This is a genomic window from Serratia sp. Sp408 (assembly GCF_057180665.1).
Map to the genome: position 1 here is coordinate 114009 of NZ_JBXUFT010000003.1, position 230686 is coordinate 344694.

The 230686-nt window shown below is 57.8% G+C and carries 198 protein-coding genes, 6 tRNA genes, 1 other RNA gene and 2 pseudogenes (2 of these 207 only partly in view); 68 read left to right on the top strand and 139 right to left on the bottom strand.

Annotation, left to right across the window (positions count from 1 at the left end; translation table 11 throughout):
• The 4 genes from hemC to hemY form a co-directional block, all read left to right on the top strand.
• A protein-coding gene (gene hemC, locus AC2AXP_RS12965; RefSeq protein WP_004957362.1) for a hydroxymethylbilane synthase crosses the window boundary here: on the top strand, window positions 1-268 show its 3' portion. 674 nt of this gene lie to the left of the window's left edge; only the last 268 of its 942 coding nucleotides appear in the window; its start codon lies off the left edge, out of view; it ends in the stop codon at window positions 266-268.
• Window positions 265-1002 (top strand): uroporphyrinogen-III synthase, encoded by a 738-nt coding sequence (gene hemD, locus AC2AXP_RS12970; protein ID WP_004957359.1) that lies wholly within the window; start codon window positions 265-267, stop codon window positions 1000-1002. Before hemC ends, hemD begins: the two co-directional genes overlap by 4 nt.
• A gap of 91 nt (window positions 1003-1093) precedes the next feature.
• Entirely contained in the window at window positions 1094-2218 is a 1125-nt protein-coding gene (gene hemX / locus AC2AXP_RS12975; RefSeq protein ID WP_039991525.1) for a uroporphyrinogen-III C-methyltransferase, read from the top strand.
• A 3-nt stretch (window positions 2219-2221) separates the two neighbouring features.
• The gene (gene hemY / locus AC2AXP_RS12980; RefSeq protein ID WP_004957355.1) at window positions 2222-3415 is read left to right on the top strand and encodes a protoheme IX biogenesis protein HemY; all 1194 of its coding nucleotides are present in this window, start codon (window positions 2222-2224) and stop codon (window positions 3413-3415) included.
• Window positions 3416-4010: 595 nt separating this feature from the next.
• On the opposite strand, the gene AC2AXP_RS12985 is transcribed toward hemY, so the two are convergent.
• The 21 genes from AC2AXP_RS12985 to trxA all read right to left on the bottom strand — a co-directional run bounded on the left by AC2AXP_RS12985 (window position 4011) and on the right by trxA (window position 22379).
• Complete coding sequence (locus tag AC2AXP_RS12985) at window positions 4011-4181, bottom strand: hypothetical protein (RefSeq protein ID WP_198773604.1); 171 nt, start codon at window positions 4179-4181, stop codon at window positions 4011-4013.
• A 294-nt stretch (window positions 4182-4475) separates the two neighbouring features.
• A non-coding RNA gene (locus AC2AXP_RS12990) (RtT sRNA) lies at window positions 4476-4605 on the bottom strand.
• 113 nt (window positions 4606-4718) lie between these two features.
• Window positions 4719-4795, bottom strand: a tRNA-Pro gene (locus tag AC2AXP_RS12995).
• A gap of 75 nt (window positions 4796-4870) precedes the next feature.
• Window positions 4871-4957 (bottom strand) — tRNA-Leu (locus AC2AXP_RS13000).
• Between the two features lie 46 nt (window positions 4958-5003).
• Window positions 5004-5079: transfer RNA gene (locus AC2AXP_RS13005), tRNA-His, on the bottom strand.
• A 59-nt stretch (window positions 5080-5138) separates the two neighbouring features.
• Window positions 5139-5215 (bottom strand) — tRNA-Arg (locus AC2AXP_RS13010).
• Window positions 5216-5350: 135 nt separating this feature from the next.
• Window positions 5351-6754: a bifunctional threonine/serine APC transporter ThrP gene (gene thrP, locus AC2AXP_RS13015; protein ID WP_004957344.1), complete on the bottom strand. Its 1404-nt coding sequence runs from the start codon at window positions 6752-6754 to the stop codon at window positions 5351-5353.
• 279 nt (window positions 6755-7033) lie between these two features.
• Entirely contained in the window at window positions 7034-7774 is a 741-nt protein-coding gene (wecG, locus tag AC2AXP_RS13020; RefSeq protein ID WP_004957341.1) for a lipopolysaccharide N-acetylmannosaminouronosyltransferase, read from the bottom strand.
• Between the two features lie 14 nt (window positions 7775-7788).
• A complete protein-coding gene (wzyE, locus tag AC2AXP_RS13025; RefSeq protein WP_004957338.1) occupies window positions 7789-9162 on the bottom strand; it encodes an ECA oligosaccharide polymerase in 1374 nt (457 codons plus the stop codon).
• Window positions 9159-10244, bottom strand: coding sequence for a TDP-N-acetylfucosamine:lipid II N-acetylfucosaminyltransferase (locus AC2AXP_RS13030; RefSeq protein WP_484381735.1), 1086 nt, complete (start codon window positions 10242-10244; stop codon window positions 9159-9161). Before AC2AXP_RS13030 ends, wzyE begins: the two co-directional genes overlap by 4 nt.
• Entirely contained in the window at window positions 10241-11491 is a 1251-nt protein-coding gene (gene wzxE, locus AC2AXP_RS13035; protein ID WP_004957335.1) for a lipid III flippase WzxE, read from the bottom strand. The genes AC2AXP_RS13030 and wzxE overlap by 4 nt, the downstream gene beginning before the upstream one ends.
• A gap of 1 nt (window position 11492) precedes the next feature.
• Window positions 11493-12623, bottom strand: coding sequence for a dTDP-4-amino-4,6-dideoxygalactose transaminase (rffA, locus tag AC2AXP_RS13040; RefSeq protein WP_198773602.1), 1131 nt, complete (start codon window positions 12621-12623; stop codon window positions 11493-11495).
• The gene (rffC, locus tag AC2AXP_RS13045) at window positions 12610-13332 is read right to left on the bottom strand and encodes a dTDP-4-amino-4,6-dideoxy-D-galactose acyltransferase (RefSeq protein ID WP_004957329.1); all 723 of its coding nucleotides are present in this window, start codon (window positions 13330-13332) and stop codon (window positions 12610-12612) included. The genes rffA and rffC overlap by 14 nt, the downstream gene beginning before the upstream one ends.
• Window positions 13310-14191, bottom strand: a complete 882-nt coding sequence (gene rfbA / locus AC2AXP_RS13050; protein WP_004957327.1) for a glucose-1-phosphate thymidylyltransferase RfbA — start codon at window positions 14189-14191, stop codon at window positions 13310-13312. The genes rffC and rfbA overlap by 23 nt, the downstream gene beginning before the upstream one ends.
• Window positions 14192-14256: 65 nt before the next feature.
• Window positions 14257-15324, bottom strand: a complete 1068-nt coding sequence (rffG, locus tag AC2AXP_RS13055; RefSeq protein WP_484381736.1) for a dTDP-glucose 4,6-dehydratase — start codon at window positions 15322-15324, stop codon at window positions 14257-14259.
• Entirely contained in the window at window positions 15321-16583 is a 1263-nt protein-coding gene (wecC, locus tag AC2AXP_RS13060) for a UDP-N-acetyl-D-mannosamine dehydrogenase (protein WP_004957323.1), read from the bottom strand. Before wecC ends, rffG begins: the two co-directional genes overlap by 4 nt.
• Window positions 16580-17710 (bottom strand): non-hydrolyzing UDP-N-acetylglucosamine 2-epimerase, encoded by a 1131-nt coding sequence (gene wecB / locus AC2AXP_RS13065; protein WP_039991518.1) that lies wholly within the window; start codon window positions 17708-17710, stop codon window positions 16580-16582. Before wecB ends, wecC begins: the two co-directional genes overlap by 4 nt.
• An 84-nt stretch (window positions 17711-17794) precedes the next feature.
• Window positions 17795-18847 carry an ECA polysaccharide chain length modulation protein gene (wzzE, locus tag AC2AXP_RS13070; protein WP_004957317.1) on the bottom strand — a complete coding sequence of 351 codons (1053 nt, stop codon included), beginning with the start codon at window positions 18845-18847 and terminating at the stop codon, window positions 17795-17797.
• A 19-nt stretch (window positions 18848-18866) separates the two neighbouring features.
• Window positions 18867-19964, bottom strand: a complete 1098-nt coding sequence (wecA, locus tag AC2AXP_RS13075; RefSeq protein ID WP_071586646.1) for a UDP-N-acetylglucosamine--undecaprenyl-phosphate N-acetylglucosaminephosphotransferase — start codon at window positions 19962-19964, stop codon at window positions 18867-18869.
• Between the two features lie 281 nt (window positions 19965-20245).
• A complete protein-coding gene (gene rho / locus AC2AXP_RS13080; protein ID WP_004957310.1) occupies window positions 20246-21505 on the bottom strand; it encodes a transcription termination factor Rho in 1260 nt (419 codons plus the stop codon).
• A 547-nt stretch (window positions 21506-22052) separates the two neighbouring features.
• The gene (trxA, locus tag AC2AXP_RS13085; RefSeq protein ID WP_004957307.1) at window positions 22053-22379 is read right to left on the bottom strand and encodes a thioredoxin TrxA; all 327 of its coding nucleotides are present in this window, start codon (window positions 22377-22379) and stop codon (window positions 22053-22055) included.
• A gap of 131 nt (window positions 22380-22510) precedes the next feature.
• On the opposite strand from trxA, the gene rhlB reads away from it, so the two are divergent.
• Both rhlB and ppx read left to right on the top strand, forming a co-directional pair.
• Window positions 22511-23797, top strand: a complete 1287-nt coding sequence (gene rhlB / locus AC2AXP_RS13090; protein WP_088499815.1) for an ATP-dependent RNA helicase RhlB — start codon at window positions 22511-22513, stop codon at window positions 23795-23797.
• 5 nt (window positions 23798-23802) lie between these two features.
• Window positions 23803-25302: an exopolyphosphatase gene (gene ppx, locus AC2AXP_RS13095; RefSeq protein ID WP_198773600.1), complete on the top strand. Its 1500-nt coding sequence runs from the start codon at window positions 23803-23805 to the stop codon at window positions 25300-25302.
• 37 nt (window positions 25303-25339) lie between these two features.
• On the opposite strand, the gene rep is transcribed toward ppx, so the two are convergent.
• Window positions 25340-27364, bottom strand: a complete 2025-nt coding sequence (gene rep, locus AC2AXP_RS13100) for a DNA helicase Rep (RefSeq protein ID WP_198773599.1) — start codon at window positions 27362-27364, stop codon at window positions 25340-25342.
• A 107-nt stretch (window positions 27365-27471) separates the two neighbouring features.
• Between rep and ppiC the strand changes: the two genes are divergently transcribed.
• Window positions 27472-27753 (top strand): peptidylprolyl isomerase PpiC, encoded by a 282-nt coding sequence (gene ppiC, locus AC2AXP_RS13105; protein WP_004957292.1) that lies wholly within the window; start codon window positions 27472-27474, stop codon window positions 27751-27753.
• Here the strand turns inward: ppiC and AC2AXP_RS13110 are convergent, their stop codons facing one another.
• The 10 genes from AC2AXP_RS13110 to bcsR all read right to left on the bottom strand — a co-directional run bounded on the left by AC2AXP_RS13110 (window position 27754) and on the right by bcsR (window position 45328).
• Window positions 27754-29247, bottom strand: a complete 1494-nt coding sequence (locus tag AC2AXP_RS13110) for a M16 family metallopeptidase (protein ID WP_004957289.1) — start codon at window positions 29245-29247, stop codon at window positions 27754-27756.
• 278 nt (window positions 29248-29525) lie between these two features.
• Complete coding sequence (locus AC2AXP_RS13115; protein ID WP_004957288.1) at window positions 29526-30815, bottom strand: dicarboxylate/amino acid:cation symporter; 1290 nt, start codon at window positions 30813-30815, stop codon at window positions 29526-29528.
• Window positions 30816-31103: 288 nt separating this feature from the next.
• On the bottom strand, window positions 31104-32483 hold the full coding sequence (locus tag AC2AXP_RS13120; RefSeq protein WP_004957284.1) for an SLC13 family permease: 1380 nt from the start codon (window positions 32481-32483) through the stop codon (window positions 31104-31106).
• 157 nt (window positions 32484-32640) lie between these two features.
• Window positions 32641-34644 carry a biofilm formation regulator HmsP gene (hmsP, locus tag AC2AXP_RS13125; RefSeq protein ID WP_198773597.1) on the bottom strand — a complete coding sequence of 668 codons (2004 nt, stop codon included), beginning with the start codon at window positions 34642-34644 and terminating at the stop codon, window positions 32641-32643.
• Window positions 34645-34874: 230 nt separating this feature from the next.
• On the bottom strand, window positions 34875-38348 hold the full coding sequence (gene bcsC, locus AC2AXP_RS13130; protein WP_484381737.1) for a cellulose synthase complex outer membrane protein BcsC: 3474 nt from the start codon (window positions 38346-38348) through the stop codon (window positions 34875-34877).
• Complete coding sequence (gene bcsZ, locus AC2AXP_RS13135; RefSeq protein ID WP_088499816.1) at window positions 38330-39439, bottom strand: cellulose synthase complex periplasmic endoglucanase BcsZ; 1110 nt, start codon at window positions 39437-39439, stop codon at window positions 38330-38332. Before bcsZ ends, bcsC begins: the two co-directional genes overlap by 19 nt.
• Window positions 39440-39443: 4 nt before the next feature.
• Complete coding sequence (bcsB, locus tag AC2AXP_RS13140) at window positions 39444-41744, bottom strand: cellulose biosynthesis cyclic di-GMP-binding regulatory protein BcsB (RefSeq protein ID WP_004957275.1); 2301 nt, start codon at window positions 41742-41744, stop codon at window positions 39444-39446.
• Between the two features lie 60 nt (window positions 41745-41804).
• Window positions 41805-44408: a UDP-forming cellulose synthase catalytic subunit gene (gene bcsA / locus AC2AXP_RS13145; protein WP_004957272.1), complete on the bottom strand. Its 2604-nt coding sequence runs from the start codon at window positions 44406-44408 to the stop codon at window positions 41805-41807.
• Window positions 44405-45133 (bottom strand): cellulose biosynthesis protein BcsQ, encoded by a 729-nt coding sequence (gene bcsQ / locus AC2AXP_RS13150; protein ID WP_004957269.1) that lies wholly within the window; start codon window positions 45131-45133, stop codon window positions 44405-44407. Before bcsQ ends, bcsA begins: the two co-directional genes overlap by 4 nt.
• Window positions 45134-45136: 3 nt before the next feature.
• Window positions 45137-45328 carry a cellulose biosynthesis protein BcsR gene (gene bcsR / locus AC2AXP_RS13155; protein ID WP_004957267.1) on the bottom strand — a complete coding sequence of 64 codons (192 nt, stop codon included), beginning with the start codon at window positions 45326-45328 and terminating at the stop codon, window positions 45137-45139.
• Window positions 45329-45531: 203 nt separating this feature from the next.
• On the opposite strand from bcsR, the gene bcsE reads away from it, so the two are divergent.
• The 5 genes and pseudogenes from bcsE to AC2AXP_RS13180 all read left to right on the top strand — a co-directional run bounded on the left by bcsE (window position 45532) and on the right by AC2AXP_RS13180 (window position 49895).
• The gene (bcsE, locus tag AC2AXP_RS13160) at window positions 45532-47094 is read left to right on the top strand and encodes a cellulose biosynthesis protein BcsE (RefSeq protein ID WP_004957260.1); all 1563 of its coding nucleotides are present in this window, start codon (window positions 45532-45534) and stop codon (window positions 47092-47094) included.
• Window positions 47088-47291 (top strand): cellulose biosynthesis protein BcsF, encoded by a 204-nt coding sequence (gene bcsF, locus AC2AXP_RS13165; RefSeq protein ID WP_004957257.1) that lies wholly within the window; start codon window positions 47088-47090, stop codon window positions 47289-47291. Before bcsE ends, bcsF begins: the two co-directional genes overlap by 7 nt.
• A complete protein-coding gene (bcsG, locus tag AC2AXP_RS13170; RefSeq protein ID WP_004957254.1) occupies window positions 47288-48943 on the top strand; it encodes a cellulose biosynthesis protein BcsG in 1656 nt (551 codons plus the stop codon). Before bcsF ends, bcsG begins: the two co-directional genes overlap by 4 nt.
• A 301-nt stretch (window positions 48944-49244) precedes the next feature.
• Window positions 49245-49596 (top strand): annotated as a pseudogene (locus AC2AXP_RS13175) (type II toxin-antitoxin system RelE/ParE family toxin).
• Window positions 49596-49895, top strand: coding sequence for a helix-turn-helix domain-containing protein (locus AC2AXP_RS13180; RefSeq protein WP_484381738.1), 300 nt, complete (start codon window positions 49596-49598; stop codon window positions 49893-49895). The pseudogene AC2AXP_RS13175 and the gene AC2AXP_RS13180 overlap by 1 nt, the downstream one beginning before the upstream one ends.
• 174 nt (window positions 49896-50069) lie before the next feature.
• On the opposite strand, the gene dppF is transcribed toward AC2AXP_RS13180, so the two are convergent.
• From dppF to AC2AXP_RS13225, 9 genes are all read right to left on the bottom strand, one after another.
• A complete protein-coding gene (gene dppF, locus AC2AXP_RS13185; protein ID WP_004957246.1) occupies window positions 50070-51065 on the bottom strand; it encodes a dipeptide ABC transporter ATP-binding subunit DppF in 996 nt (331 codons plus the stop codon).
• Complete coding sequence (gene dppD, locus AC2AXP_RS13190; RefSeq protein WP_004957243.1) at window positions 51062-52042, bottom strand: dipeptide ABC transporter ATP-binding protein; 981 nt, start codon at window positions 52040-52042, stop codon at window positions 51062-51064. Before dppD ends, dppF begins: the two co-directional genes overlap by 4 nt.
• A 14-nt stretch (window positions 52043-52056) precedes the next feature.
• Entirely contained in the window at window positions 52057-52959 is a 903-nt protein-coding gene (gene dppC, locus AC2AXP_RS13195) for a dipeptide ABC transporter permease DppC (protein WP_004957240.1), read from the bottom strand.
• 11 nt (window positions 52960-52970) lie between these two features.
• The gene (dppB, locus tag AC2AXP_RS13200) at window positions 52971-53990 is read right to left on the bottom strand and encodes a dipeptide ABC transporter permease DppB (RefSeq protein ID WP_004957238.1); all 1020 of its coding nucleotides are present in this window, start codon (window positions 53988-53990) and stop codon (window positions 52971-52973) included.
• Between the two features lie 130 nt (window positions 53991-54120).
• Window positions 54121-55728: a dipeptide ABC transporter periplasmic-binding protein DppA gene (gene dppA / locus AC2AXP_RS13205; RefSeq protein ID WP_039992496.1), complete on the bottom strand. Its 1608-nt coding sequence runs from the start codon at window positions 55726-55728 to the stop codon at window positions 54121-54123.
• 966 nt (window positions 55729-56694) lie between these two features.
• Window positions 56695-56771 (bottom strand) — tRNA-Pro (locus AC2AXP_RS13210).
• A gap of 159 nt (window positions 56772-56930) precedes the next feature.
• Window positions 56931-58670, bottom strand: coding sequence for a kdo(2)-lipid A phosphoethanolamine 7''-transferase (gene eptB, locus AC2AXP_RS13215; RefSeq protein WP_004957235.1), 1740 nt, complete (start codon window positions 58668-58670; stop codon window positions 56931-56933).
• Between the two features lie 220 nt (window positions 58671-58890).
• The gene (locus tag AC2AXP_RS13220) at window positions 58891-59316 is read right to left on the bottom strand and encodes an organic hydroperoxide resistance protein (protein WP_004957233.1); all 426 of its coding nucleotides are present in this window, start codon (window positions 59314-59316) and stop codon (window positions 58891-58893) included.
• A gap of 158 nt (window positions 59317-59474) precedes the next feature.
• A complete protein-coding gene (locus AC2AXP_RS13225) occupies window positions 59475-59936 on the bottom strand; it encodes a MarR family winged helix-turn-helix transcriptional regulator (RefSeq protein ID WP_004957232.1) in 462 nt (153 codons plus the stop codon).
• A gap of 106 nt (window positions 59937-60042) precedes the next feature.
• Here AC2AXP_RS13225 and AC2AXP_RS13230 point away from each other — a divergent pair, with 106 nt between their 5' ends.
• Window positions 60043-60651 carry an HD domain-containing protein gene (locus AC2AXP_RS13230; protein ID WP_198773590.1) on the top strand — a complete coding sequence of 203 codons (609 nt, stop codon included), beginning with the start codon at window positions 60043-60045 and terminating at the stop codon, window positions 60649-60651.
• 4 nt (window positions 60652-60655) lie between these two features.
• On the opposite strand, the gene AC2AXP_RS13235 is transcribed toward AC2AXP_RS13230, so the two are convergent.
• The 3 genes from AC2AXP_RS13235 to AC2AXP_RS13245 form a co-directional block, all read right to left on the bottom strand.
• On the bottom strand, window positions 60656-62059 hold the full coding sequence (locus AC2AXP_RS13235; RefSeq protein ID WP_430299523.1) for a glycoside hydrolase family 1 protein: 1404 nt from the start codon (window positions 62057-62059) through the stop codon (window positions 60656-60658).
• A gap of 12 nt (window positions 62060-62071) precedes the next feature.
• Window positions 62072-63937, bottom strand: coding sequence for a PTS beta-glucoside transporter subunit IIABC (bglF, locus tag AC2AXP_RS13240; protein ID WP_484381739.1), 1866 nt, complete (start codon window positions 63935-63937; stop codon window positions 62072-62074).
• 267 nt (window positions 63938-64204) lie between these two features.
• Entirely contained in the window at window positions 64205-64951 is a 747-nt protein-coding gene (locus AC2AXP_RS13245) for an SDR family NAD(P)-dependent oxidoreductase (RefSeq protein WP_004957215.1), read from the bottom strand.
• A gap of 113 nt (window positions 64952-65064) precedes the next feature.
• Between AC2AXP_RS13245 and AC2AXP_RS13250 the strand changes: the two genes are divergently transcribed.
• Both AC2AXP_RS13250 and AC2AXP_RS13255 read left to right on the top strand, forming a co-directional pair.
• Window positions 65065-65928 carry a LysR family transcriptional regulator gene (locus tag AC2AXP_RS13250; protein WP_004957210.1) on the top strand — a complete coding sequence of 288 codons (864 nt, stop codon included), beginning with the start codon at window positions 65065-65067 and terminating at the stop codon, window positions 65926-65928.
• An 89-nt stretch (window positions 65929-66017) separates the two neighbouring features.
• The gene (locus AC2AXP_RS13255) at window positions 66018-66767 is read left to right on the top strand and encodes an NAD-dependent epimerase/dehydratase family protein (RefSeq protein WP_004957208.1); all 750 of its coding nucleotides are present in this window, start codon (window positions 66018-66020) and stop codon (window positions 66765-66767) included.
• Here AC2AXP_RS13255 and AC2AXP_RS13260 read toward each other — a convergent pair.
• The 4 genes from AC2AXP_RS13260 to AC2AXP_RS13275 form a co-directional block, all read right to left on the bottom strand.
• Window positions 66764-68212 (bottom strand): alpha/beta hydrolase, encoded by a 1449-nt coding sequence (locus tag AC2AXP_RS13260; RefSeq protein ID WP_484381740.1) that lies wholly within the window; start codon window positions 68210-68212, stop codon window positions 66764-66766. The genes AC2AXP_RS13255 and AC2AXP_RS13260 overlap by 4 nt on opposite strands.
• A gap of 104 nt (window positions 68213-68316) precedes the next feature.
• Window positions 68317-68940 carry a histidine phosphatase family protein gene (locus AC2AXP_RS13265; RefSeq protein WP_004957201.1) on the bottom strand — a complete coding sequence of 208 codons (624 nt, stop codon included), beginning with the start codon at window positions 68938-68940 and terminating at the stop codon, window positions 68317-68319.
• A gap of 259 nt (window positions 68941-69199) precedes the next feature.
• Window positions 69200-70228, bottom strand: coding sequence for an alpha/beta hydrolase (locus AC2AXP_RS13270; RefSeq protein ID WP_004957200.1), 1029 nt, complete (start codon window positions 70226-70228; stop codon window positions 69200-69202).
• A gap of 10 nt (window positions 70229-70238) precedes the next feature.
• A complete protein-coding gene (locus AC2AXP_RS13275; protein ID WP_198773585.1) occupies window positions 70239-71435 on the bottom strand; it encodes an MFS transporter in 1197 nt (398 codons plus the stop codon).
• 232 nt (window positions 71436-71667) lie between these two features.
• Between AC2AXP_RS13275 and AC2AXP_RS13280 the strand changes: the two genes are divergently transcribed.
• A complete protein-coding gene (locus tag AC2AXP_RS13280) occupies window positions 71668-72585 on the top strand; it encodes a LysR family transcriptional regulator (protein ID WP_004957191.1) in 918 nt (305 codons plus the stop codon).
• A gap of 47 nt (window positions 72586-72632) precedes the next feature.
• On the opposite strand, the gene AC2AXP_RS13285 is transcribed toward AC2AXP_RS13280, so the two are convergent.
• From AC2AXP_RS13285 to AC2AXP_RS13300, 4 genes are read right to left on the bottom strand one after another with little or no spacing between them, the layout of a single operon-like run.
• Window positions 72633-73631 carry a transketolase family protein gene (locus tag AC2AXP_RS13285; protein ID WP_198773584.1) on the bottom strand — a complete coding sequence of 333 codons (999 nt, stop codon included), beginning with the start codon at window positions 73629-73631 and terminating at the stop codon, window positions 72633-72635.
• Entirely contained in the window at window positions 73628-74476 is an 849-nt protein-coding gene (locus AC2AXP_RS13290; RefSeq protein ID WP_004957186.1) for a transketolase, read from the bottom strand. Before AC2AXP_RS13290 ends, AC2AXP_RS13285 begins: the two co-directional genes overlap by 4 nt.
• A gap of 14 nt (window positions 74477-74490) precedes the next feature.
• Window positions 74491-75240 carry an SDR family NAD(P)-dependent oxidoreductase gene (locus tag AC2AXP_RS13295; protein ID WP_484381741.1) on the bottom strand — a complete coding sequence of 250 codons (750 nt, stop codon included), beginning with the start codon at window positions 75238-75240 and terminating at the stop codon, window positions 74491-74493.
• Window positions 75241-75290: 50 nt separating this feature from the next.
• On the bottom strand, window positions 75291-76619 hold the full coding sequence (locus tag AC2AXP_RS13300; protein WP_004957181.1) for an MFS transporter: 1329 nt from the start codon (window positions 76617-76619) through the stop codon (window positions 75291-75293).
• Window positions 76620-76957: 338 nt separating this feature from the next.
• Between AC2AXP_RS13300 and AC2AXP_RS13305 the strand changes: the two genes are divergently transcribed.
• The 3 genes from AC2AXP_RS13305 to AC2AXP_RS13315 all read left to right on the top strand — a co-directional run bounded on the left by AC2AXP_RS13305 (window position 76958) and on the right by AC2AXP_RS13315 (window position 79904).
• The gene (locus AC2AXP_RS13305; protein WP_088499817.1) at window positions 76958-77881 is read left to right on the top strand and encodes a LysR substrate-binding domain-containing protein; all 924 of its coding nucleotides are present in this window, start codon (window positions 76958-76960) and stop codon (window positions 77879-77881) included.
• Window positions 77882-78039: 158 nt separating this feature from the next.
• Window positions 78040-78816, top strand: a complete 777-nt coding sequence (locus AC2AXP_RS13310) for an MBL fold metallo-hydrolase (RefSeq protein ID WP_484381742.1) — start codon at window positions 78040-78042, stop codon at window positions 78814-78816.
• Window positions 78817-78941: 125 nt separating this feature from the next.
• Complete coding sequence (locus AC2AXP_RS13315) at window positions 78942-79904, top strand: GlxA family transcriptional regulator (protein ID WP_004957173.1); 963 nt, start codon at window positions 78942-78944, stop codon at window positions 79902-79904.
• Window positions 79905-79947: 43 nt separating this feature from the next.
• Here the strand turns inward: AC2AXP_RS13315 and AC2AXP_RS13320 are convergent, their stop codons facing one another.
• The gene (locus AC2AXP_RS13320) at window positions 79948-80385 is read right to left on the bottom strand and encodes a GNAT family N-acetyltransferase (RefSeq protein ID WP_198773582.1); all 438 of its coding nucleotides are present in this window, start codon (window positions 80383-80385) and stop codon (window positions 79948-79950) included.
• 319 nt (window positions 80386-80704) lie between these two features.
• Between AC2AXP_RS13320 and AC2AXP_RS13325 the strand changes: the two are divergent.
• A pseudogene (locus AC2AXP_RS13325) lies at window positions 80705-81170 on the top strand (transposase); the annotation flags it as partial.
• A gap of 158 nt (window positions 81171-81328) precedes the next feature.
• Here AC2AXP_RS13325 and AC2AXP_RS13330 read toward each other — a convergent pair.
• The 11 genes from AC2AXP_RS13330 to AC2AXP_RS13380 all read right to left on the bottom strand — a co-directional run bounded on the left by AC2AXP_RS13330 (window position 81329) and on the right by AC2AXP_RS13380 (window position 91441).
• Window positions 81329-81423 (bottom strand) — tRNA-Sec (locus AC2AXP_RS13330).
• A gap of 202 nt (window positions 81424-81625) precedes the next feature.
• Window positions 81626-82231, bottom strand: coding sequence for a helix-turn-helix transcriptional regulator (locus tag AC2AXP_RS13335; RefSeq protein ID WP_198773573.1), 606 nt, complete (start codon window positions 82229-82231; stop codon window positions 81626-81628).
• Window positions 82232-82255: 24 nt separating this feature from the next.
• Complete coding sequence (locus tag AC2AXP_RS13340; protein WP_484381743.1) at window positions 82256-83473, bottom strand: FKBP-type peptidyl-prolyl cis-trans isomerase N-terminal domain-containing protein; 1218 nt, start codon at window positions 83471-83473, stop codon at window positions 82256-82258.
• The gene (locus tag AC2AXP_RS13345) at window positions 83470-83889 is read right to left on the bottom strand and encodes a hypothetical protein (protein WP_484381744.1); all 420 of its coding nucleotides are present in this window, start codon (window positions 83887-83889) and stop codon (window positions 83470-83472) included. Before AC2AXP_RS13345 ends, AC2AXP_RS13340 begins: the two co-directional genes overlap by 4 nt.
• A 27-nt stretch (window positions 83890-83916) precedes the next feature.
• On the bottom strand, window positions 83917-85638 hold the full coding sequence (locus tag AC2AXP_RS13350) for a PglL family O-oligosaccharyltransferase (protein ID WP_484381745.1): 1722 nt from the start codon (window positions 85636-85638) through the stop codon (window positions 83917-83919).
• Window positions 85604-86155: a fimbrial protein gene (locus AC2AXP_RS13355; protein WP_039992493.1), complete on the bottom strand. Its 552-nt coding sequence runs from the start codon at window positions 86153-86155 to the stop codon at window positions 85604-85606. The genes AC2AXP_RS13350 and AC2AXP_RS13355 overlap by 35 nt, the downstream gene beginning before the upstream one ends.
• A gap of 56 nt (window positions 86156-86211) precedes the next feature.
• Window positions 86212-86856, bottom strand: a complete 645-nt coding sequence (locus tag AC2AXP_RS13360; protein WP_004957161.1) for a fimbrial protein — start codon at window positions 86854-86856, stop codon at window positions 86212-86214.
• Window positions 86857-86894: 38 nt separating this feature from the next.
• Entirely contained in the window at window positions 86895-87653 is a 759-nt protein-coding gene (locus AC2AXP_RS13365; protein WP_004957160.1) for a fimbria/pilus periplasmic chaperone, read from the bottom strand.
• Between the two features lie 31 nt (window positions 87654-87684).
• Window positions 87685-90243 carry an outer membrane usher protein gene (locus AC2AXP_RS13370; RefSeq protein ID WP_039991507.1) on the bottom strand — a complete coding sequence of 853 codons (2559 nt, stop codon included), beginning with the start codon at window positions 90241-90243 and terminating at the stop codon, window positions 87685-87687.
• 48 nt (window positions 90244-90291) lie between these two features.
• The gene (locus tag AC2AXP_RS13375; protein ID WP_004957155.1) at window positions 90292-90834 is read right to left on the bottom strand and encodes a fimbrial protein; all 543 of its coding nucleotides are present in this window, start codon (window positions 90832-90834) and stop codon (window positions 90292-90294) included.
• A gap of 79 nt (window positions 90835-90913) precedes the next feature.
• Window positions 90914-91441, bottom strand: coding sequence for a fimbrial protein (locus tag AC2AXP_RS13380; protein ID WP_039991505.1), 528 nt, complete (start codon window positions 91439-91441; stop codon window positions 90914-90916).
• A 660-nt stretch (window positions 91442-92101) separates the two neighbouring features.
• Here AC2AXP_RS13380 and AC2AXP_RS13385 point away from each other — a divergent pair.
• The 3 genes from AC2AXP_RS13385 (at window position 92102) to AC2AXP_RS13395 (ending at window position 93982) form a co-directional block, all read left to right on the top strand.
• Window positions 92102-92428 carry a hypothetical protein gene (locus AC2AXP_RS13385; RefSeq protein WP_050763096.1) on the top strand — a complete coding sequence of 109 codons (327 nt, stop codon included), beginning with the start codon at window positions 92102-92104 and terminating at the stop codon, window positions 92426-92428.
• Between the two features lie 104 nt (window positions 92429-92532).
• Entirely contained in the window at window positions 92533-93465 is a 933-nt protein-coding gene (locus AC2AXP_RS13390) for a fimbrial protein (RefSeq protein WP_004957148.1), read from the top strand.
• A 16-nt stretch (window positions 93466-93481) separates the two neighbouring features.
• Complete coding sequence (locus AC2AXP_RS13395; RefSeq protein WP_039991504.1) at window positions 93482-93982, top strand: fimbrial protein; 501 nt, start codon at window positions 93482-93484, stop codon at window positions 93980-93982.
• Between the two features lie 263 nt (window positions 93983-94245).
• Here the strand turns inward: AC2AXP_RS13395 and AC2AXP_RS13400 are convergent, their stop codons facing one another.
• Complete coding sequence (locus AC2AXP_RS13400; RefSeq protein ID WP_484381747.1) at window positions 94246-95589, bottom strand: esterase-like activity of phytase family protein; 1344 nt, start codon at window positions 95587-95589, stop codon at window positions 94246-94248.
• A gap of 74 nt (window positions 95590-95663) precedes the next feature.
• A complete protein-coding gene (locus tag AC2AXP_RS13405; RefSeq protein WP_198773571.1) occupies window positions 95664-96842 on the bottom strand; it encodes a cyanate transporter in 1179 nt (392 codons plus the stop codon).
• 170 nt (window positions 96843-97012) lie between these two features.
• On the opposite strand from AC2AXP_RS13405, the gene AC2AXP_RS13410 reads away from it, so the two are divergent.
• Window positions 97013-97867, top strand: coding sequence for a LysR substrate-binding domain-containing protein (locus tag AC2AXP_RS13410; protein WP_198773570.1), 855 nt, complete (start codon window positions 97013-97015; stop codon window positions 97865-97867).
• 150 nt (window positions 97868-98017) lie between these two features.
• Here the strand turns inward: AC2AXP_RS13410 and xylR are convergent, their stop codons facing one another.
• From xylR to xylF, 4 genes are all read right to left on the bottom strand, one after another.
• The gene (gene xylR, locus AC2AXP_RS13415; RefSeq protein WP_039991500.1) at window positions 98018-99196 is read right to left on the bottom strand and encodes a D-xylose utilization transcriptional activator XylR; all 1179 of its coding nucleotides are present in this window, start codon (window positions 99194-99196) and stop codon (window positions 98018-98020) included.
• 89 nt (window positions 99197-99285) lie between these two features.
• Window positions 99286-100470: a xylose ABC transporter permease XylH gene (gene xylH, locus AC2AXP_RS13420; protein WP_371902065.1), complete on the bottom strand. Its 1185-nt coding sequence runs from the start codon at window positions 100468-100470 to the stop codon at window positions 99286-99288.
• Complete coding sequence (locus AC2AXP_RS13425; RefSeq protein ID WP_039991497.1) at window positions 100448-101989, bottom strand: xylose ABC transporter ATP-binding protein; 1542 nt, start codon at window positions 101987-101989, stop codon at window positions 100448-100450. Before AC2AXP_RS13425 ends, xylH begins: the two co-directional genes overlap by 23 nt.
• Before the next feature lie 30 nt (window positions 101990-102019).
• Entirely contained in the window at window positions 102020-103018 is a 999-nt protein-coding gene (xylF, locus tag AC2AXP_RS13430; RefSeq protein WP_004957128.1) for a D-xylose ABC transporter substrate-binding protein, read from the bottom strand.
• Between the two features lie 366 nt (window positions 103019-103384).
• Here xylF and xylA point away from each other — a divergent pair, with 366 nt between their 5' ends.
• From xylA to AC2AXP_RS13445, 3 genes are all read left to right on the top strand, one after another.
• The gene (gene xylA, locus AC2AXP_RS13435) at window positions 103385-104704 is read left to right on the top strand and encodes a xylose isomerase (protein ID WP_004957122.1); all 1320 of its coding nucleotides are present in this window, start codon (window positions 103385-103387) and stop codon (window positions 104702-104704) included.
• Window positions 104705-104754: 50 nt separating this feature from the next.
• Entirely contained in the window at window positions 104755-106206 is a 1452-nt protein-coding gene (gene xylB / locus AC2AXP_RS13440) for a xylulokinase (protein ID WP_004957120.1), read from the top strand.
• Between the two features lie 179 nt (window positions 106207-106385).
• The gene (locus AC2AXP_RS13445; protein WP_039991496.1) at window positions 106386-107777 is read left to right on the top strand and encodes an amidohydrolase family protein; all 1392 of its coding nucleotides are present in this window, start codon (window positions 106386-106388) and stop codon (window positions 107775-107777) included.
• A gap of 55 nt (window positions 107778-107832) precedes the next feature.
• Here the strand turns inward: AC2AXP_RS13445 and AC2AXP_RS13450 are convergent, their stop codons facing one another.
• From AC2AXP_RS13450 to fdnG, 15 genes are all read right to left on the bottom strand, one after another.
• Window positions 107833-108825, bottom strand: coding sequence for an acyltransferase (locus AC2AXP_RS13450; protein WP_088499818.1), 993 nt, complete (start codon window positions 108823-108825; stop codon window positions 107833-107835).
• A 98-nt stretch (window positions 108826-108923) separates the two neighbouring features.
• Entirely contained in the window at window positions 108924-109253 is a 330-nt protein-coding gene (locus AC2AXP_RS13455) for a DUF3592 domain-containing protein (RefSeq protein ID WP_004957112.1), read from the bottom strand.
• Window positions 109254-109264: 11 nt separating this feature from the next.
• Window positions 109265-111574: a type VI secretion system Vgr family protein gene (locus AC2AXP_RS13460; RefSeq protein ID WP_004957111.1), complete on the bottom strand. Its 2310-nt coding sequence runs from the start codon at window positions 111572-111574 to the stop codon at window positions 109265-109267.
• A gap of 45 nt (window positions 111575-111619) precedes the next feature.
• Entirely contained in the window at window positions 111620-112012 is a 393-nt protein-coding gene (locus AC2AXP_RS13465; protein ID WP_004957110.1) for a DUF4150 domain-containing protein, read from the bottom strand.
• Window positions 112013-112022: 10 nt separating this feature from the next.
• Window positions 112023-112628: a DUF3540 domain-containing protein gene (locus tag AC2AXP_RS13470; RefSeq protein WP_004957108.1), complete on the bottom strand. Its 606-nt coding sequence runs from the start codon at window positions 112626-112628 to the stop codon at window positions 112023-112025.
• 11 nt (window positions 112629-112639) lie between these two features.
• Window positions 112640-113710: a pentapeptide repeat-containing protein gene (locus tag AC2AXP_RS13475; RefSeq protein ID WP_484381748.1), complete on the bottom strand. Its 1071-nt coding sequence runs from the start codon at window positions 113708-113710 to the stop codon at window positions 112640-112642.
• The gene (locus tag AC2AXP_RS13480; RefSeq protein ID WP_484381749.1) at window positions 113707-116247 is read right to left on the bottom strand and encodes a DUF2169 family type VI secretion system accessory protein; all 2541 of its coding nucleotides are present in this window, start codon (window positions 116245-116247) and stop codon (window positions 113707-113709) included. The genes AC2AXP_RS13475 and AC2AXP_RS13480 overlap by 4 nt, the downstream gene beginning before the upstream one ends.
• 346 nt (window positions 116248-116593) lie before the next feature.
• Window positions 116594-118435, bottom strand: coding sequence for a selenocysteine-specific translation elongation factor (gene selB / locus AC2AXP_RS13485; protein ID WP_484381750.1), 1842 nt, complete (start codon window positions 118433-118435; stop codon window positions 116594-116596).
• Window positions 118432-119823 (bottom strand): L-seryl-tRNA(Sec) selenium transferase, encoded by a 1392-nt coding sequence (gene selA / locus AC2AXP_RS13490; protein ID WP_004957099.1) that lies wholly within the window; start codon window positions 119821-119823, stop codon window positions 118432-118434. Before selA ends, selB begins: the two co-directional genes overlap by 4 nt.
• Before the next feature lie 67 nt (window positions 119824-119890).
• Entirely contained in the window at window positions 119891-120496 is a 606-nt protein-coding gene (locus AC2AXP_RS13495) for a glutathione S-transferase (protein ID WP_484381751.1), read from the bottom strand.
• A gap of 35 nt (window positions 120497-120531) precedes the next feature.
• Window positions 120532-121182 (bottom strand): DcrB-related protein, encoded by a 651-nt coding sequence (locus AC2AXP_RS13500; protein WP_004957093.1) that lies wholly within the window; start codon window positions 121180-121182, stop codon window positions 120532-120534.
• A gap of 128 nt (window positions 121183-121310) precedes the next feature.
• Window positions 121311-122240, bottom strand: a complete 930-nt coding sequence (gene fdhE, locus AC2AXP_RS13505; protein WP_004957092.1) for a formate dehydrogenase accessory protein FdhE — start codon at window positions 122238-122240, stop codon at window positions 121311-121313.
• Window positions 122240-122875, bottom strand: coding sequence for a formate dehydrogenase cytochrome b556 subunit (gene fdoI / locus AC2AXP_RS13510; protein WP_004957089.1), 636 nt, complete (start codon window positions 122873-122875; stop codon window positions 122240-122242). Before fdoI ends, fdhE begins: the two co-directional genes overlap by 1 nt.
• Entirely contained in the window at window positions 122872-123771 is a 900-nt protein-coding gene (gene fdxH / locus AC2AXP_RS13515) for a formate dehydrogenase subunit beta (protein ID WP_004957087.1), read from the bottom strand. Before fdxH ends, fdoI begins: the two co-directional genes overlap by 4 nt.
• A gap of 12 nt (window positions 123772-123783) precedes the next feature.
• Window positions 123784-126831, bottom strand: a complete 3048-nt coding sequence (gene fdnG / locus AC2AXP_RS13520) for a formate dehydrogenase-N subunit alpha (protein ID WP_088499819.1) — start codon at window positions 126829-126831, stop codon at window positions 123784-123786.
• A gap of 168 nt (window positions 126832-126999) precedes the next feature.
• Between fdnG and fdhD the strand changes: the two genes are divergently transcribed.
• From fdhD to AC2AXP_RS13540, 4 genes are all read left to right on the top strand, one after another.
• Window positions 127000-127818 (top strand): formate dehydrogenase accessory sulfurtransferase FdhD, encoded by an 819-nt coding sequence (fdhD, locus tag AC2AXP_RS13525; RefSeq protein WP_371902074.1) that lies wholly within the window; start codon window positions 127000-127002, stop codon window positions 127816-127818.
• A 127-nt stretch (window positions 127819-127945) separates the two neighbouring features.
• Complete coding sequence (sodA, locus tag AC2AXP_RS13530; protein ID WP_039991494.1) at window positions 127946-128566, top strand: superoxide dismutase [Mn]; 621 nt, start codon at window positions 127946-127948, stop codon at window positions 128564-128566.
• Between the two features lie 232 nt (window positions 128567-128798).
• Window positions 128799-129470, top strand: coding sequence for a 6-hydroxyaminopurine reductase (yiiM, locus tag AC2AXP_RS13535; protein WP_198773562.1), 672 nt, complete (start codon window positions 128799-128801; stop codon window positions 129468-129470).
• 21 nt (window positions 129471-129491) lie between these two features.
• The gene (locus AC2AXP_RS13540) at window positions 129492-130265 is read left to right on the top strand and encodes a class I SAM-dependent methyltransferase (RefSeq protein ID WP_484381752.1); all 774 of its coding nucleotides are present in this window, start codon (window positions 129492-129494) and stop codon (window positions 130263-130265) included.
• Between the two features lie 55 nt (window positions 130266-130320).
• Here the strand turns inward: AC2AXP_RS13540 and AC2AXP_RS13545 are convergent, their stop codons facing one another.
• On the bottom strand, window positions 130321-130683 hold the full coding sequence (locus AC2AXP_RS13545) for a YibL family ribosome-associated protein (protein ID WP_039991492.1): 363 nt from the start codon (window positions 130681-130683) through the stop codon (window positions 130321-130323).
• 73 nt (window positions 130684-130756) lie between these two features.
• Window positions 130757-132223: an aminotransferase-like domain-containing protein gene (locus AC2AXP_RS13550; protein WP_004957072.1), complete on the bottom strand. Its 1467-nt coding sequence runs from the start codon at window positions 132221-132223 to the stop codon at window positions 130757-130759.
• A 139-nt stretch (window positions 132224-132362) separates the two neighbouring features.
• Here AC2AXP_RS13550 and AC2AXP_RS13555 point away from each other — a divergent pair, with 139 nt between their 5' ends.
• Complete coding sequence (locus AC2AXP_RS13555; protein ID WP_004957071.1) at window positions 132363-132971, top strand: LysE family translocator; 609 nt, start codon at window positions 132363-132365, stop codon at window positions 132969-132971.
• Here the strand turns inward: AC2AXP_RS13555 and AC2AXP_RS13560 are convergent.
• The 6 genes from AC2AXP_RS13560 to glyQ all read right to left on the bottom strand — a co-directional run bounded on the left by AC2AXP_RS13560 (window position 132968) and on the right by glyQ (window position 141291).
• Window positions 132968-133519, bottom strand: coding sequence for an MltR family transcriptional regulator (locus AC2AXP_RS13560; protein ID WP_039991491.1), 552 nt, complete (start codon window positions 133517-133519; stop codon window positions 132968-132970). The genes AC2AXP_RS13555 and AC2AXP_RS13560 overlap by 4 nt on opposite strands.
• Window positions 133520-133671: 152 nt before the next feature.
• On the bottom strand, window positions 133672-134826 hold the full coding sequence (locus AC2AXP_RS13565; RefSeq protein WP_039992488.1) for a mannitol-1-phosphate 5-dehydrogenase: 1155 nt from the start codon (window positions 134824-134826) through the stop codon (window positions 133672-133674).
• 52 nt (window positions 134827-134878) lie between these two features.
• On the bottom strand, window positions 134879-136801 hold the full coding sequence (locus AC2AXP_RS13570) for a PTS mannitol transporter subunit IICBA (protein WP_004957065.1): 1923 nt from the start codon (window positions 136799-136801) through the stop codon (window positions 134879-134881).
• Window positions 136802-137321: 520 nt separating this feature from the next.
• Complete coding sequence (locus tag AC2AXP_RS13575) at window positions 137322-138041, bottom strand: DUF3053 domain-containing protein (RefSeq protein WP_484381753.1); 720 nt, start codon at window positions 138039-138041, stop codon at window positions 137322-137324.
• 256 nt (window positions 138042-138297) lie between these two features.
• Window positions 138298-140367, bottom strand: a complete 2070-nt coding sequence (gene glyS / locus AC2AXP_RS13580) for a glycine--tRNA ligase subunit beta (protein ID WP_004957059.1) — start codon at window positions 140365-140367, stop codon at window positions 138298-138300.
• A gap of 9 nt (window positions 140368-140376) precedes the next feature.
• The gene (gene glyQ / locus AC2AXP_RS13585) at window positions 140377-141291 is read right to left on the bottom strand and encodes a glycine--tRNA ligase subunit alpha (protein ID WP_004957056.1); all 915 of its coding nucleotides are present in this window, start codon (window positions 141289-141291) and stop codon (window positions 140377-140379) included.
• 240 nt (window positions 141292-141531) lie between these two features.
• Here glyQ and AC2AXP_RS13590 point away from each other — a divergent pair, with 240 nt between their 5' ends.
• Window positions 141532-142857 (top strand): MFS transporter, encoded by a 1326-nt coding sequence (locus tag AC2AXP_RS13590; RefSeq protein ID WP_004957054.1) that lies wholly within the window; start codon window positions 141532-141534, stop codon window positions 142855-142857.
• A 53-nt stretch (window positions 142858-142910) separates the two neighbouring features.
• Here AC2AXP_RS13590 and AC2AXP_RS13595 read toward each other — a convergent pair whose 3' ends face one another.
• The gene (locus tag AC2AXP_RS13595; protein WP_039991489.1) at window positions 142911-144899 is read right to left on the bottom strand and encodes an autotransporter domain-containing esterase; all 1989 of its coding nucleotides are present in this window, start codon (window positions 144897-144899) and stop codon (window positions 142911-142913) included.
• A 197-nt stretch (window positions 144900-145096) separates the two neighbouring features.
• Here AC2AXP_RS13595 and AC2AXP_RS13600 point away from each other — a divergent pair, with 197 nt between their 5' ends.
• Window positions 145097-145666 (top strand): DNA-3-methyladenine glycosylase I, encoded by a 570-nt coding sequence (locus tag AC2AXP_RS13600; protein ID WP_039991488.1) that lies wholly within the window; start codon window positions 145097-145099, stop codon window positions 145664-145666.
• Window positions 145667-145708: 42 nt separating this feature from the next.
• Here the strand turns inward: AC2AXP_RS13600 and AC2AXP_RS13605 are convergent, their stop codons facing one another.
• Together AC2AXP_RS13605 and AC2AXP_RS13610 are read right to left on the bottom strand one after the other, a co-directional pair.
• A complete protein-coding gene (locus AC2AXP_RS13605; protein WP_484381754.1) occupies window positions 145709-146764 on the bottom strand; it encodes a fimbrial protein in 1056 nt (351 codons plus the stop codon).
• A 364-nt stretch (window positions 146765-147128) separates the two neighbouring features.
• Window positions 147129-147383, bottom strand: coding sequence for a hypothetical protein (locus AC2AXP_RS13610; RefSeq protein ID WP_127913634.1), 255 nt, complete (start codon window positions 147381-147383; stop codon window positions 147129-147131).
• A 26-nt stretch (window positions 147384-147409) separates the two neighbouring features.
• Between AC2AXP_RS13610 and AC2AXP_RS13615 the strand changes: the two genes are divergently transcribed.
• From AC2AXP_RS13615 to AC2AXP_RS13650, 8 genes are all read left to right on the top strand, one after another.
• Window positions 147410-148072, top strand: coding sequence for an OmpA family lipoprotein (locus tag AC2AXP_RS13615; RefSeq protein WP_004957041.1), 663 nt, complete (start codon window positions 147410-147412; stop codon window positions 148070-148072).
• Between the two features lie 120 nt (window positions 148073-148192).
• Window positions 148193-149227, top strand: coding sequence for a LacI family DNA-binding transcriptional regulator (locus tag AC2AXP_RS13620; protein WP_039991485.1), 1035 nt, complete (start codon window positions 148193-148195; stop codon window positions 149225-149227).
• Between the two features lie 205 nt (window positions 149228-149432).
• On the top strand, window positions 149433-150185 hold the full coding sequence (locus AC2AXP_RS13625; protein WP_484381755.1) for a sugar phosphate isomerase/epimerase family protein: 753 nt from the start codon (window positions 149433-149435) through the stop codon (window positions 150183-150185).
• Window positions 150186-150190: 5 nt separating this feature from the next.
• Window positions 150191-151150, top strand: a complete 960-nt coding sequence (locus tag AC2AXP_RS13630) for a sugar kinase (RefSeq protein ID WP_004957036.1) — start codon at window positions 150191-150193, stop codon at window positions 151148-151150.
• Window positions 151151-151265: 115 nt separating this feature from the next.
• On the top strand, window positions 151266-152534 hold the full coding sequence (locus tag AC2AXP_RS13635; RefSeq protein ID WP_039991483.1) for an MFS transporter: 1269 nt from the start codon (window positions 151266-151268) through the stop codon (window positions 152532-152534).
• A 47-nt stretch (window positions 152535-152581) separates the two neighbouring features.
• Window positions 152582-153559: a glyoxylate/hydroxypyruvate reductase GhrB gene (gene ghrB, locus AC2AXP_RS13640; protein ID WP_004957031.1), complete on the top strand. Its 978-nt coding sequence runs from the start codon at window positions 152582-152584 to the stop codon at window positions 153557-153559.
• Window positions 153560-153742: 183 nt separating this feature from the next.
• The gene (locus AC2AXP_RS13645) at window positions 153743-155803 is read left to right on the top strand and encodes an alpha-amylase (RefSeq protein ID WP_102991046.1); all 2061 of its coding nucleotides are present in this window, start codon (window positions 153743-153745) and stop codon (window positions 155801-155803) included.
• A gap of 134 nt (window positions 155804-155937) precedes the next feature.
• The gene (locus AC2AXP_RS13650; protein ID WP_004957025.1) at window positions 155938-157191 is read left to right on the top strand and encodes a valine--pyruvate transaminase; all 1254 of its coding nucleotides are present in this window, start codon (window positions 155938-155940) and stop codon (window positions 157189-157191) included.
• Between the two features lie 34 nt (window positions 157192-157225).
• On the opposite strand, the gene AC2AXP_RS13655 is transcribed toward AC2AXP_RS13650, so the two are convergent.
• The 3 genes from AC2AXP_RS13655 to ibpA form a co-directional block, all read right to left on the bottom strand.
• Window positions 157226-158884: a putative transporter gene (locus AC2AXP_RS13655; protein WP_004957023.1), complete on the bottom strand. Its 1659-nt coding sequence runs from the start codon at window positions 158882-158884 to the stop codon at window positions 157226-157228.
• 178 nt (window positions 158885-159062) lie between these two features.
• Complete coding sequence (gene ibpB / locus AC2AXP_RS13660; RefSeq protein ID WP_039991482.1) at window positions 159063-159491, bottom strand: small heat shock chaperone IbpB; 429 nt, start codon at window positions 159489-159491, stop codon at window positions 159063-159065.
• A gap of 96 nt (window positions 159492-159587) precedes the next feature.
• Window positions 159588-159998, bottom strand: a complete 411-nt coding sequence (gene ibpA, locus AC2AXP_RS13665; protein WP_004957020.1) for a small heat shock chaperone IbpA — start codon at window positions 159996-159998, stop codon at window positions 159588-159590.
• A gap of 304 nt (window positions 159999-160302) precedes the next feature.
• On the opposite strand from ibpA, the gene AC2AXP_RS13670 reads away from it, so the two are divergent.
• Window positions 160303-160644 (top strand): YceK/YidQ family lipoprotein, encoded by a 342-nt coding sequence (locus tag AC2AXP_RS13670; RefSeq protein ID WP_039991480.1) that lies wholly within the window; start codon window positions 160303-160305, stop codon window positions 160642-160644.
• A 90-nt stretch (window positions 160645-160734) separates the two neighbouring features.
• On the opposite strand, the gene AC2AXP_RS13675 is transcribed toward AC2AXP_RS13670, so the two are convergent.
• From AC2AXP_RS13675 to AC2AXP_RS13705, 7 genes are all read right to left on the bottom strand, one after another.
• On the bottom strand, window positions 160735-162030 hold the full coding sequence (locus tag AC2AXP_RS13675; protein ID WP_198773556.1) for a YidR family protein: 1296 nt from the start codon (window positions 162028-162030) through the stop codon (window positions 160735-160737).
• A 45-nt stretch (window positions 162031-162075) separates the two neighbouring features.
• The gene (locus AC2AXP_RS13680; protein WP_039991478.1) at window positions 162076-163368 is read right to left on the bottom strand and encodes an MFS transporter; all 1293 of its coding nucleotides are present in this window, start codon (window positions 163366-163368) and stop codon (window positions 162076-162078) included.
• 76 nt (window positions 163369-163444) lie between these two features.
• Window positions 163445-164761 (bottom strand): MFS transporter, encoded by a 1317-nt coding sequence (locus AC2AXP_RS13685; RefSeq protein ID WP_484381756.1) that lies wholly within the window; start codon window positions 164759-164761, stop codon window positions 163445-163447.
• 116 nt (window positions 164762-164877) lie between these two features.
• Complete coding sequence (gene dgoD / locus AC2AXP_RS13690; protein WP_004957008.1) at window positions 164878-166026, bottom strand: galactonate dehydratase; 1149 nt, start codon at window positions 166024-166026, stop codon at window positions 164878-164880.
• Window positions 166023-166640, bottom strand: coding sequence for a 2-dehydro-3-deoxy-6-phosphogalactonate aldolase (locus tag AC2AXP_RS13695; protein ID WP_004957005.1), 618 nt, complete (start codon window positions 166638-166640; stop codon window positions 166023-166025). Before AC2AXP_RS13695 ends, dgoD begins: the two co-directional genes overlap by 4 nt.
• A complete protein-coding gene (locus AC2AXP_RS13700; RefSeq protein ID WP_484381757.1) occupies window positions 166624-167517 on the bottom strand; it encodes a 2-dehydro-3-deoxygalactonokinase in 894 nt (297 codons plus the stop codon). Before AC2AXP_RS13700 ends, AC2AXP_RS13695 begins: the two co-directional genes overlap by 17 nt.
• Window positions 167514-168209, bottom strand: a complete 696-nt coding sequence (locus AC2AXP_RS13705) for a FadR/GntR family transcriptional regulator (RefSeq protein ID WP_004957001.1) — start codon at window positions 168207-168209, stop codon at window positions 167514-167516. The genes AC2AXP_RS13700 and AC2AXP_RS13705 overlap by 4 nt, the downstream gene beginning before the upstream one ends.
• 246 nt (window positions 168210-168455) lie before the next feature.
• Between AC2AXP_RS13705 and AC2AXP_RS13710 the strand changes: the two genes are divergently transcribed.
• Together AC2AXP_RS13710 and AC2AXP_RS13715 are read left to right on the top strand one after the other, a co-directional pair.
• Window positions 168456-169061: a helix-turn-helix transcriptional regulator gene (locus AC2AXP_RS13710; RefSeq protein ID WP_273868461.1), complete on the top strand. Its 606-nt coding sequence runs from the start codon at window positions 168456-168458 to the stop codon at window positions 169059-169061.
• Entirely contained in the window at window positions 169058-170026 is a 969-nt protein-coding gene (locus AC2AXP_RS13715) for a threonine/serine dehydratase (RefSeq protein ID WP_004956997.1), read from the top strand. The genes AC2AXP_RS13710 and AC2AXP_RS13715 overlap by 4 nt, the downstream gene beginning before the upstream one ends.
• A 194-nt stretch (window positions 170027-170220) precedes the next feature.
• Here AC2AXP_RS13715 and yidA read toward each other — a convergent pair whose 3' ends face one another.
• The 5 genes from yidA to dnaA form a co-directional block, all read right to left on the bottom strand.
• A complete protein-coding gene (gene yidA / locus AC2AXP_RS13720) occupies window positions 170221-171036 on the bottom strand; it encodes a sugar-phosphatase (protein ID WP_004956995.1) in 816 nt (271 codons plus the stop codon).
• Window positions 171037-171167: 131 nt separating this feature from the next.
• The gene (gene gyrB, locus AC2AXP_RS13725) at window positions 171168-173582 is read right to left on the bottom strand and encodes a DNA topoisomerase (ATP-hydrolyzing) subunit B (RefSeq protein ID WP_198774084.1); all 2415 of its coding nucleotides are present in this window, start codon (window positions 173580-173582) and stop codon (window positions 171168-171170) included.
• Window positions 173583-173600: 18 nt separating this feature from the next.
• Window positions 173601-174689, bottom strand: a complete 1089-nt coding sequence (gene recF, locus AC2AXP_RS13730; RefSeq protein ID WP_004956992.1) for a DNA replication/repair protein RecF — start codon at window positions 174687-174689, stop codon at window positions 173601-173603.
• A 63-nt stretch (window positions 174690-174752) separates the two neighbouring features.
• On the bottom strand, window positions 174753-175853 hold the full coding sequence (dnaN, locus tag AC2AXP_RS13735) for a DNA polymerase III subunit beta (protein ID WP_004956990.1): 1101 nt from the start codon (window positions 175851-175853) through the stop codon (window positions 174753-174755).
• 4 nt (window positions 175854-175857) lie between these two features.
• Window positions 175858-177249, bottom strand: a complete 1392-nt coding sequence (gene dnaA / locus AC2AXP_RS13740; protein WP_071586645.1) for a chromosomal replication initiator protein DnaA — start codon at window positions 177247-177249, stop codon at window positions 175858-175860.
• 740 nt (window positions 177250-177989) lie between these two features.
• On the opposite strand from dnaA, the gene rpmH reads away from it, so the two are divergent.
• The 12 genes from rpmH (at window position 177990) to AC2AXP_RS13800 (ending at window position 189411) form a co-directional block, all read left to right on the top strand.
• The gene (rpmH, locus tag AC2AXP_RS13745; protein WP_005976668.1) at window positions 177990-178130 is read left to right on the top strand and encodes a 50S ribosomal protein L34; all 141 of its coding nucleotides are present in this window, start codon (window positions 177990-177992) and stop codon (window positions 178128-178130) included.
• An 18-nt stretch (window positions 178131-178148) separates the two neighbouring features.
• Window positions 178149-178508 (top strand): ribonuclease P protein component, encoded by a 360-nt coding sequence (gene rnpA / locus AC2AXP_RS13750; RefSeq protein ID WP_071586644.1) that lies wholly within the window; start codon window positions 178149-178151, stop codon window positions 178506-178508.
• Window positions 178472-178729, top strand: a complete 258-nt coding sequence (gene yidD, locus AC2AXP_RS13755; RefSeq protein WP_071586643.1) for a membrane protein insertion efficiency factor YidD — start codon at window positions 178472-178474, stop codon at window positions 178727-178729. The genes rnpA and yidD overlap by 37 nt, the downstream gene beginning before the upstream one ends.
• A gap of 2 nt (window positions 178730-178731) precedes the next feature.
• Window positions 178732-180366 carry a membrane protein insertase YidC gene (gene yidC / locus AC2AXP_RS13760; protein ID WP_004956981.1) on the top strand — a complete coding sequence of 545 codons (1635 nt, stop codon included), beginning with the start codon at window positions 178732-178734 and terminating at the stop codon, window positions 180364-180366.
• Window positions 180367-180490: 124 nt separating this feature from the next.
• Window positions 180491-181855 (top strand): tRNA uridine-5-carboxymethylaminomethyl(34) synthesis GTPase MnmE, encoded by a 1365-nt coding sequence (mnmE, locus tag AC2AXP_RS13765; protein ID WP_004956979.1) that lies wholly within the window; start codon window positions 180491-180493, stop codon window positions 181853-181855.
• Window positions 181856-181900: 45 nt separating this feature from the next.
• Window positions 181901-182893 (top strand): LacI family DNA-binding transcriptional regulator, encoded by a 993-nt coding sequence (locus tag AC2AXP_RS13770; protein WP_004956977.1) that lies wholly within the window; start codon window positions 181901-181903, stop codon window positions 182891-182893.
• 135 nt (window positions 182894-183028) lie between these two features.
• Window positions 183029-183838, top strand: a complete 810-nt coding sequence (locus tag AC2AXP_RS13775) for an inositol monophosphatase family protein (RefSeq protein WP_198774083.1) — start codon at window positions 183029-183031, stop codon at window positions 183836-183838.
• Window positions 183839-183990: 152 nt separating this feature from the next.
• Entirely contained in the window at window positions 183991-185349 is a 1359-nt protein-coding gene (locus AC2AXP_RS13780; RefSeq protein ID WP_198774082.1) for an MFS transporter, read from the top strand.
• 76 nt (window positions 185350-185425) lie between these two features.
• Window positions 185426-186706 carry a histidine-type phosphatase gene (locus tag AC2AXP_RS13785; protein WP_004956971.1) on the top strand — a complete coding sequence of 427 codons (1281 nt, stop codon included), beginning with the start codon at window positions 185426-185428 and terminating at the stop codon, window positions 186704-186706.
• A gap of 147 nt (window positions 186707-186853) precedes the next feature.
• Entirely contained in the window at window positions 186854-187579 is a 726-nt protein-coding gene (locus AC2AXP_RS13790; RefSeq protein ID WP_004956969.1) for a 4'-phosphopantetheinyl transferase family protein, read from the top strand.
• 121 nt (window positions 187580-187700) lie between these two features.
• Entirely contained in the window at window positions 187701-188267 is a 567-nt protein-coding gene (locus tag AC2AXP_RS13795; protein ID WP_484381758.1) for an NADPH-dependent FMN reductase, read from the top strand.
• A gap of 91 nt (window positions 188268-188358) precedes the next feature.
• Window positions 188359-189411, top strand: a complete 1053-nt coding sequence (locus tag AC2AXP_RS13800; RefSeq protein WP_198774081.1) for an alpha/beta hydrolase — start codon at window positions 188359-188361, stop codon at window positions 189409-189411.
• Window positions 189412-189454: 43 nt separating this feature from the next.
• On the opposite strand, the gene AC2AXP_RS13805 is transcribed toward AC2AXP_RS13800, so the two are convergent.
• Window positions 189455-190792 (bottom strand): NCS2 family permease, encoded by a 1338-nt coding sequence (locus AC2AXP_RS13805; protein ID WP_039991477.1) that lies wholly within the window; start codon window positions 190790-190792, stop codon window positions 189455-189457.
• Window positions 190793-191015: 223 nt separating this feature from the next.
• Here AC2AXP_RS13805 and yieH point away from each other — a divergent pair, with 223 nt between their 5' ends.
• Window positions 191016-191684 (top strand): 6-phosphogluconate phosphatase, encoded by a 669-nt coding sequence (gene yieH / locus AC2AXP_RS13810; RefSeq protein ID WP_484381759.1) that lies wholly within the window; start codon window positions 191016-191018, stop codon window positions 191682-191684.
• Here yieH and AC2AXP_RS13815 read toward each other — a convergent pair.
• The 9 genes from AC2AXP_RS13815 to AC2AXP_RS13855 all read right to left on the bottom strand — a co-directional run bounded on the left by AC2AXP_RS13815 (window position 191670) and on the right by AC2AXP_RS13855 (window position 199731).
• A complete protein-coding gene (locus AC2AXP_RS13815; RefSeq protein WP_004956954.1) occupies window positions 191670-192398 on the bottom strand; it encodes an amino acid ABC transporter permease in 729 nt (242 codons plus the stop codon). The two genes, yieH and AC2AXP_RS13815, sit on opposite strands and share 15 nt — an antisense overlap.
• Window positions 192388-193125 carry an amino acid ABC transporter permease gene (locus AC2AXP_RS13820; RefSeq protein ID WP_039991476.1) on the bottom strand — a complete coding sequence of 246 codons (738 nt, stop codon included), beginning with the start codon at window positions 193123-193125 and terminating at the stop codon, window positions 192388-192390. The genes AC2AXP_RS13815 and AC2AXP_RS13820 overlap by 11 nt, the downstream gene beginning before the upstream one ends.
• A 76-nt stretch (window positions 193126-193201) precedes the next feature.
• Window positions 193202-194041, bottom strand: coding sequence for an ABC transporter substrate-binding protein (locus AC2AXP_RS13825; RefSeq protein WP_273868441.1), 840 nt, complete (start codon window positions 194039-194041; stop codon window positions 193202-193204).
• A 164-nt stretch (window positions 194042-194205) separates the two neighbouring features.
• Window positions 194206-194946, bottom strand: a complete 741-nt coding sequence (phoU, locus tag AC2AXP_RS13830) for a phosphate signaling complex protein PhoU (protein ID WP_004956949.1) — start codon at window positions 194944-194946, stop codon at window positions 194206-194208.
• Window positions 194947-194958: 12 nt separating this feature from the next.
• The gene (pstB, locus tag AC2AXP_RS13835; protein WP_004956947.1) at window positions 194959-195735 is read right to left on the bottom strand and encodes a phosphate ABC transporter ATP-binding protein PstB; all 777 of its coding nucleotides are present in this window, start codon (window positions 195733-195735) and stop codon (window positions 194959-194961) included.
• A 47-nt stretch (window positions 195736-195782) separates the two neighbouring features.
• Window positions 195783-196664: a phosphate ABC transporter permease PstA gene (pstA, locus tag AC2AXP_RS13840; protein WP_371902056.1), complete on the bottom strand. Its 882-nt coding sequence runs from the start codon at window positions 196662-196664 to the stop codon at window positions 195783-195785.
• A gap of 10 nt (window positions 196665-196674) precedes the next feature.
• Window positions 196675-197631 (bottom strand): phosphate ABC transporter permease PstC, encoded by a 957-nt coding sequence (pstC, locus tag AC2AXP_RS13845; protein ID WP_004956941.1) that lies wholly within the window; start codon window positions 197629-197631, stop codon window positions 196675-196677.
• A gap of 77 nt (window positions 197632-197708) precedes the next feature.
• Window positions 197709-198749, bottom strand: coding sequence for a phosphate ABC transporter substrate-binding protein PstS (gene pstS, locus AC2AXP_RS13850; protein WP_004956937.1), 1041 nt, complete (start codon window positions 198747-198749; stop codon window positions 197709-197711).
• A 406-nt stretch (window positions 198750-199155) separates the two neighbouring features.
• Complete coding sequence (locus tag AC2AXP_RS13855; RefSeq protein ID WP_004956934.1) at window positions 199156-199731, bottom strand: TetR/AcrR family transcriptional regulator; 576 nt, start codon at window positions 199729-199731, stop codon at window positions 199156-199158.
• A gap of 217 nt (window positions 199732-199948) precedes the next feature.
• On the opposite strand from AC2AXP_RS13855, the gene AC2AXP_RS13860 reads away from it, so the two are divergent.
• Together AC2AXP_RS13860 and AC2AXP_RS13865 are read left to right on the top strand one after the other, a co-directional pair.
• Window positions 199949-200734 (top strand): SDR family NAD(P)-dependent oxidoreductase, encoded by a 786-nt coding sequence (locus AC2AXP_RS13860; RefSeq protein ID WP_039991472.1) that lies wholly within the window; start codon window positions 199949-199951, stop codon window positions 200732-200734.
• Window positions 200735-200795: 61 nt separating this feature from the next.
• Window positions 200796-201815 carry an NADP-dependent oxidoreductase gene (locus AC2AXP_RS13865; RefSeq protein ID WP_198774078.1) on the top strand — a complete coding sequence of 340 codons (1020 nt, stop codon included), beginning with the start codon at window positions 200796-200798 and terminating at the stop codon, window positions 201813-201815.
• 134 nt (window positions 201816-201949) lie between these two features.
• Here the strand turns inward: AC2AXP_RS13865 and glmS are convergent, their stop codons facing one another.
• The 15 genes from glmS to asnC all read right to left on the bottom strand — a co-directional run bounded on the left by glmS (window position 201950) and on the right by asnC (window position 217333).
• Window positions 201950-203779 carry a glutamine--fructose-6-phosphate transaminase (isomerizing) gene (gene glmS / locus AC2AXP_RS13870; protein ID WP_004956925.1) on the bottom strand — a complete coding sequence of 610 codons (1830 nt, stop codon included), beginning with the start codon at window positions 203777-203779 and terminating at the stop codon, window positions 201950-201952.
• Window positions 203780-204075: 296 nt separating this feature from the next.
• Entirely contained in the window at window positions 204076-205446 is a 1371-nt protein-coding gene (glmU, locus tag AC2AXP_RS13875) for a bifunctional UDP-N-acetylglucosamine diphosphorylase/glucosamine-1-phosphate N-acetyltransferase GlmU (protein ID WP_004956921.1), read from the bottom strand.
• Window positions 205447-205722: 276 nt separating this feature from the next.
• Window positions 205723-206142, bottom strand: coding sequence for a F0F1 ATP synthase subunit epsilon (locus AC2AXP_RS13880; protein ID WP_004933814.1), 420 nt, complete (start codon window positions 206140-206142; stop codon window positions 205723-205725).
• Window positions 206143-206162: 20 nt separating this feature from the next.
• Window positions 206163-207545: a F0F1 ATP synthase subunit beta gene (atpD, locus tag AC2AXP_RS13885; protein ID WP_004956918.1), complete on the bottom strand. Its 1383-nt coding sequence runs from the start codon at window positions 207543-207545 to the stop codon at window positions 206163-206165.
• Window positions 207546-207644: 99 nt separating this feature from the next.
• Window positions 207645-208508, bottom strand: a complete 864-nt coding sequence (atpG, locus tag AC2AXP_RS13890; protein ID WP_004956916.1) for a F0F1 ATP synthase subunit gamma — start codon at window positions 208506-208508, stop codon at window positions 207645-207647.
• A gap of 58 nt (window positions 208509-208566) precedes the next feature.
• The gene (gene atpA / locus AC2AXP_RS13895; protein WP_004956912.1) at window positions 208567-210108 is read right to left on the bottom strand and encodes a F0F1 ATP synthase subunit alpha; all 1542 of its coding nucleotides are present in this window, start codon (window positions 210106-210108) and stop codon (window positions 208567-208569) included.
• A 12-nt stretch (window positions 210109-210120) separates the two neighbouring features.
• Entirely contained in the window at window positions 210121-210654 is a 534-nt protein-coding gene (gene atpH / locus AC2AXP_RS13900; protein WP_004956909.1) for a F0F1 ATP synthase subunit delta, read from the bottom strand.
• Between the two features lie 14 nt (window positions 210655-210668).
• Window positions 210669-211139 carry a F0F1 ATP synthase subunit B gene (atpF, locus tag AC2AXP_RS13905; protein ID WP_484381760.1) on the bottom strand — a complete coding sequence of 157 codons (471 nt, stop codon included), beginning with the start codon at window positions 211137-211139 and terminating at the stop codon, window positions 210669-210671.
• Between the two features lie 57 nt (window positions 211140-211196).
• Window positions 211197-211436 carry a F0F1 ATP synthase subunit C gene (atpE, locus tag AC2AXP_RS13910; protein ID WP_004093904.1) on the bottom strand — a complete coding sequence of 80 codons (240 nt, stop codon included), beginning with the start codon at window positions 211434-211436 and terminating at the stop codon, window positions 211197-211199.
• 49 nt (window positions 211437-211485) lie between these two features.
• Window positions 211486-212262: a F0F1 ATP synthase subunit A gene (atpB, locus tag AC2AXP_RS13915; RefSeq protein ID WP_004956906.1), complete on the bottom strand. Its 777-nt coding sequence runs from the start codon at window positions 212260-212262 to the stop codon at window positions 211486-211488.
• Window positions 212263-212283: 21 nt separating this feature from the next.
• A complete protein-coding gene (gene atpI, locus AC2AXP_RS13920; RefSeq protein ID WP_004956904.1) occupies window positions 212284-212667 on the bottom strand; it encodes a F0F1 ATP synthase subunit I in 384 nt (127 codons plus the stop codon).
• A gap of 639 nt (window positions 212668-213306) precedes the next feature.
• A complete protein-coding gene (gene rsmG, locus AC2AXP_RS13925; protein ID WP_004956896.1) occupies window positions 213307-213927 on the bottom strand; it encodes a 16S rRNA (guanine(527)-N(7))-methyltransferase RsmG in 621 nt (206 codons plus the stop codon).
• A gap of 138 nt (window positions 213928-214065) precedes the next feature.
• Window positions 214066-215955 carry a tRNA uridine-5-carboxymethylaminomethyl(34) synthesis enzyme MnmG gene (gene mnmG / locus AC2AXP_RS13930; RefSeq protein ID WP_198774077.1) on the bottom strand — a complete coding sequence of 630 codons (1890 nt, stop codon included), beginning with the start codon at window positions 215953-215955 and terminating at the stop codon, window positions 214066-214068.
• 379 nt (window positions 215956-216334) lie between these two features.
• A complete protein-coding gene (gene mioC / locus AC2AXP_RS13935) occupies window positions 216335-216775 on the bottom strand; it encodes an FMN-binding protein MioC (RefSeq protein ID WP_039991458.1) in 441 nt (146 codons plus the stop codon).
• Between the two features lie 96 nt (window positions 216776-216871).
• Window positions 216872-217333 (bottom strand): transcriptional regulator AsnC, encoded by a 462-nt coding sequence (gene asnC / locus AC2AXP_RS13940; protein WP_004956886.1) that lies wholly within the window; start codon window positions 217331-217333, stop codon window positions 216872-216874.
• A gap of 154 nt (window positions 217334-217487) precedes the next feature.
• Here asnC and asnA point away from each other — a divergent pair, with 154 nt between their 5' ends.
• Entirely contained in the window at window positions 217488-218480 is a 993-nt protein-coding gene (asnA, locus tag AC2AXP_RS13945) for an aspartate--ammonia ligase (protein WP_004956881.1), read from the top strand.
• A 3-nt stretch (window positions 218481-218483) separates the two neighbouring features.
• Here asnA and viaA read toward each other — a convergent pair whose 3' ends face one another.
• Both viaA and ravA read right to left on the bottom strand, forming a co-directional pair.
• Complete coding sequence (gene viaA / locus AC2AXP_RS13950) at window positions 218484-219947, bottom strand: ATPase RavA stimulator ViaA (protein WP_198774076.1); 1464 nt, start codon at window positions 219945-219947, stop codon at window positions 218484-218486.
• 2 nt (window positions 219948-219949) lie between these two features.
• On the bottom strand, window positions 219950-221458 hold the full coding sequence (gene ravA, locus AC2AXP_RS13955; protein ID WP_198774075.1) for an ATPase RavA: 1509 nt from the start codon (window positions 221456-221458) through the stop codon (window positions 219950-219952).
• 283 nt (window positions 221459-221741) lie between these two features.
• Here ravA and kup point away from each other — a divergent pair, with 283 nt between their 5' ends.
• The 7 genes from kup to rbsR all read left to right on the top strand — a co-directional run bounded on the left by kup (window position 221742) and on the right by rbsR (window position 229616).
• Window positions 221742-223610 (top strand): low affinity potassium transporter Kup, encoded by a 1869-nt coding sequence (gene kup / locus AC2AXP_RS13960; RefSeq protein ID WP_004956870.1) that lies wholly within the window; start codon window positions 221742-221744, stop codon window positions 223608-223610.
• A 188-nt stretch (window positions 223611-223798) separates the two neighbouring features.
• The gene (rbsD, locus tag AC2AXP_RS13965) at window positions 223799-224218 is read left to right on the top strand and encodes a D-ribose pyranase (RefSeq protein ID WP_004956866.1); all 420 of its coding nucleotides are present in this window, start codon (window positions 223799-223801) and stop codon (window positions 224216-224218) included.
• 7 nt (window positions 224219-224225) lie between these two features.
• The gene (gene rbsA, locus AC2AXP_RS13970; protein WP_004956862.1) at window positions 224226-225731 is read left to right on the top strand and encodes a ribose ABC transporter ATP-binding protein RbsA; all 1506 of its coding nucleotides are present in this window, start codon (window positions 224226-224228) and stop codon (window positions 225729-225731) included.
• 6 nt (window positions 225732-225737) lie between these two features.
• Complete coding sequence (gene rbsC / locus AC2AXP_RS13975; protein WP_004956859.1) at window positions 225738-226706, top strand: ribose ABC transporter permease; 969 nt, start codon at window positions 225738-225740, stop codon at window positions 226704-226706.
• Window positions 226707-226729: 23 nt separating this feature from the next.
• Window positions 226730-227617, top strand: a complete 888-nt coding sequence (gene rbsB, locus AC2AXP_RS13980) for a ribose ABC transporter substrate-binding protein RbsB (protein WP_004956856.1) — start codon at window positions 226730-226732, stop codon at window positions 227615-227617.
• A 65-nt stretch (window positions 227618-227682) separates the two neighbouring features.
• On the top strand, window positions 227683-228609 hold the full coding sequence (gene rbsK, locus AC2AXP_RS13985; protein ID WP_004956852.1) for a ribokinase: 927 nt from the start codon (window positions 227683-227685) through the stop codon (window positions 228607-228609).
• Window positions 228610-228614: 5 nt separating this feature from the next.
• Window positions 228615-229616, top strand: a complete 1002-nt coding sequence (gene rbsR, locus AC2AXP_RS13990) for a ribose operon transcriptional repressor RbsR (protein WP_273868405.1) — start codon at window positions 228615-228617, stop codon at window positions 229614-229616.
• Here rbsR and mdtD read toward each other — a convergent pair.
• On the bottom strand, window positions 229613-230686 hold the 3' portion of the coding sequence (mdtD, locus tag AC2AXP_RS13995) for a multidrug transporter subunit MdtD (RefSeq protein WP_198774070.1). 345 nt of this gene lie beyond the right edge of the window; the window shows 1074 of its 1419 coding nt (coding positions 346-1419); its start codon lies off the right edge, out of view; its stop codon occupies window positions 229613-229615. The two genes, rbsR and mdtD, sit on opposite strands and share 4 nt — an antisense overlap.

Sequence of the window (230686 nt, forward strand, 5' to 3'; positions counted from 1 at the left end):
CACCCGAGTGCGGGCGGAACGCGCCATGAACACCCGGCTGGAAGGCGGGTGCCAGGTGCCAATCGGCAGCTATGCCGAGCTGGACGGCGATACGCTGTGGCTACGCGCACTGGTCGGCGCGCCGGACGGCAGTCTGATGGTGCGCGGCGAACGCCGTGGCCCGGCGGCACAGGCCGAACACATGGGCATCGAGCTGGCGGAAGAACTGCTGGCCAAGGGCGCCCGCGATATTCTGCGTGACGTTTATCAAGGGAATCCCCCGGCATGACGATCCTGGTAACCCGCCCTTCCCCGTTTGGCGAACAGTTGGTGAGCCGCCTGCGCGTACTCGGACGGGTTGCCTATCATGCGCCGCTGATTGACTTCGCCCCCGGTGGCGATCTGCCGATTCTGCCGCAGGCGTTGCAGCAACAGCGCGAGGGCGACCTGGTCTTTGTGCTGTCGCAGCACTCGGTGAACTACGCCAATTCGGTGATGGGGCGTGCCGGGTTGCCTTGGCCGACCAAACCACGCTATTACGCCATTGGTCGTAACACCGCGCTGGCCTTGCACCGCATTACCAGCCTGCCGGTAGAATTCCCGCAAGAGCGCCAGATCAGCGAAACGCTGCTATTATTACCGGCCTTGCAAAAGCTCGACGGCAAGCAGGCGATGATTCTGCGCGGCAATGGCGGCCGTGAACTGTTGGGCGATACATTGCGCGAACGCGGCGCCAACGTCAGCTATTATGAATGTTATCAACGCAGCCCGGTGCATTATGACGGCGCCGAGCAAAGCGCTCACTGGCAACGCGCCGGGGTTGATACGCTGGTCGTCACCAGCGGCGAAATGTTACAACAGCTCTATAATCTGGTTCCTGATTACTATCGCGCGTCGTGGCTACTGCGCTGCCGGCTGATAGTAGTGAGCGAACGCCTGGCGACCCAGGCCCGGGATCTGGGCTGGAGCACCATTCGGGTCGCCGAGAATGCCGATAATGACGCGTTGATTCGCGCGCTGTAGCCTAAACAGTTCGAGTAGCATCGCGGCCGCATGGATGCGGCTTGAAGCAACACAGAAGACAACAATAAACCTGACTATGGGATGTGCCACTATGACGGAACAAAATACCCCATCCGCCCCGGTTGAAGAGCCAGCCCGTGCGGTTGAGAGCCCCCAGCAGCCAGAGGCTGATAGCCGCAAGGGCAAAAATAGCGGCCCACTGCTTGGTGCTATCGCCATCGTGCTGGTAATCGCGCTGGGCGCCGGCGGTTATTACCATACGCACCAGCAGGCACAGGCGCTGATCGCCGCCAACCAGACCCTGCAACAACAGCTGAGCGCACTCAAACAGAGCCAGCAGCAGGAAAAAAACGCGTTGGAAGGTCTGTTGCAGCAGCAGGGAAAAACCCTTGATGCTGCCGACCGCGAACAAAACTCGCTGGCGCGCCAGTTGACCGAATTACAGGAAAAAGTCGCGACCATTTCAGGTAGCGACGCCAAAACCTGGCTGTTGGCGCAGGCCGACTTCCTGGTGAAAATGGCCGGCCGCAAACTGTGGAGCGATCAGGACATCACCACCGCCGCCGCGCTGCTAAAGAGCGCCGACGCCAGCCTGGCAGACATGAACGATCCCAGCCTGCTCGAGGTGCGGCGCGCCATCACTGAAGACGTCAGCACGCTGTCTACCGTTTCACAGGTGGATTTCGACGGCATTATTCTGAAGGTCAATCAGTTGTCCAATCAGGTGGATAACCTGCGCCTGGCGGATAACGACAGTGACGAAGCGCCGATGGATGAAGACAGCACCGAGCTGTCCAGCTCATTGAGCGAATGGCGGCAAAATCTGAGCAAAAGCTGGCATAACTTTATGGCCGACTTTATTACCATTCGCCGCCGTGATACCAGCGCCGAGCCACTGCTGGCACCCAACCAGGATATCTACCTGCGTGAAAATATCCGTTCACGCCTGCTGGTGGCCGCCCAGGCGGTGCCGCGCCATCAGAACGAAACCTATAAACAGTCGCTGGAAACCATCTCCACCTGGGTTCGCGCCTACTTCGACACCACCGACCCGGCGACCAAGGCCTTCCTTGAAGAGCTGGACGCGCTGAGTCAGCAACCGGTGTCCATGGACGTACCACAACAGCTGAAGAGCCAGCCGCTGCTGGAAAAACTGATGCAGAGCCGGGTACGTAATCTGTTGGCGCAAGGTGCTGCCACTCACCAGGAGGGATAAGCCATGTTACGCGTGTTATTCCTGTTCCTGGTGTTGATCGCCAGCGTGGTGGTGGGGCCGATGCTGGCCGGCCATCAAGGCTACGTGCTGATCCAGACCGATAATTACAATATTGAAACCAGCGTCACCGGCCTGGCGATCATGGGGATTTTGCTGTTCGTGGTGCTGTTGGTCATCGAATGGATCCTGCGGCGCATTTTCCGTACCGGCGCGCGCACCCGCGGCTGGTTCCTTGGTCGTAAGCGCAGCCGTGCACGCAAGCAAACCAAAGCCGCGTTGATCAAACTGGCAGAGGGAGATTACAAACAGGTTGAAAAACTGCTGACGCGCAATGCCGATCATGCAGAACAGCCGGTAGTAAACTACCTGCTGGCGGCCGAAGCGGCGCAGCAACGCGGTGACGATTTCCGTACCAACCAATACCTGGAGCGCGCGGCCGAAGCGGCGGATACCGACCAACTGCCGGTAGACATCACGCGGGTGCGTATTCAGCTGGCGCAGGGCGAAGCGCATGCCGCACGCCACGGCGTCGATCGCCTGCTGAACCAGGCGCCGCGTCATCCGGAAGTGCTGCGGCTGGCGGAGCAGGCCTACCTGCGTACCGGCGGCTATGCGTCACTGCTGGAAATACTGCCGTCGATGAGCAAAATCAATCTGCATAGCGAAGAACAATTGCAGGCGTTGCAGCAACAGGCTTATATCGGCCTGATGAATCAGGCGATGGCGGATGAAGGCAGCGAAGGCCTGAAGCGTTGGTGGAAAGACCAAAGCCGCAAGACCCGCCACGAGGTGCCGTTGCAGATAGCGATGGTGGAACACCTGATCGAATGCAACGATCATGACATGGCGCAGGAGATCGTCATCGATAGCCTGAAGCGTCAGTATGACGAGCGTTTGGTGCTGCTGATCCCACGCATCAAGTCTGGTAATGCGCAACAGTTGGAAAAGGCGCTGCGTCAGCAGATCAAACAACATGGTGCAACGCCGCTGCTGAACAGCACCCTGGGTCAGCTGTTGATAAAGCATGGCGAATGGCAGCAGGCCAGCGACGCGTTCCGCGAAGCGCTGAAGCAACGGCCGGACGCTTACGATTACGCCTGGCTGGCAGACGTGCTGGAGAAACTCCACCGCTCGGAAGAAGCCGCCCAGATGCGCCGCGAAGGGCTGATGCTCACGCTCAAGCAGAACGGCGAGTAAGCCACAACGGTTGATTCACAAGGCGTGACCTCTGGTCACGCTTTTTTTTCGCCGTGGTCTGGGGCTGCGAATCATTTACCATCGTGATACGTGAGAGACGTAGCCAATAAACAGGCGGCGTGAAGGATGCAGAAAAAAAAACACTTGCCGTAACGACAAGTGTATAAAGAAGCAATCAGGTCTTGGACAACAGGGGTGGTGCCTCACTCAACGTTATGCCCGCAGTGTGATGTCCGCATCGCAAGCGATGTATTCATCGTTCTGGTGGGCAATAGGCACCCTAAATCGGCTCTGCGTCATTCCCAGGGTTTATGAGGCCATGTGGCGAACATAAGAGGTGGAATGAGCATCTACGCTATAGGTATTGCACTTGGCGTGCCAACTTCGCATTATTGCTCCGCCAAGCCGATAAAATCGCCATTAATCGTTTGAATGGAAAAGGATTTTATTCTTCCCTTCCGTTTCCGCCGGCGTTTGACCCGCCTACCCCGCCGTTTCGCCGCCGATGCCAACTGTCGCCTAAAAACGACGACTTAAGGTAAAGTTATTTTATACCTTAATTTTCAGTAGGTTATATGTCTCTTACTGGCGACAATCATCCCGTCGGCTGTCGCAGATTACCGACATCCGACGGCTGTATCACCTGCTGTTGCAACCAGCTGCGCTGTAACTGCTGCAGTTGCTCGCCGAGCAACGACCACAATGCCTGTTCGCAATGGGATAACACCGCCTCCTGGCGCCGTATCAAAGCGATGGTGCGCACCATACGCGGCTCCACCAGCGGCATGAGGTGACCAATCAGGCATGCCGGCAACGCGTCCCTCTACCTGTTGCTTGGCGTGTTCACCTTGCCGCCGGGAATGATGTTCGGTGCGGATCTTGGTATTTCGGCCATTCACTGCTGGCTATCTGGTGCGTAGCATTACTGATGTTGGCGATGGCGGTATTGATTGGCGCTGTCGGTCTACCGCAGTGACCCAACGGCCAACGCCGCTACCGGGCTTGGTTCAAGATAAACTACAGACGAAAAAAACCTGCTTTAAAAAGCAGGTTTTTCGAATGATGGTTGGCGAGAGAGGATTACGCGCATCTGCGATGCTTGCCCTACGGGCCGTTGCTAAAGCAACGTGGTCTCGCTGCGCTCGGCTCAAACCTCCTTCGGAGGCTATTTCGCGCGTCCTGCGCTCTTCCCTGCGGGCCAACGCCGAGGCGTTGTTCAAAACTGTTCCCGACAGTTTTGTCTTCATCCTCTTATAAAATCCGGGCGTAAAAAAACCCGCTTAAAAGCGGGTTTCTTTGAAAGTGGTCGGCGAGAGAGGATTCGAACCTCCGACCCACTGGTCCCAAACCAGTTGCGCTACCAAGCTGCGCTACTCGCCGATTCTGTGTTGCTGATACTACGCAATTTCAAAGCTTATGTCTATGTAAATATTAAAATTTATCAGACATTTTGTGTGGTGCGAAGAGAGGGACTTGAACCCTCACGTCCGTAAGAACACTAACACCTGAAGCTAGCGCGTCTACCAATTCCGCCACCTTCGCACTGTCACAAAATCGCTTTTACTCTTTCTTTACCCCTTGGGTAAAGTGGGGTGGCTAATGGGACTCGAACCCACGACAACTGGAATCACAATCCAGGGCTCTACCAACTGAGCTATAGCCACCATTTCTTTACTACTTCACGCGGTAATGATACCACCGCAGCTCTTGCGCACAAACTTAATGGCGCGCCCGACAGGATTCGAACCTGAGACCTCTGCCTCCGGAGGGCAGCGCTCTATCCAGCTGAGCTACGGGCGCGTAGCGCCGTTGCGGGTGGGGATACTACGGTTTTATCCCAATCCTGTCTAGTGCTTTTTCGCAGAAATGTTGTGTTTGATTACGCTTTGCGCAGTCCAACGCAGGAAAGGGCTGTCCGTAGCCTGTTTCCATCGCTTATTGCTGCTTTTCTGGCCGAATTTCAGCCTGATGCTGTTTCTTGTGCATGCCGAAAACAACGTAACACAGACTGACCAGCGCCAGGAAAATCGTTCCGACCAGCAGTGAAATACGCGTATCCGGATTGATTCCCATGCCAACCAGCACGCAAAGCAGGAAAGCAATGGTCAGATAGTTTATGTACGGGAACATGATCGACTTGAAGGCGTGGGTCTTGATCGCCTCCTGATGCGCACGACGGAAGTAAAGCTGGCTTATCAGCACCACGAACCATGGCACCATGCCCGGCAGCACGCTGGCGCTGTAGACATAGACGAACACCTGTTGCGGGTTTGGAATCAGGTAGTTCAACGCCGACCCCAGCAACAGGCAGGCAATGGTCACGGCGATACAGTAGACCGGCACGCCGCTGGCGGAGAGTCGGGTCAGCACCGCCGGCAGTTGGCGATTGTTGGCCAACGCGTACAGCATGCGCCCGCCGCTGTACATGCCGCTGTTACAGCCGGACAGCGCGGCGGTCAGTACCACGAAGTTGATAATGCCGGCGGCGGCCACAATGCCGATTTTGGCAAAGGTCAGCACGAACGGGCTGCCAGCGGTGCCGATGCCGTTCCATGGGAAGATGGTAACGATCACGAAAATCGCCCCGACGTAAAAAATCAGGATGCGCCACAGGATGTTGTTGATCGCGCGCTTTAACGTCACCTGTGGATTTTTGGCCTCACCGGCGGTAATGCCCACCAGTTCCACGCCCTGATAAGAAGCGACCACGATACACAGTGCAAACAGGAACCCCTTCCAGCCACCGGCAAAGAAGCCGCCGTGCGCCGTCAGGTTGGCAAAACCAATCGGTTGGCCGCCGTTGCCGAAACCAAAGAAAATCACCCCCAGCCCCACCAGGATCATCACGATAATGGTAGTGACCTTGATCATGGCGAACCAGAACTCCAACTCACCGTACAAACGCACCGCCGCCAGGTTGGCCAATGCCACCATCGCCACGGCAATCAACGCCGGCAGCCATTGCGGTATTTCCGGGAACCAGAACTGTACGTAGACGCCGATAGCGGTAATTTCCGAAATGCCGACCGCGATCCACATAAACCAGTATCCCCAGGCGGTCAGATAGCCAAAGTAGGGGCTCATGTACTTATGTGCGTATACCGCGAACGAACCGGCTACCGGCTCCAGGAACAGCATCTCGCCCATCGAACGCATGATAAAGAACACAAACAGCCCGGCAATGATGTAAGCCAGCAGCACCGAAGGCCCCGCCCATTTCAAGGTACTGGCCGATCCCATGAACAGGCCGACGCCAATGGTGCCACCCAGCGCAATCAGTTCGATGTGTCGGGCTTCCAGCCCACGCTGTAGCCCCTGCGGTTTTTCTTTGCTTGCCATAATTCCTCTGTCGTTACTCTTTTGCCGTGTTTGCGTCTGTCGTTATAGTTTTAACCGGCCAGCTGCGGCCAAAATGGTGCCAGACCCGTGGTTTAAGGCCGTGGGGCGCGATCGTTCCGTATTTTGCCGCTATAAGCAAACCGCAATTTAAAATGTTATGAAATAAGCAGAGGGAAAATAGTAACGGCAAGTTATAGATATGCTGGGTATTTATGCAAAAAGCAGGATATTTAAACACTATTGAAGGCCGGAGCAGCATAAGCCGCCCCGGCAACGGCGTTACAATTTGCCGCCGTAATAGTAAGCGACGAATCTCAGCAGTTTGATCTGCCGGCGGATGCGGCTCGGTTGGCTAAGCAGCCGATACAGCCACTCCAGTCCCATGTTCTGCCAAACCTTGGGAGCGCGCTTGACGTGACCGGTAAAGACGTCGTAAGTGCCACCCACGCCCATATACAGCGCCTGTGGATGTACTGCTCGGCAGTCACGCATCAGGATTTCCTGCTTCGGCGATCCCATCGCCACGGTGACGATCGCCGCCCCGCTGGCGTGAATACGCGCAAACAGCGCGTCACGCTGCTCCGGCTTAAAGTAACCGTCCTGCGTGCCGACGATATTCACCTGCCATTGGCGGCGCAGTTTGTCTGCCGTTTCCGCCAGTATCGCCGGCTTGCCGCCAATCAAGAACACCGGCGTGCCTTGCTGACCGGCACGCTGCATCAGCGCCTCCCACAGATCGGCCCCCGCCACGCGTGAAACCTCGGCGCCGGGAAACTTGCGGCGCATTGCCCGCACCATGCTGATACCGTCGGCGTACTTATACTCCGCGCCGTCCAGCAAGGCGCGTAACTCGGCATCCTGCTCGGCCGCCAGCAGCTTTTCCGCATTCATCGCCACCAGGGTGCCCTGCTTCATCTTGCCGCCGTCGAACAAAAAATCCAGACAGTGCGCCATATTACGGAACCCCCACAGGCGAAAACCGCGCAGCGCATATTGAGGAACCGAAACCTTTGTTTCCATTGTTATTGTTACCCTTACAGTAATCCGTCAGCGCGCGGGGCGGCGGCCTGTTGCAGCGTACGGGAACGCATCACCCGCGCCTTGATCAACCCCGCCGCATCAAACAGCCAGTACAGTAGTTTCGCCAGCACCAGGCAGGCGCCAAAAATAAGGCAGAAGAACACCACGCGCGAGACGAACGAATCCAGCCCTTCGCGCGCCAGCACAATCATGTTAAATACCGCGCCAAAACAGAAGGCTTGCAGAATAGCCGCTTTATAGCGGTTCTCTTCGCTGCGTCCCAGCTCATATAGCCAGTCGAACCATTTGATGATCAAACCGACCACCACCGCCCCCAGCGGAATAAACAGCGCCCCGCCCATCACCACCAGCGAACCGATCAGCGTCGGCGAGATCGCCAACCCGGAATTGTTTTCCAGCACTTCCCAGGTAAAGTAGTTGGCGGTATTGAGCACCACGTCCGGCCGGCCCGGCCACAGCCAGGAAGGGATGAACACGTAAAAATCGCGCACGATCGGCGCCAGCCCCTGGAAATCGATTTTGTCGTAGTTTTGCAGCAGCAACGCCAGGTTTTCCCACGGCGAGAAGGTATCGCGCGTCAGGTACAGGAAGGTATAAAACGCCTCTGCGCCGCTGACGTCGAGGCTATAGCGCTTCAGCGCCAGCCAGAACATGCCGACAATGCCGAACACCCCGGCGGCCGCCAGCATCCACAGCGTAATCCAGCCGCGTACGATGCCGATAAACAGGAACAGGGCAAAGGCAATGATGATGTTGGCGCGCGTGCCGCCGACGATGACGTAGGTCAGAATGCCGAACGACACCGTGGCCGCCAGGAAGAAGAACCATGCGCGCACGTCCTGTTTGAGGAAGTACACCACCAGCATCGCCGGAATAAAGAAATAGAAAAAGCGCTTGAGCGCCACGCCGGACACGTCACTGGAGAAAATCTGGCTGTAGGAGTTTAGCTTGAACAACAGGAAACCGTTCTGCATAAAGAAAATGCCGACGGTACCGATAGCCACCAGCGCCAACAGTACCCAGGTCAGGTTGGTTTCCACCCGGTTCATGCTAAACACCGGCTTGCGTACTTCGCGGCTGCGCTGGCGCAAGCGGGTTTTGTAGCTGACATAATAAATGGCATAAAAGCAGGTGGCGGACAGCAGCGCATACAGCAGATACTCCACCGGCACGATTTCCACACCGAACTGAAACACCAGCAGGCAGCTCAACGGGAAGCCGAAGAAAAACGTCAGCAGATACAGCAACGAAAAGAACACGTTGAAGTTAAAGCGAATGCGTCGAAACTCCTGATAGGTCAGGGTGAGAATAAACACCAGACCGATCAGGTAAACGACAAACAACCCACCAAATTGCGCTAGCGTCATGGCGTTTCTCCCGCAGCCAGCGCCAACGCCTGCTGCCAGCCATCGACGTAGTTCGGATTGAAGAAGGCGATGTCTTGCTTGTCGACCGCTGCCAACTGGCGCTGCGCTTCGCGTACCACCGCTTCATCCAGCGAGTCACCGTAGAACAGCACCGGCAAATGTTGTTCGGCCAGATCCTGCCAGAACGGGTTCTGACGGCTGAGCACGAACGGCACGCCAAACTGAATCAGCAGGCACAGCGTGCCAATACCCTGCTGGCGATCAAAGATAAAGTACCCCAGATCGCAGCTGCGCAGCATGTTCAGGTAATCGTCGAACGCCACCTGCCGGGTCAGCAACTGCAGGTTTTTGTCGCCGAACAGCTGCACACCCGCCGCCCGCACCTGTTCGATATAGCCGTCGTTGTTGGCCGGATAGCCCATGGGTACTATCACCCGCACGCCAGCGCCAAACTGCTGGTGGATAGCGGTCAGCGCTTCTATATGGCGGTTGGTGCGGTCGCCGGAGTTACCCACCAGAATGGTCATCGGACCGGCGAGGTTTTTTTCGACGTCCACGCCGGTGAGCGCCGGATCCATACGGGTCGGGAAATACAGCAGCGACGCCGGTACCCGGGCGTGGCGTTGCTGGTAATGAATCAGATCGCCGCGCGTGGCAAACACGTGTCCAACCCGCCCTTGTGCAATACGGCGCAGCAGATAGAACAGCCGGAACTTCCAACTGGTGGCGTTTTCGTACAGATCCGCGCCCCAGATATGCCAGCTCACCTGGCGCGGCGCGATTTTACCGCTTAGCAGCGCCAGCCATAGCGTGGGGTTGAACTGTCCATGCCAGAAGTAACGGCTGTCGCGATCGGCGCCGGCGCGAGCTATCACCGCCTGCGCCAGGCTTTTCTTGTCCGGAAAGCTCTCGATTGTCAGCGCAGGAAACTGCCCCAACGCCGCCACGTCCTGCGCCGCGACCATAAAATGGCTCACCTGCCCGGATGGCAGGCGGGTTGCCAGCACGTCATTGAAGAAGCGCAGCACGGTCTGATTGTGATGAGGGATATCAGATCCCAGTACGTGAATCAGTATGGTCATACTCGTCTACGATAAAGAATAAATATCAGGCTACACAGCGTGAAATACACGATGTAGGTGGCCATATAGGCTTGTGCCGCGCCCAACGCCCCGTGCAGCGGGATCAGCCAATGCGCGAACGCCGTCAGCAGGACAAACTGGCTGACTTCGGCCAACAGGTAAAAACGTAGCGACGCTTTGGCGATCACCAGATAACCAAACACGTAGGCGCCGACCTTCAGCACGTCGCCCACCAGTTGCCAGGCGAACAGATCGCGCATGGCGATAAACTTGTCCGAAAACAGCAGCCAGATGGCGAAGTCGCGCAGCAGCCAGACGGCAAAGCTCGCGGCGGCCACCGCCGGTAGCACGAACGTCAGCGAGCGGACGATTTCGCGGGTAATCGCCCCTTTGTCGCTCAAACGCGACAACGTCGGCAGCAGATAAACGGTAAACGATGCGGTGATAAACTGCAGGTAGGCATCGGAAATGCTGCTCACCCCCTGCCAAATCCCCACCTCGTCCCAGCTGTAATGCGCCGCCAGCAGGTTACGCATCATGACATAGGCCACCGGCAGCGTCACGGAGGTGATCAGCGCCATGATGGTGAACTTGCCCAGATGGCTGGCCAACGCCTTGTCCCATGCCAGCGCCAGATAGCGCAACGGCAGGTTGTCGCGCCGCCACAGCAGTATGCCCGCCGGCAGCACCACCAGCGCCGGCACCAGCGCCAGTCCGGCCAGCGCCCCCTCGTAACCGCCCAGTTTGAAGCAGATGACAAAGGCGACAACGCCAATCAGGCTGCCGCCAATCACCGCAGCGGCGTTACCCATCGCGTCGCGATAGCCCTTGAGAATGGCTAAAAACAGGTTGGCGTAGGCGATGCCCATCTGAATAAACGCCACCGCGCGTATCACGTTGACGTATTGCGCATGGCCAAACAGCCCAATGCTGATCGGCTGTGCCGCAAACAGAAACACCAACGCCAGCAGCGTCGAAAAGCCGAGCACAATGCTGGACGCGGTGCCGACCGCCATGCGCAGGCGCTGCGGATCCTGGTGAAACTCCGCCACGTACTTGGTGACGCCATTAAAAATCCCGGCGCCGGACAGCACGCCGAGCACGGTAATCAACTGGCGGAAGTTACCCGCCTGGCCAACGCCGCTGGGGCCGAACGCCACCGCCAGCAATTTGACCACCAGCAACCCCACGCCAATCTTGATCAGCGTAGAGCCGGCGGTCCAGACCGATGCTTTTGCCAACGACATATCAGGCGAGGTAGCTCAACACGGTGTTGATGACCGTACGCTGATTGACATCAGACAGGTTATAGAACAGCGGCAGGCGCACCAGACGCTCGCTTTCCTTGCTGGTGAAGCGATCGTCACCGGCAAAACGGCCAAACTTTTCGCCGGCCGGGCAGGCATGCAGCGGAATGTAATGGAACACCGTCATGATTTCCGCTTCTTTCAGGTAGTCGATAAAGGCGGAACGGTCGTTGATGTCCTTCAGCTTGAGGTAGAACATGTGCGCGTTGTGCACGCAGCCCTGCGGGATAACCGGTAAATCGATGCGCCCGGCATCGGCCAGCGGCTTGAAGGCGTCGTAATAGCTCTGCCACAGGCGCAGACGGCGCTGATTGATACGCTCGGCGGCTTCCAGCTGCGCCCACAGATAGGCGGCCTGCAAGTCGGACATCAGGTAGCTGGAGCCGATATCGCGCCAGGTGTATTTATCCACCTGGCCACGGAAGAACTGGCTGCGGTTGGTGCCTTTTTCACGCACGATTTCCGCCCGGTCAATCAGCGTTGGATCGTTGATCAGCGTGGCACCGCCCTCACCGCCGGAGGTGTAGTTCTTGGTTTCATGGAAACTGAACGCGCCGATGTGGCCGATGGTGCCCAGCGCCTTGCCCTTGTAGGTAGACATCACGCCCTGGGCCGCGTCTTCCACCACGTACAGATTGTACTTGGTGGCCAACGCCATGATGGTGTCCATTTCGCACGCCACGCCAGCGTAATGCACCGGTACGATAACGCGGGTTTTTTCGGTGATGGCCGCTTCGATTTTGCTTTCATCAATATTCATGGTGTCTGGACGTACGTCGACAAACACCATCTTGGCGCCGCGCAGCACAAAGGCGTTGGCGGTAGACACGAAGGTGAAGCTCGGCATGATCACTTCGTCACCCGGCTGAATGTCGAGCAGGATGGCGGCCATTTCCAGCGAGGCGGTACAGGACGGGGTCAACAGCACCTTCGGGCTGGCGAAATGCTGCTCCATCCATTGCTGACAGCGGCGGGTAAAACCGCCGTCGCCGCACAGTTTGCCGCTGCTCATCGCCGCCTGCATATAGTCGAGTTCAGTGCCAACAACCGGTGGTGCATTAAATGGGATCATGTTTTCCTCGGTATAACCAATACGCGGTGCTTTCAATCAAAGCCCCGTGCCGTTGATAGAGCCGTAGCGCGGCGACGTTACTGATTTGCGTCGCCACCCACAGGCGCTGTATCCGCCGCTGCCGGCACCAGTCGATGGCCGCCGCCATCAGTTGTGCCCCAATGCCCTGCCCGCCAGTGCCAGGCAGCGCCGCCAACAGGCCGATGCGCGCCTGCCCTTCGCCGATATCGCGCAGGCTGACAAAGCCGGTCGGCTGCCGCGCCTCGTTTAACGTCAGCAGGCATTGATGGTCAAAAGTGCCCAGCACCGCTTTTTCGATCCAGGTGGCATAAAATCGCCCACTGTCCTGTGCGGCATACCATGGCATGCGAAAGCGGCTGGCGGTGAAGACGTTTTCTGCCGCCGCCCGCAGTACGGGGATATCCGACGGCGTTGCGACCCGCAGCAGCGGGGGCTGAATAGAAGCACATTCCGTGCCAATAGCTAGCGCAAGGTCAATCTCGCCCTCCGCCAGCCGGAAGCCGTAAGCCGCCAGCGCATCGGCCAGATCCAGCCGCGCGGCAGGAATTTTGGCCTGTACCAGCGCATAGGCGTCCAGCGCGTCGCTGGTCAGCAGCGGCGCGGCGGGGTCAAAATGCAGTTTTGCGCTGCGGCGCTGGAAGTAGTCGCTCTCCCAGCTCAGCGGTTCAATACTGGCGCGGACGGACATGCAGCAAATCCAGTAGATATTTGCCGTAGCCGGTCTTGGACAGCGCCTGCGCGGCGCGCCTGACGCCTTCGTCGTCCAGCCAGCCGTTGCGCCAGGCAATCTCTTCCAGGCAGGCAATCTTGAAGCCCTGGCGCTTTTCCACCGTTTGCACGAAGGTACTGGCCTCGATCAGGCTGTCGTGAGTGCCGGTGTCCAGCCAGGCGAAACCGCGTCCCAGCAGTTCAACGTTCAACTGGCCGCGCTCCATATACATCTGATTGATGGTGGTGATTTCCAGCTCGCCTCGCGCTGACGGCTTGACCTGCTTGGCAAAATCAACCACTTGATTATCATAGAAATACAGGCCGGTTACCGCCCAGTTTGACTTCGGTTTCTGCGGTTTTTCCTCGATGGACAGCGCGCGGAAGTCCTCGTCAAACTCCACCACGCCAAAACGTTCCGGATCCATCACCTGGTAGCCGAACACCGTCGCGCCCTGGTTGCGCGCCACCACGTTTTTCAGTTTTGGGCTAAAGCCCTGGCCGAAATAGATGTTGTCGCCCAGCACCAGGCAGCTCGGCTCGCCGCCGATAAATTCCTCACCGATCAGGAATGCCTGCGCCAGCCCGTCCGGGCTCGGCTGCTCGGCGTAGCTGAGATTGATGCCGAACTCCGCGCCGCTGCCCAGCAGACGGCGGAAAGATGGCAGATCTTCCGGGGTGGAAATAATCAATACGTCCCGAATACCGGCCAGCATCAGCACCGATAACGGGTAGTAAATCATCGGCTTGTCGTAAATCGGCAGTAATTGCTTGGAGATGCCGCGGGTGATGGGATGCAGACGCGTTCCTGAACCACCGGCGAGAATAATACCTTTCATAATGCCCTCCTGAACTGACGACAATGGCGCCGCCGCAACGCCTGCGGCACCTTATCGATATGAGGTTACTGGCTCAGGCCCAGGCGTTCGCCCGCGTAGGAACCGTCCTGCACGCGACGCCACCAGGTTTCATTGGCCAGATACCAGGCTACCGTTTTGCGGATGCCGCTTTCGAAGGTTTCCTGCGGACGCCAACCCAGCTCACGCTCGATTTTACCGGCGTCGATGGCATAACGCATATCGTGGCCCGGACGATCCTTAACGTAGGTGATCAGGTCGCGGTACTGCGCCACGCCCTGCGGTTTGCTCGGAGCCAGCTGTTCCAGCAGATCGCAAATGGTCTGTACTACGTCGATATTCTTGCGCTCGTTGTGGCCGCCAATGTTGTAGGTTTCGCCCACTTTGCCGGTGGTCGCCACCAGATACAGCGCCCGAGCGTGATCTTCAACGTACAGCCAGTCACGTACCTGTGCACCGTCGCCATACACCGGCAGCGGCTTGCCGGAAATCGCGTTCAGAATCACCAGCGGGATCAGTTTTTCCGGGAAGTGATACGGCCCGTAGTTATTGGAACAGTTGGTGATCAGCGTCGGCAAACCGTAGGTACGCAACCAGGCGCGCACCAGATGGTCACTGGAGGCCTTGGAGGCGGAATACGGGCTGCTCGGCGCATACGGCGTGGTTTCGGTGAACAGATCGTCGGTGCCGTGCAGATCGCCGTACACTTCGTCGGTGGAAATATGGTGGAAACGGAAATCCTGCTGCCGCGGCGTGGCCAGCTGCTGCCAGTAATGACGCGCCGCTTCCAGCAGGGTGTAGGTGCCCACCACGTTGGTTTCGATAAACGCCGCCGGGCCGTCGATTGAGCGATCGACGTGGCTTTCCGCCGCCAGGTGCATCACCGCATCCGGCTGGTACTGGGCAAACATCCGATCCAGCGCGGCGCGATTGCAGATGTCCACCTGCTCGAACGCATAGCGCTCGCTGGCGACCGCCGGTGCCAGCGACTCAAGGTTGCCGGCATAGGTCAGTTTATCCACCACCACCACGCTGTCCGCGGTGGCGTCAATGATATGCCTTACCACGGCGGAGCCGATAAAACCTGCGCCGCCGGTAACCAGAATACGACTCAACGCCACACTCCTTTGGTATCGACAATCCAGCTTTGCTTGATGTCTTCAGGCGCAATCGCCTTGAATTCGTTGTGATCGACCAGCATCACCAGCACGTCTGCCTGCTGCAACGCACCGGCGATGTCTTTCAGCGTGACATGGCCAGCCAGCGTCTTCGGCAGTTGCTCGACGTTCGGCTCCACCACCAGCGTTTCCCCCTGATGCCATTCGGCAATCAGATGCGCCACTTCCACCGCCGGGCTTTCACGCAGATCGTCAATATTGGGTTTGAATGCCAGGCCGAAGCAGGCGATTTTCACTTCGGATGCGCGCTTATCGGTCGCCGCCAGGCAATCCGCTACCGCGGCCTTGACGCGATCGACCACCCACAGCGGTTTGCCGTCGTTCACCAGACGGGCGGTGTGGATCAGGCGCGCCTGTTGCGGATTCTGCGATACGATAAACCACGGGTCGACCGCGATGCAGTGCCCGCCAACGCCCGGACCAGGCTGCAGGATATTGACGCGAGGATGGCGGTTCGCCAGGCGAATCAGCTCCCAGACGTTGATCCCTTGATCGGCGCAGATCAGCGACAGTTCGTTGGCAAAGGCGATATTGACGTCGCGGAAGCTGTTTTCGGTCAGCTTGCACATCTCGGCGGTGCGTGAGTTGGTGATCACACAGTCACCTTCAAGGAAAATCTTGTACAGCGCGCTGGCGCGCTCGGAGCATTTTGGCGTCATGCCGCCAATCACCCGATCGTTTTGAATCAGTTCGACCATCACCTGCCCAGGCAGAACGCGCTCGGGGCAATAGGCGATATTCACGTCGGCGGCTTCGCCGGCGTCCTGCGGGAAGCTCAGATCGCTGCGCGCTTCGGCCAGCCACTGCGCCATCTGTTCGGTCGCGCCCACCGGCGAGGTCGACTCCAGAATCACCAGATCGCCTTTCTTCAGCACCGGCGCCAACGATCTGGCCGCCGCTTCGACATAGGCCAGATCCGGCTGATGATCGCCTTTGAACGGCGTCGGCACCGCGATCAGGAACGCGTCGGCCGGCAGCGGGCTGGTCACCGCCTGCAGGTAGCCGCCGTCAACGGCCGTTTTCACCACTTGGTCCAGATCGGGCTCAACGATATGAATGGCGCCGCGATTGATGGTGTCGACCGCGTGCTGGTTAACATCTACGCCTACCACTTTTTTCTTGCGCGAAGCAAACGCCGCTGCCGTTGGCAGGCCGATGTAGCCCAGGCCGATAACTGAAATAGTGTCAAAACTCATAGTGTCACCTGATGATTCTTCAAAGCTTCGAGGATACGCTGGCAGGCATGCCCGTCACCGTATGGGTTATGCGCGCGGCTCATGGCGTGATATTCGTCGTCGTCCGTCAGCAGACGGCTCACCGAATCGACGATCGTCGCCACATCAGTACCGACCAGGCGCACCGTACCGGCATCAACCGCCTCCGGCCGTTCGGTGGTGTCTCGCATTACCAGCACCGGCTTGCCCAACGACGGGGCCTCTTCTTGAATACCGCCGGAGTCGGTCAAAATAATGGTGGAATGCGCCATCAGATAGACAAACGGCAGATAATCTTGCGGATCGATCAGCATGATGTTGCCGATGCCTTTCAGAATGCGGTTAACCGGTTCGCTGACGTTCGGGTTGAGATGTACCGGGTAGACGACCTGCACCTCAGGATGCTGGCGGGCAATTTCTGCCAATGCGCTGCAAATGCGCTCAAAGCCGCCGCCGAAGCTTTCGCGCCGGTGGCCGGTCACCAGGATCAGTTTTTTACTGACGTCGAGGAACGGATAGCGTTGCGACAGACTGTCGCGCAGCGCTGCGTCGTTCATGATGCGGTCGCGCACCCAGAACAGCGCATCGATCACCGTGTTGCCGGTGACAAAAATACGTTGATCCGGCAGCGATTCACGCAGCAGGTTTTGCCGCGAATTTTCCGTTGGCGCAAAATGATACATCGCCAGATGACCGGTAAGCTTGCGGTTGGCTTCTTCAGGCCACGGAGAATAAAGATCGCCGGTACGCAAACCGGCCTCGACGTGGCCAACCGGAATACGTTGATAAAACGCCGCCAGACTGGTCGCCAGCGTGGTGGTGGTGTCACCATGAACCAATACCACGTCCGGTTTGAACTCTTCCAGAACCCCTTTCAGGCCTTCCAGGATCCGGCAGGTGATTTCGCTCAGCCCTTGGCCGGGTTTCATGATATCCAAATCGTAATCGGGAACGATTTCAAATAGCCGTAATACCTGATCCAACATCTCACGATGCTGTGCCGTTACGCAGACTCTTGATTCAAAGGCCTCGTCCTTGGCCAAGGCATGTACCAGCGGTGCCATTTTAATGGCTTCAGGCCTGGTGCCGAAAACAGTCAACACTTTCACAGCGAATCTCTTTTGGTCGGTTAATCGCAGGCGTACCTGCAAATAGGGCGCTTATGCGCCCATCAGAGAATTATTATAATGGTTTTACTTTTTCGGCCGACGCGTCAAGGCAACGCCGGCGCCAAGCAGGCCACCAATTGCGCCCCACAGGATCAACCAGAATACACGCCTTGGGCTATCACGTTTTACCGGTTCTTCCGGCGTTCGCAAATAGCGGTAAGTCTGAAACTTGTCATCCAGCGTCGGCCCGACGTTCAAGGTGGCCAGCATGGCACGGTTTTGGTCGTAATCCAGATCGTAGGTTGGGCCCGAAGCCTGCAACCCTTCCAGACGCGCCTGCAACATCGGCTTGCCCAACAGGAACAGATCGGAATCCGGCAACTGCTCGGCCGGTGTATCGGTCTGCGTACGGCCAATACCCTGCTTTTCAGCGATTTTCAGCGCCTGCTGCACGGTATTCAACTGACGCTTGTAGACCGCATCCGCTACCGCTTCCTGCCGCTTGACCTGTGCCTTCATCGAGGTGGTGCGTGCCGCCCAGGCGCCCTGAATTTCTTCATTCAAATGCAGTGCGGCGCGGTGGCTGGCAAAGGCCACGTACTGACGCAGCAGGCGGTTGGCGTCCGTCGAGGTTTCAGCCGTCAGTTTGACCCCGTCGTTCGGCGTTTTCTTGTCATCACGTGGTGTAAACTGGATATTGGCGATCAGTTCGTCGAGCAGCGCCGCGTCGGCACGCGCATCGCCTTCCTGACGCTGCTTGTAGTAGTCGCTCTGCAACCAGAAATCCCGACGGGTATCATACGCCGCCAGTTGCATAATAAACTCATTATAGGCTTCGTCGGCAATGCTCGGCTGATCGGTCGCCACCGCGGGCATGGTCCGTACATCCAGGTTACGCAAAAACTGCTGCTGAGAATAATAGCCACCCAGCGCATTGACCGTTGGCCTGTCGGTGATGGCCGTAGCGCTCCATTCCTGTTTCACCAGATAAGAAACGATCAGCGCAACCGCGGCGAACAACACCGCAATGCCGACAATCCACGGCTTGCCGCGCCATAGGGTGCGGCACAGACCTCGAATATCAAGCTCGTTATCCATTGTCGGGGTGTTCTTGTCAGTCGTTGTCTCTGGAATCATCTCTGCCCAAAAGCCTCTTTTATAATACTTGCTTATCGCCCGTCGAGCGCCGGATGCGGCGTTTGACGCGCTTGATGTAGCGAGCAACGCGCCAGGCGCGTTTGATGCAATAACCGTAGAAGAAGAAAGCAAGCAAGAACAGTGCCAACATTACCCATTCAGGGATAAATGTTAACCATTCGCCCATCACGCCGATCGCTGCCAGGATGGCTGCCGCCAGCGTGATTAACACAAACGCCTGCCGAGGCGTGAAGCCGGCACGCATGATCAAATGGTGGATGTGCTGACGATCCGGCGAGAACGGGCTCATGCCCTTGCGCAGACGACGGTACATAATGGCAATCATGTCCATCAGCGGTATGGCGATAATCCACAGCGCCGTCACCGGTTTGATCGGATGGCTTGGCCCCTGGGAACTTTGCAGCAGCAGCCAGATGGCGGTAAAGCCAATCAAGGTACTGCCGGCATCACCCATAAAGACTTTATAACGCCGGCCAAGGATGCCGAGGTTGAGCAGGATATAGGGAACAATGGCGGCCAGCATGGCAAAACACCAGAAAGCCAGTTCCGTGTGGCCACTGCCATACAGCAAGACGCCCAACGCGCCAAACGACACACAGGACAGCCCGCCGAGCAGACCGTCGATGCCATCGACCATATTGAAGGCATTAATCGCAGCCCACACTGCGAACAGCGTCACCAGATAGCCAAACGGCCCCAGCAGCATTTCCCAATTGCCGAACACGTAGCCGAAGCTGCGCAGATAGAGACCGGCAAACACCATCATCGCCACGCCAACCAGCGCCTGAATGGTGGCGCGAATTTTAACGCTGATGTCAAAACGGTCGTCCAGAGCACCAACGAACACCAAACACCCGGCACATGCGAGATATAGTTTACCATGCGCAATCGTTTGGTCGGAGATAAGGAAGGCAAAACACAGACCGGCGTAGACGGAAATACCGCCGACCAGAGGGATTAATCCCTGATGACGTTTGCGATAATTTGGCTTGTCAACCAAACCAATACGTTTTGCTACCTTGCGGGCAACAAACAGAAAAGCCAAAGAAAACAGGAAGACAAATAAAATTTCAGTACTCATAGTGAGTAAGTTCACAGTTAACAGGTCTCTCTTGAGGATGAGGTAGCTTATCACGGTCGAAATTTTGCACCATAAATACCACTACCTTTCAGTCATTTCCTATGACGACAGGAATTCATTCTCATTTGGCCACGCCTACCGATAATGCATCAACGCAAATCAATAAATGCCGCAATAAGATGGATTCTCAATAAGTCGCTAGAACAACTTACGTTTCCATTACTTCAATGTATCGTATCCGCCAAAAGCAAAAAACGCCACGGCAAAGGCGTGGCGTTTTTTAAATTTTACTTAAACTATGAGCGCTTCATCATATCGAAGAACTCGTCATTGGTTTTGGTCATTGCCAATTTGTTGATGAGGAATTCCATCGCATCGATTTCGCCCATAGGGTGAATAATCTTACGCAGGATCCACATTTTCTGCAGTTCTTCAGAAGTGGTAAGCAGTTCTTCTTTACGGGTACCGGAACGGTTGTAATCAATCGCCGGGAATACACGCTTCTCGGCGATTTTACGCGCCAGGTGCAGTTCCATGTTGCCGGTACCTTTGAATTCTTCGTAGATGACCTCGTCCATCTTCGAACCGGTATCAACCAGTGCGGTGGCGATAATGGTCAGGCTACCGCCCTCTTCCACGTTACGCGCGGCGCCGAAGAAGCGTTTTGGACGGTGCAGGGCGTTGGCATCAACACCACCGGTCAGTACCTTGCCGGAGGCCGGTACCACGGTGTTGTAGGCGCGCGCCAGACGGGTGATCGAGTCGAGCAGAATGATCACGTCTTTTTTGTGCTCAACCAGGCGCTTGGCCTTTTCGATAACCATTTCCGCAACCTGTACGTGACGGGAAGCCGGTTCGTCGAAGGTTGACGCGACCACTTCGCCCTTCACCAGACGCTGCATTTCGGTCACTTCTTCCGGACGCTCGTCGATCAACAGCACCATCAACACACAGTCTGGGTGGTTGTAGGCGATGTTCTGCGCGATATTCTGCAGCAGCATGGTTTTACCGGCTTTTGGCGGCGCGACGATCAGCCCACGCTGGCCACGGCCAATCGGTGATGCCAGATCCAGTACGCGTGCGGTCAGGTCTTCGGTCGAGCCGTTGCCGCGTTCCATCCGCAGGCGCGAGTTGGCGTGCAGCGGCGTCAGGTTTTCAAACAGAATTTTGCTACGGGCGTTTTCCGGCTTGTCGTAGTTGACTTCGTTGACTTTCAACAGGGCAAAATAACGCTCGCCTTCTTTTGGCGGACGGATCTTCCCGGCGATGGTATCACCTGTACGAAGGTTGAAACGGCGAATTTGGCTAGGAGAAACGTAGATATCGTCGGGACCGGCGAGGTAGGAGCTGTCTGCGGAGCGGAGGAAACCAAATCCATCCTGCAATATCTCCAGCACACCGTCGCCGAAAATATCTTCTCCACTTTTCGCATGCTGCTTGAGAATGGAGAAGATGATGTCCTGCTTACGCAGGCGGGCAAGGTTTTCCAGCCCCATATTTTCGCCGAGAGTAATCAGCTCAGAAACCGGCGTGTTCTTTAATTCGGTAAGATTCATAATGGTGGGTTCTTAAACTCGGGGTATGTCTCGAACTTATAACGTGAATGGTATGGCAGCGTGAGGTACCCGTCATCGGGGTCTTCGTGCCTGTTTACTGGACGTTCGATCACCGGGCCGGAGCCGTCGAGGTAAGAAATGGTTTACCTGGGACAAGCGCGCTGGCGGTTTAAGATCGAAGGTGCCTTAAAATTGATTTTGCAAAACCGTTTGATTGTCAAAACCTTGATTGTCAAAAACACGGGCTGGGCTCAGGTTGATGGCAACGCCAGTGGTTTGACACAGAGTAACGCTTTAGATTCAAACTCTTTAGATTTAAAACTTCGGGCAAGTTCTATATGCAGTATGGTTAAACTTAACACGCTTCTTGGCAGGCGTCTACACCCTTGATCATCGAAGCCGTATCCAGCTGACCGACGCACACTCCCCCGGTATGCCGAACGCCTGGGGAGCGCACTCGCCGTACGATGACAGCGCCGGTTAACGGGCACTGGCGGTGAATAGGCTTCTCCGCCAGCACGCCGTGCCCCGGGGGCATCCTGCCCGATTACAGATTCGCGTTCAGGAAATCTTTGAGCTGACCCTTGGACAGCGCGCCCACCTTGGTCGCCGCCACTTCACCGTTCTTGAACAGCAACAGCGTTGGAATACCACGGATACCGTACTTCGGTGCGGTGGCCGGGTTTTCGTCGATGTTCAGCTTGCTGATGGTCAACTTGCCGTCGAACTCATCGGCAATTTCATTCAGGATCGGAGCAATCATCTTGCACGGACCACACCATTCAGCCCAGAAATCGACCAGGATTGGCCCGTCGGCCTGCAAGACCTCGGTAGCGAAGCTGTCGTCTGTCAGGTGAATAATTTTATCGCTCATGTTCTACTCCACAGGATTATGTCTACCTTGTTGGTGTAGCATCAACCAACACAAGGTGATTCTCTTTCACCGCGTTTATTTCAACGGATGTGCTTTCGTAAAGCAATAGTTAGCTGATATTCTACCACACTATGAGCAAAACACACTTGACCGAACAGAAGTTTTCCGACTTCGCCCTGCACCCGTTAGTTCTTGAAGCCCTTGAAAAAAAAGGGTTTCACAATTGCACGCCCATTCAGGCGTTAGCATTGCCACTCACGCTCGCTGGGCGTGACGTTGCGGGTCAGGCGCAAACCGGTACCGGAAAGACGCTGGCATTTTTGGCGTCTACTTTTCATTATCTCCTTTCTCATCCGGCAAAACAGGATCGTCAGACCAACCAGCCGCGTGCCTTGATCATGGCACCAACGCGTGAACTGGCGGTGCAGATCCACTCCGATGCTCAGGCGCTGTCCGAAACCACCGGTCTCAAGCTGGGGCTGGCCTACGGCGGTGACGGCTACGACAAGCAGTTGAAAGTGCTGGAGAGCGGCGTTGACATCCTGATCGGCACCACCGGTCGTCTGATCGACTACGCCAAGCAGAACTACATCGATCTGGGCGCAATCCAGGTCGTGGTGCTGGATGAAGCCGACCGGATGTACGATCTGGGCTTTATCAAAGATATTCGCTGGCTGTTCCGCCGCATGCCTGCGGTCGATCAGCGCCTGAACATGCTGTTCTCCGCCACCTTGTCCTACCGCGTACGCGAACTGGCCTTCGAGCAGATGAACAACGCCGAATACGTGGAAGTTGAACCGGAACAAAAAACCGGCCACCGCATCAAAGAAGAGCTGTTTTACCCGTCCAACGAAGAAAAAATGCGTCTGTTGCAGACGTTGATCGAAGAAGAATGGCCGGATCGCGCCATTATCTTCGCCAATACCAAGCACCGCTGCGAAGACATCTGGGGCCACCTGGCCGCTGACGGTCACCGCGTGGGCCTGCTGACCGGCGACGTGGCGCAGAAAAAACGCCTGCGCATTCTGGACGACTTCACCAAAGGCAATCTGGATATTCTGGTCGCCACCGACGTTGCCGCACGCGGCTTGCACATTCCTTTGGTCACCCACGTCTTCAACTACGATTTGCCTGACGACTGCGAAGACTACGTTCACCGCATCGGCCGTACCGGTCGTGCTGGCGAAAGCGGTCATTCCATCAGCCTGGCCTGCGAAGAGTATGCGCTCAACCTGCCGGCGATCGAGACCTATACCGGTCACAGCATCCCGGTGAGCAAGTACAACAGCGACGCGCTGCTGAGCGATCTGCCGGCACCGAAACGTCTGTCGCGCCCGCGCGGCGGCAATGGCCCGCGTCGCAATTCATCGCCGCGCCGCGGCGGCGCACCGCGCAACAACCGTAAACGTTCAGGCTGATATTCATGCTCAGTTCCAGCACGCTATATGCCGCTATCGATCTTGGTTCCAACAGTTTCCATATGTTGGTGGTACGCGAGGTGGCTGGCAGCATCCAGACCCTGGCGCGCATCAAGCGTAAAGTTCGCCTGGCGGCGGGGCTGGATCATGATAATCACCTGTCTCATGAGGCAATGCAGCGCGGTTGGCAGTGTTTGAAGCTGTTTTCCGAACGTTTGCAGGACATCCCGCGCGATCAGATCCGCGTGGTGGCCACCGCCACACTGCGTTTGGCGTCCAACGCCGATCAATTCCTGCACACCGCCGAGCAGATCCTCGGCTGTCCGGTACAGGTGATCAGCGGCGAAGAAGAAGCCCGCCTGATCTACCACGGCGTGGCGCATACCACCGGCGGCCCTGACCAGCGTCTGGTGGTCGACATCGGCGGCGGCAGTACCGAACTGGTCACCGGCACCGGCGCCCAGGCCGCCCAGCTGTACAGCCTGTCGATGGGCTGCGTAACCTGGCTGGAGCGCTTCTTCAGCGATCGCAACCTCGGTCGGGATAATTTCGACCGTGCCGAACTGGCCGCGCGTGAAATGGTGCGCCCGCTGGCGCCGCAGCTGCGCGCGCATGGCTGGCAGATTTGCGTTGGCGCATCCGGCACCGTGCAGGCGTTGCAGGAAATCATGGTGGCGCAGGGTATGGATGAGCGCATCACCCTGCCGAAGCTGCGCCAGCTGAAGCAACGGGCGATTCAGTGCGGCAAGCTGGAAGAGCTGGAAATCGAAGGACTGACGCTGGAGCGCGCGCTGGTATTCCCGAGCGGGCTATCGATCCTGCTGGCAATTTTCCAGGAATTGGGTATCGAAAGCATGACGCTGGCCGGTGGCGCACTGCGCGAAGGCCTGGTGTACGGCATGCTGCATCTGCCGGTTGAGCAGGATATCCGCAGCCGCACCATCCGCAATCTGCAGCGCCGTTATCTGCTGGATACCGAGCAGGCGGCGCGGGTCAGCCAGCTGGCCGGCAATTTTTCGCAGCAGGTGGCCAATGAATGGCAACTGGACGCGCGATGTCGCGAATTGCTGCAGGCCGCCTGTCTGATTCATGAAATCGGTCTGAGCGTCGATTTCAAGCAGGCGCCGCAACATGCCGCCTACCTGATTCGCCATCTGGACCTGCCCGGCTTTACTCCGGCGCAGAAAAAACTGTTAGCCACCCTGCTGCAAAATCAGAGCAACCCCCTCGATTTAACCCTGCTGAGCCAGCAAAATGCCGTTCCGCCGCGTATGGCGCAGCATTTGTGCCGCATTCTGCGTCTGGCGATCATCTTCGCCAGCCGCCGTCGTGACGATACGCTGCCGGCCGTCAGGTTGCGCGCCAACGCCAACGACGAAGCGCTGCATGTCATTCTGCCGCGCGGCTGGCTGGAACAGCATCCGCTGCGCGCCGAAGCGCTGGATCAGGAAAGCCACTGGCAGAGCTACGTCCACTGGCCGCTGATGCTCGAAGAACAGTCTTGATATCAGCGGGTTCGGCCTGCCGAATCCGCTCTCTTGCTTAGTCGCCGCCTTTGGCTTTTGCCAGCATCGCGCGAATATTGGCCACGTTACTTTGCCCTTTCTGCATGCGCTCCTGCGGACTTATCACCTTACGCTCGGTTTCCCATGCCAAATCGTCCTGCGGCAGCTCCAGCAGAAATCGGCTCGGCTCCGGGCGCACCAGTTCACCGTACTGGCGTCGTTCACGGCACAGGGTGAAAATCAGCTCTTTCTGGGCGCGGGTTATCCCCACGTAGGCCAGACGCCGCTCTTCATCAACATTATCTTCGTCGATGCTGCTCTGATGCGGCAATAACCCCTCTTCCATCCCCACCAGGAACACATACGGGAACTCCAGCCCCTTCGAGGCGTGCAGCGTCATCAGTTGAACCTGATCCAGCTCTTCATCGCTTTCCCCACGTTCCATCATGTCGCGCAGGGTGAAGCGGGTCACCACCTGGGACAGCGTCATCGGCTCGTCCAGCTCGCTACCTTCGAGCATTTCGCTCATCCAGCCGAACAGCGTATTGACGTTTTTCATCTGCATTTCTGCCGCCTTGGGGCTAGTCGCAGTTTCAAACAGCCAGCTTTCGTAATCTATACCGCGGATCAGATCGCGCACCGCCGCCACCGGCTCACGCTCCGCCAGTTCGGCAATGCCTCTCAGCCAGCCGGTGAAGCGCTGCAAAGACTCCAGCCCACGGCCGGTCAGATGCTGGCCAAGACCCAGATCGAAACTGGCGTCAAACAGGCTCTTGCTGCGCAGGTTGGCCCATTCACCCAGCTTTTGCCGCGTCGTCGGCCCGATTTCACGTTTGGGAGTATTCACGATGCGCAAGAAGGCGCTGTCGTCATCCGGGTTGGTCAGCACCCGCAGATAGGCCAGCAAATCCTTGATTTCCGGCCGCGAGAAAAACGAGGTACCGCCAGAGATCTTGTACGGAATGCGGTTCTGCATCAGCATTTTCTCAAACACCCGCGACTGGTGGTTGCCGCGGTACAGAATCGCATAATCGCGGTAATGGGTTTTTTTGACAAAGTGGTGGGCGATCAGCTCGCCGACCACCCGTTCAGCTTCGTGGTCTTCGTTATTGGCGGTGACCACTTTCAGCTCCTCGCCGTAACCAAGCTCGGAAAACAGTTTCTTTTCGAACACGTGCGGGTTATTGGCGATCAGGATATTTGCCGCTTTCAGGATGCGTTCGCTGGAGCGGTAGTTCTGTTCCAGCTTGATCACCTGCAACGCCGGAAAATCTTCTTTCAGCAGCACCAGGTTTTGCGGCCGCGCGCCGCGCCAGGAGTAGATCGACTGGTCATCATCGCCGACCACGGTAAAGCGTGCGCGGGTGCCCACCAGCAGCTTCACCAGCTCGTACTGGCTGGTATTGGTGTCTTGATACTCATCCACCAGCAGATAGCGGATACGCTGTTGCCAACGTTCGCGCACCTCTTCATTACGTTGCAGCAACAGCGTGGGCAGCAGGATCAGATCATCAAAATCCAGCACGTTGCACGCCCGCATGTGGGCGTGGTACAGGCCATAGCAGTGGGCAAAATGCTTGTCGCGCTGCGAACGCGCCAGGTCCATCGCCCGCGCCGGATCGATCAGGTCGTTTTTCCAGTTGGAAATGGTAGTGATCAATTGCGCCAGCAGCGTCTTGTCTTCTTCCAGCCATTGCTTGGTCAGTTCCTTCAGCAACGCCAGCTGATCGCGGTCGTCAAACAGCGAAAAGTTGGATTTCATTCCCAGCGCCTTGTATTCGCGCTTGATGATGTCCAGCCCCAGCGTGTGGAAGGTCGATATCATCAGTCCACGCGCTTCCTTGCGACCCAGCGTTTGTGCCACGCGTTCTTTCATTTCGCGCGCGGCCTTGTTGGTGAAGGTCACCGCCGCGATATGACGCGCCTGATAGCCGCAATGGTGGATCAGGTGGGCGATCTTGTTGGTGATGACGCGCGTTTTACCCGACCCGGCGCCGGCCAAAACCAGGCACGGTCCGGTGACAAATTCGACGGCTTGTTGTTGGCTGGGGTTCAATCGCATGGCGCTTTATGGCTCAACTGTCTAAACGTGGGAGGGAAGTGTAGCAGAAAGCGTTAAGCGGTATAATCGCCGCTATTCTTGCAAAACATCACGAAGGCACTCATTCCATGGCAAAGACCGCGAGCGCGCTGCACATACTGGTAGATAATGAAAAGCTGGCCAACGAGCTGCTGGCCAAACTCAAACGTGGCGTCAGCTTCGATACGCTGGCACGCAAATATTCCACCTGCCCGTCAAAACGCAACGGCGGTTCGCTGGGTGAATTCAACAAGGGCACCATGGTGGCGGCGTTTGACAAAGCGGTATTCAGCATACCGCTGCTGAAGCCGTATGGGCCGGTCAAGACCCAATTCGGCTATCATATTATCAAAGTGCTCTACCGCAATTGACTACTGCGCGCCGGCTTCCGTCGGCGCAGCGCCTTCCACCGGTTTCACTTCTTCAGTGACCACCGCCGGTGCCGGCATCATGATGCGATTATAATTTTCCTGCAGTTGCTTCATGTTCACTTCCGGCTCGCCTTTTGGCTGCAGCAACACCAGCGTGGCATCTTGTGAAAGCTGCAGCTTCAGCTCCTGGTTCAGCGATTCCAGCGTCAACGTCGACAGGAACGCCTGTCGCAACTGCTGATACTGCTCCGGTGCGATATCAACCACGCCGCTTTGCTGCGAGCGCAGGCGCTGGCTCATCAACACGTCGGTATCGGTACGCGCATAAGTGGCGAACAGCTTGCTCAACTGGGCGGTTTTCTGCGCCAGCAGGCTGTCAAATTCTTGCTGCGTCAGGCCGTTGTTGCGCACGTTAGCCATTTCACCGGCGACAAATTCCAACCCGGGGTTCAGGTTGGCGTTTGGCGTTTCCAGGTGAATGGCGCATTGCGCACGCTGATACTGCACCCGGCAATCAAAGCCCAGCTTGGCGTCTTTCTGCGGGCTTTTTTCCAGCGCCTGCTGCAGGTGCCAGAACAGCGCCTCACGCGCCAAATCGCTGCGCCAGTAGCGGCTCAGATTTTGTGAATCGCGGATCGGGTGCCATGGCGTATCCCACATGATCGACAGCGTATCCTGTTTGACCGCTTCGCTCATCAGGCTGACCGGCTGCGGTGGCAGCGGCGTCAGCGTCGGCATGGTGGCCGGAGTCTCGCGCTTGCCTTCCAGCGGCGAAAACGCCTTGTTGATCTGCTCGCTCAAGCTGCGGCTGTCCACTTTGCCGACCACGTACAGCGTCATCACGTCTGGGGTATACCATTGCTGGTAGAATTTCTTTAGCTGTTCGATATTCACCGGGCGCTTTACCGGCTGACCAGGATCGTGCGCCAGCAGCGTCGAGCCTTTCAGCCGGTAACGCCACCAGGGGTCTTGTGGGTTGGGCGGAAAAATGCCGATCGGATCGGCGCTGGAATTCATCACCGCGCGTACCGTATGTTCGTCAATCGCCAGCTTGCCGGTGGTATCGGACAGCCAGGCCAGCGCTTCCTTCAGCAGATCCGGCCGGTTGTTCGGCAGGCTGAGGTTGTACATCGTGAAATCATAGGAACCGATCGCCGGCGGCAACGGGCGGTCGTTGTCCACGCCCTGCTGCCATAGCGAACGTAGCTGCGCCGGGGTAAAGCTTTCGCTGCGCGCCATTGCCAGGCGCGGCAACAGATGGGCAAAACCGATCTGCTGGGAAGATTCAACCAGCGATCCGGTGTTGACTATCAACCGCAGTTCGACGCGATCGCTCGGCCGCTGCGGCGTATCTAGAATCTGCCAGGAAAACCCGTTGGCAAGCGTACCCTGCTGCCAGGCAGGATCGGGTTGTAGCGCTTCAGCCTGCACGCTGCTGCTGGCCGCGGCCAGCAATAGCCCACCAACCATAAGATGAATTCTGGTGCCCTGCATGTGAACCCCTACTTAATGACTATCCAATTATTTATGCAAATACCGGTATTCCATTCAATGGAATCATAAAAATACGCCCTGAGTTTCACAGTGGGGCGGAAAGCAGAAAGTGTACCACTGTGTTTGACCACATGCCTGGCCGGATGTCACTGGTTGAGGCGAAAAATAATCGTGAGCAGGATGTTTAGTAGAGAAAATACCCAAGGAGGGGAAGAAAACGCCATCGGCTGCGCGTGCAGCCGATGTTTTATACGGGTATTACTTAAGCTTTGTCAGCTTCAGGACGAGGTGCGTGTCTCATCAGCCAGCGCGCCTTTCTTGCTGTTCAGCGTGGCGTGCAGCTGTTTGGCGTCCAGCTGTTTACACCACTTCGCCACCACCACCGTCGCCACGCCGTTACCCACCAGATTGGTCAGCGCACGCGCTTCCGACATAAAGCGGTCAATACCCAGGATCAGCGCCAGTCCGGCCAGCGGCAGATGGCCCACCGCCGAAATGGTGGCCGCCAGGACGATAAAGCCGCTGCCGGTCACCCCTGCCGCGCCTTTCGACGACAGCAGCAGCACCACCAGCAGCGTCACCTGATGCATTACGTCCATATGGGTATTGGTGGCCTGAGCGATAAACACCGCCGCCATCGTCAGGTAAATCGAGGTGCCGTCCAGGTTGAACGAATAGCCGGTGGGGATCACCAGCCCCACCACCGATTTCTTGCAGCCCAGCCGCTCCATCTTGTCCAGCATGCGTGGCAGCGCCGACTCGGAAGACGAGGTGCCCAGTACGATCAGCAGCTCTTCCTTGATGTAATTGACGAACTTGAAAATGCTAAAGCCGTTGGCGCGGGCAATCGAGCCCAGCACCACCACCACAAACAGGATACAGGTAATATAGAAGCACAGAATCAACTGGCCGAGCTGTACCAGCGTGCCGACGCCGTATTTACCGATGGTAAACGCCATGGCACCGAAGGCACCCAGCGGCGCCAGGCGCATGATCATGTTGATAATGCCGAAAATCACGTTGGAGAAACTTTCGATCACATTGAAGATCAACTGCCCCTTGTCACCCAGGCGGTGCAGGGCAAAACCGAACAGCACCGCGAACAGCAGCACCTGAAGAATATTGCCGCTGGCAAAGGCGCCGATCACGCTGCCGGGAATGATGTCGAGCAAGAACGGAATGATGCCCTGCTGCTGCGCCTGTTCGGCGTAAACCGCCACCGCTTTGGCGTCCAGCGTTCCCGGATCGACGTTCATGCCGGCGCCCGGTTGAACCACGTTAACGATCACCAGACCGATAATCAGCGCCAGGGTGCTGACAATTTCGAAATACAGCAACGCAATGGCGCCGGTACGGCCCACCGCCTTCATGCTTTCCATACCGGCGATGCCGGTCACCACGGTGCAGAAAATCACCGGTGCGATGATCATTTTGATCAGTTTAACAAAACCATCGCCCAGTGGTTTCATCTGAGCGCCGAGGTCAGGATAGAAATGCCCAAGCAAGATGCCCAGCGTGATCGCGGTCAATACTTGAAAATAAAGGCTTTTAAAGATAGTTGATTTCATAAGTACATCCTATGGGGTAGCCACGCGCCAGAGACAGATAACGATTTTCCCACTGCTCTTTGCTTGCGCGGAAAATAACACCCGCATAACAACATGGAAATAATTTGTTGCTCCCCTCGGGATTAACGATGTGTTTTTAAGAGCTGAATCGCTTCAACAGGAGTGTATGGATGTAAATTACGTAAGCTTTTCTTTGCACTACCTTAAAAGAGGTAGCAATGAGTGGCGATTTTCGGACATTGATCAACGGCAGGCTACCGGCGACCGCAGCGGCCGCCGGTAAGGGAATTAGCGCCAGACGAACCAGGCAAACAGCGTTACGACCAGCACGCAGATAATGTTCAGCCAGAAGCCGACCCGCACCATTTCACGCTGACGAATTTCGCCGGTACCGTACACGATGGCGTTGGGCGGCGTTGCCACCGGCAGCATAAAGGCGCAGGAGGCACCGATACCGATCACGATAGTCAGCAGCGCCGACGGCATGCCCAACGCTTCCGCGACGGTGGCAAATACCGGCACTAACAGCGCGGCGCTGGCGGTATTACTGGTGAACTCGGTCAAGAAGATGATAAAGGTCGCCACCGCCAGGATGATGATGAACCAGTGGCTGGCGCCGAACAGTGAGGCCATGCCTTGCGCCATTACCGCACTGGCGCCGGAATCCTTCAGGATCACGCTCAGCGTCAGGCCACCGCCGAACAGCATCAGCACGCCCCATTCGGTATTTTGCTGAATCTGCGACCAGCTGGCGACGCCGCTGATGCCGATCAACACCGCTGCCCCCACCGCGACCAGAGTATCAAACTGTTTGATACCGCCCAGCAGACCGCTGAGCTGGCTGCTGAAGATCCAGCAGAATACCGTCAGCAGGAAGATCCCAAGCGTTACCCAGCGCGACTGGGTCCACGGGAAGTTTTCCAGCTGGATATCGAAACGGTGCTTCATGTTCGGCCGCAGCAGCAGGTATAAGGTGCCGACCATCAGCGGCATCAGCACCACCATCACCGGAATGCCGAACTTCATCCAGCCGACAAAATCCAGCCCCAACTGCGCAGCGGCAATGGCGTTTGGCGGGCTGCCGACCATGGTGCCCAGGCCACCGATGCTGGCGCTGTAGGCAATACCGAGCAGCAGAAATACGTAAGTATTATGGTCGCGCTCGCGGTCGAGATTGCTCAGAATACCCATCGCCAGCGGCAACATCATCGCCGCCGTCGCGGTATTGCTGATCCACATCGACAGCACCGCGGTGGCACCAAACAGCATCAGGGCCGCCAACAGCATCTTGCCGCCGGCCAGCAGCAGCAGCCGGTTGGCGATCAGCCGGTCCAGCTTCTGAATGTGCAGCGCCGTCGCCAGCGCAAAGCCGCCGAAGAACAGGAAAATGGTCGGGTTGGCAAACGACGCCAGCGCCTTGTCCACGTTCAGCATGCCACACGCCACCGCCATGATCGGCACCAGCAGCGCGGTAACGGTGACGTGGATAGCCTCGGTCAGCCAGAGAATACCGATGAATGCCAACAGCGCCAGACCGGTGTTTTCCTGTGGGCTAAACGGCAGTGTTTTCAGCAATACCGCAAAAAGGATAATGTCGGCTACCAGGATCAGCAGCCCACGTCGCGTTGCCGGCGAAGCCGTAGAGGGTGTCAGAGGAGTATCAGCCATGATTATTGTCCCTAGCGCGTGACCTGGCGCTCTTGTAACAAAATGTACCGGAAGGGACTCAGGATAAGGTTTGATGACCGATTTGTTGAGAAAAAGATGTTATTTATGCGAGCGATAACACGTTGATAACAGTTTTGCGCCGCCGGGCGGCGCAAATTCAACCTTTGCCGGCAAACTGCAGTTCAAACGCCTCGCGTGGCAGCGGATGGGAAAACAGGAACCCCTGGCCGTGATAAATGCCGTGCTGCAACAGCCAGTCGCGCTGTGCGGCGGTTTCCACGCCTTCGGCCATCACCGGCAGGTTCAGCACCTCGGAAATCGCGCTGACGATGCGCACCATCGCCTCGTCGCCCGGCAGACCGTGGATAAAGCTTTTGTCGATCTTGATCAGATCGATCGGCAGGCCTTTCAGGCGATTGAGATAGTTGAGGCTGGAGTAACCCATGCCAAAATCATCCAGCGCAATCGACAGGCCGAGTTCATGCAGTTCCCGCAGCAACGCCAACGCATGATCAAGATCGTGAATACGCACCGTTTCGGTAATTTCCAACAGCAGCTTGCGCGGATCGATCGCGTACCGTTGCAGCATCAGCTTCAGCTGCGGCACGAAGTCGGCATCCTGCATTTGCAACGCCGACACGTTGACCGCCAGCGGCAGCGCAATGCCCCGCGCCTGCCAGTCGGCCAGAATGCGACACGAGGCTTCCAGCACCCAGTTGCCAAGCGGCACGATCACCCCCAGCTCTTCGGCCAGCGGGATCACATCGGCCGGCAGGGTAATACTGCCGTCGTACTGCCGCCAGCGCAGCAGCGCTTCGGCGCCAATCACCGCGTTGGTGCGCATGTCCATTTGCGGCTGCAGGTACAGGGTAAACTGGTCCCGTTCGATACCTTGCAAAATTTCGCTTTCCTGCGTCAGGCGCTTTTGCGTCCGGTCGGTCAGGCTGGGTTCGAAGAAGAGAATGTGGTTTTTGCCGTCGCGGTGCGCCGACATCATGGCTGACATCGCGCTGCGCAGCAGCTGTTCGGCGCTTTCGCCGCGATCGAGATAATGCGCAATGCCAATGCTGGCGGTCGGCCGCAGCGACATCTTCTGGATATCCAGCGGCGCGTTGATTTGCGCCATGATGCGCTGCGCCAGCTGCATGGCGTGAAACGGCCGTTCAATGCCCTTGGCCAACACCGCAAACTCGGCGTTGGTCAACTGCGCCAGCACGCTGTCCTTGTCGAGACATTGGTGCAGCTTTTCCGTTAATTTGCGCACCAGCGTTTCACGTTGCGCCGGCGTCAGTACGCCGCTGGCCTCATGCAGCGTTTCAATGCCGATTACCAGCAGATTGAAACGTTCCGGACGCAGGCTGGAGGCAATATGCTGCTCCAGCAACGCCGTCAACAGCACCTGATTGGGCAGCCCGGTAATCGAGTTGCGGGTGCTGAGGCGGCTCATATCGGCATGGGCGCGGGCCAGCCGCTGCTGATTACGGTTATAGTTGCGCGCCAGCAGGCCAAGCTCGTCATCCTGGTGCAGCGACGGCAACATCAATTGATGATACGGCGCATCCTCCTCGGAGATGTTTTCCAGCTCCCTGGCCATGGCGCGCAGCGGATAGACCATCAGCCGGTTCATGCACCAGGTGATGGCGATCGACAAAATCAGCGCCAGCAGCAGATAGGTGGACAGCATGGTCGACACCGTACTGAGAATGAACTGATACATGCGGAACGAATCGGCCTGTAATACCAGATAGGCCAGCGGCTGCGGATTGGCGGGCACCCGTTCCAGCGAATACAGCGGCACGGAAATTTGCACCGGCAAATCAAAAATGCGCGCAATCAGCGACGGTATCGGCCGTTCCGGCGGGAAATTGGCGTGTAGCGCCTGAAACTCGTTCGGCAACACGATATCGGCACGGGTCAAAATGCCGACCGGCAACAGCGAATTCAGCACCCGTTTGGTTTCCGGCACATCCATGCGCAGCACCGCTTCCGCCAACGGTTGGCGTACCGAATGGGCGATATTCTCCAACTGCTGGGCGTAGTCATCCCTGCGCTGCTGCACAAAGTGGAATAACTGAATGACGATAAAAATGCAGATCGTGACCAGCGCCACCCCGGACACCGTCGCCATCTGCTTAATCGTGAGTGAACGCCTGACCCGCAAACCTGCTCTCCGTTAATCGGGCTGAAAAAATGACCAGTGCTGAAAACAATGCCACGCCCGTGTTCGAATCGGTGTGAGTATACGCGATTGCCTCGCGTTTTTACCTTGCCATAGCGATGGAAGAAGTAAGAAAAGCGCGGGTTTCAGTCTTTTCCTAGCCGAATAAACCTAGGGTAGCAAAACTACCCTGCGGGCGACACTCTGAAAACACCTGGCAACAGGCCGGCCCGCTATTTGAAATCGGCATACGGCGTCAGCGGTTGCGGCGGCAAGTCCAGATCGCCCTGCCAGCCCGCCAGCGAATAACGGACATAAATCAGAGCGTGGCTCGGGGTATAGTCCTTCGCCTGCTGGATATCAATGCCGGCACCCAGCGTCCAGTGGGCGCTCAGGCGGCGTTCGACGATGGCGCGCAGCGTATAGCCGACGCCGGTAGACGACCCGCCGTCTTCGATAGCCAACTTGTCCGGCAGGCTATCGGGGACCAGCCCCTGCAGCGGATAACGCCGCTGACTGTCGGTTTTGGCATGCGAGAGCGAAACCGAACCGCCCACCTCAAACGACCAGTTCTCGGTGCGCTGGCGGTAGTTGACCGGTATGGACAGCGACATGTATTGCTGCGGGCTGTAATAACCCCCCTGGCCCAGCGAGTAACCGCTCAAATCCTTTTGATAGTGCCACAGCATGGTGTTCAGGCCGACGGTGGCGCGGCGATTATTTTCATTGATCAGTTTGTAGTAATAGCCAGCCATCAGTCTTTCGCGCTGGTTGTCTTCCACGTTCTTGCCGCTGAGCTGGTGCGCACTGAGATCGGCCCACACGCCATGCGCCTCACCGCGATCGTAGCTGGCACTCAGGCTGACGCCGGTGGCGCGCACCCCCCCCCAGGTGATGCCGGTGTTCGGATCCCGGGTACCGCCAAACGCCAGCAGCGAGCTGGACATCGGCCGGCGCGATGCGCCAAGCGTCCAGCCAATGTGTTGCCAATCGCCGCTGTAGGCCACGCCGCCGACCCAGTCAACCACCTCGAACCCCATCGGGGTGGTGCCGATATCGGTTTCCCAGCGATCGTTCTTCCAGCCCAGCGCCACGCTGGTGCCGGTGGTTTTTTGCCGCTCGTCGCCGCTACAACCCTGGGTATTACAGCTGCCAAAGGTCTCGTAATATTTGCCGTCACCGTCGGTGGAAAATTTACCGGCATTCAGACGCACGGTGTCGGTGCGGAAAAACGCCCGCCCGTCATACAGCGGCATATCCACCTGCAACATGGTGTCGTGCGCCTGGTAGTCCGACACGCCGCCGGTCCCGCTGGATCCCCAATAGTCATGGTCCAGCGTGACGTTAACATCCTGCTGACGGTACAGGTCCGCCGCATCGGCGCGAATGCCGCGCTTTAACCAATCGTCGCCAGCGTTATTGCGCGTCAGGCGAGTGTATTGGTCATTATCCTTTGGCAGCGTTGGCGTGATGCCACTGGCGACCATCGCCTGCTGGAAATCCTGCTGCGCCAGTACCGGCTGTGACCGATCGCGTTCCAGACGCGCCGCATCACGATAGACCAGCGCCTTGCCTTGCCCGGCCGGCTCCTGCTGCGCCGCCGTTTTCAAGCGATGGAAAATATCGGCAGCCTTATCCGGTTCGCCCACCGCCTGCCAGGCATTGGCCACCCGTCGCTCACTGTTAATCGAAGCAGCATCCTGCGGCGTTGCGGTTTGCAACCGCTGCCGCGCCGCCGACATATTGCCCTGCGCCACGTAGGCTTCGATTTCGCCCAGGCGTGCATCCGGATTATTTGGCTCACGCCCCCGCACCCGCTGATAGTCCGCCAGCGCACCGGCGTAGTCACCGTCGGCCAACGCCCAGTCCGCCAGCGTCAGATCGATACGCGTATCCGCTGGCTGGCGTTGCAGATAGGTCACCGCCGCCGCCGAGTCACCGCCAGCGCGCAGCCGTTCGGCCTGCGCCAACGTGGCCTGCAGTTGCAGTCGCTGCGCCAGTTCACGCATGTTGTCATTCCACTGCGCGCGCGGCAGGGTAGCCAGATGCGCCAGCGCCTGCGAGTCACGATCGCTGGAAGACAGGTACAGCGCATAGGCGTAAACCTGCTGCGGATCGTGGCGCTGCTTTTGCACCAGCGCGTTGAACAGCGCATCCGCCTGCTGCGGTTGACCGGCCTGGCGCAGCACCTGCGCATAACGATAGGTCAGCCACACGTCGTCGGGATCGCGCAACCGTGCCTGTCGGTAAATTTCCGCCGCCTGGTGCCATTGCTGCCGTTGCGCCAACGCCTCCGCCTGCTGTTTCAGCATGTCGAGTTGCAGTCCGTCGAGGGTGTCGCGCATCTTGTTGCGCTGGGCTGGCGGCAGCCCGTTGAGGTAAGCCAGCGCCTTTTGCGGAGACTGGCGCTGATAGATATTGGTCAGGCCGCGTACTGCGCTACCGCTGCCGCGATCGAGGCGCAGCGCCTGTTGATAATAACGCTCCGCCGCCGCGTCGTCGTGCCGCGCTACGGCAACGTCGCCCAGGCCAATCAGCGCGTCGGCATCGGCATTATCGATTTGCCGCGCCTGTTGATATTTCTGCTGCGCCAGCGACAGATTATTGGCCTTCAGCGCCTTGTCGCCCTCGTCGATCGCCAGCCAATAGCGGTTGGTGTTGATCAGACTCTGCCATTTGCTGGCGCCGTAGCCATTTTTATCCGCCTGCTGCGCCTGGCGGAACAGCGTCAGCGCCCGCGGCCGATTGCCGGCTCGGGCATAGGCCAGCCCCAGCGCGCCAAGCACCTCCGGGTCGTCCGGCGCCGCCGCCAGCGCTTTGCGCAGTTCGGGGATCGCCGCGCGGCTACCGCCTCTATCCACCTGCGCCAGCCCGCGAGCACGCGCCTGGAAGACCGGATCGGCCAACAGCATTTGCTGGCGCGCCAGCTCTTCACGTGCGCCGACTGCCTGATCGCCGGTCACAAAGACGCCAAGAAAACGATTGAGCGCCGCCACGCTGGCTGCGCTGATCGGCATGTCCTTGATTTTTTCCAGCCACAAATCGGCAGCATCGCTGCGCCCGCTCGGGTCAGCCGCCGCCTTTTGCAGCTCCTCATACGCCAGCGCGTCCTGTTTCTGGCTGAACAGCAAACGCGCCAGCAGCATGCGCAACGACGCGCTGCCGGGATAACGTTGATCCAGCGCCTGTAATTTCTTGATGACGGCAGGTTCCTGGCCCGGTAAACGCGCCACCAGCCGCCAATACTCCAGCGCCAGATCGAGCGTCGGCGGTTCGCCCTGGAACAACGCATCATAGGCCGTCTTGGCCTCGGTCAAACGCCCGGCGGTCGCCATCAGCCGCGCCTGCTGCAATTGCTGCCGCGTTTCCGGCTGCGTCAGCAACAGACTCATTTCTGCCTGCCGATAGGCGGCGGATTGCGGCGCAATGCCCTTCAGCTTGTCCAGTTGCTGCTGCGCCAGCGCCTGATTCCCCTGACGTAATGCCAAGCGCATGCGCGCCGAAATCACTTCCGGGTTATTGGGGTCCATCAGTTCCAGACGATATAACGATTGGTTCACCAACTCTTCTTTATGGCTGGCTTCGCCGACGCGCACCTGCTCCAGCAGCCACTGTTCCGGCGACACGGTTTCTGCGCCCTGCGCCGCGGGCGCCAGCAACAGGCCAAGCGACAACAGGCTCAGCCAGTTTATTCTGAAGTTGTGCATTGGCTGCCCCAGGCGGGTTGAAGTTCACCCTGACGAGTAAAACGATAACGTTGCTGATCCCATCCCTGGCCGAACAACGTCAGCGAAGCGCTGAAATAGGCGTCGTCGCCTGGCGGGTTGTCGTTGACACGCTGGCGTTGCCGCGCCAACGCATCGGGTTGATCGGCCAGCAGCGGCAATAGCGCGGCGGCAAACCCCACCGGACCGTCACCACGGGTGGTTCCGGCGGCGGTATCGGTTTTTTCCGGCGGCACGCCCTGCCGTGCGGTCAGCTGCGTCATCGGCAAAAAACGCTCCCGCAACGCGGTACGGAGCGGATCGCCGCTCGCCAGCATGCCGGCCCACAGATAGACGCGGATGGCGTCGTAGCTGCCGATGTTCGGTTTCGCGCCGTCCGCTTGCCAACCCTTGTCACGCTGCCACACCACCCAGTCGGGGGAAAAACCGTGCGGCGCAGTTTCCAGCAACATACGCTGATTAACCTGCTGCATCGCCTGCCATGGCCCGTTCAGCGAGGCAAAGCGCGCCAGCAGTTGCGGTGGCAGATAGCTCGGATTGAGCCGCCAGCGAGGGTCGTCGACAAAGCCCATTTTGCCCGGCAACAGCATTGGCCCCAGGCCGGGAATATCCGCCACTTCTTCACGCGCGATGCGTTGCAATAGCAGGGTGCCCAACGTGAGGTAACGCCGGCTTTGCCATAACCGGCCCGCTTCCAGCAGACTGTAGGCGATCCACAGATCGGCGTCAGAGGCGGAATTGTCATCCAGCACCAGCCAGCGCTGCTTATCATCCTCCCCCCATAGCCAGGCGGGAAGGTGGGCGCCGAGATCGCCCTTCGCCAGATTGTTTTCGGTCCAGTTCAGCAGCCGATCGAAGGTCGGCCGATCGTTGGCAACCAACGCGAAAAACAGCCCGTAGCTTTGCCCCTCCGAGGTGGTAATACGGTTCGGGCTGCTGGGGTCGATCACCCGCCCCCCCTCGCTGATGTAAAACTGCCGGTACTGCTGCCATGCCGGCCACGGGCAGGCCGCCGTGGCGCTGAACGCGCACAGCAGCAGCAGGGTCAAGGTCCATCTTACCCTCAGTCGCATGGCGTTAATCCCGATCTTCCGGTGACAGGCGACGACGGCTGAAGGCCTTCAGGCCACGCCACAGCATCAGCGCCAGAATCACCACCACGATGACCGCCAGCACCGCCAGCAGCACCGGATGCGTCGACAGTGCATGCCAGACCCGCTCCCACCACGGCAGGTGGCCGACGTAATAAATATCACCGACGCGCAGGCTGTTAACCCCTGATTCACGGATAACCGACACCGAGCCAAACATCGCGGCACGCTTGCCGCTGTCGAGCAGAGCGTTGCCCAGCAATTGATAACCGCGCGGGCTGTCGGCCAGCAGCGCCACTATGCTGCGCTGATCGTTGAACGGAGACTGAACCCCGACGATCGCTGCCATCGCCCCCTCGGAACCGATGGCGGTTCTGCTGTCCGGCTTGCTGTCGTCGGCCATCACCTCCATGCTCGGCAGCGGCGGCTGGCGTCGCGGCTGTTTCACCCAGCTTTCGGTGGCGTCGACCAGCAGGCTGACCTTTTTATCGTCACGCAGCTCAGGGGGAATGGTGCCAATCATCAGAATGTCGGCGTCTTTCTCTTTGGCCTGCGCCCAGTCATCGCTCAGGCTGACCGCCAGCGCCGGATAGCCGGTCTGCGCGCCAATATTGCCCAACGCGTCGAGCAAGGCGCTGACCTGCGCCGGCTGCGGCTGTTTGTTGACCAGCACCAGCGTTTGCGACAGGTCTGCCAGCCGGCTGAACGGGAAGGCCGCATTGGCAAACGCACGCAGATCCGGCATCGCCATAAAGTGACGATAGCCAGAGAAATCGATGGTTGAACTGCCGTCGATCACCGCATGGTTTTGCGTGAAGGAATAGGTTTCACAGCGCCCTTCCGCCCCGCTGGCCAGCAGCGTGGTGTAATCAAAGTCAAAGCGCAGCTGATTGACCGCACCGAGGCGCAACGCCGGAATGGTGACGTTTCGGTCGGAATCGATCAGCCCCTGGGTCAACGGCAGACGCAACAGCTGCGCGCCCTGTTCATGTTCCGGCACCAGCGAATAGGCCTGAATGAACTGATTGTTCAAATTGACGTTAAGGCGCGAGCCATCCTGGATGCGCGGCGGCGTATAACGGTATTTCAGCCGCATATCGATACCGGTGCTACGGATCAGGAACAGATCCGGCGGCAGGTTCATGGTCAGCGAAATCGGACTGGGCTCGATACCGCTGGTTTGCAGCTGTTCGGCGTACTGCTGCAGCTCGGTGAAGGTCATCGGCCGGTCGGTACGTACCCAGTTCGGCGCATCGTAAGGCTGGCGCGGTGCCAGTTGCTCGACCTTGTCCACCGTGACGTTCTGGCCACGGAACAGGATATTGCCCTGCGCGATGCCTTTCACCGCGGTCACCAGATCGTTGTCGTCGCGCCCTTGAATCAGCAACAGTTTGACGTAGGGATTATCGGGGTGGCCGATCATTTCCACCGTCGGGCCGTTGACCGCCGGGTAGTCGCGCAGGAAAGCCGGACGCTGTTGGTTGGTGGCGAACACCACCGCGTGCCGGTCTGGCAACGTATCAAACATTGCCGGGAATGACTGGCCGCGCCACTGGGCCTTGCTGCCGAACCACGACGCCAGAATGCCCGCCGCACGCTGTTGGGTGATGTCCGGCTGGCCGGCAAACACCATCGGCAGCGTCAGCGGACGGTTATCACGGTTGTCGAAAAACGGTTCCGGGAAGTGCGACAGTTCGTTCTTCAGCGGCAGCGTCTGATAACGCAGCTTCAGCGCGCTGGATTTACCGATCTCCAGCCACAGCGTGCTGCTGGCCGGGTTTTCGCAAATGTTTTGATAATGGCCGACGAACACCAGCTTAAGGCGGTTAAAATCGGTGATATAGCGCGGATCGATCGCCATCTCGATATGATTGGGCTTGCCCAACTGCTCTTTGGCGATAGTGGTGACGCCCATCAGTTCATCATTGAGATACACTTTGAGATGTGACTCTACCGGGATCAATGACGGTGACGGCGTAAAAGACAGATCGAGCGTCGCCTGCGATACCACTTCGTCACTGCGTACGCCGAATTCAATCTGGCCGTCCGGGCGCGTGCCGCGCAGGGTGAAGGTGCCCGGCGGCGGCGCGATCTGCGCAAACGACAGCTGCACATCGCGCACCGGCGCATCGGGATCCTGCGGTGCAGCAGGGTTCACCGGCACGGTCAATGGCGCATCGGCGCTCGCCGACGGCACGGCGGTGGTGGGTGCCGGGGGGGATTCAGCCTGGGACAACGTACTGATGCCTAAGGCCAACGCGGTAAACCAGGTTAATTTTCTTGTCATCGTATCATCATCAAAGTTAGTGCCAGTTCACCCTACGGTGAGCGGCAGTGGAAACACGGCCTACACCACGCTCTCTTTTGGGCTTAATGCCGGGTTCCGCCCCACGCTATGCGGAATGAAAGACAGCACCCAGGCAATCAATGTGGTAAACCCGACCAATATGCTGCGCACCAGCGGCGGCGCGTAATCCACCATGCGAAGATAACCGCGAAAGCCCAGTGCCAGCACGTCACGCAGGCTTTCGATCGGCTTATCTTCTGGGAAACCGTCCTGCCATAGCGCCCAGGTATCGGCACGAGCAAAGGTGCACTGTATAAAATCAATGTGTTGTCGCGTCGTCATATCGACCATTCGCAAGCCGACCTTGGCGCCGAAGGCGCGGGTCACCTGGCACGGGAAGCTGTATTCCTGCTGACCACGCTTCAGTAACAGCGCCACCCGATCGCCTTCTTGCCATTGATCCGCCACGCGCATTTCAACCCCGACCCCGCCGTCGGAATAATCGCGCAGCGTGCAGGGGAACAGATGCCCATCGGCGCGTGCCAGCGCCGCTGGCAAGGCGATTTCGACCCGGTGCGACTGGCGTACCTGCTTGGCTTCCACCGCCACCGCCACCGCGCCGCCCAGGATGGTCATGTTGTACAGCACCCACACCAGGCTGACGATCACCGTCATGATTTCATCGGTCGGGCCATGCATGATGCGCCAGACGCCAAAGCACAGGCCCGCCAGATTGAGCAGCACCAGCACCATGTATGGCCGGGTAATCACCCAGTCGACGTGTTCTTCCTCCACCAGCCCGCCTTTGGCGGTGACGTTGAACTTGCCCTTGTGCGGGTTGAACAGTGCCACGGTGGTCGGCCGGGCGATATACCAGGCCAGCACCGTTTCGTAGATTTCACTCCAGAACGAATGGCGGTATTTGCCCTGGATACGCGAGTTGGTCAGGCTGGAGTGGATCATGTGCGGCAGAACGTACAGCGCGATAGCCAACGCCGGGGCGAAAATGATGTATGCGTGCAGCAGCAGAAACGCCAGCGGCGCGGTCAGGAAGATCAGCCGCGGAATGCCCGATAAAAAGTGCAGCATGGCGTTGGCATAACACAGCCGCTGCGCCAGTTTCAGCCCTTTACCAAACAGCGGGTTATCCAGCCGGAAAATCTGCACCATGCCGCGCGCCCAGCGGATACGCTGGCCGATATGCGCCGACAGGCTTTCGGTAGCCAATCCGGCCGCCTGTGGAATGCGAATATACGCCGAGGTATAGCCAAGGCGGTGCAGCCGCAGCGAGGTGTGGGCATCTTCGGTCACGGTTTCCACCGCGATGCCGCCGATTTCGTCCAACGCACTGCGCCGCAGAATGGCGCAGGAACCGCAGAAAAAGGTGGCATCCCACATGTCGTTGCCGTCCTGCACCAGCCCGTAGAACAGCGTGCCTTCGTTGGGGGTCTGGCGGAAGCGCCCCAGGTTGCGTTCAAACGGATCCGGCGAGAAAAAGTGGTGCGGCGTTTGCAACATCGCCAGCTTGTTATCTTTAAAAAACCACCCCATGGTGAGCTGCAAGAATGAACGCGTCGGCACGTGATCGCAGTCGAATATCGCCACAAACTCGCCGCTGGCCTGCTTCAGCGCGTTATTGATGTTGCCGGCCTTGGCATGCTCGTGGGTCGGCCGCGCAATGTACTTCACCCCTACCTCGTCGGCAAAAGCGCGAAACTCGGGGCGGTTGCCGTCGTCAAGAATATAGATATTAATCTTGTCCTGCGGCCAGTCGACGCCCAGTGCGGCATAAATGGTCGGCTTCACCACGCCCAGATCTTCATTATAGGTCGGCACCATCAGATCGATGGTGGGCCAGCTGTCGCTGTTTTCTGGCAACGGCACCGGTTGGCGGTTGAGTGGCCACACGGTCTGGAAATAGCCCAGCACCAGCACCACCCAGGCATAGGTTTCCGCCACCAGCAGCAGCAGACCGCACACCAGGCTGAGCGGGTCGTCCCAGTTGAGGGTCGCGGTGTAACGCCACCACAGATAGCGACAGGAGACGGTGAGCGACAGTACGATCAACATCAGCGCCGGCAGGCGACCCGGCACCCGGCGCACCACCATCGCAATGCCCCACAGCAGCAGCACAAACACAAACTGCGCTGGCAGATCAAACGGTTGCGAAATGCATAACAGCGCCAGGATCGCCGCCACAATGCCGCTGCCAATAAACAGCACGCGGCGCAGGGTGCGGTTCATACCGCCCAAACGCGTGACGGTACGCTGCTCGACGTCGGCGTCTTGCAGCCGATGCGGTAGCCGCTGCAACCAATTAACGTAGCGCAGCTGCAGCTTGCGCCAGCCGGCAAAGGCGTAACGGCCACGCGGCACGCGGCCGGTGCGAAACATCAGCAGCCACAGCGCCTGCACCAGATAGCGCAGGCCGTCCGCCAACCGCGGGCGCAGCGGGGAAATATGCGGGAACCAGTAACTGCGGCCAGCGCGGATACGCTGCCAGGCCGGCGACTCAAAGCGCAAAAATACCCAGCCACAGGCCACCAGCAGCGTGGTAAAGAACGCCGTCAACACCGAGGAACCGTTGCGGCGATAAGTGCGATAGCGACGCTGCACCGCCACATGGGCCGGCGGCATCAGCAGCAGGCTCATTACCCGACTCATTGCCCGGCATCCTGCAGGTGGAGCAGACACCAGTTCGCCAGCGTCAGCACTTCGTCCGCGGCCAGACTGTCCGGGCGGTACTCACCCAGCGGCTGTTTCATCGCCATGGCTTCAGCCAGCGCCTCGTCACGGTGAATGACCATCGGCAGCAGGCCATTCAGCGTTTGCAGCCACAGCTGGTGCAAATCCTGCTGCAGCTGGCTGACAGACGAGTAATGGTTAATCAGAAAATGGCCATTGGCCGGCAGCGCCTGCTGATGCAGACGGGCGTGGCAATTGGCGTCGGGCGTCAGCAGGACAAACACCCGATCGGCGGCGCTCAGCGCCTGGCGCGTCTGCGCATTGTCAATCGCCGGTACGTCCAGCAGGATCCAGCGATGCCGTGCGCTGTGTTGCAATTGTTCCAGCCGCTGTGCCCAGGGTATGGCGAGGTTTTGGCTCTGTTGTTGACGTTCCGTGGCGTCTAACTGGCCAAAGGGCAAAAAGTCGAGCTTTTCGCAGTAACGCATCGCCCCCTGACGCCAGTCGGTGCCGTCCAGCTCTGCCCGTGCCCAGCCTCGCGCCAATGCAAAGGGCGTATTGAAATGCAGACGTAATAAATTATCCGGCGACGCATCAATGGCCAGCGTTGCTTCACCTAATTGCTGTAATGCCCAGGCCAGCGCCGCCGTTATCGACGTCGCGCCAATTCCGCCTCGAATCCCTTGCAGCGCAATCACCGGCATATATTAGTGACTCCCTGATTTCTGGGATAATTCTTCCAGTAACGGCCAACGCGCCATCATTTGCGCCAAACGTTCCTGGCGGGAAATATCAATATAATGTAATTGCGGTAGTGCGAAAACATGACGCAACGTTTCCAGATCGTCCGGCGCCTGCGAGGCCAAAACCGCATTTAAGCGCGTTGGTTGATTATTCATCCTGCCGCCTCGAAAATAGGCTAGTGTTATATAACTATAGCAATAGTATGTAAAAAAATAGCCAATAAGATGAATCTTAACGGATATTATTACACAATGCCGGTTGTTTGTTATTATTGGATGCAATGTTACAATCGTTTATTCGTTAATTCTAGTTTCCAGATATTGACCCGCGGCCTTCTCAACGAAAGTAGAAAACACCTATGGCGCATGCTTTCTCATTAGGAATTCGACAGATTTGGGAAGAACTTTCTGTCATGCAATCCCCGGGATTTTATTGGGTTAATATCGATCGCCAAACAGACGCTGAGCTCCTGTGTCGGCAAATAATTTCCGCACAGCCGGAATCCGCTCGGGCGGCGCTGATTTGCAGCGGCGAAAAGCCGGATAAAGTATTGAATTCTCTGACCTCTGCCAAATTAAACAAACTGCCGCTGTATACGCTGCCGGAGCAAAAGGCGGCGCTACTGCATTTCAGTGACGACCTGATGCGCACGTTGAAACCGCACAATCGGTTGTTGATCCTGCTGGCGCATGCCAGCCTGTGGCAGACCTTCACCCGCGAGGAGATCCACAACTGGATAGCCAGCCTTGGCCGTTGGCTACGCCGCCAGGGGTGTACCCTGGTTATCCTCAGCCACGGCAGCGGCGTGAATAAATTGCGCGGCCAGCTCGGCAACCAGCATCGGTTGCTGGACGGTTTGGCCAACCTGCAATGGCAGCAGGACAGCGCGCAATACCTGGTTAACTGGTGGAGCACCGCCAATGGCATCAACGCCAATCAGTTGATCACGCTGTACCCCGCAGAGCACGGTTGGCAAGGTGAAGATGAAAACCGTAAGCCGTCGCCGAGCGTCGCGCACAATGACGATCACCTCTATCTGGCGGAGCACAGCATTCTGGAAGGTGCGCCGCCGTTGTCTACCCACTGGCAATTGCTGGAAAGCAACGCATTGCTGGCGCAACACGGCATGCTGACCCTGTCGGCGACGCTGATATTTTCGTTATACCAGAGCGATCAGATCGACGCGCTGGCGCATCAGATCCACAACCTGCGCCGCAGCCGCGGTAACGGACTGAAAATCGTGGTGCGCGAAATGAACGCCAGCCTGCGTTACAGCGATGAGCGCCTGCTGCTGGCCTGCGGCGCCAATCTGATCGTGCCGCACGTGGCGCCGCTGTCGCGTTTTCTGACCATGCTGGAAGGCATTCAGGGCCAGCGCTATTCGCGCCACGTGCCGGCGGATATCGACGCCTTGCTGGCCGGTCTGCGGCCGTTGCAGTTAAAGGGCTATCTGCCGCCCGATGATTTCAGCCAGGCGGTATTGTCATTGATGGGCAACACGCTGCTGCCGGAAGACGGCAAGGGCGTGATGGTGGCACTGCGGCCAGCGCCGGGCCTGCGCGCCGAACAGGCCATGACGCTGTGCCATATGCGGCGCTTCGGCGACGTGATGACCGTGGCACAAGGGCGGCTGTTCCTGTTCCTTTCCACCTGCCGCATCAACGATCTGGATACCGCAATGATGCATATTTGTCGTCTGCCGGTGAGCGAAGCCTTCAGCAACCAGCTGGTTTGGCATATGGACGTTGATATCGTGGCGGAAATCAAACGCCTGGCTCACGGCAGCGCCGTAGCCGCACGGCAGGAAACGCCGCTGGTCGCCAAGCCGACCGCCGCTGCCGCCGTTGAAAGCCCGGCGATGCGCCGCCAGCCGGTGGCATGTAACCTGATTGACGGCAGCCAGGAGGATCCGACATGCTGAATCTGACCGATATCGTGCAGTTGGTAATGCTGTGCGCGCTATTTTTCATTCCGCTGGGCTACGCGCTACATCGCCGCTACCCGCACTGGCGGCAACGCTGGCAAAATCGACTGTTCTCACCGCGTTATTTGAAATCGGCCGGCCTGTGGGTGCGCGACGGCTCCTCTTTCCAGATTAAGCGCAAAAAACAATCATGAACGATAAAAACAACACGCAAAACGACAATGCTCTGTGGCGCTACTGGCGTGGCCTCGGTGGCTGGAACTATTACTTTTTGGCCAAATTCGGCCTGCTGTGGTTCGGCTATCTGAATTTCCATCCGCTGGCCAATCTGGTGTTTATGGCCTTTTTGCTGATGCCGATTCCGGCCATGCGCCTGCATCGCTGGCGGCACTGGCTGGCAATCCCCATCGGTCTGGGGCTGTTTTATCATGATACCTGGCTGCCGGGGATCAGCAGCATACTCAGCCAGGGGTCGCAGTTAACCGGCTTTAGCGCCGACTATCTGCTTGAACTGGTGAACCGCTTTATCAACTGGCAGATGGTCGGTGCCGCCTTCGTGATGCTGGTGGCCTATCTGTTCCTGGCACAGTGGCTGCGGGTCACGGTATTTACCGTCGCGGCCATGGTGTGGTTGAACCTGCTGGCCATCGGCGGCCCGGCGATTTCGCTGTTGCCGACCACCACCACCGCCGCCACGCCCGATCCGGCCACCGCACCGGCACCGACCGCCGAAGCCGGCAGCAACCTGCCTGCCGCCAGCGGCCCGCCGACCAGCGCCAACCTGACCGCCTATCTGAATCAGTTTTACGATGGTGAAAAAGGCCGCACCACCGCTTTCCCAGCCACGCTGCCGGCCGACGCCCAGCCGTTCGATCTGCTGGTGATCAACATCTGTTCGCTGGCCTGGTCGGATATCGAAGCCTCCAAGCTGGAAAACCATCCGCTGTGGGCGAAGATGGACATCATGTTCGACAACTTCAATTCGGCCACCGCCTACAGCGGCCCGGCCTCAATACGCCTGCTGCGCGCCAGCTGCGGCCAACCGTCGCATCGCGATCTGTACCAACCGGTGAATCAGCAATGCTATCTGTTTGAGAATCTTTCAAAACTCGGGTTTAAACAACAGCTGATGATGGACCACTCCGGGGTGTTCGGCAATTATCTGAAAGAACTGCGCGAACAGGGTGGCATGCAGGCACCGCTGATGTCGCAAGCCGGCGTCAGCAATGAACTGGCATCGTTTGACGGCGAGCCGATTTTCAACGATCTGGAACTGCTCAACCGCTGGCTGGATCAGCAGACCAAGGCCGGCGACAGCCGCAGCGCCACCTTCTTCAACATCATCCCGCTGCATGACGGCAACCGCTTTGTCGGCTCGAAGAAAACTGCCGAATACGCGCCACGGGCGCAAAAACTGTTCGATCAGCTGAATACCTTCCTCGACGAACTGGAGAAATCCGGACGTAAAGTGATGGTGGTGATCGTGCCGGAACACGGCGCGGCGCTGGTAGGTGACAAAATGCAGATGTCCGGCCTGCGCGATATCCCAAGTCCGAGCATCACCCACATTCCGGTCGGCATCAAGCTGGTGGGCATGACGGCGCCGCACCAGGGCAGTCCACTGCAGATCAAGACGCCAAGCAGCTACCTGGCCATTTCGGAGCTGGTATCTCGCCTGGTGGACGGCAAAGCGTTTACCGCTTCGAGCGTCGATTGGCAAACGCTGACCCAGAGCCTGCCGCAAACCGCGGTTATTTCGGAAAACGACAACGCCATCGTGATGCAGTATCAAGGCAAGTCGTATATCAGGCTGAACGGCGGTGACTGGGTACCTTACCCGCAATAATCCCTCACCACGGGCGGCCACAGCGTCGCCCGTACTTGTCCCAATCACTGCGTAACGCTGCCATCAGCCGTTCCTGCCCCGGAGCAGGCCTGCCATCATGAGGGGGAATCTATTAATCCATTCCCCTTAGCCAGTCCAGCCAGTTAGCGCCCCGCCGACCGCCGGCAGAAGCGCAACACCTATTGAGCGTGCCTTACTGCACAGCGGCGCCGGGTGTGAACAACGCCGAGATACTGATGTTGATGCCATAACCTACAGGTTATATTATTAACCGATTACCCATGGACGATAAGGGACAAGGATGTGGACAATCGTTACCCGGCCGCGGTTTGATCAATGGTTTTACCGACAAACGGATCGCGTGCAGGAAGAAATGTTAGCCGTGTTGACCCTACTACAGCAGGATGGCCCCCAATCTCGGACGTCCTCAGGTTGATACGCTGAAGGGCTCCGCCTACGGGAATATGAAGGAACTGCGGGTACAGACGGCAGGCCATCCCATACGTGCATGTTTTGCTTATGATCCCCACAGGCAGGCGATCGTTTTATGTGCCGCTGACAAAAAAGGCATGGGGCGACGCTTCTATCAGCAGTTGATAAAAACGGCCGATGCCGAGTATGCCGCCCATCTGCAAACTCTGGAGAATGAATAATGGCAACCTTGGAACACCTGTTAGCGCAACGCTCCGCTGAAAGTCGTGAGAGAATCGCGACCCGGGCCGATGAGATTCGTCAGGAAATTGCCTTGGCGAAAATACGCGAAGAATTGAATATATCGCAGAAACAACTGGCTGACGCCATGGGGATTAAACAGCCCGCCGTCGCGAAGATGGAAAAAGTGGACAACGACCCGAAACTGTCGACATTGAAACGTTATGTCAAAGCGCTTGGCGGAGAGCTGTCTCTCGACGTAACGTTACCGGACGGCAAACGCATCGCATTGCATCTTTGATCTTCATTTTCTTGCACTGCTTGCCGATGGGGCCCCGCGACACGACGATGTCCACCGGTCGACCAACCCTCACCACGGGCGGTTCCCATCGCCTGACGCCGGATCATACCGATAAAAAATGCCGCTCGGCCTTAACCGAGCGGCATCACGCTACCACCACCATCAATCAAAACGTCAGGCGCTTTGCTGCTCCTGTTCATCCTGATCGACGGCAAAGCAGGCCACCATTTGATCGCCGTACTGCCGCAGCTGTGGCTGCAACTGGCTACAGGTGCCGAACGCACGACGGCAACGGGCGTTGAACGCACAGCCCGGCGGCGGGTTCATCGGGCTTGGCAGTTCGCCGGTCAGCTTGATGCGCTCGCGCCGCATATCCGGGTTCAGGCGCGGCGTCGCGGACAACAGCGCCTGGGTATACGGATGACGCGGGTTGTTGAAGATGGCATCTTTGCTGCCCTTCTCCACGCAACGGCCGAGGTACATCACCATCACTTCATCGGCAATGTGTTCCACCACCGACAGATCGTGCGAAATGAACACGTATGACAGGCCAAGTTCCTGCTGTAGATCCATCATCAGGTTCAACACCTGCGCGCGCACCGATACGTCCAGCGCCGACACCGGTTCGTCAGCAATCACCACGTCGGGGTTGAGCATCAGCCCACGCGCGATGGCGATACGCTGCCGCTGACCGCCGGAAAACATGTGCGGATAGCGATCGTAATGCTCGGTCTTCAGGCCGACCTTGGCCATCATCGCCAGGGCTTTTTCGCGCCGTTCCGCGCTGCTCAAGGTGGTGTTGATCAACAACGGCTCCTCGAGGATCTGTCCAACCTTCTTGCGTGGGTTGAGCGATCCGTAAGGATTCTGGAACACGATCTGGATCTTCTGACGGCGCAGTTTTTCTGCAGTCACGTCCGGTTTCAGCAAATCCTGGCCTTGGTAATACAGTTCGCCGCCGGTCGGCACTTCGATCATGGTCAGCAGTCGGCCCAGGGTTGATTTCCCGCAGCCAGACTCCCCCACCACCGCCAGCGTTTTGCCGCGTTCGAGCGTAAACGAAACGCCATCCAGCGCTTTTACCAGCCGTTCCGGCGCGAACAGCCCCTTCTTGACCGGGTAGTGTTTTTTCAGGTCAATGGCCTGCAACAAGGGTTGATTCTGGCTCATACGGTCGGCCTCCCCGCATCATCCAGCGGTGTGTGACATTTAACCTGACGTCCGGGAATGCTGCGCAGTTCCGGCTCCTCCTGGCGACAACGTTCGCTGGCATACGGGCAACGCGGATTGAGCAAACAGCCGCTTGGCCGGTCATATTTTCCCGGCACCACGCCCGGCAACGACGCCAGACGTGCCTTGTCGGCCGCGAACTCCGGCAGCGCACGCAACAGCGCCTGAGTGTACGGATGGCGTGGCGCACGGAAGATTTCAGCCGCCTTGCCGGATTCCACCACCTGCCCGGCGTACATCACGATGATGTGATGCGCCGCCTCGGCCACCAGTGCCAGATCGTGGGTGATCAGCAGCAGCGCCATATTTTCACGCTGTTGCAGCTCAAGCAGCAGCTCGATGATCTGCGCCTGAATGGTCACGTCGAGCGCGGTGGTCGGCTCATCGGCGATCAGCAGTTTTGGCCGACAGGCGATCGCCATGGCGATCATCACGCGCTGGCTCATACCGCCGGAAAGCTGGTGCGGATACACGTCCAACCGCGAAGCCGGATCGGGAATACCTACCTGATTCAGCAAGTCGATGGCGCGTTGGCGACGGGTACGGCGGTTGCCGCCCTGATGCACCTTCAGCGCCTCCATAATTTGGAAGCCGACGGTGTAGCACGGGTTCAGGCTGGTCATCGGATCCTGGAAAATCATCGCCACTTCGGAGCCCACCAGTTGGCGGCGCTCTTTTTCGGAGATCTTGCGCAGGTCCTGCCCATTGAATTCCAGCTTGTCGGCCATCACTTTGCCGGGATAGTCGATCAAGCCCATGATGGCCAGCGAACTGACCGATTTTCCGGAGCCGGATTCGCCGACGATGCCGACTACCTGCCCCTGTTCCACGCTGTAACTGATTCGGTCTACCGCGCGAAACGGCGTGCCTTCGTCACCGAAGTGCACCGAAAGCTTGTCTACATTCAATAACGCCATGTTCGGGTCCTCGGTTACTGCTTGAGTTTGGGGTCGAGGGCATCACGCAGGCCATCCCCCATCAGGTTAAACGCCAGTACCGTCAGCAGAATCGCCACGCCGGGGAAGGTCACGACCCACCAGGCGCTTTGCGCGAACTGCAGCACGTCGGAGAGCATAGTGCCCCATTCTGGCGTTGGCGGCTGAGCACCCATGCCGAGGAAGCCGAGAGCGGCCATATCGAGAATTGCGTTGGAAAAACCCAGAGAAGCCTGCACGATCAGCGGAGCCAGACAGTTCGGCAAAATATTGACGAACATCTGGCGCAGCGCGCCGGCCCCCGCCACGCGGGAAGCGGTAACATAGTCACGGTTGACTTCCACCAGCACCGCCGCGCGCGTCAGGCGCACATAGTGCGGCAGGGCAACGAAGGTCAGCGCCAGTGAGGCATTGACTATCGACGGACCAAATACCGCCACCAGCACCAGCGCCAACAGCAGGCTTGGCAACGCCAGCATGATGTCGACGACGCGCATGATAATCGCATCCACCACGCCGCCGAAGTAGCCGGCCAGCAGGCCGAAAATCACCCCCATGATCAGCGACAGCACCACCACCAGACAGCCGACCAGCAGCGACAGCCGGGCGCCGTACATCAGACGCGACAGCACGTCGCGCCCCACGTCGTCGGTGCCGAGAATGTATTGCCAACTGCCGCCGTCCTGCCAGACCGGCGGTTTGAGCAATGCGTCGCGGAACTGCTCCGCCGGGGCATGCGGCGCCAGGAAGCCCGCGCCGATGGCGATGACGAACATCAGAATGATGTATACCAGGCCGACAACGGCCCCTTTATTGCGCTTGAAATAGTGCCAAAACTCCTGCAAGGGAGTCATTGGCTTCGGCGCGCCGGTTACCACCGGCTCGGTCACTTGAGTCATCGCGGCGCCCCTTATTTCTTGTGACGAATACGTGGGTTGACCACGCCGTAGAGCACGTCTACCAGCAGGTTAACCAGAATGATCATACAGGCGACCAACAGCACGCCCCCTTGCACTACCGGATAGTCGCGGCGTTGCAGCGCATCCATCAGCCAACGCCCCAGCCCCGGCCAGGAGAAGATGGTTTCGGTCAGGATCGCCCCCGCCAGCATGGTACCGACCTGCAGGCCGATCACCGTCACCACCGGCAGCAGCGCATTACGCAGCGCATGCACCACAATCACCCGCATGCGGCTCACGCCCTTGGCGCGCGCGGTACGGATGTAATCCTCGCCCAGCACTTCCAGCATCGAGGAACGGGTCATACGCACGATCACCGCCAGCGGGATGGTACCCAGCACGATAGCTGGCAGAATCATGTGCATCACCGCGTCAAGGAAGTCGCCCGGTTCACCCCAGAACAGGGTGTCGATCAGCATAAAACCGGTCAGCGGCAAGGTGTCATCAAGAAACACCGTGTCGCTGATGCGCCCCGACACCGGCGTCAGGTTGAGCTGCACCGACACCAGCATGATCAGCATCATGCCCCACCAGAAAATCGGCATCGAATAGCCAGTCAGTGAGATGCCCACCGCCGTGTGATCGAAGATAGAACCCCGACGCACCGCCGCCAGCACGCCGACCGGTATGCCGACAATCACCGCGAAAATCATCGCGCAGATGCCCAGCTCCAGCGTCGCCTTGAAGCGCGGTACGAACTCGTCCCAAACGGAAATACGGCTCTTGAGTGACGTCCCCAGATCGCCATGCAGCACGTTGGTGACGTAAGTGAAGTATTGTTGATAGAGCGGCTTGTCCAGCCCCATCTCGGCCATGATCTGCGCATGGCGCTCTGCGGATATCCCGCGTTCCCCGGCCATGATGGTCACCGGGTCGCCGGGGATCATATGGACGAATGCAAAAGTCAGCAAGGTAATGCCGATAAACGTTGGGATAACTAACCCCAAACGCCGGAGTATGAACTGCAACATATCCCGAACTCTCTGTATAGTTGCCCGGCGGCTCGTGGGCCGCCAGGCTTATTAAAGCTCACATACTTCTGATGTTTCCGCCGGGGCACAAACCCCGGCGTCGATGTCGGCCCGGCTAGCGGGTCGATGATCAATCGACTGAAACGTTCTCAAAGTGATGTTTACCCAGCGGATCCACAACGTAACCTTTAACTTCTTTACGCACAGGCTCATAAACGGTCGAGTGGGCGACAATCAGCGCTGGCGCCTGATCGTGCATCACCACCTGCGCCTGCTTGTACAGCTCGATACGTTTGTTGTGGTCGGATTCGGCGCGTGCCGGCTGGATCAGCGCTTCAAACGACTTGTCGCACCAGCGAGAGTAGTTGGAGCCGTCTTTGGCCGCCGCACAGCTGAACAGCGTAGCGAAGAAGTTGTCCGGATCCCCGTTATCGCCGGTCCAGCCCATCATCACCGTCTGGTGCTCACCGTCTTTGGCGCGCTTGAGGTATTCACCCCACTCATAGGAAACAATTTTGGCTTTCACGCCGATCTTCGCCCAGTCCGACTGAATCATCTCGGCCATGCGGCGGGCATTCGGGTTGTACGGACGCTGTACCGGCATCGCCCACAGGTCGATGGAGAAACCGTCCGGCAGGCCCGCTTCCTTCAGCAGTTCCTTGGCTTTGGCTGGATCGTACGCGTAGTCTTGCACCGCATCGTTATAGCCCCACATGGTTGGTGGGATCAGATTTTTGGCCGCCTGGCCCGCCCCCTGGTACACCGCTTCAATGATCGCCTGCTTGTTTACCGCCATGGTCAGCGCCTGACGCACCTTCACGTTATCCAGCGGTTTTTTCTCGACGTTGAACGACACATAGCCGACGTTCAGCCCCGGTTGTTCCATCAGATTGATGTTTTTGTCCTGCTTCATACGCGCGATGTCAGCCGGGTTCGGGTACGGCATGACCTGACACTCGTTCTTTTGCAGTTTGGCATAACGCACAGAGGCATCTGGGGTGATGGAGAACACCAGACGATCGATTTGCGGCTTGGTGCCCCAGAAACCGTCAAACGCCTTGTAGAGAATTTTGGAGTCTTTCTGGTATTGCAACAGCTGGAACGGGCCGGTACCGACCGGATTCAGGTCCACTTTTTCCGGCGTGCCGGCCTTCATCATGTTGTCGGCATATTCCGCAGACAGGATCGAGGCGAAGTCCATACCCAGGTCGGCCAGGAACGGCGCTTCTGGACGGGTCAGGGTGAAGCGAACGGTGTTGTCGTCCACTTTTTCGATCTTGGCGATCAGATCCTGCATGCCCATGCCCTGGAAGTACTCATAGCTGCCGCCGGACACCTTGTGGTAGGGGTGCTTCGGATCCAGCTGTCGTTCGAAGGAGTAGACCACGTCGTCGGCGTTGAAATCACGGGTAGGTTTGAAGTCTTTGGTGTTTTGCCACTTCACGCCCTTGCGCAGGTGGAAGGTATAGACTTTGCCATCTTCGCTGACGTCCCATTTCTCCGCCAGGCCCGGCTGCAATTCGGTGGTGCCGATCTTGAATTCGACCAGACGGTTATAGATAGGTACCGAACTGGCGTCATAAGTGGTGCCGGAGGTGAACAACTGCGGGTTAAAGCCTTCCGGCGAGCCTTCAGAACAGTAAACCAGCGTTTTTGCCTGTACGCTGGCCGCAACGGTCAACGCAACCAGCCCAATGCCGAATTTCAGAATCCCCGATTTTCCCAAGGAACTTGTCATCATTAGTGCTCCGTTAGTGTGATGTGTGTGTAAACCCTTTAGCTGTCACCGCGCTGGCGCGTTGGCTACCCTTGCCCGCCGCGGTCGCTTACCGAGGTAAGTAGCGGGGAGTCGCTGGGTTGCCGCCTTCCTGCAGCGTGACGTCTATTGGGTTATTCCCGCCAGCCCTGTATTTTTTATTGCGTGGTCTGTGCGGCAGTTGCCCGAAGGCAGAAGAGTTGAGCGCGAAGAACCGGATGGAACGCATCCTTGTGTGGGAGTTTGAGCGCGTGGAAGTCACTCAAACAGCTCTCGCTCTACCCATGAGGTTAACAAATTGCCAACTGTTTTGGGTGGCGTCAATATAAGCAGTGGGGTTTTACGCAGTCTGTGAGAAACAGCAAACAAACATAAAAAAAACCTTTTTTTAACAGATGCAGCATGAAAACTTATGCTATGCCGTTGAGTTTGGTTCAATACACTGCCGTGTGAGTATTGACCGGAGTTATACTCCGATAAAAAACTAAAAAAGTTTGTTGCTGAATGATGAATATCTGAACGGTTATTTTTGTGATCGCGGTTAAAGACAGGACGAAATGCTGACCCCTTACTCGAAAGAGTGAGTCCGAAGTGCGTTTAATGCGCCAGTGCCTGTAACAATCTATGCTACGTAAAAAAACTTTTAACTATTAAAAAGCCGAGAGCAAAATGATATCTCTCGGCAACGTTTGACTACCGATTATTGCGCCGCGGTGTGGATAGGGGTCGTGGCCGGCAAAACAGCCTGAATAACGGGCGTAAAAAAACCCGCTTAAAAGCAGGTTTCTTTGAAAGTGGTCGGCGAGAGAGGATTACGCGCATCTGCGATGCTTGCCCTACGGGCCAACGCCGAGGCGTTGTTCAAAACTGTTCCCGACAGTTTTGTCTTCATCCTCTTATAAAATCCGGGCGTAAAAAAACCCGCTTAAAAGCGGGTTTCTTTGAAAATGGTCGGCGAGAGAGGATTCGAACCTCCGACCCACTGGTCCCAAACCAGTTGCGCTACCAAGCTGCGCTACTCGCCGATGCGGGGCGCATCTTACTGCTGGCGTACCAGAGCGTCAATCACTTTTTTATTCCCCTACGCCAAGTGGTGATAAAAGCGCCGTATTAGCGAAAAAGCCACCGCCAGTCAGCGTAATGCCAACGGCAAAACCGGGCGCATCAGCGCCCGGCCGGGAAGATTACGGCTTGGCTACCGCCGCAGGTGCCGGTGCCGACGGCACTGGCGACGCCTTGGCCGATTCCGCAGCCGCATTCGGGTTATGACACCAGTTGTTCTTGGCAACGATGCCACCATCCGGCGAGCTGTAGCCCAGACAGCCGAGAATGGTATCGAACAGCTCTACGTGGCGATGGGTCTTGCCAATCCGCTGCTGCGCCTGCAACTGTTCAAACGCGCTGCGGTGGTTCGCATCCTCCAGATACTTGTCGGAGGCCCACACGATCATCGGTACGCGGAACTGCTCCGGCGGCGCCATTTCTCGCGGGGTGCCGTGCAGGTGCGAGTTCTCACCGATCGACTCGCCGTGGTCGGCCGCGTAGAACACAATCGCCTTCTTATCACGTACCTGATCGATCACCTTATCAATAAAGGTGTCGGTATACAGCACGGTGTTGTCGTAAGCGTTGATCAGCTGATCTTTCGAACAGAAATCATCTACCCCCATGCATTCAGGCTGGTAGCGGGCGTATTCGCGCGGATAGCGCTGTGAATACAGATAATGCGAGCCTTTGGTATGCAGAATCACCAGGTGCTTGCCTTGCGGGTAGCGCTTCAATGACTCCTTCATCTCGTTCACCAACAGCATGTCATCAACCGACTTACCGTCGTTACGCTTCTCGGAGGCGATCATTTCACGGAAAGAGTAGTTATTGACGTCGGTGTTGTTGTAGAACCACACCTCGCTCTGCATGGCAAACAGCTCGGAAGTGAAGCCAAGCTCCTTCAACACCGCAAAAATGTTCTGCTCTTTCAAGGTGCGCTGCGGGTTGTCGGCGGCACCGCCTTCACGCACGAACATGCAACGCAGGGAGAGTTTGGTCGAGGTATCGCAGGATTCGCCGCGGAACGCCACCAGGTTCTTCTCTTTGGACAGCTTCGGCGTGGTATCACGATCGTAGCCCAGCATACCCATATGATCCCAGCGGGTGGTTTCGCCAATGATAAACACCACGTAGGTGTCGTCGATGCCCGGCGGCGCCACATAGGTGAAGTGCTTGGCCGGATCGAACATGTTGGCGGCGTCCTGGCTTTCATCATAGCGGGTGTAGGCAAACAGCCCCAGCGCCGAAATCCAGTTGGACGGCAGGTAGGAGTGTGCCACCACCCCGCCGTAGCTCGGCAGGTCGATATTGGTGATCTTTTCCTGTGCGCTCTGCTCTTTGTCCAGCGTGCGCAACGGCAACCACACCAGCGCCACCACCGCCAACAGCACCAGCAGCGGCTTCAGGCGATGGCCTGGGGTTTTCAGCTGTTCAATCAGCGTATAGCGCAGCGTGTTTTTCCAGATCAGCAGCAGCGGCAACGCGCTGACCACGATCATCCACAGCACGAAATGCATGCCGATCACTTCTTTCGACAAATCGATGTCGGTGGTCATCACCGAGACGATAATGCCGTAGCCAATCACCACGTTGAAGAAAGTCATGTAGTAACTGGCGGCGACCGATATCAGCACCAGCAGTGAGGCGACGATGCGGTAAAACAGCCGGCCGCCAAGCGACACCAGCCGCATGATAAAGAAGGTGAAAAGAACGATGGCGATAACTTCCGTTACCGCCGAAATAACCTTGATCCCCTGAATGCCGTGCGTAAATGAATCAAAACGACGATAGAAAACGGACAGGTTCAAAAATATGCCGATATAGATCGCTAACAATAACGATAAATTCTGCTGTGATAGCGATTTAACTTTGTTCATGTAACGCGGTGGCTCCGGGGACTTTTTAACAGTTCTGAAACAGTCAGACACTCGATGCGGCGGCAGGTTCAGCCGATCGGCAATAAGCGCTATTTTTGGGGCAAGAATCAAGAGATTTCTCAAAAAATCGGCATTTTTTGCCGCTTTCTGTGATGACGATTGCCGAGCAGGCGAGAGAAAAAGGGAGGGTTTCCCCTCCCGATGAGCTTGGGCGAGCGGTTTATTTTACGTTCAGCGTGACGTCGATATTGCCACGGGTGGCGTTGGAGTACGGGCACACCACGTGCGCTTTCTTCACCAGATCTTCCGCTACGCTGCGCTCAACGCCCGGCAGGCTGATATCCAACTGCACTTCAATACCGAAGCCGTTGGGGATTTCGCCAATGCCGACGGTGCCTTCGATAGACGCCTCGGCCGGGATTTTAACGTGTTCCTTGGACGCAACAAACTTCAACGCACCCAGGAAGCACGCAGAATAACCTGCGGCAAACAGCTGTTCCGGGTTGGTGACCTCGCCGCCGGCGCCGCCCATTTCCTTCGGTACGCCGAGTTTGACATCCAACACGCCGTCAGATGACGTCGCACGACCGTCACGGCCACCGGTGGCTTTTGCATGAGCGCGGTAAACGACTTTTTCAATAGACATGCTTGATTCCTTCTTTCGAGTGGGTGGTTACCGTCGACGGGAAAAAGCCCGCGCCGGTCATTAAATTTGTCACGATTAAATCGCGCGCTATATATATCCAGAGCCTATTTCAGTGTAGACGACGATTGACCATCGTGCGTTCTACACCGGCGGTTAGCTCAAAGCTGGTTGATTAACCTGTTGCGCAGCTTTTCCAACTGCTGCTTGATGCTGCTCACTTCGTCCAGACTGCAGTCGGTGGCACACATCACCGCTTCCGGTACCGCATGGGCCTTTTCGCGCAGCGCGCGCCCGGCGTCAGTCAGCGCGATGATCACCTGCCGTTCGTCGTTAACCGCACGATAGCGTAGCAACAGGCCGGCGGCCTCCAACCGCTTCAACAGCGGCGTCAGGGTGGCGGAATCGAGAAACAGGCGTTCGCCGATATCCGACACCGTGATTTCATCCCGCTCCCACAGCACCAGCATCACCAGATATTGCGGATAGGTGAGATCGAGCGGGTTCAACAGCTTGCGATAAACCTTGTGCAACGCCAAATTGGCGGAGTACAGGGCAAAACACATCTGCTGATCCAGCAGCATGTTTTTCGCCTTGAGTGGGTCGTAGTGATTATCTTTCATGGTTCGACTATAGATAGTGCACTATGTAATCGCAAGCTATTTTTTTGCCACTGTGCTATTTTTTAATCATGGAACCGCAGCGCACGGCGCTAGAGGAGGAAAGGATATGTCGAGCACACTGGTAGAACGCGCGCGCCGCTATGCCACCAAGGCGCATGCGGCCATCGATCAACGGCGTAAATACACTAACGCCCCGTATATCGTCCACCCGCAGGCGGTGGTGGAAATCGTTCGCAGCGTGCCGCACACCGACGAAATGCTGGCGGCAGCCTGGCTGCACGACACGGTAGAAGACACCCCCACCACGCTGGCGGACATCGAAAGCCATTTTGGCCAACCGGTAGCGGAACTGGTTGGCATGCTGACCAACGTCAGCGAAGCCGGCAGTGGTAACCGCTTTGAGCGCAAGAATCGCGATCGCCGCCACAGCGCCAACGCGTCGCCGCCGGCAAAAACCATCAAACTGGCGGATTTGATCGACAATACCCGTTCGCTGCTGACCTATGACAGCCATTTCGCCCGCACCTACCTGATCGAAAAACAGCGGCTGCTCGACGTCCTCACCGAAGGCGATGCCACGCTGTGGCGGCAGGCCAGCCATATTGTCGAACACGGGCTGGCGATGCTGCGACTGCCACCGCACAACGTGCCCGACAGCTGGTTTGAACATGCGCGTCAGCGTTATCTGGACAGCGAACACGCCGAAAGGGGCTGAGCGTTTAGCCGCCAGACGTCAGACTGGCACCGTTGCTGCGGATGACATCCCGATACCAGTAAAAACTCTTTTTGCGGCGACGCACCAGACTGCCTGCCCCGCTATCGTCACGATCGACATAGATAAAACCGTAGCGTTTGGACATTTCGGCGGTTGACGCGCTGACCAGATCGATCGGCCCCCAGCTGGTATAGCCCATCACCTCGACGCCATCGTCAATGGCTTCGCCGACCTGCACCAGATGATCGTTGAGATAACGGATGCGATAATCATCGTTGATGCTGCCATCGGCTTCGACCTGGTCTTTGGCGCCCAGACCGTTTTCAACGATAAACAGCGGTTTCTGATAGCGGTCATACAGCTCATTGAGCAAATAACGCAGCCCAAGCGGATCGATCTGCCAACCCCATTGCGAACTGGCCAGATGCGGGTTCGGCACCATCTTGAGAATATTGGCGCGGGCGCTGTGGTTGTGCGCCTGGTCGGCGGTGCTGCAACCGCTCATGTAATAGCTGAAAGAAATGAAATCGACGGTTTCACGCAGCGCCTGGCGATCGTCATCAGTGATCTCCAGCTGGACGCCGTTTTCACGGAAATAGCGCTGCATGTAGGCCGGATAATAGCCGCGTGCCTGCACATCGCCAAAGAACAGCCAATCCCGGTTTTGACGCTGGGTTGCCAGCACGTCCTCTGGCCGGCAGCTCAGGGGATAGACGATACCGCCAAGCAGCATATTGCCGATTTTGCCGTCAGGTATGATGTCATGGCAGGCCTTGACCGCCTTGGCGCTGGCCACCAGCTGATGGTGGATTGCCTGGTAAATCTCGCTTTTACTGCTGTCCTCCGGCAACCCGACGCCGGTGAACGGCGCGTGCAACGACATGTTGATTTCGTTGAACGTCAGCCAGTGCTTGACCTGGTGTTTATAGCGTTCAAACACCGTGCGCGCATAGCGTTCAAAGAAACCTATGGTCTGGCGGCTACCCCAGCCGCCGTATTTTTGCGTCAGGCCATACGGCATTTCGTAATGCGACAGCGTAATCAGCGGCTGAATGCCATATTTCGCCATCTCGTCAAACAGCCGCTGGTAAAACGCCAGCCCTTCTTCGTTCGGCGTATCTTCATCCCCTTGCGGAAAAATGCGCGTCCAGGCGATGGAGGTACGCAGGCAGGTAAAGCCCATTTCGGCAAACAGCGCGATGTCTTCCGGGTAGCGGTGATAAAAATCGATCGCCACGTCTTTAATACCGCTGTCGCCGGCAACGCGCGGCGTAATCCCGCCAAAAATGCCCTGCGGTTGGGCGTCGGAGGTCGACAACCCTTTGCCCTGCGCCTGATAGGCGCCTTCTACCTGATTGGCGGCCACCGCGCCGCCCCACAGAAAGTGCTGAGGGAATTTACTGGTCATTGCATTCTCCTGTTAACGTAATAACGTCAGCAACGGTGCCTGTTCCGGCACCGCAGCGGCGTCAGTGGCCAGCACGTCAACGTAGTCATCGCTGTTGCTGATGATGATTGGCGTGGTGGTGTCATAGCCGGCGGCGTGGATCGCCACCTGGTCAAATTCAATTAGCAACTCGCCCTGCCTGACGCGATCTCCCTGCTTCACCCGTACGCTAAAATGCTGCCCATCGAGTTTCACCGTATCGATACCGACGTGGATCAGCACCTCGATACCGTCGTCCGAGGCGATACCGATAGCGTGTCCGGTGCGAAACAGCGAGGCTACCCGCCCGTCAACCGGAGCCACCACCCGCCCGCAATGCGGCACGATAGCCACACCTTTACCCAATAAGCCGCTGGCGAAAGTGGCATCATTGACCTGCTCGAACGGCAGCACATCACCGGCCAGCGGGCTGGCAACGGTCTGCTTACGCTGCAGCGGCGCGGGATGGAGCGGTGCATCGGCGGTGGCCGGTGGTGGTGTCGGCACGCCAAACAGGTAACTGGCGGTAGCGGCAATCATGAACGACAGCAGCGAACCGATGATTGCCCCCCACACCGTCGCATCCAGGCCGCCGCTCGGGATGATTTGCGCAAAGGTAAAAACGCTCACCAGTCCGAACGAATAGGTCGCGGTATGGAAATAACCCACCACCGCACCACCGATCGCGCCGCCGACGCAGCCAAAAATGAACGGGCGTCGGTTCGGCAGGTTAACGCCATACACTGCCGGTTCGGTGATGCCGAAAATACCGGCGCTGACCGCCGATCCTGCCAGCACCCGCAGCCTGGCGTCACGAGTGCGCAGCATCACGCCAAGCGCTGCGCCGGTTTGCCCCATCACCGCCGGTAGCAGCAACGGAGCCAGCGTATCGCGGCCCAGCACGCTCAGGTTGTTGATCATCAACGGCACCAATCCCCAATGCAGACCAAAGATCACGCACACCTGCCACAGCGCCCCCATCAATGCACCGGCCACCAGCGGGTTAACCGCGTACAGGCTTTGATAACCATTGGCCAGCAGGTGGCTGAGCCCGGTCGCTACCGGCCCGATCAGCAGAAACGTCAGCGGCACGACGATCGCCAGACAGAGCATCGGCGTGGTGAAATTGCGCAGCGAACTGAACACCAGCCGGTTGAACCACGGCTCCAGCTTGCACGATACCCAGGCGGCAAAAATGATCGGGATCACCGACGAGCTGTAGTTGATAAAGGTAATCGGCACGCCAAAGAAATATTCCCGGGCAGCACCAGGCAACTGGCTGCCCTCAAACGCGGCGAGCATCAACGGGTGAGTCAAGGCTCCACCAATCGCCATGGTGATGAACGGATTACCGCCAAATTTTTTACCGGCGGTATACCCCAGCATGATCGGGAAGAAGTAAAACAGCGCGTCGCTGGCGGCAAACAGCAGGCGATAGCTGCCGCCGTCGGCCTGTAACCAGCCGACGGTCAGCGTCAGTGCCAATAAGCCTTTGAGGATGCCAGACGCCGCCATGACGCCGATTAACGGGGTAAAAATGCCGGACACCACGTCGATAAAGCGGCTGAACAGACCGTCCTTTTTCTCCTTCGATGCCGCTGTGGCGTCGCCATCGAGGCCCGCAGCCTGCTCCAGTGCGGCGTAAACCTCGCTGACGTGATTGCCGATCACCACCTGAAACTGGCCGCCGCTCTCCACCACCATGATCACCCCGCTATTGTTCTTCAGCGTCGCCGCGTCCGCCTTGTCGCGTTGGTGCAGTTTGAAGCGCAACCGTGTCGCACAGTGTTCCAGGCTTTTCACATTGTCGCGGCCACCGACACCGGCCAAAATCTCACTGGCTAACTGTTGATATTTCATAAGGTTATTCCTTGATTTCTGATATCACCCGGCCGCCAATACGCTGTTGGCCAAACACGGCGGCGGAATTCGGCGCAAAAAAAAACCTAAACCTCGTCGCCTCTGCGCCCATTCAAAGGGCAACAGAAGCACGAGATTTAGGTTTTGCCTGCCGAAGCAGTAACAACCCTAACGCGGCTGAAAAATGACGTTAACACCGTGTTTTTGCCGCGACAAGCGTTTGTGGCGGCAAAGCGCAAAAATGTGATCCGCTATGCAAAACGCCGGTTAATGGGCGAAATAGTGCATGCCGCCGTCCACCGGGATCACCGTGCCGGTAATGTAATGGGCCTGTGGCGAGCACAGGAACGCCGCTAACCAGGCGACGTCTTCGGGTTCACCAAAGTAGCCCATCGGAATGTGTTGCTTGCTATAGGCTTGCCGCGCTGCCTCGGTCGGATACAGCGTTTCGCAGATCTGCTCACTGTTGATCCGCCCCGGCTGCAAGGTATTGACGGTAATGCCCTGCGCCGCCACGTCGCTTGCCAACCCTTTGGCCCACAGGTGGATTGCGCCCTTGGCCGCGCTGGCGGCATTCAGGTTACGGGGTTCCATCGAGCCACTGAGATTGATGATGCGCCCCCAGCCCTGCGCCTGCATCCCCGGCAACAACGCCTGGGTCAATCGCCGGGCAGGGGTGAAGTTCAAGGCAAAGGCTTCTTCCCAGACGGCATCGCTGGCGTCAAGCGCGGTCGGTCTGGCCCCGCCCATCGCGTTGATCAGAATATCGCAGTGGCCAACCTGCGCCGCCAGAGCGGACAACTGCGCAGCGTCGGTGAGATCGGCGCTTATCACCGACGGCCGTTCAGCGCCCTGCCTTTCAACCTGGTCGGCCAGCGCCAATAGCCTCTCGGTACGCCGTGCGGTGGCGATCACCTTTGCACCCTGCGAGGCAAACACCCGTACCATGCCGGCACCGATGCCAGCGCTGGCGCCGGTGATTAACACGGTGCACCCCTGCAAGCGTAAATTCATAAGATATCCTAATTGAACAATTCACTTTAATGACTGAACAATGGCATTGAACCACACTCCTTTGTGTGTGAATATTCCACAAAACCGCAACGGTATTGTGCAGGAATTCACTGATGATCGATTGGCAGGATTTAAAACATTTTGTGGTACTGGCCCGTAGCGGTTCATTGAGCGCCGCGGCGCGTGAACTGGGCTGCGATCATGCCACCGTCGGGCGTCGGGTGGCGGCGCTGGAAAAATCCCTCGCCCTGCCGCTGATTACCCGCCTGCCGCGCAGTACGCCGCTGACCCAGCATGGTCGGGTGATTGCCGGCCTGGCGGCGGAGGTCGAACAACAGACGCAGGCCATCGAACGCTACGTGCGTGCCACGGCGGAAACCCGGCAGGCGACGGTGCGCGTCAGCGCGCCACCGTCGGTGGCCGCCCGGGCGATCGCGCCACGCATGGCCGAATTTCAGCAGGTTTATCCGCATATTACGCTGGCGCTATCCGGTGAGGCCCACCTTGCCGAGCTGGATCGCGGGGCGGCCGATATTGCCGTGCGCATGGTTCGGCCACAGCAGCCGGATCTGCTGACCCAACGCATCGGCATCATGCGCTATGCGCTTTACGCCGCCCCTGACTACGCCAGCTTACCCGAGGCGGCGCACCGTTTTCTCACCTATGACGCCCGCTACCGGCAACAGCCGCATCAGCAGTGGTTGCAGCAGTTAGTGAACGATCGGCCGGTGGTGTTTCAGGCCAGCGATCTGTTTTCCCTGATCGAAGCGGCACGTTCGGGGCTGGGTGCTACCGCTTTGCCGACGTTCGTTGCCGATGACGACCCACTATTGATAAAACTGCCCACCGCCATACCCGCGCCAACGCGCGAACTGTGGCTGGTGACCTACCCCGATCTGGCACGCGCGCCAGCCATTCGGGCGGTGATGACGCTGTTGTCCGACAGCGTAGCGCAGAGCTGCCCAATTTCGCGCTAAAACATCAGAGAAATTAATATTAACTGGACAAGGATAATGCAGCGGGCTAATACTGGGCCTCTGCGTAACTTGTTTAGGATTGAAGCGCCATGGCATTGCGTTCTGAGATGGGCAGGATTTTGATCACCGGCGCGGGTGGCCGCGTTGCTACAGCATACCGGACGGCAATGGCAGGCCGTTATCCACTGCGGCTGGCGGAGCGGGACATCGGCCTATTGCACGATATCGGTGCCAACGACCAGGTGCTGGCCTTTGACATCACCGATCTGCAAGCCTGCCGCGCCGCCTGCGCCGGCATCGATACCGTGCTGCATCTGGCGGCAGATCCGTCACCGGACGCGAATTTTTGCGACTCGTTGAAAGACAACAACATTCTCGGCACCTTTAATATCTTCCGCGCCGCCAAGGATGCCGGCTGTCGGCGCGTGGTATTTGCCAGCAGCGCCCAGGCGGTAGAAGGCTATCCGCTGGATTATCAGGTACGGCCGGACGATGCACCACGACCAAAGAATCTGTATGGCGTCAGCAAGGCGTTCGGCGAAGGCATCGCCGCCTACTTTGCCCACCAGGAAGGCCTGTCCGCCCTGTCGGTACGCATCGCCAACTTCACCACCCTGTGCGCCGGTCAGCAGCTCAGCGCCCGCGACATGAGCGCCTTTCTCAGCCACCGCGACGCCGCCGATCTGCTCGATCGCTGCATTCGCGTTACCGACGTCTCCTACGCGGTGGTGCACGGCGTTTCCAACAACCGCTATCAGCGCCTGTCGCTGGAAGAAACCCGCCAACTGCTCGATTACCAGCCGCAGGATGATGCCTTTGCCCTGCTCGGTTTTGTCTAAAGCTTGCTGTCGATACGCTGCAACAGGTACGGGAAGAACGGGTTGGAGGCAAGACGCATCAGCGAATCCATATCGACCACCAATACCGAACGCTCCCCACGCGCGGCAATGGTGCCGAGGCTGATGCCAAATTCGGCACGCTGCGCCGGGAAACGGCCGTAAAGCGAATCGTCGATCGGAAACGGCAACGCCACATGCGACAACGAATAGATATCCGCAGGGTAGGCAAGGCCGAGCGGCTGTTGGCGTTCCGCCACCGCTCCGGCCTCGGTAATATGCGCTACCGCCTCGCTGCTTTCCGGCGATCGGTTGGTGATTACCGTGGTGCGGTAACGACGCGGCGGCGGCGGCAACAGCTGGTTTACCGCATCGGCGGCATTGGGCCGCAGCAGCGGGCCGAAATTCACCGTGCGATTGACGTCAAACAGCACCAGTTCGCTGCCGTTGGCCGGCAAGACATTATACAGCGCGCGGATCACCGCCCGGGTACTGACGGTGGAGTCCATCACCGATTGGAAGGTCAGCACCGGTGGCAATGCCGCCAGCTTGCCATCACGGCCAAGCCGGGCGATCTGCTGTTGCAGCGCATTGCTGAGCAAATAGGACTGGCGCGCGCCGTTGACCGGGAACGAGTTGTATTTAAACGGATTGAATTCCGGCAGTATGCCGAGCCACGCCGCTTTGGCGAACGCCGGGAACACCGCCGGCCAACCGGCGATGCCCGCAAAGCGGGCGAAGTGGGTGACGCCTATCATCGGCGAAATCAAAATCAGCCGCTGCGGCGGTGCCAGTTCGGGATCTTCCAGCGCATCCAGCGCATATTTCATCGCCAAGGCACCGCCGTTGGAAAAACCGACGATATGCAGCGGCTTGTCCGCGCCGATACGCTTACGCGCTTCGCGCACCGCCAGTCGGGTGGTCGCCAGCCAGTCCTGCCATTCAATGGCAGTCAACGCGCCCGGTACCGTGCCATGCGCCGGCAAGCGAATGCCAACGGCGACAAAGCCGTGCTGCCGGTAATTGTCGGCAATATGCCGCAGGCTATACGGTGAGTCGGTCAGCCCATGCAACAACACCACCGCGCCACGCGGTTCCCCCGCCGGTAACAGTTGATAAGAACGATTCCAGTCACGGGCAAAATGCGCGGGATAAATCGGGCTACCGCTAAAATAGCGGTTCAGGGGAATACGTTCGCCAGCCTCCAGCCGATCGCTGACGTTGGTTTTCACCTCGGCAAACACCCGCTGTTCAGCGGCCAGATAGGCCGGCCAGTCGGCACCGTCCACTTCGTCGCCGCTCATTTCGTGTGGCACAAAGGTATGCCACGGTTCCAGCGCCGGACCTCGCTCGGTGTCGTAAACTCGCACGGCAAGCAGCGTGATCAGGATCGTCACCAACACCAGCGTCAGTCGTTTGAGCCATTTAGCGATCGCCTTGGAAGGCATGGGTACTCCTGATACGGGGTTTACGGATATTCGCGCTGATTATATACAAGATTAGCGCCAAGGGGGCGGCGGCGGGCGGCAATGACGCGCAAACGCGCCAGCGGTCAGATCGGCGATTGGCGCAATGCGCGCAGATGGGTGGCGATGCCCCAATGTTGCAACGCCAGTTCGCCGTCGGTGGCATCAATAATCGAATAACCACAGTTGGGATGGCCATATTTGCCGGTTTCTTCGCGCGGGTTGGCCCCCTGCAAATGCCAGATCAGCGACTGTAGCGCATGGCTGTGGGTTACCACGCCGACGGTGGCATTGCCGCCAAGTGCAAACTCGCCAAAGAACGACAATAAACGCTGCACCACCTGCAGCGCCGACTCGCCCTGCGGCGCAGCCGCTGTCGGCACGCCGGTAAAAATACGCTTGACCCCATCGGGGTCACAGGAAAAAGCCTGATGATAAGGCCGCCCCTGGTAACAGCCGAAATGCTGTTCACACAAGCGCTCGTCGCTGCTGACGACACAGTGGCAATGTGCAGCCAGCGCCTGCGCGGTGGTCATCGCACGGCCGGCCGGTGAACTGACGATGTGGGAAAAGGCGCAATCTTTCAAGGTGGCCATTAACGCGGCGATCTGCCGATGGCCGTCGGCTGTGACCGGGCTATCCAGTTGCCCCTGGATGATCCCGTCCCTGTTTCCTTGCGATTCAGCATGCCTGACGACGATAAAGCGCATAGCCCCTCCTCCGTGATGAAGGTAACTATAGACCATGCGGATAAAAATGCGGGGGTGATGACCGGCGGTGTTTGGCAACCGACGCCAACGCAAAACCGCCGGTGCTGAATCAGCAGCAACTTTAGCGTGCGGAGAAGGTTACCGCCACGCTGTGCCTGCCAACGGCGGTTGCCAGCGCGAGCGATAACATACGACGCTATTTCATCACTACGCGCCTCAGTGAAATCGGCCACGCCCGCTAGGGCGCGGCCGGATCGGATTACTGCAAATTGCGGTTAAAGAACGTGCTCAGCTTGGCAAACGGGATCAGATCGGTGCGGTCGTACAGGTCAACGTGACCGGCTCCCGGCACGATGTACAGCTCTTTCGGCTGGCCGGCACGCCGGTAGGCATCTTCGCTGAACGCCTTCGAATGCGCCCGATCGCCGGTAATAAACAGCATTGGCCGCGGTGAAATGCTCTCGATATCGTTAAACGGATAGAAGTTGATAAACTTCACGTTGCTGGTCAGCGTCGGGTGCGTTGTCAGCAGTGCCGAGCTGCCCTGCGGGGTAAACTCACCGCGCGCGGTACGATAGAAATCGTAGAACTCTTTCTCGATGGCGGAAGCGTTGTCGTCGATTTTATGCACCGAGCCGCTGGTGTATTGGGTTTCGCCACCGGTGAACTCCACGTAACGCTGCTGTGCCGCATCGGCGATGATTTTTTTGCGCTGTTCCAGCGTTAGTGAATGGTTCAGCCCGTTGCGGTTGGCCGAGCCCATATCGTACATGCTGACGGTGGCAATCGCCTTCAGACGTGGGTCGATCTTCGCCGCGCTGATGGCAAAACTGCCGCTGCCACAGATACCCAGCACGCCAATACGGTCGCGATCGACGTACGGACGCGTACCGAGATAATCCACCGCGGCGCTGAAGTCTTCCGCATAGATGTCCGGTGAAACCGCGTTACGCGGCTGGCCGGCGCTCTCGCCCCAGAAGGACAGATCGATCGCCAGCGTGACAAAGCCCTGCTCCGCCAGCTTTTGCGCATACAGATTCGAACTCTGCTCCTTTACCGCTCCCATCGGGTGCCCGACGATAATCGCCGGGTGGCGGGTTTGCCGATTCAGATCGTTCGGCATGAACAGATTGCCGGTAACCGTCATCTGGTACTGGTTCTTAAAGGTCACCTTTTGCTGGCTGACCCTGGTACTTTTATAAAAATTGTCTGCGCCGTTAGACATATCGGCGCCTGTTGCCGCAAACGAGCCGATCAACAGCCCTAACAGCAGGGAAAGTCTTTTCATCAGTAGATCCTCAGTGGGTTTGATGGGTATCTTTACGCGACGTCAACAACGTCAGCATCGCTGCCAGCAGCAATAACGTGCCGCTGACGGTGAAAGTGCTTTGATAACCAAGATGGTCAAATGCCAGTCCACCGACGGTGGAACCCACGGCAATCGACAGCTGCACCATGGCCACCATCAGACCGCCGCCCGCTTCGGCGTCGTTCGGCAAGGTCCTGGCGATCCAGCTCCACCACCCGGTAGGGGCGGCGGTGGCGATCAGCCCCCACAGACCAAGCAGCGGCGCGACCACCCACAGGCTGTGGCCAAAGGCGATCAGCGTGGCGGCAATTGCCGCCATCAACAGCGGAATGGCTATTAGCGTCGGGTAGAAACCGGCATGCAGAAAACGGCCGATCAACAGCGTGCCAATAACGCCCATCACGCCGATGGCCAGTAACATGAACGACAGGGTGGCGATATCCACCCGGGTGACCGTTTCCAGGAACGGCCGCAGGTAGGTGAATAACGCAAACTGCCCCATAAAGAACAGGCCGCAGGCCAGCAGGCCCACCGCCACCAACGGGTTGGCAAACAGGCGGAAAACGCTGCCACGGCGCTTGGTGTCGTGATCCACGCTCATCGTCGGCAGGCTGAACCACTGCCAGATAAAGGCCAGCGCCGCCACCGGCACCAGGCAGAAGAACGCGCCACGCCAGCCGATAACCGAACCCAGATAGCTGCCGAGCGGTGCCGCGATCACCGTAGCCAGCGCGTTGCCGCCGTTGAACACCGCCAGCGCGCGCGGCACCTGATGCTGCGGCACCAGGCGGATCGCCGTAGCGGCCGACAGCGACCAAAAGCCGCCGATGGCGACGCCGATCAAGGCGCGGCCCATCATGTAAATCGCATAGTTGGCCGCCAGTGCGATCACCGTGCCGGACACCGCCATCAATGCGGTCATGCCCAACAGCAGCAGTTTGCGGTTAACAGTGCCGGCCAGCGTTGAAATCGACAGGCTGGTCAACACCGCAAACGCGCCGGAAATGGCAATCCCCTGTCCTGCCAGCCCTTCGCTGACGGATAAATCCCCGGCGATCGGCGTCAGCAGACTGACGGGCATAAATTCCGATGCCACTAATGCAAATACGCACAGCGTCATGGCAAACACCCCACTCCAGCAGGCATGCCGGTGATGGCGCGGCGCGTCATTCGATAATGTGGACATAAAACGCTACCTCCGAATCAGCCTGCGGCCGTTTTCAGACAAGCCGGGGCCGGACGCTATTCACGGGAATAACGTCAAACAATAAATGTAAAAAGGAAGACGTGGGCCAGGGCGTTTATTTGCCGTCACGTCATGCTGATTGGAATTTTTACACGCGGGGAGTAGGCTGACTAGCTAATGAATACTTAATGAGCTTATAAGCTATAGTTATTAATAACCCGGGAGATAGCCGATGAAACGCAACCTCAACGATCTGCTGTATTTTGTCACCGTCGCCCGTGAAGGCAGTTTTACCCGTGCCGCCGCGCAATTGGGCGTGACCCAGCCCGCCCTCAGCCAGGCGATCTCGGGGCTTGAAGAACGTATGCAGATCCGCCTGCTGACGCGCACCACCCGCAGCGTGTCGCCCACCGCCGCCGGAGAACGGCTGTTGCAGGCCATTGGTCATCGCATCGATGAAATTGAAACCGAACTGGACATGTTGACCGAACTGCGCGACAAACCGGCGGGAACGGTGCGTATCACCTGCGGGCCGGATGTGCTGCGCACCACGCTATTGCCGAAGTTGACGCCGCTATTGCATCAATATCCGGACATCCATGTCGAATTCGACGCCAACCACGGGTTTCGCGATATTGTCGCCGACCGTTTTGATGCCGGTGTGCGTCTTGGCGATACCATCGACAAGGATATGATCGCCATCCCGATCGGCCCCAAGCTGCGCATGGCCGCCGTGGCGTCGCCGGACTATTTTTCCCGCTATCCACTACCGCAAACCCCGCAGGAACTGACACGGCATCAGTGTATCAACCAGCGCATGGTCCGGTCCGGTGGGCTGTACGTCTGGGATTTTGATCAGGACGGCGGCGATCTCAACGTGCGCGTCAGCGGGCAACTGACGTTCAATACCTCGGAGCATATTGTCGATGCCGCACTGGCCGGACTCGGGATCGCCTTTCTGCCGGAGGAGGAGTTTGGCACGCATATCGCCGACGGGCGTCTGATCCGCGTGCTAGAGCCGTGGTGTCGGCCGTTTCCGGGATATTACCTGTACTATCCCAGCCGCAAGCAGCCTTCGCCGGCGTTTTCACTGGTGGTTGAGGCGCTGCGCGTCAGGCAAAAACGTCAACCTGCCGCCGGCGCCAGATAAGCATCGCTTGGGCGTCAAGGCCGCCGCATAACGCGGCGGCACCGGGCTTAACCAAGACGGCGTTTGATCTTTTCCACCATCATGCGAGTGGAAATGCCATAGCGATCGTGCAGCGTCGGCAGCGCACCGGCCAGCAGGAACTCATCGGGCAGGCCGACGCTATCCAGCTCGCAGCGCACGCCTTGACGCATCAGTAGCGCCGCCACCGCTTCGCCCAGACCGCCGATACAGGTATGATTTTCTGCGGTAATCACCAGACGACCCGGCTTCGATGCCTGCTCAATAATGGTTTTTTCATCCAGCGGTTTTATAGTCGGTACGTGCAGCACCGCGACGGCGACGTTGTCGGCACGCAGTTTCTCCGCCGCTTCCAGGGCGCGCATGGTCATCAGACCGGAAGAGATGATCAGCACATCATTGCCATCCTCCAGCAGTTTGGCTTTGCCCAGCTCGAACTGATAGTCATATTTATCCAGCACCAAAGGCACTTTGCCACGCAGCAAGCGCATATATACCGGGCCACGATGATCGGCAATCGCCGGTACCGCCTGCTCTATTTCCCGCGCATCGCAGGGATCGATGATGGTCATGCCGGGGATGCCGCGCATGATCGCCAAATCTTCCGTTGCCTGATGGCTAGGCCCGTAACCGGTAGTCAAGCCAGGTAAGGCCGCGCAGATCTTCACGTTCAAATGCTCTTCGGCGATCACCTGATGGATAAAATCATAGGCTCGACGGGTGGCAAATACCGCGTAGGTGGTGGCGAACGGGATAAATCCCTCTTTCGCCATGCCGCCTGCCGCGCCCATCAGCAATTGCTCCGCCATCCCCATCTGGAAGAAGCGCTGCGGGAACGCCTGAGCAAAAATATGCATATCGGTATACTTGGACAGGTCGGCCGACATGCCGACGATTTCCGCACGTTCAGCCGCCAGCTTCGCCAGCGCAACGCCGAAAGGTGCGGCGACGGTCGGCTGGTTTTCATCGGCAATAGACGCGATCATTGCCGAGGTTTTTAAACGGGGTTTTTGCGTAGTCTGGTTCATTGCAGCGCTCCTTCCGGTTGATTGGCATCCAGTACCGCAATCGCCTGTTGCCATTCGTCGGCATCGACGCGAATAAAGTGGTTTTTATCCCGGGTTTCAAGGAACGGAACGCCTTTGCCCATCAAGGTGTCGCAAAGAATCACCCGCGGCTGTTCCCCCTGATGATCTTTCGCCTGGTCAAAAGCGCGGATAACCGCGGCCAAATCGTTGCCGTCAACCCGCTGTACATACCAGCCGAAAGCCGCCCATTTGTCCTGCAACGGTTCAAAACCGAGGATCTGGCGCGAATCCCCGTCGGCCTGCTGTTGGTTAACGTCGACAATATTGATCAGATTGTTCAGGCCATAGTGCGCCGCCGACATCGCGGCTTCCCAGGTCGAGCCTTCATCCAGTTCACCATCCGACATCGAGTTATACACCCACGACCGGCTGTGCTTTTGCCGCAGCGCCAACGCCATGCCGACGGCGATCGACAGCCCCTGCCCCAGCGATCCGCCAGACATTTCCATCGCCGGCGTATAGGTGGCCATACCCGACATCGGCAGACGGCTGTCGTCGGAACCGTAGGTTTCCAGCTCCTCTTCGGGAATGATCCCTGCCTCCAGCAACGCCGCGTAGTAGGCGATCGCGTAGTGGCCATGAGAAAGCAGAAAACGATCGCGCCCCTCCCAGTCGGGATCGGCTGGCCGATAGGTCATGGCATGGCTGAAGGCGGTCGCCAGCACATCGGCATAGCCCAGTGCCTGACCGATATACCCCTGCCCCTGAACTTCTCCCATGCGCAGGGCATAACGGCGAATACGCCATGCCGCCGCCGCGACCTGTTGCAATGCTGTCATCTTCATCCGATCCTCCTCGCTTAATGGATTAACATGCCGCCGTTAACGTCCAGCGTGATACCGGTGGAGTAACAAGACAGATCGCTACCGAGGAACAGCGCCGCGCGCGCGATATCCACCGCGTCTCCCAGGCGGTTCATCGGGATCCCCGCCAGAATGGTGGTCGTCATCTCATCCGTCAGCTTACCGGCGGTAATATCGGTCTGAATCAGTCCCGGCGCGATGCAGTTGACGCGCACGTTGTCTGGCCCCAGTTCACGCGCCATGGCGCGCGCCAGCCCCAGCACGCCGGCCTTCGCCGCGCTGTAGTGTGGACCGCCGAAAATACCGCCGCCGCGCTGGGCGGAAACCGAGGAAATGCAAACGATACTGCCGGATTGTTGCGCTCGCATCTGCGGGATCACCGCCTGCGACATCAGCAGCGTGCCGCGCAGGCTGACATCCAGCACCGCGTCATAGTTTTCGCGTTTAATGTCCATCAGCTTTAACGGTTGGGTAATGCCGGCGTTATTGACCAGCACATCTATCCGGCCATATTTCGCCATAACCTGTTCGATGGCCGCCTGCACCTGCAACTCATCGCTCACGTTCGCCGCCAGGCCAAGATGCCCCTCACCCAATGATTGAGCCGCAGATTTGCTGGCTTCGCCATCAAGGTCGAGAATGACAACTTTTGCGCCATGTTCAGCAAACAATTTGGCCGTTGCAAAACCTAAACCGCGTACGGAAGCCCCGCCGGTAATAACGGCGATCTTATTTTTTAATAACATAATATTACTCCACAAGATTAGAGCAGATTAATTAACAGGATTATTTAGCGTTATTGTGGCTCATCAAGAAAAAGAATCACCACCAGACCTATGGCGGCACAAATACCGAAATAGGTGAATACCGAATTAAAGCTGCCGGTGGTATCTAACAGAAACCCGGCCACCATTGGCGATACAAACCCACCCAGGTTACCGCCGCTGTTAATAATTGATGAGGCAATGGGGTAGATTTTCGCATCTGAAACCGCCATGCCGTAAGCGGTAAAGGCAGGCCAGCCAATATTCAGACACAGGCCGACAAAGAATAAGCCGACGCACACCGCGAAGGTGCTGGCGGGAATATTCAACATAATTAACATCATGACCACGGTGGAGACGGCCGTAAATATCATCGTCGGCTTGCGGCGGCGCCCAAGCAGCTTATCTGAAATATAGCCACCGCCAATCGCACCGACAAAGCCACCGATGCAGGGCATACTGGCAACCAGCCCCATACTGATAAAATCAAAACCTTTCTCTTTAACCAGATACAGCGGGATCCAGGTCAACAGGCCGTACAGCACGCTCACCATCATAAAATAGGCCAGACAATCGCCAAGAATATTTCTTGAGGTAAATAATCCCTTTGCCGTATTAATCGGCGGCATTTTTTTCACACGGATAATTTTATCCAGCGTGGCGAATTTATCGTCCAACAGAATATTTTCACGCAGCGCTTTTGGCTCATCCTGGCCGGCATTGATTTCCGCCAGTTCACTCGGTGAGACAAAGCGGCTCTCGGCAGGCGTTGATTTGACCAGCAGATACCAGGCAATCGCCGCCAGGATGCCGGGAATGGCGAAGGAGAAAAAGACCCAGCGCCACCCCCATGTCACCGCGATCCACACCGCCAGCGGCGGCACCACAATCGGGGCAAACATGGTCGCGGCGATATACACGCCGGTGGCGGTGGCTTTTTCTTTGGCAGGAAACCAGTTGTTGATGGTCGAAGCCAGCCCCACCGGACATGGTCCTTCACTCAGCCCCAGCCCCAGACGGGCCATTTTCAAGCCGAATACCGAGCTCACGGTGCCCATAAGCCAGGTAAAGGCAGAAAAGCCAACAATAGAGAGCGACACCAAGCCCCGGGTACCGCGCTTAGCGATAAAGAACCCCGCCGGTATCTGGCTGACGGCATAACCCAGAAAAAACATGCTGGCGATCGCACCGGCTTCAAAGTTGTTGATATGAAACTCTTCGATGATAAACGGCAATACCGCGCCGATATTTGTCCGGTCGGCATAGTTGATGGCATAAACCAGGAAAATCATCATCAAAACGACAAAACGATACTTTGTTTTCCTGGTGTCGCTACAGATAACGGCATCTATACGTGACATAGGCTTTCCTCTTTATAGTTTTATCTTTTCAGCGCATGTTGCCGCAACACGCTTTATCCTCAGACCACGAATGGCAATATAACAACCAAGAAAAGAAAGCCTATGTAAATTACCTCAATACTGATTGAGAAAAATTTGCGTCGTGACTTAATTCAAACTATTCGCCGCCAGCTCGGTGGATTTGTTTAGCAAAAAAATGAGATGTGCATCACGAATTATCATAAGAAAGGGGGAGCTATTATGTTAATCTGGCAAGCAATCCGTTCTGAACCCGATGTTTTTTATCAGCTTAAGGTCCCTCTCCTTTTGGACTTTCGTTGGTTATCAGGAAGCGCATTATGCCTCAGTCAATACCAAACAAAACGCTGCCGGTTCCCTCGTTGCGCAACGTTCAGGCTTTTATTGAAGTCGCAGATAGCGGCAGCATCAATCTGGCGGCAGAAAACCTCAACGTCACCGCCTCGGCGGTCAGTCACCAGATCGCCAGCCTGGAGAATTATCTCGGGAAAAAGTTATTTTCCCGCAGCAGTAAAGGGGTGCAACTCACCGCCATCGGTGCGCGTTATCTTAAAGAAGTTTCCGGCGCATTAAATATTATTGGCCAGGCCACTAATCAGGTGATACATGATATTCACCAAGATTATTTACGCATTCATTCTGCACCCAGCTTTGGCCTATTATGGTTAATGCCAAGATTGGATCGGTTTCGCCAACGTTGGCCAGAGCTGAAAATCAGTTTGAGCTGCTCATATGAAAGTATTCAATTTTCCCGGGATAATATTGATATCGATATTCGTCACGGGCTTTCACAATGGCCTACGCTGATGGTGAAAACCATCAAGAACGAGAGAATGCTGCCTTACTCGTCAGCCGCTTATCTGGAAAAACACCCGCTCAACGCGGTTAACGATCTGCTGTCCTGCGATCTGATTCATTCTGACAGCACGTTAATAAACTGGAACAACTGGCTGTCGTGGCACAAGGTACGCGGGTGGAATAAAAACTTTATTTTTACCTTCGACCGCTCGTATATGAGCATTGAGGCGGCCAAAATGGGCATGGGCGTGATCCTGGAAAGCAACCTGCTGGCGGGAGAAAGCCTGCGCCAACATCATCTGCGCCCGGTGTTTGCCGAGGATGTCAGCATGCCGGTAGCCGCCCACCACTTTGTGTTGCCACATGCCAACGAACAGAAAGAAAAGGTAAGGATCTTTTTTACCTGGGTTGCCGCAGAACTGAACGCCGCCGGCTTCCATATCTGACGACGGCACGCCGTCGATTGACCCAAACCCATCGTTATTTGACCTTCGGGCCACTGACGCCCCACGGCCACCGTTCCTATACTCAACTCCATGGTAATGCGCCGCCTACCGTCTGGCACCGCGGCGGCATAGTAAAACCCTTTACTGGAGCAATATAGATGAAACTGACCCAAATCCGTAACGCCACGCTGCTGCTGGAATACGGCGGCAAAAAATTCCTTATCGATCCGATGCTGGCTGACAAAGCAGCCTGGCCCGGCTTCCCGAATACCGCACGTTCGCACTTGCGTAATCCGCTGGTAGCATTGCCGATGGCGGTTGATGCGCTGCTGGATGTCGATGCCGTCATTGTCACCCATACCCACCAGGATCACTGGGATGAAGCCGCACAGCAGGCCATCGGCAAAGATACGCTGATTTTTACCCAGCATGCCGACGATGCCGCGCTGATCCGCGCCCAGGGCTTTAACCAGGTTCGCGTGCTGGACGACAGCAGCGAATTTGCCGCTATCACCATCGTAAAAACCGACGGCCAGCACGGCAGTGACGACGCCTATGCCAATCCTCAGCTTGCCGCCCTGCTGGGCGATGCCTGTGGCCTGGTGTTTCAACATCGTGATGAAAAAACGCTGTATATTGCCGGCGATACCATCTGGGTGCCGCCTTACGTCGACAGCCTGACGCGCTGGCAGCCGGAGATCGTGGTGCTGAACACCGGCTTTGCGCAGATTGACGGCTTCGGCGCGATTATCATGGGCAAGGAAGACGTTCTGCGGACTCATCAACTGCTGCCGCAAGCGACGATTGTGGCCTCACATATGGAAGCAGTGAATCACTGCATCCTGAGCCGTCAGGAACTGCGCGAATACGTTGAACAACACGGGATACAGAACAGCGTATTGATCCCGGCCGACGGCGAAAGCTGTATATTCTAAAACAGGCGAACGGCGCGCATCGCCGGGTGCAGACGCAGCGTGATATAACCCGCGTGGCGCATCCGGCGGTCAACGCGCCTTGCCGACAAACCAGGGTCTGCCGATTGCAAACAGGACATTAAGACATGCCTACTCTCTCCGTTGCCGTTATCGCTACGCCGGGCTTCAGTCCGTTTCACTTTTCAGTGCCCTGCATTATCTTCGGCCACGGGATGCCGGCCCCCAACCTGGTTGAGCTGCACATTTGCGCCGAGCACCCCGGCGTGGTGCATTCAGATATTGGTATGTCAATCACGGTGGAAAAAGGGCTGGAGACGCTCGAGGCAGCAGATGTGATTATCGTGCCATTCTGGAATCACCCGGAGGTCAGGCCCTCGCAGGCGCTGCTGGATGCGCTGAACGCCGCCTATCGGCGCGGCGCAGAAGTGGTGGGACTCTGTTTGGGCACCTATGTTCTGGCCTATGCCGGCCTGCTCGATAACCGCCGTGCGGCAACGCATTGGGAATTCGAGCGCGATTTTATCCTGCGTTTCCCTACGGTACAGCTGGATACCAATGCCCTGTATATCAACGACGATCGACTTATTACCTCGGCCGGCACCGCCGCCGGTATCGACTGCTGTCTGTACATCTTGCGCAAACATTACGGCAGCGCGCTGGCCAATCGCGTCGCCAGACGGATGGTGATGCCGCCTTATCGCGAAGGCGGCCAGGCGCAGTATATTGAACGCCCGGTGCCGGCAACCACCCGCGACGGCCGAATTAACCATCTGCTGGACTATCTGCGGCGCAATCTCGACAAAAACCACTCGCTGGACGCACTGGCCAGCTTCGTCAGCATGAGCCGCCGTACCTTCACTCGGCATTTCATCAAGGCAACCGGCGTTTCGGTCGGCGAGTGGCTGAATGCAGAGCGGCTACAACGCAGCCAGGAACTGCTGGAAACCACCGATCACAGCATCGAGGCGGTGGCGGAGCTGGCCGGTTTTCACTCCCCGGTGTCGTTTCGCCAGAGCTTCAAAGCCAGGTTTGATATCAGCCCCAGCGAATGGCGGCGGGCGTTTCGCGGCACGCAGGGCGTGGATTGAAGACCGTTTTTGCACACCCTTGGTTCCTCTGCCTAACCTGGTTTTATAAATGCTTGATAAATTTTGTCTGGCCATCTTCCTGCTTGTTGGATGCTAGCCAGCCAAGGTGGCGGTAAAAGCCGTTTGCGCGCACGTTGCTATCGCTGTCTGTTTCCAGCCAGGCCTGGGTACAGCCCCGGCCCCTTAACCATTGCTCGGCTGCCGCCATTAAACCGCGACCTATACCCTGTCCTTCAAACGGTGGGTCGACAAACAGGGCAAAAATTGTTGCGTCACCGGCATCAGCCATCGCGAATGCGACAACTTTACCGTCTTGTTCTGCCACCCAACCTTGGCCGTCCCCAGAGAGCATCGCGGGGAGAGACTCTGGCGTAATGCCGTATTCGGCCAATTCCGCCATGGTCATCTTGTTTTCATGGACGCCAATACGGATCCGAAACATATCAGCCACATCGCCCGAGGTAGCTATCCTGATTTTCATTATTCATTCCTTGTCGCAGTTCAGGTAATTTTATGATTACCTACGCCAGCTTCGCTGCATTTTTAGCAATGCGCTTTCCCATACCCGTTTATTTAGAACCAACCTCTGACACCTGTGGATGACCGATCACAGGAGTCGCATTTGATAGCCATTCCAATTGAATTTACTTGGTTTTACCTAGTTCTATTTTGACCCATGCCCCCTATTATGCCCCCAAATGATTTTGCTTGTGGGGAGCATGATCTCCCCCCTGAAAACAGTACCAGGCTAAACTGGAGTATCCGGTCCTTCTTTTATCGAACAAAGAGGCCATCCTGCCATGAAAAAGACCCGTTATACCGAAGAACAGATAGCGTTTGCCCTGAAACAGGCCGAAACCGGCACCCGTGTCGGGGAAGAGTGCAGAAAGATGGGGATTTCTGAAGCCACTTTTTATAACTGGAAGAAGAAATTTGCCGGTCTGGGTGTGACGGAACTGCGTCGCCTGCGCCAGCTCGAGGATGAAAATCAGCGGCTCAAAAAACTGGTCGCCGATCTGAGTCTGGATAAGGAGATGCTGCAGGAGGTACTAAAGCAAAAGTTCTGAGGCCGACTCAGAAGCGCCAGGCGGTGCATTTTCTCCGGGAGGCTTACCGTATCAGCGTTCGTCGTGGATGCGAACTGCTGATGCAGAGCCGAACCGTGTACCACTGGCAGAGTCGGCGTGATGACAGGGCAATAACGTACGCATTCGTGAGATAGCAGAAACCCGGATACGCTACGGTTGTCTACTTGTCGTGCTGTTAGCTTCATTGGGGGCATCTCCAGACTAGCATCCATTCCATGCCCCCCATAATCGTATTGATTCCAGTTGACGTCGGTTGACACTCGTAGATGATAACGGTCTATTTATCTAGTGTTAGCAAGGGTTTGTTGATTTTAGGAGACTTCAGAAGAACTCGGATGGCGGAAGATCACAGGAGTCGAACCTGCCCAGGACCGCTGGCGGCCCCAACCGGATTTGAAGTCCGGCCGCCCCACCGGGGACGAGGATCTTCCCTTGGCACGAGGAAGCAAGGCGCTGATTATAGCGCGGATTACGCTGTGCGCTAAGCAAGAAATGGCTTCCCATTCACCTGCCCGGTTGCGGTGGCATTGTCGCCCGCCCACCGGCACACCGCGTCAAACGCATGGCGCATAGCGCATAGCGCCGTAGCATCCATGCCATGCCAGGTGCTAGCGCCGCCGCTCGCGGCGTCGACTATGCCATCGTGCTTTGCCGCAACCAGTAATACAGCTCGCTATTACGCTGAAATCCCATTTTGCGCATCACGTTCATTTTATGGTTGCTGGCGGTTTTTACGCTGATGGCCAATCGGCGTGCGATGTCGCTGATGCGCATTTCCTGCCGGAGGCACACCATGATTTCCCGTTCACGCTGGGTGAGCAAATACTGCGAACAAACGCACTTCTGGTCGCTGCCACAGGGTTGCGCCGGCTGACTGCGCCGTTGCTCCAACGCCAGCGACACCTTGCGCAACACCGCGGCCACCGACATATCATGATAAATAATGCCGCTTTCCAACAGACAGCTGGCGTGCAGCTCACGCTTGCGGCGATTTTCCGGTCGGCGTAGCGCAAAGTACAGCGGGTAACGCGGTTCGGCGAGCGCCGCGCAATGGCAAAAACAGCTGCGGCTGCCAGAGGGAACAGACTGAAAAACCAGATCGGCCTGATGCATATGCTGCCGGTCGACCCGGCGCGTCTCGATGCCACGGGCATAAAAATGCGCGCTCAACGCCTTGGTTAGCCCTTTGGCAAAATAGATATTCTGGTCAAGCACGGCTAAGGTCATCACTGAATTCATCTTGGCTCTCCCTCTGCTGCCGTATTACGGTTCCTGACTGTTATCGATGCGCAACTGATAAACCATGGTGGCATTCGGCGGCACTTTTGGCGGATAACCGGTTTCGCCATAGGCCAGCTCCGGCGGAACCACCATCGTCAACGAACCGTGATTATTCAGTTGGCTTATTGCTTCTCTAAATAGCGGCGGATAGGCTGATAACGGTTGCGCAAGCACTTTGCCGCTCAGTTCCATATCCTGCACGACGCTGCCATCCGTCAGTTGCTCCTTCACCACAACCTCAATCACCGCATCCTTGGCCAGCGGCCGATCGCCGGCGTAGTCCACCCGATACCAAAAGCCCATCGGCGAACGTTTTACGCCTTTTTGCTGGCTGAACTGCGCCACATACTGCCGATCCTGCTGCGTTCGTTTTTTAACTACCTGCTGTCGTGCGGCATTGGCCATGCTGTCCGCCTTGGCCATCAATACCGACAATTCTCCCGGCGGTAACAGCGGCCGGCCGGATACGGTATCCAGTACCCCCGCCAGCAAGCTGTTGCGATCGACCGGCACCCCCCAGCTCTGGCGTTCGCTCATCAGTTGCTGAATATCACCTCCCAGCGCGCTGCCGGCCGCGTAGGAAAGACGGTTAGTCTGGTCCTTCAACTGCTCCGGCGTCAGCGTCCACTGTTGCAACGCCGCGATTTGCCGCTGCCAATCCTGTCGATCGCGGGCGTAGCGCGCCCGCTCCTCGGCATGTTGCCGCTGCAGTTGGGCAAGCTGTCCGCTGGCCTGCTGCAACAGGGTCGCGCTGCGTTGCGCGTCCGGCGATCCTTGCCAGGCTTGGCGTAAACCGCCCAGCCATTGTTGCAACAGCGTCAGATCCGGCAATGCCGGCTGTTTTGGCGCGGCTGCCAGTGCTTGTGCACGCAACGCTGCCAGTTCCTGCTGTAAGGCATTCAGCGCCGCCCGCTGCCGTGCCAGCTGTTCATCGCGCTCCTGCAGCGTACGGCGCAGCACAAACGCCGTTGACGTTGCCGCTGGCGGCGTCGGCGATTTGCCAACCGCAGGGCGATTTTCGGTGGTTTTTCTCTCCGTGGCGGCACGGCTCTGTTCCACCTTGGCCGCCGGGGCGCGCTGCTGTTGGTATTGCTCGGCAAATTGCAACAGCGCCGGCACGCCGTCGTCTGCCCGCAGCTCACCGTCCACCGCCAGCAAGACCACCAGCCCCGCTAACGCCAAACGCAACGGCCGTTTCATTTAACCTGCTCCGCGCGATCGGCCAGCCCTGCCAATACCGCTTGATCCACTTCTGCGCACAGGCGATTGACCTTGTAGCGATACAGCGCGTCGACCATTTCCTGGGTATCGCCGTTCACCTTGGTACGTACCCCGGCGTACAGCGAAGCGCCGCTCATCAAGTGATCGAAACCCTGCTTCAATTGCTGATGCTGCTGCTGGTTAATGGCGCGCAGCGCCCCCAGCTCCTGCTGACACAGCTGTAACCGCTCCGCTTCGTGCTGTTTACGCAACGCGTCTTCCGACGGTTGCTGCTGGTTTTCTGCATTGGGCCGTACGGATTTGCTGGTCTTGCCGTTTTGGCACGCCACGCTTGCCAGCAGGACCAGGCATATCACGCTCGCCCGAACGGATAATGGCATAGGCTTTTTGATCATCTTCGACTTCCCTTTTCTTTAGAGTTTTTATGCTGGAAAAAAACGCCGATCTGCAGGAAACAGCAATGCGGCGCTGTTGCGATAACGCTCCGCCTCGGCCCATTGCTGCCGGTGACGCAATATGGCGATCAGATTGGCGTAAACGTTGGCATCAATGCGTAACCTCAGGTAATCACGAGCCCACGCGGCATAGCCATCAAGCAGGGTTTCGTCGTGCGTTCGGTTGTAGGCCAGCAGCTGAAACGTCTGTAAATCAAAGCTTCTGCGCTGCTCGAATCCCCAGGCGGCCAGCGGCGACATGGTCAGCAACGGGCGCATATCCCGCAACCCACTGCGTTCAACGTGGGTTAACGCCATCCCGCCGCGCAGCATCACCAACATCATTGCCATGCCGCACAGGCACAGTAACCCGACGCCGGCGCGCAACGCCGTCAGGCCGTGATGGTTACGCCCAACGACGCAGGCCTGACGGCAGCAAAGGCGATCCAGCGTGGCCAACATCAGGGCAAATACCAGCCAATGCAGCGCCGAGACATAAAACGGATATTCCAGTTGGCAATGCAGCACTATCGGCAGCATGGCCAGACACAGTGCGCTCGCCTCACCGGCACTGCGGCGTCCGGCGGCAAAGGCCCGGCGATCGTGGTGCCATGCCTGCCACAGCACCCGGCCGGCCCCGCAGGCGATAGCCACCATGCCAAGCAGCGCGGTTACCCCGCCTTCCACCCACCACAACAGCACTTCATTATGCGGATGACGGGTGATTTCCAGCACCGGCGTCGGGGGCTGTTGGCCGATACGGAAATGCTGAAACGCCACTTCAAAACTGCCGTAACCCCAGCCGGTCAGCGGATGAATGGCGATCATCTTCAGCGTGTCTTGCAGCATGCTCAGCCGTGCCTGATTTGACAGCGCATGCGACAACGGTGCCCCGTCGCCGCTGGCGCCCAGCAGTACGGCGATGCCCAACCCACAGCCAAATAACATCAGGCCGCTGGCCATCATCAACCGGCGCGTCAGGCGTCGCCCAAACAGTAGCCAATAACCCATCAGCAGCAACCCGCCGGCCAGCCAGCCGGTGCGCGACTGCACCCAGACCAACAGCGCAGCGAGCAACACCAACAATGCCGCCAACGCCGTTTGCCGCCCCCTCTCGCCGCCAACCGACGCCAGGGCGTAGCCCGGCAACAGCATCAGCATAAATACCAGCGCCAGACCGGTGGCCAACAGGCTGCCGAGAACATTAGGCTGCTGGAAGATGCCGTACACCCGAGGGCCGCGCTGCGGCACCCAGCTCCACGCTGGCCAGAACAGCTGTAGCAACGCCAGCACCGCCTGACCGCTGATAAGCAACAACAGCCAGCCCCCCCACGCATGGCGCCAGCGGAAGTTCAACCGCAGTTGCAACCAGCAACAATAGATCCCCCACCCGGCCAGCAGACCGGCAACGCGCCAGGCCGCGACATCACTGCCCGCCTCGCTGGCGAACGCCAGCGGCAGCGCCAGCAGCGCCACGCCCAGTGTGAAACACACCGCACCAGGCGTGACCAGCCAGCCGCGACGGCGGAGCGGGCGCCAGAGGATCGGCAGCATCAGGGCGCCCAACAGGGTATACACCAGCGTGTTGAACGGTAATCCCAGGCCGACGCCGCCCATATTGGGCAAGTAAAGCAGCGACGCCATCAACAGTGCGACGAAGCAGACAACCAGCGCGTTACTCGTATTCCAGGCTGAACGTGGCTGTCGCACTGAACTCTCCGCGGCCGATGGTTTTATTACGAATCGCTTCCGGCTCACCTTGCACATAGGCCTGCAGGGCGATCTGGTTACTGCCCGCCGCCAGACGGTATTTGTCACTGGCGCTGTTCAACGGCAAGGCGGTGCCATCGCGGTTTTCCAGACCGATAGCAATGCCCGACGCGCTACTGCCGCCATCCAGCGCCAGTAATCCGGGCAGGTTGGCGTTTTCACTACCGCTGAAGGTGACCGACACCGTATTGCCCAGACTCAGATCGCATTCCGCCAGATGCAGCGTAAAAATCTGGCTATGGGTGCGCGTATTCAGGTACAGGTATTTATCGACAATGGTGCCGAAATCGAGCTGGATCCTCTCTTCTCCCGGCAGGATCACGCAGGGTTCCGCCACCAATGTCCCATGGAAACGCATATTTTCATCCGCCGCCGCCGGCTGAGTCATCAGCCCCGCCAGCACGATCCCGACGCCCAACAGCGCGCTGCCGCGTCGGCTGGTTTGTTTTGCGCGCATCATGACACTCTCCTTTATTGGCATTGCGCTCACCGCTCCTTGCCGCCGTTCGGCGATCAGTCGTAATACAGCCGAAAATCAATCACCGCGCGGTAGGCGCCGACGCCCAGCGTTGCCGGCGTGCGTACCGGCGTCACCGTATAGCTCAGGGTATTTTGCCCCGGCGACAGCAGCCGTGGTTTATTGCGTACGCCGAGGCGCACCGGCTGCCCGCCGCTGTCCGCCAGCTGCAATCCCAGTCCGCTGACCCCCGTCACCTTGACCAGCATCGGCGCGTCGGCATCGGTTGGCGCCATAAAAGCCACCGAGACCGCCGGCTGGCTGCCGCTCCATGCCAGCGCACCGCTCCAGGCGTCGCGACTGCTGGCCGGCGCACGCAGGCAATCCTTCAACGTCAGTTCGAACGCCACTGGCGTACCGCGATCGCCCGGCTGCTGAAAATGCGCGCTGCCGGTGTTGCCCAGCCAGACCTCTTGCCGCGCCGAGACCATCTCCAGGCTACAGGCGCTTTCGGTCAGTTCGCCGTGGACATGCAACATGCCGGTGGCGCCCTCTACGTCCCAGTTGTCTACCGCTCGCGCCTGTGGCATCAGCATCAAAATCATGCCGGCCGTCAGCGGCACCATCAGCGCGGCCGCCGCCGTCAGGCCAATCTGCCGTCGCTGATAGCGATCAAGGGGGGTTCCGGGGCTGTTGTGCATGGTTCTTCTCTCCGCTGTCTGTTGACTGCCGTTACCGGCTACTTCCTGTCCGGCACCACGTGGCAGTTACCGCCGTTGCAGCTGAACACCAGCTGTGGGCGGCCGCCGTAATCGTTGATATAGGTCAGTACCGGGCTGGCACCCAATGCAGCCGCCGACACGCTCAACGGCGCGCTGCCCTTCGGCGCAATCATCAGCGGTTCAAAACCGGCCACTCCCTTGCCCTCTTTGCGCGTACTGGCGTCCACCAGCGTCACGTAATACGGCGTCGGGTTGTTCACCTGATAGCGATCGCCCCGTTTGGTCAGCGTCAGCGCTTCCTGGCTCGGCGCCGCATTTTTCTGTGGCGCGATCGCCGCCGGGCGATAAAACATTTTTATCCGCGTTTGCAGCGCAATTTGCAGCGTATTGGGCTTATCGCTGCGTGGCGGGATCTCGCGCAGGTTGAAGTAATAAAGCGTCTCGCGATCCTGCGGCAACTGCCTGGCCACCGGCAGCGCCTGGATCTTCACCTGGCTCGGTTTGCCCGGCTCAATGCGCTGCACCGGCGGCAGAACGGTAAACGGACTTTGGATCTTGTTACCCTGGGCATCTTCAATCCATCCCTGCGCCAGATACGGCAGTTGCTGGTTCTGGTTGCTGACGTTAAGACTCATGGTCTTTTGGTCACCGCTGAAGATCACACGTGTGCGATCCAGCGCGATGGCCGCCTGGGACGACGTGGCGACCATGCCCGCCGACAGCGCCGCCATGGCGGCAAAAGTGCTCAACAGGGAAAATCTTGCTGTGTTCATCATCGGGTTTATCTTCTTCACGGTTAACAATCATTCACGAACGATCGGCCACCGCATGCTGGGCGGCCGGTGCGGGCGTATTCACCGTCACGGGGTGACATGGCAATAACAGGGTATTCATCAGCATGTCGGGCGGTAGCGGCGTCGGCAGACGGATTTCACACTGCGGCCCGCCATTCCAGTGCACGCTCATCACCTCACCGGCATTGATGCCGGACAGGTAAACGCTGCCACCGTCGTTGACGATACCGGTCTGCTGCTTGCGCGAGTTGATTACCGTCGCGCCGAACGGCGGTTCGCTGCCATCGGCCAGTTTGACGATCGCCATCGCCTTCTCGCCGGCGATCACGTCGAACTTGCGATAGCCGATCGCCCCTTCGGTCAGGGTGGCCTGCACCACCGAACGCGTGGCTTCCACGTTGTCATCCAGGCGGTTGAGATCGATGCTGGCCTTGTTGCGGTAATAGCTGTTGACGTCGGTGACCACCGCCTTGCCAAAGCGGTTGGTCATGACCGTGCTGCCATAGCCACGCACCGGCACATCCGCCACGCCATCGGTATCGAGCAGCAATCGGGTGCCACCCGGCGTGGTGATGCGGTGCATTACCGCACCTTCTGCCGTCAGCGTCATACCGCCCTGCGCCGCCAGCCCAACCGCACTGTAGCGGCCGGCCTGATAGCTGGCATTGGCGTTGATCTGCGCCAGATCGCCCTCATGGCTGTAATAGCCGCTCATGGTTGCCCCGCTGCGGGCGGTACCGGCGTTCAACTGATAGTTATTGTGTTCATCGATTCGGTCGTAATAGCCCACGCGATGCGAGCTGTCGTCGCGATCAACCGTCATGTTGTAGCTGAGCGTGGCGGCGTTGCCCCAGGGCACAGACAGCGACAGATACATACCGTCATCGTTGCGCTCGTTGTAACGGTTGCGATAGGCCGACAGCGACACGCTGGCGTTTTTGAAATCGCCGAAATCGAAGTAACGCGACAACATCAGGTTATAGCGGTCGTTGGCAGCCCGATCCCAGTAGGTTTGGTGGCTATAGTTGAGATAGGCGCTCAGCCCCAGTTCACGGAACTGTTTGTTGAAGGTGATGGTGTACATCTCCTTGCTCTTGCCGCTGCGGCTGCCTTCGTAACGTTCGTCCAGGTATTCCCCCATGCTCATAAAGTCTTCCTGGGAGAAGCGGTAACCGGCGAACGTCACCTGACTGTCGTACTCATCAAAGTTCTTTGAATAACTCAGGCGATAGGAACTGCCGCTCTTGACGCCGTCCTGCGGTAAGCTGGCACGCGATTGCGTGGCGTCGAACGACAGCGCTCCCAGCACCATCAAATCGCGACCGATACCCAGCGACAGGGCGTTGTAATCACCACCGGCGATCGCACCGCCATACAGCGACCAGCCATTGCTGATCCCCCAGGAAAATTCCCCGGTACCGAACAGCGGCCCGCGCAGATGATGGCCCCACTCCGACGGTTTACCCGCCGCCAGCTTGTAACGCACGCTACCCGGCCGCGTCAGGTACGGGATACTGGCCGTGTTCATCTTGAACGCCTGCACGCTGCCGTCCTGTTCCTCTACCCGCACGTCCAGCTCGCCGGACACCGCATCGTTGATGTCCTGGATACGGAATGGCCCGGCAGCGACCTGGGTTTCATACAACACACGTCCTTGCTGGCTGATCACCACCTTGGCGTTGGTCTTGGCCACCCCGCTCACTTCTGGCGCATAGCCACGCAGATTCGGCGGCAGCATATTGTCGTCCGAACGCAGGCTGGCGCCGGTGAAGCGCAGGCTGTCGAACAGGTCGGAATTCAAATAATCCTCGCCCATGGTCAGGCGGGAACGCAGCGCCGGGATCGCCCGATAGGCGTAATAACGGCTCCAATCGAACTGGGTGTTGGTCTGCTGGCCCGAGCCGGTCTGGTGATTAAGATTCGCCTGCCAGTCGGCGCGCAGCCGCCAGGCACCGAGGTTGCCGCCGGTGGTGCCGTTACCGCTCAGGCTATAACCGCTGCCACCTCCCTTCAGGTTCTTCTGACTTTGGCCGTTGACGTTATAGTCAAATAACAGGCCCGGAATGCCGTTGTCCCAGCGAGAAGGCGGATCCCAGCTCTCCGAGCTGTACTCCAGATACGCCTGGGGAATATTGAGGTACAGCGATGAGGTACTCAGATCGCCGTGTGCTTCCATGCCTTTCAGGCTGGTCAGATCCAGACATTGGCCGTCGTGCGACCAGCGCAGCGCCGTGGCCAGCTTTTCTTTCAGCCCCAATTGGCCGACCAGCGTCGGTGATAAACACACTTCGCTGCCTTTGGCATCGTTTTCCGGCGCAACAAAACGGATTGGCTGTTCTGGCAGGTCAGTTTTGTTAACGTGTACCACCAGGGTATAAGCGCCCGGCATAATATAGCCACTGCGCGTAAATTGGCTTAGATCGATATTTTTTCGATCGTTGATATCTAACACATCGGTGTTGAACTGGATTTCGTCCGCGGCGTAAGCCCGCATAATCGGATGGCTTAACGACAAGGCAATGCACAGTCCCAAGACTTGAAGACGAAATAATTTCCCTGCCGGTGAAAGCATAATAAAAATCCCTTTTAAAAACCCATTAACCGCCAAAACGAGAAAAAATTAAAAATAATCCAGTTTAAAACGCAACGTGGAAAAATAGGCCCCGGCCTTGAGCGGTTGGTGATTGGGCATCAGCGTCATGGAATAATTAAGTGTGCTGTTTCCCGGTATTATATTTTCCAGCGCCAAAGGTTTGCCTGGTATCACCTGATTACCGACACCGTCGTTTATTTTTAGCGCCACGCCACGGGCTTCACCCTGCACGCCAAAAAGACCGTCCTCGGCAGAGCCGTCAAACGTCACCTGAAAAAATCGCCAGTCCGGTTTATTTCCTGGTCGTTCTAATTGACAGTTCACCAATTCAATACTGAAGTTTTTGGTCAGTCCCCGACCGTCACGAATGATTTGCCCAAGTGGAATGGTATCCATGTCGATGGTCTGGTCGCGGCTGCCAGCGGCGATCGCACAGGCGGTATCAATAATCGCCCCCTGCATATTGACGCGTCCCCATCCCTGAATGACAGGCGCGGCGTCACACGCCGCAGTAGCCAGCGCCAATATCCATACCCACGATTTCACGCCATGATTCCCTTGTAAAAACATCGCGGCATTCCTTTTGACAGGAGATTAACCAGACATGCGGCTCGCGGCATGTCTGGTGTATTTATACCTGCGGAGTTACTTACTGATAGGCCAGCGTGAAGTCGGCTACGGCGGTGAAATCACCTGGAACCACGGCAGATGAAGCGCCTTCGCCTTGCAGATAAGCGGCAAAGTGCAGGGTGTTGTTGTTGTTATTCAGGTTCTGAGACGGTGTTGCATCACCCAGGGTGATAGGTTTGCCGTCATAGGAAATGGCGATGCCAGCGCCTTTGGCAGTACCTGCGATCGCCAGCAGATCCTTGTTGCCGGTAGACTCGGTGCCGGTGAAGGTCACGCTGACGCTTTTCAGCGTAGTGGTATCACACTGCTCCAGTTTGATGTCAAAGGGACGTGGGTTGGAGGTGCCGCCATCTTTCAGCGCCACGTTGGACACCTGACCCAGATCGACGGTCTGATCGATCGATTCTGGTGCAATAGAGCAAGGTGCATCAATAATAGAACCGATGAAATTTACTTTACCGTGACCCTGATCTTTAACGGCAGCGTGAGCGAAAGAAGTAGCGCCAAATGCAATCACTGCTGCCATCATGACTTTATTAAGTTTCATAAAACCTATATTCCTTATAAGAAAGTAATGCGTATTCCCGTAAAGATCGTGGCAGCCTAACGCGTAACCGCGCATAAATAGGCTGCTGTTAATCTTTAGCATTTTGAGAGTAGTAAACTTGCCAGAGCCAGAGAGATGACGACGATAAAGCCTCCCTTTAATAGCGGGAAAATGATTTGATTCATTAATAAACCTAACAATATAAACAAGCGTTTAATTAGTGAATAAAACCCCATTTACCCAAGCTAGCCCTCATGGCCGGCGATGAATATTCTGGCAAAAGCCCCGCTTTAAACAAAGACTTTTTTAACGCCATTTAAATATTCGCAATATATTTCCTTTATCTGGGTAATTTCCCTCTATTTTTAGCCTCATAGATCGTAAAATATTCAAAATTAGAACAAAATCCTGTTTTTTGTTATTTGCCAAACAATGAGATCGCAAACTTGGGTTTTGTGAATATAATAATCCAAAAATAGGCCTAATCTTATGACTTCGGCTCCCGGCAAACGCCCATAAAGTAAGGCGGAAAAAATCTAAACATTTCAGGCAGTCAACAGAGTTAGTCATTTGCTTTCTCTCGGTTTTATCCTAGACGCAGCATATAGAGAAAATGAATTTCTCCCAGGGAAAGCAGCAACGGAATACAGAGGATGTATTATGGAAGCACTATCTCCTAAAAAGCAGGAAATACAACAACTTCAGCGAGCCCTGCGGCAGGCGTTACTCACGCTTTCACCCCCTCCAGAATGCGGTAAACCTCCGTCAAATCAGCATGAATGGCTATCAACGAGACAATTGGCGGAATATATCGATGTCGGCGTGTATCGTGCCAGAAATTTATTATTGGATATGGTGGAAAAAGGCGAGGTTATTGTTACCTGCGGCTCGGTAAAAAACTCACTGCGCTGGTACCCGGTGTTGCCTACCACAGCGACCAGCCATACCAATATTATGCCTCTTTCAACCTCTCCGCCGGCAAAATAAGGAAGTGCGCGCCTGATTGTTAACTGCTTCAGGCGCTGCCGTTAGTCACTCATTATTGGGATATTACAGTGAGAAAATTAGTTTTCCTGGTCAACAGTGGCCTGATGTTAGCCGCCCTTTTACTGGCGGGAAATGCCTCTGCTTTTACCTGCAGAACCTCGGACGGTGGCCTGATCCCGCCTGGTGGCTCCACCACACCGGTCGACGTGCGGGTACGCATCGGACCGCAGCTCTCCTACGGCAAGAATGAAATCGTCAACGTCAGCCAGGTCACCTGTAAAAATGACGTCTCCAGCTGGACGGATTATTTAAAGACCGACAGCCCGGCGTTAAGCATGAATAGCGCTATTTTTGGCGGTATCGGCAGCGGCATGACAATTAACGGCCGCGATTATCCTTCGCCGGTGTCCTCCGGCATTAGCGTCGTAACGCTGACCAACCTGAATTCGCAGTCGATCGCCATTCGGGTATACATCGTGCTAAACCGCTTCCCGACCCCTGATATTAAAATTAATAAAGGTGACGTTATCGGCCAAATCAATTTCTCCCAAACCAACGACCGGCCGAATTGCCCACAGTGTGGTCCTTATCGCTGGCGGCTGATTGCCGATAATGATGCATATTTTGTCACTACCACCTGCACCATCAATAACGGCCGGCAGATTGACGTCAACTTTAACCAGATTCGGCAGGATTATCTGACGACAACGGTCAATAATGCGCAGATCAAACAGGACAAGGCGTTGACATATCAATGTGACGATCTGAGCGCCACGCAGGATATTCTGATTCGTCTGGTCAGCGATGCCAGCGGATTTTCAGCGGATTACATCAAGACCACCAATAGCAATGTCGGCGTGGCGATGATGTATAAAGACGCAGTGGTTAAACCCAACGACGCCTTTCGAACACGCATCACCAACGGCGTCGGTAGCGATACCATCACCTTTGTGCCGGTAAAAAATAATGTACCTTATACCAGCATTGCCACCGGGCCATTATCCGGATCGGCAACGCTTATTTTCAGTGCTCCGTGAGGCAAGGTTAACGATTATGTTCAGCATAAGCAAAGGGCTGAGAGGCGGCATACTCGTCGCCCTGTCGGCAGCCTGCGGTGGTGTTTTGGCCGCTGACCAGGGCACGCAGGTAAATATTTCCGCCACCATAGTGGCACCGCCGCCGTGCGTGATTAATAAAGGAAAAGTGATTGATGTTGATTTCGGAGACGTTGGGGTAAACAGAATTGACGGCAATCGTTATATGCAACGGCTGGACTATACCGTCGAATGCGAATTTCTCGACGGCTCACGTCAGTTGAAAATGAAAATCGTCGGCAGCGGCGCCGCGTTTGACGCCAATGTGCTGCATACCAGCGTCAATGGCTTGGGGATTAAGCTGTTGGCGGACGGCAAGGCGTTGAATATCAATAGCGCATTCAGTATTGATTACGCCAAGCTGCCCAAGCTGGATGCCGTGCCGGTGAAAAATGCCGCCAGCACGCTAACCGAAGGCGAGTTCACCAGCGGCGCAACCATGCTGGTGGACTATTTCTGAAACCATGGGGGTCGGTTCCGCGTCTGCCTGCCGCGCCGGCGAGCGGTTCCCCCCACGCCAGCAACCCGCCCCAACTGGCTAGCGCCAGAACAAAGGCAAGGTTCTACCTGAGAACTCAATCACCAGGACACCGCTATTTTCCATTTCGATAGAGATTGTCAGTTGGGGGATTAACAATAACTCGCCGACCATGCAGAAACTGCCAACCCGCTGGCAATCATCAGTCAGTGGGTAATAGGCGCCGAGTGGTCGGCGCCGTGGCATTACGGTTTTAATAACTGCGGCACATTTAACAAAATAAATTCGTTATCATCTGCCACGTTAGGCTGGCGGCTGGAAGAAAACGGGAAATTATTGTCATTGCCCACCACGATATGGCTGTCATCTACCACATCGACGTTTTCAATGGTGAAGAACGGAAAGGTCAGCACGCCGTTATTTAACGGCTTGCGCGCCAGTTTGTTTGGATCCTGAATATTCAGCAGGTCGATATAAGCCTGTTTTTCTACCGGCTTGCCGACATTGTCAGCCGAGAACGCGATACGGTATACCCGTTTGAACTTCGCCAACTGACTAAAGCAGTTACCGGTCGGCGCCCCACTGGCGCAGGCTTTATCTGCCGTGCCCTCGCCGTTGTCACGTTCGATCACCAATCCATGATTCGCGTCGATCATATTAAAATCACCAATGGCATGACCGTTGTCCTCCAGCAGATACTGCCAGCTGCGGCCGGTCCATTGCTGCTGTTTTACGTCAAATTCCAGCACCCGCAGGTAGCGCTTGCCGCCGATATTCTCAAATTTCTCGCCGTCCCACAGCGCACCTTCCAGCAGCGGGTAGAGCATCGTACCGTCTTTGGAGGCAGCCATGCCCTCAAAGCCCTTGGAACGCGCCACCTGGAAATTTTGCTTGCCATCCGGCGCTCCCGGCAGGGTCAGGGTCGGGTTATCCGGCGATTTCACCGTTTTGCCCTCCACCTCGGTGGCAAATACCGCCAGGATCTTGCCGTCCAGATCGGCCTTGATCAGGTAGGGACCGAACTCATCGCCTATCCACAGCGCATTGTCGGCAAACTGGAAGCTTTCCGGGTCAAAATCGCTGCCGGTCAGATAACGCTTTGCGCTGCTCTCGTTAACGATATGAAACGGCACTTTTTTATCCGGATCGTGTAAAAACACCGTTTTCAAACGACTGACGCCGCCGGTTTTAAAATCAATCTGGTAATGGTTGAGATACAGCATGGCGTCCGGTGAATTGGCCTTGCTGCCGAAGCCGTTGTCGGTCAGTACCCAGTAGCTGCCATCCGCCATGTGCTTGATGCCCGAATGCCCTTGCAGCGGCTGGCCGGCGATCGGTAAGCCGATGCCCGTCAGGCGATCGGCGGACTTGCCCGCCACGCTGCCCAGCTCGCCAACGCGCTGGCCACTGGTGTATTTGCCGCTGTCGCGTAAATCCGACGGCGCATCCTCTGGCGTGGCAACGGTGGATTTCACCGGCAATACCGCGTGCCCCGCCAGCTCGGCGGTCACCGCCTGTTGTGCCAGCAGCGGCGTACTGAACGCCAGGCAGCCGGCCAACAGCGCCAGACGGGATTTTTTAAAATACATGTTCTACGCTCCCTGATGATGATGATGCCCAAAGGTAAAAAGCAACGTCACTATAGGGAGCCGCAGTGACAAAATTATGACTCGCCGAAGGCACGCCGGTAGCTGCGCGGGTCGAAGCGCCGGGTCAGCGCCATCAGCGCCAGCACCAGCAGCGCATGGATCTGCCAGTCGAGCACAAAACTGCCGCTGTAATCGCGCAGCAGGCCGGAGAGGTAGGGCGTCACACCCGCCAGTAAAAAGCCGATGCCCTGCATAAAGGCCACCAGACGCCCCGCCATCGCCGGGTGCGCGATATGATCGAGCGCCAGCACCAGACACAGCGGGAACGCGCCGCCCAGCCCCAGGCCGGCCAGCAACGCCCACAGCCACGGCAGCGTTTGCGGCTGATAAATCAGGCCGATCAACCCGACCAGTTGCATCGCCAACGCCAGCAACAACAGCGGTCGCCGGTCTGTCGATCGCGCCAACGCCGGCAGCAGCAATGCCCCTGCCACCTGTCCGGCGGTCATCAACGCCAGCAGTGCGCCGCTGGCCTGCGCTTGCCAGCCCAGCTGCATATAATACGGCGGTAGCCAGGCTATCAGGCTGGTATAGCCGCCATTAATCAAGCCGAAATACAGTCCCAGCAGCCAGGCGCGAGGATTACGCAACATGCGGGTTGCCTGCACCCACTTTGGCTGCGGCAAACGGCCAAGACCACGACTGACCACCAGCCAGACCATCGCTGCCAATAGCGCCGGCAGCGCCCACCAGGCCAGCGCGCGGTGCCAGTCCGCACCGCTGGAGGTCAGCCATGGAGTAATCGCCGCCCCCAGCCCGCCGCCGCCCATCAGCGCCGCCGACCATAGGCCGGCCACCAGCGCCATCTGCTTGAGAAAGTGCTGCTTGATGATGCCCGGCATCATCGCCTGTATCACGCCAATGCCCAGCCCACCCAGCACCGCGCTCAGTAACAGCTGCGTGCTGCCCGGCGCCAGTTCGCGCCACAGCGCCCCCAGGCCAATTGCCAACAGGCTCAGCAGGATACCGGCTCGCTCACTGCAACAACGGCTGATGGCGCCGCCGGCCAACGCCATCAGGCCCATCATCAGCACCGGCAAGCTGGTCAGCAGCGCCGCGCCACCAAAGCTCAGCCCGGTGGCCTGGCGCAACGTCGGCAGCAGCGGGCCGATAGACGTCAGCAGGGGGCGCATATTCAGGCCAATCAGCACTAATGCGTACAGTAGAGGATTAAACCAGCGCCGCGCGATCATGGCATAACCCCTTGGTTACCAAAACGATTTAACACGATAGATCCTGAGATTTGCTAATAGGGCGAGCCGCGTCACAGCAACCATCCGCACGCTGCCACAGAGGTTGCGCTACTGTAGAAAATACAATTAGTATTGGGAAATTAAATAATAAAATGGTCAGCAGTGGAAAAATGAATCGCTATCCGATGTTCAACCCGCAGCTACTGCTCAGCTTTGTGGCGGTCTGCGACAGTTGCAGCTTTACCCGTGCTGCACAGCGGGTGTTTCTTTCGCAATCCACCGTCAGCCAACAGGTACGTCGGCTGGAGGAGATGCTCGGCAAACCGCTGTTTGAGCGTTCATCCCATCAGGTATTGCTGACCGAAGAAGGCGAGAAGCTACTCAGTTATGCCCGGCGCATCATTGCGCTGAACGAAGAGGCGCACGATGCGCTGACCGGCATCTGGCGCGACGGCGTGCTGCGGCTCGGCATGCCTGAGGATTTTGCCGTGCCGACCACCCAACTGCTGGCGCAGTTCAGCCGCCAGCATCCGCACCTACGGCTGGACGTCACCAGCGGTTTGAGCGCCGATCTGCACCATGCGTATGCGCGCGAGGAACTGGATCTGATTCTGGTCAAACAGCGCCGCAGCCAACCACCGCGTGCCGCACGACCGGAGCCGCTGCTGTGGCTGGACAGCCAGGCGTTTCCCGCCATTGAGCAAACGCCGGTACCGCTGGCGGTGTTTCCGCTGAACGGCCTGTACCGTGAGCAACTGTGTCAGGCATTGGACAATCTCGGCAAACGCTGGCGGATTAGCTACAGCAGCGCCAGCCTGGCGGCGCTCACCGCCGCCAGCGCCGCAGGGCTTGGCGTCACGCTGCTGCCTGCCGGTTGCCGGCTGCCAAGCCACCGCATCCTTGGCGCCGCCGAAGGCCTGCCACCGGTTAATGACTTCGAACTGGCGCTGTATTACCGTGACGGCGCGCCACCCACCACCGAAGCGCTGGCACAGCAGCTGGCAGCGTTTTGCCAGCTGGTTTGAGCCTCGGCTAGTGGTGATATTTTGCGGGCGGTTCAGCCAGTGTGAAGACGAACTCCCCGCCCAAAGCGCTGGCATCTGGCATCTGGCAAAATCATCATGCGCCATCGGCGAGCCTCCTCGTTAACACCTGCATTCTTTCGCGGGCCGGTGTCAGTACCCCACCTCGCCGTATTTCTCGCGGTATTCCCTCGGCGTCATGTCGTAGCCTTTCTTGAATACCGAATAAAAGTATTGCAGCGACGGGTAGCCGCACATTTGCGATATTTCGTTGATCGACAACGACGTGGCGGTCAACAGGTTGCGCGCGCGGTCGAGTTTTTCTTCATGAATCACGTTGTGGATGGTCTGGCCGGTTTCATCCTTGAAGCGTTTTTCCAGATTGGAACGCGACATGCCGACCGCATCCAGCACCTGTTCCACCTTGATCCCCTTGCAGGCGTGGTGGCGGATGTAATGCATCGCCTGGATCACCGCCGGGTCGCGCAGTGAGCGGAAGTCGCTAGAGCGGCGCTCAATCACCTTGATCGGCGGCACCAGAATACGCTGCAACGGCATTTGCCGCTGGTTGAGCAACTGGTGCAGCAGTTTGGCGGCGCGATAGCCCATCTGGCGCGTTCCCTGCGCCACCGACGACAGCGCCACGCGCGACAGGTAGCGCGTCAGCTCCTCGTTATCGATACCGATCACGCACAGTTTTTCCGGCACCGCGATATCCAGATGTTCGCAGACCTGCAGTAAATGCCGCGCCCGCGCGTCGGTCACGGCGATGATGCCGGTTTGCTGCGGCAGAGTCTGTACCCAATCCGCCAGCCGGTTCTGGGCGTATTGCCAGTTTTCCGGCGCGGTGGCCATCCCCTGGTAGATCACCCCCTGATACTGCTCTTGCGCCACCAACTGGCGAAAGGCGTGCTCACGCTCCTGCGCCCAGCGTTTGCCGCCTTCTGCCGGCAAGCCATAAAACGCGAAACGGTTCAGGCCCTTTTCCTTCAGGTGCATAAACGCCGCTTCCACCAGCGCATGGTTGTCGGTAGCGATGTAATGCACCGGCGGGTAGTCTTCGTCGCGGTGATAGGAGCCGCCCACGCCGACGATCGGCACCTCGACGTTATGCAATAACTGTTCGATTTCCCGATCGTCGAAATCGGCGATCACCCCGTCGCCCAACCAGTCTTTGATATTATCGATGCGGCAGCGAAAATCCTCTTCGATGAAAATGTCCCAATCACACTGCGATGCCTGTAAATACTCTCCGACGCCCTCCACCACCTGCCGGTCGTAGACTTTATTGGCGTTGAACAGCAACGTAATACGGTAACGCTTTTCGAACATGTGCTTTCCCCGAAAAACAAGCTGCTCCCTGAATAGCACAGCCGTTCAGAGAGCAGTAAAAATGCGGCAAGATTTGTGAGGTAGCGCGCTTATGCCCGGCGTTTGGTCGCCGAGTCCATCCACACCGCCAGCAGCAGGATTGCGCCTTTCACGATGTATTGCCAAAACGTCGGCACATCCAGCATGCTCATGCCGTTATCCAGCGACGCCATGATAAACGCCCCCATCACCGCCCCGGCCACGCTGCCGATACCGCCCGCCAGACTGGTGCCGCCGATCACGCAGGCGGCGATGGCGTCCAGTTCGGCAATGTTGCCTGCCGAAGGTGAACCGGCACCCAAGCGTGAACTGAGGATCAGACCGGCTATCGCCACCATCAAACCGTTGATGGCAAACACCGCCAGTTTGGTACGCTCCACGTTCACACCCGACAGTCGCGCCGCGTCGATATTGCCGCCGATGGCGTAAATGCGCCGGCCAAATGCGGTGCGAGTCGCCATAAACATCCCCGCCAGCATCAACGCCGTCAGGATCAGTACCGGCGTAGGCACGCCGCGATAGTCATTCAGCAAATACACCGCACCAAGCACAATCACTGCGGTAATGCTTTGCCGGGTCACATCGCCTCCCGCCGCCGCGACCGGCAGACCCAACTGCACACGTTTGCTGCGCCGCCGCCACTGCCAGGCGACAAACAGCATCAGACCAAGCGCGCCAAAGCCGAAACCCAGGCCATCCGGCAAATAACTCTGACCGATTTGCGACATCGCGCTACTGGTCGGCGCTACGGTGGTGCCGTTGGTGATGCCAATAAGAATGCCGCGAAACGCCAGCATGCCGGCCAGCGTGACGATGAACGACGGCACCTTGCGGTACGCCACCCACCAACCGTTCCACGCGCCGAGCAGCAGACCGGCGAGCAGGGTAACCACGATGGTCAACGGCAGCGGCCAGCCGAGCCAGACGTCAAAGATCGCCGCGGCACCGCCCAGCAACCCCATCATGGAGCCAACCGACAGATCGATTTCCGCCGACACGATAACGAACACCATGCCGACCGCCAGGATGCCGGTAATCGCCGTCTGGCGCAGCAGGTTGGAGATATTGCGCGCGCTGAGATAGGCGCCCTCGGTGGTAAAGGTAAAGAACAGCATGATCGCCACGATCGCCGCCAGCATCACAAAGACTTGCAGATTAAGCGACTTGAGCGGCAGTAACGATTTTTTCTCGACCATTGGCGGCAGGCTCGCCTCAGACTGGGTATTTTTCGACATGCTTTTCACTCCTCAACGCGGCTTCCATTACCTGTTCCTGGGTCAAATTACGGTTTTCCAGCGAAGCCTTGATCTTGCCCTCGTGCATCACCAGCACCCGATCGCTCAACCCCAGTACTTCCGGCAGTTCGGAAGACACCACGATCACCGCAATGCCCTGCTGAACCAACTGATTGATTAATTTGTAGATTTCGTATTTCGCGCCGATATCGATGCCGCGCGTCGGCTCATCGAGAATCAGGATTTTCGGCTTTAACAGCAGGCACTTGGCGAGGATCGCCTTTTGCTGATTGCCGCCGCTCAGGCGACCAATCGCCAGTTCCGCCGAGGCGGTTTTTACCTTGAGCCGCGCCAGCGACTGCTGGATGGTGGCCTGTTCCTGCGCGTCGTCCAGCATCGACAGCGGGCCGCTAAACTGCCCCAGCGCCGCCAGCGTAATATTGGCGCCGACGCCCATCACCGGCACGATGCCATCCCGTTTGCGATCCTCCGGCACCATGGCGATGCCATGACGCATCGCCTGACGGCAGTTGCCGAGAGTCACCGCCTGGCCGTCAATGCGAATGCTGCCCTGCCAGCGGCCGGGATAGGCGCCGAACAGGCATTGCATGGTTTCGGTACGGCCAGAGCCGACCAGGCCGGCAACCCCCAGGATCTCGCCGCGCCTCAAGGTGAAAGACACCTCATCCACCCGGCGGATATGCCGGTTTACCGGGTGCCAGGCGGTCAGTTGATCAACCTGCAGCACCACCTCGCCAATGTCGTGCGGCGCCTGTGGATACAGTTCGGTCAGCTCGCGACCTACCATCATGGCGATAATGTCATCCTCGCTCATGGTCGCCGCCGAACGGGTGCCGATCGGCTTGCCGTCGCGGATCACGCAGATCAGATCCGAAATCGCCTTGACCTCGTTCAACTTGTGCGAAATGTAAATGCAGGCGATGCCGTGATCCCGCAGATCCTGAACGATCGCCAGCAGCGTCGCGGTTTCGCTCTCGGTCAGCGAGGCGGTCGGTTCGTCCAGCACCAGCAAACGCACCTGCTTGTTCAACGCCTTGGCGATCTCCACCAGCTGCTGCTGGCCCAGTCCCAGCTCACCGACGCGGGTATTGGGATCCACCGCCAGCTTGACCTGCGCCAGCATCCGCTGGCAGCGCAGGTACATGGCATCGTAATCCATCAGGCCAAAACGCCCCCATTCACTGCCGAGAAACATGTTTTCCAGCACCGTCATCTGTTTGACCAGCGCCAGTTCCTGGTGAATGATGGCAATGCCCTTTTGTTCGGTATCGCGAATATTTTTCGCCGTGATCAGATCGCCGGAAAAATAAATTTCGCCCTGGTAACTGCCGTGCGGATATATTCCGCACAGCACTTTCATCAAGGTTGATTTCCCCGAACCATTTTCACCACATAATGATAATACCTGGCCAGCATCCAGCTGCAGGCTGACATTGTCGACCGCTTTAACTACGCCGAATTGCTTGGTGATATTTTTCATTTCCAATAGGCAGGGCATTATTACCTCCGCGCAATGACTCGATACGGTTTATTTATCGAGATCGCTCTTTTTATGGAAGCCATCGGCAACAATGGTGCTGTCGATATTGGTCTTATCGACGGAAATTGGCGTTAATAACCAGGCTGGAACGTCTTTGCTGCCATTATTTAATTTGGCGTTGGACTTGGGTTGTTCACCGTTGCCCAGTTGCACCGCGATGCCGGCCGCTTCGTCCGCCAGCTTGCTGATCGGTTTATACACCGTCATGGTCTGGGTGCCGGCGATAATGCGTTTCACCGCTGCCAGATCGGCATCCTGGCCGGATATCGCCACCTTGCCCGCCAGCCCCTGTGCAGACAGCGCCTGAATCGCACCGCCGGCGGTCGCATCGTTGGAGGCCACCACCGCATCAATATGGTTGTTGTTGGCGGTCAGGGCGTTTTCCATGATTTTCAACGCGTTTTCCGGCAGCCAGGCGTCAACCCACTGGTCACCGACCAGCTTGATCTTGCCGCTGTCGATCAGCGGCTTCAGCACGTTCATCTGCCCCTGACGGAACAGTTTGGCGTTGTTGTCCACCGGCGAACCCCCCATCAGGAAATAGTTACCCTGTGGCACCCGCTGCACCAGGCTCTGAGCCTGCAATTCGCCCACTTTTTCGTTATCGAACGAGATATAAAAATCGATATCGGCGTTGTTGATCATGCGATCGTAGGCCAGCACTTTAATCCCTTCGCGCTTGGCCTCGCTGATGACGTTGCTCAGTACCTGGCCGTTGTAGGGGATGATCACCAGCACGTCGACGCCGCGGTTGATCATGTTTTCAACCTGCGCCATTTGGGTTTCTTCGTTGCCATTGGCGGACTGGACAAACACGTCCGCGCCCAGCGATTCGGCTTTTTTCACAAAGATGTCGCGGTCTTTCTGCCAGCGTTCCAGACGCAGGTCGTCGATCGCCATGCCGATTTTAATCTCTTTCGCGAATCCTGGTTGGCTGGCCAGCACCAGCATGGCGCAGGCAGAGAGGAATAAGTGCTTAAATTTCATCTTATATACCTTCTTTATTGAATTGTAGGGCAATAATTGAAAGGCGTTTTTATCGATTAACCTCCAGCGGATTGTTGTCGCTTATTTGTACTTCGGCAATTACTGATTTTTACCTGCTAATTACGTTTTTTGGTTTAATGTTGGTTTTATGATAGCGATCATGTTTTAACCCTGTAACATTCATCTACCGCAAATGAAAACGCCTGGCACATTCCCGCCAAGCCAAAATAATTGTCAATATGAGATCCGCCGCACATTTAATAATTCTCTGAATTTGAGTGTGAAATAACGTAATTGTGACCTGCGCCATGAACTCCGAAGATTAACGCATCCCGTACGCCGGGCCCCGTTACCAAGGAGTCGAGAATGCAACCCTATTTTGATCAACTTGAACAAGTTCGTTACGAAGGCACCGGCAGCAGCAATCCGCTGGCGTTTCGCCATTACAACCCCGATGAAATCATCCTCGGCAAGCGTATGGCCGACCACTTGCGCTTTGCCGCCTGTTACTGGCACACCTTCTGCTGGAACGGCGCCGACATGTTTGGCGTCGGCGCATTCGATCGTCCATGGCAACAGCCGGGTGACGCGCTGGCGCTGGCGAAGCGCAAGGCCGACGTCGCCTTCGAGTTCTTCCACAAGCTGAACGTGCCGTTCTACTGCTTCCATGACGTGGACGTGTCGCCGGAGGGCGCGTCGCTGAAAGAGTACATCAACAATTTTGCGCTGATGACCGACGTATTGGCGGAAAAACAGCACAGCAGCGGCGTGAAGCTGCTGTGGGGCACCGCCAACTGCTTTACCCACCCGCGCTACGGCGCCGGCGCCGCCACCAATCCGGATCCGGAAGTGTTCAGTTGGGCCGCCACGCAGGTGTTCACCGCGATGAACGCCACACAGCGTCTCGGCGGTGAAAACTACGTGCTGTGGGGCGGCCGCGAAGGTTATGAAACCCTGCTGAATACCGATCTGCGTCAGGAGCGTGAACAGATCGGCCGCTTCATGCAGATGGTGGTCGAGCACAAACACAAAATCGGTTTCCAGGGCACGCTGCTGATCGAACCCAAACCGCAGGAGCCAACCAAGCATCAGTATGATTACGATGTGGCAACGGTGTACGGCTTCCTCAAACAGTTCGGCCTGGAAAAAGAAATCAAGGTCAATATCGAAGCCAACCACGCTACCCTGGCCGGCCACTCGTTCCATCATGAAATCGCCAGCGCCATCGCGCTCGGTATCTTCGGCTCGGTCGACGCCAACCGCGGCGATCCACAGCTGGGCTGGGATACCGATCAGTTCCCGAATAGCGTGGAAGAAAACGCCCTGGTGATGTTCGAAATTCTCAAAGCTGGCGGCTTCACGACCGGCGGGCTCAATTTCGACGCCAAGGTTCGCCGTCAGAGCACCGATAAATATGACCTGTTCTACGGCCATATCGGTGCCATGGACACCATGGCGCTGGCGTTGAAGGTGGCGGCAAAAATGGTCGAAGACGGCCAACTGCATCAGCAGGTCGGCAAACGCTATGCCGGCTGGAACGGCGAGCTGGGCCAGCAGATCCTGCAAGGAAAACTGTCGCTGGAAGCCTTGGCGAAGTACGCCGAACAGCATAATCTGGCACCGGAACACCGCAGCGGGCATCAGGAGCTGTATGAAAATCTGGTAAACCGTTACCTGTTCGGTTAATTGGTGACACGCGGCGGCCAGGCGGCCGCCGTTAAGCAAAAGGATCCCCTATGTACATTGGCATCGATCTCGGCACCTCCGGCGTGAAGGCCATTCTGCTCGATGAGCAGGGACAGCTGCTGGCCAGCCACAGCGAGGCGCTGACGGTTTCCCGCCCGCAGCCGCTGTGGTCTGAGCAGGATCCGCAGGCCTGGTGGCACGCCACCGATCGCGCCATGCTGGCGCTCGGCAGCCAGCACGCGCTGCAACAGGTACGGGCTATCGGCCTGACCGGTCAGATGCACGGCGCCACCCTGCTGGACAAGCAACAGCGGGTGCTGCGCCCGGCCATTTTATGGAATGACGGCCGCAGCGCCGAGCAGTGCCAGGCACTGGAGCGTGCGGTGCCGCACTCGCGCGCCATCACCGGCAACCTGATGATGCCCGGCTTCACCGCGCCAAAATTGCTGTGGGTGCAGCAGCACGAGCCGCAAATCTTTGAGCAAATTGATAAGGTGCTGCTGCCAAAGGATTACCTGCGTTGGCGCATGACCGGTGAGTTCGCCAGCGACATGTCCGATGCGGCCGGCACCCTGTGGCTGGACGTGGCGCGGCGCGACTGGAGCGACGACTTGCTGGCCGCCTGCGGCCTGAGCCGCGAGCAGATGCCGACGCTGGTCGAGGGCAACCAACTGACCGGGCAACTGCACGGCGAGCTGGCACAACGCTGGCAGTTGCCGCCGGTGCCGGTGGTGGCCGGCGGCGGCGACAATGCCGCTGGCGCCATCGGCGTAGGGCTGTATCAACCGGGACAGGCGATGCTGTCGCTCGGTACCTCTGGCGTCTATTTCGCCGTCAGTGACGGCTTCCTCAGTAACCCGGCCAGCGCGGTGCACAGCTTCTGCCACGCGCTGCCCGAGCGCTGGCACCTGATGTCGGTGATGCTCAGCGCCGCTTCATGTCTCGACTGGGTATGCCAACTGACCCGGGTTGACGATGTCGCCACGCTGCTGCGCAACGTCGAACAGGCGCCGCCGGCGGAAACGCCAGTCTGGTTCCTGCCGTACCTGTCCGGCGAGCGCACCCCGCATAACAATCCGAACGCCAAGGGCGTTTTCTGGGGGCTGACCCACCAGCATGGCCCAAATGATTTGGCACGCGCGGTACTGGAGGGCGTTGGTTTCGCGCTGGCTGATGGCATCGATGTGCTACACGCCAGCGGCCTGCAACCCAGCAGCATCACGCTGATTGGCGGCGGGGCGCGCAGTCCGTTCTGGCGGCAAATGCTGGCAGACATCAGCGGCCAGCGGCTGGAATACCGCACCGGCGGCGACGTCGGCCCGGCGCTGGGCGCGGCGCGGCTGGCGCAGATCGCCCTCAATCCGCAGCGTCCGCTGGCCGAACTGTTGCCCGCCCTACCGCTGGAGCAGCTCCACACGCCGGATGCCGAACGCCATCAGCACTATGCCGCACGGCGCGACACCTTCCGCCAACTGTACCGCTGCCTGTTGCCGTTGATGTAACCGAGTCAGGGTCGCTCCCGGCCCTGCCTCTGCCGATGCCCGGCTGGCGATGAGCACGGAAGCTATCATTGCCAAATCGAATAATCACCAGTGATAAATGTCACTGCCAACCGGCGCATTCCTTTCTTAGATTGGTGGCTGTATTTGCAGCACTTCACCTCTGGATTAAGGAATTGAACGTGGAAAACACCCAACAAAGCCGCAGAGCTTTCCTGGCGCAGACCGGGAAGATCACCACCGCCTGCGCGGTGATTGGCCTGACCGGCGGCGTCGCTCACGCTGCCGAGCCGACCGCCGCCCGCGGCGAGGCACCATCCACCGCGGCGCCACTGACCGCGCGCCATTACCTGCTGAGCAATGTCCGGCTGGAAGACGGCTTTGAATACGACGGCGATACGGTGATTGGCACCCGCACCGCGCTGTACACGCTGGAAATCAACGACGGCAAGATTGCCGCGATTCACCCGGCCAATGCGCAACTCGACGCTACGCTGCCACGCTATCAGGCCAACGGCCTGTTACTGCTGCCGGCCATGCGCGATATGCATATCCACCTCGACAAAACCTTTTACGGTGGCCCATGGCAGGCACCGCGCCCACGTCAGGGCAAAACCATCATGGATATGATTGCGCTGGAGCAGAAACTGATCCCAACGTTATTGCCAACCTCGCAGCAACGGGCCGAAGGGCTGATCGCGCTGCTGCAATCAAAGGGCAGCAGCGTCGCGCGCAGCCACTGCAACATCGATCCGGTCAGTGGGCTGAAAAGCCTGGAACACCTGCAACGCGCGCTGGAAAAACACCGCGACGACTTCAGCTGTGAAATTGTCGCTTTCCCGCAGCACGGCCTGCTGCACTCCAAGGTTGACGGTCTGATGCGCGAAGCCATGCAGATGGGCGTGCAGTACGTTGGCGGTCTGGATCCGACCAACGTCGACGGCGCAATGGAAAAGTCGCTGGATGCCATGTTCCAGATCGCCCTCGACAGCGGCAAGGGCGTGGATATTCACCTGCACGAAACCAGCCCGGCCGGCGTGGCGGCGATCGATTACATGATTGCCAGCGTAGAAAAAAACCCGGCGCTGCGCGGCAAGGTCACCATCAGCCACGCCTTCGCGCTGACCACCCTCAGCCCGGGAAAACTGGCGGAAACCGCCACTCGCCTGGCCGCCCAGCAGATCACCATTGCCTCCACGGTGCCGATCGGCAGCCTGATGATGCCGCTGCCACAGCTGTCGGAAAAAGGGGTATTTGTGATGACCGGAACCGACAGCGTGATCGACCACTGGTCACCGTTTGGCAGCGGCGATATGTTGGAAAAGGCCAATCTGTATGCCCAGCTGTATCGCGGCTCGGATGAGTATCATTTGTCGCGTGCCATGGCGATCGCCACCGGTAACGTGCTGCCGCTGAACGATGCCGGCCAGCGCGTCTGGCCGCAGGTGGGTGATGACGCCGGTTTTGTGCTGGTCCACGCCAGCTGCTCCGCCGAAGCGGTCGCGCGCTTGCCGCCACGCAGCGCCACCTTCCATCAGGGGCGTCTGGTGTACGGCAGCCTCAACAAGGCGTAACCCACACCGGCGCTAGCGGGCGGCTATCGGCGCAGCTGCCGCTGCCCGCCCGCTATCATGACACCAGGCGGCGCTTGTCCAGCCTCTGCAAACCAATGGACAACAGCAGGCTCAGGCCGAGCGCGACGCCAAACACCCACAGAATATCCAGTAGCGGATAGCGGCTGATGACCCAGCCCTGATTACGCATAACGTTGACGATAATGGCGTGAAAACCGTATATCGCCAGCGAATGTCGGGAAAAAACGCTTAACCAGCCCACCGGCTGCGACAGGTGGTTTTTGCACCACACCAGCATCGATAGCGCGGCGATAAACACCAGCGGACCGCTGTAGATGTAATAGGTGTCGGCGAAGTTACCGTTAATCTGCGTCTGGTGCCCGGTGCCAAACGCGATCAACGCCACGCAGGCAACGAACGCCGCCACCGCCAGGGCGCTGATGCCACGGTATTGCGTGTTCATTATGCCAATCGCCCGACCCGCCAGCGCGTACAGCAGGTAGTAAAAGGTGTCGCCATGGATATAGAGATTCACCGGCAGCAGGCGCACATTATCGGCAGTCAGCGTCGGGGTGTTCGGGTTGGCGACGACCGCCAGGATCGCCATCGCCGTCGCCAGATAACCGCCAGAAACCGCTTTGACGCCGATCAGCGGCGAAAGCAGGTAAATCACCACAATGGCATAAAAAAACCACAGGTGATAAAACACCGGCTTCAGCAGTAGGCTGCGCAGCGACGGCCAAAAGCCGATCTTGGTGAAAAAGGCGATGTAAATCAGCGCAATGATGCTATAGAACAGGATGCAGCAGCCGATGCGCACAAAATGCTTACGGTTGGCGCTGCGCTCGCCAAAAAACAGAAAGCCGGAGATCATGAAGAACAGCGGTACCGCGACGCGCGAGAGGGAATTCAACAGGTTGGCGCTGTCCCACACCGACGGTGCCACCGTCAGTGGGTTGGTCACGTAGTAGGTGGTGGCATGGATCATCACCACCATCATGCATGCCATGGCACGCAAGTTATCGATCCAGCCTATTTTATTGCTCATCCCCGCCCTTGTATGGTGTTTAACGTCAACAAATTAACCACGCAGGGTATAGAGTGCCAAAGCGGGCGACAAGTCAAAAACGCAATATCAGATTCGGCTTAACGGCGTTGATCAAACACAAACGCAACGTGCTGGTCATCCAGGTATCTGATCGTCACCTCGCTGCCTTGCTGCACTTTTGAGGAGTAAAAAGCCGGAATGGTGTCCTTGCCTTCCACCTCGCGGGTAACCCCCTGTTCCTGCCATGACAGCCGGTAGCGGATATTGACGGTGCCGTTATCGTTGGAACTGCGGTAATGCACCTCTTCTACCCGCGCCAGCAGGGTGCGCCCCTGCGTTTCTATCTTGTGATCGCGGTAAAAAAGATGCGCCAGATAGCCAAAAAAACCCGCAAAAATAATCACCGAAATCAAAATCGCAAACTTCATCAAAACGTTCCTCAACTGAACATGGTCAGGCCGTTAAACGACGACATTATCTGCCCGACGTGTGCCATTGCGTTAACGAACTCCACCCGCCCTTCGCTGGTCGACAGGTCAAAGGCCGTCTTGTCGAACTTGATATTGGTCAGCCCCAGCTTGCCACTGGCGGTTACGCTCATCGAATAGCCCTCGGTCACCACTTTTGCCGCCGTGAAATCAAACGAGAACATCGAGGCGGTTTCCTTATGATCCTTGTATTCAAACGCCGCCGGCGTCTTGATGCTGACTTTTTCCGCACTGTCGATGGTGATTTTCTTTGGTGAGGTAATGGTCACGCCACCGTCGACCGTCTGCGTCCAGCTGCCAAGAATGTGCGTATCGGCATTTTTGGTCACCGTCTGGTTCAGATTACCGCGCAGCTCGTCCGTGACGTCCTGGGTGACGACGTTATGGCGCTTGCCGGTGATTTCGTCATAGCGATCGCCGGTCAGGTATGAATCCATGCCTGCGCCGTATTTGCGCGTCACCTTTTGCGAAACGTGATGCTCTTCTTCACCCACCGTTTCCGCAAAGCGCTTGCCGGTCACCTTGACGTTTTCCCCGCCGCTGGTCACTTCGGCATTGCGCCCGTTGGTGATGGTGACCTTTTCGCCCTGTTTGAAGGTTTTGCTTTCCAACTTATCGACGGTGGTGGTGCGGGTGCCGTGATAGTCGAAAATGGCGTTGCCAACCACCTCATCCTTCTGCTGTTTCTGGATGGTGGTGGTGCGATTGCCGTCCACGGTGACCGTTTGATCGTTTTCCACCGAAATGTTCATGTCTTTTTCGGCGTGCAGCTGCACCAGCTCCGACCCCGCCTTGTCTTCGAAGAACAGGTGGCTGGAGTTGTCGATATGGCCATCTTTCGAGCGCGTCATAAAGCCCATCATGGTGGCGCCAGCGGGCAGCGCCCACGGTGGCATGCTTGCTTCGTTATACACCCGACCGGTGACGATCGGCCGATCCGGGTCGCCGTTGATAAAGTCAATCACCACCTCGTCGCCGACCCGCGGGATCTGCACGCCGCCGAAGCCCTGACCGGCCCAGGCGCTGGATACCCGTACCCAGCACGAACTGGTGTCATCCCCTTTCGCCAGACGGTCCCAGTGGAACTTCACCTTGATGCGCCCGTATCTGTCGGTCCAGATGGATTCGCCCTGCGGCCCGACTACCCTGGCCGTCTGTGGGCCGTGGGTGCGCGGCCATGGCGTGCGCTGCGCGCAACGGAACGGCGTGGCCGCCGGGATCACCGCCAGGTCAATGCGGTGCAGCGCGTCCTCACCGCCGCTGGCATAGCTGTTTTCCTCCAGCTGATAGCGCGCACTCAGCACCAGATACTCGCCGCCGTCGCTGACAAACGGCGGATTGGTCAGGGTAAAGGTGCAGCCCGGCACAATGCCCAGTGCGGTCGCGGTGGCGTCGATACGCTGGTGCTCCGCCTGCCACTCCTCCTGGCGCACCCGAGCGTAGAATTCGCCGTGGCTGTGCTCGACGAAGTGACCGGGCCAGTCGTAGTAGTCAATCTGGCCCGGCGCCGGCGAGGCGGGATTCTGCCGCGCCTGAAACAGCCACGCATGCGGTTTGCGAAAATCGTAGTCGTCGATGCTGTAGATCCCCGGCGTCACCCGCTCGGAGATCGCCCACTGGCCGATGCCCTCCTCGCCGGTACTGCCGCCGGACGGCGTGGCGTGATAGGGAATGGTTTCATAACCGCTGAACGGCCGGTGCTGCTGGGGCGCGTCATACAGCACCAGCGTGTGTTTATCCGCCTGGTGGCGAAAGAAGAAATAAATGCCTTCCAGCTCCATCAGACGCGAGATGAAGTCATAGCTGCTTTCCTGATACTGCACGCAGTATTCCCAGTTGCGATAACTGCCGGACAGCTGGCTTTCCAACTGCACGCCGTACTCGTCGAGCAGCGTTTTGACGATCGCCGGCACGCTCTGGTTCTGAAAGATGCGTTGGTTGCGGTCCCGCTTCAGCGGCCACAGGTCCGATTCCATCGTCAGCGTGTAGACCGCGTAACGCTCGCCGTTGATATCCGCGCTGTGCACGTTCACCGAGGTGATCTTGCCGTTGAGGTAGCGCGGCGCGGCCAACAACCGCGGGCTGGGAATGGTCAAGGCAATCGGCTGGCCGAGCATCGCCCGGCGATCGAGTCGGGCATCGCGACTGAGCAGCGTCACGTCCAGTTCAAACGAGCGCGAAACGCCTTCCGTTCCGCTGAGCTTCCAGAATTTCAGTGCGCCGTCGCCTGCCGGCGTGGTCACGGTGATACGATCAAACATGGGCTTTTATCCCTATGACTGGATTGCAATGTTTTACTGCGGCGCTCAGGGCGCCAGCATCAGCACCTTGAACTGGCTGGGGACGGTACGCATCCCGACGGCATTGGTCGAATTCTGCAGGCTGACGCTGGTCAGACGCGTGGCCGGCGTGCCTTTCAGCAGCACGGTAAAGGAGCCGGTAAGATGGCGCGATGGCCCCATCACCGTTCCGGATGCCACGCCGGTGGCGACGCCCGGATTATCGCCGTTGGTCAGCGGCGTCACGGTGGCCATGTTATGCGCCGGCATGCCCATAAACAGGATGTTCAGCGCGTTGGGAATGGCGGTCGGCCCGAGCGCGATGTCCGGGTAGGGGATCGGCGTCGGGGTGGGGGTCGGCGTCAGACAGACATCGGGAAACGCCAAATCCATTCCCATCAGTTGGCAGTTGGCAAACATCGCAGGCTCCTTATCCCATATGGATCTGTTCGGCATCCACTTTGGTGATGGCCGTCGAGGTGATCACGGTATTTTGCGCGTGCAGGCGGGCATAGCCGTCGGCCTGCATATCCAGTTGACCGGCGCGCACCTGCTCGGTCTGCCGCGTGGTGCGCAGCAGGTTATGGCTGACCTGGGTGATGGTCTGCCAGACCGATTCGGCATGTTTGCCTACCGTGCGCGACAGGCTGACCCAGGCGGAGAGTTTGTCGCCGCTGTACTGCATGTCGCTGATATGGCAATCGCCCTGGCTGGCGCTGACGCGCAGCGTCTCGCTGCTGAGGCTGATCTCGCCGGCGCTGCGGATATGCAAATCGCCCGGCACGCTCAGTTCCGCCGCCGTCGAATTGGCGCGTTCCAGCACCGCCAATAGCCACACCCGATCGTCTACCCCGGCGACCAGTACCCGATCGCCGACCTGCGGCGCAATCACGCAGCTGGCCGCGCGCTGACAGTGCCAGCCACGCCCTTCGCTTTCCACACTCAGACTACCGTTGGCAAAGCAGTGGGTCACTACCCCCGCGCTCTGTAGCGGCGGCGTCACCGCCTGCACCAGCCTATGGTTGATATTGTTCATCTACTCTCTCCTTAACGGCGGCTCTGATGCTGAATGCTCCAGGCCTCAGCGGCCAATAACTCTTCATCATAGTCGAGGATGCCCCGACGGTCGGTAAAACGGGCCCCTTCCTGCTGCGCCCGGTGAAAACGGCTGCGGGAAAAACGGGCGTTGCGGAAATCGGCACGCAGCAGCCGCGCGCCGGTAAAGTCGCTGTAGGTCAAATCACAGCCGGCGAAGCGGGCCTCCTCGGCGTTCGCCTGCTGCAATACGCTCTGAAACAGGCGGCTGCGGGCAAAATCGGCCTGCCGCAACAGCGCGCCAACCAGCAGCGCCTGATCGAACAGGCTGTCCTGACAGTGCGCACCGGTAAGATCCGCGCCCATAAACAGCGCCTGGCTGGCATTCACCTTGCACAACCGCGCCTTGCGCAGCGACGCCCCCTTGAAATTGCACTGCGTCAGTTGAGCGCCGCTGAAATCGACCTCATCCAGCCGGTTATCGGTAAATTGACAGCCGCTAAAGCGCTGCTGCGCATAGCTTTTACCGCGATGATCGCAGTTAAAGAACACCGTCTGTTCGAACTGGCCCTGACGCAGACAGGTGGTACGCAGATCGATGGCATAGAAGGTGGCCAGCAGGCCGTGGCATTGCTCCAGCTGCGCCTCATCCAGCTCGCATTCAAAAAAGGTCGTGCGCTCCAGCCGCACCTGGCTGAAACGGCTGTGTTGCAGCGGGCACTGCATGAACTGCGTGGCGTCGCACCGGCTGCGGGAAAAATCACTGCCGCCGAGCGCGCACTGGTTAAAGATGCACTGCACCAGCAGGCTATCGCCGACCTGCAACCGCGACAGATCGCCGTCGTGAAACACCGTTTGCCGCAGGTTGGCGCCGCTCAGCGTCGCCCCCCGCAGCGAGCACTCGTTGAACACCGTCTCATGCAGGTTCGCTGCCTGCAGGTTGGCACCGTTCAGCGATACCTGCTGAAAAACGCCGCCGGACAGATCGCACCCTTGCAGATCCAGGCCATCCAGGTTGCAGGCATCAATCATCTGGCCATTGCGAATTTTCTGCTGTAGCTCCGCCGCGCTCAGCGTCGTCATATCCGTTCCCCGTCATGCTTCGGCAGCGTTTTTACCCGCTGGGTATAGGCGTTATCCAACCGCGTGGTCATGCTAGTGGAAGATTGTGACAAATCGGCGCGGAACAGGTTGGCGCCGCTAAAATCGGCACCGCCCAGTTGGGTTTTCTGCAGCAGTGCGCCCATCAGATTGGCATTGGTGAAATTTGCCTGGCGGAAATCGGTACGGATAAACAGGCTGCCAACCAGATTGGCGCGGATAAATCGCGCCCGCTGGCAGTTTGCTTCACTGAGATCGCTGTTTTCCAACTTCGCCAGGCTAAAATCCGCCCCCGCCAGCGACGCCTGCCGCAGGTTGCTTTCGATCAGCGTCGCATTGCCGAAGTTCGCGCCACTCAGGTTGCTGTCCATCACTACCGCGCAGGTGAGCAGCGTCGCGCCGTTAAACTGCGCCTGCGGCAGCGCGCTGGCCACCCAGTTGCAGCTCTCCAGGCGCGCGTCATTGAACAGCGCGGCCTGCAAGTCGCAGTGCTGGAACACCGTTTTATGCAGTTTTGCCGCGCTGAAGTCGGGCTGTGGCAACGTCAGGCCGATAAACACGCAGCCCTCCAGCGTGGCACGCTGGAAACGGCAGTGGCTGAAGCCGACCTGACGCAGCATCAGCGTTTTAAAGATGGCATCGCTGAAGTCACACTGTTCAAACAGGGCGTTATCCAGTTGGGCCTCGCTCAGGTCGGCGCCGCTAAAATCGGTCTGCTGACATTGCGCCAGCGCCAGGCTGGCCTGTTGCAGGTTGCAGCCGCGCAGCGAGCTGTGGCGCAGATCGGCCCGTGCCAGCATGGCGTCGCTGAAGTCGGCGCCGTCCAGGCGACAACCGCTGAGATTGGCATTTTCCAGCAACGCCCGACGGAAGTTGGCACCACGAAAATCCATGCCGGAAAAATCGGCACCGGTGAAATCCAGCCCGCTGAAGTCCCCCCCCTGCGCCTGGGTCGTTTGCGCGCGCTGACGCATAATCTGCGCCATGTCGCCGGCCATGCGCAACGCCGGTGGCTGGTGTTGTACCGCCATCAGGTACATGCGGTGCAGCGACTCGCGGCTTTGCGTCAGTTTTTTTTCCGTCATGCTGTCCGCATGCTGATACAGCAGTTCCTGCATACGGTACATCGACTCCGGGCCACGCGGTCCGTCGTCCGGCCTCACGCCGCGCCGGGTTTCCATCTCGGCTTTACGCGCTGCGGCCTGCGCCTGCAGTTCGTCGGCCTGGCGTTCCAGCGCCTCGACAAACTCTGGCAGTTCATCCAGCGTGGGCATTGGCGGCGCCGGGCACTGCGCCAGTAACCCATCAATATCGCTATCGCTGCCGCTGTCTTCAAGCCTGGCACGATGCAGCTCGCGCAGCCGGCTGACCCGCCGCTGCATATTGTCCTGCATCGGGCTGTTGTGCTGCTGCACCTCGCTGTCAATCCACGGGCCAATCGTCTCTGCGGGCAGCAGATCCTGTTCCCGGAAGGCGAACAGCGCCCCCTTTTCCTTGTCCAGACGCTGAGTCAGCACTTTGCGATAGTGGTTGAGCGAACGGCTGGCACCGGTTTTTTCCAGTGCCGGCATCAGTTGCAGCACGTCTGCGGCGTCGTCTTGGTTAATCCGTTGACTGCCCTGCCAAATCAGCATCATCTGTTCAAGGTGCGGGAAGAACCACAGGGTGGTGGCACGCAGCGTCATTTCCTCAAACAGCGTCTCCTCACCGCGCTGGCGATGGATAAAGCAACGCGCCTGCCATGGCGGCAAGGTTCCACTCTGCAGCGGCTTGCTCGGGTGCATGTTCCAGATGCGCCATGCGGCCTCGGGCGGCAGCGCATCCTGTTCCGGCCACCACTGGTCCGGGCTGGCGGCATTGAATACCCGCCAGTCGGCGTCGCGCGCCAGTCCGGGGAAGTCGTGTTGCAACCAGTGGGCGTCATAAGCCCTGCCCAGGCGTTTGCTACGGCGCGGCCAGTTGATGTCCAGCGGGCCAAAGCTCACCGGCTCCGGTTGTTGGCGCGGTGACGTCATGCGGGCCTGCGCTGACTCGATATTCGGCAGGCGGCGATAGGTCGCACCGTCGTGCTGCTCTTCGCTGGCCCCGATGCCATGCGGGTTTTCCTCATGGCCCGCGCCGCCAAACGCGCGACTCCAGTCGAGGCGCATCGCGTCAAACTTGCGTGGCGGCGTCGGTTGCGAGCCAGACCAGACGCGATCGCCATACACCGTCAGGCGCTTACTCAGCCTGTCGACGTCAATACGCACCGCGCAGGCGGTTTTGTCCGTCTGATGGTGGGTGTAAGCGTGGCCGGTGGCGAGGAATTCGGCGCGTGCCTTGGGCATCGCCAGATCGATGACGCCGCCGCTGGCCTGCAACTCCGCCGCCGCCAGTTGCCACAGCTCCACTTCGGGGCGTAGCTGTGGCGTCGGCCCCATATCCAGCAGCGCAATTACCGAGACGCCAAGATGGTTTTTACCCTGAAAACGGAAAGGCCGATGTAATACGCTCAGACGCAACGGCTTAATAATCTTCATGTCATGCGCCCTTGGACCGCGGGTTAATGAATGTGCTTAATAAGTGTGGTAGTGCATCTATTGAATCAACCGTACGCGACGGGCAGCGCGCACGGCGCCCGCGCAGGCGCGTGCAGCGTCACTGTAGCCGCAAGCGTTGGCCAAGAACAACCGTGATTGTCACAGCATGGTTATAGTATTGTTAAAATAATACTTATAAAACAACGCCACCGTGCAATGTCGGTGACGAAAAAATCAGCATAATCCTAGAGCAGGGGGATTTCGGCGGCAGGGAAACAGAGCCAGCGCCCGTCTCGGATGGACTGCGCTGGCAGGGAGGTGGCCGCCAGAGGATGACGGCCGGCGGTTAGCCGCCAAACAGCCCGCTATCGCGCAGCAGGTGCTGATTGCCTTTGCGGCGGGTGAAGCCGCTGCGGTCGAAAAACTCCAATACCTGAATCGCCAGTTTGCGGCCCACGCCGAGCCGATCGCGGAAATCTGCCGCGCTGGCACTGCCTTGGCTGGCGTGCAGCTCGCGGATCAAGGCGGCGAATTGTTCAATGCGCTGGCTGCGGTAATAGCGATCGACCACCACCGCCGTCACATGGCCCAACTGCGCCGCTTTGCGCAGCGTGGCGCGCACCTGTTGTTGATCCTCGCCCAGTTCGTCAGCCAGATCCCGCACCCACCAGGGCTGTTCGGCAAACAGCGGTTCAATGCGCTGCCACAGCGCCTGTTGCGATGCGCTGAACGCCAGACCGTGCTCCGGCAAATGCAGCCAGCCGCGAGTATTGCGCAGCAAGCCGTCCGCCAACAGCCGTTCAATCATCAAAAACACCAGCGGTTCCGGCAGCGTTGGCAACGCCATGCGCCGCAAGCGGGCCCGCCCCAGCCCCAACTGGTCGCCATGCTGCTGATGATAATCGGCCAATACCTGCAACAGCTGCTGCTGCGCCCGTTGGACATTGTCCGTCGCCAGCGCCATACCATCGACGCTCAGCAGCGGTTGCTGCGCCAGCAGTTGCGCCAGCCCGTCGTCCGTCAGCTGCCGCGCCCAGGCAAAGGCCGCCAGATCCAGCGGCCCCTGCGGCAATTGCAGCGCCAGGCGCTGTGCGTCGTCCTGCGCCTGTGCCAGCTGCGCCAGCCACGCCAGGTACTCCGGCCGCCGCTTGCCGCGCGCCGGTGCCGCCAGCGTTAACGCGCGCGCCGCGCCAAGGGTTTCACGGGCAGCGATATCGCGTAGCACCAGCCGGTCGTCCTCCGCCAGCCACAGCGGTCGATCCAGGATCAGTTCGGCCAGAGGAGCCTGTAACAACGCTACGCGGCCGGTGGTGTGACTGGCGGCATGGTGCACATGCACCGGTTGCCAATGCTGTAGCGGCCGATCCTGCTCCAGTATCACCAGCAGCCGCTGCGCCGCCTGTAGCGGGCGTTGTGCCACCAGCCAGTCGCCGCGTGCCACCGCGTCTTTGCTGACGTCACCGCTGATGTTCAGCGCGATGCGCTGCCCGGCCTGAGCCCGATCTGCCGCCTGGTTCTGCGCATGCAAACCGCGCACCCGCACCGCAACCGCTGCGCCAGTCAGCCACAGCGTATCGCCAACCGCCACCGTGCCGCCCAGCGCGGTGCCGGTGACCACCAGACCCGCGCCCTTGACGCTGAACGCGCGATCCACCGCCAGCCGGAAACGGCGCGTTAACGCATGCTGCGCCGGCGTCAGGGTCAGTAAATGCTGACGCAGCGCCTCGATGCCGCTACCCTGCGTGGCAGCGGTGACAAACAGCGGCGCCTGCGTCCAGCCTTGCTGCGCCAGTTCGGCGCTGACCTGTTGCGCCACCTCCTCCACTCGCGCCGGGTCGACCCGGTCCGCCTTGGTCAACGCCACGGTCAACCGGGGCCGACCGCTGAGACGCAGGATCGCCAAATGCTCGCGCGTTTGCGCCATGATGCCATCGTCGCAGGCCACCACCAGCAGCGCATGATCGATACCGCCAACGCCCGCCAGCATATTGCCGAGGAATTTTTCATGCCCTGGCACGTCGATAAATCCCAGTACCCGCCCATCGGGCTGTGGCCAGTAGGCATAACCCAGATCGATGGTCATACCACGCCGTTTTTCTTCCGGCAGCCGGTCGGCGTTGATGCCGGTAATCGCCTGCAATAACGTGGTTTTGCCATGATCGACATGGCCGGCGGTGGCGATAATCATCGGTTTAGCGCCTCAACCAGCGCCTGTTCCTGCGTCAGACAGCGCAAATCGAGCCACAGCTTGCCGTCATTGATACGGCCAATAATTGGCTGCGGCAGCCCGCGCCAACGCTCAGCCAGCCGTTCTAACGTGGCGCCGCGGCCATCCAGCGGCGCGAAAGTCAGGGCATAGCTTGGCAGGCGATCGACCGGCAACGAGCCACTGCCGATTTGTGACCAGCATGGCTCGGCACGCAGCAGGAACTGTTCGCTGAAACGCGGCGTCAGTACCCTCAGCAGGCGTTCGGCGGCCTGTTGCATCTGCTGTTGCGGTCGGGTCAGCAAACGCAGCGTCGGCAGCTGTTGCGCCAGCAGTTCGGGTTGCAGATAGAGGCGCAGCGTGGCTTCCAGCGCCGCCAGCGTCATTTTGCCGACGCGCAGCGCGCGCTTTAGCGGGTGTTGTTGCAGTTGGGCGATCATGGCTTTTTTGCCGACGATGATCCCGGCCTGTGGGCCGCCAAGCAGCTTGTCGCCGGAAAAGGTCACCAGATCGACGCCAGCGGCCAACAGACGCTGCGGCATCGGTTCCGCCGGCAGGCCGTACTGCGTCATGTCGATCAGCGAACCGCTGCCCAGATCGGTGGCGGTGGCAATGCCGTGCTGCTGCCCCAATGCTGCCAGTTCGGCTTCGTCCACCGCAGCGGTAAAGCCCTGAATGCAGTAGTTGCTGGTGTGTACTTTCATCAGCAGACCGGTGCGTTCGTTGATGGCATTGCGGTAGTCCTTCAGATGGGTACGGTTAGTGGTACCGACCTCCACCAGTTCGCAACCGGCCTGGCGCATCACGTCCGGAATGCGGAACGCCCCGCCGATCTCCACCAGTTCGCCGCGCGACACCACCACCTGCCTGCCGGGTGTGACCGCCGCCAGCATCAGCAGTACCGCCGCCGCGTTATTGTTGACGATGCAGGCATCTTCCGCGCCGGTCAGTCGGCACAGCAGATCCGCCACCGCGCGATCGCGATGACCGCGCCCGGCGCCGTCCAGATCGTATTCCAGCGTGACCGCCGCCCCCATCACCCGCTCGATGGCCTCGATGGCCGGTTGCGCCAGCTGCGCGCGCCCCAGATTGGTGTGCAGTACGGTGCCGCTGAGGTTGAATACCGTTTTCATCGCCGGTTGCCGCTGCTGAAGCAGGCGCGCCTGCAAGGCCTGTGGCCAGTCGTTACACCATGCCGGCAGCTGCGCGTGCCGTTGAATCTCCACCCGGGCCTGCGCCTGCAGCTGGCGTAGCAGATCGCCGATCAGCGTCTGGCCATGGGCGGCGACCAACGGTTCAATCGCCGGTTCGCGCAATAGGCGATCGATGGCGGGTAATTGGCTGTAAAGTGAATGGGCTGCTGTGCTCATGATTGCTCTATTTTTTATCTATATCAGCAGGATGGGCGCAACAATCACGCCCCTGTGCCATGGGGAGTCAGGGTGGCAGCGTCCGCGCGAAGCTCTCACGGGCAAACAGCCGTTCGGCGAGCTTAATCAGCGTCGGGCGCCCTACGCACCAGTTTGGCAGGATACGGCGGAAGTTCAGGTAACCCAGCGCACAACCGGTAGCAATATCGGCCAGCGTCAGCCGTTCGCCATTCAGCAGCGTTTTTTGCTGCGCCAGCGCCTCAAGCTCGTCCAGGCCCTGCTGGAGTTTTTCGCGCTGTCGCAACATCCAGCTTTCATCCTGTTTTTCCGGCGCGCGTCGGCTTTCACGAAACAGCGTTGCTGCCGCCTCCGTCACACCGTCCGCCAAGGCTTCAATCTGGCGAATACGCAGCGCGCCAGCGCGATCGGCCGGCAAAAAAGCCGGGGCGTCGGGCAACAGTTCCAGATATTCGGCAATCACCCGCGAGTCGTAGAACGCCTCGCCGTCATCAGTCACCAGCACCGGCACCTTGCCGAGCGGATTAAACTCCGCCACCCGGTTGCCGGCCTCGTACGGTGGGTCGTTGACGAATTCGAACACCATGCCCTTTTCCAGCAGCATGACGGAGATTTTGCGTACAAAAGGGCTGGTGTAACTGCCAATAAGCTTCATCAGTCTTCCCCCTCGGTTGGCAAACCACTGGGTTGTTATTTCACCGCCAGCGTGTCGATAATCCGCTGCACCAGCGCCTGATGCACCTCCGGCGTTTTAGCCGGGGATAGCATTTGCAAGGTAACCACGCGTTTATTGAACACCGTCAGCATGATGGTGGAAACCACTTTTTGCCCGTTAACGCTCTGTTCGGTATCCAGACGGTGAAACTTCTGTTTGCCGATCACCAGGTTTTCTTCTTTGGTTCGCTTGATGTTCTGATAGCGATCGGACAGCTCGGTCATCATGCTCTGCATCAGCTCGTTGAGCATTTTATCGCTGTTATTCAGCTTCATACCGTCCGGTGGGATCACTTCGGACGATACCGTACGCTGGCGCGATTTGCTGTCCAGGAACAGCTGAATATGGGATTTGCTGTCGTTGATAATGCCGCTGTATTTGGTTTGATCGCTAAAGCCCGGCGGCAGTTCAAAGGTGATGTTGCCTTTTTGCATCGACACGCTCAGGCCCTTTGGCAGCGCGGGTTTCGGCTGTTCTGGCTTGGCTGCTGGCGGCGCCGTTTGCGCAGCGGTGGGTTTGGGGTCGGGTTTTGGCACCGTCGGCTGTTTGGTGTCAGGGTTGTCACACCCCCCCAGGCCGGCAACCAGTGCGGCCACCGTGGCAAATTTCGCTATCGTCTTCAGCATCGTCCCTTTCCTTTCGCGTTGCGCGTCATTGCGTAAACGTAGCAAGTCACTTCGCCGAATGCCAGACACGCACGCTGAAATTGGCCTGCTGGTCGGTTGAAGGCGCGGCACACCACGCCTTCAACCCCCTATTCGCCCGGGAACAGGAACGGGTTGATGCTGCTGCGCGCAAAACCTTCGTCTTCCATTTTTGCGTCCAGGATCAACGTGGCCAGATCGTCGGCTACCGCTTCCACCTTCGGATCCTTTTCCTGATACAGCAGCTTCAGATAGGTGCCGCAGTCGCCACAGCTTTCCGCCTTCACCGCCGCCTGCTCGCTGTCCAGCGACCAGTAATTGAGATCGCGGCTCTGCTCGCAGTTGCTGCACTTCACGCGCACCACATGCCATTCGCTTTCGCACAGGTTGCAGTGCAGATAGCGCAGGCCGTTGACGGTACCGATGTGCACCATGCTGGATACCGGAATGCTGCCGCACACCGGGCAAAACTGCCGGTGTTCGCCATATTCGGCGCGCGCCTTGCCGGGGATCAGGCTGGCCATTTGCGCCCAGTACAGCGACAGCGCGGCCCAGATAAACGGCGCGTTCTCACTGCCGACCTGTGCAAACTCACGGTTGAGCAACGCGCCGGCCATCAGCTCCAGTTCGTGGGACGAGGCTTTTTCCAGCTTGTCCAACACCACCGCGACGTGATCGGGCGCCTGCGGGCGCAGTTCGGCCATCAGCGCCGTCAGCAGTTTCTGCCAATGTTCACTGCGTGGATAAACGCCGACGTCGAGCGGCGGTTTACCACTGGCGGCACTTTGGCTCAGGGCATCGGACAGATCCAGCGTCAGCGGGTTGTCATACAGCGCATGCTGCTGTGCCTCGGCAATGGTTGCAGCAAAGTTGAGGTAATCGCCCAGCGGGTGATCGACCGCCAACTGGCGCAGGCGCTCAGCGCGACGGCTGTACAGGCTCTTCAGATTGGCGAAAAGCAACGGCGGAATTGCTTCCGCCGCCGTCGTCTTCTCACGCTGTGCCCCTAACTGCTCTTTAGGAACGATGCGGATACTCATCAGGGTTTATCTTCCTGTTGTTTTTCGCGGACCTCTCGGTACCAGCGTGGATGATGTTTCTTGGCCCAGGCGGCCGGCACCCAGCCTTCAACCATCGCGGTAATGGTGCCTTTTACCCACAATGCGGCATAAATGTGCACCATAATCACGATGATCAGCCCCACCGCCGCCAGCGAATGCACCAGCAGCGCAATGCGGATCAGCGGGATGGGGAACGCCGGGGCGAAGTACGGCCGCCAGATAACGATACCGCTGGCCAGTAACAGCACCAGACTGACGATCGCCGCCCAGAATACGCATTTCTGACCGAAATTATAACGTCCGGTGTCACCCACTTCCTCATTCAGGGCGATTTTGTGGATGTTTTTGGCCCAGACGATGTCTTCCCGGTTGATCAGATTATGCTTCCAGTAGCGCAGGAACATCAGCAGAAACGCCGCGAACATCACCACGCCGGCAAACGGGTGCAGGATGCGCGCCAGCTGCGGCGTACCGAAGATGTTCATCAGCCAGTTGAAGGACGGGAAAAAGAACCCCAGCCCGCTGATGGCAGCCAGAATAAAGCAGAACGCCACGATCCAGTGGTTAATCCGCTCCGGCGCACTGTAACGCTGAATTGGCTTTTCCTTCCTCATTTGCGCGTCTCCTCATCATGCAGCTCGTCGTTGTCTTCCTCTTCGACGCGGTTTGGCCCCACGCCGACGTAGTGGAAGATACTGGCTGCGAAGGTGGCCGCGAAACCGATGGCCGCCAGCGGCTTCCATACCCCTTTCCAGAACGTCACCGCCGGGCTGATGGTCGGATTGTCCGGCAAACCGTGGTACAGCTGCGGTTTGTCGGCGTGATGCAGCACGTACATCACGTGGGTGCCGCCCACGCCCGCCGGATCGTACAGACCGGCGTTTTGGTAACCACGAGTTTGCAGTTCGCTCACGCGCCCTGCGGCGACTTCCTTCATCGCGTCCTTGGTGCCGAAGTGAATCGCCCCGGTCGGGCAGGTCTTCACGCAGGCCGGTTCCTGGCCGACATCAACGCGGTCGACGCACAGGGTGCACTTGTACACCCGATTGTCTTGCTCGTTCATGCGCGGTACATCGAACGGACAGCCGGCGATGCAGTAACCGCAGCCGATGCAGTGCTCCGACTGGAAGTCGACGATGCCGTTGGCGTACTGGATGATCGCCCCTTCCGACGGACAGGCCTTCAGGCAGCCCGGATCGGCGCAGTGCATGCAGCCGTCCTTGCGGATCAGCCACTCCAGCTTGCCATTCTCCTCCACTTCGGAGAAACGCATCACCGTCCACGACTTGGCGGTCAGATCGGCGGGGTTGTCGTACACCCCGACGTTGTGGCCGATTTCATCGCGGATGTCGTTCCATTCGGAACAGGCCACCTGACAGGCCTTGCAGCCGATACAGGTGGTGACGTCGATCAGCTTCGCCACTTCTTCCTGGTGGTCGCGCGCGCGCGGTGCCGGTGTGAAGCCGTTGGTAGCGGATTTACGAATAATGTCTTGAGATTGCATGGCCATAACTCGTCTCCGTTACACCTTTTCCACATTGACCAGGAACGCCTTGAACTCCGGCGTTTGCGTGTTGGCGTCGCCGACGAACGGCGTCAGGGTATTGGCGATAAAGCCTTTTTTCGTCAGACCTTCGTAACCCCAGTGGATCGGGATACCGATGGTGTCCACCTCCTGACCGTTGACCTGCAGCGTACGAATGCGCTTGGTCACCACCGCCTTGGCCTTGATAAAGCCACGGTTGGAACTGACTTTTACCGTGTCGCCGTGCTTGATGCCTTTTTTCTCCGCCAGTTTCTCACCGATTTCAACAAACTGTTCCGGCTGCGCGATGGCGTTGAGCTGCGCGTGCTTGGTCCAGTAGTGGAAATGCTCGGTCAGACGATAGGTGGTGCCGACGTACGGGAACTTGTCGAAGGTGCCCATCGCCGCCAGATCGTCCTTGAACACGCGCGCCGCCGGGTTGGACACCACGTTCGGGTGCAACGGGTTGGTGCCGAGCGGCGTTTCAAACGGCTCGTAGTGTTCCGGGAACGGCCCTTCCGCCATCTTGTCGGTGGCAAACAGGCGCCCCATGCCTTCCGGCTGCATGATGAACGGCCCGACGTCGCTGTCCGGCGCGGCGGTGCTGTAGTCTGGAATATCCGCGCCGGTCCACTTGGCGCCGTCCCATTCCAGCAGCTGGCGCTTGGCGTCCCATGGCTTGCCGGACGGATCCGCCGACGCACGGTTATACAGGATGCGGCGGTTGAGCGGCCATGCCCAGGCCCAGCCCAGCGTGTTGCCCAGGCCGGATGGATCGGCGTTGTCGCGACGTGCCATCTGGTTACCGGCCGGCGTCCAGCTGCCGGCGAAGATCCAGCAGCCGCTGGCGGTGGTGCCGTCGTCGCGCAATTGCGCAAACGAACTGAGCTGTTCGCCTTTTTTCACCAGCACTTTGCCGTCGGCGTCCAGCAGATCGGCCAGCGCCTTGCCGTTGCTTTCCATCGCCACCTCTTCCGAGGCCGGGTTGTCCGGGGTCAGATAATCCCAGCTCATGTTCAACACCGGTTCCGGCACCGCGCCGCCGTCGCGCGCATACATCTCGCGCAGACGGGTGAAGATGCCCGCCAGGATTTCCCCGTCGTTCATCGCTTCGCCCGGGGCATCGGCGCCTTTCCAGTGCCATTGCAGCCAGCGGCCGGAGTTGACGATCGAGCCGTTTTCCTCCGCAAAACAGGTAGACGGCAGGCGGAACACTTCGGTCTGAATCTTCGCCGGATCGACGTCGTTGAATTCGCCGTGGTTCTGCCAGAAGTTGGAGGTTTCGGTATTCAACGGATCGATGGTCACCAGGAACTTCAGCTTGGAGAGCGAGGCGATCACCTTGTTTTTGTTCGGGAACGACGCCACCGGGTTAAAGCCCTGGCAGAAGTAGCCGTTTACCTGGCCCTGCGACATCATTTCGAAGTATTGCAGTACGTCGTAGCCCTTGTCCCACTTCGGCAACCAGTCAAAGCCCCAGGCGTTGTCCTTCTGCGCCTTGTCGCCGTAGAAGCTCTTCATCAGGCTGACAAAGAATTTCGGGTAGTTGCTCCAGTAGTTCACCTGCCCAGGCAGCAGCGCCTTCGGCGTGTTGGCGGCCAGGTAGCTGTCCAGATCGGTCTGTTTGTCGGACGGCAGCGACATGTAGCCGGTCAGGCTCTGCGACAGCAGACCGAGATCGGTCAGTCCCTGAATGTTGGAGTGGCCGCGCAGGGCATTGACCCCGCCGCCCGCCATACCCATGTTGCCGAGCAACAGCTGGATCATCGCCATGGTACGGATGTTCTGTGCGCCGACCGAGTGCTGTGTCCAGCCAAGGGCGTACAGGAACGAGGCGGTTTTGTCATTCACGCTGGTTTCGGCGATGTATTCGCACACCTGGAGGAAATCCGCCTTCGGCGTGCCACAGATGTTTTCCACCACCTCTGGCGTATAGCGGCTGACGTGCTGTTTCAGCAGATTCCACACGCAGCGCGGATCCTGCAGCGTGACGTCACGCTTGGCATAGCCGTTTTCGTCGAGCTGATAGTTCCAGCTGGTTTTGTCGTACCGGCGGTTTTCCGCGTCGTAACCGCTGAACAGGCCGTCTTCAAAGCTGAAGTCGTCACGCACCAGCAGGCTGGCGTTGGTGTAGGCCTCAACGTATTGGCGGTTGATTTTTTCGTTGGTCATCAGGTACAGCAGTACGCCCGACAGGAAGGCAATGTCGGTGCCGGAACGGATTGGCGTATAGAAATCCGCCACTGATGCCGTACGGGTAAAGCGCGGATCGATGACGATCAGCTTGGCTTTATTATGAATTTTGGCTTCCATCGCCCAGCGGAAACCCACCGGATGCGCTTCGGCCGCGTTACCGCCCATGACGATAACCAGATTCGCGTTCTTGATATCAACCCAGTGGTTGGTCATCGCACCGCGACCAAATGTTGGAGCAAGACTTGCTACCGTTGGTCCGTGTCAGACACGCGCCTGGTTGTCTACGGCAAGCATGCCGAGAGCGCGACTAAATTTTTGCGTTAAATAACCGGTTTCGTTGCTCGATGCCGATGCGCACAGCATACCGGTGCTCAACCAGCGGTTGACGGTCACGCCCTGCTCGTTTTTGGCGATGAAGTTGGCGTCACGGTCTTCCTTCATCAGTTTGGCGATGCGGGTGAACGCGTCATCCCAACTGATGCGCTGCCATTTGTCGGAACCTGGCGCACGGTATTCGGGGTATTCAAGTCGGCTTTCGCTGTGGATGAAATCCACCAGACCTGCGCCTTTCGGGCAAAGCGCGCCGCGGTTGACCGGATGATCCGGATCCCCTTCGATATGGAAAATGCTTTGTTTGGCGTTTTTGGCGCCATCGCCAAGGCTGTACATCAACAGCCCGCAGCCGACGGAACAATACGTACAGGTATTACGGGTTTCACGGGCGCGCAACAGTTTGTACTGCCGCGTTTCCGCCAGCGCCAGTTCCGGGGTAAACCCCAAAGCGGCTACCGTCGTTCCTGCCATACCGCCAGCGCAGATCTTAAAGAACTGCCTTCTGCTGACCTGCATGGGGATCTCCTTTCTCTATCGCGATTGTCACATTGTTTCGAATGCGCTTTCCCCGCCGAAGCGTGAAGCGCTAAAATAACCGTTGTTATATTTATAACGATACAACCGCCACATATTACCATACGGTAACTGTGGTTGTTACAAACAGGTGCCAGTAAAGTGAACAATATAGACCCAGAGCAGCAAACAAATGCGATCGCGCTCACAGGTGTGAGCCGCACTGCGGTATTTCAACGCGGTCAGTTGGCTACTGCCCAACAGGACTGGCTGGCAGAAGAAGTGCCGGTGGCTCTGGTCTATAACGGTATTTCGCACGTAGTGATGATGTGTTCTCCCAAGGATCTCGAGGCGTTCGCCCTGGGATTCTCGCTGTCGGAAGGCATCATCGCGTCACCGCGCGACATTTACAGTATAGAGATTAATCAGGTGTGTAACGGACTGGAAGTGGATATCGCGCTTTCCAGTCGCCGTTTCGCCGAGCTCAAGCAGCGCCGTCGTGCGTTGGCCGGCCGCACCGGCTGCGGCGTGTGCGGTATCGAACAGTTGGCGGACATCTATCGCCCCATCCCGCCGCTGCCGTTCAGTCAGCGCTTCTCGCTGGCCAATCTTGACCGCGCGCTGGCACAGTTACGCCAGGTGCAACAGGTCGGTCAACTGACCGGCTGTACCCACGCCGCCAGTTGGATCACGCCGCAGGGCGAGATGCTGGGCGGCTGTGAAGACATTGGCCGCCACGTAGCGCTCGACAAACTGCTCGGCGTGCGTGCCGGGCAGGGCTGGCAGCACGGCGCGGTACTGGCCTCCAGCCGCGCCAGTTACGAAATGGTACAAAAAACCGCCATGTGCGGCGTGGAAATCTTATTCGTTGTTTCTGCTGCCACTTCTTTGGCGGTAGAGATCGCCGAACGCAGCAATCTAACGCTGGTCGGATTCAGCCGCACCGGCCGCGCCACGGTGTTTAGCCATCCGCAGCGTATCGTTGATTAAAACAAAACCACACAAATCATCAGGCATTGATAATCATTTTCAATATCATTTAATTAACTATAATGATCCGACTGCTTACGCGGTGCTTACAACCTTGCGCCGCCCAACAACACTGGAGACGATGATCATGAGTTATTCACTGCCATCACTGCCGTACGCTTACGACGCACTGGAACCGCACTTTGACAAGCAGACGATGGAAATCCATCACACCAAACACCATCAGACCTACGTCAACAACGCCAACACCGTGCTGGAAGCATACCCTGAGCTGGCTTCGCTGAGCGTTGAAGAGCTGATCCAGGATCTGGACAAAGTGCCAGCCGACAAGCGCACTTTCATGCGTAACAACGCAGGCGGCCACGCTAACCATAGCCTGTTCTGGAAAGGCCTGAAAACCGGCACCACCCTGTCTGGCGATCTGAAGGCGGCCATCGAGCGCGACTTCGGCAGCGTTGAGAAATTCCAGGAAGAGTTCGAAAAAGCCGCTGCAACCCGTTTCGGTTCCGGTTGGGCCTGGCTGGTGCTGAAAGGCGACAAACTGGCGGTTGTTTCCACCGCTAACCAGGACAGCCCGCTGATGGGCGAAGCGGTTGCCGGCGCATCCGGTTTCCCTATCGTCGGTCTGGACGTGTGGGAACACGCTTACTACCTGAAGTATCAGAACAAACGTCCTGATTACATCAAGGCATTCTGGAACGTGGTTAACTGGGACGAAGCAGCAGCACGCTTCGCGGCGAAGAAGTAATTCGCGCCACGCCCTGTCGATGCCCGCTTAACGCGGGCATTTTTTTGCCTGGCGTTCGCCAGAATACCCCCCGCATGCTGCCCAGCTCAGGGCGATTAAATTTGCGCGGCGAGCGTAAAAGGCGCGCATAAAAACCGCCAGTCAGGCTATGCTGTTTTCCTGACAACTTTACCCCACCGCCAGCGCATTTCAGCCCCAGCGCCGGACGCCGGGTAAGCGAAACGGAGGCGCTATGCATCACCCTGAAGTTTATATCGGCCAGATCCAACCCTATGACGGCGGACGCCCCAGCGCGATCGCCAAACGCCAGGTGGACGGCGCCGTCAAGCTGACGCCGCTCGGCCTGGAAGGCGATCAACAGGCAGAAAAAAGCTTTCACGGCGGCCCGGATCGCGCGCTGTGCCACTACCCGCGCGAACATTACGCCCACTGGCGCGAACAGTTCCCGGCGCAGGCCGATCTGTTCAGCGCGCCGGCGTTCGGCGAAAACCTGTCCACCGCAGGCCTGACCGAACACCAGGTGTTTATGGGCGATATCTTCCGCTGGGGCGAGGCATTGATTCAGGTGACCCAGCCGCGCTCGCCGTGCTTCAAACTCAACTATCATTTCGCTATTGACGATCTGTCGGTGCTGATGCAGCACAGTGGCCGCTGCGGCTGGCTATACCGGGTTATTTCCCCCGGGCTGGTCAGCAGCGATCGTCCGCTGGAGCTGGTGACGCGCAACAGCGAGGTGTCGGTGGCCGAGGCCATTGGCATCGCCTGGCACATGCCGTTTGACGAAGAACAGTATCGCCGTTTACTGTCGGTCGCCGGGCTGTCCGCCAGCTGGAGCAAAACCCTGCTGCTGCGTATCAGCGAAGGCAAGATCGAAGACTTTGACCGCCGCCTGCTGGGCCGCTGAATCATCATGGCAGGCGAAGATATGACACAATCCATTCACCACGCCGCAGCCACCGGTTACCAGAGTAACGCTGACCACTACGTCAAGGGGCGGCCGGGCTACCCGACGGAGATCGCCGACTGGCTGCGTAACGACATCGGCCTGCAGGCCGGTAAAACGGTAATCGATCTGGGTGCCGGTACCGGTAAATTCACGCCACGCCTGCTGGATAGCGGGGCAGAGGTGATTGCCGTCGAGCCGATCGCACCGATGCTCGACAGGCTCGCCGCGGCGCTGCCGCAGGTAAAAACGCTGGCGGCCACCGCCGATGCCCTGCCGCTAGCGGATGAATCCGTCGATGCGGTGGTCTGCGCCCAGTCGTTCCACTGGTTCGCGACGCCACAGGCGCTGGCTGAAATCCAGCGCATCCTCAAACCCGGCGGCAAGCTCGGCCTGGTGTGGAATTCGCGCGATGCGCGCGTCAGTTGGGTGCGCAAATTGAATCAGATCGTCGACCGCTACCAGGGCGATGCACCGCGCTTTTATACCGGTGAATGGCGCCGGCTGTTCCCCGGCAAAGGGTTCGCGCCGCTGCATGAACAAGCCTTTATGTTTGGCCACCACGGTGCGGTCGAGGACGTGCTGTATAATCGCGTTCGCTCAACCAGCTTTATCGCCGCGTTGCCGCAGGCACAGCAAGAGCAGGTGATCGAACAGGTTCGCCAACTGGTGGCGCAGCAAGAGGAATTGCACGGGCAGGAGAAGATCACCGTACCGTATCAAACCAAGGCGTTTGTTACTCACAAGCTCGGTTAACGGCGGTGACGGCATTCGGCAGCGGGGGGAGCAACTCTCCCCGCTGCATAGGGTATCAGAAGGCTTTTTTCGCGTAGCCGGTGACCACTTTCAAACCCATTTCACGGCCCAGCGCGGTCATCGGGTGCACCACCACCAGACCGCGTGCGCTTTTCTTCAGCGCGCCCATATCGGCCTGCTCTTTCTTGGTGATTTCACGGCTGAACGGCAACTGCTGCAGCTTCTGCGCTTCGTTGCTCAGCTTCTCGACGCGCACGTTCTTCAGACGCTCGATTTCCGCCGCCAGTTTGTCTTTTTCTTTTTGATGTTGCGCAATCAGATCCGGATTGCCCTGTTGGATCACATTAGCGTCTTTATGGTTCAGTGCGTCCAGCAGGTCGCTAAGGCGCTTGATCTCTGCCTTTTCTTTCTCTTTCATGGTCTCTGCCTGGGGTGCCGCAATCGGCACGTTAAAAAGGAATTTGCTGCATTGTAGCAAAATGCGCGCACAGTTACTCGCCTGCTGCGATCCCCGGCGGCAGACCGCTCATCTCGCAGGCCTTGGCGCCAACCCGCGCCAGCGCATGGCTGTAGCGCGCATTGAACGGATAACAGCAAGAAAGCCGCAGTCCGTTACGGTAACGCCCGCTCGGTGAATACAGCGTGCCCGGCGTCAGGCAGATTTGCTCTTTCAGCAACTGGTGAAACAGCCGTTCGCTGTCCACCCCCGGCGGGAATTCCACCCAGAAGACAAATCCGCCGGCTGGCTGGGTTGCCAGCGTGCCGCGCGGAAAGTGGCGGGCAATCAGCGCGCGCGCCTCATCCAGCTGCGCGGCGTAGCGTTTGCGCAAATTGCGCAGATGATGATCGTAGCCGCCATTTTCCAGGAACGTCGCCAGCGTTTCGCACAGCAATTGCGATTCGGCCATCGACGACACCGCCTTCAGCTTGCGCAACGCGTCGGTAAACCGCCCACCGGCTACCCAACCGACGCGAAAATCCGGCGCCAGCGTTTTGGTGAAGCTGGAGCAGAACAGCACCCAGCCGTCGCGGTCGAACGATTTAACCGACGGTGACTGGGTGGCGCCGAATTGCAGCTCAGCGTATAACCCGTCTTCAATCAACGGCACCTGATGATCGTTCATCAGGCGCGCCAAGCGTTTTTTGGCCGCCAGCGGCAGCGTGCATCCCAACGGATTCTGCACCGTCGGCATGGCGATCACCGCATTCAACCGCCGTTCGTTCAGCAGCAGTTCCAACGCGTCCAGCGATAGGCCATGTTGCGGATCGGTGGGAATTTCAATCGCCTTCAGCCCCAGACTGGCCAGCAACGGCAGCAGGTAGAAATAGGTGGGCGATTCCAGTCCAACGCAATCTCCCGGTTGCGTGGTCACCCGCAGCGCCAGCTGCAAGGCCTCCATGCAGCCATGCGTCAGCGTGATATCGGCCGGATCGAGCAACATGCCGAGCGTTAGCGCTCGCCGGGCGATTTGCTGGCGCAGCCGTGGGCTGCCGGGCGGCAAGGCGTATTTGCCGATCAGATCCGGCTGACGGCGTAATTGCGACGCCAACATGCGGCTCAGCTTGCCGCCAGGATAAAAATCCGCGGTCTGTGGGCAGGCGAGCGAAATGTTGGTAAATGCCGGGTTCTGCTGTGCGGCAAATACCGTATCGATCAGCGCCAGCACGTTATCGGCCGGTGCCTCAATACGCGTACCGGGAGCCGAAGGCGTTTTTGGCGCCGGCAGTATGCTGCGCACGTAAAACCCGGACTGCGGCCGCGCCTCGACCAGCCCACGATCTTCCAGCGTGCGATAGGCCGCCACCACCGTATTGATGCTGACGCGGTGTGACTGCGCGCAGCGCCGTACCGAAGGCAGTCGGCTGCCGGGCATCAGCACGCCGCGGCGGATGGCTTCCGCCAGCGTATCCGCCAGTTGCAGGTAGCGAACTTCCGGGCTTTCATCGAGCAGGGTCACAGTTTCTCTCCGAACCAGGGGTACAGTTGGCAATAAACATGATTGTACCCATTACAATAGCTGTTTTCTGCTTCTGTCACCACATCAGGTCACGCCTTATGCTGGAGGTTGTTGCCCACTACCGTTTAAGGAACCTCCCATGCTCGATACAGCCTTTGTCAGCTACGTGACCGTCATGTCGATCACCCCCGGTCCGAACAATCTGCTGCTGGCCTCGTCCGGCGTTAACTTCGGTCTGCGTCGTACCCTGCCGATGCTGTTCGGCATCAGCGCCGGCTGTGCGCTACAGTTGGTGCTGACCACCAGCCTGCTGGCTGCCATTCTCAATTGGGCCACGGTATTGCGTTTTCCGCTGGCGGTGATCGGCTGCGCCTATCTGCTGTGGCTGTCATGGAAACTGTTCAATGCCGCTTCGCCGGCGTCGAAACAGCAGGCGCAGCCGATGCGCTTTGTCAGCGGCGCACTGTTTCAGGCGGTCAACCCAAAGGCCTGGCTGATGGCAATTAACGTCGCGATCCTGTTTACGCCGCGCACCGGCGCCAGTCTGAGCCATACCCTGTGGGTAATAGCCGGCTTCACGCTGCTGAACTTCCCTTGCGTGATGGTGTGGGCGATATTGGGCGATCGGCTGCGGGATGCGCTGCGCGTGGCGTGGAAATTGCGGTTATTCAATGGCGTGATGGCCGGCCTGATGGCGCTCACTGCGGCCTGGTTACTGTTTGACGAATGGCGTGCGGCGTTCGCTTAAGGCGGTCCGAGAGGAGAAAGGCGCGAAGGCTGCTTGGCGCCGATGCCGGCAATCAGCTCGGTCACCGACAATACCATGGTGGAACGCACCATCTGCTGGTAACGCTGGCGTTGCATGGCAATCAGCGATTCATCCGCCTCGCCGGGCTGCAGGAAGGTCGGTACCGGCGGCAGCGCCGTCACGCAGTGCAGCTCCCCAAACGGGCCGAGTATTTCGTCATCGACAAAACGGTATTCGGCGCCGTCGTGGTTAAGCTCTTCCCGCATCGCCATCAACAGTTCGGCATCTTCGTATTCGTGGCGGGAGATCACCCCCAGTCCGTACAGCAGTTTCAGCCGTACCGACAGCTCACCCAGCGGTCCGGCGCCGGACAATAGCGGTTCGACGGCATACTTTACCGCGTAGTCGTCCTTGCGGAAAACCTGCATCACCAACACGTTGAGCGCGTCTGCCAGCAGTTCAACCGCTGCGATCAGAAACCCGCGCACCGTCTTGCCGGCGTTGAGCTTTTCCAGAACCTGATTTTCAAATGCCTGAGTCTCGATCATCGTCGCTTTTCGCATGGCGTAATAGGGTGATTGATTGGCTGCATCACCCTTTGGTTCATTGCCAATAGAGGTTGGCCCGGAAGTGGACAGCACGCCGCCCCCGGAGCGTACACCAAGTGCGTGCGGAGTTCGAGTACTGCCCACTCTCAAACCTAGCGGCGTTGCATGGCGTTATACACAGCCACGGCGTTTTCTACAACCTCGCTGTCCGCCGGCAGCCCGGAAAGCTGAACCAGCGTGGCTTTTGGTCCGTGGGTATTCAGCAGTTCCACCAGCTGTTGCGCCTGCGGATCCTGCTCGCTGCGGTAGTGCATGGCAGCGGCGATGCCCTGGATCAGGTTATCGTGCGGCAAGCCGTACTCCAGCGTGCCCAGCAGCGGTTTGATCAGCCGATCGCCGGCGCTCAGTTTGCGCAACGGTTGGCGCCCGACGCGCTCTACCTCGTCATGCAGATACGGGTTTTCAAAACGGCCAAGGATTTTCTCGATGTAGGCGGCGTGCTTCGCCGGGTCAAAATCGTAGCGTTTGATCAACACCGCACCGCTCTCCTCCATCGCACCTTTCACTACCCGCCGAATCTGCCGATCGAGAATCGCATCGCGAATGGTGTCCAGACCGGCCTGTTGGCCAAGATAGGCGGTGATGGCATGACCGGTATTCAGGGTGAACAGTTTGCGCTCGACGAACGCCATCAGGTTGTCGGTCAGTTCCATACCGGCGATCGCCGGCGGCGTTCCCTTGAACTGGGTTTGATCGACAATCCACTCGCTGAAGGTTTCCACCGTCACTTCCAGTGGATCCTGGCTGTCGGCCCTGGCCGGTGGCACGATGCGATCCACCGCAGAATCGACGAAGCCGATGTGTTGCTCTACCCACGCCTGCTGTTCTGCCGTCAGCGCGGCGAACACGTGCTGCTTCAGTTGGCTGGTGCCGCGCACCATGTTTTCACAGGCAATGATGTTCAGCGCGGCCTGATTACCCTGCTGCTGGCGTCTGATCAGCCCTCTGGCCAGCGTACCGGCGATTCTTTCCAGCACCTGCGGGCCAACGGCGGTGGTGATGAGGTCGACCTCGGCAATCAGCGCCAACGCCTCCTCACTGCCGCTGTTCACCGCGTTGACGTTGTTTACCGGTTCAACGCGCGCCTGTTCGCCCACCACCTGTACCTGGTAGCCGTGTCGCTGGTTGATTTCATCCAGCACCGTTTGGTTGACGTCAGCAAAAGTCAGTTCGGCGTGCGCATCGGCCAACAGTTTACCGATAAAACCACGACCGATATTCCCGGCTCCGAAATGTAATGCTTTCATAATGATACCTTCCTGAAAATAACCAGGGCGCAGCATGCTGCGCCCCAGGGGATTAGGCTTTCTTACCGCTTAACAGTGCCAGCACTTCCTGCGGATTGCTGGTTTGCGCCAGTCGCTCGATCACCGTTTCATCATCCAGCGCATTGGTTAAACTGGTAATGACGTGGATGTGTTCGTTATTGCGAGCGGCAATACCGATCACCAAACGCGCAACCTCATCTTCCTCGTCACCAAAACGCACGCCCTGCGGGTACTGGCAGAACACCACGCCGGTGCGCAATACGCGGTCTTTGGCCTCGATGGTGCCATGCGGCACGGCAATCGATTCGCCAAGGTAGGTCGAGGTCAGTTTTTCACGCTCCAGCATCGCCTGCACGTATTCCGGCTCAACGTAGCCCCCCTTCACCAATTGCTCGCCGGCGAAGCGGATTGCCTGCTCTTTGTCGTCGGCTTGCAGGCCAAGGAACACGTTGTCCTCACCCAGTTTGAACAGGTTCTGTTCGCTATCTTCAAAGCTGTCGTCCAGCGCGCCCACCACCTTCTGCTGATTGTCGCTGGATTTGTTGGCTGCCAGCAGGCGCGCCGTCAAATCGCTGTACAAATTGCTGTCGAGGAAGTTGCTCAACGAGATGTGCTGCGCCTGCGGCGCATGGCGCATCGCCCGCTCGGTCAGATCGCGGTGGGTGATCACCAGGTCAACGTCGTCCGGCAAGCTGTTAATGGCGCAGTTGGTGACGGAAATGTTTTTCAGCCCGGCGTCGGCCACTTTCTTGCGCAACACGCCGGCGCCCATGGCGCTGGAGCCCATACCGGCGTCGCAGGCCACGATGATTTTGCGCACCGTGCTCAGGTCGCCGTCTACCGCAGCATTCGCCGCCGGCTTACCGCCCTTGGACGAGGACTTCATGTCCTGCATGCGGCGGGTGGCCTCTTCCAGCGAGTCTTCGTCCTCTTTCACTTTCGAGGTTTTCAGCAGGAATGCCGCCACCACAAATGACACCACGAAGGCCGCGCAGATCGCCGCCAGGTTGGCGAAGTAGGCGCCTTTTGGCGTCATCGCCAGGATAGCCAGAATCGACCCCGGTGACGCCGGGGAAACCAGGCCGCCGTTCAACAGTGTCAGGGTGAACACCCCGGTCATACCGCCGAGAATCACCGCCAGCAGCAGACGCGGGTTCATCAGTACGTAGGGGAAATAAATTTCGTGAATACCGCCAAAGAAGTGAATGATGGCCGCACCGCCGGCAGACTGCTTGGCATTGCCACGTCCAAAGAACATATAGGCCATCAGCACGCCCAGACCCGGACCCGGGTTGGCTTCAATCAGGAAGAAGATTGATTTGCCGGCTTCGGTTGCCTGCTGAATACCCAGCGGCGAGAAGATGCCGTGGTTGATGGCATTGTTGAGGAACAGAATTTTTGCCGGCTCGACGAAGATCGACGTCAATGGCAGCAAGTTGTTCACCACCATCACGTGTACGCCAGCGGCCAGCAGCTTCGACAGTGCTTCGACCAACGGCCCGATAGCCAGGAACGACAGCACCGCCAGCAGCATACCGATAATGCCGGCGGAGAAGTTGTTCACCAGCATTTCAAAGCCACTTTTGATCTTGCCGTCGACCCAGCGGTCAAAATGCTTGATCGCCCAGCCGCCCAGTGGACCGGCAATCATCGACCCCAGGAACATTGGCATATCGGCGCCGACGATCACCCCCATGGTGGTGATCGCCCCCACTACCCCGCCGCGCTCGCCGCCAATCAGCTTACCGCCGGTATAGCCGATCAGCAGCGGCAGCAGATAGGTGATCATCGGGCCAACCAGTTTGCCTAATGTTTCGCTCGGCAGCCAACCGGTGGGAATGAACAAGGCGGTAATGATACCCCAGGCGATAAATGCGCCAATATTAGGCATCACCATGTTGCTCAGGAAACGGCCAAAGTTCTGTACTTTGACCTTGATATCTGGTGAAAACATAAAACACACCCCTGTAGTGAAGCGGTAATAGCATTACGCGCTGACAAGTAGGAGCGCGCGTTTCTTTTTGTAGCGAACCGATTTGCCGTAAACCGGCAGCGTTGGTGCTGTATGCGAAATGGACTCTAGCACGCTCTTTTTAACACGCGTACCTCACGGGAATTTTGTGACAAACATCACTATATACACCCCCAAAAGTGGCTATTTATGGTGATGAAGATCACAATTTTTCGGTGTAAAAAAAGCACATTGGGCGCAAGTCGCTGCTTTTACCGTTATTTTTGTGATCATAATCACATTGTTAAGTGACAGGTTTGTTTTGGAAATGTGATGTTAATCACAAGATATTTTCACGCCAGACGTCAACGCCAGGCAACGGCGTGGTTTCATGCCATGGTCACGCAACGCGAAGGCATGGCTGAAAGAAAGTTACGCCATAGCGCAACGGCGTTGTTTTGAAGTGTAGTACACCGACGAGCGGGTGAAGACAGAGGCGGCAGACCCGCCTCTGGAAGAGAGGTTACTGCATTACTTCGATCACCGCTTTTTGCGCGCTCAGCAGGCTTTGTTGTTTAGCCACCAGGTTCGACATCATGGTGTTGTACTGCGTCGCCTGCTGTTGGCTGCGGAACTGCACGCCGCCGTTGTTGAAGCTGACCTGATTGCCCTGTGCCTGCAGGAAATCCCCAACCTGCACCAGATCCTGTACAAAGCTGGCGGTGGTCGGGATTGCCGGCATCAGCGCATTGGCCGGTGCGGTGACAATCTTGTCGTACGCCTGGTTATATATCGCTTTCAACGAGTCCGGCTGTTTCAACGCCGCATGGGCGGTATCGGCCTGCGATTTGGCACTCTGAATCTGCTGTCCCAGCAGATTAAGCGCGCCCACCGCTTGCTGGAGCCCGTCACGCTTGCTGATATAATCCTGCGCGCTGCGGATCTGATTAATCTGGTCGAGCGCCGGCGTCAGGCTGGCGTCCACAGATTTGGTCAACTGCTGCGAAAAACCGACCAAAATCGCGTAATCGCCGGCATAGTTGCCGAACTTCTGTTTCTGATCTTCGCTCAGCGTCGGGATCTTCACTCCGCTGCGCATAACCGTATTCTGTAAATATTCGATGAATGCCTTGCGCTGTTCCGGCTCTTTATCGCCACAGGCGGTCAACTGCATGACCACCAACAATGCCAATACCGGTGCCAACCAACGCGTAATACCTCTGCTCTGGATCCCTACCGCCATGTGACATAACTCCTGTTATAAACCTGCTTTTTCATCAGCTCCCTGCCTTTTTCCGCACTCCCTGCGCCTATAAGAATAGATCAACTGGCGGCGATCCGATACGCGATTCCACTTGCGCCACGCATTCCCTTGGCTGGCGGCGGCAAAACGTCTGGAAAGAGCGCATGAGCTGATCCTTACCCCCAAGTCACACCGCCAGCCACGCCAGAAATAAAAAAAGGCGCCGCTAGGCGCCTCTGACGATCATAGTATGGTGTTATTGCAGCACGGAGATATCTGCAACCTGCAAGAACAGCTCACGCAATTTGCTCAGCAGGGTCAGACGGTTGACGCGTACCGCGTCGTCTTCGGCCATCACCATTACGCTTTCGAAGAACTCATCCACCGTCGCACGCAGCGCGGCCAGCTCCACCAGCGCGTCCTGATAGCGGCCTTCGGCGAAAAACGGCTCCAGTTTGTCGCGCAGCACCACCAGGTGCGTTGCCAGTTTCAGTTCGGCCGGTTCCTTCAGCACCGAGGCGTGAACGTGATCGTTCAGCGTATCGGTCGACTTGGCCAAAATGTTGGACACCCGTTTGTTGGCTGCCGCCAACGCCGCAGCCTCTTCCAGCGTACGGAAGTGGGTTACCGCCTTGACGCGTGCGTCGAAGTCCGCCGGCTTGGTCGGGCGGCGCGCCAGCACGGCCTGGATGGTGTCTACCGCGTGGCCTTCTTCCTGATACCAGGCGCGGAAACGGCCCAGCATGAATTCCACCACGTCGTCGACCACGTTGGCGTTGGTCAGCTTGCTGCCGTACAGGCGCGCTGCCTCTTCGGTCAGGGTTTGCAGATCCAGCGGCAGGTTCTTCTCAACGATAATACGCAGCACGCCCAGTGCCGCGCGACGCAGTGCGAACGGGTCTTTATCGCCTTTCGGATGTTGCCCGATGCCGAAAATACCGGCCAGGGTGTCCATCTTGTCAGCGATGGCCAATGCACAGGCCACCAGCGATTGCGGCAGCGCATCGCCGGCAAAGCGCGGCTGGTACTGTTCGTTCAGCGCAACGGCAACGTCTTCCGCTTCGCCGTCGTGGCGCGCGTAGTGCATGCCCATCACGCCCTGGGTGTCGGTGAACTCGAACACCATATTGGTCATCAGGTCGCACTTCGACAGCAGGCCCGCACGGGTTGCATGATTGACGTCTGCGCCAATCTGGCCAGCGATCCAGCCTGACAGCGCCTGAATACGGTCGGTCTTGTCGCGCAGCGTGCCCAATTGCTGTTGGAACAGCACGGTTTCCAGACGCGGCAGATTATCTTCCAGGCGCTTTTTGCGGTCGGTATTGAAGAAGAACTCGGCATCGGCCAGACGTGGACGCACCACTTTCTCATTGCCGGAGATAATTTGCTGTGGATCTTTCGATTCGATATTGGCCACGAAAATGAAGTTCGGCAGCAGCTTGCCGGCAGCGTCGTACACCGGGAAGTACTTCTGGTCGCCCTTCATGGTGTAGACCAGCGCTTCCGCTGGCACCGCCAGGAATTTTTCTTCGAATCTGGCGGTCAGCACGACCGGCCATTCCACCAGTGAAGCCACTTCTTCCAGCAGGCTTTCGCTCAGATCGGCCTTGCCGCCGATCTTCTCGGCCGCCAGCTCAGCGTCACGTTTGATGATGGCTTTACGCGCTGCGTAATCCGCCACCACTTTGCCGCGCTCCAGCAGGATTTGCGGATACTGATCGGCATTTTCCAGCGTGAACTGCGCTTCGCCCATAAAACGGTGGCCGCGTACGGTCCGCGCAGAGTCGATACCCAGTACGGTGCCCGGGATCAGCGCGTCGCCCAGCAGCATGGTCACGGTATGCACCGGACGCACGAACTGAGTTGTTTTATCGCCCCAGCGCATCAGTTTCGGGATGGGCAATTTGCTCAGCGCAGTGCTGACCATGCCTGCCAGCAGTTGCTGCGCGGATTGGCCTTTAACCTGCGCGCGGTACAGCAACCACTCGCCTTTGTCCGTCTTCAGACGTTCGGCTTGATCGACGGTGATACCGCAGCCGCGCGCCCAGCCTTCGGCGGCTTTGCTTGGCTTGCCTTCGGCGTCAAACGCCTGCGCAATCGCCGGGCCGCGTTTTTCGACTTCGCGATCGGCCTGTGCTGCGCTCAGGTTCGCTACTTTCAGCGCCAGACGGCGCGGGGCAGCAAACCAGTTGACCTCGCCATGCGCCAGGTTGGCGTTGTCCAGCTCAGCGCTGAAGTTGGCGGCAAAAGATTCCGCCAGTGAACGAAGAGCCTTCGGCGGCAGCTCTTCCGTGCCGATTTCCACCAGGAAAGTCTGTTGAGTCATGGCTGCCTCTTAATTCTCGTTCTTTTTACACATCGGGAAGCCCAGCGCTTCGCGCGAAGCGTAGTAAGCTTCGGCAACTGCTTTGGTCAACGTGCGGATACGCAAAATATAGCGCTGACGTTCGGTCACCGAAATCGCCTTGCGGGCATCCAGCAGGTTGAAGGTGTGGGCAGCTTTCAGAATGCGTTCGTAAGCCGGCAGCGGCAGCGGTTTTTCCAACGCCAGCAGCTGTTGTGCTTCTTTTTCGTAATGCTCGAAGCAGGTGAACAGGAAATCAACGTCGGCGTATTCGAAGTTATAGGTCGACTGCTCGACTTCGTTCTGATGGAACACGTCACCGTAAGTGGTGATGCCAAGCGGACCGTTGCTCCACACCAGATCGTAAACGCTGTCCACGCCCTGGATGTACATCGCCAGGCGCTCCAGACCGTAGGTGATTTCGCCGGTCACCGGCTTGCATTCCAGGCCGCCAACCTGCTGGAAGTAGGTGAACTGCGTCACTTCCATGCCGTTCAGCCACACTTCCCAGCCGAGACCCCAGGCGCCGAGCGTCGGGTTTTCCCAGTTGTCTTCAACGAAACGGATATCGTGAATGGTCGGATCCAGCCCCAGCTCTTTCAGCGAGCCCAGGTACAGTTCCTGAATGTTTTCCGGCGAGGGCTTAATCACCACCTGGAATTGATAATAGTGTTGCAGACGGTTCGGGTTTTCACCGTAGCGGCCGTCGGTCGGGCGGCGGGACGGCTGCACATAGGCGGTGGCCATTGGCTCTGGGCCAAGCGCGCGCAGGCAGGTCATCGGGTGAGAGGTCCCCGCGCCGACTTCCATGTCCAGCGGTTGGACAATGGTGCAGCCCTGGCGCGCCCAATAATCTTGCAGTGTCAGGATCAGGCCCTGAAAGGTCTTGGTATCAAACTTTTGCATGTTGGATTCGCACGCGATACAAGTGGATTTAATTGGAATGCGCCAGTATACCCGTTGACCGTAAGATATACAGCCAGAATCCGGTATCCGTTGTAATCATCGTGCAAAAAGCCCGCATTTCGCACCATGCTGGGGCAGCCTGGCGTTGGATACGCCTCAAATCCCTGCGCCCGCCCGCGCCGAGAAACTGGCACCGATCTTGCTCCACTCCGATCTCAAAGATAGTCAGGAGATTGGCTCATGCAGGCAGACAGCCGTTATCGTTACCGAATTTTTGCCATGGTGTTCTTTATCGCGTTGATTAACTACGTTGATCGCGGCGCATTATCGTTCGCCGCCAACGACATTTCTCGCGAGTTTAACTTCAACAAGGCACAGTTGGGCGCAGTACTGGGCTACTTCGGCTTTGGGTATCTGTTTGGCTCGTTGTGCGGCGGCTTTCTGGCCGATCGCGTCGGCACCAGAAAAGTGTGGCTGCTGGCGGGCGCGCTGTGGTCATTACTGGAAATCGCCACCGCCTGGGCCGGTGAACTGGGGGTGGCGCTGTTCGGCGGCTCGGCGATCATGGGCTTCGCCGCATTGCGCATCATGTTCGGCTTTGCCGAAGGCCCGGCCTACGCGCTGATGAACAAGACCATCGCGCACTGGGCGCCGCGTAAAGAGCGCGGCTTCGCGCTGGGTATCGGCCTGTTGAGTACCCAGGTGGGATCGCTGCTAACCGCACCGCTGGCGGTGGGGTTGCTGCTGCTGACAGATGACTGGCGCAGCATGTTTATCCTGCTCGGGCTGTTCTCGCTGATCGCCATTGTGCTGTTTGCCCGCGTGTTTACCGATACGCCGCAGCAGCACCCGCAGGTTAACGCCGACGAACTGGCGATCATCGGTGCCGATCAGCAAGCAGATGACGGGCAAGATATACGTTTACCCTGGTGGGCATTTTTCACCAACCGTACCTTGGTGTTCAATGCGCTGGGGTATTTTTCCTTCTTGTACGTCACCTTCGTGTTGGTGACCTGGGGCCCCAAATACCTGCAAGACACCTTTAACTACGATCTGCATTCGTTGTGGTATGTGGCGATGATTCCATGGAGTGGCGCCTGCTTCACCGTACTGCTCGGCGGTCGCATTGCCGATAGCCTGCTGCGGCGCTTTGGCAATTTACGGCTGGCGCGCAACCTGTTTGCGGCAGTGACGCTGCTGTTAACCGCCTGCTGCTTTTTGCTGATCCCGTTCATGCACAGCCCGGCCGCCATCATTCTACTGATGACGCTGGGCAACGCGCTGAACGCGCTGGTGAACAATGTCTATTGGTCAGTGGTGATTGACGTGACGCCGAAAGCGTCGGTGGGCGCCTACAGTGGCATGACGCTGGCCGTTGCCAATCTGGCGTCGATCGGCGCGCCGATGCTCAGCGGCTGGCTGGCGCAACATCACGGTTACGGTGCCATGTTCTTCGCCACCGCTATCGTCTCCTTTTGCAGCATGCTGTGCATGACCCTGCTGCAACCGGAGAAAAAGATCGTCAGCGCCGAGCCGACCCCAGACGCGACTCGTTACCTGGCCTAACGTCGCGGTGGCAAGCAGATACGGAGGCGAAAGCCTCCGTTGACGATCACCGATCAAAACCGCGCGCTGACGCCGACGTTATACATAAACTGCTCGCCGCTGCTCAGACCACCGGTTTGCGAAACGGTAGCGAACGCCGCCACCCGATCGCCCAACGGCAGGTTGGCACCGACGGTGACATCGACCCAGTTTTTATCCTGTCCGGCGGCATCGCGGGTAAACGATGTCTGGGTTGATTTCAGCCCGCCGCCGGCCCGGTAGACGTTATCGCCAAACTGATGCTGATAACTGATTTCGGCGTACGGGTTGAAGGCGCCAAAATTGCTGTCCAGCCGCCAGCCGAGCGCGCCAATTTGCGAATGGTAGGTTTGATCGTCAAAGCGCATGGCGGTGCTGTCATTACCGTCTTCGCTGTAACCGGACACGTTGCTGTAATCCCAGGCGAACTGCGCCATCGGCCCGGTGGTCAGATAGGACGTCAGCGGCAGGTCGTAGCCGGTAGTCAGCCGAGCACCCCATTGTTTGCCCGACGTGGAGCCGGTTTCGCTGCGCGTCAGCCCCCCTAGCCGCATACTGCGGCGAATGTCATCGTAGTCCAGCGTCGCGTAGTGCAGATCGGCGTTTATCCAGCCATGTTCGAACAGCTCCAAGGCGGTAAAGGCGGAAAACAGCAGCCCACGCGCCTGGTATTCATAGCGGCTCGACGGCTGTTGATCGTCGTTCGAACCGGCAATCAGCGCGCCAATCAGCCAGCCGTCGGTCAATTGGTAATCGACGCCAACCGTCAGGTTATGCGTGGTGGCGTTGCCGTCGCCGGCCGTCGCGTTGTCGGCATAGTCATAATGCTGACCGGCATAGCCGCCAAACACCCCCAGCGCCCCTGTCGGGTTATCACCGCTGCGCAACTGCTGCAAGCGGCTGTCGAGGGTTGCACGGCTGTCACGCGCCATCGCCGCCGTCGCCTGGTTGAGCGCCACCACCTGCGCCGGACCGTCCAGCACCGCTTGAATGTAATCGGCGATCAGCAGATGCGCCTGCGGGCTCGGGTGGAAATGATCGGCAAACAGGAACGACTGGCGGTTATCAAATCCTGGCGTCGCGCCAGTACACACCGCTGACGACACGCCGGCAGGACAGGCCATGCCGGCGGTGTTGGTGAAGCCGAACTGCTGCGGATTGGCGATGGCTTCGCCAAACAGCTTATTGACATCAACGCGCACGATATTGCCGCCACCCTGCGCCAGTAAGCGGTCTTCGCTGCTGTTGTAGAAATCGGTCAATTGACCGGCCTGCTCGCGCAGACTGTCATAGGCGGCGATCAGCTGCGCGGCAATCACCTGCTGCACCTGCGGGTTGTTGCTACCTTGCGCCGCCGCCGCGCTCAACGCCTGATGAATCGCCTGCTGACGCGCGGCATCGTCTGGGGTAGCCAGCGCATTGAGGGTGGCATACGCCGCCTGCAACGCCGTTGCCTGTACCGGCGCCAGCGCCTGTTGCACGATCAGTTCCATCAACTGCGGCGTAGAGCCGATATTCGGCACCGTCGGCACAACTACCGTGCCCGCACCGGCATCCAGCAGCGATCGCACCTGCATCGCCGCCGCAGCCGCGCTGTGGTAGCTGACGCTGGTGGCAGTCGCCGGGTTCAGCGCCGCAGCCGCCAGGTCGTTGCCGCCGATCCAGTGAATATAGAGCCCGTCGCCGTCGGCCTGGCCATTGACGCGGGAAAAATAGCGCTGCAGCTGATCCTGGGTATTGTCCGCCGGATTGAGCGCCGGCACCGCCACGCCGCCACCGGCCGCATAGTTGTCGCCGCCGTTGTCCGACGCCACCAGCGCCTGGCCGATACGCTGCGCCAGCGCTTCGTCATACAGCAGATGCTGACTGCCGTCGTAGGTAAAACGCCCGTTGTTGCCGCTGTCGCTCAGACTGTCGCCAAACACGTAAACCCGATCGTATGCCATTGCCGGCAAAGCCAGACAAAAGGCTAAAGCCACCGCCAGCGCCGCCGGTTGAGCAGCGCGTATTATTTTTAGAGGCATGAATCGACTCCTGAGAGCCTGCAAACTGAAGAAAGCCGCCTGGTTGTCATTGACCATTTTTTAAACGGCACTGTAATAAATATTGTCTGCTTTGTGCACACGTCAAGTCAGCAGAAGATAAAATAATCAGTGGCTTGCCAAACGTCGCTTTTACGGCAATGATAACTGTAAATATACACAGCATAAGGGCCGACAGTATGACGAACCTCCGTTGCGGTTGGGTGACAGCCGATCCGTTATATCTGGAGTATCACGATCACGAATGGGGTACGCCGACCACCGACACGCGAGAACTGTTCGAAATGCTGTGTCTGGAAGGGCAACAGGCGGGACTGTCCTGGATCACCGTGCTGAAAAAGCGCGAAAACTATCGCCGCGCCTTTCATGACTTCGATCCGCAGCGCGTCGCCGCCATGACCGAACAACAGGTGGAAACGCTGCTGCAAGATGCCGGCATCATCCGCCATCGCGGTAAAATCGAAGCCATCATCGCCAACGCCCGCGCCCTGCTGGCGATGCAGGCGGCGGGCGAAGACTTCGTCGAGTTTATCTGGCGTTTTGTCGACGGCCAGCCGCAGTTGAACCAGTGGCAACAGCTAAGCCAGGTGCCGGCAAAGACCGCAACCTCCGACGCCATGTCCAAGGCATTGAAGAAACGTGGGTTTAAATTTATCGGCTCCACCATCTGCTATGCCTTTATGCAGGCCAGCGGCCTGGTGAACGATCATCTCACCGGCTGCTTTTGCTACCCAAAGCCGGATAAATGACGCCACGACCCTATTCGACACCCTTGGCCATGGCTCACCGTTTTATTGTAATTCTGCATTAATGATAGCGACGGCTTTAAACGGCCCGGGGATTGGCATGCTGCCGGTCACATTAATCGGAGCTACCTTCATCAGGCTGGAACCAAGCTGATGGGTACCTGAATAGTCCATGGTTACCGGCAAGCGGCCACTGTTGGGGGAAATCGTAGCACCTTGCCCATCGGTTAACCTTATGCCAATGTCCTTATTATTGGTTGCCAGCGCCGTATTATCACCCGCTGCGGCTTGGCCGTTAACAGATAACAAGACCTTGGTGCCTGCCGCAATATTGCTGTAGTCCAGCGTGACATTAACATCCTTTACTTTTCCGGAAGGCATTGCACCTTTGGTGGCGATGGTGTCGCTGCGCATGTCGCCCAAATCAATATTGATCACCTGCCCGGCATTGATGCTGCAACTTTGAGGCACCGTAATCATACCGTGGAAGGTTACATAAGAAATCGGCACGGCAGAGAAAGAGCCTTTCGTTTTTGACATATATATATTTAATATCTTGGTTTCCGGAATAACCAGTTGACCAACAAAAGGACGATTGAAATACAAAGATAACTTTCCAGCATTCCCGGTAGCAAATGGAGCGACGGCACAACTCGTTACAGTATTGTTATCGGTAGAGTTCGGTGTAGGGTAAAACCCTGTGCCTGCGCCGTTACGGAAAACATAAATTTCGCTAGCGAGCTCAATATTATCATTTAACTTAAAATAGTTCAGTCCGCCTAAAGTACGCGAAGGAGGGAGCGGTACCTCGGTTTTAACGTAGGTGACGCCGCTGAATGTACTGTCACAATCACATTGCCCTTTAAACGACAAACCGGTGGACCACTGATATGCGTTGGGTAAGACGGTCCCGCTTTTATTATCGTCAGGGCTGGTAATGGTTTTATTAAGTGCAAAAGAAAAGGCATTTGCACCAGTTACGCCCTGACACCACCCAGTACCCGCAGCCTGGGAGGAATTATAGAGACTTAGGCTGACGATTAACAGGAAGAGGTTTCTTATTTTTTTGCAACCATTATCCATATAAAATCCATGAGACATGACAGCAACTCCTTGTTGATTAAAATCCTTATATAAGAATAAACATCTATTTTGTTTAAGATGCGTTTATATTATATCTGGTCCACCCGTGAGCAAATCAACGGTGCGACTTTTACTATCGAAATGAATATACTATTATTACCTTCTTTTATAGCAATTAATATAAAAAACATGCCAGCATCGATATTTCCTCTCAGTTTCCACTTTCAGCCTTATAATCCGACGGCCAATGTTATTGTTCTGTGAGGCATGAGTTAAGGTACTTATCGATTTGGCTATCACTCGGCCAATCACGCCTTTCGACGCCAGCCTGGCATCTGCTCGCTCTCAATGCCGGCATTCTCGCCAGCCCCCCCATCGCCGTTTAACGAATAAATGACGCGCTAAACCGACGTTGGCAGGCTGCCGCCTCGGTTTTCGGAATCCGCTGCATAGCCATCTGCCGCCTTTTGCCGGATAACTGGCGCAGCCGAAAAGCGGGAGCAATATAATTTGTCACCTTTTTTTCGGAACTGCCGAGCGTAAAACGCGTCATATTAGCGCTCGAAACGGCTGTTTTCAGCGTGGTTACTGGCCAGAAGACGGTTTTTAGCGCTTCCCTGATTGGAATGTCGCGCACAGATTTGATGCATAAAAGGAAAAAACATGAAAAAACGCATTGCGATTATTGCCGGTGCCGTGGCAATGACCATGGCCTTGTCGGCCTGTACCACCAACCCTTACACCGGGGAATCTGAAGCCGGCAAATCCGGCATTGGCGCTGGCCTGGGCGCTGCGCTCGGCGCCGGCATCGGCGTACTGTCCTCCTCCAAAAAAGACCGCGGCAAAGGCGCGTTGATTGGCGCAGCAGCCGGCGCGGCGCTGGGCGGCGGTGCAGGGTATTACATGGACGTGCAGGAAGCGAAACTGCGCGACAAAATGCGCGGCACCGGCGTCAGCGTTACCCGTCAGGGTGACAACATTGTGCTGAATATGCCGAACAACGTAACCTTCGATACCGACAGCAGCACGCTGAAACCGGCCGGTGCCAACACCCTGACCGGCGTGGCGATGGTACTGAAGGAATACCCGAAAACCGCGGTTAACGTGGTCGGCTATACCGACAGTACCGGCGCGCGCGCGCACAACATGACGCTGTCGCAGCAACGTGCCGACGGCGTCGCCAGCGCCTTGATTACCCAGGGCGTGGCGGCCAACCGCATCCGTACCCAGGGTGCCGGCCCGGACAACCCGATTGCCTCCAACAGCACCACCGAAGGCAAGGCGCAAAACCGCCGCGTAGAAATTACGCTCAGCCCACTACAGTAAGCTCTGTTACCGGGGAACGCCCGTTCCCCGGTAAATGCCCACGCGGCGCAAACTTGCCTTGCCACGCCACGCCTCCGGTGTGGTAGTCTCCTTGACAGTTAACATCAAGGGAGATTGGCTGTGAGCAGTGTGAAAGCCTCGCGTGCTTCCGGGCGCGCCACCATCAGTGACGTTGCCAAGACCGCAAACACCGGCAAGACCAGCGTGTCACGCTATTTGAATGGTGAACAGCATCTGCTTTCCGACCATCTCAAACAGCGTATCGAGCAGGCCATTCAACAGCTGGACTATCGCCCAAGTCAGATGGCGCGCAGCCTGAAGGGCGGCCAGACCCGGCTGATCGGCCTGATCATCGCCGATATCACCAATCCCTATTCCGTCGACGTAATGCGCGGCATCGAAGCCGCCTGCCGTCAGCACGGTTTTACCCTGCTGGTGTGTAACACCAATAACGAAGTCAATCAGGAACAACACTACCTGCAACTGCTTAGCAGTTATCGGGTCGAAGGGATCGTGGTCAACGCCGTCGGCATGCGGGAAGAAGCCCTGTCGACGCTGCAACAGTCCCAGCTGCCGATGGTGCTGATCGACCGCAAAATCCCCGATTTCGCCTGTGACGTGGTGGGACTGGATAACCACGAGGCCGCCACCGTTGCCACCGAACATCTGTTGCAGCAGGGCTTTGAAGCGATAATCTTTCTCAGTGAACCCATCGGTTCAGTCAATACTCGTCTGGAACGGCTGTATGCGTTTCGTCAGGTGATGTCGGCGCATGCCGATCTGGTGGCCGAACAGGCGGAAACGCCGCTCAACGACGCACAACGCCTCGAGCAGGTGCTGGACGATTTCAATAAACGTCACCGCGGCATGCGCAAAGCGGTACTGTCGGCCAACGGCGCGTTGACGCTACAGGTCGCGCGCGCCATGCGTCGGCTCGGCATTCACTGGGGCAGCGACATCGGCCTGCTCGGCTTCGACGAGCTGGACTGGGCCGAACTGGCTGGCGTTGGCATTACCACCCTGAAACAACCTACCTATCAGATGGGGCATGCGGCGCTGGAACAGCTGGTACAACGCATTCAAGGCATGGATGCGCCCATCAACGAACAGGCGTTTCCCGGCGAGTTAATCGTGCGCGGTTCTACCACCCGCTAATCCCCTCGACAAAAGCATCTTACGGACGTTTTCCCCCGCTGCCGGTTGGCGGCACGCCGCGCCGCGCGCTGAACGCGGCTATTTTTTGCTCATTGACGTGATTGCGATCATATTTTTACATTCTATCGCTTTAACATGGAACCGGTTCCATTTAACGTGTTTGTAACAGCAGCGGTGGAGATTTCACCACCTCAGGAGCAAAAAAATGAAAAAAGAGATCGTGATTGTGACCGGTGCCTACGGCACGGATACCGTCCGCCAACGTGGCGGTCAGGCTGCCTTGCTGGCACTGATTGCCGAAGCGGGTGCCGACGGCGTGGAGATCCGCCGCGAATTGTTTACCCCCGAAGAACTGGACGCGCTGCCGCAACTGGCGCAGGCCATCGAACAGCAGCAGCTGTTTGCCGTTTACTCCGCCCCTGAGGCGCTGTTCACCCCGCAACATCAGTTAAACCCCAATCTGCCGGCGCTGCTGGCGGAAGCACAGGCGCTCAAGGCCCGTCAGCTCAAGCTGTCCCTCGGCCATTACCAGCCAGGCTTTGACTTTACCGAACTGAAGGTGGCGCTGGAACAGCATCCGGTGAAGCTGGTGGTGGAAAACGACCAGACCGCCGATTGCGGCATCCTGTCGCTGCTGAACGCCTTCTTCCACGCCGCTGAAGACAACCATTTGCCGGTCAGCATGACCTTCGATATGGCCAACTGGCACTGGGTTGGCCAGGATCCACTGGCCGCCGCAGAGTGGTTGGCGCGTCACGTTGGCTATGTACACGTCAAGGCGGCAACCCAGGGTCCACGCGGCTGGCGGGCGGTCGCCCTGGACGATACCGACGGCAGCTGGCGTACGCTGCTGGCGGCTCTGCCGCAGGACGTGCCGCGCGGTATCGAATTCCCGTTGCAGGGCGATTCGCTGGAGGCGGTAACCCGGCAATACGTTAATCTTTTACGCGCGGAGTAAAGGGCATGACGACAGTAACAGCAGAACGCAACGCCACGCTGGACGTGGTGACATTGGGCGAGGCGATGGCGATGTTCGTCGCAGCAGAAACCGGCGATCTGGCCGCGGTCGAACACTTCACCAAACGCATCGCCGGTGCGGAGCTGAACGTGGCGATCGGCCTGGCGCGTCTCGGGCTGAACGTTGGCTGGGTCAGTCGCGTCGGCAACGACGCGTTCGGCCGCTTCACGCTGCAACAGTTGCAAAAGGAAGGCATCAACTATCAGCAGGTGACGGTTGATGGCCACTACCCGACCGGCTTTCAAATCAAATCCAAAACCAACGATGGAACCGATCCCATCGTGGAATACTTCCGCAAAGGCTCGGCGGCCAGCCACCTTTCCACCGTCGATTTCGATCGTGATTACTTCGGCGCGGCGCGTCATTTGCACCTCAGCGGCGTCGCGGCCGCATTGTCCGGCCAGTCGCTGGAACTGAGCCATTTTGCCGCGCGTGAAATGCGCGCCATGGGCAAGACCATTTCGTTCGATCCCAACCTGCGCCCGGTGCTGTGGTCCAGCCAGCAGGTGATGATCGAACAGCTTAACAAACTGGCGTTCGCTGCCGACTGGGTGCTGCCGGGTCTGAAAGAAGGGCAAATCCTGACCGGCCAGTCGACGCCGGAAGGCATCGCCGATTTCTATCTGGAACGCGGCGTGCAGGCGGTAATCATTAAAACCGGCCCGGACGGCGCCTGGTTTAAAACCGCCGCCGGTGACCAGGCGACGGTGCCGGCAATTAAAGTCAGCAACGTGGTGGATACCGTTGGTGCGGGAGACGGCTTCGCCGTCGGGACACTCAGCGCCCTGCTGGAAGGCAAAACGCTGAAACAGGCGGTGCAGCGCGGCAATAAAATCGGCTCGCTGGCGATCCAGGCCATCGGCGACAGCGAAGGGCTGCCAACCCGCGCAGCGCTGGCGGAATAACAATCGGCTGATCTTTCAGCTCGACAGGTTTTACGCCCTCCCTGACTGCAACCATCTCTGGCCCTACAACCAGACGGCAGCGGAAGAGCACTCGACACCACTGAGGATTATGAACATGAACAAAGCAACCGTTGCGGCTAAACGCTGGTGGTACATCATGCCCATCGTGTTTATCACCTACAGCCTGGCCTATCTTGACCGCGCCAACTTCAGCTTTGCCTCGGCCGCCGGCATCAATGACGACCTCGGCATCACCAAAGGCATGTCATCGCTGCTGGGCGCGCTGTTTTTCCTGGGGTACTTTTTCTTCCAGATCCCTGGCGCCATTTATGCCGAACGCCGCAGCGTCAAGAAACTGATTTTCTGGTGCCTGATCCTGTGGGGCGGCTGCGCCTCACTGACCGGCGTGGTCAGCAATATCCCGATGCTGGCGGCGATCCGCTTCATTCTGGGCGTGGTGGAAGCGGCGGTAATGCCGGCGATGCTGATCTACATCAGTAACTGGTTTACCAAATCCGAACGCTCACGCGCCAACACCTTCCTGATCCTCGGCAACCCGGTGACGGTACTGTGGATGTCGGTGGTGTCCGGCTATCTGATCCACGCCTTCGGCTGGCGGGAAATGTTCATCATCGAAGGCATACCGGCGGTGCTGTGGGCGTTCTGCTGGTGGGTGCTGGTAAAAGATAAGCCGTCGCAGGTCGGCTGGTTGAACGCCGAAGAGAAACAGGCGCTGCAAGACCAACTGGCGGAAGAGCAAAAGGGCATCAAGGCGGTACGCAACTACGGCGAAGCCTTCCGCTCGCGCAACGTGATCCTGCTGTGCATGCAGTACTTCGCCTGGAGCATCGGCGTGTACGGCTTCGTACTGTGGCTGCCGTCGATTCTGCGCAGCGGCATGCAAATGGGCATGGTCGAAGCCGGCTGGCTGTCTGCGGTGCCTTATCTGGCGGCGACCATTGCGATGATCGTGGTGTCGTGGGCCTCGGATAAAATGCAAAACCGCAAACTGTTCGTCTGGCCGCTGCTGCTGATCGGCGCACTGGCCTTCTTTGGTTCTTATGCGGTGGGCGCCGATCACTTCTGGGTTTCCTACGCGCTGCTGGTGGTTGCCGGTGCGGCAATGTACGCACCTTACGGCCCGTTCTTTGCCATTATTCCTGAGATGCTGCCGAAGAACGTCGCCGGCGGCGCCATGGCGTTGATCAACAGCATGGGGGCACTGGGATCGTTCTTTGGTTCCTGGTTCGTTGGCTATCTGAACGGCGCTACCGGCACCCCGGCGGCATCGTACATGTTCATGGCGATTGCGCTGGTGGCCGCGGTAGTACTGACGCTGGTGGTCAAGCCGGCACGTAACGAAACCCATCCGCAGCTGGCCTGAAGCCGGGTGTGTATACTTAGCGTTTTAAAAACAGCCTGGAGTCAGTAATGAAGCCTTCTATCGTGTTGTACAAGAGCATCCCCGCCGCGCTGCGCGAGCGTCTGGAGCAGCATTTCACCGTGCATGCCTTTGACGGCCTGGGGCCGGAGCATGGCGACGCGCTGAAGCAGGCGCTGCAACAGGCCGAAGGGATCATCGGGGCCAGTGAAACCATTGATGATGCATTCTTGCAACAGGCGCCAAAACTGCGAGCGGCGTCAACGATTTCCGTCGGTTACGACAATTTCGATGTCGATGCGCTCAACGCCCGTAACGTGGTGTTGATGCATACGCCCACCGTACTGACCGAAACGGTAGCCGACACCATCATGACGCTGGTGCTGGCCACCGCCCGTCGGGTGGTCGAGCTGGCCGAACGGGTCAAGGCCGGCAAATGGCAAGGCAGTATCGGCCCGGACTGGTTCGGCGTCGACGTTCACCACAAAACCCTCGGCGTGATCGGCATGGGGCGCATCGGCCTGGCACTGGCGCAGCGCGCCCACTTTGGCTTCGGCATGCCGATCCTCTACAACGCCCGCCGCCCGCATGATGAAGCGGAAAAACGCTTTGGTGCGCGCCACTGCGATCTGGACACCCTGCTGGCGGAGGCGGATTTCGTCTGCATTACGCTGCCGCTGACCGAACAGACGTTCCATCTGATCGGCCGTGACCAGCTGGCAAAAATGAAGAAAAGCGGCATCCTGATCAATGCCGGCCGTGGCCCGGTAGTGGATGAAGCCGCGCTGATTGAAGCGCTGCAAAACGGCACTATCCACGCCGCCGGTCTGGACGTGTTTGAACAGGAACCGTTACCGGTGTCCTCGCCGCTGTTGACACTGTCCAACGTGGTGGCGGTACCGCACATCGGCTCCGCGACGCACGAAACCCGCTACGGCATGGCCGAATGCGCCGTCGACAACCTGATCGCCGCACTGACCGGCACGGTGAAAGAAAACTGCGTAAACCCGCAGGTATTGCAAAAATAAACGTCGCCCGGCGGCCTGCTACGGCAGGCTGCCCGTCCTGCCCTACCTACGCCCACCTTCGGCTATCCCCCTGCGCCCTCCTCCCTTAAATTCCCACGGCGGGATGAGGCGTTTTTCCCCACCCGCGGCACACTGAAGACGACCCGAGTCTGACCACGCTTCCTACCGTGCGTAAGGAGAGCCATGAAACGCCTGATCCTCCCCCTTTTGCTGCTGTCACCTGCGGCCTTCGCCGCCTGGACGCTGCAAAATTTCCCGTCCTTCAGCGAAGCCACCAGCGGCGTCTTCACCAGCCAGGCGACCTTGCAGAAGGGCCAACAGCCGCTGCAACTGTTTCAGGACAGCCAATGCTGGCAGCCGACCGACAGCGTTAAACTCAACCAGACCCTGTCGCTGCAGCCGTGCGCCGCACAACCGCCGGTAAACTGGCGGCGCTTTCGCGACGGCAACTACCAGGTGCGCATTGATACCCGCAGCGGTACGCCGACCCTGCAACTGGGTATCGAAGCGCCGACACCCCCCGCAGCGGCAGTCAGTCGCAGCTGCCAGCGCTGGGACGGCCAGCCGCTGACCGTCGAGGTCGACGGCACCTTCGCCGAAGGTGAAACGGTGCGTGACTTTTATTCCGGCCAAACCGCCACCGTCACCCACGGTAAAGTCAGGTTGCAACCCGCCGCCAACGGCGGTGGCATCATGCTGCTGGAAGCGGCGACCACCGACCGCGCCGCGCCGTTTAGCTGGCACAACGCCACGCTGTACTTCGTGCTGACCGATCGCTTCGCCAATGGCGACCCCGGCAACGATCATAGCTACGGCCGGCGCAGCGACGGCATGCAGGAGATCGGCACCTTCCACGGCGGCGACCTGGCCGGGCTGACGCAAAAACTGGATTATCTGCAACGGCTAGGGGTCAATGCGCTGTGGATCAGTTCACCGCTGGAGCAAATCCACGGTTGGGTCGGCGGCGGCAGCAAAGGGGATTTCCCCCATTACGCCTATCACGGCTACTACACGCTGGACTGGACCCGACTGGACGCCAATATGGGCAGCGAGCAAGATCTGCGCCACCTGGTGGAACAGGCACACCGACGCGGCATTCGCGTGCTGTTCGACGTGGTGGTCAACCACGCCGGCTACGCCACGCTGGCCGATATGCAGCAATTCCACTTCGGCTCGCTCTACCTGCAGGGCGAGCAGATCGAAAAAACCCTCGGCAAACGCTGGGGCGACTGGCAACCGGCTGCCGGACAGAATTGGCACAGCTTCAATGATTACATTAACTTCAGCGACAAAAACGGCTGGGCCAACTGGTGGGGCAAGCACTGGATCCGCACCGATATCGGTGATTACGATGCCCCGGGCTACAGTGACCTGACCATGTCGCTGGCATTCCTTCCGGACATCAAAACCGAAGCACAGGGCGACAGCGGTTTGCCGCTGTTTTACCGCCACAAGCCGGATACCGCGGCCAAATACCTTGCCGGCGCCGGGCCACGTGACTATCTCAGCCACTGGCTCAGTCAATGGGTACGGGACTACGGCATCGACGGTTTCCGGGTCGATACCGCCAAACACGTGGAAAAAGCCACCTTTGATCTGCTGAAACAGCGCGCCAGCGACGCGCTGGCACAGTGGAAAGCCGCCAATCCGCAACAGGCGCTGGATAATGCCCCCTTCTGGATGACCGGCGAATCCTGGGGTCACGGCGTCACCCGCAGCGACTATTACCAGCACGGGTTTGACGCGATGATCAATTTTGACTTTCAGGATCGGGCGGCGCAGGCCCTGGACTGCTTTGCCAAAATTGATGACACCTATCAGCAAATGGCCGACAAGCTGCAAGGCTTCAACGTGCTGAGCTATCTATCGTCCCATGACACGCGCCTGTTCTTCCACAGCGACGCCAAAGGTGACCTGAAACAGCAACAGCGCGCCGCCGATCTGCTGTTGCTGGCGCCGGGGGCGGTGCAAATTTATTATGGCGATGAAAGCGGGCGCCAATTTGGCGCCACCGGTTCCGATCCGTTGCAGGGCACGCGCTCCGACATGAACTGGCCGGCATTATCAACCACCAGCGCACCGCTATTGGCGCACTGGCAACGACTGGGCGAATTCCGCGCCCGCCATCCGGCTATCGGCGCTGGCCGGCAGCAATCACGGCAAACGGCCGCTTATTACAGCTTTAGCCGCCGCCATCAGGACGATCGGGTGATGGTGGTGTGGGCCGGCAACCCCTCAGAGTAATTCAGTGGAATATGCTTAAAAACAGCCGTCGGGCAACGTTTAACCCCGGTGGCTGTTTTATCAGCCGCATTGCGCCGGCAATTGTCTGGCGGTATGGTGGGGGATTACCTGCTAAAAACACTACTGCTGCATTTATGAATTTTTCACTTTTCGGCGACAAATTTACCCGTTACGCGGGCATTACCCGTTTAATGGACGACCTGAACGAAGGCCTGCGCACCCCCGGTGCCATCATGCTCGGCGGCGGTAATCCGGCGCAAATCCCCGAGATGGAGAGCTACTTCAAACAGCTGTGTCAGACGCTGCTCGAGCAGGGCAAGCTGACCGAAGCGCTGTGTAACTACGATGGCCCCCAGGGCAAGGATGCGCTGCTCAAAGCGCTGTCCGGCATGCTGAGCGAGGAGCTTGGCTGGCAGATCGAACCACAGAATATTGCACTGACAAATGGCAGTCAGAGCGCGTTTTTCTACTTGTTCAACCTGTTTGCCGGCCGCTACGCCGACGGCAGCCGCCGCCGGGTGCTGTTCCCGTTGGCGCCGGAATATATCGGCTACGCCGACGCCGGGCTGGATGAAGGGCTGTTCGTGTCGGCAAAACCGAACATCGAACTGCTGCCGGAAGGCCAGTTCAAGTACCACGTGGATTTCGAGCATCTGAAAATCAGCGACGATATCGGCATGATCTGCGTTTCGCGCCCGACCAACCCGACCGGCAACGTCATTACCGATGACGAGCTGATGAAACTCGACGTTCTGGCGCAGCAGCATGACATCCCGCTGGTGATCGACAACGCCTACGGCGTCCCCTTCCCGGGGATTATCTTCAGTGACGCCACGCCGCTGTGGAACCCGAACATCATCCTGTGCATGAGCCTGTCCAAGCTCGGTCTACCGGGTTCGCGCTGCGGTATCGTGATTGCCGACGAGAAGATCATCAGCGCGCTGACCAATATGAACGGCATCATCAGCCTGTCGCCAGGCAGCATCGGCCCGGCGATTGCCACCGAGATGATTGAACGTGGCGATCTGCTGCGCCTGTCGAACGAGGTGATTCGCCCGTTCTATCAGCAGCGGGTGGAGCAGACCATCGGCATTATCCGCCGTTATCTGCCGGAAGAGCGCTGCCTGATCCACAAACCGGAGGGGGCGATATTCCTCTGGCTGTGGTTCAAGGATTTGCCGATCACCACCGAACTGCTGTACCAGCGTCTGAAACAACGCGGCGTGCTGATGGTACCGGGGCACTATTTCTTCCCGGGGCTGGAGCATGACTGGCCGCATACCCACCAATGCATGCGCATGAACTACGTGCCGGATCCCGACAAGATTGAGCGCGGCGTAGCCATTCTGGCGGAAGAGATCGAGCGCGCGCATAACGAAACAAACTAGCCCTATCACGGGCGCGGTAACGCGCCCGTTCGCGCTACAGCGCCCAGAACAGCACCGCCAGCAGCTGCGGCGACATAATACGCAGGAACATCGCCAGCGGGTAGACCGTGGCATAGGACAGCGCAGCGGCGCCACAGGTTGGGTGCAGGTTATTGGCGAACGCCAGCGCCGGCGGATCGGTCATTGAACCGGCCAGCATGCCGGACAGCGTCAGGTAGTTCATCTTGCCCAGCGTGCGAGCCAGCACGCCGACCACCAGCAGCGGGATGGCGGTAATCAGCGCCCCGTAGCCAATCCACGCCATGCCTTCGCCATGTAACAGGGTATCGACAAAATTGCCGCCCGACTTCAGGCCAACCACCGCCAAAAACAGCACGATGCCCAGTTCGCGCAGCGCCAGATTGGCGCTCGGCGGCATAAACCAATACAGTTTGCCGATGCTGCCGATACGTCCGAGGATCAGCGCCGCCACCAGCGGACCGCCGGCCAGCCCCAGGCGCAATGCCGCCGGGAAACCGGGCACGAACAGCGGAATGGATCCAAGCAGCACCCCCAGCCCAATACCGATAAACACCGGCAGCATTTGCACCTGTTGCAGCTTCTGCCTGGCATTGCCGACGATCGCCGCCACCGCCTCAATCGATTCGGGTCGGCCAACCAGGTTAAGGATATCGCCGAATTGCAGCGACACATTGCTGCCGGCCACCAGCTCGACACCGGAACGGTTAAGCCGCGAAATCACCACATCGTAGGTCTGCTTGAGGTTCAAATCGCGAATCTTCTTGCCCAGCACCTGTTCGTTGGTCACCACCGCGCGCACCACCTGCAGCGAAGTGCCGCGCGTGGACAGCGATACGTCTACCTGCTCGCCAATGATCAGCCGGGCATTTTCCAGATGCTCGGGTTTGCCGACCAGATGCAGGAAATCGCCCAGTTCCAGCTTTTCTTGCGCTGCCGGCACCATTAATACATTGCCGCGCTTCAGCCGCGAGCAGATGATATCGTCGCCGTTCAGCAACGGTACCTGCCCAATCGCCATCCCCTGCAAGTTGGGGTTACGCACTGCCACGTTCATGGTTTGCAGCAGATCGCGCCCCTGACCCAGACTGGCGTCGAACGCCTGCGCTTCGCGTTCGATATTGATGCGGAAGAACAGCCGTATCAGCCACATCACCAGCAGAATGCCGCAGATGCCGAACGGATAGGCCATCGCGTAACCCATCCCCATGCGCGCCACCAGCGCCGGATCGGAACCGAGATCGGTCAGGATCTGCTGCCCGGCGCCCAACGCCGGAGTATTGGTCACCGCCCCGGAAAACACCCCAAGGATAATCGGTAGCGGCACGGCGAACAGTTTATGCACCAGCGCCGCCACCAGGCCGCCGACCGCCACCAGCAGAATGGCGAAGCCGTTGAGCCGCAATCCCGAGACGCGCAGCGACGAAAAGAACCCCGGCCCGACCTGAATACCGATGGTGTAAACAAACAGGATCAGGCCAAACTCCTGAATGAAATGCAGCATGTCGCCATTCAGATCCCACTGCCAGCGTTGCGCGAAATGGCCGACGATAATTCCGCCGAACAGCACCCCACCAATGCCCAGCCCCACGCCGTACACCTTCCAGTTGCCTATCCACAGCCCGAGAACGGCCACCAGCGCCAGCATGCTGACGGTTAGGGCGATATCGTTCATAGGTCACTTCCTTGACAAGTTTATGATTCGCTGGCCCAGACGGGCGAATTAAGTCATTAGAACCTGTGTGGATTTTAACACCGGCATCCACGGGGGGACTGTGGGGTGCAGCACAAAACACAACGGGGGAAGCCCGTCTGGACTTCCCCCGTTGATTGGCATGCCGTGTGAGCGCCGGTTATTTGGCTTCAATCCCCGGTGTACTGCCGATGGCGATGCGCTGCGGCTGAAGCGCTTCTGGTACGTCGCGCACCAGATCGATGTGCAGCAGGCCGTTGGTAAATTGCGCTTCGGCAACGTTCAGGTGTTCCGCCAAGGTGAAACTGAGGGTGAACTCTTTGCACACCAGCCCCTGATGCAGATATTCCACCGGTTTTTCCGGCGGGGTCGGCTTACCACGCACCGTCAGGCGCGGGCCTTCGACTTCGATATCCAGTTCGCTTTGTTTGAACCCGGCCAGCGCCAGAGAAATTCGATAATGGTTATCGTCACTTTTCTCGATATTGTATGGCGGAAAACCTTGCGGCTCCTGGCCACCCATCGAGCTAGCTAATTTATCAAAACCAATCCATTGACGAAGCAATGGAGATAAATCGTAATTACGCATAATAGTAACTCCTTCCAAGAAGCGAGAGGTGATATATTGCCCCCTGTCGGCGGGCAACGAGCGGTTACTGGCGCCTATTGCACCAAAAAATAATGTTTACTTAATTTCGATACGCCGTGGCTTTAACGTTTCGGGTATTACGCGCTGCATATCGATATACAGCAGGCCGTTTTCCAGTTTGGCGCCCTTGATTTGAATGTGCTCGGCCAGCTGGAATTTACGTTCAAAGTTACGTTCTGCAATACCCTGATACAGAAAGGTTTTCTCTGCAGTCTCACCCTGATGCGCACCGCGCACTATCAGCATGTTATCGTGTGAGGTTATTTCCAGTTCCTGTTCGGCGAACCCGGCAACCGCAATGGCGATGCGGTAATGGTTTTCCTCTACCAGTTCGACATTATACGGAGGATAGCCATTAGTCTGATTTTGACCGGCTTCCAACGCGTTAAATAAACGGTCAAAACCAATAGCGGAACGGTATAACGGAGAAAGATCGAAATTACGCATGTAACAGCCTCCTAAGGCACTTCAGCGAGGTTGAAAATAGGCCTTCCATCATGGACAGGCAGCGAGACCACAATTCCCTGACGGCGAACTGTTAATTTGGTCTTGTAGATAAAATGGGGTTTGCAATTTTATTTTCAACCGACCAAGATCAAAAAAATGGCCATTGAAGGCGGCGAAAGTTTTTTTATCACATACAATGAACAGTGAGAAAACCGCCACAGAGCGGCGCTTTGCTCGTTTGACGCATCGGTCAGATGTGATAAATCAGCAAATTCAGGGGAACAGCACCCTTCAGGATGGGATGATGAAGATGATGAAAGTAATGGCAGCCAGTTGTCTGCTGTTGGCAACCAGCGGTTGCTCCAGCATTATGAGCCACACCGGCCCCGATCAGGGCTACTACCCCGGCACACGCAGCAGCGTGAACATGCTGAAGGACGACGAAACCGGTTGGGTGATGAAACCGCTGGTGGCGCTGGATTTACCGTTCTCGGCGGTGGTCGATACCGTGTTGCTGCCTTATGACTACCTGCGTGCCGACAGCGATAAAACTGCCGACTCGCCAAGGGAGCGCATTCTGCACGAAGAACAGCAAAGGCTGGCGGCCAGCGGTACCCCAGGCCAATCCGGCAGCGTTACCCATTGATTCCCGCGGGCCATCCGGCCCGCCCGCTTCCCCCCATTGTCACCGCTTCAGCTTTCGCCCGCCCCACTGTCGTAAACCGTCAGCATGGCTTCAACCAGGGTGACGTGCGGTGTCGACCACGAATATCTGGTTGAAGCCGGCCACCTCACGCATAAACGCCACCCGTGTGCCATCGGGGGAAAACACCACCGCGTCGCCGCTGGGCGGCCGTTGGCTACGCTGCGTCAGGCGATGCATGCCGCCGTCGGCGACGTCACATAGCATCACGCTGTTATCGCACACCAACGCAATCTGCCGGCCCTGTGGGTGCCAACTGAATGCCGATTGAATATCATGCTTGCCAACGCTGATCTGCCGCGGTGCGCCGCCGTTGGGTGAAACGCACCATAACTGCACGACGCCAGCGTCGTCTTTCATCAAAAAGGCAATCTGGCTGCCGTCGGGCGAGCTGCGCAGCCAATGGCGCGGCACCGTTGCCAGCCCGGGATAACGCCGATCGCCGGTCTGCGTCAGCCGTCGTTGCCGAACCCCCTGCGGCGGTGCCGGCAGCGTGGTTTCGCTACCTTGCAGCGGTTGCGCACCGGCCCTGGCGTAATCGGCGTCGTTTTCCGGCAGATCGACAATAAACACTTCCGGCAGTTTTGTGCCGTCGGCGGCCAGCGTATCGCCGATGAACGCCAGCGCCCAGCGCTGTTGGCGGCCATCCTCCTTCAGGTAGCCGTTTTGCCCCACCCAGCCCTCTTCATAAGCGCGGTTGATGTCGTCGCTGCCCACGCGCGGCTGCGGCGTGGTCTGGCTGACCAGCACGCAATAGTGGCTGCCGTCATACTCACGCGGATGCTGTTTGGGCGGATTCACGCCGTGCAACGGCAGCGCTACCCCCACGTTGCGCAGATCGAGCGCCGGGTCGAGCTGGTGCATGACATGGTCGTTATAGGTGAAACTGAGGCGACTGCCATCGGGGCTGAAAACGTGCACGTGGCTGCCGCCGCGCAGCGCGCCGGGGGTGTAAGGCGCAGTGATGTCCAACGCGTCGAGCGTGATCGCCAGTTGGCGATCCGGTTCGCTGACGATCACCCCGCGGCGATGGTGAAAATCATAATGCCAATGGCTGTCCGGGTATTCCGGGCCATGAATGAACGCATAACGCGCCGGCGCATCGGGGCTGACGGTAACAACGCCGACGTGTGCGCCGTGCTGGGCGCGGTAAATCACCTGCGTCTCGCCGCTGGTCACGTTCACTCGCTCAATCGTCAAACCGGTGAACGAGGCGCCACTTGGACGAACGTCATACGCCAGCCATTGACTGCACGGCGTCCAGACGTTGATATTGGTTAGCTGATGGCTCCGCTGCTCGAAAGTCAGCTGTGTTTCCCGATGGCTCATGGCGGCTCCCCGCAGATGCTGGCATTGAGCCGCCATCTTACCGGATCAACCGACCCGTTTCACATCGCCCACCAGCAGCAAATAGGAAAGCGCACCGATCAACGCCACCACCGAAATATAAATCAGCGACGGTGCGAAACCGTAATCCTGCGCCAGATAGCCCACCACCAGCGGTACGGTAATGCCGCCCAGCCCACCGACAAAGTTAAACACCCCGCCGGTCAGGCCAATCAGGCGCACCGGCGCCAGCGACGAGACCAGCGACCAGGTGATCGACGCGAAACCGTTGCCAAAGAATGCCAGCGCCATCAACACCATAATCCACAGCGGATCGTTGGTATAATTGGCGCCCATGATGCAGGTCGACAGCAACAGACCGCAGATGATCGGCGTTTTACGCGCAAAGCCGATCGACTTGCCGCTGCGCAACAGGCGATCGGCGACAAAACCGGACAGCAGCACGCCGAAGAACGCCGCCAGGAACGGCACGGTGGTCATAAAGCCGGCGGTCAGCGCCGCAATGTGCTTTTCCTGCGTCAGATAGTTCGGGAACCAGGTCAGGAAGAACCACAGCGTCGAGGTAATGGCGAACTGGCCCAGATACACGCCAAGCAGCTTGCGGTGGAACACCAGCTTCCAGTCGGCGGCGGTCAGGGTTACCCGGGCTTTCTTCTCGCTGGCGACGTCGCCGTCCACCATGCCACCGCCGGCCTGGATGTATTCCAGTTCGGCGCGGTTCACGCCTTTGCTGTTACGCGGCGGCTGATAAACCAGGTGCCACACCAACGCCCAGACGATGCCCACCCCGCCAGTGATGATAAATACCCAGTGCCAGCTCAGCACTTCCTGCACCCAAATCAGCAACGGGGTCAGGAATGCCAGGCCGACAAATTGACCGGAGGTATAAAAGCCCACCGCCGAGGCACGTTCCTGCTCCGGGAACCAGCTGGTCACGATGCGGTTATTGGTCGGGAAGGCCGGTGCCTCGAACAACCCGGTGATGGCGCGCAGGCCAATCAGCGCGCTCAAGCCATTGGCGAAGCCCTGCAACAGCGTGGCGATGGACCAGCCCATGATGGCGATAAAGTAGGTCAGCCGGGAACCGACGCGATCGAGGAACCAGCCGCCGGGGATTTGGCACAGCGTATAGGTCCAGGCAAAAGCGGAAAAGATATAGCCCATTTGCGCCTTGCTGATGCCAAACTCTTCCTGAATATGCGCCGATGCCACCGCCAGGTTGGCGCGGTCGACATAACAAATCACCACGGTGACAAATATCATTAATAACGTCAGGTAACGCCGTTTTGTTTTAGGTGTTGCGGTCAATGTCATTTCCATTATTGTTATTCCGTTATTTTTCGGATTTTAATAACGGCGAAATATCTCTGTAGGGTCGTATTTCGCCGGGTAGGGGTTATCGGTCTGGTAGCACTTTTATTGGTGGTTGTCTGACAGACTGTGGCGTTTGCCGACCTATTTTCAGGCCAATAACGCCGCCAATAATTAACGCCAGTGCGACAATAATCAGCGCGCTGTCATAACTGTGGGTCACGTCTTTTATTCGCCCCATCACCGGTGGAAATACCAATCCGGCAATATTGGCCACCGCATTGATCAGGGCAATCGAGGCGGCACCGGCTACGCCAGCGACGGTTTCGGTAGTCACCGCCCAGAAGATCGGCGTAATCGCCCAGTTAAGGCCGACGGTCAGCACCAGCAGGCCATACGCCAACAGCAGGTTCTGGCTGTAGATTGCCAGCAGCAGCAAGCCGCCGGCGGCTATCAATGGCAAGCCGAGATGCCAGGCGCGCTCTTTGCGCAGATCGGAATGGCGGCCGTTCAGATACATAAAAATGCAGGCAAACAGGAACGGCACCGCAGACAGCACGCCGACCATGAAATTGCTTTGTTCGGCCACCACTCCCTTGACGATCAGCGGCAGGAACAGCGTAATGCCGATGGTGCCGAACGCCTGCAATAGCCATAACAGGCTCAACGCCCATACCCGCCGGCTTTTCAAGGCGGTACGCCAGCCGTGTTGGTGACCGATGGCGGACTGCGCGCTTTCGTCAGCCAGGCGGTTGGCCAGCCAGCAGCGTTGTTCTGCACTCAGCCAGCGCGCCTGTTCCGGCGCATCATCCAGATAGAAGTACACCACGATGCCCAGCGCCACCGCCGGGATGCCTTCCAGCAGGAACAGCCAACGCCAGCCGTCGACGCCAAAGAAACCGTGCAGATTGAGAATCGAACCGGAAATGGGCAGACCAATCACCGACGCCAGCGCCGCGCCGATATAAAACAACGACATGGCGCGTGCCCGGTCGCTGCGCGGGTACCAGCAGGAGAGGTAATAGATAATGCCGGGCGTAAAGCCGGCTTCCGCCACGCCGAGCAGAAAGCGCATCACGTAAAGCTGCGTCGGCGTTTGCACCAGGCTCATGCCGGCGGCAATGATGCCCCAACTGACCATAATCCGCGCGATCCACAGTTTTGCACCGACGCGGGTTAATATCACATTGCTGGGCACTTCAAAAATAATATAGGAAATATAAAATATTCCGGCGGCGATACCGTACATTTCTGCCGTCATCGCCAGATCGGCATTCATCTGTAATGCCGCCACCGATATATTTGAGCGATCGATATAGGCAATTAGATAAAGAATCATAATAAAAGGAATGATTCTGAGGTTCATTTTTTTTATGGTTGAGGAGTACAGATCGTTATTCATCACTTACCCTCACGCTAATTATTTGCAGGTGGGCGCCCAGCCACGGCGAAACCTCAGCCGGGCGCTGTCGAGGTAAAGCTATTGAGTAAATTTAATTATTATCGGTTAAGCCGGGTTTACCACTCGGCCACCGCGCCGTCGGGATAGCGCCACACCGGGTTGCGCCAGTCGGCAGCCTGCTTGCTGCGCTCAATCACCAGCTCTTCGTTGATTTCCACCCCCAATCCCGGCTTGCTTGGCGGATAGAAGTGGCCATCAGCCATGGCGAAATCATCCTGGTTGAGTACGTAATCCAGCAGCTCGGCGCCCTGGTTGTAGTGAATACCCATGCTTTGCTCCTGGAACACCGCGTTGCGGGAGACGAAATCCACGTGCAGACAGGCGGCAAGCGCAATCGGCCCCAGCGGGCAGTGCGGCGCCAATGCCACGTCGTACGATTCCGCCATCGCGGCAATCTTGAAGCATTCGGTAATGCCGCCGGCGTGAGACAGGTCCGGCTGAATAATGGCCAAGCCACCGTCGGCCAGCACCCGTTTAAAATCAAAGCGCGAATACATCCGCTCACCGGCAGCAATGGGAATATGCGTTTGCGCCGCCAGCCGCGGATAGTATTCCGCCTGCTCGGCCAATACCGGCTCCTCGATAAACAGCGGGCGGTACGGCTCCAGCTCTTTGATTAATACCCTGGCCATCGGCGCATCGACCCGACCGTGGAAATCCAGGCCAAATTCGATCTTGTTGCCAAACGCTTCGCGGATCTGCGCCACCACCGCCACCGCCGCGTCGATTTTGCGTGAATTGTCGATGATGCCCATCTCTTCACAGCCGTTGAGCTTGAAGGTATCGAAGCCAATCTGCGTCAGTTTCTCAATGCCGGCAATCACCTCGGCAGGGCGATCGCCGCCAACCCAGCTGTAGGCCTTGATTTTATCGCGTACCAGGCCACCCAGCAGCTGATACACCGGCACCCCCAGCGCCTTGCCCTTGATATCCCACAGCGCCTGATCGATACCGGCAATCGCGCTCATCAGTATCGGCCCGCCGCGATAAAATCCGCCGCGATACAGCGTTTGCCAAATATCATTGATACGCGCCGGATCCTGCCCGACCACATATTCGGCAAGCTCGTGCACCGCCGCTTCGACGCTGCGTGCCCGCCCTTCAATCACCGGCTCGCCCCAGCCGACAATGCCCTCGTCGGTTTCAACTTTCAGGAACATCCAGCGCGGCGGCAGCCGATAGGTGGTCAGTTTGGTTATTTTCATCGTGTGGCTTCCTTATAGGCTCGAACGAAAGCGGCGGCCTGCTGCGCAGTGCGTTCCAACGGCTGGCCGGCGCGGTACAGATCGCTGCCCAACCCAGCACCAACGCAACCGGCGGCCAAATACTGATGCAGATTTTCCGGCGTAATGCCGCCGACGGCGAAAACCGGCACCTGTGGCGGCAGCACGGCTTTCAACGCTTTGATGTAATCCGGGCCAAACGACAGCGACGGGAAGATTTTCAACGCCTGCGCGCCGGCATCCAGCGCGTTGAACGCTTCAGTGGCGGTGGCGCAACCGGCGCAGACCGTCATGCCAAGCGCTACCGCCCGGCGAATCACCGCCGGTTGGGTATTCGGCGTCACCACCAGTTTGCTTCCCAGCGCGGCCAGCTGTTCCACCTGTGGCACCTGCAATACGGTGCCTGCGCCGATCAGTGCACCCTCGCCGAAGTTCCTTACCGCTTCGCCAATGCTGACCGCCCATTCTGGCGAGTTCAGCGGAATTTCGATCGCGTCGAAACCGGCGTCCAGCAACGTCTGTATGTGAGCGCCGGCTTCCGGCGGCGTAATGCCACGCAGAATGGCAATCAACGGCAATTCAGTCTTCCAGCTCATTGGCAATGCTCCTGATCCCAGTTTGAAAAGCGCGGTCGCCATCCAGCGTGCGATAGCGTATGCCCGCCATGTCGAACGCCCGGCCGTAGCGTTGCGCCAGCGTCGGATTACCGATCACCGTTAACGCGGTATGCGCCGCCAGCGGATATTGCTGCTGCATTTGCGCCACTTCGTTGCCAATCAGCAAACCGGACAGCCAATCGCTGACCGCGCTTTTTTCCAGTTTTCCCAGCAGATGAGCGGCGCGGGTTTCAAATAGCCGCCTCACCAGATGGCGCTCGCCAAGCCCTGCCGCCAACCCGCGCTCAAACACCTGCGCATCGGGCCGTTGTTCGCCGAGTCCAACGCCAATCAGCGACTGGCTTAGCAGCAGGTGGTGCAGCTCGCCGGTCATTACGGTGCGAAAGTCCACCAGCGTATCGCCGTCCATCTGCACCCATTTGCTGTGGGTGCCCGGCATCACGTACAGCGGTGACGGCAGTTCGGTATGAGCGCCCAACAGTTGGGTCTCTTCACCGCGCATCACGTTACAGTTATCCTCGCCGTTGACGCAGATGCCCGGAATGATCCAGGCGCGATACGGCAACGCCTGCTCTACCGCGATCGCCTGGCGAGCGAGACCGGTCAGCGGCGAGGGGCACGGCAGATAAGGTGCCTGCAACCAGCCGGCATTGCTGCCGATCATCCCCGCCATCACCACCGGCAGCGGCCGTTGCCAGCGCGCCATCAGTTCGTCGAATACCTGCTGCGGCGTGCGGCCGCCGAGCCGGGTAACGCCGGCCTCGGAGCGCACGCTGTCCACGCATGCGCCATTTTCATAACGCCAGGCGCGCAGGTTGGTGGAACCCCAGTCAATCGCGATAAAGCCGTTGCTCATAGCATGTCCTTTAACCTTTTGGTCGAGCTGGCGATCATGGTGAGCGCCGCCCGTTCGGCGGCATCCGCATCCTGATGGCGAATGGCGTCATACAAATCCTGATGCTCGCGCAGAGTACGCGGCATGTTGTCTTCGTCCGGCATATAGGTGCGATCAAACACCGCACGCTGCAATGAACTGATCGCTACGCTGAGCTGCTGCAACACCGGGTTGTGCACCGCCGCCAACACCGCTTCGTGGTAGCGAATATCGGCCTCGTTAAACAGTTCGCGCTCCTGATGATGGGCAATCATGTCGTTCAGCGCCGCTTCTATCACCGCCAGTTCGCTGGAGGTGGCGCGCTCCGCCGCCCAACGTGCGATGGTCGGTTCCACCAGGTTGCGCACTTCGCTCATTGCCGCTATCAGCCGTGGGTCATAATCCTGCGCCAGTACCCAGTTCAGCACCTCGGTATCCAGATAGTTCCACTGGCTGCGCAAGGTGACAAAGGCGCCGCGGTAGCGTTTGACCTCCACCAGCCGCTTGGCCATCAGCGCGCGCAGCACTTCCCGAATGATATTGCGCGACGTTTCAAACTCTTCGCACAACTCCGCTTCGGACGGCAGCGCCGCCCCCGGTACGTACTTGCCGCCGACGATCTGCTGGCCAATGTCGATGATGATGCGGTCGGTTTTACTGATCTGCTGCTTCATGGTTGCTCCGTATTTTCGCCTGCGGGAAATGGCTTCACTTTACTCCGCTGGCGCTATTGGTTCCTGCGATTGCAGCACAATCTTTATCATCTCACCGCTAACACTCGGACGATTGTAGTACCAAGATTATATGTTGTACTACAATCTGGATCACAAAATAGACAATAGCTGATTTTGTCATTATGGCGATTTACAGATTGGATTAAAAAGTACAGTATGGATTTTTAAGTCTAAATGAGTCTGGTCATGTTAAGCCGTTATCACGCCATCGCCGATGCTATCGCCCTGCTGTTTTCCCCTTATGCCGAAGTGGCGATCCACGATCTCGCCAGCCAAACGCTGGTCTACATCGCCAATAACCGCTCGCAGCGTAAAATCGGCGAAGCCTCCAATATGAGCGAGTTACAGCAGGATCGTCATTTGCAGGTGCTGGGCCCCTATCTGAAACGCAATTGGGACGGCAGTCAGCTGCGTTCGATCAGCGCGGTATTGCGCGACGATCGCGACCAACCGATTGGCCTGCTGTGTATCAATCTGGATATCAGCGTGTTGGAAGGTGCCAAAGCCGCGCTGGAGACATTCCTTGCCGGTAACGCCTTGCAGCCGCAGCCAGAGGTGCTGTTTCAGGATGACTGGCAAGAACGCATCAATACCTTTGTGCATAACTGGCTGCAACAACGGCAGCAAACGCTGGCTACGCTGAACGGCGCCGGCCGACGCGCGTTGGTGGAGGCGCTGTATCACGAGGGGGCTTTCAAGGGTAAAAACGCCGCCGGCTACGTGGCGAAGATTCTTGGCATGGGCCGTGCCACCGTCTACAACTATCTGAAAAATACAAAGGAATCATTATGAGCCAGTTATTTGACCAGATTGTCACCGCGCATCAACAGCTGCGTCCACAGGTTCGCGTGACGCCGCTGGAGCGCAGCATCCTGCTGTCGCAGCAGTTGGGCTGCGAACTGTGGCTGAAATGCGACCACTTGCAGCACACCGGCTCATTCAAGTTTCGCGGCGCCAGTAACAAGCTGCGGTTGCTGTCCTCGCAGCAGCAGCGCGATGGGGTGATCGCCTCTTCCAGCGGCAATCATGGCCTGGCGGTAGCGCAAGCCGGTAAGCTGATGGGCATCGGCGTGACGGTCTACGTACCGGAAAACGCCGCTTCGGTGAAGGTTAACGCCATTCGCGCGCTGGGCGCCGAAGTGATACTGATCCCTGGCGATGCGCTAAATGCCGAAATAGCTGGTGAACAGGCAGCTAATGAGCAGAAAAAAGTGTATATCTCGCCGTATAACGATTTACAGGTGGTCGCTGGCCAAGGCACCTGCGGCATGGAACTGGTGGAACAGCAGCCGGATCTCGACGCGGTGGTGGTAGCGGTCGGTGGCGGTGGTTATATTTCGGGAATTGGCAGCGTATTGCGGCGTTTGTCGCCGAAAACCCAGCTGATAGCCTGCTGGCCGGAAAATTCAACCGCCATGTACAGCGCTCTGCAGGCTGGTCACATTCACCCGGTCGATGAGCAGGATACGCTGTCCGACGGCACCGCCGGCGGCGTCGATCCGCAGGCCGTCACCTTCCCGCTGTGTCAGCAACTGATCGACCGCCAGGTGCTGGTCAGCGAAGCGGAAATCAGACAGGCCATGCGCGCCATCGCCGCCAGCGACCGCTGGATTATTGAAGGGGCCGCCGGTGTCGCATTGGCTGCCGCCATCAAACTGGCGCCGGAGTTGCAGGGCAAAAAGGTCGCCGTGGTGCTGTGTGGCAAAAATATCGTATTGGAAAAATACCTGGCAGCCATCGACGATGCGCATTCTTGACCGCAGCAAATACTGGCCGCATTCGATGCAGATACCGTCACGACGTTGCTGAAGCAAGGCTTGAACGGGTAAACAGGAGCTGGCGAGCGCGCTGACCAGCAGGGCGGATATTCTACTGGTCGATGCGCAGGATCAGTGTACGAAATATGGCGAGATCGCCACGGCTGTAACGGGCGCCAAAGCGCCCCGACTCGTCAGGCGTTGAGCACAAATTTTTCGATGGCGCGCGCCACGCCGTCTTCGGTGTTGCTGCTGGTAACGAACTGCGCCACCTGCTTCAGTGCCGGGATCGCATTGCCCATCGCCACGCCAACGCCGGCAAACTCAATCATCGCGGTGTCGTTGGCCTGATCGCCCAATGCCATCACGTTTTGCTGAGCAATACCCAGATGATCGGCCAGCATTTTCACGCCAGCGCCCTTGTCGACCTTTTTATGCAGAATTTCCAGATAGTAAGGCGCACTTTTCAGTAGGGTGTACTGCGCCAGCGTTTCCGGCGGAATGCGCGCAATGGCGCTGTCGAGTAACTCCGGTTCGTCGATCATCATCACTTTTGGGAAGCGCATGTTGCGATCCATTTCATCCACGCTGCGATATTTCAACGGGATGCCGGTCATCTCCGCTTCGTGCACGGTGTATTTGCCGATATCTTTGTTTGGCGTGTAAAGGGTATCAAAATCAAACGCCTGGAAATGCACTCCCAGCTGACGTGCCAGTTGTTCAAAATGCAGATAGTCGTCGAAGCCCAACGTTTCCTGCAGAATACAGGCCCCGTCCACCGCTTGCAGCACCAAGGCGCCATTATAGGTTATACAGAAATCATTGCCGCCCTGGATATCCAACTGACGCAAATAGTCTTGCACGCCAACGTAAGGCCGCCCGGTCGCCAGCACCACATGCACCCCTTTGCGGCGTGCTGCGGTAATGGCCTGCTTCACTGCCGGAGTAATCTGATGCTGCGGGTTGAGCAGCGTGCCGTCCATATCTATTGCAATCAGTTCAATCGCCATGCGTACTTCTCCGAATTGATCCAGTATCAGCCCATGCTAACGCGTTTCAGCCTGCGGTGTCAGCGGCTAAGAAAGCAAAAAAAATCCGCGCGGGTTGCCCGGCGCGGATTTTGACAGCGACCGACAGCCGCTTAGATATCGATGTTCGCCGCTTTCAGGGCGTTTTCTTCGATAAATGCACGACGCGGTTCAACCGAATCGCCCATCAAGGTGGTGAACAGCTGGTCGGCGGCAATGGCATCCTTCACCGTCACGCGCAGCATGCGGCGACTTTCCGGATCCATGGTGGTTTCCCACAGCTGCTCCGGGTTCATTTCGCCCAGACCTTTATAGCGCTGTACCGCCAGACCACGACGAGACTCTTTCACCAGCCACTCCAGCGCCTGTTCGAAGCTGTCGACCGGTTGGCGACGTTCGCCACGTTCGATGAACGCGTCGTCTTCGATCAGGCCGCGCAGTTTCTCGCCCAGTTGACAAATCTTGCGGTATTCGCCGCCGTGAATGAAATCGAAGTCCAGCGGATAATCGGTATCGACACCGTGCGTACGAATGCGCAGCGTCGGTTCGAACATCTGGCGCTCACGGTTTTCAACCATCACGTAGCCGTAGCTGCTGCCATGCTGTTCTTTTTCGTTCAGCAGGTTCACCAGTGACTCGATCCAGGCTTGTACCTTGGCCTGATCGCCGAGATCATCTTCCGCCAGCGTTGGCTGATAGATCAGATTGTTCAGCAGTGCGCGTGGATAACGACGCTCCATGCGGCCAATCAGTTTCTGCACGCTGTAATGCTCCGCCACCAGTTTTTCCAGCGGTTCACCTGCCAGCGCTGGCGCGTGGGCATTGGCGTGCAGCGTTGCACCGTCCAGTGCGATGGCGATCTGATACTGATCCATCGCGTCATCATCTTTAATGTACTGTTCCTGCTTGCCTTTCTTCACTTTGTACAGCGGCGGCTGAGCAATGAACACGTGACCGCGCTCAATGATTTCCGGCATCTGACGGTAGAAGAAGGTCAGCAGCAGCGTACGGATGTGCGAACCATCGACGTCGGCATCGGTCATGATGATGATGCTGTGATAGCGCAGCTTGTCCGGGTTGTATTCGTCACGGCCAATGCCGCAGCCCAGCGCGGTGATCAGCGTCGCCACTTCCTGCGAAGACAGCATTTTGTCAAAGCGCGCTTTCTCGACGTTGAGGATTTTACCTTTCAACGGCAGGATCGCCTGGTTCTTGCGGTTACGCCCCTGCTTGGCAGAGCCGCCCGCAGAGTCCCCTTCCACCAGATACAGTTCGGACATCGCCGGGTCGCGTTCCTGGCAATCCGCCAGCTTGCCCGGCAGGCCGGCCAGATCCAGCGCGCCTTTACGACGGGTCATTTCACGCGCCTTGCGCGCCGCTTCACGCGCGCGGGCCGCATCGATGATTTTGCCGACGACGATTTTCGCATCGTTCGGGTTTTCCATCAGGTAATCCACCAGCTTCTCGTTCATCAGCGACTCAACCGCGGTCTTCACTTCCGAAGACACCAGTTTGTCCTTGGTCTGGGACGAGAACTTGGGATCCGGTACCTTGACCGACACCACGGCAATCAGACCTTCACGCGCATCGTCACCGGTGGCGCTGATCTTGGACTTCTTGCTGTAGCCTTCCTTGTCCATGTAGTTGTTCAGGGTACGGGTCATCGCGGCACGGAAACCGGCCAGGTGCGTACCGCCGTCGCGCTGCGGAATGTTGTTGGTGAAGCAGTAGATATTTTCCTGGAAGCCGTCGTTCCACTGCAACGCCACTTCCACGCCGATATCGTCCTTCACGGTGGAGAAGTAAAACACCGTCGGGTGAATTGGCGTTTTGTTTTTGTTCAGATACTCGACAAACGCCTTGATACCGCCTTCGTAGTGGAAGTGGTCTTCTTTGTCATCGCGCTTGTCTTTCAGGCGGATAGATACGCCGGAGTTGAGGAACGACAGTTCACGCAGGCGTTTCGCCAGAATGTCGTACTGGAATTCGGTCTGGTTGGTAAAGGTCTGGTAGCTCGGCCAGAAACGCACCGTGGTGCCGGTCTGCTCGGTTTCGCCGACCACTTTCAGCGGCGTTTGCGGCTCGCCGTGGCTGTAGGTTTGCTCGTGAACCTTGCCTTCGCGGCGGATCACCAGCTCCAGCTTCTCGGACAGGGCGTTAACCACCGAGACGCCCACGCCGTGCAGGCCGCCGGACACCTTGTAGGAGTTATCGTCGAACTTGCCGCCGGCGTGCAGCACGGTCATGATGACCTGTGCGGCAGAAACGCCTTCCTCTTCGTGGATCCCGGTCGGGATACCACGGCCATCATCCTGCACCGAAACCGAATTGTCGGCGTGGATGGTGACCTGAATGTCACTACAGTGGCCAGCGAGTGCTTCGTCGATAGCGTTGTCCACAACCTCGAATACCATGTGGTGCAGACCGGTGCCATCATCGGTATCGCCGATATACATGCCCGGGCGCTTGCGCACCGCATCCAGCCCTTTTAATACCTTGATACTTGAGGAGTCATAAGAATTCGACATCAACGTTTCTCGCTCATTTTAGTCCTGTGGTTGAACCTCTATTTTACCCTGTTCCACGCGGAACATCTTGCCCTTTTCACCCACCATGTCGGTCACTTGTTCAGCGCTGACTGCGCTGACAAAGACTTGAGCCTGGGTGGCTTTCAGGCGATCGGCCAACAGCCGGCGTCGGCCGGTGTCCAGCTCGGAGGCAAAATCATCAATCAGATACAGGCAACGCCGCCCGCTCTGCCGGGTGAGAAACTCACCCTGCGCCAAGCGCAACGCGCACATCAGCAGCTTGAGCTGACCGCGCGACAATAAATCCTCTACCGGCGTGCCGTCGGCACGAATGCGGAAATCCGCCTTGTGCGGCCCTACCGCGGTATAGGTCAGTGCCCTGTCGCGTTCAAACTGGCGCTCCAACAGCTCGCCATAGTCGCTTTCCTTATCCCAGCCGCGCTGGAAGGAGAAGCTCAGGGCAAATTCGGGCAGAAACTGCGCGCAGGTCGCAGTGATATCCGCGGCGATTGCGTCGCTGTAGGCTGCCCGCCAGTCGCTGATGCGCTCGGCCAACGGGATCAGTTCCTGATCCCAGGCGCGAATCTGCGCATAGCGGCTCACCTGGCGCAGCGCGGCATTGCGCTGCTTCAGTAACCGTTTCAGGTTGCTCCAGGCGGTGAAAAAACCGGGTTCGTTGTGAAAACATCCCCAGTCCAGGAACGCGCGCCGAAACTTCGGCCCGCCGTTTAGCAGGGTAAAACCTTCGGGAGTGATCAGTTGCATCGGCAATAGCTGAGCGAGCTCCGCCACTTTGTGGCCGTCGCTGCCATCGATGCGCACCTTGCTGTCCCCCTGGCGGCTTTTACTCAGGCCGACCGACAGTTCGCGTTCGCTGCCGCTGTCTACCCGGCCATGCAGTACGTATTCCGGCTGGTCATGGCGAATCACCCGCCCAGCCTGCAAACTGCGAAAGGCGCGGCCGTGTCCGAGGGTATAAACCGCTTCAAGCACGCTGGTCTTGCCGCTGCCGTTGGCACCCACCAGGAAGTTAAACCCCGGCGCCGGCGCCAAATCCGCCGATTCGATATTGCGGAAGTCTTTAATCAGTAAACGCGTTAATGCCATGCCAATTCCATCACCGGGAAATTACGCTCTATGTGAGGGCGTTATCGATAGCCCGGGTATCGATCAGAGACGCATTGGCATCACGACATAGGCGGCAGACTTGCTGGCGCCGTCTTCGATCTGCACACTGGACACCGAGTCGGTCAACAGCAGACGCACGTCTTCGCACTTCAGCGCGTTCAATACGTCGAGCACGTAACTGACGTTGAAGCCGATTTCCATTTCGGTGCCTTCGTAGATCACGTCGAGAATTTCTTCTGCCTCTTCCTGTTCCGGGTTGTTGGCAGTGATCTTCAGCTGGTTATGGCTGACGTACAACCGCACGCCGCGGAATTTCTCGTTCGACAGGATCGCCGCGCGGGCAAACGCCTGCTTCAGCAGATCGCAGCCGGCCTCCAGCGTTTTGTCCGGGTTCTTCGGCAATACGCGGCGATAGTCAGGAAAACGACCGTCAACCAGCTTCGAAGTAAAGATGAAGTCGCCAACGTGAGCGCGGATGTTGTTACTGCCGATCTGCAGTTGCAACGGCGTGTCTCCGCCGTCCAGCAGACGCACCAGCTCCATCACGCCCTTGCGCGGTACGATCACCGAATGCGACGGCAGTTGCTGGCCTATCGGCATCGCACACACCGCCAGACGGTGGCCGTCGGTAGCGACGGTACGCAGCTCTTCCCCTTCGGTTTCGAACAGCATGCCGTTCAGGTAATAACGCACGTCCTGATGGGCCATCGAAAACTGGGTCGCTTCAATCAGGCGTTTCAGCGTAGCCTGCGGCAAGGTGAACTCCACCTCGCTCTGCCAGTCGTCCAGGTTGGGGAAATCCGCCGCCGGCAGCGTAGACAGCGAGAAACGGCTGCGGCCGGAGCGCACCAGCATCCGCTCGCCGTCGAGCTGCACGGTGATTTCGGCGCCTTCCGGCAGGCCACGGCAGATATCAAAGAATTTACGCGCGGGGACGGTAGTCGCGCCCGCTTCATGGGGTTGAGACAGGGCAACGCGCGCCACCATCTCCATCTCCAGATCGGTACCGGTCAACAGCAGGGAGCCTTCCGTCACCTGCAACAGCAGGTTACCCAGAATCGGCAACGTTGGGCGACCGCCCAGTGGGCTGCTCACCTGTTGCAGCGGTTTTAGCAGATGCTCACGTTCGACGATAAATTTCATAGCGCTATGAAGATAATGTTCTGATTAAGTTGGAGAAATCTTCTTTGATGTCGTGACTTTCCTCACGCAGCTGCTCAATCTTCCGGCAGGCGTGCAACACCGTGGTATGGTCGCGGCCACCAAACGCATCGCCGATTTCTGGCAGGCTGTGGTTGGTGAGCTCCTTCGCCAACGCCATCGCCATTTGGCGCGGACGGGCGACGGAACGCGAACGCCGCTTGGACAGCAGATCCGCGACTTTGATTTTATAGTATTCCGCCACCGTCTTCTGGATATTGTCGATGGTGACCAGCTTTTCCTGCAATGCCAGCAGATCGCGCAGCGCTTCGCGCACGAAATCAATGGTAATGGCACGGCCGGTAAAGTTTGCATTGGCGATCACGCGGTTCAGCGCCCCCTCCAGCTCACGCACGTTGGAGCGCAAACGCTTGGCAATAAAGAACGCCACCTCGCCCGGCAGACGAATGTTGTTCTCGTCGGCCTTCTTCATCAGAATCGCCACACGGGTTTCCAGTTCCGGCGGCTCGATGGCCACCGTAAGCCCCCAGCCGAAACGCGACTTGAGGCGATCTTCTACCCCGTTGATCTCTTTTGGATAGCGATCCGAGGTCAGGATGATCTGTTGATTGCCTTCCAATAGTGCGTTGAAGGTATGGAAAAACTCTTCCTGCGAACGCTCTTTATTGGCAAAAAACTGGATGTCATCGATTAACAGCGCGTCGACCGAACGGTAATAACGCTTAAATTCTTCGATGGCGTTGTTCTGCAAGGCTTTGACCATGTCCTGCACAAAGCGTTCCGAATGCATATAGACCACTTTGGCGTTGGCCTTGCGCGCCATGATGCCGTTGCCAACCGCGTGCAACAGGTGGGTTTTACCCAGGCCGGTGCCGCCATACAGGAACAGCGGGTTGTAAGCGCCGCCGGGATTGTCCGCCACCTGGCGTGCCGCCGCGCGCGCCAGCTGGTTTGACTTACCCTCGACGAAGTTGTCGAACGTGTGTTTGGGGTTGACGTTGGAGCGATAGGACAGCTCCGGCTGCGGTGCCGCATTATCCCAGCTCGGCCGCGAAGGCGCGGCAGTACGCGCCACCGGCGCCGCCGGTGCGCTGCGGCTTTCGGCCACCGCCTGGCTGACGGCTTGAACCATCGGTTTGCTGCCCACTTCAAAACGCAGCAACGGGGCGTCGGTACCGCAGAAATCGTTCAGCAGTCCATTGATGTTGTTTAAGTATTTATCGCGGACCCAGTCCAGCACAAAGCGATTGGGCGCATACAGCGCCAGGGTGTTGTCACTCAGTTCCGCCTGCAATGGGCGTATCCACATACTAAATTCTGTGGCAGGTAACTCATCCTGCAATCGGGCAAGACACTGCTGCCAAAGCGAAAGTGACACGGCGGACTCCACTCGAACAAGATCAATAAAAGAAAAGAATCAGGCTACTTTTTTATAACTCATGATTTTTGACACACGCCCGGCATCGGCTGACCGCCTGGGGGCATGCGAACCGCCTTTCACGGTTTATGTCCTGCACGATCCCCGGCAGGAGATCGCGATCGGAATGACGGATCATAGCGCAAACGGAGCAAGAGATCCTCCCCTTCATCACAGATTAGATCCATTTTATCCACAGCCCCCGGCAGACGGCGATCTTTTCGCCCGTCAGGCGGCAATCACCGTGCGATCTCGCACGTTGCCGCACCGGCGCGCCCTCGCAAACAGGTTATACCTGGTTATCCACGGAAGATCTTTCATTTATATGCCAGGATCGCGCGGGGATCCTTGCGATTTAACCCCGAGTCCGTATAATCTTCGCCCTACGTGTGATACCTGGTTCCTTATATGGTGCGTTATTAGCCAGACGGGATTCTGCGGTGACCACGGGCCAATCGCGGGTTTGACTCGCCATTGGCAAGCAACCAGGTAGGCTATACCCAACGGATTTCACGCTGCAGGCAACGCCCGCTGAAGCAGGAAAGATGACGGGATGGCGTGATGTGAATTGACTCAGGACTGTACAATTATTACAATCCCGCCTCTTTATGTATTGCGATTGAGGCGTCGGTCGTCTTCACGCCGAGTAGCCAAACGCGTTTACTGATCAGTAATCAATTTAAGTTTAGGTAGAAATCGCCATGAAACGCACTTTCCAACCGTCCGTATTGAAGCGCAACCGTAGCCACGGTTTCCGTGCTCGTATGGCCACCAAAAATGGTCGTCAAGTTCTGGCCCGCCGTCGTGCGAAAGGCCGTACTCGTCTGTCTGTTTCTAAGTAATAAAAGCTAACCCGCTGAGTGGTTAAGCTCGCTTTTCCCAGGGAGTTACGTTTGTTAACTCCCACTCATTTCACTTTCGTCTTCCAGCAGCCACAACGGGCCGGCACGCCGCAAATTACCATCCTCGGCCGCCTGAACCAGCTGGGGCATCCCCGCATCGGTCTTACCGTCGCCAAAAAACACGTCAAACGCGCGCATGAGCGCAACCGGATCAAACGCCTTACCCGCGAAAGTTTCCGCTTGCACCAGCACCAATTACCGGCGATGGATTTTGTGGTGGTAGCCAAAAAGGGGATAGCGGATCTGGATAACCGCGCATTGACGGAAGCTTTGGAAAAATTATGGCGTCGCCACTGTCGCCAGGCTCCCGCATCCTGATCGGGCTGGTGCGAGCCTATCAGCTCGTTATCAGTCCGCTGCTTGGGCCACGTTGTCGCTTCCAGCCGACATGCTCTCATTACGCAATTGAGGCATTAAGCAGGTTTGGCATGATAAAAGGCAGTTGGTTGACAGTGAAACGCGTATTAAAATGCCACCCTTTGAACCCAGGTGGCGATGATCCCGTGCCGCCGAAAACCGACGATAACAGAGAACACTAACGATGGATTCGCAACGCAATCTTCTTCTCATCGCTCTGCTGTTCGTGTCTTTCATGATCTGGCAGGCTTGGCAAACGGACCACGCTCCGCAACCAGCCGCGCAGACCACGCAACAGACCACGAACGCCGCAACCGGTGATGCTGCCAGCCAGGCCGTGCCAGCCAGTGGCCAGGGTAAACTGATTACCGTTAACACTGACGTGCTGTCGCTGACCATCAACACCCGCGGCGGTGACATCGAGCAGGCTAAACTGTTGGCCTACCCGGATACTCTGGGTTCATCGACGCCTTTCCAGCTACTGGAAACTACCCCGTCGTTCGTCTATCAGGCGCAAAGCGGCCTGACCGGCAAAAATGGTCCGGACAACCCGGCCAACGGCGAACGCCCTCTGTTCCAGGCAGCGCAGGATACCTTTACGCTGGCTGATGGCCAGGATGAACTGCGCATCCCGCTGACCTATACCCGCGACGGCGTTGAATACACCAAGACCTTCGTGCTCAAGCGCAACCATTACGCGGTTGGCGTTGACTATAGCGTCAACAACAAAGGCACCACCCCGCTGGAACTGTCGCTGTTCGGCCAACTGAAGCAGACCACCGAGCTGCCTAAGCATCGCGACACCGGCAGCAACAACTTTGCGTTGCACACCTTCCGCGGCGCGGCGTACTCCACCAGCGAGACCAAGTACGAGAAATACGCGTTCGACAAGGACGAAAACCTGAATGTTTCCACCCAGGGCGGCTGGGTTGCGATGCTGCAACAGTACTTCGCCACCGCGTGGGTACCGGCAACGCAGGGCACCAACACCTTCTACACCGCCAAACCGGGCGACAACCTGTCGACCATCGGCTTCAAGGCCACGCCAGTTGTGGTACAGCCGGGCGCGCAGCAGCAGCTGAACGCCACGCTGTGGGTCGGCCCGGAATTGCAGGATCAGATGGCGCAGCTGGCGCCGCACCTGGACCTGACCGTCGATTACGGCTGGCTGTGGTTCATTTCCCAACCGCTGTTTAAGCTGCTGAAGTTCATTCACGGCTTTATCGGCAACTGGGGCTTCTCGATCATCATCATCACCTTCATCGTGCGCGGCATCATGTACCCGCTGACCAAGGCGCAGTACACCTCGATGGCGAAAATGCGCATGCTGCAGCCAAAACTGCAGGCGATGCGTGAACGTATCGGTGACGACAAGCAGCGTATGAGCCAGGAAATGATGGCGTTGTACAAAGCGGAGAAAGTGAACCCGCTGGGTGGCTGTCTGCCGTTGATCATCCAGATGCCAATCTTCCTGGCGCTGTATTACATGCTGATGGGCTCGGTCGAGCTGCGCCACGCGCCGTTCGCCCTGTGGATCCACGACTTGTCGGCGCAGGATCCGTACTACATCCTGCCAATCCTGATGGGCGTGACGATGTTCTTCATCCAGAAGATGTCGCCAACCACCGTTACCGATCCGATGCAGCAGAAAATCATGACCTTTATGCCGGTGATCTTCACAGTGTTCTTCCTGTGGTTCCCGTCAGGTCTGGTGCTGTACTATATCGTCAGTAACCTGGTGACCATCCTCCAGCAACAGCTGATTTATCGCGGGCTGGAAAAACGCGGTCTGCACAGCCGCGAAAAGAAAAAATCGTAAGCGTATTGTAGGGGCTCGGCACGCTGGCCCTTTGCAATAACACCAAGAGGCGGTCATTAGACCGCCTTTTTGCATATTGTCAGAACGGCAGCCAACGGCGCTGCAATGTGAAGGATTAGGCTATATGAGCACTAGCGATACCATCGTCGCCCAAGCCACCCCACCGGGACGCGGTGGCGTCGGCATTTTGCGTATTTCCGGCCGCGCAGCCCAACAGGTGGCGCAAACGCTGCTCGGCAAGCTGCCAAAACCGCGCCATGCCGATTATCTGCCGTTCCGCGATGCCGACGGCGCAACCCTCGATCAGGGCATTGCACTGTGGTTCCCCGGCCCGAATTCCTTTACCGGCGAAGACGTGCTGGAACTGCAGGGCCACGGCGGGCCGGTGATCCTCGATCTGCTGCTCAAGCGCGTACTGGCGCTGCCAGGCGTGCGCATTGCCCGGCCGGGGGAGTTCTCCGAGCGCGCCTTTCTGAACGACAAGCTCGATCTGGCGCAGGCCGAGGCGATTGCCGATCTGATCGATGCCAGTTCCGAACAGGCGGCACGTTCGGCAATGAACTCGCTGCAAGGGGCGTTTTCCAGCCGTATTCATCAGCTTGTGGAAGCACTTACTCACCTGCGAATCTACGTGGAAGCGGCCATCGACTTCCCGGATGAGGAAATCGACTTCCTGTCTGACGGCAAAATCGAAGCGCAGCTGAACGGCGTGATGAACGATCTGGACAGCGTGCGCGTCGAGGCACGCCAGGGCAGTCTGCTACGCGAAGGCATGAAGGTGGTGATCGCCGGGCGTCCAAACGCCGGAAAGTCCAGTCTTCTCAATGCATTAGCCGGTCGTGAAGCGGCAATTGTCACCGACATCGCCGGCACCACCCGCGACGTATTGCGTGAGCACATTCATATCGACGGCATGCCCCTGCACATTATCGACACCGCCGGGCTGCGGGAAGCCGGCGACGAAGTGGAGCGTATTGGCATCGAACGTGCGTGGAACGAGATTGAACAGGCGGATCGCGTGTTGTTTATGGTGGATGGTACCACCACCGAGGCGACCGAGCCCGGCGAAATCTGGCCGGAGTTTATGGCGCGCCTGCCAGCCACGTTGCCGATAACCGTGGTACGCAATAAAGCGGATATCACCGGCGAACCGCTGGGTCTAAAAGAAGTGAATGGTCACTCACTTATTCGCCTGTCGGCCCGTACCGGCCAAGGCATTGAGGTGCTACGCGATCACTTGAAGCAGAGCATGGGCTTTACCAGCAATATGGAAGGTGGGTTCCTGGCACGTCGTCGCCACCTGCAGGCACTGGAACAGGCGGCCCAGCATCTGGTTCAGGGCAAAGAACAGTTAGTAAGCGCTTACGCGGGGGAGCTGTTGGCGGAAGAATTACGCCTGGCACAGCAGGCGCTGAGTGAAATTACCGGCGAATTCACCTCTGACGACCTGCTGGGGCGAATTTTCTCCAGCTTCTGTATCGGCAAATAACCTGGCGCGGCGCCACCGGGCACGTCAAGCGGGAGAACGGCAACCATGAGTGATGCAAAGAACCATTGGGTAACGGCCAGCGACGTTGCGCGTCTGGCCGGCGTTTCTCGTTCCGCAGTGTCGCGCACCTTCACGCCCGGTGCCTCGGTGTCGGAAAAAACGCGCCAACGGGTGGAGGCCGCAGCGGCAGAATTGGGTTATCAGGTGAATATCATCGCGCGTTCGATGATTACCGGTAGCAGCAATTTTATCGGCCTGGTGACCGCCGGCTTTGATAACCCGTTCCGCAGTAAATTGCTGGCGCCGCTGGTGCATCACCTGGCGTTGCAAGGCTTTATGCCACTGCTGCTGAACGCCGACGACCCGAAACAGCTGGCGCCACGGCTGCGTGAGTTATTAAGTTATCACGTTGCCGGCGTGATCCTGACCTCTGGCGCGCCGCCGCTGTCGCTGGCGGAAGAGTATCTGGCGCGCAAAATCCCGGTAACGCTGATCAACCGCCAGGTTGAACTCAGCGGCGCCGATCAGGTTTGCAGTGACAATCACCAGGGCGCGCGGTTGGCCGCACGCCAGCTGATGCAACACCGCGTGACCTGCCCGGGCTTTATTGGCGAAAGCGCGTCCTTCAGCAGTCTGCAGCGCCAACAGGCGTTCGAAAGCCAGTTCGACGCTCAACGCCAGCCGATGGCCCGCGTGATTTGCCCCCATGGCGGTTATCAGGCCGGCTGGGACGCCGCCGCCGCCCTACTGGCGCAACAACCGCACCTCGATGGCCTGTTTTGCGCCACCGATATGCTGGCGATGGGCGCCATGGACTTTATGCGTCAGCAGCGCCCTGGGCAGCAATTGCCACTGGTCGGCTTCGATGACATCCCACAGTCCGCTTTCGCCCCCTATCAGCTCACCACTCTGCGGCAAGACACCGATGCATTGGCCAGTACCGCAGTAGCGCTTCTGGTCAGCCGCATACGCCATTTCGACCAGCCGGCAGTACGCAAGAGCGTGCCGGTTGAACTTATCGTGCGCCAATCCGCCTAAAACGAAAGATCTGTTTTATGCGCAGCCGATCACGGAATAAGTTTTTCACTTTAGCCATTATCCTGTAGCACCATTGCAACAAAACAACGATATCATCTTATTTTGCACACGAGTGCAATTAGTGGCGGAGGGGAAATGACGGCAACATCAGCACAGGATATCAGCGCACGCTATCACTTTGCATGCGACGTGGCGCGCCAGGCCGCCGAGCTGGCTTACGATTTTTATCAACGGCGCCAACAGCTGGCGGTGGAACACAAGGGCGATGATTTACAAGACGTGGTCAGTCAGGCCGATCGTGAAGTCGAAGCGTTGACGCGCCGGCTGATCGCCCAACGCTTTCCACTGGACGACTTTCTGGGCGAAGAAAGCGGCGGCAGCGGCGGTAGCGCCGCCTGCACCTGGGTCGTCGATCCGATCGACGGTACCGCGTGTTTTCTCAATGGCTTACACACCTGGTGCGTGTCGATCGGCGTGATCGTTGACGGCGATCCGGTTATCGGCGTGGTCTACGATCCCAACCATCGGGAAATGTTTCACGCCTGCAAGGGTCAGGGAGCGTTTCTCAACCACGATCCTATCCGCGTGCATGCAGGTAGCTCGTTACGCGACGGCGTGATGGGCGTCGGGACTTCCCACCGCGTCACGCCTGAGGATTTCGTGCCGTTTATCAGTCGGTTATTACACGCCGGTGGCATGTTTATCCGCAGCGGTTCCGGCGCGTTAATGACCGCCCAGGTCGCCGCCGGGCGCCTGATCGGTTATTACGAGCCGCACATGAACGCCTGGGACAGCCTGCCCGGCATCGTACTGGTGAGAGAAGCCGGCGGCGTCAGCAATGATTTCCTGGCTGACCACGGTTTGCAACGTGGCAATGTGCTTTTAATGGCCAACGCGGAAATTTATTCTCAGCTGAGCGAATTGATTCAGCAAAAAATAAAATAACGGCGTTGCTCACTTAACTCATGGAAAAGCAATTCATTCGGATTATGTGCCCTACAAATTAAATTAATAAGGACGAACTTCTCTGCCAATGGAATAACCAGAGAGCGCTTAATCAGCGTGTATTTTGCCAATCCGCCCTACGGAGTGAAATTATGTCTGGTATATTCGCTTTTTTTAAAGCGGCGCCGGCCACGCCTTCTCATGGCCCGCTGAATGAAAAGAAATTCCTTACCCTGCGCTGGCGAACCTTTCTGGCGATGACGGTAGCCTACGTGATGTTTTACGTTTGCCGACTGTCGTTCACCGTGGCGAAAAGTGCCCTGGTGGACATTGGCATCAGCCCGACCGAGTTGGGCATGATCGGTTCCGCGCTGTTCTTCTGCTACGCCATCGGCAAGCTGGTCAACGGTTTCCTGGCCGATCACGCCAACGTGGTACGCTTTATGAGCCTGGGGCTGCTGCTCAGCGCAGGGATGAACTTTATGATGGGCACCACCAGCAACGCATTGCTGTTGACGCTGTTCTGGGGCATCAACGGCTGGGCGCAGTCAATGGGCGTCGGCCCCTGCGCGGTGTCACTGGCACGCTGGTATGGCAATAAAGAGCGCGGTACCTTTTACGCCATCTGGTCCACCGCGCATAACATCGGTGAAGCCATTACCTATATGGTGATTGCGGCGGTCATCGCCGCGTTTGGCTGGCATGCCGGCTACTTCACTACCGCCATGCTGGGAGGCGTGGGTATCGTGTTGATCCTGCTGTTTATGTGTGACTCACCGCAGAGCGCCGGCTACCCGCCGATCGGCGTTATTCGCCATGAGACGGAAACGCTGAGCGAAGACCGGGGATCGGTGCTGAAAAATCAGCTGTGGTCGCTGCGCAACCCGGCGCTATGGACGCTGGCGCTGGCGTCGGCCTTTATGTATATCGATCGCTACGCGGTGAATTCGTGGGGCATTTTCTTTTTGCAGCAGGCCAAGCACTACTCCACGCTGGAAGCCTCCAGCATTATCGGCGTTAACGCCATTGCCGGCATCGCCGGGACCATTATTGCCGGTATGTTGTCCGATCGCTTATTCCCACGTAATCGCAGCGTCATGGCCGGGATTATCGGCCTGCTCAATACCGCCGGGTTCGCTCTGATGGTATGGCTACCGCGCAATTACTACAGCGACATCGCCTCAATGGTGATTTTCGGCGCCACCATCGGCGCGCTGACCTGCTTCCTCGGCGGGTTGATCGCGGTGGATATTTCGTCGAAGAAAGCGGCCGGCGCGGCACTGGGCACTATCGGCATCGCCAGTTATGCCGGAGCCGGGCTGGGAGAGTTCCTTACCGGTGTGATTATCGATCGGACCTCGGTAATAGAAGCCGGAAAAACGCTGTATAACTTCGATACATTATCGCTATTCTGGATTGCCTGCGGGTTATTATCGGCGGCACTGACGTTTATTACCGCCACGATTGTCGCACACCGTCATGCTATAAAACGCGTGGCAAGCACATCCTGACTATCAATAGCAATATCCTGTTTGTTAATCGCCATAAATTTATTTAATCTGAATATACATTAACGAGGAATATATTATGTTGCTATTGCAAAAGGACTGGTCGCGTCTGTTATTTGCCGTCACGCTGGGTATGATTTCCAGCGTAGCCCAGGCTGAGCCGCGCTACGTATTGGAAAAGGTGGTTGAGGTCAGCCGCCACGGCGTACGCCCGCCGACCTCAGGCAACCGGCAGGCGATGCAGGCGGGAACCGGCCGAGAGTGGCCACAATGGCTGACGCGCGACGGCGAACTCACCGGCCACGGTTATGCCGCCGCCACGCTGAAAGGACGCTATGAAGCCGACTATTATCGCCGTCAGGGCCTATTGGCCAACGGCTGTCCGAGCGCGGGGGCGGTGTATGTCTGGGCCAGTCCGCTACAGCGCACGCGAGCCACCGCACAGGCGTTGATGGACGGCGCATTTCCCGGCTGCGGGGTCGCCATTCATGCGGCCGCCACCGAACAGGATCCCCTGTTTCAGGCAGATAAAATGGGCCTGGTGCCGCTCGATGCCGAACGGGCTCGCACGGCAATAAGGCAGGCGATGGGCGGCAGCGCCGAGCAGGTGAAAACGCGCTTTAGCGCTGACATTCGGCGTCTGCAAGCGGCGGTCTGCCTGCCGCAACAGGCTTGCCCGGCCTTTGAACAACCGTGGGAAATCACTCAGGAGCACGACGGCCGCTTCAGCATCAACGGTCTGGGGACGTTGTCCAACATGGCGGAAAGCATTCGCCTGGCCTACAGCGAAAACCAGCCGACGGCGCAGGTCGCCTTTGGCCACGGTGTCAACGCATCGGCCGTCGCGCCGTTGCTGCCCCTGCTCACCGCCCGCTATGACTTTACCAATGACGTGCCCTATATCGCGCAACGCGGTGGCTCGGTGCTGTTAAACCAAATCGCGCTGGCGCTGGCCGCCGATCGAACCTCTGCCGGGGCGCCACCGGCGGCGCGCTGGTTGCTGTTTGTCGCGCATGACACCAATATCGCTTATCTGCGCACCCTGCTTGGCTTTAGCTGGCAACAGGGGCTTTACCCACGCGGCAATATTCCCCCGGCTGGCAGTCTGGTATTCGAACGCTGGCGCGATCGGCAAACGGGCCAGCGCTTCCTGCGTCTGTACTTCCAGGCGCAATCGCTGGATCAAATCCGCCAGTTGTCACCGCTGAGCACGCTGTCGCCACCGTTAAAAACCGAGTTCAGCCGTCCTGGCTGCCGGCAGTTGTCACTGGGCGTACTCTGTCCCTGGACTGAGTCGATGCAACGGATGCGCGCGGCTATCGACCCGACGGCGCTGCCTACGGTGCAGTACCGGCCATAACCTCCCCCCTGCGGCGCGCACTCTGCGCCGCAGCAATGCCCACGCAATAAATAGGATAAACCGCATATGCGTTTTTAATGAAAAATCTTAAGGTTACGCATAATCTACCTCTCCAGCGACGAGGATCTTACTGACATGGAGTGAATAATGGCATGCCATTTTGCCCGATGGAGCACGACACCCACTCAGTTGAATACCCAACGGTTGAGCACAGAGCTGATCGCCAGCAGCGCGACCTTCTCCACCAAGCGCCGTCAGCGCTTTCTGCAGGGGCGCATTCTGCTCGCCGAGATGATGTTTTATCTGTATGGCCTGGCGAAATTGCCGCCGATCGCCACCACGCCCACCGGGCGCCCGTGCTTTGCCGATCATCACCTGCCCGATTTCAGCCTGGCTTACGCCGGTAACACCGTTGGCGTATTGTTAAGCAACGAAGGCAAAGTGGGTCTGGATATTGAAGTCATGCGCGCGCGCGTCGCCAATCAGCAAAAGATGCAGTATCAGTTCCAAAGCGCCAGCGAAACCGCCTGGATCGGCATGCAGGACGATCGGCTAGAGGCGGAAACCCAGCTGTGGAGCATCCGCCAAAGCGTGCTGAAAATCTCCGGCTTGGGCAATAGCGGCCAGGCGACGCTCAGCCTGCGGCCGTTTTCCGGCCAATTGCGCTCCAGCGTAACGCCCAAAGTGCAGGTAATGAGCGACGCCGATGAATATCAAAGCTGGTCCTGTGCGCGCGAACCGCAGCTGGAACGCCTGATGTGCTGGCACTATGAACCACGGTCGGGACTGGAAAGAAAAGGCGAGATCTCGGCGCGCTCGCCGACCGACTCGCTGCGCTTTATCAAGCTGTCCGGTCTGCCGGACTTACGCTAATGCAGGCCACCGGCGGCGATGGATATAAATAAACCGTATACCGCTGTTCCCTGCGATTTATTTGCCCTAGTATTTATCGGTGTTCCACGCTGAATCTGTTCATTAGAAAGGGAGAGTCATCATGTCAGACCAAGCATTAAAAATCGTAACCCTGCTCGGCAGCCTGCGTAAAAACTCCTACAACGCCATGGTAGCGCGTACGTTACCGAAGCTGGCACCGCCCGGTGTGACCATCGAGGCACTGCCTTCAATCCGCGATATCCCGATTTACGACGCCGACCTGCAGCAGGACGAGGGCTTCCCCGCTACGGTTGAGGCCATCGCCGAACAGATTCGCCAGGCGGATGGGGTGATCATCGTGACGCCGGAATATAACTATTCAGTGCCGGGCGGCTTGAAGAACGCCATCGACTGGCTTTCTCGTCTGCCAAACCAGCCGCTGGCTGGCAAGCCGGTGGCCATTCAGACCAGTTCAATGGGGCCTATCGGCGGCGCACGCTGTCAGTACCATCTGCGCCAGATCCTGGTATTCCTCGACGCCATGGTGATGAACAAACCGGAGTTCATGGGCGGCGTGATTCAGAACAAGGTTGACGAGCAAGTCGGCGAGCTGGTTGAGCCGGGTACGCTAGACTTCCTGACCGGCCAGCTGTCTACCTTCAGCGACTATATCCGTCGGGTGAGATAAAGCCTGGTTAGCGGCGCCTTCCCTTACGCCGGAAGGCGCCGATGCTGCAACCGCCACGCCTACCGCTATTTTAAAATAAAGACATAACGCCATGTATTTTTTTGTTTTAGCCTTATTGCTGGCTGTTATCACCAGACCCTTGTTTGCCGAACAGATGCGTTACCCGGCCGGAGAAGAACCGGTGGAATTGCCCGCACATCACCTCTTGAACGCCAAATTGCCACGGGCGGCGCACAATCAGGAAGAAAAAAAAATTGAGGCGATATCGCTGTATTTGACCCTGATGCGCGAAGATGAACACAACGTCTGGGCTCCCTATCAGCTGGCGGCCTCTTCTGCGGAAAAAGGGCAAACCGAGCTGGCGGAACGTTATCTGCAGCTGAGCGCCGAACGCGGGTTGTGGTATTACTACAATCTGTTGGAAGACGATTCGTTCAGCAGTATTCAGCATCGCCATACCTATCAATCCATCCTCGCACAGGCCAAAGCCCGCTATCTGCAACGCGCCAGGCAATTTGAAGGGAAAGCCAGCTACGCCCTGCCAAGCGGCCCTACGCCCGCCGGTGGCTGGCCAACGGTGGTGTTTCTGCATGATTACGGCAAATCCGCCAGCATCAGCGCCGAAGATCGCCTGCTGTTCAGCTCCCTTGGCGCCGCCTACATTGAGCTGAACGGTACGCAAATGCTGTCGGAAAACAGTTTCCGCTGGTCCAATTACAGCGATGAAAGCACCCAAAGCGCTATTCAGCGCGCGCTGGCACCGCTGATCCGCCAACTGAATCTCAACCCGCAACAGGTATATTTGTCAGGTCGCGGCCAGGGTGCGTTGCACGCCGCCAACCTGCTGGCGAAATATCCGCAGTTTTATGCCGGCGCGCTGCTGATCGCGCCGCACGGCGAAATCACCCCAGCCAGACAGACGCTGGCTGAAAACAAGCGTATCGTACTGGCTTACTACGATCGTCAGAATTTTAGCGAACGGGCGCTGGCGCTGCGTTTCGCCGAACTGTTCAATACCGGCAATCAGGTGCAGCTACAGCGTTTTAATCAGGCGGAAAGCGCCAACGTCGGTTGGCAGGGGCGTTTTGCGCGGCCAATGGAATGGATGCTGGGAAAGGCACCGGACGCACATCCGGGCGGATAAAAAACGGGTCCAGCAAGCTGGACCCGGCTTTCTGCCAACGGAATCAATGCCCGTCGACAAACACGATCTTCAGAATAAACAGCAGCGCCACCACCACTACGCAAGGGCTAATCTCACGCCAGCGGCCAGTGCCCAGCTTCATCACGCAATAGGCGATAAACCCCAGCGCAATGCCTTCGGTAATCGAGAAACTGAACGGCATCATCACCGCTGTGACGAACGCCGGTACCGCCTCGGTAAGGTCGTCCCATTTAACCCGCGCCAGGCTTGAGGTCATCAGCACGCCTACGTAAATCAGCGCACCGGCGGCAGCATAGGCCGGTACCATGCCAGCCAGCGGCGACAGGAAGATCACCAGCAGGAACAGCAGGCCGGTAACCACCGCGGTCAGACCGGTACGGCCACCCACCGATACGCCGGACGAACTTTCAATATAGGCGGTCACCGACGAAGTGCCGATAAATGCTCCGCCCACCGAGCTGATGCTGTCGACGTACAGCGCCTGCTTCATGCGCGGGAATTTGCCTTTTTCATCGGTCAGTCCGGCCTTGTCGGTGACGCCAATCAGCGTACCGGAGGAGTCGAACAGGTTAACCAGCATGAACGAGAAGATAATCCCCGCCAGCCCGACGTTCAGCGCGCCAGCCAGATCCACCTGACCGACCACCGACGTGACGCTTGGCGGCATCGAAAATACCCCACCGTACTTCACGTCGCCCAGAGCCCAGCCAATCAGCGTGGTGACCACGATCGACACCAGCACCGCCGCGTGGATGTTGCGCGAAGCCAGAATGGCAATGATAAAGAAGCCCAGCGCCCCCAGCAGCACGCTGTGCGAGGTCAGGTTACCGACCGTGACCAGCGTGTCCGGGTTCGCCACCACGATACCGGCATTTTTCAGCCCCATCATGGCGATAAACAGGCCGATACCGCTGGTGATGCCGATACGCAGGCTCAGCGGAATGTTGGCGATCATCCAGTAACGGATGCGGAAAATGGTCAGCAACAGCAAACCTACCGCCCCCCAGAAAATCGCTCCCATGCCGACCTGCCATGAAATCCCCATCGCGCCAACCACCACAAAGGCGAAGAAGGCGTTAAGGCCCATCGCCGGAGCCAGCGCCACCGGCAGGTTGGCCAGCAACCCCATCAGAATGCTGCCAAAGGCGGCAATCAGGCAGGTGGTAACGAACACCGCCTGGGTATCCATACCCGCAGCGCCGAGAATCTGCGGGTTAACAAATACGATGTACACCATGGTCAAAAAGGTGGTAAAGCCGGCAATCGTTTCCGTACGTACCGTCGTGCCATGCTGCTTGAGTTTAAACACGCGCCCAAGCAAGCCTTGCTCAGCGTCAAGGCCAGTGACTTGTTTGGTCATTATCAGAATTCCGAAGAAGGGAATGGACAGTCCGCCGGCTATCCTATAACAAAATTTCCGGCTTTTGACGTCGATCACAGGTTTTTTTCGCCTTTTCGGCGGTTTTGCTCGGTAATCCGATGGATTTATTGCGAATTGGCCGAAACGGGCCATCTTGCTATCGCTTTCCTGACGCAGCCGGTTAAAGTGGAAGCACTGTAGCAACCGCGAGGGCAAGGTTTCGATGACCCAGATAGACTGTATTCTGTTTGATTGCGACGGCACGCTGGTGGACAGCGAAGTGCTGTGCAGCATGGCTTATGTACATATGTTTGCCCAGCATGGCATAACGCTGTCGCTGGAAGAGGTATTCAAAAAATACAAGGGCATAAAACTGTACGAGATTATTGATCAGGTGAATGCTGAGCAGGGCACCAGCCTGGCCAAAGAACTGCTGGAACCGCAATACCGCCAGGAAGTTGCGCGCCTGTTCGACAACCAACTGCAACCTATTGCCGGCGCACGCGAGCTGTTGGCGCAGGTCAGCGTGCCGTTTTGCACCGTTTCCAACGGGCCGGTAAGCAAAATGCAGCATTCACTCGGCCTGACCGGCATGTTGTCCTATTTTGATGACCGGCTGTATAGCGGCTACGATATTCAGCGTTGGAAGCCGGACCCGGCGATCGTCTACCACGCCGCGGCGCAGATGCAGGTACCGGTCGAACGCTGCATTCTGGTGGATGATTCCGCCGCCGGCGCACAAGCCGGGATCGCCGCCGGCATTCCGGTGTTTTACTTCTGCGCCGATCCGCACAATAAGCCGATCGATCACCCGCTGGTCACCCCTTTCGACGATCTCGCCCAGTTGCCGTCGCTGTGGCAGCAGCGCGGCTGGCAGTTAACTGGCCGGTAACGGCGGTTTGCGCCCCGCTCGCGCCAACGCTTTGGTCTGCGGACTGAAGCGTTTATTCAAGCCACTGGCCAGCAGGTCGAGCGCCAGACAGAACACAAAGTACACCAGCGCCACAAACAGGAACACTTCCATCGGATACGCCATGCTGCGGTTATTCACCTGGGTGGCCAAAAAGGTCAGTTCGCCGACGCCGACAATGTAGGCCAGCGAGGTGTCCTTGATCAGAGAAATCCATTGGTTGATGAACGAGGGTACCATCATGCGCAACGCCTGCGGCAGCACGATCAGCGCCAGCGTTTGCCAACGCGTCAACCCCAGCGACAGTCCGGCCTGCCACTGCCCGGGGCCAATGGCGACGATGCCGGCCTTCACCGCATGAGCCAGATAGGCAGCGGCGATCAGCGCCAGCGCGCACACTACGGTGGTGATTTCCGGGATCTCTACGCCAAACACGATCGGCAGCAGGAAATAGGTCCAGAAAATCAGCATGATCACCGGTATGGCGCGGAAAAAGCCTAATACCGCAGCCAGCAGCGCGGCAAGCGCACCGCGTGACATCGCCAGCAGTATCCCCAGTACCGTTCCCAGTAGCGCCGACGCCACGCCGGCCATCAGGCTGATGACCAGGGTCAGCGCTGCACCGCCCAGCGGGCCATCCGGCCAGGTGCCCAACAGCAGATAACGCAGGTTGTCCTGAATAACGCTAAAATCCATTCTGCTTCCCCCGCTGGGGTTTGCGCTGTTGATGCCACATACCCCAGCCTTCCAACAGCGCAATAATGGCGATGTACAACAACGTGGCAACGCCAAACGCCTGGAAGGTGCGTAACGTTTCGGTTTCTACCTGACGCGAGGCATACGACAGCTCGGCAACGCCGATCGCCATCGTCAGCGACGAGTTCTTGATAAGATTCATGTATTGACCCAACAGCGGTGGCAGGGCGATGGTCAACGCCTGCGGCAGCACCACATGACGCATCGCTTGCCAGCCGGTCAGTCCCAGCGCGTTGGCGGCCTGTTTTTGCCCGACAGCCACGCCGCGTATGCCGGAACGGACTTCCTCGGCGATAAACGCGGCGGAATACAGCGTCAGCCCGCAGCAGCCGGCCAGAAACTCGAACGACGGCCAGGCCAGCCAGCCAAATTGATGCGGGGTATTCAGCCATTGCATGGCGGTAGACGGCAGTATTTGCCCAGCGGCGAAGTACCAGAAAAACAGCTGTACCAGCAGCGGGGTATTACGAAACAGCGCGCTGTAAGCGACCGCCAGCCCACGTAGCAGCGGCAAAGGACTGTCGCGCAGCGCGGCGATCGCCAGCCCCAGCAACGTTGCCGCCAGTCCGGCACAGGCGGAAAGCCACAGCGTCAGCAGAAAACCGTGCCATAGCCAGCCAAGATATTGCGGCTCCAGTAGCCACTCCGCAAGAAATTGCATGCCCATCGTTGCCCTCTCGGCATCCATGCAGCAAGGGCGCAGTTCGCTGCGCCCTTGCGTTCAAGCCATCATAACGTCCGCATCAGGCTTTAGGTTGCTGAGCCAACGGTGCAATTTTAAACTCACCGCGCGGTTGAGCGGTTTTGGTGTCCGGACCGAACCAGCGCTGGTAAATCGTCAACGCTTCGCCGTCCTGTTCCAGTTTAAGCAAGGTGTCGTTGATGGTGGCCGTCAGGCGTTCTTCGCCTTTGGGAATGCCAATGCCTTGATATTCTTTGGTGATACTGAACGGCGAGATTTCAAAATCGGCTTTTTGCGCCGGCGTCAGATTGCCGAGCAGACCGACCAGCTTGGCGTCATCCTGGGTGATGGCCTGGACGTTGCCGTTACGCAGTGCCACAAACGCCAGCGGGGTGTCGTCATAGGAAATCACTTTGGCGGTCGGGTAATGTTCGCGCAGGGTTATTTCCTGTACCGTGCCTTTATCCGCGCCGATACGCAGCGTTTTGATGTCCTCCGGGGTCTTCAGTACCCCTTTACGTGCGATGAATTTCTGCCCGGTGGCGAAATACGGCACGCTGAAATTCACTTCCTTGGCACGTTGCTCGGTAATGGTAAAGTTGGCGGCGATCAGATCCACTTTTTTGGCTGCCAGCAGCGGAATACGGTTAGCCGGGTTGGTGGCGCGCAGCTCGACCTTAACCCCGAGAGCCTTGCCTATCGCATCAGCGATGTCGACGTCGTAACCCACCAGCTTTTTACTCTGCGGATCGATATAGCCAAACGGTGGATTGCTGTCGAATACCGCGATGCGCACCACGCCGGCCTGTTTGATGTCGTCGAGTTTGTCCGCCTGCGCGGCAGCGCTAGCGAGACCGGCCAAGCCGGCCAACAAGGTTAAAGCCAAAGCGCGCTGTTTCATGAAAAGCTCCCAAGTGGTTGATGTCCTGCTGAGAGATAAGCTAGCAACTGCCACTTAGGTCAGGAAATAATATAAAAAGCTATATTTATAACCATTTTAACTTTACGGCTATTGGCCATGAAAAAGGCGCAGTACGCTGCGCCTTTGCCGGGAGAACGGAACGCTTACTCGTCGGTGACGTCCGGTGGCGTTTTGCCATCGGCCAACAGCTTATCCAGCGCGTCACCGCCGATATGGCGGAAATCCTGCCCCTTAACGAAGTAGAAAATGAATTCGCAGATATTCTGACAACGGTCACCGATACGCTCGATCGACCGCGCGCAGAACAGCGCGGTCAGCACGCTGGGAATGGTGCGTGAATCTTCCATCATGTAGGTCATCAGTTGACGCACGATGCCTTCATATTCCTGATCGACCTTCTTGTCTTCGCGGTAGATACGCACGGCTTCGTCGAGATCCATGCGGGCAAAAGCATCCAGCACGTCGTGCAGCATTTGCACGGTGTGACGGCCAAGGGACTCCAGGCTAACCAGCAGCGGTTGATGCTGATGCGAAAACTTTTCCAACGCGGTGCGGCAGATCTTATCTGCCACGTCGCCGATACGTTCCAGCTCCGAAATGGTTTTGATGATCGCCATCACCAGACGCAGGTCACTGGCGGTCGGCTGACGCTTGGCAATAATGCGCACGCAGGCTTCGTCGATCGCCACTTCCATCATGTTGACCTTGTCGTCGCCTTCGATCACCCGCTTGGCCAGCTCGCCGTCCTGGTTGTGCATCGCGGTGATAGCGTCGGTCAATTGCTGTTCCACCAGCCCACCCATGGTCAGCACCTGGGTACGGATGTGTTCGAGTTCAGCGTTAAACTGGCCGGAAATGTGTTTGTTTAAATTCAGGTTATCCATGATGCATCCTCATCAACCATAACGGCCAGTGATGTAATCTTCAGTCTGTTTTTTCTGCGGCGCGGTGAACAGGGTGTCAGTATCACTGAACTCAATCAATTCGCCCAGATACATAAATGCTGTCGAATCAGAACAACGCGCAGCCTGCTGCATGTTATGGGTCACAATCACCACGGTGTAGTCCGACTTCAGCTCGCTGATCAGTTCTTCAATCTTGCCGGTAGAGATCGGATCCAGTGCCGAGCAGGGTTCATCCAGCAACAGCACGTCGGGACGAATGGCGATGCCACGGGCGATGCACAGACGCTGCTGCTGGCCACCGGACAGGCTGTAACCACTCTGGTGCAGCTTGTCTTTGGTTTCATTCCACAGCGCCGCTTTGCTCAAAGCCCACTGTACGCGCTCATCCATGTCGGCACGCGACAGTTTTTCAAACAGGCGAACACCGAAGGCGATGTTGTCGTAAATAGACATCGGGAACGGCGTCGGCTTTTGGAACACCATGCCCACTTTGGCACGCAACAGCGCGATATCCTGGTTATCGGTCAGAATGTTCTGGCCATCCAGCAGAATATCGCCTTCGGCGCGCTGTTCCGGATACAGCTGGTACATTTTGTTGAAGGTACGCAGCAGCGTGGATTTGCCACAGCCGGACGGGCCGATAAACGCGGTCACTTTGTTCTTGGCGATGTCCAGCGTGATATTTTTCAACGCATGGAATTTGCCGTAATAAAAGTTCAGATCGCGTACCTGAATCTTGCTGGCGGAAGCGAGGTCAATATTACTCATCTAGACTTCTCTCTTTTCACAGCGCCGCCGCGGCGGCGCTTAAATTTTTATGAATGCTTTTTCTTGGCGAAAATCACACGCGCCAGAATATTCAGTAACAGTACGCACAGGGTGATCAACAACACCCCGGCCCAGGCCAGTTGCTGCCATTCGGCAAACGGGCTCATGGCGAATTTGAAAATGGTGACCGGCAGGTTGGCGATCGGCTGCATCAGATCGGTGGTCCAGAACTGGTTCGACAACGAGGTAAACAGCAGCGGCGCCGTTTCGCCGGCGATGCGCGCAATCGCCAACAGCACGCCGGTAATGATGCCGGACACCGACGCCTTCAGCGTGATGGCGGAAATCATCCGCCATTTCGGCGTGCCGAGCGCATAGGCAGCTTCTCGCAGCGTGTCCGGTACCAGCTTGAGCATGTTTTCGGTGGTGCGGATCACGATCGGCACCTGCAGCAACGCCAGCGCGATAATGCCCGCCCAGCCGGAGAAATGCTCCATTTTCGCCACCACAATGGTGTACACGAACAGGCCGACCACGATTGACGGTGCCGACAGTAAAATGTCGTTAATAAAACGAATCACTTCTGCCAACCAGGATTTGCGGCCGTACTCCGCCAGATAAATCCCCGCCAGAATGCCGAGCGGGGTACCGAAGATGGTCGCCCACAGGATTAACAGCCCGCTACCGGCGATGGCGTTGGCCAGCCCGCCGCCAGCGGTGTTGGGCGGCGGCGTCATTTCGGTAAACAGCGCCAGCGACATGCCGTCGATGCCTTTGGTGACGGTAGAAAACAGGATCCATACCAGCCAGAACAGGCCGAATACCATGGTGGCCATCGACAGGAACAGCGCGATACGGTTCTTCTGGCGGCGCCAGGCCTGCATTTTGCGGCGGCTTTCCGCCAGTGCCAGGTTATGTTGCATATCCATCGTCGCCACGTTAGCGTCCCTCATTCTTGGCCAGGCGCATGACCATCAGTTTCGACAACGCCAGCACGATAAAGGTGATAACAAACAGAATCAGCCCCAGCTCCATCAGTGCTGCGGTGTGCAGCCCGGATTCCGCTTCGGCGAATTCGTTGGCCAGCGCCGAGGTAATGCTGTTGCCGGGCATATACAGCGAGGCGCTGTCGAGTTGGTAGGTGTTACCGATGATAAAGGTCACCGCCATGGTTTCGCCCAGCGCTCGGCCAAGGCCCAGCATTACGCCGCCAATCACACCGTTTTTGGTGAACGGCAAGACGATGCGCCAGATCACTTCCCAGGTGGTGCAGCCGATACCGTAGGCCGACTCTTTCATCATCACCGGGGTCTGTTCAAACACGTCGCGCATTACCGCGGCGATGTAAGGGATAATCATGATCGCCAGAATCACCCCGGCGGCCAGAATGCCGATGCCGAAGGCCGGGCCGGAGAACAGCTCGCCGACGATAGGAATGCCGGACAGGACGTCGCCAACCGGTGTCTGGAAATATTCGGCAAACAGCGGGGCAAACACGAACAGCCCCCACATGCCGTAAACGATGCTCGGGATGGCCGCCAGCAGTTCAATCGCCACGCCCAACGGGCGCTTCAGCCAGTTCGGTGCCAGTTCGGTCAGGAACAGCGCGATGCCAAAGCTCACCGGGACCGCAATGATCAAGGCGATAAGCGAGGTAACGATGGTGCCGTATATCGGTACCAGTGCGCCAAACTGCTCCGCCGGTGCGTCCCACTCTTTGGTCCACAGGAAGGAGAAGCCAAACTTCTGGATGCTCGGCCAGGAAGCGAAGACGAGTGAAACAATGATGCCACCCAGCAGCAATAGGGTAATCAGCGCCGCCAGTTTCACTAGCGCGCTGAACAGGATGTCACCATTTTTGCTTGGAGCCTTAATGGTCGGCTTGTACTCAGCCATAGATTACTCTTCTGTTTAAAGCTGGGAGGGCCCGGCATACCGGGCCCAGATATAACGGCTAACCAAACGCTGGCCGCTTAATACAATGCTTTGCCTGAGCTGTCTTTCACGTTGGTTTTCCAGGCTGCGCGTACCTGTTCAACCACTTCGTCCGGCAGGGTGGCGTAATCCAGCGCTTTGGCTTCGTCGCCACCGGACTTGTAAGCCCAGTCGAAGAATTTCAACACTTCTGCGCCTTGTTCAGCTTTCTTCTGTTCCTTGTGAACCAGGATGAAGGTGGTGGAGGTAATCGGCCACGCGTCCTCGCCTTTCTGGTTGGTCAGGTCCTGGGCAAAGGTTTTGCTCCAGTCCACGCCTTTGGCCGCGTTGCTGAACGCATCTTCCGTCGGGCTGACCGCTTTGCCATCGGCGGACACCAGCTTGGTGTAGGCCAGGTTGTTTTGTTTGGCGTAGGCGTACTCTACGTAGCCAATAGCGCCCGGCAGGCGTTGTACGAATGCCGCGATACCGTCGTTGCCTTTACCGCCCAGACCGGTTGGCCAGTTAACCGTTGAGCCGGCGCCGATTTTCTCTTTCCACTGTGCGTTGACTTTGGCCAGGTAGCTGGTGAAGACGTATGAGGTACCGGAACCGTCAGCGCGGCGCACTACGGCAATGTTCTGATCTGGCAGTTTTACGCCCGGGTTGAGTTTGGTGATGGCCGGGTCATTCCATTTTTTGATATTGCCCAGGTAGATATCGCCCAACGTTTTACCGTCGAGGGTCAAATCACCGGATTTGATACCTGGAATATTGACCGCCAGTACCACGCCGCCAATCACGGTCGGGAACTGGAACAGGCCGTCAGCAGCCAGTTTTTCATCCGATAACGGCGCATCGGAGGCACCAAAGTCAACGGTATTGGCGATGATTTGCTTCACACCGCCAGAGGAACCAATCCCCTGATAGTTAACTTTGTTGCCGGTTTCTTTTTGATAAGAATCTGCCCACTTGGCATACACCGGCGCGGGGAATGTCGCACCTGCACCGGTCAGGTTGGCAGCAGCGAAAGTAGACACAGAGGCCAGAGAGAAAGTCGCTGCCACAATACTGGCGACGGTGGTACGCATCAGTTTCATAATCCCTCCTAATGGGATATTCAAAAATCGACTTCGAGTCGTTTTCATCAGAGTAAGTATTGCTGCAGGAGGGAAAATAGGACAGTTTGGTGACAGAAAAATGTATGAAATATGACAGTTATATGACAAGACGCGGGTTTTAAAATTAATTTAATTATAATCAATGCGTTATGAAAAACCCCGCCTGATTGGCGTGTTTTTTAATCTGCGGACTTTCTGAAAATGACTCTTTTTCTGCTTATTAATCAGCCGATTATTGATCGAATTATTCTCTTTAAAATGGCGGTTTCGACCGTAGATCGATAACGCGGCTGTGACGATCGCTCACCCCGCGACGCTAGCTCGCCGGCAATCCCACCGCCATCTCATGCGCCAGATTAACGTTTGATGACATTCTGGCCGTGGGTTACTGCGCAGCGCTTTTCGCCTGCGAACCCTCAGCGTCAAGGATACGCGTGCGGCAAACCTGCAGGATCTCATCTGCCAGCGCCGAACCTTGCGGGCAGGCACGCGACAGCACCACCGCCCCCACCAGATGGGCAAGCGTGTCGATAGCTGCGGCTCGGGTTTCACCTGCGCCATCGCCGCCCTGCGTCAGCATGGCCAACTGGCGTTCAATGCCTACGGCAAATAATTCCTTGACCGACTCGGGCTGGCGCGCCGCATCGGTGGACAGCGCCGCCATCACACAGCCGTCACCGATACCGTTGCGATGCTCGCGGGACAGGTACTGTTCGACAATCTGTGCGATATCCTTGCCTTCGGTTTTTGCCTGCGACTGGGCAAACCCGCAGGCCACTGCTTCCAACATCAGGTCGGCCTTGGAAGCAAAGTGTTTGTAAAACCCGCCATGGGTGAAACCGGCGGCCGACATCAGCTCGGCAACGCCAACGCCATCATAGCCGCGCTCGCGAAACAGCACCGAGGCCGTTTCTACGATGCGCATCCGGTTTTCCTGCGCCTGCGCTTTGCTCACTTTCATCTTTATCGGCCCTTCTCGTCGAAAATCATGGCGCCAGTATACATTGATGATGATCGTAATCAAACCGATTGACAAGTTAGATTATGATCATCATTATTAATCGCGCCAGCCAACCCTGACCCGATGATGGAAAACCGGCTGGTAAAAACCGTGATCCAACACCGAGCCCGCGGCCTAAGGTTGCATGCCGATATTGTTCAACCAAGAGAGTGAATCTATGACTACTTCTGCCGTCCTGATTACCGGCGCGTCCACCGGTATCGGTGCTGTTTACGCCGAACGCTTTGCCCACCGTGGCCACGACCTGGTGCTGGTCGCACGTGACCAGGCACGACTTGACGCGCTGGCCACACGCCTGCGGCAAGAAACCGGCGTGGCCGTGGATGTCCTGCCAGCCGATCTTACCCAATCCGACCATCTGGCACGCGTCGAATCGCGTCTGCGTGAAGACTCGCGCATCACCACCCTGATCAATAACGCCGGCATTGGCCAGTCAGGCGGCTTCGTCGAGCAGAACTCGGCGTCGATTGAACAGCTTGTCGCACTCAACATCACCGCATTGACACGGCTGGCCAACGCCATTGCGCCACGCCTGGTGCAGGCGGGTAGCGGCTCGATCGTTAATATCAGTTCTACCCTCAGCCTGATGCCCGAGTTTGGCGCGACGGTGTATGGCGCGACCAAGGCCTTCGTGCTGTACCTGTCGCAGGGTCTGCATCTGGAACTGTCACCCAAGGGCATTTATGTTCAGGCGGTATTGCCAGCCGGCACCTATACCGAAATCTGGCAGCGTGCAGGCATCGACAGCAGCACCCTGCCACCGATGATGGAAGTGGGCGAACTGGTCGATGCGGCGCTGGTCGGTTTCGATCGCCGTGAACTGGTGACCATTCCCCCTCTGCACAACGCCGAGAGCTGGGATGCATTGGATGGCGCAAGGCTGGCCATGCTGGCAGAGATCAAACAGGACGAAGCCGCGGCAAGATACAAAAACGGCCAATAAATCGGTGCAGCCTGCCATGCAGTACCGTGCTTATCCTTAAACACAGCGAGATGAACATGCAATGAACAATCAGACGATCAACGCGCTCACTCTCAGGCGCTATGGCAAATCGCCCGAGGTAGGGTTCGAGCAGATTTCGCTGCCTGCGCTACGGGCCAATGAAATCAGGGTAAAGGTTTATGCTGCCGGCCTGAATCCGATCGATAACATCATCCCGACCGGCATGTTCAAAGCGGTACTGCATTTGCAGCTCCCGGCAACGCTGGGCAGCGATCTGGCGGGCGTCGTCACCGAGGTGGGCAGCGGCGTAACCCGCTTCACGCCCGGCGACGCCGTTTTTGCCAGCCTGTTCGATCTGGGGTCGGGATCCTTTGCCGAATTCGCGACGGTGCCGGAAAGCGCCGCCGCGCTCAAACCAGCCAATCTGAGCTTCGTGCAGGCTGCCGCCACGCCGATGGTGGCGCTGACCGCCTGGCAAGCACTGCAGGAGCGTGCCGGGCTGCACGCCGGGCAAAAGGTGTTTATCCCCGCCGGATCCGGCGGTATCGGCACTTTTGCCATCCAACTGGCAAAACATTTGGGCGCAACGGTAGCTACCACCACCAGTAGCCATAATGTCGCACTGGTACGTAGCCTGGGCGCAGACCAGGTGATTGACTACCACCAGCAGGATTTTGCGAGCGTACTCAGCGGCTACGATGCGGTGCTTGGCACCCTCAAGGGGGAGACGATTGAAAAATCCGTCGCTATTCTCAAGCCGGGAGGCAGCATCATCTCGCTGACCGGGCCATTGGACGCTGCCTTCGCCCGCACCAGAAAGCTCAACGTCTTTTTGCAATTGGTGTTCACATTGATGAGCCGCAAGATCGTACGTCTGGCGAAACGGCGCGGCGTGAACTATTCATTCCTGTTTGTGCGCGCCGACGGCGCCCAGCTCGCCGAGATCGGCAAACTGCTTGCAAGCGAGCGTATCAAGCCGGTTATCGATACGGTGTTCCCGTTCGAACAGGCCAAGGAGGCGCTGGCTTATCTTGCCCAGGGGCGGGCGAAAGGAAAAGTGGTGATCGAGATGCAGCCGTAGTCCAGCGTTCAGCCCGTCAAATGCCGCCATGCTGCATCCGACATAAAAAAATCCGGTATGCGGGTAAACGGCATACCGGATTGGCTGTTTGCGTTTTCGCGCCTTGCACCGGCAATGGCGCGCAGCGCGAGGCATCACTCTACGGTGACGGACTTCGCCAGGTTACGCGGCTGATCGACGTCAGTGCCTTTAATCAGCGCAACGTGATAGGACAGCAGTTGCAACGGCACGGTGTAGAAGATAGGCGCGACGATTTCCTCGACGTGCGGCAGGGGAACGATGGTCATTCCTTCGCTGCTGACAAAACCGGCATCCTGATCGGCGAACACATACAGTTGGCCGCCGCGTGCGCGGACTTCTTCAATATTGGACTTCAGTTTTTCCAGCAGTTCGTTGTTTGGCGCCACCACGATCACCGGCATATCGGCGTCAATCAGCGCCAATGGGCCGTGCTTCAGTTCGCCCGCCGCGTAGGCTTCGGCGTGAATATAAGAGATCTCTTTCAGCTTCAGCGCACCTTCCATGGCAATCGGATACTGATCGCCACGGCCGAGGAATAACGCATGATGCTTGTCGGAGAAGCCTTCCGCCAGCGCTTCGATGCTCTTGTCCAGCGACAGCATCTGCTCAATGCGCGCCGGCAACGCCTGCAGGGCGTGCACAATGTCATGTTCGACGCTTTCCGCCATGCCCTTCAAACGCCCCAGGCGCGCCACCAGCATCAGCAGAACGGCAAGCTGGGTAGTGAAGGCCTTGGTCGACGCTACGCCGATTTCCGTGCCGGCCTTGGTCATCAGCGCCAGATCGGATTCACGCACCAGAGAAGACCCTGCCACGTTGCACACCGCCAGCGATCCCAGGTATCCCAGCTCTTTCGACAGGCGCAACGCCGCCAGCGTATCGGCGGTTTCACCTGACTGCGACAGAGTAATGATCAGGCTGCCCGGACGCACCGCAGACTTGCGGTAACGGAATTCGGAGGCGATTTCGACATCGCACGGCACGCCGGCCAGCGATTCGAACCAGTAACGCGCCACCATGCCGGAATGGTAAGAAGTACCACAGGCGATGATCTGCACGTGTTGCACCTTCGCCAGCAGTTGATCGGCGCCTTCGCCAAGCTCGCTCAGGTTGATCTGGCCATGGCTGAAACGCCCTTCCAGGGTGTTTTTCAACGCCAGCGGCTGTTCAAAAATTTCTTTCTGCATGTAATGACGGTAAGCGCCTTTGTCACCCGCGTCATATTGCACCTGAGACTCGATTTCCGGGCGCTCGACCGCATTGCCTTGCTTGTCGAATACGTTAACGGTACGACGGGTGACTTCCACCACATCGCCTTCTTCCAGGAAGATGAAACGACGGGTCACTGGCAGCAGCGCCAACTGATCGGAAGCGATAAAGTTTTCGCCGACGCCGCGGCCAATCACCAGCGGGCTGCCAGAACGCGCGGCCACCAGCACGCTCGGATCGCGGCTGTCCATCACCACGGTGCCGTAAGCGCCGCGCAGCTGTGGAATGACGCGTTTGACCACTTCCAGCAGCGTGCCGCCCTGCAGCTGTTCCCAATGCACCAGGTGCGCGATCACTTCGGTGTCGGTTTCGGACGCAAAGCGGTAACCGCGTTCAATCAGCAGTTCACGCAGCGGTTCGTGGTTTTCAATGATGCCGTTATGCACCACGGTAATATAATCGGACACATGCGGGTGAGCATTGGCTTCGGTCGGTTCGCCGTGGGTTGCCCAACGGGTATGCGCGATGCCGGTACCGCCGTGCAAAGCATGCTGTTCTGCGGCTTCAGCCAGTTTCTGCACCTTGCCGACGCGGCGTAAACGGCTAACGTTGCCTTGCGCGTCAACCACCGCCAAACCGGCCGAGTCGTAACCGCGGTACTCAAGACGGCGTAAGCCTTCCAACAGAATCTCTGCAATATCACGTTGCGCTACTGCGCCTACAATTCCACACATCAGTTGTATTCCTAATGAAACGCCGTGCTGGCGCTTTTCGATGTCTTGACCTGATTTTGCCGGTTTTACCGTGCAGCCCCGAGCCTGTAGATGGTGGGGATTATTATGTTTTGTATTGGGCTCTACATTGGAGCGCAATACAAAACATATTATTTCTACTACATATTACCGCCCAATAGATTTCGAGTTGCAGCCAGGCGGCAAATGTCAGAATCCCCAGTCACTTACTCAAGTAAGTGACTGGGGTTCCGTCATAAAGACAACAACGCTGCAGCTCGAAAGATGAAGGGCTGTCTCTATCTCTTTTTACTTGGGCGCTGCCAGCCCTGAATGTGCACCTGCTTGACGCGGCTCAGCACCAACTCATCGTCGCCGATATCTCGAGTGACCGTGGTGCCGGCGGCGATGGTGGAGCCTTTACCGACCGATACCGGTGCTACCAGCTGGGTATCCGAACCAACAAACACCCCATCGCCGATAACAGTCTTATGCTTATTGGCACCGTCATAGTTACAGGTAATTGTACCCGCGCCAATATTGACGTCGTCGCCAATCTCGGCGTCGCCCAGATAGCTGAGATGCCCGGCCTTGGAGCCTTTGCCCAGGCGCGCTTTCTTCATTTCGACAAAGTTGCCGACGTGCGCGCCCTGCGCCAGCTCCGCGCCTGGACGCAGGCGTGCAAACGGCCCGACGGTACACTCGGCGCCCAGCACCGCGTCTTCCAGCACGCTGTACGGGCTGATTTCGCAGTCGTCACCCACCACGCAGTTCTTCAGTACGCTGCCGGCACCGATTTTCACCCGGTCGCCCAATTGCACCCGGCCTTCGATAATCACGTTGGCGTCGATCGACACATCGCGACCGTGCGTCAGTTCACCGCGCAGATCGAAACGTGCCGGATCGAGCAGCATCACGCCGGCCAGCAGCAGCGCTTGCGCCTGCTCAGCCTGATACACCCGCTCAAGCCGCGCCAGCTGAAGGCGGTTGTTGACCCCTTCGACTTCGCTGAGGCGATCGGGGTGCACCGTTTCGATGGATTTACCGTCGGCATGGGCCAATGCGATGATATCGGTGATGTAATATTCACCCTGCGCATTGTCATTGGTCAGCTTGCCCAGCCAACGCTTCAGATCGCCGCCGTTGGCAACCAGTATGCCGGTATTGATTTCATTGATTTGGCGCTGTTGCTCGCTGGCATCCTTATGTTCAACGATGCCGACCACGCTGCCGTTTTCCCGCACGATGCGGCCATAGCCGCTCGGATCGTCCAGTTTCACCGTCAGCAGGCCGATACCGCCCTGCGGCTTGGCCGCCAGCAGACGCGTCAGGGTATCGACGGCAATCAGCGGCACGTCGCCGTACAGCATCAGGACGTCTTCATCATCGGCAAAATGCGGCGCAGCCTGCTGCATGGCGTGACCGGTGCCCAGCTGTTCGGCTTGCAGCACCCAATTCAGCGCGCCGTCGGTCAGGGTGCTTTTCAGCAGATCGCCGCCATGGCCGTAAACCAAATGGATGTTTTTCGCGCCCAATCGGGTGGCCGCGTCGATAACATGCTGCACCATCGGCTTGCCCGCCAGCGGGTGCAACACTTTGGGAAGATCGGAATACATGCGTGTTCCCTTGCCCGCGGCGAGGATCACCACACTCATTGCGCTGTTCGACATAAGCAACCTGATAACTCCAATTTAATAGACGAAAGTAAACCCGTTTAGTGACGAAATTACTACATATTTCTTTGCACGAACCCGGCTCAACCCTTGCGGCTCTAGGCATGCCGTCAGTCGGAGCATTCCGATCCCAGCGTCGAAAAACTGTCGGCGATCGGAGACATATTTCCGGTTGGCAGCGCTTAATACACCACAAGCAGCCTCGGCGGCAAACGCTTATTTTAAAGCAAAAAAAAAGCGACCACATGGGTCGCTTTCTTATTTCGGTATTGCTTACATCGCTTTTCTGGTGAGTTCGATGACGCGCAACTTCGCGATCGCCTTCGCCAGTTCAGCGGATGCCTGAGCATAGTCGACATCACCATGAGAGCTACGGATGTGCTCTTCAGCTTTGCGCTTGGCTTCCAGCGCTCTCGCTTCGTCAAGGTCCGTTCCACGGATGGCAGTGTCCGCCAGCACGGTCACCACGCTCGGTTGTACCTCAAGGATACCGCCGGACAGGTAGATGAACTCTTCTTCACCATGCTGTTTAACAATACGCACCATGCCAGGCTTGATGGCAGTCAGCAGCGGCGCATGCCCTGGGAAAATACCCAGTTCGCCTTCGCTGCCTGTCACCTGGATCTTTTGCACCAGGCCGGAAAACATCTGTTTTTCCGCGCTGACTACATCCAGATGGTAAGTCATAGCCATATCACCCTCCTCTCAAGGCGTTACAGTTTCTTGGCTTTTTCCACTGCTTCTTCAATGGTGCCAACCATGTAGAACGCCTGCTCCGGCAGGTGGTCATAGTCGCCGTCCATAATGCCTTTGAAACCACGGATGGTGTCTTTCAGCGATACGAACTTGCCCGGAGAACCGGTAAAGACTTCTGCCACGAAGAACGGCTGAGACAGGAAGCGCTGGATTTTACGCGCACGGGATACGACCAGTTTGTCATCTTCTGACAGTTCGTCCATACCCAGGATTGCGATGATGTCCTTCAGTTCCTGATAGCGTTGCAGAATCGACTGCACGCCACGCGCTACGTCGTAGTGCTCCTGGCCAACCACCAGCGGATCCAGCTGACGGCTGGTTGAATCCAGCGGGTCAACGGCCGGGTAGATACCCAGGGAGGCAATGTTACGGCTCAGTACCACGGTTGCGTCCAAGTGCGCAAAGGTGGTGGCTGGTGACGGGTCAGTCAAGTCATCCGCAGGTACGTAAACGGCCTGTACGGAGGTGATAGAACCGGTCTTGGTCGAGGTGATACGTTCTTGCAGAACGCCCATCTCTTCCGCCAGCGTTGGCTGATAACCTACCGCCGATGGCATACGGCCCAGAAGTGCAGACACTTCGGTACCGGCCAGGGTGTAACGGTAAATGTTGTCAACGAACAGCAGAACGTCACGACCTTCGTCACGGAATTTCTCGGCCATGGTCAGACCGGTCAGCGCAACGCGCAGACGGTTACCCGGTGGCTCGTTCATCTGGCCGTAAACCAGGGAAACCTTGTCCAGTACGTTGGAGTCGGTCATTTCGTGGTAGAAGTCGTTACCCTCACGAGTACGCTCACCCACGCCCGCAAACACTGAATAACCGGAGTGCTCGATCGCGATGTTACGGATCAGCTCCATCATGTTTACGGTTTTACCAACACCCGCACCACCGAACAGACCGACTTTACCACCCTTGGCAAACGGGCAGATCAGGTCCATAACCTTGATACCGGTTTCCAGCAGATCCTGGGAGTTGGACAGTTCTTCGTAGCTTGGCGCCGCGCGGTGAATCGCCCAACGCTCTTCTTCGCCGATGTCGCCTTTCATGTCGATTGGTTGACCCAATACGTTCATGATACGACCCAGCGTTGCCTTGCCAACCGGGACTTCGATTGGGTGTTGCAGATCGTTCACTTTCAGGCCGCGACGCAAACCGTCGGAGGTGCCCATAGCGATACAACGAACCACGCCACCGCCCAGCTGCTGCTGAACTTCCAGCACCAGAGTTTCGGTACCGTTTTCTACCTCAAGGGCATCGTACACTTTTGGTACGGCATCCTGAGGGAACTCGACGTCCACCACGGCGCCGATTACCTGGATAATCTTTCCAGTAGCCATCTTGAATCCTCTACGTAATTCGTTTACCCGGTCCTGTTGCAGATTGCAGGCGCGTTGGCCGCCTTCCCGTAACCTGGACCTTTCCGGGTAATAACCTGGTTAAACCGCGGAGGCTCCCGAAACGATCTCGGTGAGTTCCTGAGTGATGCTGGCCTGACGAGCCTTGTTGTATACCAACTGCAGCTCTTTGATCAGGCTACCGCCGTTATCGGTTGCGGCTTTCATCGCGACCATTCGTGCGGCCTGCTCGCTGGCCAGGTTTTCCACGACGCCCTGATAAACTTGCGATTCCACATAGCGGCGCAGCAAGGTATCAAGCAGCACTTTTGGATCGGGTTCATACAGGTAATCCCAGGCTTTTTTCTTCAGCTCACCGTCATCGGCTGGCGGTAACGGCAGCAGCTGAATGACCTGCGGCTCCTGGGACATCGTATTGACAAATTTATTGCTGACAATGTAAAGCTTGTCCAAACGACCTTCGTCGTAAGCTTGCAGCATCACTTTCACCGGCCCGATAAGATCCGACAGGGAAGGGTTATCCCCCATGCCGGTCACCTGGGCAACCACGTTGCCGCCCACGGAGCCAAAGAAAGAGGCCGCTTTGGAGCCAATCAGCGCCAAATCAGCTTCAACGCCTTTTTCGGACCAGCCTTTCATCTCCGCCAGCAGTTTCTTGAACAGGTTGATGTTCAAGCCGCCACAGAGACCACGGTCAGTAGACACCACCAGATACCCGACGCGCTTGACATCACGTTCGTCCAGGTACGGGTGCTTGTATTCCAGATTCCCCAACGCAAGGTGACCAATCACTTTGCGCATGGTCTCTGCATAAGGACGGCTGGCCGCCATGCGATCCTGCGATTTACGCATTTTGGAGGCGGCGACCATCTCCATCGCTTTAGTGATCTTCTGCGTGTTTTGCACGCTTGCGATCTTACTACGTATCTCTTTTGCGCCGGCCATCTCTGCTTCTCCTCATTGCCAGACGGCCTGCTGTCTTTCAACAGCAGGCCGCTGCGCTTTACCAGGACTGGGTTTTCTTGAAGGTCTCGAGGACGTTTTTCAACTTGCCCTCGATCTCATCGTTGAAGTTCCCAGTTTGGTTGATTTGATTCAGCAGCTCGGCGTGCTCACGGTCGGCGTAAGCGACCAGGGCCGCTTCGAAGCTCACCACTTTGGCGACTTCAACGTCTTCCAGGTAACCACGCTCAGCGGCAAACAGCACCAGAGACTGTTGTGCGACGGACATCGGCGCATACTGTTTCTGTTTCAGCAGCTCGGTCACTTTCTGACCGTGGCTCAGCTGTTTGCGGGTCGCGTCATCCAGATCGGAAGCGAACTGGGAGAATGCCGCCAGTTCACGATACTGTGCCAGAGCGGTACGGATACCACCGGACAGTTTCTTCATGATCTTGGTCTGCGCTGCGCCACCAACACGGGATACCGAGATACCCGGGTTAACTGCCGGACGAATACCGGAGTTGAACAGGTTGGATTCCAGGAAGATCTGACCATCGGTAATCGAGATTACGTTGGTCGGAACGAACGCGGAAACGTCACCCGCCTGGGTTTCAATGATCGGCAGAGCGGTCAGAGAACCGGTTTTCCCTTTCACTTCGCCTTTGGTAAAGGCTTCAACGTACTCGGCGTTAACACGCGCAGCACGCTCCAGCAGACGAGAGTGGAGATAGAAAACGTCACCTGGGTAAGCTTCACGACCTGGCGGACGACGAAGCAGCAGGGAAATCTGACGATAGGCAACCGCCTGCTTGGACAGATCGTCATAAACGATCAGTGCGTCTTCGCCACGGTCACGGAAGTATTCACCCATTGCGCAACCGGCATACGGAGCCAGGTATTGCAGCGCTGCGGATTCAGATGCGGTAGCGACCACCACGATGGTGTTGGCCAGCGCGCCGTGTTCTTCCAGCTTGCGCACCACGTTAGCGATGGTGGAGGCTTTCTGGCCGATGGCGACGTAAACGCATTTGATGCCGGAATCACGTTGGTTGATGATGGCATCGATCGCCAGCGCGGTTTTACCGGTCTGACGGTCGCCGATCACCAGCTCACGCTGGCCACGGCCGATTGGAATCATGGCATCAACGGATTTGTAACCGGTCTGAACCGGCTGATCGACCGACTGACGCTCGATAACGCCCGGCGCGATGGTTTCAACCGGAGAGAAGCCGTCGTGTTCAACCGGGCCCTTGCCGTCGATAGGCGCGCCCAGGGTGTTGACCACACGGCCCAGCAGGCCACGGCCGACCGGCACTTCCAGAATACGGCCGGTGCATTTTACCTTCATGCCTTCGGCCAGATCCGCATACGGACCCATGACCACGGCACCTACGGAGTCGCGCTCCAGGTTCAATGCGATTGCATAACGGTTGCCTGGCAGTGCGATCATCTCGCCCTGCATTACGTCGGCCAGACCGTGTACGCGGATGATTCCGTCGCTGACGGAAACGATAGTACCTTCATTGTGAGCTTCGCTCACCACATTGAACTGAGCAATGCGCTGCTTGATCAGTTCGCTGATTTCGGTGGAATTCAGTTGCATGCTCCAGTCCCCTTAAGACTGCAAGACGTCTGCCAGGCGTTCAAGACGACCGCGAACGCTGCCATCAATCACCATATCACCAGCGCGGATAATTACGCCGGCCAGTACAGACTTGTCAATTTTGCAATTCAGCTTAACTTTGCGTGACAGACGTTTTTCCATCGCAGCGGCAATTTTGGCCTGCTGTTGGTCATTCAGTGCGCTCGAAGAGAGCACCTCGACTTCGACGGTAGACTCCAGCGCTGCGCGCAGTTCGATGAACTGCTGCAAAACCGCTGGAAGAACCAGTAAACGTCCATTTTCGGCCATTACGCGGATAAAGTTCTGGCCATTTTCGTCGAGTTGATCGCCGCAAACCGCAATGAACGTTTTCGACAGCGTTTCTGGCGCAACCGCGCCAGACAGCAATTCGGAAATCTGTTCGTTTTGGGTGACGACAGCCGCAAACGCCAGCATTTGCTGCCAGCGTTCTACGCTTTGATGCTCAACGGCAAAGTCAAAAGCTGCTTTGGCGTAGGGGCGAGCTACAGTAACAAATTCAGACATCAGCCCCTCCCTCCTTACAGTTCAGCGACCAGTTTATCAACGATGTCGCTGTTAGCAGCTTCATCCACGGAACGTTCGATGATTTTCTCGGCGCCGGCAATTGCCAGCATCGCGACTTGCTTACGCAACTCTTCACGAGCGCGCTTACGTTCGGCTTCGATCTCAGCCTGAGCCTGCGCCACGATTTTGTTACGTTCCTGCTCGGCTTCGGCTTTCGCTTCATCCATGATCTGAGCTTTGCGTTTTTTTGCTTGCTCGATGATCACCTGAGCTTCTGCTTTGGCAGTTTTCAGCTGGTCGGTCGCGTTGGCTTGCGCTAAGTCCAAATCTTTTTTGGCGCGTTCTGCAGAAGCGAGACCGTCAGCAATTTCTTTCTGACGCTTCTCGATGGCAGCCATAATTGGCGGCCATACATACTTCATACAGAACCAGACAAACAGGACGAACGCGATGGCCTGGCCGAGGATTGTTGCGTTAAGATTCACAGCACAATGCCTCTTTTAAAGTTAAATAGTGTGGTTAGTCGCAGAGAGGTTCTCTGCTTACGCGACAGCAAACATCACGTACAGACCCAGACCAACAGCGATCATCGGGATGGCGTCAACCAGACCCATAACGATAAAGAACTGTGTACGCAGCAGAGGAATCAGGTCAGGCTGACGTGCAGCGCCTTCCAAGAATTTACCACCCAGGATGCCGATACCGATCGCAGCACCGATTGCCGCTAAACCCATCATCACAGCGGCAGCCATGTACAGCAGATCCATACTCAGGTTTTCCATGACAGTCTCCAGTTTGTTTCAGTTTAAAAGTGCAAGTGTTTTAAGAAAATCAGTGCTCTTCAGATGCCATCGACAGATAGACAATCGTCAGAACCATGAAAATAAAGGCTTGAAGCGTAATGATCAGGATGTGGAAGATAGCCCAAGGCAAGCTCAGGACCCACTGTGACCACCACGGCAACAGGCCGGCAATCAGGATGAAGATCAACTCACCCGCATACATGTTGCCGAACAGTCGCAGACCCAGTGAAACAGGTTTGGACAGCAGGCTGACACCTTCCAGAATCAGGTTGATTGGAATGAATACAGGGTGGTTGAACGGCTGCATGGTCAACTCTTTGACGAACCCACCAACGCCTTTCATTTTGATGCTGTAGAACAAGATCAGAATAAACACGCCCAACGCCATCGACAGGGTAACGTTCACGTCAGCGGTTGGCACCACGCGCAGCGCAGGCAGACCGAGGTGAGTACCGATGTACGGCAGGAAGTCTACCGGGATCAGGTCCATCAGGTTCATTAGGAACACCCAGACGAACACGGTCAGCGCCAGCGGAGCAATCACCTTGCTCTTGCCGTGATACATATCCTTGACGCTGCTATCGACAAACCCGACGATCAGTTCCACTGCGGTTTGCAGTTTGCCCGGCACGCCGCTGGTGGCGTTTTTGGCAACCCGACGGAAAACCACCAGGAACAGTACCCCGAGGACAACGGAGAAAAACATCGAGTCGAGGTTAATCGACCAAAACCCAGTCCCGACCTGAAGCTGCGTCAGGTGGTGACCGATATACTCCTGTGGACTGTTGTATCCCTCTGCAGACATGATGCCTCTACCTTTATTGAGTTAATTTCGGTAACTGTTCAACACGGCGGGTGCCACTATCTGCACCACCAACACCGCTAAATAGGTCAGGCCAAGCGGAACAAACGCCGCTTTGAACACCCCCAGCGCCACGATCAACAAAACGATGGTGATCATGACCTTTAGCCCCTCGCCGATGGCGAACGACCAGGCGACCCGACCGGGCGCCGGCGTTTGCGCCTGATGGCGCAAGGCAAACAGCATAAACATGGCATTTGGCAACCAGGCAGCAAGACCGCCCGCCAATGCCGAACCGCTCCATTCCAGATTTTTAAGGCCGAAAGCAGCGCTGATCAGAACAAAAGTCATCAACTGCACAAAAAGCAGTTTGCGTGCAACTTTCCCGCTGTAAAGGGACACAGACATGACGTTTGTTCTCTCCGTACCCCGGAAGGGGTATGCTGAGTGACGTATAAAACTGCCTTTGCCGTTTTGAGTCAAGCAGCAAAAAACGAGCAAATTATACGGGGCACACCAACGAATTCAATCGATAAGTAGCGAAAAGGTGAACAATTATTTAATTTTCCCCATTTAGGGCTATTTTCACAAGAAAACGGTCGGAATAATCTCATCGATTTAATTGTCTGATTATTCCAGCTTTGCGCTACGAAACGTGCCCCCGATCACAATAATGACCAGTGCTATTTTATAGACCATTGGCAACACCACGGTCTTTAGCTAATCGGGCGAAATAAAAATATTATAAATCAAACCATTACATGTTAACCGTTCGAAAACACCCTTTCCACTCGACAAAAACATTTTATTGACATTATCCGAGGGGATATTGCAACCATCACGTAACATGACCGACAAATACAAAACCTGTACGCATGGTTGCTAACGAAACTATTTCCTACTGCAATTACGCTATTGTCGCGAATTAGCTGCGGCTTTTGTGTTAATAAAAAGTAAATTAACTAAAAAAAGCAGGCAATTAATTAGCATGCTAAGTTATTCGAGTAATCCTCAAACAATCAGACGTCGCTTTGATCAAAAACAAACTTAGTTGGCCTTAAGTACCACCAAATGACGTTCCCCTTCCAGCTCCGGCACCTGTAATCGAACGACAGTTTCAAGCTCGATGCCTGCGGGCAACTGAGCCAGCTCCTCATCAGGACGAACGCCTTTCAACGCATAAAAACGCCCCTGCCCTTTCGCAGGCAAATGGTGACACCAGGCCAGCATATCCTGCAATGAAGCAAACGCACGGCTGATGACACCGTCAAACGGTGGCTCGGCCACAAAGGCCTCTACGCGGCTTTGTACCGGTTCGATATTGTTCAACCCTAGTTCATGCTGAACCTGACGCAGGAAGCGTACGCGCTTGCCCAGGCTATCGAGCAGGGTGAAGTGCGCATCAGGACGAACGATGGCCAACGGAATGCCGGGCAATCCTGGGCCGGTGCCAACGTCAATAAAACGCATACCTGCAAGATGCGGATTAACCACGATGCTGTCGAGAATATGGCGAATCAGCATTTGTTGCGGATCGCGCACCGACGTCAGGTTGTAGGCTTTGTTCCACTTGTCCAGCATGCCGACATACCCGAGCAGCTGCTGTTTTTGACGATCGGGAAGCGAAATTCCGGCCGCCGCGAGCAGCGAGTCTAACTTTTTGTCCACAACGGAATCCTCTGACGGGGCGCGATGCAGTCAGCAAACCGGGCTGACCAAACGAGGCGACTATGATAGTTCAGGCTGCAAGTGATGTCAGCGGCCGTTTGTACATCCGTTAGGCAAACGACCGCTGAAAACGTCGATTTATGCGCTGCGGCGCAACAAACCCTGTTTTTTCAACCACACCAAAAGAATGGATATCGCCGCCGGCGTAATGCCTGAGATGCGTGAAGCCTGGCCGATCGAGTTTGGCTTGTGGTCATTCAGCTTGGCGATCACTTCGTTCGACAAACCGGAAACCTGACGATAATCCAGATCCAGCGGCAATACGGTATTTTCATTGCGCTGCTGCTTGTCGATCTCGTCTTGCTGGCGAGCGATGTAACCTTCGTATTTTACCTGGATTTCCACCTGCTCGGCGGCCTGGGTATCGGTCAACGGCGGCGCGAAGGCGTCAACGGCGGTCAGCTGGGCGTAGTCCATTTCCGGTCGGCGCAGCAGCTCTTCGCCATTGGCTTCACGTGACAGCGGTGCCTTCAGCAGGCTGTTCACCTGCGCGACGTTGTCAGAATGCGGATGTACCCAAACGTCACGCAGACGCTGACGTTCGCGTTCGATCAGTTCCAGCTTCTCGCTGTAGCGCGCCCAGCGAACGTCGTCCACCAGGCCCAGTTCGCGGCCTTTTTCCGTCAGACGCAGATCGGCGTTGTCTTCACGCAGCATCAGGCGGTATTCCGCACGTGAAGTGAACATGCGGTACGGCTCTTTGGTGCCGAGAGTGCTCAGATCGTCCACCAGCACCCCGAGATAAGCCTGATCGCGGCGTGGCGACCAACCTTCGTCATCAACGGCATAACGGCCAGCGTTCAAACCGGCCAGTAAGCCCTGGGCTGCGGCTTCTTCATAACCGGTGGTGCCGTTGATCTGTCCGGCGAAGAACAGACCTTGAATGAATTTGCTTTCCAGCGTTGGCTTCAGATCGCGCGGATCGAAGAAGTCGTACTCAATGGCGTAACCGGGACGCACGATACGCGCGTTTTGCATGCCTTCCATCGAGCGGACGATTTGCATCTGCACATCGAACGGCAGACTGGTGGAAATACCGTTTGGATAAACTTCGTTGCTGGTCAAGCCTTCTGGCTCGAGGAAGATCTGGTGCGCGTTACGATCGGCAAAGCGCATGACCTTGTCTTCGATCGACGGGCAGTAACGTGGGCCGATCCCTTCGATGATCCCGGCATACATCGGGCTACGATCGAGGTTGTTACGGATCACGTCATGGGTTTTTTCATTGGTATGCGTGATATAGCACGGTACCTGCCGCGGATGCTGGCTGGCATTGCCCATGAACGAGAACACCGGCATCGGCGTATCGCCGTGCTGTTCAGCCAATACGCTGAAATCAATGGTGCGGGCGTCAATACGCGGTGGCGTACCGGTCTTCAGGCGATTGACCCGTAGCGGCAGTTCACGCAGACGCTGTGACAGCGAAATGGATGGCGGATCGCCGGCTCGTCCACCGCTGTAATTTTCCAGCCCGATGTGGATCTTTCCGTCCAGGAAGGTCCCCACGGTAAGCACCACCGCCTTGGCACGGAACTTGAGGCCCATTTGAGTAACGGCGCCGACCACCCGATCGTTTTCGACAATCAGATCCTCAACCGGTTGTTGGAAGAGAGTCAGATTCGGCTGGTTTTCCAGTGCGCTGCGAACCGCCTGGCGATATAACACGCGATCGGCCTGTGCCCGAGTAGCGCGAACCGCTGGCCCTTTGCTGGCGTTTAGTATCCTAAACTGAATACCGGCATGGTCGATCGCCGTTGCCATCAGGCCGCCAAGTGCATCAATTTCCTTTACCAGATGCCCCTTGCCAATACCGCCAATCGCCGGGTTGCAAGACATTTGCCCCAGCGTATCGATATTGTGCGTCAGTAATAACGTCTGACGTCCCATGCGTGCCGCAGCCATGGCGGCTTCGGTACCTGCATGGCCACCACCGATGATGATGACGTCAAATTGATCTGGATAAAACATGGAACTGCACCTCGCCGTATTGCCAACGACCGTTATTTGCCCGGGGTGGGGATTCTACTCAAGTTTAGACGATCGACCAAGTGGTGCGGATCGTCGGTAATTAAAAGAAGATCTTTTTTATTTAAAGATCTCTTTATTAGATCTCTTATTAGGATCGCGATCCTCTGTGGATAACCGATTATTCACCATGAAGATCAGCGCATTAAGGAGGATCGTTAGCTGTGAATGATCGGTGATCCTGCGGCTGATAAGCTGGGATCTAAATGGCGACTTATGCACAGCATGAAAAGCGTACTGCGGTTGTTAGTTGGATAACTACCGGTTTTACCCTGCTTTTAAGCATAGTTATACACAATCGTTAGCGCGATCTTTGTACGAATTAGAGTAAATTAATCCAATTCTTGACCCATTCTTCTGCCGGATCCTCGGGAATTTCATGTTTGGTGACGTCGATCTCGAGACGATCACCGATCCTTTTGGCACCGCGGGCCTGTAAAAGATCGTCGATCTGGACGATCGCACCGCAGAAGGTGTCGTATTCGGAGCTACCCAAACCGACGGCACCAAATTGCACGCGGGACAGATCGGGCTGACGTTCGCCGATCTGTTCCAACAGCGGTTGCAGGTTATCCGGCAACTCCCCGGCGCCGTGGGTTGAGGTCACCACCAGCCAACGACCGGACAACGTTAATTCATCCAGCTCAGGCCCATGCAGCATGTCGGTTGAAAAACCGGCTTCTTCCAGTTTTTCAGCCAAATGTTCAGCTACATATTCAGCACTACCAAGCGTACTGCCACTGATCAGCGTAATGTCTGCCATGAATGAATGATCCCAACCTTGCCAAAGAGGCAGCATTGTACGCTGTGAAACGGCTGGGATCTACCTGTGGATAATATGGGTATAGTAAATTATGCGCTACGGCTTGATGGTACGCATGATGGGGTTTTGCAGCGAGATCAGCGTCTCCGTCGACTGGATCTCATCAATCGTCTGGATCTTGTTGATAAGTACCTGTTGCAGCGCGTCAATTGAGCGACACATTACTTTGATGAACACACTGTAGTGGCCGGTGGTGTAGTACGCCTCGACCACTTCCTCCAGGCTTTCGAGTTTTTGCAATGCGGACGGATAGTCTTTGGCGCTCTTTAATATAATGCCGATAAAACAGCAGACGTCATAACCCAGCTGTTTTGGGTTCACGTCGACCCGCGCGCCGGTAATGATCCCCGCCTGCTTCATTTTCTCTACCCGCACGTGGATGGTGCCGGGGCTGACGGCAAAGGTTTTCGCCAGTTCGGCATACGGCGTACGCGCATTGGCCATCAAGGCGTTGAGGATGCCGCGATCGAGATTATCGATCTGATAAATTTCTGCCATTTAATCCCCCGTTGATTATTGTTTATGGAATTATCATCGCCTAAAAATGCGCGATTAAAAGTGAAAAGGCAATATTGTTTGCTGGTTATTGAATATGGTGCCGTATGTGTTGCTTAATCGTTAGCAACAGAGACAGATTTCGAGAGTAACGGCAATGAAAAAACAGTTTATCCAAAAACAACAGCAAATCAGCTTCGTCAAATCCTTCTTCTCACGCCAGCTTGAACAGCAGCTGGGTCTGATCGAAGTACAGGCACCGATCCTTAGCCGTCTGGGTGATGGCACGCAGGACAACCTTTCCGGCAGTGAAAAAGCGGTGCAGGTCAAGGTCAAGGCGTTGCCGGACGCCAGCTTTGAAGTGGTGCACTCACTGGCCAAATGGAAACGAAAAACCCTTGGCAGTCATGATTTTAGCGCCGGCGAAGGCGTATATACCCATATGAAAGCGCTACGACCGGATGAAGATCGCCTGAGCGCCATCCACTCGGTGTATGTCGATCAGTGGGATTGGGAACGGGTGATGGGCGACGGTCAACGTAACCTGGATTACCTGCAAGGCACCGTACGTCACATTTATGCGGCAATAAAGGAAACGGAAGCGGCGGTAAGTCGTGAATATGGCCTGACGCCGTTCCTGCCGGAACAGATCCACTTTGTGCACAGCGAAACCCTGTTGCAGCGTTTCCCACAGCTGGATGCCAAAGGGCGCGAACGCGCGATAGCCAAAGAACTGGGCGCGGTATTCCTGATCGGCATTGGCGGCGCATTATCGCACGGCAAATCGCACGATGTTCGCGCGCCGGATTATGATGACTGGACCACGCCGACGGCGGATGGACTGGCCGGGCTGAACGGCGATATCGTGGTGTGGAACCCGGTGCTGCAAGACGCGTTCGAGATTTCCTCAATGGGCATCCGCGTCGATGCCGAAGCGCTTAAACGTCAGCTGGCGCAGACCGGGGACGGCGAACGCCTGGCGTTGGAATGGCATCAGTCACTGCTGCGCGGTGAAATGCCGCAGACCATTGGTGGCGGTATCGGTCAGTCACGTCTGGTGATGTTGTTGCTGCAACTGTCGCATATCGGCCAGGTGCAATGTGGCGTGTGGTCGCCGGAACTGCGCGACGCGGTTGAAGGAATACTGTAAGTCTCAGCGTCGCCAGCGGCGCATCAAACGGCTTTTTAATCCGGTATCAAAGCGCCAGATATGATCGAAGATGCGCATAATGCCGGGTTTGCCATACGCTGACATCGCCACCGCATGGAAACGTTGCTGGTGGCTTTGTTGTTGTTGCTTCACCTTCTTTATTACCTCTTCAGGCAACCGTTGAGCAATAAAGTCGGAAATGATCACCGCGTCGGCGTCAAACCAGCCGCTTTCTGCCATCTTCCCCGCCGTTGCGCTCAGGCAGGCCGCCAAATCGGTACCGCCGCGAAAATGTTGTCCGAGGAAACGCACCGCTTGTTCAATGCCGCTGGCAGCGGTGAGTTCATAATGCACAATCTGGTTGGCAAACAGCATGATATAGCAGCGCCGATTGTCCGCCAGCGCGATGCGCAGCAAGGCCAGGCAAAACGCCTTGGCGCACTGTTCGTTGAAACCGCCCATCGAGCCGGAAGTATCGACGCAGACGATAAACGGCCCGCGCGGCTGCCGATCCTGTTGCTGATGCGTAACCTGACGTACCACCACCTTTTCCTGCCAGGCGTCACCCTGCAGGCGGTAACTCAGCAGGCGCTTTTCCAGCAGGCGGCGATAAAACTCGAACTCCAGCTCGTCGATGCCCAGCGTTGCCAGCTCGGCGGGCAGCAAGCGCAGGATATCGTCGCTCTGGTGCACGCCGTTCACTTCTTCCGGCAGGGTAGCCGGTACCTGTACCAGCACGCGAAACGGTTCCGGTACCGCGTCCTGCTGCGGCACCGCTTTGGCTTCATAACTGCGGCCCAGCTGCTGTGCCAGTTTTTTCAATTCCGGCTGCGTTTGCAGGAAGTTGCCGTATTCCACCAGCCGCTGATAATCACCGCGTTGCAATTGCCCTTTGCTCATGTCCCACAGGCGTCCAGCGGCGGTGTCGTTTTCCGCCAACACCGGCTCCAGCGCCCCGCTTAATGCCAGACGCTCCTGCAGTTCGGCCATCAACTGTTCGCGCTCCTGCTCCAGCAACTGGTGGTGCAGCATGGTGGCTTGCAGCGTCAGACTGATACGCCAGCGTTGCAGGAACAGCGTCTGAAAACTGTCGTCGAGCGGATGGTTAGGCAAATCGGCGGTATCCACCAGCTTGCGCGCCTGTTCGTAAAACGGCGATACCAGCTGGCGTAGCAGATCCAGCGTATCGTTGAGGTTATGGTAAAACTGGCTATTGTTTTCCAGTTGGCACTGTTGATAACGATAGAACTCCTGCGCCAGCGCCGGGGGGACCATGGCTTCATGGATCCGTTCTTTCAACTGCAACTTCCAGCGTGGCAAATCGCGATCCAGCGCGCGACGAATCGCCGGGAATTTTTTGAAAAACACCGACAGTTGCGGTGCCGCCAGCATGGCGACGATCATCTCTTCGATCAGTTCGCCTTCGGTGATCGCCAGCAACAGATCGAGCGTTTCCAGACTGAGCATGGTTATTGGCCGCGCATCTGCTGGTGCTGCTGTTTGATTTGCTCGGCAACCTGCAACAGACTGGCCTCAATCTTCGCCAGCCCAGCCGCGGCGGTAAACAGGCACGGCTGATGCTGACTGAACAACCGGCGCTGTTCGGCCAACCGTTGCGTTAGCGTTTCCATTTGCTCCAGCAGCTCCGGCGGTGTGGCGCTGGTCTGTTTGCCGGGCAATGCCAGCAGTGAGGGCTGGCGGCTGACGTCGAGCACTGCCAGGTGCAATTGTTCATCAACCTGCAGATCGATTTGCTGGGCAAAGCCGATGCCGTTCAGCTTGGCACGCACGTCGCCGCCCTTTTGCAGCCAGCTTTCCAGCGCGCTAATGTCGATGCTGAGGTGGTTGACTTGTATATCATGCAGTTGCAGCGGTTTTTGCAACAGCAGCGTCAAAGTGGTGCCGCTCAGCGGCGTGGCCAAGGCATATTGCGGTTTGCGGCTGAACATGCCGCCCTTTTTCACCAGACTGATAGCCTGGCGATCGCTTTGCTGTTGCTGGTGCTGCATCCAGCGGGTATGGATTTGCTGAAGCTGGATCAGCAAAGGCTGTTGTTGATAAGCCTGTTCGGTCAGCAACTGGTCGATTTGCTGCTGGATCAGCTTCAACGAAGTCATATCGTGCCACAGGCAGTCTTTCAGCAGCATCAGATCGATTGGCGCAATGGCGTCTCGACCGCTGAAAAAGGCGCAGGCCTGCAACAGGCGCAGCGCTTTTTTCCAGCGGCGGTCGGAGACGTAGGGCGCCTGTTCCAATGCGTCCAGCCGCTGGCGCAGCTGGAAAATCAGATCAAAACAGCCTTCCGGCAGCGCGACGCTGTCAATCTGCGCCTGCCACTGGTAAAACTCTTCATCACTGACGCTCAGCGCGTCGGGCACCGGGTTGTCGCTGTCGTTTTGTCGACTGGTCAACAGTGCGCGGAAATTCTGCTTGTCTTGCACTTTGTCCAGCCACAGACGGATCAGCATGCGGTCATACAACGCTTCCAGGCTGCTGTCGGCCTCTGGCAGCTCATTCGATGCGGTAACCAGCAGGCGCAGCGGGATCGGCTCTTCGCTGTTGCCGTTGCGAAAGCGGCGTTCGTTGATGGCGGTCAACAAGGTATTGAGGATCGCCGGCCCGGCCTTCCATATTTCATCGAGAAACACGATTTCCGCTTCCGGCAGGTAACCGGCGGTCAGACGTTGATAGCGCCCTTCGTCTTTCAGCGCTTGAATCGACAGTGGACCGAACACTTCCTCCGGCGTGGAGAAGCGCGTCATTAAATATTCGAACGAACGGGCGCTGCGAAAGGCAAACTTCAGGCGGCGGGCGATCAGGCTTTTCGCGATACCCGGCGGACCAAGCAAAAATACGCTCTCGCCGCTCAAGGCCGCCAGCAGGCATAGCCGAATTGCCTCCTGTCGCTCATAAAGGCCGCTCTCCAGCGCGCTGCTGAGACGGGAAATTCGTTCTGCCAATAATGATGAAGACGCCATAATTTTGCCGCGTTGTCCGAGAGTTAGCCAATATTGTTCGAGAAGCCGATAATAAACCACCATTATTTTTAATGGTATAGCTTGTTGATTAGTAAAATTTTTCTATTATCAAAAAGGTTGCCTACTCACATTTTGTGATTTTTTCGCGGCATATTAAAGGGTAGGCAAGCAGGATAATTCGTGCATACTGTGCGCCTTTTGGTGGACGTAACGGATCTTAGAGCCCGTATCCCTGGTTGATGCGGATGCATCGCTAACGGTTGTTCTAGTTAAAGAAACGCATATGAGCACAGAACGCAAGCAGTCCCTATCCGCAGTAACCCTGGCGGCCATCGGCGTGGTATACGGTGATATTGGCACCAGCCCGCTTTATACCCTCAGAGAGTGTTTCTCTGGCCATTATGGTTTTGATGTCCGACCCGATGTGGTCTTTGGCTTTTTGTCGCTGATTTTCTGGATGCTGGTGATCATCGTCTCACTGAAGTATCTGACGTATGTAATGCGCGCAGACAACGCCGGCGAAGGCGGCATCTTGACCCTGATGTCGTTGGCCGGGCGCAATACCACCGCGCGTTCGACCGCCGTACTGGTGATCCTCGGTCTGATCGGCGGCAGCTTCTTTTATGGCGAGGTGGTGATCACCCCGGCTATCTCGGTGATGTCGGCCATTGAAGGGCTGGAAATCGCCGCGCCGTCGCTGGATCCCTTTATTGTCCCGCTATCGATACTGGTACTGACCCTGCTGTTTGTCATCCAGAAACACGGCACTGGCAGCGTCGGCAAGCTGTTCGCGCCGGTGATGCTGGTCTGGTTCCTGACGCTGGCGGTGTTGGGCGTACGCAGCATCATCGCCAATCCAGAGGTGTTGCAAGCGCTGAACCCAAGCTGGGCGCTGAATTTCTTCCTTGAATACAAAAAAGTCTCATTCTTCGCGCTGGGCGCGGTGGTGCTGGCGATCACCGGTGTGGAAGCGCTGTACGCCGATATGGGCCACTTCGGCAAGTTCCCGATTCGCCTGGCCTGGTTTACCGTGGTATTGCCGTCACTGGTGCTGAACTATTTTGGCCAGGGCGCGCTGTTGCTGAAGGATCCCGAAGCGATTAAAAACCCATTCTTCCTGCTGGCGCCTGATTGGGCACTGGTTCCGTTGCTGATACTGGCGACGCTGGCCACGGTTATCGCCTCGCAGGCGGTGATTTCCGGCGTGTTTTCCCTGACGCGTCAGGCGGTGCGTTTGGGGTATCTGTCACCGATGCGCATTATCCATACTTCGGAAATGGAGTCAGGCCAGATCTACATTCCGGTGGTGAACTGGATGCTGTATATCGCGGTCGTGCTGGTGATCCTCGGTTTTGAGCATTCCAGCAACCTGGCGGCGGCCTACGGCATCGCCGTCACTGGCACCATGGTGCTGACCAGCATTCTGGTGACCTCGGTGGCGATCAAGAACTGGCACTGGAACCGCTTTTTGGCCGTCGGCATTTTAGCCATCCTGCTATTTATTGACGTGCCGATGTTTTCCGCCAATGCGTTGAAACTGTTCTCTGGCGGTTGGTTGCCGCTGACCATCGGGCTGGTGATGTTTATCGTAATGACCACCTGGAAGAGCGAGCGTTTCCGCCTGCTGCGCCGAATGCACGAACATGGCAACTCACTGGAGGCGCTGATCGCATCGCTGGAGAAATCGCCACCGGTACGCGTTCCGGGCACCGCCGTATTTATGTCGCGGGCGATTAACGTGATTCCGTTTGCCCTGCTGCATAACCTCAAGCACAACAAAGTGTTGCATGAACGGGTTGTGCTGCTGACGCTGCGCACCGAAGACGCGCCCTATGTGCACAACGTGCGTCGGGTGACCATTGAACAGCTGTCGCCAAGCTTCTGGCGTGTGGTGGCGAGCTACGGCTGGCGTGAAACGCCGAACGTGGAGGAGGTTTTCCACCGCTGCGGGCTGGAAGGGTTACCGTGCCGCATGATGGAAACGTCATTCTTTATGTCGCACGAGTCGCTGATCCTCACCAAGCGCCCGTGGTATCTGTTCCTGCGCGGAAAATTGTTCATCGCGCTGAGCCGCAATGCGCTGCGCGCACCGGATCAGTTCGAAATACCGCCGAATCGGGTGATCGAACTGGGTACCCAGGTCGAGATCTGATTTCGCCGGGGTTCAATCAGGCTCTGCCATCGTGCAGAGCCTTTTTTATTTGTGCCGTTTGCCTAACGTGATCGAAACGTTTCGATGGTGATCACATTTCCCGCTTTCCGCCGTTGCCTTCCCCTGCCGATTTTTTACACTCTATGGCGAGCGAAACGTTTCGCTCACGAAGTGACGTGGAGTGATAAATGAAAAAAGGTCTGCTACTCAATTCTGACATTTCTGCGCTGGTGGCGCGGTTGGGTCATACCGACCAGATAACCCTTTGCGATGCCGGATTGCCGATTCCGGCTGCGACACCGCGCATCGATCTGGCGCTGACGCAAGGCGTACCGACGTTTTTGCAGGTGTTGGCAACGGTAACGCAGGAAATGCAGGTCGAAAGTGCTCTGCTGGCGGAGGAAATCGTCAAGCAGAACCCGTCGCTCCATGAGGCGCTGTTGGCGCAACTGGCGCAGCTGGGTCAGGCGCAGGGCAACACCGTCAGCGTGCGTTACATCAGCCACGCTGAATTCAAGGCGCAAACCGAACACAGTCGTGCGGTGATCCGCAGTGGCGAATGCTCGCCGTACGCGAATGTGATCCTGTGCGCCGGCGTAACTTTCTGAGGCATTTATGCAACCTTTATTGCAACTGAAAGGGATTGATAAAGCCTTCCCCGGGGTGAAAGCGCTGTCCGGCGCGGCGCTTAGCGTGTATCCCGGCAGGGTGATGGCGCTGGTGGGCGAAAACGGCGCTGGCAAATCCACCATGATGAAAGTGCTGACCGGTATCTACAGTAAAGACGCCGGCAGCCAGCATTTTCTCGGCAAAGAGGTGGCATTTAACGGTCCAAAAGACTCGCAGGACGCCGGCATCGGCATTATCCATCAGGAATTGAACCTGATCCCGCAGCTGACGATTGCAGAAAACATCTTTCTTGGCCGCGAGTTCGTCAACCGCTTTGGCCGTATCGACTGGCCGCGCATGTACGCCGAAGCCGACAAACTGTTGGCGCGGCTCAACCTGCGTTACAGCAGCCACCGGCTGGTGGGCGAGCTGTCGATCGGCGATCAGCAGATGGTGGAAATTGCCAAGGTGCTGAGCTTCGAGTCGAAAGTGATCATTATGGATGAGCCGACCGATGCGCTGACCGACACCGAAACCGCCTCTTTATTTAAGGTGATCAACGAACTGAAAGCGCAAGGGCGCGGCATTGTTTACATCTCGCACCGCCTGAAAGAGATATTTGAAATCTGCGATGACGTCACGGTGTTCCGCGACGGACAGTTTATTGCCGAACGTCCGGTCAGCGAACTGCACGAAGACTCGCTGATCGAAATGATGGTCGGCCGCAAACTGGAAGAGCAGTACCCACGCCTGAATTTGCCGCGTGGTAAAAAACGTTTGCAGGTCAGCCATCTTTCCGGCTCCGGGGTACATGACGTCAGTTTCGATCTCTACCAGGGCGAAATCCTGGGCGTATCCGGATTGATGGGCGCCGGGCGCACCGAGCTGATGAAGATCCTTTACGGCGCCGCCGCGCGCCGCAGCGGGAGTGTCACCCTGGACGGCCGCGAGGTGAACCCCCATTCCCCACAGGACGGTCTGGCCAACGGCATCGTCTACATTTCGGAAGACCGTAAGCGTGACGGACTGGTATTGGGCATGTCGGTGAAGGAAAACATGTCGCTGACCGCCCTGCGTTATTTCAGCCGCGCCGGCGGTGGGCTTAAGCATGCGGAAGAACGGCTGGCTGTCGGGGACTTCATTCGTTTGTTCAATGTAAAAACCCCTTCAATGGATCAGCCCATCGGCCTGCTTTCCGGTGGCAACCAACAGAAAGTGGCGATCGCCCGTGGGCTGATGACCCGGCCGAAGGTATTGATCCTTGATGAACCGACGCGCGGCGTCGACGTCGGAGCCAAGAAAGAAATCTACCAGTTGATCAACCAGTTTAAACAGGAAGGGCTCAGTATCATTTTGGTGTCTTCCGAAATGCCGGAAGTGCTGGGGATGAGCGATCGCGTACTGGTGATGCATGAAGGCCACCTCAGCGGGGAATTCCCGATTGAGCAGGCTACTCAGGAAGCGTTGATGGCTGCGGCCGTCGGCAAGCAATACGGCGTAAAGCAGGAGTAATCAGATATGAGTTCCCAGACTATCGCAGCTAAGCGCTGGTTCAGTAAAGAATGGCTGTTAGAACAGAAGTCGCTGATTGCGCTGCTGGTGCTGATCGCCGTGGTTTCAACCATGAGTCCGAACTTCTTCACCGTGAACAACCTGTTCAACATTCTGCAACAGACGTCGGTGAATGCCATTATGGCGGTCGGCATGACGCTGGTTATTCTGACCTCCGGCATCGATCTGTCGGTGGGGTCATTGCTGGCTCTGACCGGCGCGGTTGCTGCGTCGATCGTCGGATTTGAAGTCAACGCCGTGGTGGCGGTTGCCGCCGCGTTGGCGCTGGGGGCTGCGGTAGGCGCCTGTACTGGCGTGATCGTCGCCAAAGGCAAAGTCCAGGCGTTTATCGCCACGCTGGTCATGATGCTGTTGCTGCGCGGGGTGACCATGGTGTACACCAACGGTAGCCCGATCAATACCGGTTTTACCGACGTGGCGGATACCTTCGGCTGGTTCGGCATCGGCCGTCCGCTGGGCGTACCGACGCCGATCTGGATCATGGCCATCGTGTTTATTGCCGCCTGGTACATGCTGCACCATACCCGCCTGGGCCGCTACATTTACGCACTGGGTGGCAACGAAGCGGCGACCCGTCTGTCCGGTATCAGCGTCGACCGCGTCAAGATCATCGTTTATTCGTTGTGCGGCCTGTTGGCAGCGCTGGCCGGAGTGATCGAAGTTGCTCGCCTTTCCTCTGCGCAACCGACCGCCGGTACCGGTTATGAACTGGACGCCATCGCCGCAGTGGTGCTGGGTGGCACCAGCCTGGCGGGCGGTAAAGGACGGATCGTCGGTACGCTGATCGGTGCGCTGATCCTTGGTTTCTTGAATAACGGACTGAATTTGCTGGGTGTTTCTTCCTACTACCAAATGATCGTGAAGGCGGTAGTCATACTGCTGGCGGTTCTGGTAGACAATAAAAGTAACAAGTAACCTCCCCTACAGGAATCACGACCATGAAAATGAAAAAACTGGCAGTACTGGCTTCAGCTTTTGCGCTGAGCGCCACCCTGAGCGCGAATGCGCTGGCGAAAGACACCATTGCACTGGTGGTATCGACGTTGAACAACCCGTTCTTTGTTTCAATGAAGGAGGGGGCGCAGCAGGAAGCCAACAAGCTGGGTTACAACCTGGTGGTGCTGGATTCACAAAATAATCCGGCGAAGGAATTGGCCAACGTGCAGGATCTGATGGTGCAGAACCCGAAACTGCTGTTGATCAACCCAACCGACTCCGATGCGGTCGGCAACGCCATCAAAATGGCCAACCAGGCTAAAATCCCGGTAATTACGCTCGATCGCGTGGCGTCAAAAGGCGAGGTGGTCAGCCACATTGCCTCGGATAACCGCGTGGGAGGCAAAATGGCCGGTGACTTTATCGCCAAGAAGGTAGGGACCGACGCCAAGGTGATTCAGCTGGAAGGGATTGCCGGCACCTCTGCCGCGCGTGAGCGAGGCGAAGGCTTCAAACAGTCGCTGGATCAGAACAAATTCACGCTGTTGGCCAGTCAGCCGGCCGATTTCGATCGTACCAAGGGCTTGAACGTAATGCAGAACCTGCTGACCGCACATCCACAGGTTCAGGCGGTGTTCGCGCAGAATGACGAAATGGCGCTGGGTGCCCTACGCGCACTGCAGACCGCCGGTAAAACCGACGTGGTAGTCGTGGGCTTTGATGGCACCGCCGACGGTGTAAAAGCGGTTGAAGGTGGCAAACTGGCGGCAACCGTGGCGCAGCGTCCGGATCAGATCGGCGTCATCGGCGTCGAAACCGCCGATAAAGTACTGAAAGGCGAGAAAGTACCGGCTACTATCCCGGTAGATCTGAAACTGGTCACCCAATAAGTGTGATCGCGTGCCGCCGGAACGAGCGTTGTCGGTGGCGCGCACTGCAAGCAGGAAACAATGCGATGGAAACAGGAAAGCTGGTGGTTCTGGGTAGCATCAATGCTGACCATATCCTTAATGTCGACCAGTTCCCCCGGCCGGGCGAAACGGTGATCGGGAAGCAGTATAAAGTGGCGTTTGGCGGCAAGGGGGCCAACCAGGCAGTTGCTGCCGGCCGCAGCGGCGCGGATATCGCCTTTATTGCCTGCGTGGGCGCAGATGATATTGGTGAACGCATTCGCCAACAGTTGGCCGGCGACCAGATTGATACTCAGCCTGTTGAAGCCATCGATGGCAGTACTACCGGCGTGGCGCTGATATTCGTTAACGGTGACGGTGAGAACGTGATTGGCATCGATGCTGGCGCCAATGCGGCACTCACGCCGCAATATCTTGAACGTTACCGGCAGTCGGTGATCGACGCGGCGGCGTTGCTGATGCAGCTTGAGTCGCCGCTGGAAAGCGTTATCGCTGCGGCGCGGCTGGCAAAACAGCACGCTACCCGGGTGATCCTCAACCCGGCGCCGGCACGGGAATTGCCGGATGAACTGTTGGCGATGATCGACATGATTACCCCCAACGAGACCGAAGCACAGCGTTTGACCGGAATTGCTGTCAATAATGATGCTGATGCGGCGCGTGCTGCCAGCGTGCTGCATGCTAAAGGCATCGAAACGGTGTTGATCACCCTTGGCAGCCGAGGCGTGTGGCTGAGTGAAAACGGTGACGGCAAGCTGGTGCCGGGCTTTCGAGTCAAGGCGGTCGACACCATCGCCGCTGGCGATACCTTCAACGGCGCGCTGTTGACGGCGTTGCTGGAAGGACAGACCCTGAACCAGGCGGTGCGGTTCGCTCATGCGGCGGCGGCTATTGCCGTTACGCGTCCGGGCGCGCAGCCTTCGGTACCCTGGCGTGCCGAGATCGACGCCTTCTTGCAGCAGCAGGGGTAAATGCCTTGGCCACCATGAAAGATGTCGCTCGCCTGGCGGGTGTTTCAACCTCCACGGTTTCGCACGTTATCAATAATAATCGTTTTGTCAGCGATAGCGTGCGCAGCAAAGTGATGGCGGCCGTCGAACGGCTCAACTATGCGCCTTCCGCGCTGGCTCGCAGTCTAAAGATCAACCAGACGCGTACCATCGGCATGCTGGTGACCGCCAGCAATAACCCGTTTTACGCCGAGGTGGTGCGCGGGGTAGAGCGAAGCTGTTATGAGCGCGGCTACAGCCTGATTCTGTGCAATACCGAAGAGGACGCGGCGCGTATGAATCGCAGCATGGAAACCCTGCTGCAAAAACGCGTCGACGGGTTGTTGTTGATGTGCACCGAAAACCATCGCCCTTCGCAGGATGCGCTGAGCCGCTACCCTTCGCTGCCGATCGTCATGATGGATTGGGCGCCGTTTGAAGGCGCCAACGACATTATTCAGGATAACTCGCTGCTGGGTGGCGAAATGGCTACCGATCACCTGATTGCGCGCGGCTATTGCCATATTGCCTGCATTGCCGGGCCGCAGGATAAAACCACCGCTCGCCATCGTCTGGAGGGCTATCGCCGGGCCATGCAGCGTGCCGGTTTGGCGATCCTGCCGGGTTATGAAGTGCACTGTGACTTTGAATTTGAAGGCGGGGTGCGCGCCATGCAGCAGCTATTGGCGCTGGAGACTCCGCCGCATGCGGTTTTTGCCGGTAACGATGCGGTGGCGGTTGGCGTTTATCAGGCCTTGTTCCAGGCCGGGCTACGCGTACCGCAGGACATGGCGGTAATGGGCTACGACGATATCGAGTTGGCGAAATATTTAGCACCGCCGTTGAGCACCATTCATCAACCGAAAGATTCGTTGGGCGAACTGGCGATTGACGCGTTAATCAATCGCCTGCAAAACCCGGAGCGTGACGCCCAGGTGCTGGTGCTGACGCCTGAGCTGGTGGAGCGAGCCTCGGTCGGCCGCCGTTAGCCAACCGTCTTTGCCGGTTGTTCGCGCTTCTCTTTGCCGGTAATCAGATTGCGTCCGTCCTTTTTGCGTAACAGCATGAACACAAAGGCCGATACCATGGTGACGATGCCCATGGTAATAAAGGTATAGTGGAAGTGGTCGATCATGGTACCGATCGACAGCGAATCATAAAAACGCAGTACCGCCGCGCTCACCGCAATGCCAAAACTGATCGATAGCTGCTGAGTGACCGCCAGTACGCTATTGCCGGAGCTGGCATTGCTGTCATTCAGGTCTGCCAGGCTGATGGTATTCATCGCGGTGAACTGGGTCGACATTGCCATGCCGAGCACGAATAACGGCACAATCATCAGCCATAACGGCATCCCCGGGCTTTGCAGGGCGAACTGGGCAATCAGCACGCCGATAACCAGGGTTATGCCGACCAGGGTTTTACGATAGCCAAACCAGCGCAATACCTGGGTTACGGTGGATTTTGCCATCAGCGAACCGACGGCAGTTGGCGCCATCATGCAGCCGGCAATAATCGCCGAATAGCCAAAACCGACCTGTAACATCAGCGGCATCAAGAAGGGCACGCAGCCGGTTCCGAGCCGTGATGCCACGTTGCCGGCAATGCCGACCGAAAAAGTCCGAGTCTTGAACAGATCCAGACCAATCAGTGGCTGAGTGTGGCGACGGGCGTGCGCAATATAACCCCATAGCACGACAAATCCGCTCAGCAGCACGCCAAGCGAAACATAGCTGGCCATTACCCGCTCGCCGAACAGTTCCAGTCCGGTGGATATCAATACCAGACTAAGTCCAAACAGCATAAATCCGACGAAATCAAATGGCCGTTTCGGCGTGGTGAAATCCGGCATGTATTTTCGTGCGTACAGAATGCCGAGCAAACCAATGGGAATGTTGATCAGGAAAATCCAATGCCAGGTGGCGTAGGTCACCAGCCAGCCGCCGAGCAACGGCCCGAGGATTGGCCCTATCAACCCCGGCATGGTGACAAAGTTGAGCACCGGCAGCAGCTCACTGCGTGGGTAGGCGCGCAACAACGCCAACCGTGCCACTGGCAT

Coding starts and splice junctions, on each gene's coding strand:
- hemD (WP_004957359.1), top strand. CDS start 265: ATGACGATCCTGGTAACCCGCCCTTCCCCGTTTGGCGAACAGTTGGTG.
- hemX (WP_039991525.1), top strand. CDS start 1,094: ATGACGGAACAAAATACCCCATCCGCCCCGGTTGAAGAGCCAGCCCGT.
- hemY (WP_004957355.1), top strand. CDS start 2,222: ATGTTACGCGTGTTATTCCTGTTCCTGGTGTTGATCGCCAGCGTGGTG.
- AC2AXP_RS12985 (WP_198773604.1), bottom strand. CDS start 4,181: ATGGTGCGCACCATCGCTTTGATACGGCGCCAGGAGGCGGTGTTATCC.
- thrP (WP_004957344.1), bottom strand. CDS start 6,754: ATGGCAAGCAAAGAAAAACCGCAGGGGCTACAGCGTGGGCTGGAAGCC.
- wecG (WP_004957341.1), bottom strand. CDS start 7,774: ATGGAAACAAAGGTTTCGGTTCCTCAATATGCGCTGCGCGGTTTTCGC.
- wzyE (WP_004957338.1), bottom strand. CDS start 9,162: ATGACGCTAGCGCAATTTGGTGGGTTGTTTGTCGTTTACCTGATCGGT.
- AC2AXP_RS13030 (WP_484381735.1), bottom strand. CDS start 10,244: ATGACCATACTGATTCACGTACTGGGATCTGATATCCCTCATCACAAT.
- wzxE (WP_004957335.1), bottom strand. CDS start 11,491: ATGTCGTTGGCAAAAGCATCGGTCTGGACCGCCGGCTCTACGCTGATC.
- rffA (WP_198773602.1), bottom strand. CDS start 12,623: ATGATCCCATTTAATGCACCACCGGTTGTTGGCACTGAACTCGACTAT.
- rffC (WP_004957329.1), bottom strand. CDS start 13,332: ATGTCCGTCCGCGCCAGTATTGAACCGCTGAGCTGGGAGAGCGACTAC.
- rfbA (WP_004957327.1), bottom strand. CDS start 14,191: ATGAAAGGTATTATTCTCGCCGGTGGTTCAGGAACGCGTCTGCATCCC.
- wecC (WP_004957323.1), bottom strand. CDS start 16,583: ATGAGTTTTGACACTATTTCAGTTATCGGCCTGGGCTACATCGGCCTG.
- wzzE (WP_004957317.1), bottom strand. CDS start 18,847: ATGATTCCAGAGACAACGACTGACAAGAACACCCCGACAATGGATAAC.
- rho (WP_004957310.1), bottom strand. CDS start 21,505: ATGAATCTTACCGAATTAAAGAACACGCCGGTTTCTGAGCTGATTACT.
- trxA (WP_004957307.1), bottom strand. CDS start 22,379: ATGAGCGATAAAATTATTCACCTGACAGACGACAGCTTCGCTACCGAG.
- rhlB (WP_088499815.1), top strand. CDS start 22,511: ATGAGCAAAACACACTTGACCGAACAGAAGTTTTCCGACTTCGCCCTG.
- ppx (WP_198773600.1), top strand. CDS start 23,803: ATGCTCAGTTCCAGCACGCTATATGCCGCTATCGATCTTGGTTCCAAC.
- rep (WP_198773599.1), bottom strand. CDS start 27,364: ATGCGATTGAACCCCAGCCAACAACAAGCCGTCGAATTTGTCACCGGA.
- ppiC (WP_004957292.1), top strand. CDS start 27,472: ATGGCAAAGACCGCGAGCGCGCTGCACATACTGGTAGATAATGAAAAG.
- AC2AXP_RS13110 (WP_004957289.1), bottom strand. CDS start 29,247: ATGCAGGGCACCAGAATTCATCTTATGGTTGGTGGGCTATTGCTGGCC.
- AC2AXP_RS13115 (WP_004957288.1), bottom strand. CDS start 30,815: ATGAAATCAACTATCTTTAAAAGCCTTTATTTTCAAGTATTGACCGCG.
- AC2AXP_RS13120 (WP_004957284.1), bottom strand. CDS start 32,483: ATGGCTGATACTCCTCTGACACCCTCTACGGCTTCGCCGGCAACGCGA.
- bcsC (WP_484381737.1), bottom strand. CDS start 38,348: ATGCACAACTTCAGAATAAACTGGCTGAGCCTGTTGTCGCTTGGCCTG.
- bcsZ (WP_088499816.1), bottom strand. CDS start 39,439: ATGCGACTGAGGGTAAGATGGACCTTGACCCTGCTGCTGCTGTGCGCG.
- bcsB (WP_004957275.1), bottom strand. CDS start 41,744: ATGACAAGAAAATTAACCTGGTTTACCGCGTTGGCCTTAGGCATCAGT.
- bcsA (WP_004957272.1), bottom strand. CDS start 44,408: ATGAGTCGGGTAATGAGCCTGCTGCTGATGCCGCCGGCCCATGTGGCG.
- bcsQ (WP_004957269.1), bottom strand. CDS start 45,133: ATGCCGGTGATTGCGCTGCAAGGGATTCGAGGCGGAATTGGCGCGACG.
- bcsR (WP_004957267.1), bottom strand. CDS start 45,328: ATGAATAATCAACCAACGCGCTTAAATGCGGTTTTGGCCTCGCAGGCG.
- bcsE (WP_004957260.1), top strand. CDS start 45,532: ATGGCGCATGCTTTCTCATTAGGAATTCGACAGATTTGGGAAGAACTT.
- bcsF (WP_004957257.1), top strand. CDS start 47,088: ATGCTGAATCTGACCGATATCGTGCAGTTGGTAATGCTGTGCGCGCTA.
- bcsG (WP_004957254.1), top strand. CDS start 47,288: ATGAACGATAAAAACAACACGCAAAACGACAATGCTCTGTGGCGCTAC.
- AC2AXP_RS13180 (WP_484381738.1), top strand. CDS start 49,596: ATGGCAACCTTGGAACACCTGTTAGCGCAACGCTCCGCTGAAAGTCGT.
- dppF (WP_004957246.1), bottom strand. CDS start 51,065: ATGAGCCAGAATCAACCCTTGTTGCAGGCCATTGACCTGAAAAAACAC.
- dppD (WP_004957243.1), bottom strand. CDS start 52,042: ATGGCGTTATTGAATGTAGACAAGCTTTCGGTGCACTTCGGTGACGAA.
- dppC (WP_004957240.1), bottom strand. CDS start 52,959: ATGACTCAAGTGACCGAGCCGGTGGTAACCGGCGCGCCGAAGCCAATG.
- dppB (WP_004957238.1), bottom strand. CDS start 53,990: ATGTTGCAGTTCATACTCCGGCGTTTGGGGTTAGTTATCCCAACGTTT.
- dppA (WP_039992496.1), bottom strand. CDS start 55,728: ATGACAAGTTCCTTGGGAAAATCGGGGATTCTGAAATTCGGCATTGGG.
- eptB (WP_004957235.1), bottom strand. CDS start 58,670: ATGAACAAAGTTAAATCGCTATCACAGCAGAATTTATCGTTATTGTTA.
- AC2AXP_RS13220 (WP_004957233.1), bottom strand. CDS start 59,316: ATGTCTATTGAAAAAGTCGTTTACCGCGCTCATGCAAAAGCCACCGGT.
- AC2AXP_RS13225 (WP_004957232.1), bottom strand. CDS start 59,936: ATGAAAGATAATCACTACGACCCACTCAAGGCGAAAAACATGCTGCTG.
- AC2AXP_RS13230 (WP_198773590.1), top strand. CDS start 60,043: ATGTCGAGCACACTGGTAGAACGCGCGCGCCGCTATGCCACCAAGGCG.
- AC2AXP_RS13235 (WP_430299523.1), bottom strand. CDS start 62,059: ATGACCAGTAAATTCCCTCAGCACTTTCTGTGGGGCGGCGCGGTGGCC.
- bglF (WP_484381739.1), bottom strand. CDS start 63,937: ATGAAATATCAACAGTTAGCCAGTGAGATTTTGGCCGGTGTCGGTGGC.
- AC2AXP_RS13245 (WP_004957215.1), bottom strand. CDS start 64,951: ATGAATTTACGCTTGCAGGGGTGCACCGTGTTAATCACCGGCGCCAGC.
- AC2AXP_RS13250 (WP_004957210.1), top strand. CDS start 65,065: ATGATCGATTGGCAGGATTTAAAACATTTTGTGGTACTGGCCCGTAGC.
- AC2AXP_RS13255 (WP_004957208.1), top strand. CDS start 66,018: ATGGCATTGCGTTCTGAGATGGGCAGGATTTTGATCACCGGCGCGGGT.
- AC2AXP_RS13260 (WP_484381740.1), bottom strand. CDS start 68,212: ATGCCTTCCAAGGCGATCGCTAAATGGCTCAAACGACTGACGCTGGTG.
- AC2AXP_RS13265 (WP_004957201.1), bottom strand. CDS start 68,940: ATGCGCTTTATCGTCGTCAGGCATGCTGAATCGCAAGGAAACAGGGAC.
- AC2AXP_RS13270 (WP_004957200.1), bottom strand. CDS start 70,228: ATGAAAAGACTTTCCCTGCTGTTAGGGCTGTTGATCGGCTCGTTTGCG.
- AC2AXP_RS13275 (WP_198773585.1), bottom strand. CDS start 71,435: ATGTCCACATTATCGAATGACGCGCCGCGCCATCACCGGCATGCCTGC.
- AC2AXP_RS13280 (WP_004957191.1), top strand. CDS start 71,668: ATGAAACGCAACCTCAACGATCTGCTGTATTTTGTCACCGTCGCCCGT.
- AC2AXP_RS13285 (WP_198773584.1), bottom strand. CDS start 73,631: ATGAACCAGACTACGCAAAAACCCCGTTTAAAAACCTCGGCAATGATC.
- AC2AXP_RS13290 (WP_004957186.1), bottom strand. CDS start 74,476: ATGAAGATGACAGCATTGCAACAGGTCGCGGCGGCGGCATGGCGTATT.
- AC2AXP_RS13295 (WP_484381741.1), bottom strand. CDS start 75,240: ATGTTATTAAAAAATAAGATCGCCGTTATTACCGGCGGGGCTTCCGTA.
- AC2AXP_RS13300 (WP_004957181.1), bottom strand. CDS start 76,619: ATGTCACGTATAGATGCCGTTATCTGTAGCGACACCAGGAAAACAAAG.
- AC2AXP_RS13305 (WP_088499817.1), top strand. CDS start 76,958: ATGCCTCAGTCAATACCAAACAAAACGCTGCCGGTTCCCTCGTTGCGC.
- AC2AXP_RS13310 (WP_484381742.1), top strand. CDS start 78,040: ATGAAACTGACCCAAATCCGTAACGCCACGCTGCTGCTGGAATACGGC.
- AC2AXP_RS13315 (WP_004957173.1), top strand. CDS start 78,942: ATGCCTACTCTCTCCGTTGCCGTTATCGCTACGCCGGGCTTCAGTCCG.
- AC2AXP_RS13320 (WP_198773582.1), bottom strand. CDS start 80,385: ATGAAAATCAGGATAGCTACCTCGGGCGATGTGGCTGATATGTTTCGG.
- AC2AXP_RS13335 (WP_198773573.1), bottom strand. CDS start 82,231: ATGAATTCAGTGATGACCTTAGCCGTGCTTGACCAGAATATCTATTTT.
- AC2AXP_RS13340 (WP_484381743.1), bottom strand. CDS start 83,473: ATGAAACGGCCGTTGCGTTTGGCGTTAGCGGGGCTGGTGGTCTTGCTG.
- AC2AXP_RS13345 (WP_484381744.1), bottom strand. CDS start 83,889: ATGATCAAAAAGCCTATGCCATTATCCGTTCGGGCGAGCGTGATATGC.
- AC2AXP_RS13355 (WP_039992493.1), bottom strand. CDS start 86,155: ATGCGCGCAAAACAAACCAGCCGACGCGGCAGCGCGCTGTTGGGCGTC.
- AC2AXP_RS13360 (WP_004957161.1), bottom strand. CDS start 86,856: ATGCACAACAGCCCCGGAACCCCCCTTGATCGCTATCAGCGACGGCAG.
- AC2AXP_RS13365 (WP_004957160.1), bottom strand. CDS start 87,653: ATGATGAACACAGCAAGATTTTCCCTGTTGAGCACTTTTGCCGCCATG.
- AC2AXP_RS13370 (WP_039991507.1), bottom strand. CDS start 90,243: ATGCTTTCACCGGCAGGGAAATTATTTCGTCTTCAAGTCTTGGGACTG.
- AC2AXP_RS13375 (WP_004957155.1), bottom strand. CDS start 90,834: ATGTTTTTACAAGGGAATCATGGCGTGAAATCGTGGGTATGGATATTG.
- AC2AXP_RS13380 (WP_039991505.1), bottom strand. CDS start 91,441: ATGAAACTTAATAAAGTCATGATGGCAGCAGTGATTGCATTTGGCGCT.
- AC2AXP_RS13385 (WP_050763096.1), top strand. CDS start 92,102: ATGGAAGCACTATCTCCTAAAAAGCAGGAAATACAACAACTTCAGCGA.
- AC2AXP_RS13390 (WP_004957148.1), top strand. CDS start 92,533: ATGTTAGCCGCCCTTTTACTGGCGGGAAATGCCTCTGCTTTTACCTGC.
- AC2AXP_RS13395 (WP_039991504.1), top strand. CDS start 93,482: ATGTTCAGCATAAGCAAAGGGCTGAGAGGCGGCATACTCGTCGCCCTG.
- AC2AXP_RS13400 (WP_484381747.1), bottom strand. CDS start 95,589: ATGTATTTTAAAAAATCCCGTCTGGCGCTGTTGGCCGGCTGCCTGGCG.
- AC2AXP_RS13405 (WP_198773571.1), bottom strand. CDS start 96,842: ATGATCGCGCGGCGCTGGTTTAATCCTCTACTGTACGCATTAGTGCTG.
- AC2AXP_RS13410 (WP_198773570.1), top strand. CDS start 97,013: ATGAATCGCTATCCGATGTTCAACCCGCAGCTACTGCTCAGCTTTGTG.
- xylR (WP_039991500.1), bottom strand. CDS start 99,196: ATGTTCGAAAAGCGTTACCGTATTACGTTGCTGTTCAACGCCAATAAA.
- xylH (WP_371902065.1), bottom strand. CDS start 100,470: ATGTCGAAAAATACCCAGTCTGAGGCGAGCCTGCCGCCAATGGTCGAG.
- AC2AXP_RS13425 (WP_039991497.1), bottom strand. CDS start 101,989: ATGCCCTGCCTATTGGAAATGAAAAATATCACCAAGCAATTCGGCGTA.
- xylF (WP_004957128.1), bottom strand. CDS start 103,018: ATGAAATTTAAGCACTTATTCCTCTCTGCCTGCGCCATGCTGGTGCTG.
- xylA (WP_004957122.1), top strand. CDS start 103,385: ATGCAACCCTATTTTGATCAACTTGAACAAGTTCGTTACGAAGGCACC.
- xylB (WP_004957120.1), top strand. CDS start 104,755: ATGTACATTGGCATCGATCTCGGCACCTCCGGCGTGAAGGCCATTCTG.
- AC2AXP_RS13450 (WP_088499818.1), bottom strand. CDS start 108,825: ATGAGCAATAAAATAGGCTGGATCGATAACTTGCGTGCCATGGCATGC.
- AC2AXP_RS13455 (WP_004957112.1), bottom strand. CDS start 109,253: ATGAAGTTTGCGATTTTGATTTCGGTGATTATTTTTGCGGGTTTTTTT.
- AC2AXP_RS13460 (WP_004957111.1), bottom strand. CDS start 111,574: ATGTTTGATCGTATCACCGTGACCACGCCGGCAGGCGACGGCGCACTG.
- AC2AXP_RS13465 (WP_004957110.1), bottom strand. CDS start 112,012: ATGTTTGCCAACTGCCAACTGATGGGAATGGATTTGGCGTTTCCCGAT.
- AC2AXP_RS13470 (WP_004957108.1), bottom strand. CDS start 112,628: ATGAACAATATCAACCATAGGCTGGTGCAGGCGGTGACGCCGCCGCTA.
- AC2AXP_RS13475 (WP_484381748.1), bottom strand. CDS start 113,710: ATGACGACGCTGAGCGCGGCGGAGCTACAGCAGAAAATTCGCAATGGC.
- AC2AXP_RS13480 (WP_484381749.1), bottom strand. CDS start 116,247: ATGAAGATTATTAAGCCGTTGCGTCTGAGCGTATTACATCGGCCTTTC.
- selB (WP_484381750.1), bottom strand. CDS start 118,435: ATGATTATCGCCACCGCCGGCCATGTCGATCATGGCAAAACCACGTTA.
- selA (WP_004957099.1), bottom strand. CDS start 119,823: ATGAGCACAGCAGCCCATTCACTTTACAGCCAATTACCCGCCATCGAT.
- AC2AXP_RS13495 (WP_484381751.1), bottom strand. CDS start 120,496: ATGAAGCTTATTGGCAGTTACACCAGCCCTTTTGTACGCAAAATCTCC.
- AC2AXP_RS13500 (WP_004957093.1), bottom strand. CDS start 121,182: ATGCTGAAGACGATAGCGAAATTTGCCACGGTGGCCGCACTGGTTGCC.
- fdhE (WP_004957092.1), bottom strand. CDS start 122,240: ATGAGTATCCGCATCGTTCCTAAAGAGCAGTTAGGGGCACAGCGTGAG.
- fdoI (WP_004957089.1), bottom strand. CDS start 122,875: ATGAGGAAGGAAAAGCCAATTCAGCGTTACAGTGCGCCGGAGCGGATT.
- fdxH (WP_004957087.1), bottom strand. CDS start 123,771: ATGGCCATGCAATCTCAAGACATTATTCGTAAATCCGCTACCAACGGC.
- sodA (WP_039991494.1), top strand. CDS start 127,946: ATGAGTTATTCACTGCCATCACTGCCGTACGCTTACGACGCACTGGAA.
- yiiM (WP_198773562.1), top strand. CDS start 128,799: ATGCATCACCCTGAAGTTTATATCGGCCAGATCCAACCCTATGACGGC.
- AC2AXP_RS13540 (WP_484381752.1), top strand. CDS start 129,492: ATGACACAATCCATTCACCACGCCGCAGCCACCGGTTACCAGAGTAAC.
- AC2AXP_RS13545 (WP_039991492.1), bottom strand. CDS start 130,683: ATGAAAGAGAAAGAAAAGGCAGAGATCAAGCGCCTTAGCGACCTGCTG.
- AC2AXP_RS13555 (WP_004957071.1), top strand. CDS start 132,363: ATGCTCGATACAGCCTTTGTCAGCTACGTGACCGTCATGTCGATCACC.
- AC2AXP_RS13560 (WP_039991491.1), bottom strand. CDS start 133,519: ATGATCGAGACTCAGGCATTTGAAAATCAGGTTCTGGAAAAGCTCAAC.
- AC2AXP_RS13565 (WP_039992488.1), bottom strand. CDS start 134,826: ATGAAAGCATTACATTTCGGAGCCGGGAATATCGGTCGTGGTTTTATC.
- AC2AXP_RS13570 (WP_004957065.1), bottom strand. CDS start 136,801: ATGTTTTCACCAGATATCAAGGTCAAAGTACAGAACTTTGGCCGTTTC.
- AC2AXP_RS13575 (WP_484381753.1), bottom strand. CDS start 138,041: ATGGCGGTAGGGATCCAGAGCAGAGGTATTACGCGTTGGTTGGCACCG.
- glyS (WP_004957059.1), bottom strand. CDS start 140,367: ATGACTCAACAGACTTTCCTGGTGGAAATCGGCACGGAAGAGCTGCCG.
- glyQ (WP_004957056.1), bottom strand. CDS start 141,291: ATGCAAAAGTTTGATACCAAGACCTTTCAGGGCCTGATCCTGACACTG.
- AC2AXP_RS13590 (WP_004957054.1), top strand. CDS start 141,532: ATGCAGGCAGACAGCCGTTATCGTTACCGAATTTTTGCCATGGTGTTC.
- AC2AXP_RS13595 (WP_039991489.1), bottom strand. CDS start 144,899: ATGCCTCTAAAAATAATACGCGCTGCTCAACCGGCGGCGCTGGCGGTG.
- AC2AXP_RS13600 (WP_039991488.1), top strand. CDS start 145,097: ATGACGAACCTCCGTTGCGGTTGGGTGACAGCCGATCCGTTATATCTG.
- AC2AXP_RS13605 (WP_484381754.1), bottom strand. CDS start 146,764: ATGTCTCATGGATTTTATATGGATAATGGTTGCAAAAAAATAAGAAAC.
- AC2AXP_RS13615 (WP_004957041.1), top strand. CDS start 147,410: ATGAAAAAACGCATTGCGATTATTGCCGGTGCCGTGGCAATGACCATG.
- AC2AXP_RS13625 (WP_484381755.1), top strand. CDS start 149,433: ATGAAAAAAGAGATCGTGATTGTGACCGGTGCCTACGGCACGGATACC.
- AC2AXP_RS13630 (WP_004957036.1), top strand. CDS start 150,191: ATGACGACAGTAACAGCAGAACGCAACGCCACGCTGGACGTGGTGACA.
- AC2AXP_RS13635 (WP_039991483.1), top strand. CDS start 151,266: ATGAACAAAGCAACCGTTGCGGCTAAACGCTGGTGGTACATCATGCCC.
- ghrB (WP_004957031.1), top strand. CDS start 152,582: ATGAAGCCTTCTATCGTGTTGTACAAGAGCATCCCCGCCGCGCTGCGC.
- AC2AXP_RS13645 (WP_102991046.1), top strand. CDS start 153,743: ATGAAACGCCTGATCCTCCCCCTTTTGCTGCTGTCACCTGCGGCCTTC.
- AC2AXP_RS13650 (WP_004957025.1), top strand. CDS start 155,938: ATGAATTTTTCACTTTTCGGCGACAAATTTACCCGTTACGCGGGCATT.
- AC2AXP_RS13655 (WP_004957023.1), bottom strand. CDS start 158,884: ATGAACGATATCGCCCTAACCGTCAGCATGCTGGCGCTGGTGGCCGTT.
- ibpB (WP_039991482.1), bottom strand. CDS start 159,491: ATGCGTAATTACGATTTATCTCCATTGCTTCGTCAATGGATTGGTTTT.
- ibpA (WP_004957020.1), bottom strand. CDS start 159,998: ATGCGTAATTTCGATCTTTCTCCGTTATACCGTTCCGCTATTGGTTTT.
- AC2AXP_RS13670 (WP_039991480.1), top strand. CDS start 160,303: ATGAAGATGATGAAAGTAATGGCAGCCAGTTGTCTGCTGTTGGCAACC.
- AC2AXP_RS13675 (WP_198773556.1), bottom strand. CDS start 162,030: ATGAGCCATCGGGAAACACAGCTGACTTTCGAGCAGCGGAGCCATCAG.
- AC2AXP_RS13680 (WP_039991478.1), bottom strand. CDS start 163,368: ATGGAAATGACATTGACCGCAACACCTAAAACAAAACGGCGTTACCTG.
- AC2AXP_RS13685 (WP_484381756.1), bottom strand. CDS start 164,761: ATGAATAACGATCTGTACTCCTCAACCATAAAAAAAATGAACCTCAGA.
- dgoD (WP_004957008.1), bottom strand. CDS start 166,026: ATGAAAATAACCAAACTGACCACCTATCGGCTGCCGCCGCGCTGGATG.
- AC2AXP_RS13695 (WP_004957005.1), bottom strand. CDS start 166,640: ATGAGCTGGAAGACTGAATTGCCGTTGATTGCCATTCTGCGTGGCATT.
- AC2AXP_RS13700 (WP_484381757.1), bottom strand. CDS start 167,517: ATGAGCAACGGCTTTATCGCGATTGACTGGGGTTCCACCAACCTGCGC.
- AC2AXP_RS13705 (WP_004957001.1), bottom strand. CDS start 168,209: ATGAAGCAGCAGATCAGTAAAACCGACCGCATCATCATCGACATTGGC.
- AC2AXP_RS13710 (WP_273868461.1), top strand. CDS start 168,456: ATGTTAAGCCGTTATCACGCCATCGCCGATGCTATCGCCCTGCTGTTT.
- AC2AXP_RS13715 (WP_004956997.1), top strand. CDS start 169,058: ATGAGCCAGTTATTTGACCAGATTGTCACCGCGCATCAACAGCTGCGT.
- yidA (WP_004956995.1), bottom strand. CDS start 171,036: ATGGCGATTGAACTGATTGCAATAGATATGGACGGCACGCTGCTCAAC.
- gyrB (WP_198774084.1), bottom strand. CDS start 173,582: ATGTCGAATTCTTATGACTCCTCAAGTATCAAGGTATTAAAAGGGCTG.
- recF (WP_004956992.1), bottom strand. CDS start 174,689: ATGGCATTAACGCGTTTACTGATTAAAGACTTCCGCAATATCGAATCG.
- dnaN (WP_004956990.1), bottom strand. CDS start 175,853: ATGAAATTTATCGTCGAACGTGAGCATCTGCTAAAACCGCTGCAACAG.
- rpmH (WP_005976668.1), top strand. CDS start 177,990: ATGAAACGCACTTTCCAACCGTCCGTATTGAAGCGCAACCGTAGCCAC.
- yidD (WP_071586643.1), top strand. CDS start 178,472: ATGGCGTCGCCACTGTCGCCAGGCTCCCGCATCCTGATCGGGCTGGTG.
- yidC (WP_004956981.1), top strand. CDS start 178,732: ATGGATTCGCAACGCAATCTTCTTCTCATCGCTCTGCTGTTCGTGTCT.
- mnmE (WP_004956979.1), top strand. CDS start 180,491: ATGAGCACTAGCGATACCATCGTCGCCCAAGCCACCCCACCGGGACGC.
- AC2AXP_RS13770 (WP_004956977.1), top strand. CDS start 181,901: ATGAGTGATGCAAAGAACCATTGGGTAACGGCCAGCGACGTTGCGCGT.
- AC2AXP_RS13775 (WP_198774083.1), top strand. CDS start 183,029: ATGACGGCAACATCAGCACAGGATATCAGCGCACGCTATCACTTTGCA.
- AC2AXP_RS13780 (WP_198774082.1), top strand. CDS start 183,991: ATGTCTGGTATATTCGCTTTTTTTAAAGCGGCGCCGGCCACGCCTTCT.
- AC2AXP_RS13785 (WP_004956971.1), top strand. CDS start 185,426: ATGTTGCTATTGCAAAAGGACTGGTCGCGTCTGTTATTTGCCGTCACG.
- AC2AXP_RS13790 (WP_004956969.1), top strand. CDS start 186,854: ATGGCATGCCATTTTGCCCGATGGAGCACGACACCCACTCAGTTGAAT.
- AC2AXP_RS13795 (WP_484381758.1), top strand. CDS start 187,701: ATGTCAGACCAAGCATTAAAAATCGTAACCCTGCTCGGCAGCCTGCGT.
- AC2AXP_RS13800 (WP_198774081.1), top strand. CDS start 188,359: ATGTATTTTTTTGTTTTAGCCTTATTGCTGGCTGTTATCACCAGACCC.
- AC2AXP_RS13805 (WP_039991477.1), bottom strand. CDS start 190,792: ATGACCAAACAAGTCACTGGCCTTGACGCTGAGCAAGGCTTGCTTGGG.
- yieH (WP_484381759.1), top strand. CDS start 191,016: ATGACCCAGATAGACTGTATTCTGTTTGATTGCGACGGCACGCTGGTG.
- AC2AXP_RS13815 (WP_004956954.1), bottom strand. CDS start 192,398: ATGGATTTTAGCGTTATTCAGGACAACCTGCGTTATCTGCTGTTGGGC.
- AC2AXP_RS13820 (WP_039991476.1), bottom strand. CDS start 193,125: ATGGGCATGCAATTTCTTGCGGAGTGGCTACTGGAGCCGCAATATCTT.
- AC2AXP_RS13825 (WP_273868441.1), bottom strand. CDS start 194,041: ATGAAACAGCGCGCTTTGGCTTTAACCTTGTTGGCCGGCTTGGCCGGT.
- phoU (WP_004956949.1), bottom strand. CDS start 194,946: ATGGATAACCTGAATTTAAACAAACACATTTCCGGCCAGTTTAACGCT.
- pstB (WP_004956947.1), bottom strand. CDS start 195,735: ATGAGTAATATTGACCTCGCTTCCGCCAGCAAGATTCAGGTACGCGAT.
- pstA (WP_371902056.1), bottom strand. CDS start 196,664: ATGGATATGCAACATAACCTGGCACTGGCGGAAAGCCGCCGCAAAATG.
- pstC (WP_004956941.1), bottom strand. CDS start 197,631: ATGGCTGAGTACAAGCCGACCATTAAGGCTCCAAGCAAAAATGGTGAC.
- pstS (WP_004956937.1), bottom strand. CDS start 198,749: ATGAAACTGATGCGTACCACCGTCGCCAGTATTGTGGCAGCGACTTTC.
- AC2AXP_RS13855 (WP_004956934.1), bottom strand. CDS start 199,731: ATGAAAGTGAGCAAAGCGCAGGCGCAGGAAAACCGGATGCGCATCGTA.
- AC2AXP_RS13860 (WP_039991472.1), top strand. CDS start 199,949: ATGACTACTTCTGCCGTCCTGATTACCGGCGCGTCCACCGGTATCGGT.
- AC2AXP_RS13865 (WP_198774078.1), top strand. CDS start 200,796: ATGAACAATCAGACGATCAACGCGCTCACTCTCAGGCGCTATGGCAAA.
- glmS (WP_004956925.1), bottom strand. CDS start 203,779: ATGTGTGGAATTGTAGGCGCAGTAGCGCAACGTGATATTGCAGAGATT.
- glmU (WP_004956921.1), bottom strand. CDS start 205,446: ATGTCGAACAGCGCAATGAGTGTGGTGATCCTCGCCGCGGGCAAGGGA.
- AC2AXP_RS13880 (WP_004933814.1), bottom strand. CDS start 206,142: ATGGCTATGACTTACCATCTGGATGTAGTCAGCGCGGAAAAACAGATG.
- atpD (WP_004956918.1), bottom strand. CDS start 207,545: ATGGCTACTGGAAAGATTATCCAGGTAATCGGCGCCGTGGTGGACGTC.
- atpG (WP_004956916.1), bottom strand. CDS start 208,508: ATGGCCGGCGCAAAAGAGATACGTAGTAAGATCGCAAGCGTGCAAAAC.
- atpA (WP_004956912.1), bottom strand. CDS start 210,108: ATGCAACTGAATTCCACCGAAATCAGCGAACTGATCAAGCAGCGCATT.
- atpH (WP_004956909.1), bottom strand. CDS start 210,654: ATGTCTGAATTTGTTACTGTAGCTCGCCCCTACGCCAAAGCAGCTTTT.
- atpE (WP_004093904.1), bottom strand. CDS start 211,436: ATGGAAAACCTGAGTATGGATCTGCTGTACATGGCTGCCGCTGTGATG.
- atpB (WP_004956906.1), bottom strand. CDS start 212,262: ATGTCTGCAGAGGGATACAACAGTCCACAGGAGTATATCGGTCACCAC.
- atpI (WP_004956904.1), bottom strand. CDS start 212,667: ATGTCTGTGTCCCTTTACAGCGGGAAAGTTGCACGCAAACTGCTTTTT.
- mnmG (WP_198774077.1), bottom strand. CDS start 215,955: ATGTTTTATCCAGATCAATTTGACGTCATCATCATCGGTGGTGGCCAT.
- mioC (WP_039991458.1), bottom strand. CDS start 216,775: ATGGCAGACATTACGCTGATCAGTGGCAGTACGCTTGGTAGTGCTGAA.
- asnC (WP_004956886.1), bottom strand. CDS start 217,333: ATGGCAGAAATTTATCAGATCGATAATCTCGATCGCGGCATCCTCAAC.
- asnA (WP_004956881.1), top strand. CDS start 217,488: ATGAAAAAACAGTTTATCCAAAAACAACAGCAAATCAGCTTCGTCAAA.
- viaA (WP_198774076.1), bottom strand. CDS start 219,947: ATGCTCAGTCTGGAAACGCTCGATCTGTTGCTGGCGATCACCGAAGGC.
- ravA (WP_198774075.1), bottom strand. CDS start 221,458: ATGGCGTCTTCATCATTATTGGCAGAACGAATTTCCCGTCTCAGCAGC.
- kup (WP_004956870.1), top strand. CDS start 221,742: ATGAGCACAGAACGCAAGCAGTCCCTATCCGCAGTAACCCTGGCGGCC.
- rbsD (WP_004956866.1), top strand. CDS start 223,799: ATGAAAAAAGGTCTGCTACTCAATTCTGACATTTCTGCGCTGGTGGCG.
- rbsA (WP_004956862.1), top strand. CDS start 224,226: ATGCAACCTTTATTGCAACTGAAAGGGATTGATAAAGCCTTCCCCGGG.
- rbsC (WP_004956859.1), top strand. CDS start 225,738: ATGAGTTCCCAGACTATCGCAGCTAAGCGCTGGTTCAGTAAAGAATGG.
- rbsB (WP_004956856.1), top strand. CDS start 226,730: ATGAAAATGAAAAAACTGGCAGTACTGGCTTCAGCTTTTGCGCTGAGC.
- rbsK (WP_004956852.1), top strand. CDS start 227,683: ATGGAAACAGGAAAGCTGGTGGTTCTGGGTAGCATCAATGCTGACCAT.